This is a genomic window from Mycobacterium sp. IDUB_1 (genome assembly GCF_055419625.1).
The window spans coordinates 1,009,630-1,234,185 of the sequence record NZ_JBVAYA010000001.1; the positions used below are offsets into that span (position 1 = coordinate 1,009,630).

The window sequence follows — 224,556 nt, forward strand, 5'->3', positions numbered from 1 at the left end:
ATCAGCTCAGCGCCGCCGCGATCATCGGCGGCAGTTTGTCGACGACCACCGGGTAGGACAGCACCGAGGCGTAGGCGATCGCACCGGCGAGCTCTTTTCCGGTGAAGACGGTGTGCTTGCCGGTGGTCGCCCGCGACGCGGCGACGATGGGGTCGGCCAGCAGAGCAGCCTGTTCCTCGTCGCTTTCGGTGGTCCAGATGACGACGTCGGCGGAGTCCAGCACCTTCGCGAGCCGATCCCGGGCGATGGTGCCGTCCGCGTCCGCGAGGGTCAGGCCCATGTCGGTGAGGAACGCGCGCCGCCAGCTCGGGCCGGTCACGCGGGCGCCCGCGCCGTCGACCCGGCCGTCGAGCAGCAGCACCGTCTTGTTCGCGAACTCCGGGTGGTCGTCCTTGACCTTTTTCAGCGACGCGTCGATGTCGGAGACGAGCTTGGCCATGTCGTCGCGGTGGAACGTGGCCTGCCCGATGAGCGCGGCCTGGTCGCGCCAGGGTTCGAAGAAGGCGTTTCGGCCTGACTGCGCGATGGTGGGGGCGATGGCCTTCAGCGCCTGGTAGGTGTCTTGATCCAGGCCGGCGTTGGTCGCGACGATGAGGTCGGGCCGGGCCGCGGCGATCTGCTCGATCTGCATGCCGTCGGCCAGGGACAGCACCGCCGGCGTCGCGCCGCCGAGCCGGGCCTGCGCCCAGGGCCAGACGCCGAAGGGCTCGCCGCCGAACCAGTCGGTGACCGCAACCGGCACCACACCGAGGGCCAGCAGGTCGTCGGCGTCGTTGAGTCCCGCGCTGACGACGCGCGTCGGCGGTTTGGGGATCGTGGTCTCCCCGAAGGCGTGGGTCACGGTGACCGAACCGTCGGAGGCCACCGCGCCCGGCTTTTCGGATCGACAGGCGGTCAACAGCGCCGCCGTCGCCGTCAACGCCAGAACGCTTCGCCGGGTCCACACTTCGGGCACCCGGCGAGAATATAGAGCCGGTCCCCACGTCGCCGGACATTGCCGAGCTATGACGTGAGCGGGAGACCCTCGTCGAGGAAGTTCAGCCCAGCGACGATCGCGGCGGGATCGATGGGGGTGTTGTGCAGTGCGGCCATCATGACGCCGGTCATCGCGCCGGCGGTGATGCGCAGGCGGGGGTCGTCGGTCGGCAAATCGAGCCGGGTCGCGAGAGCCTCGGTGATCTTCTCGATGGTTTCTATGTAGGTGTCGTAGAGCGCGCCGCTGGCTTCGGGCAGCGAGTAGAGCAGCCGCTGGCGGGCCATCTCATCACCCCACTCGGGGTTCTCGATGCCGGTGAACACCTGCTCGACGGCGTGCCGGTAGGCGGCAATCGGAGACAGTTCGGGGGGCGCGGCGAGGAACAGCGCGATGATCGGTTCCATCAGCTGATCAGGGATCAGGAGGGCGGTTTTGGTGGGGAAGTAGCGGAAGAAGGTGCGCGGGGAGATGTCGGCTTCAGCCGCGATCTGCTCGACGGTGGTGTTGGGGTAGCCGAATTGCTCGAACAGTCGGAAGGCCGCGAACCGCACCGCTTCGCGGGTCTGACGCTTCTTGCGCTCTCGAAGCCCCTCAGCGTGGTCGGGGGACATCCTCCGATTGTCGCTCAGTCACGCGCGGACATCTGCGATTCGGGTTAGCGGAGGACGAGCGTCACACTCAGGGCGACCATCACGACGGCGATGGTGCCGTCGAGCACCCGCCACGTGCGCGTCGACGCGAAGTAGCTGCGCAGCCGCGTGGCTCCGAAGCCCAGCGCGGTGAACCAGACGGCGCTGGCTGTGACGGCACCGACGCCGAACAGCCAGCGATTCTCGCGATGTTCGTTCGCCAGGGTGCCGAGCAGGACAACGGTGTCGAGGTAGACGTGCGGATTGAGGAAGGTCAGCGCAAGGCAGGTGGCAAGCACGCCGGCCAGGCGCGCGGGCCGGGCGTCGGCGGGGGTCAGTGCACCAGGGCGACACGCGCGGCGCGCGGCGAGGAGCCCGTACACGAGGAGGAAGGCAGCGCCGCCGTAGGTCGCGAGTGAGACCAGCTGGGGGTGGGCGCTGACGAGGGCCCCGAAGCCCGCGATGCCTGCGGCGATGAGGACGAGATCGGACACCGTGCAGACGGCGACGACCGGCAAGACGTGTTCACCGCGGATGCCCTGCCGGAGCACGAAGGCGTTCTGCGCGCCGATCGCCGCGATCAGCGCCATCGAGGTGGCGAACCCGGTCAGCACGATGAGGGCGGTGGTGGTCATGACGATGACGGTAGGGATTGAGCAGAGAGTAATACAGCTAAAGTTTCTTCAGATTGTTCAGTTGCGCTAATGCGAGGGCTTGCCGTCGTGTGTTGGCCGCGGAGCCGCCTCACCGTCCGAAGCAGCGGCTGAGGAAACCGTTCGGGAAATTTCGGGCCTAGCCCACCAAGCCACCAGCGATGCAGGCGAAGATTCGAGGCTTGTCCAACGCTCGTTCTCACACTCGTGCGCCGTGCAGGGTCATCCAGTGCAGGCGCTGCCGAACCGACAGGCCGCCAGAGTGGAGGGGGTGGATACGAACGACTAGGACCACAGTCCAAGATCAAGCCGCCACGGTACGGTTCTCGGTCCAATCCCACGCCTTCAGCCGGCCGACACCGTGAGATGAAGACGGTCGACGATGCGCAGTGCCTGCGCTGGGTCGCCGCCGTCGAAAACGGCGGCATGGATGCCCCGCATAGCTCCGGTGATCGCGTGAGCTGCTGCTGGGACATCGGTGTCGGGGTCGATTGACGTACCTTCCGCGCACCGCTCCAGGATCTGCGCGACGGCCTGCTCGAAGGTGTCGTGCCAGCGGAGTGCGAAGCTGTCTGAGCGAGGAACTCCGAGGTCGCGGAAGAGTACGTGCGCAGAGGGCGTGGCGTAGATGGCTTCGGCGGACAGCCGCAGAAAGGTTCGCAGCTGCGGGAGCGGCTCGTCCGGCCATCGGGCAGCTTCGTACTGGCGACGCATGGCCTCGACCAGGACCGTGGCGGCGTTGTCGATCGCCGCTCGAAAGAGTTCGCGCTTGCTGTCGAAGTGATGGAAGGCCGTTCGCAGCGCGACACCGGAGTGTCGCGCAACAGCGTCGACGGTGATCTGGCTGTAGTCCTGCTCGCGCAGGAGCTCCTGTGTGGCGACCATCAGACGCAGATCGGTAGGGGCGGAATGTGTCCCACGCGCGGACGCCGCGTTGACCCACCGATGCACGGTGGATGAATGCACACCCAACTCTTCGGCAACGGCCGACACACGCTGTCCGCGGAGCACTCGTTCGACAGCGGCCTGCCGTACCGAGGTTCCACGGCTCGACCTCCCGGCCATCCGAGCATCTTACGAGGATCGCACCTTGCGACTATTGCATGTCGCATGCAATAGTCGCACCGGGCGGTTCCGACCGCCTCGTCGAACTCACGTATCGGACAGTCGACATACAGAGGAGGCTCCTCGTGACTCACGACGACCGGATCACGCGCGCGCTGGTGACCGGTGCCAGCTCGGGTATCGGGGAGGCGTTTGCGAAGGCGCTTGCCGCACGCGGCTGTGACCTGGTTCTGGTCGCTCGCCGACAGGATCGGCTCGACCTGTTGTCCGAGAGTCTCGAGGCGCAGCATGGGATCTGCTGCACGACTGTGGCTTTCGACCTGTCCGTGCCGCGACCGGGAGCACGATTGCGGGCACTCGTCGACGGCGACGTGGACCTGCTGGTCAACGCCGCCGGGTTCGCCGTGCAAGGTCCCTTCGTGGACGGCGACGCTGAGGACTTTGCGCGCGTCCTGGCCGTCGACATCGGGTCGGTCGTCGACCTCTGCCATGCATTCCTGCCGGAGATGATCCGGCGACGTCGTGGCGCAATTCTGAACGTCTCCAGCACCACGGCGTATCAACCGGTGCCGACCCTGGCCGTCTACGCTGCCGCCAAGGCGTTCGTGGTCAGCTTCAGCCAATCCCTCTGGTACGAAGCGCGACGACACGGCGTCACGGTCTTCTCCTTCGCACCAGGACCCACCCAGACCGAGTTCTTCGACGTAATCGGCGACACCGCCACCGCCGTGGGCCGCATGCAGACCGCCGACCAGGTCGCGGCGGCAGGATTGCGTGCGCTCGATCGCCGCTCGACACCGCCCGCTGCGGTCTCTGGAGTCGGCAACTCGATCGGCGCTGCACTGGCCCGACTAGTCCCACGGCGGGTGCTCATGCCGGCACTCGCGCGGTCACTGCGACCAGTGACGTCGGAGAGGTGATCACCCGGTCGGCGGTGTGCCACGACGAATCTCGTTGCTTGAAAATCACATTCACCTCCAACGACAGGAGCACGCGATGATAGTGGTCACCAGCGCAGCAGGTGGTGTCGGACGCCCCCTGGTCCGACAGCTCGCCGCAGACGGACACGCCGTACGGGCGTTCGTCAAGAACGAGGACCAGGCGCGACGTTCGCGAAAAGACGGGGCGAGCGACATCGTGATCGGCGATTTGAGACGACCGGGCGATCTGGAGAACGCGCTACGCGGAGCCCGTCAGATCTACCATGCTGCCCCGACCCAGCTGGTCGACGAGGTGCCCGTGGCCGAACGACTGATAGCGGCAGCCAATGCCGTACAGCTCGATCAGATCGTGTTCCACTCGGTCATCCACCCCGACATCGCCGAACTCCCTCACCATCGGCAGAAGCTCGAGGTCGAGGGGCTCCTGCGCGATTCGGAACTGCCCGTGACCGTGCTTCGCCCCTCGCACTACATGCAGAACGTGCTGGACTTCCGAGACTTCTTCGGCGCCGGACTGCTCCCATACCCCACGTCGCCAGACAGTCGAATGGGCGTCGTCGACGTGGACGACATCGCCGCCGCGGCGGCCAACGTCTTGATCAACCCCGAGGAACACATCGGCAAGACCTACGACCTGTCGACGGTGGAGCTCACCCGCCACGACATGGCACGAATCTGGAGCCGAGTGCTGGGCCATTCCATGGTCGCGGTTCGAATTCCGCCGCGAGCCTTGAAGAATCCGTTGACGGCGGTCGGACCGTTTGGTTCCGCGATCGCCCGGTCGTTGTTGTCGACCAGATTGCGTTCCCTTCCCCACGTCGTTCGAGGATTGCGCGCGGCGCCCAACACCCGAGGGTTTCGAAGCTGGTCGTCCGATGCGCAAGATACCTACGCGCAGATGATGGAGTATTACGACGTGAACGGATTGCCGGCGGGAAACTTCGATGACTTGTCAAAGGTGTTGCCGAGGAAACCCATTGATTACGAACACTTCGCTCGTCGTTCCGCCGCGGCGCGCGATTGACGTCGCGGTGTGAGGTCGACGGGTGCCGGGGGTCTGCTTGTTCGGGGTAGAAGATGCGGATCGACTGTGCTGAAAGGCCTTGTGCGGCCGGCGGTAGACCATCTGCCGCTCACAGGAAGAGGGTGACGGGATTGGCGTTCACCAGGCCATGAGTGACGAGCAGCGGCCACATGGATCGGTAGCGCGCCCACAAGAGACCAAGGAACAGCCCGGTGATCCCTTGGTTGACGATCACGTTCGCCAAGTCCAGAGCGAGGTTGCCGCTGCCCTGAATTGCGATGTGCCATGAAGCCCACACGAGCGATGACAGGATGACCGCGGGCCACATGCCTCCCAGAATTCGAGTCCACCGTGTTTGCAGCCATCGTCGGTAGAAGAATTCTTCGACGACCGCGTTGATGACGAAACCGGCGAGAATCACGACGACCAATGTGAGGCCGTGGATGTCGGGGGGTCGGGCGAGACCGTGAGGGGACAATGCCATATAGGCGGTAGCCCATCCCAGGACGGGGATCATTGGGCGCCAGTTCACTTGGGTCTTGCCGGTACACGCCGTGTCGAGATCGTCGGTGGCCCTGGGCCGTCGGCGGGCCGATGTGAACAGCAGCAGCGGACACATTACGAGCAGGGCGATCTTCAACAGGGTGTAGGTCGGTTCAGTCGGCCCGCACAGTGTCAGCGATACCGTGAACGCCACGGCCAGCGCGAGGAGGACGAAAGCCTCTGTGCGGTCTGCCTTTGCGCGGCTCACCCTGTCGGCGCTTGCCGGTGCCCCGTGTGGGATGAGCAGTGCGAGCGTGACGCCGACCGCTGCGGGCAGCCACGGATGCCACATCGGAACGGTGTCAGTGCTATCAGCAGTGAACCGGATCTGACCGTCGGCGCCGAGGATGACGGCGAGCGCTGCGGCGACATAGATCCCAACACCGACCAGGACGATGGTCGTGCCGATCGGCCTCCGTACGGGGTGGATGAGGGCGTCGGGAGAGGACACGTCAACGAATGTAGCGGCCAGATCCTGTCTCGCCAGGCAGCGGCCGATCCAGCCACCGGACAACCACGACGCATCGCTATCCCTGTGGCATGACGGATTCCGGCAAATATGCCTTGGCGGAGGGTCTTTCGAGACGGCCAGGACACGTGTGCGGTCGTCCCGGGCTAGACACAAGCCGACCGATGCCTGGACGTGATCCGGCACAATGGGCGACATCGACGCCGATGGCGCCTGACCAGAATCATGACGTGTGACGTTGAAGTCACCTCACGAAAGGGCGGATGTGAGCGAACGCGGCGTGGAACACGTGCCCGGCGGCGAGATGTTCGACGCGATAGCGCGGGGTGACTACCCGGCCGTGGAGGCGTTGTGGGCTTCCGATATCGCGGTGTGGCACGCCGGTGACGCCGCCGACAACGACCGGTCGCAGGCGCTGTGGGTGATCCGATGGTTCATCAATGCGACGACGTCCCGGCGTTACGAGGTGTTCGACCGACGCGTGTTCGACGGCGGCTTCGTTCAACAACACGTCCTGCATGCCACGTCCACGGGAGGCGATGCCATCGCCCTGCGCGTCTGCATCGTGGTGAAGGTCGACGACGACGGACTGATCACACGCATCGACGAATACTTCGATCCGGCCGACGTGGCTCTCTTGATGCGCGCGCGATGATGGCTGCGCTCCGCCTGCGATGACGCGGGGCCCGCTGGTCCCCGCCTGCAGCGCGGCTGCTTCGTCCGAGACTCGGTGGAATGTGTTCGGGTACCTGAAATCAACCGCCGTTGCGCGCGGTGCGCGCGATCGCGGAAGCGATGTTGCTGTGGGCGCCGCACCGGCAGATGTTGCCGCTCATCCTCTCGGATCTCCTCGGGTGACGAGGTGTGTCCCTCGCGAATGCAGGCAATCCCCGACAAGATCTGACCGGGCGTACAGCGTCCCGCATCGGCCGGCCCGGCGGAAACGCTCACCGGCGAGGTCGGCGTCAAACCCCTCTTCGACCCGAACGCCGCCCGCACCTTCAGCTCCGCGGAGGTGTCATTCACGCCGAGCGCGCGCACTGCATGGCATACCCATCCCGCCGGTCAGACATTGATCGTCACCTCCGGCACCGGTTGGGTCCAGGAATGGGGTGGATCGCGTCAGACGATGACCGTCGGCGACGTCGTCTGGATCGAACCCGGGGTCAAGCACTGGCACGGGGCCACAGATGACAGCGCAATGACCCACATCGCCATTCAGGGGATTGTCCACGGCAGCCCCGTCGACTGGATGGAGCACGTCGCCGATGAGCAGTACATGCAGTAGGCGACCCGGACCTCGATGGTTTTTTGAAATGCAGTTTGAGTTAGCTGAAAAGCGATATACAGGAACATGGGCTCATGGGAGCCGACTGAGGCGCTGGTTGCGGCGGCCCGCGCGGGGCTGGACGTAGACCCAGTACGCGATGGACTGGTCGTTCAGTCCTCCGAGGGCGTGATCATCGCGGCCACGGAGAACGCCGGGTCAATCCTGGGTCTGTCCGAGCAGGATCTTCTCGGCCGGCGATCGTCGGATCCGCGCTGGGCCGGCAGCAATGAGCACGGTGCAGCGTTGCCGGGAGAAGACCACCCGTCGATGAGGGCCGTGGCATCGGGCAAGCCTGTGCGAGGCGCGATTCTCGGAATCTATCGCAGCGGACAACACGGAGTCGGGGAGCGCGCGTGGTTGCTCGTTGACAGTGTTCCTCTCATTTCCCGCGACGGCGGGCCCCCTGAAGTCGTCTCGCGATTCCGCTTGCTCACTGGCTCGCTCGCCGCGGACCTGGAGACGACCGATTTGCGACAGCTCCACGAATTCCTTGTCGAGACCAGCCCGGACATCGCCGCGTGGCAGTTGGCGGACACGACCTTCCTGTGGGTGTCGCCGGCGGTGCACGATGTCCTCGGATATGACCCCGACGAGCTCGTGGGGCGGCAGGCATTCGAACTCATGCACCCCGACGACGAGGCGGTCGCGCGTGCGGCACGGGACAGGCAGTGGCGCGGCCCCGCGTCGAACAACCAGGTATTGCGGCTGCGGCACCGGGACGGCTACTACGTCGCCCTGGAAGTTCGTCGACATGTGCTGCGGCACCCCGACGGCACCGCGGCGCAGATGCGTACTGCATGGCGTGATGTGACGGCGCGTGTCGACGCAGAACACGAACGCGGCAGGCTGCTGCGGCAGATGCAGGCGATCATCGATACCTCACCCATCGGAATTGCTGTCTGTGACATCCACGGAGTGATCCAGCAAGCCAACCCGGCACTGGAATCGATGCTCGGAATGGGATCAGCCGAGCTCGTGGACCACAACGTGGCTGAGTACGCATGCGGGCCCGATAGGCCTTTCGACCCGGGCACCCTCGGCCCCACGGCGCAACACAGTGAGCTCCAGTACCGGCGCGCGGATGGGGGCACGCTGTGGGGGTGGTGTACGGCGTTGCTCATGGCGGGTCGCCACGGCGGCCCGGCGGAGGTCCTGCTGCATCTTCAAGACGTCACCCAGCGACACCGCCACGACGAGGAGCTGCGACGGGCGGCCCTCCACGACCCGCTCACCGGCCTCCCGAATCGAGCGGGATTCGAGCACCTGCTGCGGCTCACCGACCCGAGCACCATCGGCAGACACGACGGCGTCCTCTTCATCGACATCGATGACTTCAAGGCGATCAATGACACCTACGGTCACGACGCTGGCGACACCATTCTGAGGCAGGTGGCGCAGCGGATCATCAGTGTGGTCCGCACAAGCGATCATGCTGCGCGCTTCGGCGGTGACGAGTTCGTCGTGTTCTGCCCTGACGTCACCGAACAGGACATGGTGCGCATCGCCGATCGCCTTCGCGCCGAGATTTCGCTGGCCTTCGATGTACCGCCCCACGACGATCACGTCCAACTGTCCGCGAGCATCGGTACGGCCACCGCTCCTGCCGGTTCACCGCTCGCCGATCTGTTGGCTACTGCCGACCACGCCATGTACCGCACCAAGCGTTCGCACTCGACATCCAAAGGCCCTCCAACCCAAGAGAACCCGCGCAGCGCCAATGCATAGGTGCCACACATGCTCACCACAGTGACCACCAACAGTGCACCGATAGCTTCGCCTGCGAGCGAGACGAAAAAGGCTCTCGCCCAGATGGAATGGAGTTGAGGGCATGAGATTGAAGCAGGCCATCGGCGCAGCAACGCTGGCTGCAGGGATCTGTGCAACAGGATTCGGCACCGGTATCGCGAGCGCCGATCCCGGACCCGGCCCTGGGCAGGCGTGCGGACAACCCCATGCTCCTGCGTGCGCGCCGAACGGACCGGTGGACTGGCAGCATCGCGGTGTCGATCAAGGCCGCCAGGACCACCGGCCGTTCAACTGGAACGGCCAGCAGGTGACTCCGATGCGGGCCGGCAACGGCGATGGCTGGGGATTCTGGTTCCTCGGCCAGTGGATTCGGCTGTAGTCGGCGACGTGCGACGAGGGGCGGGTCGCGTGGTGGTCCGCCCTTCCTCGCGCACTTACGCTGGTCAGGTGTTGACCGAGTTGGTGGACCTACCCGGAGGAGATTTCCTCATGGGGACGGTGGGGTTTTATCCCGAGGAGACCCCCGTCCATGCCGTCACTGTCGCGCCGTTCGCGATCGAGCGTCACCCGGTGACCAACGCGCAGTTCGCCGAGTTCGTCGCTGACACGGGGTATGTGACGGTTGCCGAGCGCGAACTCGATCCTGCTGACTTCCCGGGCGTCCCGGCCGCTGACCTGGTGCCCGGGGCGCTGGTGTTCCGCGCCACGGCGGGCCCGGTCAATCTGCGCGATTGGCGGCAGTGGTGGACCTGGGAAACCGGCGCGTCCTGGCGGCATCCATTCGGTCCCGACTCGTCGGTCGACGACCGGTCCGACCACCCCGTGGTGCAGGTTGCCTATCCGGATGCCGCCGCCTACGCGGGCTGGGCCGGGCGCAGGCTGCCGAGCGAAGCCCAGTGGGAGTACGCAGCGCGGGCCGGCTCGCAGTCCGTGTACGCGTGGGGTGACGACGTCCACCCGGGCGGACTGCTGATGGCCAACACATGGCAGGGTCGCTTCCCCTACCGGAACGACGGGGCACTCGGCTGGACCGGTACATCCCCGGTAGGCCTGTTCCCTCCCAACGACTTCGGGCTGGTGGACATGATCGGCAACGTGTGGGAATGGACGACCACGACCTACCACGGGCAGCACCAGACTGACGCACCGCCGCGGGGCTGCTGCCCGCCACCGCCGGAGACGCCGGACCCGCGTGTGCATCAGGCCCTCAAGGGGGGGTCCCATCTGTGCGCACCGGAGTACTGCCACCGCTATCGGCCGGCGGCCCGTTCGTCGCAGTCTCAGGACAGCGCCACGACCCATATCGGTTTCCGTTGCATTATCGCAGGGGACAATGCATTTCGCGGTTAGTCGCGCGGGCCGACGGTGACTGCGTCCTGTTCGGGCGCATCCGCCAGGGGCTCGACCTCCTCACCGTCGAGCACCTTCTGCATCCGGTCCTTGTCCAGCTGGCCTTCCCAGTTCGCGACCACGAACGTCGCCACACAGTTGCCGAGCAGGTTCACCGAGACGCGCATCGAATCCATGATCCGGTCGGCGCCCAGGAGTAGCGCCACTGCGGCAACCGGGATCGCCCCATGTCCGATGGCGGCGACCGTCGCAGACAAGGCCAGAAAGGACGAACCGGGCACTCCGGCCATCCCTTTCGACGTCAGCATCAGCACCAGCACCGCCGTGATCTGCTCTCCCAGGCTCAGGTCCACCCCGAGCGCCTGGGCCAGGAACAGCACACAGATCGACAGGTAGAGGGTGGCGCCGTCGAGATTGAACGAGTATCCCGTCGGTACAACCAAACCCGTGGTTGTCCGCGAACATCCGGCGTTGGCCAACTTGGCCATGATGCGGGGCAACACCACTTCGGTGGACGCCGTGCCGAGTGCCAGGAACAACTCGTCTTTGACGTACACCACGAACTTCCACAGGTTCACACCGGCGAAGACCTTCACGATCACCGCCAGGATGAGGATGAACAGCACTGCCGCCAGATAGCAGGCGGCGATCAGCTTCCCGTAACTGGCCAACGACCCGATGCCGTACTGCCCGATGATGTAGGCCATCGCGCCGAATGCGCCGAGCGGAGCCAGTCGCATCACCCAGCCGATCACGGTGAAGAAGATGTGGCTGAGGTGGTCGACGACGTTCAGGATCAGTGGCGGCCCAGATTCGCCGAACTTGGCCAGCGCCAGGCCGAAGAGCACGGCGAAGAACAGCACTTGGAGCAAAGCGTTCTCCGCGAACGCCGATACCACTGAGGTGGGGATGATGTTGAGCAGGAACTCCACGGTGTGCGGCAGCTCGCCGTTGCTCGTCTTCTTGGCCACGGCCTCGGCGCCGCTGGCCAGCGTCTGCGGATCGATGCTGAACCCGCCGCCGGGCTTGACGATGTTGCCGACCACCAGACCGAAGAGCAGTGCGAAGGTGGTCACCGCCTCGAAGTAGATCAGCGCTTTCACCCCGATGCGGCCCACCGATTTCAGGTCTCCGACGTGCGCGATGCCCAGCACGACGGTGCAGAAGATGATCGGGGCGATCAGCATCTTGATGAGCTTGATGAACCCGTCGGCCAGCGGTTTGAGTGCGCCGCCGATGTCGGGCCAGAGCCAGCCGACGAGGATGCCGGCGACGATCGCCACCAGCAACTGGATGAACAGCGACGTGTACCAGGGCGGCTTGTTGGCCAGTCGGACCATCTCGCTGTGGGGTGGCTCGGTCACAGTGGTCATGCCGAGACGCTAGGGAGTTCCCGTGACCGTGCTGTGTGGCCGATGTTTCCCGCATGAAACGGGACCCGGTGAGAAAAGCACTTTCTCGGCACTCTCTGCGCGTCCTATCGTCGCCACCATGGAGGTGCGAGCCCACGACGATGTCGAGCGTTTCCTCGCGCTCGCGCGTCCGCTGTATGCACGCGACCCGGTCCTGCACACCGTCGAGCTGACCGTGCTGAACGCTGGCGTGGCTGACGACGCGCTTCTCCTCACGGTGCACGCGGGTGACGAGGTGGTGGGTGCTGCGATGCAGACCCCGCCGTACCCGCTGCTCGTCAACGGCCTGCCGACCGAAACGATCGACAGCACTGTGGCCTTCGTGGCCGAAGCCCGCCCTGACCTGTGCGGTGTCCGGGGACTGCGCGAGCGTGCTCAGCGGTTCTGCACCGGCTGGCAGTCGTCGCTTGCTGTCGGTAGCCGTGTCAACGTCGAGGAGATGCTGTATCGGTTGGGCACCCTGAACTCACCGGCCGACGTGCCGGGAGAACACCGCCTTGCCACCGAGGCCGATCACCCGCTGCTTGCCGCGCGCGTGGAGGACTTCTTCGTCGAGGCTTTTCAGGACGTCCGCGACGAAGCGGCCGGAATGAGATTCGTGACCGACGCGGTCGCTGTGGGCAATCGCTTCGTGCTGTGGACGGTCGATGAGGAAGTGGTCAGCATGGCGATGCTGCGTGTCCCCGCGTCGGGAGTCTCGCGGATCGGGCCTGTCCAGACGCCCGCGGCGGCACGAGGGCGCGGCTTCGGGTCGGCGGTGACGGCAGCGGCCGCGCAACTCGCCCGCGACGAGGGGGTATGCGAGGTGGTGCTGTTCGCCGACCTGGCCAACTCGGTGTCGAACCGCATCTACCGTCGCATCGGCTTCGACCCGGTCAGCGAGAACATCCGGATCGACTTCGGCGCGCGAGGTTTTTGACGCGCGCCCACCTACGGCAGTCGGCGCCTCGACAGCAGTCCTTCGGTGATATCGCGGCGCAGCTGTTCGACCATGGAGCGCGCGCGCAACGGGGGGCTGTCCGAATGTGACTGCAGCGCAATGCCGGTGACGACATCGGCCAGCGCCGCGACCGACGACCATTCCGGTTCCCAGCCGAGCTCGGAGTGTGCGCGGGAACAGTCCAGCAGCGGGACGCTGAACGCCAGGTCCAGCCAGCCGCGGTCGACGGGCTGAAGCCCCGCCCGCCAGCTCAGATCGGTGAGCGTGCTCAGGATGCGCGACGGCACGTGGATCTGGAAGGAGCCCAGCACCTCTGCGACTTCCGTGCGAGTGATGGGTGGGTCGGCGGCCAGGTTGAACGCTCCGGTGGCCCGCCGTTCGAGTGCGCGCAGGATCGCCGCGGCGACGTCGTCGGCGTGGATGAGCGGAATGCACAGCCGGCGATCGAGGGGCAGCACCGGCAGCAACGGGACGGCGAGCATCGGAACCCAGCCCGGCAGCGCATAGCGCATCAGTCCACTGGCTGCGTCTCGCTGGACGATGAAACCTGGTCGCATGCGGGCGATTCGGATGCCGTCGTCGCCGTGTTCACGCTCGTAGTCGTTGAGCAGTTCCTCGGCGGCCGACTTGTCGCGACTGTAGGGCGAGGACGGAATGCCCGAGGTGACCCACGACTCGTCCACTCGCCGGCTGTAGCGGCCCGCAGCGTAGGTGCCGACCGAGGACATGTGGATCAGGTGACCGATGGACACCTGGTGGGCAGCTTGCAGAACTGCCGAGGTGCCGCCGACGCCCAACCGGGTCAGGTACTCGGTGTCGCGGGTCGGCTGGAATCCCCACGCGAGATGCACGACTGCGTCGGCGCCCTTGAAGATCCCGATCAGCCGGTTCGCGGCGTCGGGCTCCACGAGATCGAGATCCTGCCACTGGACATGCTCGTAGACGCCCTCGGCGTTCGGTGGGCGGCGTACGACACCGACGATGTCCCACTCCGGCGCTTCGTCGGTCAGCCGCCGCAGCAGCGCGGTGCCGACGTTGCCGGACGCGCCGGTGATGACGACGCGCACCGGATCACGCCGTCGCGGCGGGACTGTCCGGCACGGGCAGTGATTCGACGCCTGCCGACGACCGCGCCCGGTCTCGCCGGCGCGCGATGATCAACGCCCCGGTCAGCAGTGTCGCGGTGAGCAGTGTGGGCACGAACAGGAACTGCGCCAGCGCGACCCTACGTTGGATTTTCAGACCCGTGCGGGCCGCGGACCGGGTCTTGCTGGTGACGCTCATGTCTGCCTCCGCTTCGTGAATGTGCGTCGGCCATACCCGAGTCGTCGGTCTCGCAAACGCCGCCGTCGGACTCATGCGGGTGGAAGCTGACGTCCACACGCTGAAAACCCTTGGCCTGCTGGGCTTCTGCCTGACCGGCGTACATCTTGCGGTCCGCCTCGGTGAGTTCGACGTTGTCGGTGAAGGGAGTCAGCAGGGCGCGCGGATGCAACCGGTCGACCCGCACTGCGTTGATCTCCGCGCAGATGAGCAGCGACGTCGACACCAGGTACAGGAACGCGAGAAGACCGAGCACGATCGCGAACACGCTGTTGGTGGCGCTGGCCGAGCTGAGCACGTGCGCGACGTAGGCGGCGCCGAACCACTGCAGCATCTGCCAGAGCACGGCGGCGACGATCGCCCCGGGTAGCACGTCGCGGTAGCTCAGCGACCGCACGGTGGTCACCCGGAACGCTACGACGAGCACGCCCGTGTTCAAGGCCAGCGACGCGAGTACCACCCCGGCGGTCCCCACGAATCCGAGTCCGGCCCAGGCGCGCCCGACTGCCGTCAGCACCGTCGTCCCGATGACCGCGGACCCCAGCACGAACAGCAGAAGCAGGCTGTAGAGCCGCGCCCGTATCGGGTCGGGACGGGTGTATCGCGGCACCGCCCACACGGTGTTCATCGCGTTTTGCAGCGCGTTCCCGACGCCGAGCCCGCCGTAGAGTGCGCCCGCGATGCCGATGATCACGGCGGTCGTGCCGCCGCTGAGGGCTTCGGGCCGGCTGAGCTGATCGCTGATCACCGGGAACTGGTCGATGGCCGCGTTGACGATCTGGTCGCGCCAGTCCGGCCGGCCGGCGAGCACGACACCCAGCAGGGTGGTCAACAGCAGGAGCAGCGGAAACAGCGAGACGAAGGCGTAATAGGTGATCAGGGCGGCGAGGTACCCGGCCTGATCGTCGACGTACTTGTAGACCACGGCGATCGTGAACCCGGCGGCTCGGCTGCGCTGCTGCAGGCGGTCCAGCCAACTGACCATCGTGACCTCCCACGCCCAAACCAGCCCAGATCGCAGCCGGGATACCCGCTCACCTGCGAAGTCAAGCCCGCTGTCCACGCGAGCGGCGCAGCCGGCGGCCGCGTCGGCGCAGTTCGTCCTCGCTGGCGGTGTTCTTGTCGATCACCGTGGTGTCGCGCAGCGGCAGCTGCAAATCGTCCTCGGCAGCGATACCAGCCTGCAATTGGCGACCGCGCTCGAGTTCGGCGTCGACCTCGGCGCCGAACAGCAGGGCGAGGTTCGTCAGCCACAGCCACAGCAGGAACACGATGACGCCGGCCAACGTGCCGAACGTCTTGTTGTAGCTGCCGAAATTGGCGGCGTAGAGACCGAAGAGCAGCGACGCGACGATCCACGTGACGATCGCGATGGCCGCCCCGACACTGATCCACCGGAACTTCGGCTGTTTGACGTTGGGACCGGTGTAGTACATCGTCGCGACGCCGACCACGACGAGGACCAGCAGCACCGGCCAGCGCGCGACGTTCCAGACCGTCAGCCCGGTTTCTCCGATGCCGAGACGGTCGCCGACTGCCTCGGCGACGGGTCCGCTGACGGCCAGCAGCAGTGCGGCGACAGCTGCGACGATCAGTCCTGCGAAGGTCAGTCCGAGCTGCTGCAGACGCAGCTTCCATGCCGGGCGGCCCTCGTCGACCTCGTAGATCCGATTCATCGCGCGACCGAACGCGCCGACGTACCCGGATGCGGACCACAACGCGCCGAGAATGCCGACGACCAGCGTGATACCGGCGGACGGTGCGTTGACGAGCTGCTCGAGCGGTTGGCGCAGCACGTCGACGGCGGCACCGGGACTGACGTCGTCGACGATCCCCAGAATTGTGTCCGCAGTGCGTTCACCCTGACCGATCACCCCGAGCAGTGACATCACCACGAGCAGGGCGGGGAACAGCGACAGGACCGCGTAATAGGTCAGTGCGGCAGCGAGATCCATGCATTGGTCTCGGGTGAATTCACCGACGGTCTGCCGCAGCACATAGAGCAACGACGGGCGAGTCAGTTCGGTCGGTGAGTCCGGCTTGCTCGGGTCGTCGGGGGCGGGACGGGTTTGGTCGTCTTGCCCCGGCTTCTCGTCCGGCTCCGGCGCGCGGTGAACCGCCGGCGGTGCTGGGCGTTCCGGGCCGACGGGTGATGGACCGACCGCCGTGCGCGGCGACCGCGTCAACGCGCCGGTCGCCAGCCCAGCCAGAAACGCCCCGGCCAAGGCGATCGGGCTGCGTCGCGGTCGAGATGTCTGGAGCTGCCGCTGCATGCGCCGTAGGTGCCCCGCCGTCGCGACGGCAAACGTGGCCCCGGCAGCGTCGCGACGGGGCGGGTTCCGGGTTTGTCCGGATTTGCAGCGGGCACCCCGCAAAAATGACGGAACCGAAGACCGACCCCTCGACAGGGGAGTTGTTGGGTCAACTGTCTGCTCAGACGTCACGGCTGATCCGTGACGAGTTGCGGTTGGCGCAGAAGGAAATGCAGGAATCGGCCAAGCACGCCGGAATGGGTGCCGGGCTTGCCGGCGTGGCTGGGGTCCTCGCGGTCCTCGGCCTCGCCACCGTGATCGCGGCGGCGGTCGCCGCGCTGTCGTTGGTGCTACCGGTGTGGGCGGCAGCACTGATTGTGGCGGTCGTGGTGTTCGCCGTTGCGGGCATCGTCGCGCTGATCGGCAAGAAACAGGTCGAACAGGTGCCACCGCCGGCGGCCGTGGCGGTCGACAGCGTGAAATCGGACATCACCGAGTTGAAGGCCCACACGAAAGGCACGCGCCATGGCACCACAGCCTGATCCCCGGCCCGAGCCGGGCCCCGACGCCGACATCGACGAACTGCAGGCCGACATCGAGCGCACGCGGGCCGAACTCGGTGAGACGGTCGGTGCCCTGTCCGACAAATTGGATGTCAAGGGTCGTGCCCAGCAGAAGGTCGCCGACACGAAAGAGGCAGTGGCGCAGCGTAGCCACGATGTCGTCGACACCGCGAAAGCTAAGCCCGCCATCCCCGTCGGTGCGGTGGTCGCGCTCGTGGCGACGGTGGGTGTGCTGATCTGGTTACGCCGCAGGAACTGACGGGTCAGTCGTCCTCGGTCAGCTCCGGCGCGTTCTCCCGCGTGGCCATGCCGCCCTCGCGGCCGTGATCCGCCGGACCCGGCCGGTCCTTCGGTTCTTGGTGGTCGTCCTGCTCTTTGGTCATCGTCTGCCCCTCCTGACCAGTCCAGGCTACGTCCGGGCGTACGCTGACCCACCGTGATCGACATCGCCCTGAGCGACATGCGGGACTGGTTCGGCTTCGGCGTGGCGGGCAATTTCGCCGGTCATCTCGAGCAGGCAGGCGAAGCCGTCGACTTCGTCAACGTGGCCAGCGAAGGCGAAGCTCCCAAGGGCATCTTCCCCTGGTACGCACCGGGCTCCGACACGTTCCTCGGCGAGTTCCCGCTGTCCAACGACGCGATCCAGCTGCCCACTGACAGCCCAGAATCCGATGGGCCCCTGAACCTCCAGATCGAGCCCGAGGTCGGGCTGGCCTGCCGGGTGGTGTGGCAGGGCGACACCGTCGTCACGCTGCAACCGTTCGCGCTCGGCGCATTCAACGACTGCTCGATCCGCAGGCCCGGCGCCAAGAAGATCAGCCACAAGAAGAACTGGGGCCCCGCCTCCAAAGGCGTCTCGGGATCGTTCTTCGAGATCAACGATCTGACTCCCGACGGGCCCACCGCCACGCTGCGCCTGGCGTGTTTCCTGCACGCCGACGGCGCGGAGCACGCCTACGGCGTCGACAGTCCGGTGATCGGCTACTCGTATTACGGCGAGGTGCTGCTGGACTGGATCGTCGAACGTCTCGCGAATCAGAAGGGGTCGGAGGACACCCCGCTCGAGGACGTCGGCGCCCTGATGGTGGCCAGTGGCCACCCTGAGAACGTGCTCATCGGGATCGGGGCCACGCGCTACACCGAACTCGGCGAGACCACGTTCCTGAAATCCGGCGACGACGCGATCGTACGCGTGTACGACACCGCCGAGGACGCGGCGGCCGAGCTGCGCCAGACAGTGCAGTAAGCCAGGCGTCGAGCGGTCTGGGTCACCTCCTGGAATTTTTCGCGCGGTCCGCGGCATTCATCCAAGTGTCGCCAGCGGGGCGGCCACGACGGAGGAGACCGACATGACCGATCAGCGCAGCGTTCGACGGACCCTCGTTCTGACCGGTATCGGCGCGGTCGCGGCCGCCGGACTCATCGGCCCCGGCATGGCGAGTGCACATGCCGCGCAGTCTTGCCCCGACGTTTCGGTGATCTTTGCCCGCGGCACCGCCGAGCCCGCCGGCCTCGGCCGGGTCGGGCAGGCATTCGTCGACGATCTTCGCAGTGAACTCGGTGGCCGCAGCGTCGAGGCGAAAGCCGTGAATTACCCGGCCTCCTACGACTTCCTGCAGTCCGCCCCCGCCGGCGCCGACGACGCCAGCGCGCAGATTCAGGCCACCGCCGCCAGCTGTCCCGATACCCGCATCGTGGTGGGCGGGTACTCGCAGGGCGCGGCGGTGGTGGATCTGATCGCGGGCGACCCGGCCGCCACATTCGGTTTCGGACGTCCGATGCCGGCCACCGTCGCCGACCATGTCGCGGCTGTGGCCGTGTTCGGTAATCCGGCCGGACACATCGGGCTGAGCCTCGCGACCTCGAGCCCGCTGTACGGAGCGAAGACGATCGACCTGTGCAACGGCGCCGACCCGATCTGTTCCGCCGGTGACGACCGGGCCGCCCACAGCAATTACGTTCAGACCGGCTTGGTTTCGCAGGCAGCCGATTTCGTCGCCGGACGGGTGGCGAGCCCCGCTCCGGCCGGTACCGTCGTCGACGCGTCGGGCACCGTCGGCTGACAAACCCGCCCGCGGGCGCGGTGGCCGTGCCACAGTGCACTGTGCGCACGAGTGTGGCGGTCATCGGGGCAGGGCCCGGCGGCGTGGTCGCCGCGCGCTGGCTTGCCGCCGAAGGTTTCGACACGCACCTGTTCGAGCAGGGGAGTTCACTGGGCGGGCAATGGACTCAGGACGCGGGCACCAGCGGTGTGTGGCCCGCGCTTTACACCAACACCAGCCGCATCCTGACCGCGTTCAGCGACTTGCCCCACGAGGGCGACCGGACGTTCCTGTCCGCGCCCGCGATCCTGCACTATCTGCACCGCTATGCCGACATGTTCAGTCTCAACGATCGAATCAGCTTGCACACCAGAGTGATTCACGTGAGACACGACGGTGACCGGTGGTCCGTCGAAACTCCCGACGGGGCGGAGACCTTCGACCGGGTCGTGGTCGCGAGCGGGCGTTTCCAGACCCCCGCCCTTCCGCCGGTGCCCGGCCTGTCGACCTTCGCAGGATCGGAAGGAGTGCTCTCCACCTTCGACTACCGTGGCGTGGAACCGTATCGCGGGAAGCGCGTCCTGGTCGGCGGCTGTGCGGTCAGCGCTCTGGAGGTGGCCGCCGAACTCGTCCACGGCGGTGCGGCCGCAGTGACGGTGACCCAGCGCCGCCAGCGCTACGTGCTGCCGAAGTTCGCCGCCGGGGTCCCGTCCGACCACCGCATCTTCACCCGCTACGGCGTCCTGGCCACTGAACGTCTGCCCGCAGCCGAGGTCGACCGTCAGCTCAAGACGATTGTCACCGAGGCCGGCGGCAGCCCCGAGCAGTACGGGGCGCCCACGCCCGACCCGTCGCTGTTCACCGCCGGGGTCACCCTGAGCCAGCACTACCTGCCGCTGGTCGCCGAGGGGCGGATCGACGTCCGGCCGTGGCCGCTCTCGGTGGCAGGTCGCGACATCACGTTCGGCGACGGCGGCACCGAGCAATTCGACGGCATCCTTTTCGGCACCGGGTTCCGACTGGACCTGCCGTTTCTCTCCGACGACATTCGCGCGACGCTCGGTCAGGACGACGTGCACCTGGAGGCCGACCGCTACACCTTCCATCCCGACCTGCCGGGCTTGGCGTTCGTCGGGATGTGGGACCAGTCGGGCGGCTACTTCGTGCCCCTGGAACTGCAGGCGCGCTGGCTCGCCTACACGTGGTCGGGCCGGACACCCGCCGACCCCGCGCAGCAGCGCGCAGCCATCGAGGCGTACCGGGCCCGCAGAGGACTTCCGCAGAAGACCCGAATGAACCTCGCCGCCCTCGGTTTCGCCCGCGCGGCGGGCTGCGAACCACAGCTCGACCGCTGGCCGGATCTACGCCGCGCGCTGCTGTTCGGCCCACTCGCGCCGAGCTGCTTCCGGCTGGACGGTCCGCACGCCCTCCCCGGTGCCGCCGACGAATTCGCCCGTGCGGCAGCATCCTTCGGGGCGATCACCTCGCCGGAGTTCACCGACCGCGAACAGGCCGACTGGGAACTGCTGCAGAATCACTGAACACACCGCCCATCCCATTAGCATTGCTGAGGTGGAGCAGGTGGACACCGGCCAGTTGGCGGCCCTGGCGGCGGTGGTCGAACACGGCAGCTTCGACGCGGCCGCGGCCCACCTCCATGTCACGCCGTCGGCGATCAGCCAGCGCATCAAGGCCCTCGAACAGCGCACCGGCCAGGTCCTCGTCGTCCGCGAAAAGCCCTGTGTGGCAACGCCTGCAGGAGCTCCACTGTTGCGCTTGGCGGCGCAGACCGCACTCGTGCAGGCCGAGGCGCTGGCGGAGATGCGCGGCGGGTCAGCCGAACGGACGCGTATTGCCCTGGCGGTCAACGCCGACTCCATGGCGACCTGGTTCACCGACGTCTTCGCCCGGCTCACCGACGCGCTGCTCGACGTCCGCATCGAGGATCAGGATCTGTCCGCGCGCCTGCTCCGCGAAGGTGCGGTGATGGGCGCGGTGACCACCGAGAGTGCCGCGGTGCCCGGCTGCCGCGTCCAGCCCCTCGGCATCATGCGGTACCGGCCGGTGGCCACCGCCGGGTTCGTCGAGCGTCATCTGCCGAACGGGTTCACCTCCGAGTCCGCCGCCTTGGCGCCGTCGCTGGCGTGGAACCGGGACGATGCGCTCCAGGACCAACTGGTGCGTCAGGTCTTCGGTGCCGACGTGCGCCGTCCCGTGCACTACGTGGCGACCGCGGCGGGGTTCGGCGCGGCCGTGCATGCCGGGCTGGGCTGGGGGATGTACCCCGAGCAGCTGATCGATGCATCGTTCGTGCGGATCAGCGATGAGCACCTCGATGTCCCGCTGTACTGGCAGTGCTGGAAGCTCGACAGCGCGACCGTCACGCTGGTGACCGACGCGGTGAAATCGGCGGCGACGGGCCTGCTGCCGCCGCGGTGACACCGTCCGGGGACAATCGTGGCCATGGATGCGCCGGTTCGGGTTCGAATCCTCGGCGTCGGGATGGGGCCATCGCAGGTGACGTGCGAGGTCGCCGACGCACTGAGGTCGGTCGATTACGTGTTGGCCGCCGAGAAGGCTGACGAAGACCCCCTGCTCGACCTGCGTCGCGCCATCGTCGAGGCATTCCCCGGACCGGACGGTCCCGCCGAGGTCATCGCGATCACCGACCCGCCGCGCGATCGCTCGGCCGGGCTCAGTAGCCGCCAGTACGAGTCCGCCGTCGCCGACTGGCACGCCGCGCGCGCCGGTCGCTACGCCGACATCCTGCGCCGCCGCGGCGGGACGGCCGCGTTCCTGGTGTGGGGGGACCCGTCGCTCTATGACTCCACCATCCGCATCCTCGAACACGTGCGGAGTCTGGGCGTAGAGCTCGACTACGACGTGCTGCCCGGCGTCAGCGCACCGGCACTGCTGGCCGCGCGGCACCGCATGGTGCTGCATGAAGTCGGGCGGTCCGTCCACATCACCACTGGACGACGCCTGCAGGAGGCCGTCGCCGCGGGACTCGACAACATCGTCGCCATGCTGAACCCACCCCCGCACCGCCTCGATTTCACCGGCCTGGACGACTGGACCGTGTGGTGGGGCGCGAATCTCGGCGCGCCGGGGGAGCAGCTGCTGTCGGGCCGGCTCGGTGACGTCGCGCCGCTGTTGCCCGACGCCCGCGCTGCCGCAACGTCTGTCGATGGCTGGGTGATGGATCTGTTCCTGCTGAGGCGCCCCTGATGGCCGGTCTGCTCATCGCCGGCACCACGAGCGACGCGGGTAAGACGCTGGTCACCACCGGGCTGTGCCGGGCGCTCGCGCGTCGGGGCGTCAGGGTCGCCCCGTACAAGGCGCAGAACATGTCGAACAACTCGATGGTCGCCGACGGGTGTGTGGAAATCGGCCGCGCGCAATGGATTCAAGCTCTCGCGGCCCGCGCCACACCCGAGCCGGCGATGAACCCGGTGCTGCTCAAACCGGGCAGCGACCGGCGCAGCCATGTCGTCCTGATGGGCCAACCGTGGGGGGAGGTGTCGTCTGCTGACTGGCTGGAGGGTCGGCGGGCACTGGCGACCGCCGCCCACGCCGCCTACGACGACCTGTCCTCCCGCTATGACGTCATCCTTGCCGAGGGGGCCGGCAGTCCCACCGAGATCAACCTGCGCGCAGGTGATTACGTAAACATGGGTCTCGCCCGCCACGCTGCCCTCCCCACCGTGGTGGTCGGAGACATCGACCGCGGCGGAGTGTTCGCGGCGTTCCTCGGCACGGTCGCGTTCCTGTCGCCTGAGGATCAGGCCTTGGTCGCGGGGTTCGTCGTGAACAAGTTCCGCGGCGATATCGCATTACTGCGACCCGGTCTCGAATCTCTCGAAAGATCCACGGGCAGAACAGTGTATGGAACTCTGCCGTGGCAACCCGACGTGTGGCTGGATTCCGAGGATGCGCTGGATCTGACCGCGGTCCGTCGACCCCGGCCGGGGGCTCGCCGGGTGACCGTGATCCGGCTGCCGAGGATCAGCAACTTCACCGACGTCGACGCGCTGCGGCTGGAGCCCGAGCTCGACGTGGTGTTCGCCTCGCATCCCAGCGCCCTGGCCGACGCGGACCTGATCGTGCTGCCCGGCACCCGCGCCACCATCGCCGACATGGCGTGGCTGCGCTCGCGCGGACTGGCCGACGCGGTGATCGCCCACGCCGCGACGGGTCGACCAGTGCTCGGCATCTGTGGCGGATTCCAGATGCTCGGTCGGGTCGTCCGCGATCCCGCGGGTGTCGAAGGCGAAGCCACCGAGGTGCCCGGCCTGGGACTGCTCGATGTCGAGACCGATTTCGTCGCCGAGAAGACGCTGCGGCTACCGCACGGAACCTGGTTCGGCACACCGGCATCGGGTTACGAGATCCACCACGGACGCGTCACGGTCTTCGACGCCGCCGACGACTTCCTCGCCGGTGCACGCCGCGGCCTGATCTTCGGGACGATGTGGCACGGCGCGCTCGAGGGCGACGCACTGCGCAGTCGTTTCCTTGCAGAGACGCTGGGCATCGAGCCCTCGGGTGTCTCGTTCACCGCGGCGCGCGAGGGCCGGCTGGACCGCTTGGGCGATCTCGTCGACGAGCACCTCGACGTCGACGCGTTGCTCGAACTCGCGCATCGCGGCGCCCCGGGCGCTCTGCCCTTCCTCCCGCCGGGTGCACCGTGAGAATCCTGCTTCTGGGTGGCACCGCGGAGGCCAGGGCCCTGGCTGAGATCCTCACGACCACCGATCAGGTCACCACCTCACTGGCGGGTCGGGTCGCCGATCCGCGCCTTCCGGTGGGGGAGGTCCGGATCGGGGCATTCGGTGGTGTCGACGGATTGTCCTCTGCGCTCGCACGATTCGATGTCGTCGTCGACGCGACACACCCGTTCGCGAAGACGATCTCGGCCAATGCCGCAGCGGCGTGCGCTCTGCGCGGTGTACCGCTGCTGCGGTTCGAGCGACCCGGCTGGGCCGACCGCACACGCGACTCGTGGCACTGGACGCCGTCGCACGACGAGGCCGCTGTGGTGGCCTCCCGGCTTGGTCGGCGGCCGTTCCTGACGGTGGGCCGGCAGGAACTCGCCCGGTTCATCCCCGCGCTGCGCGACCACACCACGCTCGCCCGGGTGGTGCAGGTCCCTGACGAACCGCTGCCGCCGACGTGGCGATTGATCACCAGCCGTGGCCCGTACGTACTGTCCGGAGAACTGGAGTTGATGCGCGAGCACGCAGCTGATGTGCTCATCACGAAGGATTCCGGTGGCGAATTCACCTGGCCGAAGATGGAGGCCGCCGATCAGCTCGGCATCCCGGTCGTCATCGTCGCCCGCCCTGGCCGCGCCGCTGACGTGCCCACCGTCTCCGACATCGACGACGCGGTCGCCTGGGTGCGTGCGCTCTCTACGATGAGCCGGTGAGGATTCTCGTCACCGGCGGTGTCCGCTCGGGCAAGTCCCGGCACGCCGAGGAGCTTCTCTCCGCCGCCGGCGCAGTCACCTACATCGCTCCCGGGCGTCCCGCCGACGGGCAGGACCCCGACTGGGATGCGCGCGTCGCAGCGCACCGGGCGCGCCGGCCGGCGCGCTGGTCGACCGTCGAGACCTGCGATCCGATCACTGCCCTCGCCGACGCGGATGGTCCTGTCCTCCTCGACTGCCTGAGCACCTGGGTGGTCGCCGTCGTCGACGAATCCGAGTTGTGGGAGGCGGATTCGGCGCAGGTGCACGACGTCGTCGGCGCCCGTACCGAGGCGCTCTGCGACGCGTTGGCGCGCACCCCCGACGCAGTGGTGGTGACCAACGAGGTCGGGCTGGGCGTCGTGCCTGCGCACCGCTCAGGGGTGCTGTTCCGGGACCTGCTGGGCATCGTGAACCAGCGCGTCGCGACGGTGTGCGACGAGGTCCACCTCGTGATCGCGGGCCGGGTGCTGCGGCTCTAGACGTCAGCGCGGTCGGTAGCGCTCCTCGTGCACGACGGAGTCCAGGGAACTGCGCGCACGCCAGCCGAAACGTTCCAGGTCGGGCACCTCGGGCACGTCGGCCACGGTCCCGACGCAGAGCCACGCGACGGGACGCACATGTGCCGGCATGCCGACCAGAGTTCGCAGGAAGTCCTCGCGGTAGAACGACACCCAGCCGACACCGAGACCCTCGACAGTCGCTGCGAGCCAGAGGTTTTGGATCGCGCACACCACGGAGTAGAGCCCGGCGTCCGGGATGGCGTGGCGGCCGAGGACCTGCGGGCCGCCGCGGGTGGGGTCGTAGCCGACCACGACGCCGAGCCCGGATTCGCAGATCCCCTCGATCGTGATGCGCGAAAACGTTTCGGCGCGTTCACCTGTCAGCGTCGAAGCGAAGATCTCGCGCTCGGCGGCGACGTGGTCACGGAACGCGCCCAAGGTCTGCGGTGAGCGCACCAGCACGAAGTCCCACGGCTGGCTCATGCCCACCGACGGGGCGGCGTGGGCGGCCAGGAGCAGGCGTTCGAGGACATCGTCGGGAACGGGGTCACCGGTGAATTCGCGGCGGGTGTCGCGGCGCCGGCGGATCACGTCGTACAGGTCGGTCACGGACGCACAGACCGATCGCGCGCCGGGTCGTACAGGTGGCTCTCACCGGCACACGGATCGTTGTGTTCAGCCAGTGCGCGGCCCACGAGAATCACTGCTGCGTAACGGAATCCGGCTTCCTGTACGGCGTCGGCGATATCGGACACCGTGCCCCGCAGCACCACCTCGTCCGGCTGGGACGCTCGGTACACCACGACGACGGGGCAGTCCGCCCCGTACTCGGACTCCAGGTCGGCCATCAGCTCCCGGATGCGGGTGACTGCCAGGTGCAGCACCAGCGTGGCGCGGGTGGCGGCGAACGCGGCGAGCGATTCGCTGTCGGGCATCGCGGTGGATCGCTGCTGGGTGCGGGTCAGGACCACCGACTGCGCGACCAAAGGCACGGTGAGCTCGCGCCCGACGCGTGCGGCGGCCGCCGCATAGGCAGGAACGCCGGGGGTGACAGCCCACGGCACAGTGGCCGCGTCGAGCCGGCGGGTCTGCTCGGACAGCGCGGAGTACACCGACGGATCTCCCGACACCAGCCGCACGACACGGCGACCGGCCCGGTGGGCGGTGACGATGGCCTCGACGATGTGGTCCAGATCGAGCTCGGCGGTGTCGACGAGTTCGGCGGACGGAGAGCAGTGCGCGAGCACCTCGGGATCGAGATAGCTGCCCGGGTAGAGGACGACGTCGGCGTCGGCCAGCAGTCGCGTGGCCCGCACCGTCAGCAGGTCGGCGGCACCCGGGCCGGCACCGACGAACTGCACAGTCCGGTCGTCATCCATCGACCCGAAGTGTAGGGCAGGGCTCCTTGGCCACCGGGTCCTCCAGGCCGCCGACACGTCCCGTGGCGCGGACAGCCAGCGGGCTCAGCGCCGCAGCGATCCCGAACAGCGTCGCCGCGACCACCGCACCGGTGGAACCGTGCGCATCGGTCGCCGCGCCGGCCGCAGCGGTGCCCAGCGCCGCCCCTATCAGCGCGCCACTGTGCAGCCAGCCGAACGCCTCGGTCGCCACCTCGTCGTCGACGTCTTGCGACACCATGAAGTACAGCGCCGACATCGCCGGCGCGAATCCCATGCCGGAGACGAACAACGCGCACATCTGCAGGGCCAGCGCGTCGGTGAGACCGAATGACACCGTCCCCACCACCACAACGGCCAGGGCGGCGGCGACGCTGCGCAGTCCCATGCGGCGGTGCCCGAAGGTCAGGCCGCCCAGCACCGATCCGACGCTGGCCAGTGCGATGGCGACGCCCGCGGTCAGGCCGCTGTTGCCCAGCTCGGCCACGACCCCGACCTCCAATGCGGTGAACGAGCCCACGAGAGCGCCCCCGGCGACCATGGCCAGCAGCACGCTCCGGCGCATCAGTATCCGGCCGCGACCGCGGCCCCGCGGGCCCGAGCGCGGACGCAGCCCGCGTGCGCTGGCCAGGAACCAGGCCGTGCCCGCCACCGTGATCGCGGCGGACGCGATCAACGGCATCGCCGTGGACACCAGTGTCGAGAGCGCCATGGCCGCCACGGGACCGATGACCCAGATCATCTCCTGGGCGGTGGTGTCGAGTGCGAAGAGCGCGCGCACGCCGTCGCGCGGCAGCATCTGCGGGTACAGCGCGCGGACCACCGGCATGAGCGGCGGCACCGACGCCCCGACGAGCAGGCCCATGGCCATCAGCGGCATGCCGGAGACCGTTGCAACGGCGAGCCCGAGCATGCTCGCGCCATTGACCGCGGCGCAGATCACCAGCGTCGCCGTCGTCCTGTCGCCGCGGCCCGCCAAGCGGGACGTCAGCGGCATCGCGACCGCCTCGCCGACGGTCAGGCAGGCGACCACCACACCGGCGGTGGCATAGGAACCGGTGCGGTGTTCGACGTGCACCAGGACGGCCAGCGAGAGCATGCCGAGCGGCAGCCGTGCGAACAGCTGCGCCGCCGTGATGTTCGGTACGCGGGGTACGCGGAACAGTTCCCGGTAGATCCCCATGCGCGGACTGTACCGTCCAGACGGTGTAGTAAGCCACTGGGTTTTAGGCTGGGCCCATGTCCTCGCGTGATCGCATCCTCGATGCCTACGCACAGCTGCTGGCAGAAGAGGGGGAGCGGTTCGCCACCGTGGACGCGGTGGCGGCGCGCGCGGGGGTGTCCAAGGGTGGGGTGCTCTATCACTTCCCGTCGAAGGATCATCTGGCCGGCGCGGTCTGCGAGCGGCTGGAGGTGCTTGCCGCCGAGGATGCTCTCCAGATGCGCGTCGCCCCGGAGGGCCCGGCCCGCTACTACGTGCGCTCGTCCCACTATGCCGGCACGCCGCTCGATCGGATTCTGGTCGCGGTGTCCCGGCTGCGGCAGGCGGGGGATGTCCGCGCCCGCGCCGCCATCGAGTCCGCGGCCGCGGAGTGGTTGTCGATCCTGCACGAAGCGATCGGGGACCTCGATACAGCGCGGGCGGTCAAGCTGATCGGTGACGGCCTTTACTACAACGCGCTGCACCGAGTCCTCGGTGGGCAACTCGTCGCATCCGACGCAGACGAGGAACTGCTCGCGGTGATCGATCGAATGATCGCCGCCGCTCCGCCGGTCAGCTGAGGGCGAACCGTCCGGCGAACCCCCGCAGGGGCAGGTCGGCGCTGGTGAGGATTCCCGGGGGAGCAGCGACGACAGCCTTGATGGCGTTGAGCGCGGGCATCCCCGTCACCGTCATGCCGATGGAGGCGAAGTTGTCGGGGTTCGACAGGTCGACACCGGGCTTCGGGAAGATCATGTGCTTGTTGTAGATGCACGGATCGCCCTTGATCTGAGTGATGTAGCAGCCCTTGATGTCCCAGCTCGGATCGGTGTGCGGCGTCATCTGCCATTCGAGATGTGTTTCGACACGCGGGATTCCGTCGACTGTACCCACGTACTTGATGTAGCTGCCGCCCACCGAGCCCTTGGGTAACCGATACCACCCCAGGTCGACGTCCTTGGTACATGCGCCCAGTTCGTACTCGAACGCGACCTCGTCGAGTTCCAGCCCGAAGCAGTCCGCCATCATGTACACGGAGTCGGCGAACACCTCGGTGTACTTCCGTAGCTTGCCCGGGATGCTCGGATCGTCAACGGGCAGGCCGTACCCGACCTCGATCCAGGTGTCCCTGCTGTGATGGCAGGACACGTCGACGGATTCGAGGGTGACGATGTTCTCGATCTCGGCGACGTCGGCCGAAACGGCGACCCCGAGGATCTGGTTCAACCCGGGGTTCATACCCGTGCCGTAGAAGGTCGATCCCCCTGTGGCGCAGGCCTGCGCGAGAAGCTCGGTCACTTTCCTGCCCGAGTGATGAGGATGGTTGGTGTCGCGGTGGAACCCGGTGATCCAGTCCGCTGTGGTGACGATGTCGATGCCGGCCTCGAGGACCCGGACGTAGAGGTCCTCGTCGGGGAACACGCCGTGGAAGGTCACGACATCAGGTGCGGCAGCGATGATCTCGTCGACGGTTCCGGTGGCGACGACTCCGTTGGGTGCCAGACCCGCGAGCTCACCGGTGTCTCTGCCCACCTTCTCGGGTGAGTAGCAGTGCACGCCGATCAGTTCGAGGTCCGGCTGCGTGGCGATGCGTTTGATCATCTCCGATCCGACGTTGCCGGTGGCAACTTGGAACACGCGAATCGGTGTGTCGGTGGTCATGCTGGTTCAGCCCTTCTGTCGTGCCGCCTGGTGTGCCGCAGCGACTTCGGCGGCGCTGCCCCCGATGCCGTCGGGATAGAACTGCCGCGCCCACTCGCGGATTGCGGTGAAACCCTGCACCTCGGTGCTGGCCAGTGCGGGTGGATCGGAGTATCTCTGGTGCGACCAGATGTAGATGTCCTGCGTGAACTGCCGGATCACTTCGTTGCCGAACGCCTCGGCCTTGATACGCGCCTTCTCCGGGTCGCGGGGCGGCCGCTTCGGCTTGCCGATGTAGGTCATGAAGCGGACGTCGGACGTGCGGTCGTCGACGGGCGTCACGCAGGAGATCGTCCGGTTGTCGATCATCCCCCAGCTCTTGGTCACGGCGATGCCCAGACCGCCGTTGATCGCCTGGACTCCGCTTCTGACGTCGTCGATGACCTGCTGGGCGTCTCCGTCGAAGGTGATCGTGAAGTCGACGTAGGACACCGGTTGGTCGAAGTCGTGCCGGGTGAACACGGGATTGATGGGTGTCTCGTGGACGTAGCGGAAGTGCTCGACGTCCACGCCGTTCTCGAGCACGTACTGCGGGTGCATCTCGTGCCCCTGCTCGAACAACCGCTGCTGGGGGTAGTAGTCGTCGACGCTGGAACCGTCGTCGAAGCTGGCGAACACATCGGGGGCCTCGAAGAACGGCTCACGCCCCAGTGAGTCGTGCCAGATGTAGACGGAGGCGTTGCGTTCGACGACCGGGAACGACGGAATCCGCCGCCCTCGGTTCGGCCGCTTCTCGTATGGAATGCAGACGTTGCGGCCCTCGGCGTTCCACTGCCACCCGTGAAAAGGACACTGGATGACTTCTCCGACGACGTGACCGCCGAATCCGAGATGAGCGCCGAGATGCTCACAGTAGGCATGCATCACCGAGATCTGGCCGGATTCGGTGCGCCACCCGATCAGGTCGTGGCCGAAGTAGCGCATGCGGTGCACGTCGCCCACGCCGATCTCGTCGGACCATGCCACCTGGAACCATCCGGTCGGTGTCATCGACAACGGCGGTGTGGCCACAGCGGTCCCCTTCGGCGTCCTTTTCGTCGATGACTCTATGAAAAGTTCATAGATGAGTCAATGATTCCTTGGGCGTCGGCGATAGGATGTGGCGATGCCGCTTCCAGGCAGCGCCGGCCGTACGGCGAACAGACGCGGAATAGCCACGCGCCGAGCGCTGTTGAGTGCCGCGGTCGACGCGCTCGCGACCGGCGATCCCGCAGCAGTGTCGGCCAATCGGATCGCGAAGGCGATCGGGGTCACGTGGGGAACCATCCAGTATCAGTTCGGTGACGCCGACGGCTTCTGGGCGGCGGTGCTGCACCACACCGCCGAACGTCGCGGTGACATCGTCACCGCCTCGGAGACGGGGACATCGCTTCGCACCCGCGTGGCAGCCATCGTCGACACGCTCTACGACGGCCTCGAAGCTCCCGACTCGCGCGCCATCGAGAACCTCCGGGCGGCGCTTCCCCGCGACCCAGCAGAGCTCGACCGGGTGTATCCCGCGACGGCGGCCGAGTTGCGCTCATGGGGGCAGAGCTGGAGTGAGCTGTGCCAGAGGGCCTTTGCCGACCTGGCTGTCGATCCGCACCGCGTGCACAAGGTCGCGATGTTCATCCCGGGTGCGATGCGCGGTCTGGTCTCGGAAAAGCAACTGGGCAGCTTCAACGATCTCGACGTTGCACGCGAAGGTTTGACGAGCGCCATCGTCGCCTACCTCGCCGGATCGGACACGCCCGGCTGATCGTCAGGCGCGAGGTGGGCCCGTCGTTCCGCGGACGACGAGCGTCGGTTCGAGCACGACGTCCCTGCTGCGAACCGGTCCGTCGACGAGCAACGATACCGCGAGTTCCACTGTCCGGCAGGCGATATCGGGTGCGTCCTGGTGGATCGTGGTCAGGTCGATGCGAGGATTCTCCGAGAGCCGGTTGTCGTCGTATCCGACAAGCGAAACATGTTCAGGCACAGAGATTCCGGATCGCGTGAACACGTCGAGGATGCCCAGGGCGCAGCGATCGTTGCCCGCCAACACCGCCGTCGGAAGGTCAGGCGCGGTCAGCATGGAGCGTGCTGCCGCGGCGCCGGCCTCTTCGTTGTGCGCGCCGGTGATCACCGCGATCTCGGCGGCGAGGCCGTGTGCGCGCATCGCGGCCCGGTAGGCGCGGGAGCGGTCGGCCGATCCAGGATCGGTTCCGCCGTCGACGTGATGGATGCGGCGATGTCCCAAGCCCACCAGATAGTCGACTGCCTGCCGGATTCCCTTGGCGTCGTTGGTGCGCACCGTCGCGAGCGGAACGTCGTCCGTCAGCCCCGGCAATCGGCGACATGCCACCACGACGGGCACCCGCTCGGCCATCCGCACCAGATCGGATCGGGCGGCGTGCGGTCCCAGGAGAAGCAGGGCGCCGCAGCGATGGCTCAGCAGTGACTCGACGACGGCCCCTTCGGTGCGGTCCGGCAGATTGGCCGAGAGCAGCACTTCGTAGCCGAGGCGCTCGGCGGCGGGATAGATCGACGTGACCAGCTCGGCTTGGAACAGCTGGCGTACGTCGATCATGACACCGAGGGTGCGGCTGCGGCCCTGTGCCAACAGCCGGGCCGCGGAATCCGGGCGGTAGCCGATCTCCTCGGCGATCGCGAGAACGCGCTGGCGGGTCTCGTCACTGGCACCTGGCTTGCCGTCGAGGATGAAGGAGACCAGTGTGCGGGACACTCCGGCGCGTTCGGCGACGTCGGCCATCGTCGGGCGACGCTGACGCGCGGTGCCCATAGGCGAGATCCTTCTGCAGAGTGACGGTTGACACAGTTGTGGGACGGAGTTCATAGTAGACCTCACGCGCGTTACTAACGCGCGTTAGACGAGATTCTCCATGCACGCGCCGAGAGGATGCCCATGAGCACCATTCGCGTCGGGTCCGCCCCGGACTCCTGGGGGGTGTGGTTCCCCGACGATCCGCACCAGACGCCCTACGCCCGTTTCCTCGACGAGGTCGCCCGGTCCGGATACGAATGGATCGAGCTCGGCCCCTACGGTTACCTGCCCACCGATCCCGAGAAGCTCTCGGCGGAACTCGGCTCGCGTGGCCTGAAGCTCTCCGCGGGAACAGTTTTCGAACATCTCCATCAGGACGACTCCTGGGATGCCGTCTGGACCCAGGTCGAGGACGTGGCGCGGTTGACCGCAGCGGTGGGCGGCACCCACGTCGTCGTCATCCCGGAGATGTGGCGTGACCCGTCGAGCGGCGCGGTGCTCGAGGAGCGCATGCTGACCGCCGAGCAGTGGCGTAAGAAGACCGAGGGCATGAACGCACTCGGCAAGGCGATGTTCGAAACCTACGGTGTACGAGCGCAATACCACCCGCACGCCGACTCGCACGTGGACACCGAAGAGAACGTGTACCGATTCCTCGACGGCACCGACAGCCGATACGTGAACCTCTGCCTGGACACCGGGCACATCGCGTACTGCGGCGGAGACAACATCGCTATCATCCGCCGCGCACCCGAGCGCATCGGGTACTTGCACCTCAAGCAGGTGGACCCGCAGGTGCGCGCCACCGTCGAGGCCGAAGACCTGCCGTTCGGGGAGGCCGTCAAACTCGGCGCGATGATCGAGCCGCCGCTGGGCGTTCCGGACATGCCGCCACTGCTGGCCGAGATCGAACGCCTCGGCATCGACGTGTTCGCGATCGTCGAGCAGGACATGTACCCCTGCGACGTCGACGCACCACTGCCCATCGCCCAGCGCACCCGTGCCTACCTCGGGTCCTGCGGCGTTCCGTCCGTCACCTTCCGATAGGAGCCCAGTCATGTCCGACTTGCGCGTTGCCGTTCTCGGCGTTGGCCTGATGGGCGCCGATCACGTCGCCCGCATCCAGTCCCGGATCTCCGGGGCCCGCGTCGCCGTGGTGAACGACTACGTCACCGACAAGGCCGACCAGATCGCCGCCGGCATCCCCGACTGCCGCGCGATCACCGATCCACTCGACGCCATCGCCGATCCCGATGTCGACGCTGTCGTCCTCGCGACGCCGGGCCCGACCCACGAAAAGCAGTTGCTCGCCTGCCTGGAGCATCGCAAGCCCGTGCTGTGCGAGAAGCCGCTCACCACCGACGTCGACACCTCACTGGCCGTGGTGCGTCGCGAAGCCGAACTCGGAATGCGCCTGATCCAGGTAGGTTTCATGCGGCGCTTCGACCATGAGTACGTCGACCTCAAGGCCCTCATCGACAGCGGCGAACTCGGCGATCCGCTCCTGCTGCACTGTGTGCACCGCAACCCTGCTGTGCCCGATCATTTCGACTCGGTGATGACCGTGCGGGATTCCCTGGTCCACGAGGTGGACGTGACGCGGTTCCTGCTGGGAGAGGAGGTCACCTCGGTCCAGATCGTGACACCGACGCCGAATCCGTCCGCTCGCGAGGGGCTGTTCGATCCACAGATCGCGATCCTGCGCACCGCAGGCGGCAAGCACGTCGACGTCGAGTTGTTCGTCACCACGGGCGTCGCCTACGAGGTGCGCACCGAGCTGGTGGCCGAAAAGGGAAGCGCGATCATCGGTCTCGACGTCGGGCTGCTGCGCAAGAATGCACCCGGCACGTGGGGTGGCACGATCACGCCCGGCTTCCGCGAGCGCTTCGGCCGCGCCTACGACACCGAGATCCAGCGGTGGGTCGACGCGGTGCGCACCGGAGCGAGCACAGGCGACTACACGGACGGACCCGGTGCGTGGGACGGGTATGCCGCGACCGCCGTCTGCGAAGCCGGGGTCCAGGCCCTGCAGTCCGGACAACCCGTCGCCGTGAACATGGTCGACCGCGCCTCGGTCCCCGGAGCGTGACGGCATGAAGATCGCCCTCGACCCCACCCCGTTCCACCACGACTACTCACTGCTCGAATTCCCCGCTGTCGTGGCCGAATTGGGCTACGAGTACCTGCAACTGACCCCGCACCGGGACTTCATCCCGTTCTACAACCACCCGCGGGCCGACGACGCGCTGGTGGCTGCGTTCCGCAGGGCGTGTGCCGACGCAGGGGTGGGCATCGCCTCGGTCCTACCGGTCCTGCGCTGGTCCGCCCCCGACGAGGATGCCCGCGAGGCAGCGGTGCGGAATTGGAAACGCGTCGTGCAGATCACCGTCGACCTCGGGGTCAACGTGATCAACACCGAGTTCTCCGGCCGGCCGGAGAAGGCCGAAGAATCCGAGCGCGCATTCTTCCGGTCGATGGAGGAACTGCTCCCGCTCTTCGAGCGGGAGGGTGTCGACGTCCGGATAGACCCGCACCCCGACGATTTCGTCGAGGACGGTCTGGAGGCGGTCCGCATCATCCGCGGCGTGAACTCGCCGCACATCGGGATGGTCTACGTCGCCTGCCACTCTTTTCACATGGCGGCCAACACGGGCTCGAACATGGCGGAGATCATGACCGCAGCAGGTGATCTGCTGCGGCTGGTGCACGTGGCCGACACCATGGACCATCACCGCTCCCACGGCCTGCGCTACATCACCAATCCGCCGGGCAATCCCGTCCGTGTGCACCAGCACCTCAAGATCGGTGACGGCGACCTCGACTGGGACGAGTTCTTCGGCGGCCTCGCCCGTCTCGGTTTCTACGACCGCGACGACACCGTGATGGTGTCCAGCGTGTTCGCCGAAGACGAGACCGCCCACGAGGTGTCGCGCTACCAGCTGAAGACCATGACCGACTATGTGGACAAGTACCGCTGACGCCATCGTGGGATGGCGCGCCGCGTAGGATCGGCAATGTTGAGAACAAGCGAAAGCACAATGCAGCCGAGCGGCGCCGCCACCTGTGCGACGCCGCTATCTCCCTACTCGCCCACGAGGGGCCGCGTGGGCTAAGCCACCTCAAGGTCGATCGGCAGGCCGGCGTGCCCGACGGCACCACCTCGTTCTACTACCGCACCCGCGCCGCGCTGTTGCACGGAGTCGCCGACCAATTGGTCCGTTATGACGCCCAGGACTTCACCGAAGCGTTCAAGGATGCCCCCAACAGCAGTGGTGAGGTCATCGCCCGAATGCTGGCCGACCAACTCCTCGCCGTCAGGTCTGAGCCGCGACTGTCGCGGACGCGGGCTCGTCTGGAGCTGACGATGTCGGCCCGCCGCGACCCCGGTATCGCGTCCGGCTTCCAGGAGATCTCGGAGAGCTACCGGGCGCTCGCCGAACGGTTGGTGATGGCGCTGCATCAGCACAACGGCACCGACATGGATCGTGACCTGTGCGACGAACAGACCTCGGTGCTGATGGCTTACCTCGGAGGTCAGATGTTCGCCCTGGCCAACGATTCTCCGGAAGTGTTGACCCGCGATGACATCGCGCGGCAGATCCGCGCGGTGATCGTCGGCGTGGCCGTCGAGCAGGCGGCCCGTCAGCGCAGCGGCTGACGTCCCGTCACGCACCGAGCAGGGCCGCCGTCAATTGGGCAGGCGCATCTTCCTGCAAGAGATGTCCCGCCCCGTCGATCCACCGCATGCTCTGGTGGGGTATGTGGTCGCGTAACCATTCGCCGAGTCGTGGCGGCGTGATCCGGTCCTCACGGCCCCACAGCAAGCGGCATGGGACGGTGATGCTCGACAGGAGCTCGGCGTAGTCGTCGGTATCGCGTTCGGCGAGCTGGCGGTACTGGCGGTAGAACGCCGCCTGGCCGCTTTCGCCGAGCCACGGTGCAGCGAAGGCTTCGAGGACCCCGGGCCGGAAGCCCACGTTGGTCGCGTTTCGGAGATGGCTGCTGACGAGCGCCTCGTGCGCATACGGCGGTAGTTGCGCGAATGTGTCCGGGTTTCGGCGGATCAGGCCGAACAACCCGCCCTCCCATTCCCCGCCGCTGACACAGTCGAACAGCGTGAGATCACTGAACGGAGTTCCCTCGATCAGCAGGGCTCGCAGCGTGATCGCTCCGCCGATGTCGTTGGCCACAACGCTCGCAGCCGAGAGTTGCCAGTGATCCAACAGCGCGGCGAATCGACGCGCTTGGGCCGCGATGGTCAGGTCTTGTCCCTCGAGCTTGTCGGACTGACCGTAACCGAGGTGGTCGAACACGAAAACACGGCGGGAGTTGGCTAGTGCAACTGCGATATCACGCCACAGATACGAGGAGTACGGCGTTCCGTGCACCAGCACGATCGGATCACCCGACTGCCCAAGCTGACTCCAGCGGACGCGTCCCTCGTCTGTCTCGAAGTAGTTGTCGAGGGTCCAGTCGGAAGGGTCTGACAGGGGCATACGTCGACCCTAGCGGCAGGAAGCAGCTCCGGTCGGCGCCCAACCTGCCGGAGTTTCCCGCCGAGAAAGGAATAACGACTGCAGGGATCAGGTTCGGCGAAAGACGGAGTTCAGCAGTCTCGCAGTGAGGACCGGGTGTGGCGAACACGATGCGCCGGTGGGACATGAACGGAATCGGTCGCGACCAACTCGCCCTCCGGCACGTTCCGATCCCGGCGCCGGCCCCGGGCGAGGTGCTCGTGGAGGTAGGTGCAGTAGCCCTCAACCACCGAGACAAGATGGTGATCGACAACGGGAGGGGACTGGACCTGCGGTTCCCCTTCACTCCGGCCTCGGATCTCGCGGGAACCGTTGTGGCACTGGGTGACCGCGCGAGGCGATTTCACTCCGGCGACCGAGTGATCTCGACCTTCACGCCCGGCTGGATCGATGGCCTGCGCAGCGGGGACGGCCGGACACCGTCCTACCGGACGCTGGGCGGCTTCTATCCTGGTGTGCTCGCCGAATACGTCGCGATGCCGGAGGACTGGTTCGTCGCTGCCCCGCGGACTCTCGATGACATCCACGCCGCCACGCTGCCCTGTGCGGGTGTCACCGCGTGGTTTGCCCTGGTCGAACGGGGCCGTGTACATGCCGGTCAGACCGTCCTGATCGAGGGCAGCGGTGGGGTCGCCCTCTTCGGTCTGCAGATCGCGAAAATGCATGGCGCTCAGGTCATCGCCTCGACCAGTGTGGCCAACATGGACCGCATGATGGCTCTGGGGGCTGACCACGTCATCGACCGGCGGCGGGACGATTGGGTCGAGGCCGTGCTTGCCTCGACCGCGGACAGGGGCGTCGATCACATCCTCGAGATCGTGGGTGGCAGCCACCTCGGTCAGGCGGTCGACGTCGCGGCCGTCGGGGGCGACATCTACCAGATCGGTGCGTTGGACGGTTTCGAGGTGAGCGCCGCCGTGATGCCGTTGATGCTCAAGGACGTCGCGATTCACGGCATCGGCACCGGGCACCGCCGGGCGCTCGAGAATCTGGTTCGTGCCGTGGATCAGACCGGCACGACACCGTGCATAGATTCCCGTTATCCGATGACGGGCGTGCTCGAGGCGTTGGACCGGTTGGAGGGCGGACCTTTCGGAAAGGTCGTCATCGACATCTACACCGACTAGCGACATCGACTAGCGAGCGCGGCTTCGCGCGACGACGGACCGCTGGTCCCCCGTCAGACGCCGAGCAACGATTCGATCGGTGTGCGGGCGAAGTAGATCACGAACCCGACTGCCACCACCCAGAGCAGCGGGCTGATTTCGCGTGCCTTGCCCGCGGCCGTGCGCATCACCACCCAGGAGATGAACCCGACGCCGATACCGTTGGCGATGGAGTAGCTGAACGGCATCACGGCCACGGTGAGGACGACGGGCAGCGCGACCGAGAACTCCGAGAGGTCGATGTGGCGCAGATGCGAGACCATCATCGCGCCGACGATCACGAGTGCGGCCGCGGCCACCTCCGTCGGCACGATCGACGCCAACGGAGACACGAACATCGCCGCCAGGAACAGCACGCCGGTGACCAGGTTGGCCAGTCCGGTGCGAGCGCCTTCCTCGATACCCGCGCCGGACTCGATGAACACCGTGTTCGACGACGATGACGTCGCGCCGCCGACCACCGCGCCGGCGCCTTCGACGACGAGCGCGGCCCGCAGGCGCGGGAAATTGCCCTGCGCGTCGGACAGTCCGGCCTCGCGAGACAGACCGGTCATCGTGCCCATCGCGTCGAAGAAGTTCGCGAACACCAGCGTGAAGATGAGGACCACCGCGGCGATCACGCCGATACGGCTGAAGCTGGCCAGGCTGAACTCTCCGACCAACCCGAGATCGGGCACCGCAAAAGGGGATCCGGACAGTGCGGGCACCGACAGTGACCACCCGCCCGGCTTCTCGGTGGCCGAGCCGAGGTGCCAGATGGCTTCGATGATGACGGCCAGAACCGTGCCGGCCACCAGGCCGATCAGGATGCCGCCCCGCACCCGGCGGGAGACCAGGATGCCCGTCAACAGCAGCGTGAGGATGAACACCAGTGTCGGCACGGTCGTGAGGGACCCCAGGCCGCCGGCGCCCAATCCGACTGGGGGAGAGGGCGATTTGGTCGAGGATATGAACCCGGAGTCGACCAGCCCGATGAACAGGATGAACAGACCGATACCCGCGGTGATGGCGAGTTTCAGTGCCATCGGCACCGCATCGAAGATGAGCCGGCGCAACCCGGTGACGGCGAGCAGCACGATGATGACACCGTTGATGACGACGAGACCCATCGCCTCGGCCCAGGTGAGTTCACCGACGACCGTGGTGGCCAGGAACGAGTTGATGCCCAGACCCGCGGCGAACGCGAACGGCAGTCGCGCGATCAACCCGAACAGGATCGTCATCACGCCCGCGGCCAGCGCCGTGGTGGCCGACACCTGCGCGAAGTCCAACGACTGCCCGCTGACGTCCTTCGGGCTCGACAGGATGATCGGGTTCAGCACGATGATGTAGGCCATCGCGATGAACGTGACCACGCCGCCACGAATTTCGGTGCCCACCGTCGACTGGCGGGCCGTGATCTCGAAGAAGCGGTCCACTCGGTTCATCGGCGGCTCAGTACTGGGACGTCGGCGCCGCCGGTGGCGGCGGTGCCACCGGCATGCACAGACCCGTGTTCAGGTCGAGTGCCTTACCTGGCAGACAGAACGGCGTGCACCCGTAGATGACGCCTGTCTGGCCGGGCGGGCACGACCCCGGGGGCTGCGCGACGGCGCCGGGGGCCGCGGAGAGAGCGATCACCGGCATCGCGAGAGCCCCCGCGATCACCGCCGCTCCCAGAAGTTGTCGCCTTCTAGCCATTTCCGTCCCCTCTCAACGTGCGCCGGTGGCGACGCGCGGTCCCGGCTTGTCGGTCACGACGTCGAGCACGAGCTCGGCAACCCGAGCACGGTGTTCCTCTGCGCTGCCCAGCAGCGCAGCGTTGGTGTAGGCCCGCTTGTAGTAGAGATGGGCCTGGTGCTCCCAGGTGAATCCGATACCGCCGTGCACCTGGATGGTGTCGTTGGCGACGCGGGTGAGGGCGGCCGAGCACACAGCCTGGGCGATACTGACGGCCAGGTCCGGATCGTCGGTGCCGTGGGTCAGCGCCCAGATCGCGTGATACGCGGTCGAGCGAGCGTGCTCGACCGCGACCAGTGCGTCGGCCAGGCGATGCTTGATCGCCTGGAATGAGCCGATCGGTCGACCGAACTGCAGACGGTTCTTCGCGTAGTCGACGGTCAGATCGAGCAGGTGCTGCGCCGCCCCGACCTGTTCGACCGCCAGTAGAGCCGAGCCCACATGCAGCGCGTGGGCGATCACCCGTTCCGCGTCGTCCGGGTCTGTGATCAGCCGCGCGGGTGCGTCGGACAGCGTCACCGTGGCCTGCGGCCGGGTGGGGTCCAGCGTCGTCAGCGGAACCCGCTGCACCGCAGCCGAATCCGTGTCGACGGCGAACAGTGCGGTGCCATCGGGGCCATCGGCCGCGACGAGCAGGACGTTGGCGCTGCCGGCGTCGACCACCCGCTCCACGGTGCCGGTGAGGCTCCATCCTTCACCCGCCGGGGAGGCCGCGATCTCTCCGATCGCGAACGCGGCGGTCCGCGTGCCGTCGGCGAGCGCATCGAGCAGATCAGACGACGCCGATGCCGCGACGAGCGCGGGGATTGCGAGGTACACGGTGCCGAACAGGGGACCCGGCGCGAGCGCCGCGCCGAGCTCCTCGATCGCGACCGCCTGGTCGATCAGGGTCCCGCCCACGCCGCCGGCGGACTCGGGCACCGCCAACCCCAGCACGCCCAGCTCGGTGCCCAATCGCGCCCACACCGCGGGGTCGTACGGCGGATCAGACTCCATGACCGCGCGGATCGCGCCTTCGTCGATTTGATCGGCGCAGAACTTCCGCACCGCCGCGCGCAGCTGCTGCTGCTCGTCGGTGAAGACGAACTCGTCGCCCGCCGACACTTCCGGATCAGCCGTGCCCTTGGGCTGATCCGCAAGCTCCTCAGCCACGCGGAATCTCCTTCCACGCCATCCCCGCATCCGCCCGCAGATCACCCGGCAGGCCGAGCACCCGCTCCCCGAGAATGTTGCGCATCACCTCTGACGTGCCGCCTTCGATCGTGTTGGCCCTGCTGCGCAGGAAGCGCTGCTGAATGGGTCCGCGGTAGTCGTCGGGATCGCCGTCGCCGGCGCCGTACCCGTCGTACAGCAGGCCTTCAGGCCCCAGGAAGTCCATGCAGAACTCGTAGATGTGCTGATTGAGCTCGGCGCCGACGAGCTTGCCGATCGACCCTTCCGGACCCGGTCCGCCGACGGTGGCTGAGGCGCGGGACCGCTCCGAGGTCAGCCGCTGCGCCTCGGCCCGCAGCCAGAGGCTCGTGAGGCGGTCGCGAAGCACAGCGGTCTGCCGCTCCGGTCGGGAAGACCACAGCGCCATCGCATCGGCGATGGTTCCCGCGCCGCGTCGACTCCCGCTGGCTCCCAGGGCGCTGCGTTCGTTCATCAACGTCGTCATCGCCACGCGCCAGCCGTCACCGATCGCACCCAGCCTGTGGGTGTCGGGGATCCGGGCGTCGCCGAAGTAGACCTCGTTGAATTCGGCGTGACCGGTCATCTGCCGCAGCGGCCGGGTCTCGACGCCGGGGCCGTGCATGTCGACGACGAAGTAGGTCAAACCCTTGTGCTTCGGTGCATCCGGATCGGTGCGGGCGAGCAACAGCCCCCAGCGGGCCCGGTGCGCCAGGCTGGTCCACACCTTCTGACCATTGACCACCCAGGTGTCCCCGTCGGGGACGGCGGATGTTGCGAGCCCCGCGAGGTCGGAGCCTGCACCGGGCTCGGAGAACAACTGGCACCAGATGTGCTCGGTGGTGGCCAGCGGCCGAAGCAGTTGACGGCGGACGTCGTCGGTCTGCGCGTGCTCGCGGATGGTGGGTGCGGCCATGCCGTAGCCCATCGGATTGAGGCCGAGGGGGACGGGACCGCCGGCGCCCTGGAGGATGCGGTCGGCCACGGCTTGCAGGCCGCGCGATGCGCCGAGCCCACCGAATCCTTCGGGGAAGTGGACCCAGGACAATCCGGCGTCGTAGCAGGCTCCGAGGAATTGCGGTATCGGCACCGAGCGCGGATCGTGCTCGGCCACCACCTCGTGCGCGGCCTTGGCTACCCGGTCAGCATCGACGGCGGCAGTGCCCATACGAGCACCTTAACCGGCGACCGCGGATCGTCTAGCCGGCAGTGAGCGCCCGACGTTCCAGTTCGGACCGGTGATGGCGCTGAAGCAGGTAACGGAGCCACCGAACATCAAGTAACACAGTGATCCTTACGCAGTCTTGGTGAGTAGGGGGAGAAGCTGACGCCGAGCGACCATTGCATCGGCGAAGTGATTGAGAGCCTCGGGAACAGAGCCGGCCGCGTCGAAGTCGATGCCATGGGCCCGCAGGGTCTGCTCGACCGGGCGGCTGGCCACCATCGACCATTCCACGCCGGCCGCGCTGCATGCGTCGTCCACGGCGAACAGGAGTGAAAGTGCCTCAGCGTCAAACGATGTGACGGCGCTGAGGTCGAGCACGAACGGCTTCTCCGTGAGGACGAAGCGGCGCGTGTACTCGGTGGCGCGGGCGATGTCAGCGTCGCCCAGCGCGCCCGTGATCGTGACCACGGTGGCCAACTGGCGACAGTGCGCACGAATCTCGGCGCCACCGCAATCGAACGTCGGATTGCCGTACATTGCCGCCTCCCTCGATCATGTGCTTGATCGGGTCCGTCGTCGGACCTGATATGACTCAAGGTAATGAGCCAATTTAAGGCCGTGGGGAGTAACGACTAATACTTCGGTAAGAACTGCTTTCAGACCGGCTAGCAAACTCGCCGGTAACTTTCAGCCGCGGCGCTGCTGCTGCGAACCGGTGTATCCGGCCCACGGGTTGTAGTCGGCGAGCAGCTCCTGTTGGTCGGGTCTCGCCGATTCGGGCACGTGTTCGAGGTTGATGCGGATGCGGTACCAGATCGAGCTCGGGCCTCGCATCCCGTCGACGAGAACGTCTGTCGGAGTGAGCTTCTCGGCTGCCTGCGGGTGCATGTCTCGCCACTGCGCCAGCGCAGCCATCGCCTCGTCCTTGGTCTTGGTCCTGGCGATCTCGATCAGTGGCTTCGTCGAGTGGCGCCGACCGTCGGTGACGCGGTGCGTGCCTCGGGGGGCCTTCTCTGCAGGGCCGAGACGCTCCGCGAGCTCCAGCAGAGACTCCAGTCCGCCCGAAGTGTCGTCCATGCCCTCCCATGGATCGCCCTGCTCGGCGAGCCGGCCGGGCACCGTGGCGATCGTGAACTCCTCGGGACGGCAGTCGGCGACCTCATCCCAGAACAGCGGTGTCGACACGCGGGCGTCTGGAGTGGCGCGTACCGAGTACGCCGAGGCCACGGTCCGATCCTTGGCGTTCTGGTTGAAGTCGACGAAGACGCCGTGGCGTTCCTCCTTCCACCACCGGGCGGTCGCGGATTCGGGGGCGCGCTGTTCCACCTCGCGGGCGACGGTCTCGGCCGCCAGCCGCACCTGCTTGAAGGGCCAGCGCCGGTCGATGCGCGCATAGATGTGGAAGCCGCGAGACCCGGACGTCTTCGGCCACGCCACCAGGCCGTGGTCCTCGAGCACCTCCCGGGCCACGAATGCGACGTCGAGGATCTGTCGCCACCCGACGCCTGGCATCGGATCGAGGTCGACGCGCAGTTCGTCCGGGTGGTCGAGGTCGTCGGCTCGCACGGGGTGTGGGTTGAAGTCGACACAGCCGAGGTTCACCGCCCAGATCAGACCGGCCGGGCTGCTCAGCACTGCTTCCGCCGCCGACGTCCCCGACGCGTACTTCAGCTCGGCGACGTCGACGAAGTCGGGGCGCTTCTGCGGAGCCCGCTTCTGGAACACCGCCTCCTCGGTGATGCCTTTGACGAATCGTTTGAGGATCATCGGGCGGTCGGCCACGCCGCGCAACGCGCCCTCGGCGACGGCCGCGTAGTACTCCATCAGCGCGCCCTTGGTCACGCCCAGATCTGGAAACACGATCTTGTCCGGATGGGTGATCGGCACCTGCTGCCCGCCGATCTCGAAAGACTCCCGAGCAGCCATTCCCTCATCGTAGGTTCCAGACCGGTCTGCGAGCCGCGTCACATAAAGTTGAGTCCATGTCCACGCTCACCGACCTGGCCGCCCAGGCGTTCGGCAAATTCACTCAGTCCGCGGAGATCTATTGGGATCGCGGCACCGCCGAGCTGCACTACGCCCGCAAGATGTTCCAGGCGGGTGCACTGAAACTCGAACCGCCCCAGGACATCGCCGCGTTCCTCGCCGACATCCGCCGCTGGGGCGAGATCGGCATGATCCCTGCGCTCAACGCCCGGCGCACCCCGCAAGCCATCGCGGTGATCGACGACTTCGGTGAGATGACGTTCAAGGAACTGGACGACGCGGCCAACGCGGTCGCCAACGGACTGCTCGCCAAGGGCGTCAAAGGGGGCGACGGCGTCGCGATCTTGGCCCGTAACCACCGCTGGTTCCTGGTGTCGTGGTTCGGCGTGGCGAAGACGGGTGCCCGCATCATCCTTCTCAACAGCGAGTTCTCCGGGCCGCAGATCAAAGAGGTATCCGAGCGCGAGGGCGCCAAGCTGGTCATCTACGACGACGAGTACACCGCCGCGGTCTCCCAAGCTGAACCCGCGCTCGGCAAGCTGCGCGCCCTCGGCGTCAACCCGGACAAGGACGAGCCGTCGGGCAGCACCGACGAGACCCTCGAGGAACTGATCGCCCGCACCGGGTCGGTGCCACCGCCGAAGGTCACCAAGCACTCGTCGATCATCATCTTGACCAGCGGCACCACGGGAACGCCGAAGGGTGCCAACCGAAATGCCCCACCGTCGTTGGCACCGATCGGCGGTGTGCTGTCCTCGGTTCCGTTCAAGGGCGGCGAAGTGACGGCGTTGCCCGCGCCGATGTTCCACGCGCTGGGGTTCCTGCACGCAACGGTCGCGATGATGCTCGGGACGACGCTGGTGCTGCGCAGGCGTTTCAAGCCGGCCACGGTGCTCGCTGACATCGAGAAGCACAAGGCCACCGCGGTCGTCGTGGTGCCGGTCATGCTGTCCCGGATGCTCGACGAGCTCGACAAGATGTCGCCGAAACCCGATCTGTCCTCGCTGCGCATCGTGTTCGTCTCCGGCTCGCAGCTCGGCGCCGAACTGGCGACACGTGCGCTCAAGGCGCTGGGCCCGGTGATCTACAACCTCTACGGTTCCACCGAGGTGTCGTTTGCGACAATCGCCGGGCCGCAGCATCTTTCGATCAATCCCGCGACTGTCGGACCTGTCGTCAAGGGGATGAAGGTCAAGATCTTCGACGACAACGGCAAGGAGTTGCCGCAGGGCGAGGTCGGCCGCATCTTCGTCGGCAGCTTCTTCCCGTTCGAGGGATACACCGGTGGCGGCGGCAAGCAGATCATCGACGGGCTGCTGTCTTCCGGTGACGTCGGCTACTTCGACGAGAACGGCCTGCTCTACGTCAGCGGTCGCGACGACGAGATGATCGTCTCGGGCGGAGAGAACGTCTTCCCCGCCGAGGTCGAAGACCTCGTCAGCGGACACCCGGAGGTGGTTGAGGCCACCGCGCTCGGGGTGGAGGACAAGGAGTGGGGCCATCGGCTGCGGTGCTTCGTCGTCAAGGCCGAGGGCGCGTCGATCGACGAGGATGCGATCAAGGCGTATGTGAAGGAGAACCTGGCCCGGTACAAGGTGCCGCGCGAGGTGATCTTCCTCGACGAACTGCCGCGTAACCCGACCGGAAAGATCCTCAAGCGCGAGTTGCGGGAGATGGACGTCGACTGACGGGCCTGGAATAGCCGGCGCGCGCCGGTGGTAGTACAGCTTCGTGAACATCGACCTGACTGGAAAGACCGCTCTCGTCACCGGCTCCACCCAGGGCATCGGGTTGGCCATCGCGCAGGGCCTCGCCTCGGCGGGCGCGCGCGTGGTGGTCAATGGCAGAAGCCGTGATCGCGTCGACGCCGCGGTCGCCGGCATCGACGGAGATGTCCTCGGGGTCGCGGCCGATGTCGCCGATGCCGACGGCGCTCAGGCGCTGCTCGCCGAGGTACCCGATGTCGACATCCTGGTCAACAACCTCGGGATCTTCGGCGCCGTACCGGCGCGGGAGATCACCGACGAGCAGTGGCGCACCTATTTCGAGGTGAACGTGCTGGCCGCGGCCCGGCTGATCCGGCTCTACCTGCCCGGCATGATGGACCGCGGCTGGGGCCGCGTGCTGCAGATCGCCAGCGATTCGGCTGTCGTCACGCCCGCGGAGATGATCCATTACGGCGTCTCGAAGACCGCGCTGCTGGCACTGTCGCGCGGGTTCGCCAAGGACGCGGCAGGCAGCGGGGTGACGGTGAACTCGGTGATCGCAGGTCCGACACACACCGCGGGCGTCGAGGACTTCGTGTACCAACTCGTCGACACGTCCCTGCCGTGGGACGAGGCGCAGCGCGAGTTCATGCGCCTGCACCGCCCGCAGTCGCTGATCCAGCGGCTGATCGAACCTGAGGAGATCGCCAACATGGTGGTCTATCTCGCCTCACCCCTGGCGTCGGCGACCACTGGTGGAGCGCTGCGGGTCGACGGCGGCTACGTCGACGCGATTCTCCCCTGAGCCGGGGTCATTTCACCGCGCCGGCCATGATCGCCGACCCCGGCACGGCGAGGGTGAAGAGCATCAGCAGCAGCAGAAACCAGCCGGCAGCTTGCCAGGCTGCCCAGCCCCGCTCGGCCTTCCACTCGCGATAGGTCCGTACCAGAGCGCCCACTCCTCCGAGGAACAGGAACAACGGCACCAGCGATGCGGCGTAGACGGAGTCGCGCGCGCCGAAAGCGTAGAACGCGAACGCCATGCCGGCCACGGCGACGACGACGGCGGCGTAGGTGACCGCCGCGCGTACTGTGCCCGGCGTGGCCAACCGCTTCTCCGCGAAGTCACGGTCGTTGGACATGCCAGTCGGGTTCCCGGCAGGGCTGCCGGAAAACGTCGGAACAGAGACGAAAGCGGCCCCCGACTGTCGTCAGGGACCGCTGTCGTCAGGCTGTGTGAATCAGGACTTGCTGGCGGCCTTCTGACGGGCCTCCTGGGTCTTCGCCTCGGCACGGGCCGCCTCGGCTTCGGCTTCCTTCTGCGCCACGTCCTTCAGGGCGCGAGCCTTCTGCTGCTGGGCCTCGCCCTGCTCCTGCAGTCGGTCGTTGTCGATCAGGATGCCGATCACCTGCTTGGACAGGCCGATGCTGCCGTCGACGAGGGCGCGCAGAGCTGCGATGGGGCCGCTGGTGCTGTCTGCCATGAGCTTTCCTTTCGTTCCGCCGCGCCACCTGAGGTCAAGAGCGGGCCCTGTCCGCGGTGCGGCGAGGGTGTGTTCGGGCCTGCTTGCAGGGTGCCCACTAGCGCTTGCAAAAGCACGCACTGTTAGCAGCGTCTCAATCGGGTTTGATTCGCCGGTGGATCTACGGATCGCGCGGCAGTCCGAGCAGACGCTCGGCGATGATGTTGAGCTGCACCTCCGAGGTGCCGCCGTAGATCGTCGTCGCGCGCCCGGCCAGCAGGTACTCCGCCCACTTACCCGACAGCTGGCTCTGGTCGCCGATGGCGGCGTCGGTGCCGAACGAGGACACACCGAACTCCGCGTAGCCCTGACCGGTCTTCATCGACAGGAGCTTGGAGATCGCGGCGGCCGGCATCGGGTCGCCGCCGGCCAAGGTCAGCAGCGTCGAGCGCATGTTGAGCAGCTTGGCCGCGTGGCCCTCGGCGATCAGCCGGCCCGCTTCGTTCTGTTCGATCTGGTCGAAGTGGCCGTCGCGCACGAACTCGACGAACTGGTCGAGGCTGGCGAGGAACGGCGGCTCGCTGCTGCCGATCGAGACGCGCTCGTTGGTCAGCGTGTTGCGGCTGACCTCCCAGCCGCGGTTGACCTCGCCGAGCACCATGTCGTCGGGCACGAACACGTCGTCGATGAAGACCGTGTTGAACATCGCGTTGCCGGTCAGCTCACGTAGCGGCTTGACCTCGACGCCTTCGGAGGCCATGTCGAGCAGGAAGTACGTGATGCCTTGATGTTTCGGGGCGCTCGGGTCCGTTCTTGCCAGCAGCGCGCCCCACGCCGAGAACTGCGCCCCGGTGGTCCAGATCTTCTGACCGGTGATGCGCCAGCCGCCGTCGACCTTGGTGGCCTTGGTGGTCAGGCTCGCCAGATCTGATCCCGCGCCGGGCTCGGAAAACAGCTGGCACCAGATCATCTCGCCCCGGAACGTGGGAGGCAGGAATCGCTGCTGCTGAGCTTCCGTGCCGTACGCGACGATCGACGGGATGATCCAGGCGGCGATGCCCATCTGCGGGCGCCTGACCCGGCCGGTGGAGAACTCCTGGGCGATGATGATCTGCTCGACCGGGTTGGCCGCACGGCCCCACGGCTTGGGTAGGTGCGGCTGGACCCAGCCGCCCTCGGCGATCGCCGTGTTGCGCTCTTCTTTCGGAATCGCTTTCAGCGCAGCGACTTCGGCGCGAATCTCTTCGCGCAGCTTCAGGGTGTCCGGATCGAGGTCGATGTCGATCGAACGCATTCCCGTCGCCGTCGCGGTGTCGACGACCTGCTGCGGGTAGTCGGCATGACGGCCGAACGCGGCCGCCAGCACGATGGCCCGCCGGTAGTAGACGTTGGTGTCATGCTCCCACGTGAAACCGATGCCGCCGTGGACCTGGATGCAGTCCTGCGCGCAGTGCTGTGCGGCGACGGGTGCGAGCGTGGCTGCGACGGCTGCGGCGAACTCGAAGGAGCTCGCCTTCTCCGAATTGCCCTGCAGCTCTTCGTCGATCGCACGGGCGGCATCCCACACGGCGCTGGTGGCCCGCTCGGTCTCGGCGATCATCCCGGCGCACTTGTGCTTGATCGCCTGGAACTGACCGATCGGCCGGCCGAACTGCTCCCGGATCTTCGCGTACGCCGATGCCGTGTCGGTGGCCCAGCGGGCCACGCCGACGCATTCCGCGGAGAGCACCGTGGTGATGATCGCGCGCGCGAGATCCCGGCTCACGCCGCTGAGCACCCGGTCGTCGCCGACCTCGACGGCGTTGGCCCGAACGTGGGCGATGGGACGCAGCGGGTCCACGGACGGCACCGGCTCCACCTCGAGCGACGCTGCGTCGAGCACGACCCACTCTTCGCCGGATTCGATGGCCACCGGCAGCACGAGGACCGACGCCTGCGCAGCCGCCGGCACCGCGCGGACTTCACCGCGGACCACCAGACCGCTGCCCTGCCGAGTGGCGGTCAGTCCCGAGTCGATGGCGTACGCGGCGATCACCTCACCGGCGGCCAGACCGCCGAGGACCTCGGCCTTGGGATCGTGCGCGGCGATGAGTGCGCTCGCGATGGCCGACGGCACGAACGGACCGGGAACGGCGCCGTAACCGAACTCGGCCGCGACGATCGCCAGCTCGAGGATCCCGAAGCCCTGCCCGCCGACGTCTTCTGAGAGGTGTACACCCTGCAGGCCCTGCTCGGCGGCGGCCCGCCAGAAGGACGGTGGATTCGGGATCGGGGTTTCGAGCGCTTCGTGCAAGGCCTCCGAGGGCGCGACGCGCGCGACGAAGGACCGCACCGAATCGGCCAGGTCGTTGTGCTCTTCGAGAATGGCTATGGGCATAGGGGAAACCCTCCATTGGGCTGGCTAACCGGTTGGTTGGCTCGAGGCTACCCTGTGACCTGGTTCACCAGGTTGGCTAGGTCCTTCCCGTCACGGAGTCGTTCGCAGTTGTCGAGGGCCACCTCGAGGTAGCGGTGCATGGTGTCGGCCGTGTACCAGGTGACATGCGGCGTCAGCACGACGTTGGGCAGGGCCAGCAGCGGATTGTCCGGAGCTACCGGCTCGACGCCGAAGACGTCGAGGCCGGCGGCTGCCAGATGTCCCGATCTCAGCGCGTCGGCGAGTGCGGACTCGTCGACGATCGGCCCCCGGGAGGTGTTCACCAGGACCGCGCCCGACTTCATCGCCGCCAGCGCCTCGCCACCCAGCAGGCTGTGCGTGGCATCGGTCAGCGGTAGGTGCAGCGACACGATGTCGCTGTCGGCCAGCAGATCGGTCAGGGTTCGCCAGCCAGGAGTGCCGTCGTCGCGCGTACTGGTGTGCACCACGCGGGCGCCCATCGCGGCGACGATGCGCTCCACGCTCTTGGCCACGTTGCCGTAGCCGATGAGTCCGACGGTGCAGCCACCGATGTCGCGCACGGTGTCACCGAGGCTCGGGTCCGGTGGCCAACCCGTGCCTGCGCGGGTGGCGGCGTCGAGCTCGGGTAGCCGACGCAGCGCGGCGAGCATCAACAGCAGCGTGCCCTCGGCGACCGACGGGGCGTTGGCGCCCGGCATGTTGGCCACGGCGACGCCGTGTTCGGTGGCCGCGTCGACGGCGATCGTGTTCACCCCGGCGCCCAGCTTGTGCACCAGACGCAACCGGGTCCCCAGCTCGATATCGCGTGCCGACAGCGGCCGCAGCACGTGCCACAGCACCTCGGCCTCGGGGAGCAGACGATAGAATGCCGCGTCGTCGTCCTCGGCGCAGAACGTGACGTCCAGCCAATCGCTGTGCGGGGCAACGAAAGCCGTCGCCCGCTGACCCGGGACGAAGTGCGCCAGCACCTTGATCGGCGCCACCGTCCCGTCCGTCAGTGCTGTGCGATCTCGATGTCGGAGAACAGCACGCGGACGCCGCCGGTGGACACCCGCGCCATCGCCTCGAAGAACGCGCCGGCCTCAGGTGTCGTCACCGCGGCGCTCGCGGCGTCGTAGTCGGAGTAGTAGAGGTCGATCATCCGGTAGGCCGGCGTCGGGCTGCCGTCCTCCTTGGGCCACACGCGGGAGGTCTCCATCCTGACCCAGCCGGGAATGCGCTTGGCCGCCTCCAATTGCTGTTCGGGATAAGCGGATTCGAACTCTGTCGGATCGGTCGGATTGTCGTAGATGACCGTGATCTTGGTTTCGGGCACGCACAGAGCCTACGACGCTCACCGGTGCAGCGAGAGCCTGTCGACGATCTTGTCCACCACCTTGCGATCGGCCCTGACCGCGATCCCGACGAGGTCGAGCGCGGCCCTGGTTCTCGCTGACACTTGCGCCCGGTTCGCCTCGTCGTCACCAGTGGCGAACAGCGCTCGGGAGAAGATCGCCGGTGTGACCCCGCGGGCGATGGCCCGGTCGAACGCGCGGTCCACCTGCGCCTGCGCCGCGGCGAACACCATGACCGGCTGCCCGAACATGGGGGAGTAGGGCGTGCCGTCGGCGTCGCGGTAGGCCGAGCCGATGGCCTCGCCGGCGGTCGCGGCGATGCCGCTGGCCAGAAACGCGGTCACGTTGAGCTTCTGCCACGTCGGCAAGGTGTCGAGCAGGATGACGGCGATCTTGGTGTCGTGGCGGACCCGGGATGGCGTCGCGTCGGATTCGAGTAGTTCGGTCATGACACTGCAAAGTAATGAACACACGCGCCTGATGGCCACAGGTCCGAACGACGTACGGAATTCGGTGCGACAATCCGGACATGGACGAATGGGATTCGGCGATCGTGGCCGCATTGCAGGCAGATGGCCGGCGCAGCAATCGGGATCTCGCGACTCAGATCGGGCTCTCACCGTCGACGACGCTCGAGCGGGTGCGCGCTTTGCGTGAGCGCGGTGTGCTCGGCGGTGTGCACTACACCGCGGATCTCGCCGCCCTCGGGCGTCCGGTCCAGGCGATGATCACGGTGCGTCTACGCCCCCAGTCACGCCAGGTCGTGCAGGGCTTCCGTGACTTCGTCAGACAGCTTCCCGAGACGCTGCAGGTGTTCGTCACCACGGGCGCCGAGGACCTGATCGTCCATGTCGCCGTGGCGTCCACCGAAGCGCTGCGCGATTTCGTGCTGGACTCGCTGACCGGACGGCGAGAGGTGGCCGGCGTTCGCAGTGAGGTCGTCTTCGAGCACGTACGCAACCACGTGATCGCGCCGGCTCGCTGACCCGTCAGGCGTCGACGGGATTCACGCGGCTGACGATCAGCGGGTCGGCAGGGGTGAACGGGAACGCCGGCAGTTCGTCGATGTGGGTCTGGAACGTCGCGGCCAGCACCTCGCGGCTGTAGGCACTCGCGGAGGCCTTGTAGCCGATGTCGGCGGGGAAGGGCTGGTCGAAGAAGATCAGGAAGTGCCACGGGTCGGTGCCGATGTTCTCGATGTGGTGCGGGTAGGCCCGCGGGATGAAGTACATGTCGCCGGCGGTCATCGTCCACGTGTTCAGGTGGCCGTCGGGCGTCATCATCGTCATGCGGGCTTTCCCGTGCCGCACATAGCCCATCTCGGCGGTCACCGGATGCCAATGTGGTTCACGCATACCGTCTTCGGTGACACGCAGGCTGTACATCGAGATGTCCTTGAGGGCGGGCCAGAACTGATCGCGGGCAAAGCGTGCGTTGCCGCTGGCAAAATTCAGCCCCGGCGCTTGGGCCTCGATGTCGAACTTGTGCGGATCACTGAAGTTCGCCGAGGCCGGGACCTGCGGGTCGCCGGTGCGGCCGGCCAGCTTGTGGTCGACGGTGCTGCGCCGGATCGTCGAGAAGTCGGCGGCGGGCAGGTCGTAGGTGTTGCCCAGCACGGCATCGGTGAACGCTCCGAACGTCGCCCCGAGGCCGAAGTCCTCGGGGCGCTCGTTGCGGAACGCGATGATGAACTCTGCGGACTCGTCCCCGATGTTCTCGATGTGATGCAGGGCGCCGGAATCGATGTGGAACATCTGGCCCGCGGTGACGATGAAGTTGGCGAATCGGCTGTGGTCGTCGAGCACCGAGACCAGCGCTGTTCCCGCCACGCAGTAGGTGAGCTCGTTGGCGTTGGCGTGCCAATGCGGTGTGCGCAACGCGCCGGGCGCGAGCACCACGCGCTTGATAGACAGGTTCTTCAACGTCGGCAGGTTGTCGGCGGTCACCCGTCGCATCGAGCCGAAGTCGTTCTCCTCGACGATCTCCCCGTCGTGCAGCGATGTGGTGAACGGTGCTGATGCTTTCACGGTGGCCATGCTGTCCTCCTGCGTCGTTGTGCGTCGACACCTACTCTCATCGATGCGCGGGCCCCTGTCATGGAAGCTGGCCGCCAGCACGATTACCGCTAACCGGAAGATCAGTCGTCGGCGCGATACAGGCGCGGGTCGCCGAGTTGGTCGATGAGGGCGCCGAGTTGCGCCGCCAGTTCGGTTGGGCTGACCCGTAACTCGCCGAACAGCCACGCGCTCAACGTTTGTGCCACACCGCCGACCACGAAGTGCGCTGCCGTGGCGATCCTCTCGTTCTTCTCCAGGTGCAGTGCAGCTTGGGCGTGCTGGCCGGACAGTAGAGCGAACAGCGCACCGGACTCCGCTCGCTTGCGCACCACGACCGGGTTGGTCAGGTGGGCGCTGAACAGCAGACGCCCCAGCCGCGCGTCGTCGGAGACCACCCGGACGATGTTCGTCATCGCGGCGTGGGCCTGCTCTGCCGGCGCCGCGGCCGCCATCGCGGCCTCGGTGGTGCTGGCGATGTCGGCGACGACCTGGTCGAACAGCGCGGCGACCAGGGCGTCCTTGTCGGCGAAGCTCTCGTAGAAGTACCGGGCCGCGAGCCCGGAGCGGGCACACAGCGCGCGCACGGTGAGCTCGGTGGGAACGGGTGCGCCGCCGAGCAGGTCGAGACCCGCCTCCAGGAGCCGCCGGCGCCGCCCGGCCATCCGTTGCGAGGCGTCGACGCCGCGATACGGACGAACCTGGGCCATGCCCCATCTTGACACCCGCTCGGCTCGGCAACACAATCAGGAAACGCACGTTCGCAACTTTGAGCGGCGGCGCGAGAGGAGCGGTTCGTGGCGGTACAGGACTCGGCGACGACGTCGCCGTCTGGAAGCACAAAGCCGTCTGGAAGCACGAAGCCGTCTGGAAGCACAAAGCCGTCTGGAAGCACGAAGCCGTCGGGAAGCGCGAAACCCGACGAGGGAATGCTGGGGCTCGGATTGCTGGCCGGCCCAGCGAACGTCATCATGCAACTCGCCCGGCCGGGCGTCGGCTACGGAGTGCTGGAGAGCCGCGTCGACAGCGGCCGTGTCGACCTGCACCCCATCAAGCGGGCCCGCACGACGTTCACCTACCTGGCGGTGTCCACGAACGGCACCGACGCGCAGAAGGACGCGTTCCGGCGGGCGGTGAACCGGGCCCACGCGCAGGTGTACTCGCTCGAGGACAGTCCGGTCTCCTACAACGCGTTCGACAAGGACCTGCAGCTGTGGGTGGGGGCCTGTCTGTACAAGGGCGTTGTCGACGTGTATCGCCTCTTCGTCGGCGAGATGGATACCGAGACCGAGGCCAGGCTCTTCGAGCAGGGCCGCAAACTCGGCACGATGCTGCAGGTGCCCGAGCACATGTGGCCGGCCGATCCCGCGGCGTTCGACCGGTACTGGCAGGAGTCGCTGGAGAAGGTGCACATCGACGACACCGTTCGCGAGTACCTGTATCCGATCGCGGTGTCCCGGGTTCGCGGAGTCCGCTTGCCCGGCCCGTTGCAGCGCCACGCCGAGCAGACGGCATTGCTGATCACCACAGGATTCCTGCCGCAACGCTTCCGCGACGAGATGCATCTGTCCTGGGATGACAAGCAGCAGAAGCGGTTCGACCGCATCATTAGGGTGCTGCGGCTGGTCAACACGTGCTCGCCGCGCGTGGTGCGGGAGTTTCCGTTCAACGTGCTGCTCAAAGACATCGACTGGCGCATCCGCACCGGACGCCCGCTGGTCTGAGGCCTCAGTCGAACATGTAGGGGCCGAGGAACCGCGTCATCCGTCGCAGGTAGTCCGGCTGGCTGACATGCAACACGTGGTTGCCGGGGAACCAGTGGAAATCGCAGCGGTCCCAGTGCCTCCAGAGCATCTCGGCTTGCGCAGGAGGCGCCAGCCTGTCGCCCAGGCCGGCGATGATCAAGCGCCGCTCCTTGGCCGGCAGCGGCCGATAGTTGAGCGGCGAGGAATACATCGTCGCGGCGTCGACCAGTTCACTGTCCGCGCCGGACAGCCAATTCCGCAGCGCCACGACCTTGTTCGCAGGAAACCACTCGTCGACCGTGCGATCGGGCGTCACTACGGGAACGTTGGGGATCACGGCCTGGATGCGGTCGTCGACGCTGGCGATCAGGGCCGAGGTGTATCCGCCCAGCGACATACCGGTCAACGCGATGCGGTCCACGCCGGTGTACTCGAGATAATCCAGCACCGACCGGAAGTCGTGCACCGCCTGGGCCATCGCCTCGCAGAAGCCGGAGAACCCGTGCGCGAAGTAACCGTGCCCGGAAAACGGTGAGTACTGCTCGGCGCGGCGGCCGTGGAACGGCAGTGTGTACAGCAGGACGTCGTACCCCGAGCGGTAGAACCAGGGGAGTGCGAAGAACAGTCCGTTGAACAGATACGCCGAGCCCATGAAGCCGTGGATCAGGCACAGCGTGGGCCTTGGCCCGTCGTCGTGGCGCCAGTGCTGCGCATGGACGACGTTGTTGCGAACGAAGCCGGCACACTGCTCGCGCAGCGCGGGGTTGACGGCGGTGAAGCTGCTCTCGAAACGGATGTTGCGGACGTTGCCGTGGGCCACCCACTCGGCAACTGGGTTCGCTGGCCGGGACGACACCCGCGGCGGTGACTCCGGGGCCGGGAACGCGACGGACGGATCCTTCATCGACGCCATCTCGGCGTAGAACTCCAGGTGCTCCTGCTCGGCGGCCGACTGTGTCCGACGCAGCGCGCCCACCACCGACGGCGCCATCGTCACGCTGAGCAGTGATGCGATCGAGGTCCGCAGGGCCAGGTCGGCCACCGCGGAGGAGTCGACGATCAGCCGTTGACGCAGTGTCAGGTCGATTCGGCGCGGCAGGCCGCGGGCCGTCGCGTCGGCGCCGGGAACGTCGGGTACCGGAAGCGGTAACTCGTCGGGCTCCTCGGCTGCGACGGTGGATTCCACGGTTGCCAATCTAACCGTCCACCGCCTGACAGACTGGCCGCATGTGGAATCCCGAGGTCTACCTCGCCTATGCCGACCACCGGGGCCGACCGTTCTACGATCTGACCTCGCGCGTCGGCGCCACCGCGCCGCGCCGCATCGTCGACCTGGGGTGCGGCCCGGGAAACCTGACCCAGACGCTGACCACCCGCTGGCCCGGCGCGACGATCGAGGCGTGGGATTCGTCCCCGGAGATGGTCGCCGCAGCGCGCGAGCGCGGCGTGGCCGCCGAGGTCGGCGATGTCCGGGAGTGGTCACCGGCGCCCGACACCGACGTCGTCGTCAGCAACGCCACGCTGCAGTGGGTTCCCGAGCATCGGGAGCTGATCGTGCGGTGGGCCGCCGAACTCAGCCCGGGAGCATGGCTCGCCTTCCAGGTGCCCGGCAATTTCGACGCGCCGTCCCACCGCGTGGTCCGTGACCTCGCGGCCCAACCCCAGTGGGCAGAGCTGTTGCGAGACTTCCCCTTCCGCAGCGCGGAGGTGGTGGACTCGCCGCAGTCATACGCCGGTCTGCTCCACGACGCCGGCTGCACCACCGACGTCTGGGAAACCACCTACGTCCACGAGCTGACCGGTGAGCACCCGGTGCTGGACTGGATTCACGGCACCGCGCTGCGGCCGGTGCGCGGCGCCTTGAGCGACGCGCAGTGGGAGCAGTTCCGCTCCGAGTTGATCCCGATTCTCGCCGAGGCCTATCCACGGCGGTCCGACGGCACCACGTTCTTCCCGTTCCGTCGGATCTTCGTGGTGGCGCAGGTGGGTCAGCGGCGCTGATCGAGCAGGTCGATGACCTGCGCGACCAGGGTGTCGATGTCTGCCCCCGTCGTATCCAGCACGAGATCGGCGTCCTCTGGCGGCTCGTACGGAGCGTCCACGCCGGTCAAGCCCTTCAGCTCGCCGGCACGGGCCCGCGCGTACAACCCCTTGGGATCCCGCTTCTCGCACTCCTCCCGCGGAGTCGCGACGTAGACCTCGATGAACGGCAGCTTCGCTGCGTCGTTGAGGGCCCGCGCGATCTCCCGGTCCGACTTCAGCGGAGACACCAGCGACGCCAACGCCACCACCCCCGCGTCAGCGAACAGCCGGGTGAGATGACCGACGCGACGGATGTTCTCGGCACGATCGCCGGCAGAGAAGCCCAGATCGTCGGACAGCCCGTGGCGGATGTTGTCGCCGTCGAGCAGATAGGCCACGTGCCCGGCGTCGACGAGCGCGCGCTCCACGGCGACGGCGATCGTGGACTTGCCGGAGGCGGGGAGCCCGGTGAACCACACCGTCGCGCCGCGCTGCCCGGTCGCCGCGCGGCGGTACTCGCGCTCCAGCGACGACGGATGCCAACGGATGTCGTTGCGTGTCTGCTCGCCGGGCTTCACCTCACGCGGTTCGATGATCGTCCCGGCGCCCACCGTGTCGTTGGTGGTCTCGTCGATCAGGATGAACGCGCCGCTGTCGCGGTTCTCGGCGTAACTGTCGGCCACCACGACCGAGCTGGTGCGCAGCGTCACCACGCCGATGTCGTTGAGCACCAACTCCACTGGATGGTCGAGATCGTCGAGAGTCTCGGGATCCAGCCGTGAATGGAGTGCCTGCGCCGTGGCCCGAACCGTGCGTGTGCCCTGCTTCAATGCGAAGCGGTCACCGGCCCGCATCGGGCTGTCGCGGAACCAGCAGACGGTGGCATCCAGCTCACGTGCCAGCACCGGCAGCACCGCGTCGTCGTCGCCGCTGACGAAGACGTCGCCACGGCCGACGTCGATGTCGTCGGCCAGTTCGATCGACACCGACAGCGGCGCAACGGCAACGGGGCGATCGTCGTCGAGAGTGTCGACGACGGTCACGGTGGAGCGGGTCCCCGCCGGCAGGCTGACGATGGAATCGCCCACCTGCAGGGTGCCTCCCGAGAGCCGCCCTGTGTAGCGGCGGCGCTGTTCGGCCGTGGGGCGCGACACCCACTGCACCGGCAGCCGCAATGTGCGCGATTCCGGTTGCGGCGCCGACAGTTCCACCGACTCGAGGTACTCGAGCAGCGTGGGCCCCTCGTACCACCCGGTGCGTTGCGAGCGGTGCACCACGTTGTCGCCGTGCTTGGCGGCAATGGGAATGACGGTCAGATCGGCGCCGCCGAGCCGTGCGGTCACCGTGCGCAGCTGCCGGTCCACCTCGCTGAAGCGCTCCCGGTCGAAATCCACGAGGTCGATCTTGTTCACCGCGGCGACGAAGTGCTTGATTCCCAACAGGTTCGCGATGCGTGCGTGCCTGTTGGTTTGCCGCAGCACACCGGCCCGGGCGTCGACCAGCAACACTGCGACGTGGGCATTGGAGGCGCCGGTGAACATGTTGCGGGTGTAGCGCTCGTGCCCCGGGGTGTCGGCGAGGATGTAGCTGCGAGTGTCGGTGGAGAAGAACCGGTAGGCGACGTCGATCGTGATGCCCTGCTCGCGTTCGGCGCGCAGCCCGTCCGACAGCGCCGCCAGATCGGCCACACCCTCCTCGTCGGTGACAGCCTCGAGATGGTCCAGCGGCAGGCTGTCCGTGTCATGGAGGAGCCGGCCGATCAACGTGCTCTTGCCGTCGTCCACCGACCCCGCGGTCGTGATGCGCAGCAATTGACGAGTGCCCATCAGAAATACCCCTCGCGCTTCCGGTCCTCCATGGCCGCCGCCGACGTCCTGTCGTCGGCGCGTGTCTCGCCGCGCTCGGAGACGGTGGCTGCGGAGATCTCGCTGATCACCCCGTCGATGGCCGTGGCGTGTGATCGCACGGCTCCGGTGATGGTGAGGTCGCCGACCGTGCGGTAGCGCACCCACTCGACCGCGGCGGTCTCGCCGTCGGCCGGCTGGGCGTAGTTCGAGACGGCGAGAAGGATTCCGTCGCGCTCGAACACCTCGCGTTCGTGGGCGAAGTAGATCGACGGGAGCTCGAGGTCCTCCAGTGCGATGTAGCGCCAGATGTCCAGCTCTGTCCAGTTGCTCAGGGGGAACACCCGCACCTGCTCGCCGCGGCGAATCCGCCCGTTGTACAGCGACCACGGTTCCGGCCGCTGGGCACGGGGATCCCATTGACCGAACTCGTCGCGGAAACTCAGGATGCGTTCCTTCGCGCGGGCACGTTCCTCGTCGCGCCGTGCGCCGCCGAACGCGGCGTCGAAGCCACCGGCCTCGAGCGCATCGAGCAACGTGCGGGTCTGCTGGCGGTTACGGGAGGCGCCCGGGCCGGGATCGGGCACGCGGCCCGCGTCGATGGATTCCTGCACCGAGGCGACGATCAGCTTGTGGCCTTGGCCGGTGACGCGTCGATCACGGAATTCGATGACTTCGTCGAAGTTGTGCCCGGTGTCGACATGCATCACCGGGAACGGCAGCGGACCGGGCCGAAAAGCTTTCTCCGCCAATCGCAACAGCACAATCGAGTCTTTGCCCGCGGAGAACAGCAGCACCGGGCGTTCGAGCTCTGCCACCACCTCGCGGATGATGTGCACGGCCTCGGCTTCCAGTAGCCTCAGCTCGTCGACGTGGATGGCGTCGTAGGTGTCCGAGATCCCAGCGCTCATGTGGGTAGGCCCTCCCGTTCGGCGTCGGCGCGGTACCGATCCACCCATTCGTCGGACCGTTGATCAGCCTGACGTTCCAACACCGGTGGCGGCGCCAGCCGCGCATCCTGTCCGACCGCCTCGAGCACGGAGGCCACCACCTCGGTGAGGTTGCGCCACAACACCGGGTAGGGCACGTCCATCGGCTCGATGTTCTCCTCGGCGAACCAGGACCGCCAGCCGTCCTCCTGCGCGCGCAGCATCTTCACGACATGCGCGATCGCGCCGGCGTGATACTCGGCGCGCGCATCGCGCACCGGGTCGGGCCGCCCGCGCCACACTCGGGTCTGCACGGCCCGCCAGAACGACACCGCCTGTGACACCACGTCAGGGCGGTACACGTGGATCAGCACCGGATCGGAGCCGATCACGTCGCGAATCGCTGAGAGCAACCCGGAGCCGCTCCGGTCGGGCAGCCCCTCGGCTCGCTGCATCAGCAGTGGGGTCTGGTTCCACATCAGCTTGCCGCCCCAGATGCCGTTCGGTGTGCGCCCCACGGTGCGGATGTAATCCCGCCAGATCTCCGGTGGGGCGAGATCCGGTTTGCCCTCGTCGAGCGGGTCGAGCAGACGCAGGATCGACTCGTCGGTCACGCCCTCGAACCACTGCCGCGGCTGCGGCGACTGGCTGGTGGTCGGCAGGTACTGGAAGAACTCACCCGGCTCACCCGCGACGCCGGTGGCCCGCAGCGATTCGACGAGAAGGGTGCTCCCGCTGCGCTGGGAGGCCAGCACCAGGTAGGCGGTCGGGGCGGACATGGCCGTGAGCTTAGCTGCCATCACGGCAGGTGAGACGACCTGACCAAAGGATCACGGTGAGCTTAAGTCTTGTCCTGTCTGCTCGTCCTCGGCGATCCCGCGGTCGGCGGCAATCGCTGCGCGGCTGGGCAATTGAAGATCCTGAACCAGCAGGTAGGTCTCCGTGTAGCGGGCGGCGATGCGCGTTCCCGCGAAGTCGGAGGGAATGACGTCACCGACGCTCTGACGCCAGTCGTTGAGCAGCAGCGCCAGATCACTGCCGAGCGCCTCGGCCTCCTCTGTGGGCTGCTCGGCGAGCAGGTTGTGCGCTTCGATGGGATCGGCTGCGAGATCGTAGAGTTCGCGCTCGGGACGCGGTGAATTCACCGACGGTTCGACTGCCCGCCCGGATGCACTGTCGGCGATGTCCCACGGCAGATCCAAGAGTGGTCGCGCGGCGTAGTTCTCGATGTAGCTGTAGCGCTTGGTCCGGATGGCTCGGATCGGATCGAACGAGTCGTGGTAGGTCTTCGTGGTGTACACGGCGGTGCGCACAGGATCGGCATGCCTGCGGTTAGCAACCAGATGTGTTGCGTGCGAATAGCCTTCGACTTCTGACGGGATGTCGACCTCTACCAGGTCGAGCACTGTGGGTAGCAAGTCGACCCCGCTGAACAACTCGTCGTACACCCGCGGCGGCAGGTTCGCGTCACGGGGTGGCCGCATGATCAGCGCGATGCCGGTCCCTGCGCCGTACAGGGTGGACTTCGCGCGGGGCAGCGCGGGGCCGTGATCGGTGACGAACACCACCCACGTGGTGCGATCGAGACCGGTCGCCGCCAGCGCGTCCAGCAGCCGACCGACCGCGGCATCGGCGACTGTGATGGAGCCGTAAAAATCTGCCAGATCCTGACGCACCGCTGCGGTGTCGGGAAGGTAGTCCGGCACGCGCACCGACTCCGGATCAGCGGGGACGTACCGATCGTGCGGATAGGGCCGGTGGGTCTCGAAGAAACCAGCCGTGAGCAGGAACGGCTTGTCCGGGGGATCGGCAAGCCATTGCACCGCCTGTTCGACGACGTATTCGCAGTACGAATTCGACACGTCGAACTCATCGAAACCGAGGCGCGACGGGAACGACGTCTCGTGCTGCATACCGAAAAGTGCGCTGTGGTAGCCACTTTCGGACAGAATCTGGGGAAGGGTGCGCACGCCGGGCCGGTACTCCCAGCCGTGGTGCGCCAGCCCGATCAAGCCGTTGCTCTGGGGGTACCTGCCGGTGAACAGGGAGCCACGCGACGGGGAGCACAGTGGCGCGGTGGCATGGGCGTCGGTGAACAGGATGCCGTCGCGGGCCAGCTCGTCGAGGTACGGGCTGGACACATCGGGGTGCCCGTAGACGCCGAGGTAGCGGCCAAGGTCATGCCAGTGCACGAGCAGAACGTTGTCCCGCCGGCCTTCACTCACAGCTGCGTCCTCCCGAGATCAGCTCCTACACGTCGTCCGGGCCCACGGTAACGACAAAAGCGCCAAGAGGGACAAGTGGGAGATGCCCACGCGGTAGCGTCGGGGAGGCGGTGAGGGGAGACGACCATGAAGGCGACGATCGTTGCGGTGGGACTTCTGACAGCGTCGTTGTCGGGTCTGGGCGTGGTGACTTCCGCGCCGGCCAGCGCCGGTTGCCTCTACGGCGGTGGATACATCAGCAAATGCGACGACCCGATCCAGCCGGATGGCAGCTGGCAGCGGTGCGTGGGGATCGCCTCGGTGGTGCCCAGCGGCTTCGGTACGCATCTGGTCCCGGTGCGTCAGTGCGCGGTCATGGGACCGGGCCGGCCCGGCGGTGACCCGGCGTTCAACGACCCGCCGATGCACATCGCCGGCTGAACCGCTACGGGTGGTACGGCACCCCGACCGCCCGGAACACGAACTCGGGCGGCACATCGTAGGCCAGTGAGCGCCGAGGCAACCGTGCCAGCACATCGGCGGACAGATCTTCCTTGTAGTGCAGGGACAGCTCACCGGAGCAGCGCGGATCGACGGCGGCCACGTCGACGTCGAGAGTCAGCCCGCGTTCGTCGAACGTCGCGGTGACCGCTCCTGACTGTGGCGCGTCCCAACGCAGATCCATCGTGCGTCCGGCGAGCTTGGGCACGGAGGAGAGCGTGGCCAGCACCCGCTGCTCGGTCAGTACCAGCGACCCGACGTAACTGGCGATGCTGCCCGCCGAACGAAGTCCCGGCACCGCGCCCCGGAACCGCCGCGTCACCGCCACGTACTCGGCGATGAAAACGATCCCCTCGGCCTCGACTTCGGCGCGGAGCTCACGCGGAAGCTTCCCGATGCGGAGCAACTTGCGCAAGAACACGGCCATGCAGGCACGGTAGCTCAGATGGTTTTGTGGTCTTTCCACGATGTCGGGTGGTACACGTGGTCGGATGGATGTGCGCAGAGGGTTGCTGGCCGGATCTGCGGTGCTCGCGCTCGGCATCTTCGTCGCGATGCTGCTCGGATACCGCCTCGGCTGGGCACCGCTGTCGCGCATCGACGATGCCGCACTCGACGCCACGTTGCGGATCGGAGAACGGCACCCGGGCTGGGTCACGTTCTGGGACGTGTTCTGCACGGTGCTCGGCCCGACGGCCTTTCGCCTGGTGACGATCGTGGTGATCGTCGTCGCGTTCGTCCGACGCCACGTGCGCCTCGCCGTCTTCCTGATCGTCAGCGTGGAGCTGTCGGGCCTGGTCACCGAGATCGCCAAAAGACTGGTCGACCGGCCACGGCCGTCGACCGCCCTGGTGCACGCCGCATCGTCGTCGTTCCCCTCGGGACACGCGGTCGGCGTGACGGTCGCGGTCATCGCGCTGCTCATGGTGTCGCTGCCGCTCGTGCCCGCCGCTCGGCGCGCATGGCTGATCACGTCGGGAGTCGCCCTGATCGGCACGATCGGCGCCGGCCGCGTCATCCTCAACGTGCACCACCCGTCCGACGTGATCGCCGGATGGGCGCTGGGCTACGCCTACGTGGTCGCGTGCCTGCTGGTGCTGCGTCCGGTGCGTCCGGTCACGGAGCCGGACGAAATACGGGAAGTGAGCGGTAGCGCACGCTGAAGCTAGCCTTCGTGACCTCGGTGCCCACCTCGCCGTCGAGCGCGAGCACCGTCGGTCCGTCGACGGACTCGAAGGCGAATTCGGGCACGCGCAACTCACGGTAGAGGGGGCTGCGGACCAGGCGTCCGAACATCAGCGCCGCGAGAATCCGCCACTTCGCCAGCGGCCGGCCCGTCTCCAGGATGCGGATGTCGATGAGCCCGTCGTCCATGCGCGTCCGTCGCGAAGGAGCGAAGCCCGACGGCAGATAGATCGAATTGCCGAGGAAGAACAGAGAGGTCTGCAGCGTCTGGTTGTCGTACTTGATACGTACCGGCTGGTCGCGGCGCAGGGTGTGGAACATCGCGTAGATCCCGGCCAGCGGCTTGCCGATCTTGTGCTCCCACTTCTCACGCGTCTGGACGAACTGCGGATAGGCCCCGATGCTGGCGGTGTTCACCACCATCTGCTTCTCGTTGAGGCACACCGTGTCCACACACGACACCGTCCCGTTCTGGATGGCGGCCACTGTCTTGGCGGTGGTGTCGCAGCCGATGTCCTTGGCGAAGTGGTTGAACGTGCCCGCCGGGAACACCGCCAGGGGCACCCCCTCCTCCAGGGCGATGCTCGCCGCGACTGCCACCGTGCCGTCGCCACCACCGACTGCCAACACGTCAGCGCGTTGCGCGGCCGACCGGAACACCGCGGGCACGTCGTCGTCTTCACTCAGCTCGACGATCTCCGCCTCGGGCAGGGCCTCGCGCACCTCGTCGAGCACCCGGGCGCCCGTGCCGCTGCCCGACGCCGGGTTCACCACCACGGTCACCCCCGCGCCGCGCGGCCGCGGCGGCGTGTCGACGCTCAGCGGGGCAACCCCGGGCAGCCGCTCCTCGACGATCGGGGGCACCACGCGGGCGCCCAACACGGCGATTCCGGCGCCCAGGCCGAGGCCCGCCAGCACATCACCGGGGTAGTGCGCACCCACCGCGATCCGCGACATTCCGACCATCCCGGCGAGCAGAGCCAGGCCCAGCCCCACGGGCGCGTTCTCCAGACCGACTCCCACCGCGAACGCCGCGGCGCTCGCCGAGTGCCCCGACGGCAGCGAATTCGAGGTGGGTGCCCGCCGTGTCTGACGTGCCAGCGGCACCGTCAGCCGGTTCGGCCGGTCCCTTCGCCACACCCGTTTGGCGCCCTGATTGGTCACCAGACTCGTCACCCCCAGAGTCAGGACACCACGCATCGCGCCGCGCTTGACCGACGGATTGCCGAACACGGCTAGGCCCGCGGCGATCGCGAACCACAGCTTGGAATGGTCGGCCGCCCTGGTCAGCCGCGGCATGACCGCGTCGATCAGGGGGCTGGGGGACTCCGCGATCGCCTCGAACACCTCGCGATCCAGCGTGCCCAGCCCCCGGCCGATCTGGGTGATTCCTCGGTGTCGCGGCCGCCGCAGACGTGCGGGCAGTAAGTCCATCACGCCAACGTAGCCGAGACGCTGCGAGAGCAAACCTCGCGTACTGCGACCTGATCGTGTCCGAATCTTGACTCCGAATGCTGGGTCGGGCGACCACGATCGGAGCCCATGCGCCGACTGCTCACCATGCTGTGCGCGGCGATCGTCCTCGCGGGCACGCCACCTGCGATCGCGCGGGCCGCGCTCACCCCGTGGTTTTCCGCGTCGGTGGGCCGGGCCACGCAGGTGCTCGCGGTGACCGGCACGGGCGGCTCCGACGCCACCCTCGACGTATGGCAGCGCACCGCCGCCGGATGGCAGCCCGTCACCGGCGGAGTGGGCGTCCCTGCCAAGATCGGGGCAAAAGGCATGTCGCCCAACCATTTCGACGGATCGATGATGACGCCCGAGGGGATCTACACCCTCGACTTCTCCTTCGGCACCCAACCCGATCCGGGCGGGGGGCTGCGCTACATCAGGGTGGGGCCCAACCACTGGTGGGACGGTGACATGAAGAGCCCCACCTACAACACCATGCAGGTGTGCGACAAGCAGAACTGCCGCTTCGACACCGCGCCGAGTTCGGGCACCGAGAATCTCGACATCCCGCAGTACGCGCACGCCGTGGTGATGGGTGTGAACAAGGAACGTGTCCCCGGTAAAGGCGGGGCCTTCTTCGTGCACAGCACCGACGGAGGGGCGACGGCCGGCTGTGTCGCGATCGACGACGCGACGCTGGTGAAGATCATGCGGTGGCTGCGTCCCGGCGCGATGATCGCCGTCACCTCCGCCGCGGGGTGATCCCTACTGCTTGACCGCCCGGCCGGCCTTGACCTTGAAGTTCAGCGCCTCCAGCGACATCGAGGCGTCGTAGGTGCGGTCGTATCCGGTCTCGCTGATCTTCCAGCCGGCGTCGGTGCGGCGGTAGCGGTCGTGGTAGAAACCCGCGCCGATCAGCATGAAGTTGAAGGCTGGCGCGATGACCCGATCCTGCAGATACCAGGTGGCCGTCGCCTCGTCGCCGTCGACGGTGATCTCGGGGTGGGTCACCCGGTGCTCGGTGATGATGTCGGGGCCCAGGGAGGTCCGCATGAAATCGACCAGTTCGTCGCGGGTGCCGAAATGGTGTTCCTCGCCGACCGATTCGCCGTAGTGGCCGATCACGTCGTCGGTGAGGGTGTCGGCGAACTCGTCCCAGTGTTTGGTGTCGAGCGTGCGCAGGTACCGGTATTTGACCGTCTTGATGTCGTCGATGTCACCCATGGCGTCATTGCAGCACAGTTCTGCCGGGCAGAGTGTCTGATGGGCTGCAGCGGCGACGGCGATTAAGGTGTGCCCCGTCATGAGCGATGCACTCGGGTTGTCCGTCGGCGCCACCAATCTGGTCGCGGCCGGAGTCGGGCGGCCTCCGGTGCTCCGCCGGTCCGTGCTCACCGTCTACGGCCACACTGCCCCTGACGTGGGCCTTCCCGCGGGCCGTTCCTCGGGTCAGGGTGACGGGGTGACGCTGGGCGGTTTCGTCGAGCGTGTCGGTGATCCGGTGCCCCTGGTCGCTGACGACGGGTCGCGGTACCTGGCCGACCAACTCGTCGTCGACGCGCTGGAATCGATGGCTGCGCTGGCCGGCTCCGCCGCGCCAACCGACGTCGCGATCGCCGTGCCGGCGTACTGGGGACCCGGGCCGATCGACGCGCTGCGCGAGGCGCTGACGGCCAGCGGGCCGCTCGCGCCGGGGGGACCGCCGCCGCGGCTCATTCCGGACGCGGTGGCGGCGTTGACGGCGATGGTGGCCGACCCCGGTCTCGAACGCCGGGGGGTGCTGGCCGTTCTCGACATCGGCGGTAGCGGAACGAGTATCAGCCTTGCCGAGGCCGGATCGCTCGAATTGATCGCTCGCACCGAGCGGTTCGCGGAGTTCGCCGGCGACCAGATCGACCAGACCTTGCTCACCCATGTCCTCGAGCGCGTACCGCACAGCGGTGAGGACACCGGCGCGACCGCCGCGGTCGGATCGCTCGCGCGCCTGCGGGAGCAGTGTCGCGGCGCCAAGGAGCGCCTCTCGACGGAGCCCGAAGCCCGCATCGACGTCGACGTGCCGGGGTACCGCGGTGACATCATGGTCACGCGAGCCGATCTCGATGCGCTGCTGGCCCGCCCGCTCGACGACCTCGTCGAGGCGCTGCGAGACACTTTGCAGCGCAACAACAGTGGCGCTACAGCCCTGTCGGCCGTCGTCCTGGTGGGCGGCGGTTCTGCCATTCCGGCGGTACGGCAGCGCTTTTCGGCCTATCCCGGCCGGGTCCTGTGGTCACCGCGACCGGCGCTGGACGCAGCCGTCGGCGCGGCATTGTTCGCCGCCTTCGGGGGAGCCGCCGAGACCGCGACGCGCGCCGCGCCCGCCGTCGCTCCCGTAGGGCCCGACGCCGGCGCCGACTCGACCTATGCGCTGGCATGGTCGCAGGACGATCCATCGACCGACGACGTGGTGCCCTTCGACGGCGAGGACACCTACGTCATCGACGACTACGACGACGTGCCCACCAGCAGCGCGGCGAGACCGAACCCCTACCGGCTCGATGACCCCCAGGAAGCGCGCGTCGACGACGAGCCGACGGGGTGGCGGCGGTTGCCTCTCTCGCTGCTCGGCGTGGTCGCGGCCATCGCGCTGGTCGCCGTCGGCGGCGTCGCGATCGCACTGACCAGTGTCGACAGCTCGGATTCCGACCGGCCGAAGCCGGGAACCGCGCCCCTGAGCAGGGAACTGACCCCGACGAGTCCGGTCGGCGAGACCGTCACCATGCCGGGACAGCCTGCCGCGCCGCCCACCAGCGCGGCCCCGCCGCCCGCCCCGGTCGTCACCACCAACGCGCCTCCCGCGCCGACCACCACGGTGCCGACCACGACGACGACCACCACGACGACCACGACCACCACCACGACGACCACCACGACGACGACCACCACGACACCGTCGACGACCACCACGACCACGACGGTCCCGACCACCACCACGACGGTGCCCACGACCACGGTGCCGACCACCACCGTGCCGACGACCACCGTGCCGACGACCACGCAGGCGCCGACGACCACGCAGGCGGTGACGACTCGAGCGGTGACGACTCAAGCGGTGACGACGAGCTACCTCACCGTGCCCTTCGTGCCAGTCCCCATTCCTATTCCGGTCCCCGCGCAGCCCTGAGCGCGCAGAAATAGGGGTTTCCCCGATTGCTCCGGCCCGCGCGTCCGGCTTAGCTTGAGCAGAATCGACTCGATCGGCTGCGGAGGGGACAGCCGATCGGGTCGTTTCTCATTCCAGGACCAGGCCAGGACCAGGCCAGGACCAGGCCAGGACCAGGACCAGGCCAGGACCAGACCGGCGTCAGACCGGCAATGTCTCCACGTTGCGCGGATGATGGCACGCGGCCGTGTGACCGGATTCGTAGGACACCAGCGCAGGCTCCTCGGTGGAGCAGATCTCGGTCGCCCACGGGCAGCGGGTGTGGAATCGGCATCCCGACGGGGGATTGCTCGGACTCGGGACGTCGCCCTCGAGCACCACGCGCTCACGTGCCTCGTTGAGTCGCGGATCGGGAATCGGGACGGCCGACAGCAGCGCATTGGAGTACGGATGCACCGGCCGCTCGTAGAGGCTGTCGGTGCCCGAGTTCTCCATGACCTTGCCCAGGTACATCACCGCGACACGGTCCGACACATGTCGGACCACACCCAGGTCGTGGGCGACGAACAGATACGACAACCCGAACTCGGCCTGTAAATCCTTGAGCAGGTTGATGATCTGCGCCTGCACCGAGACGTCCAGAGCGGACACCGGTTCGTCGGCCACGATCAGCTTCGGTTGCAACGCCAGCGCGCGAGCGATACCGATGCGCTGTCGCTGACCTCCGGAGAACTCATGCGGGAATCGGTTGTAATGCTCGGGCCGCAGACCGACGCGGTCCAGCAGGTCCTGCACACGCCGTTTCAGCTCGGCGCCGCTGGCCAGACCGTGCAGATCCATCGGATCGCCGACGATCTGCCCGACGCGCTTGCGCGGATTCAAAGAGGCATAGGGGTCCTGGAAGATCATCTGCATCTGCCGGCGCAGCGGCCGCAGCTCGCGACGGGACAAGCCGACGAGTTCCTGGCCGAGGAACTTGACCGAGCCCGAGGTCGGCGGGATCAGTTGCAGGATCGCCCGGCACAGCGTCGACTTGCCGCAGCCCGATTCGCCGACCAGACCCAACGTCTCGCCTTCGTTCAGCGTCAGACTCACCCCGTCGACCGCACGCACCGTGCCGACTTCCCGCTCGATCACGATGCCCGAGCGGATCGGGTAGTGCTTGACGACATCGGTGACCTCGAGCAGCGGTTCGGTCATGTGCGCACCCGCGCTTTCTCCTCGAGGTCCAGCCAGCAGCGGTCCAGATGCGTCCCGCTCAGCGTGGGAGCAAGGTCGGGCGGCTGACTACACCGGTCGAACTCGAAAGCACACCGGGGCGCGAAGCGGCATCCCGGTGGCGGATCGAGCAGTGACGGTGGCTGACCGGGAATCTGCGTGAGTCGCTCCGAGCGCGGTCTGTCCAGGCGGGCCAACGACCCGAGCAGCCCCCACGTGTAGGGATGCTGTGGGGCGTAGAAGATGTCGTCCAGGCTGCCGTCCTCGACGATCTGGCCCGCGTACATCACCGCGACCCGGTCGGCGACTTCAGCGACCACCCCGAGGTCGTGGGTGATCAGCACCACGGCCAGTCCCCGCTCGGCGTTCAACTGGGCGATCAGGCGCAGGATCTGCGCCTGCACCGTGACATCCAACGCGGTGGTCGGCTCGTCGGCGATCAGCAACGCAGGCTCGAGAGCAAGCGCCATCGCGATCATCACGCGCTGGCGCATGCCGCCGGAGAACTCGTGCGGATAGCTGCGGAGACGGCTCTCTGCATTCGGAATGCCCACGGCCGTCAGCAGTTCGGCCGCCCGACGGGTTGCCTCGGACTTCGGCACGTCGCGGTGCGCGCGGATCATCTCCACGATCTGGTCGCCCACCCGATACACCGGGTTCAGCGATGACATCGGATCCTGGAACACCATGGCGATCTCCTCGCCGCGGATCTCCCTCAACCCGTCGTCGTCGAGGCCCACCAGTTCGCGACCGCGGTAGGTGACCGACCCGGTGATCCGGCTGTTCGGAGAGCGGGTGAGCCCCGTCAGCGTCTGCGCGGTCACGCTCTTGCCCGACCCCGATTCGCCGACGATGGCCAGGATCTCACCCGGACCCAGCGAGAAAGACACCCCGTCGACCGCCTGCACCAGGCCATCTTCGGTGGCGAATCCGACCCGTAGGTTCTCGACGGTCAACAGGTCTTCGCTCTTCTGCTGTTGATTCGCTCCGCAAGCGTCGCTCATGTCGGTGCCGCCTGTCCCAGTCGAATCCGCGGATCGAGCACGGCGTAGGCGATGTCGACGAGCGTGTTGAACAACACGATGAAGAATGCGCCGAACATCGTCACCGCCATCAGCGGCGGCAGATCCAGGCTGCGGATCGCCTCACCAGCGTAGAGCCCGACACCGTCGAGGTTGTACACCGTTTCGGTCAGGATCGCCCCTCCGCCGACCACCATGCCGAAATCCAGGCCGAACAGCGTGACGATCGGAATCATCGAGTTGCGCAACACATGTCGGATTCTGACCTGGCGTTCGGTCAGACCTTTTGCCCGCGCGGTGCGGACATAGTCCTCGTTCATCGCGTCCAGCATGTTCGATCGCAGCACTCGGCTATAGAAGCCGATGAACAACACGGCCAACGTGAACCACGGCAGCACCAAGTGATATGCCCAGTCCAGGGGATCCTCGGTGAGCGGCACATAGCTGCCCGTCGGAAACAGCTGCACCTTGTAGGTGAAGAAGTACAGCAAGATCGCGGCCAGCCAGAACACCGGCATCGAGATACCGACCAGGGACAGGATGCTCAGCGCGCGGTCACCGAACCGGCCGGCGTGCACGGCGCTGAGGTAACCGAACAGCACCGCAAGCGCCATCCAGATCACCGCCGCACCGATGCACAGTGAGAACGTCGCCGGCAGCCCGTGCCAGATCTGTTCGCCCACATTGCGATCGCTCGCATACGACGTGAGTTCGCCGGTGAATATCTGCTTCATCATCGTCAGGTACTGCACGGGCAGGGGTCGGTCGAGTCCGAGGTCGGCGTTGACCCGGGCGATGAGATCAGGGTCGGCGTTCTTACCGGCGATCCGCGCCGCGGGGTCCGAATTCGGCACCACGTTGAAAATGAGGAACACGATCACCGAGATCGCGAACAGCACGGCGATCATGCCGAGGACCCGCCGCGCGACGAACTGCCCCATCAGTGCTCCAGCCTGATACGGGCTTTGGGGTCCAACGCATCCCGCAGACCATCCCCGAACACGTTGAGCGCCAGCACCGTGAGAACGATCAGGAGACCGGGCACGATCGTCAGGTGCGGTGCGGTGTAGATCAGCTGATAGCCATCGGCGATCATCGTGCCCCAGGAGGCGTTGGGCGGTCGGACCCCGGCGCCGAGGAATGACAGCGCCGACTCCAGCAGCATGTTGTTGGCGATGTTCAGCGTGAAGAACACGATGATCGTCGAGATGATGTTCGGGAGAAGCTCGCCGACCATGATCCGCAGCGGACCCATGCCTTGAGCGACAGCGGCTTCCACGAACTCCTTCTCACGCAGCGCCAGGATCTCCCCGCGCAGTGGCCTGGCCATGTACGGCACGTACACCAGGCCGATGATCAGGATCGGAATCCAGATCGAATCCCCCGCAATCTGCACGACACCCAGCTTCAGACCCCCGATCGCCAGCGCCGTGCCCAAGGCGATACCGAGAAGTAGCACTGGGAACGCCCAGATCACATCGAGGATCCGAGACAGTACCGCGTCGATCCAGCCGCGGTAGTACCCGGCGAGCAGCGCGACGATCACCGCGAGCACCGTGGTGACCGCAGCGGCGGCCAGCCCGATGTAGATCGACGTCCGCCCGCCGTACATGAGGCGCACCATGACATCTCGCCCGTTCTGGTCGGCGCCGAGCAGGTACCTGCCGTGCAGGCCCGGCCCCAGCGGGGTGCCGTCGGGCGAGACGACGTCGGTGTCGACGCCGTTGATGCTCACCGTGTCGGTGATGTGGTTGTCATTCGGACCCGTCTGCGCGATGTAGTGCGCCCACAGCGGCGCCGCCAGGCAGAACAGCACGATCAAGACGAACAGCACACCGCAGGCCAGGGCAACCTTGTTGCGGCGCAGGCGAAGCCACGCCAGATACCACGGGTTGCGGCCCTGGATCTGTTCTTTGGGTACGCCGACGGGCAGTGGCGGCTCGTCGGGGACCTCCACAGGGACAGGAGCGACCATCGTTTGGTCGCTACTTCACTGCGAACGAGGTGAAGTCCTGCTTGAACAACAGATGCTGATAGGACTTGTCGAAGTCCATGCGCTCGGACAGGAACGTGGTGAACTGCTCGTTGCCGTAGGGCGCCCACACGGCCTGCTCCATGAACGCCTTGTCGAGGTCGGCGTATTGCTGCTCGACGCCGGGCTCGGTGATCTGCTTGGTCAGCAGTTCGTTCATCTTGGCGTCCAGGTCCGGCAGATTGGCCCGGGACAGGTTGTTGCCGTTGGTCGGGAGGATGCTGGCGCCGTTGAGCAGCGGGCGGAAGAAGTCGTCCGGATGCGGGAAGTCCTGGAACCAGTCGGCGAATCCGGTGTCCACATCGGGTGTGGATTGGTTTCCGATCGTGGTCCAATACACGTCTCCGGCAATCACTTTCAGTGTCGCGTTGAACCCGAGCTGGGTGAGCAGGTCGTGGTAGTACTCGCCGATGCGCTTACGGTCCGGCTCGTCGTCGGTCCACACGGTGATGTCGCGGTCGGCCGGATTGGCCTCTGCGAGCAGCTGCTTGGCCTTGTTCATGTCGGGCCCGGGGTAGAGCTTGTACTCCTGGTAGCCCGGCATGCCCGGCGGCAGGATCTGCTGGCTCGGGTGCAGACGGCCTCCGAAGATGCGGTTCAAGGCCTCTGGATCGATCGCGTAGTTGATCGCCTGGCGCACCTTGATGTCGTTGAACGGGGCCTTCTGCGTGTTCATGAAGAAGTAGTAGGTGTTGATCGATTCCTCCATCCGGAACCGATCGGGGTAGCGGGTCTTGACCTCCTGCAGGCGGTCTGACGGAACCGGGTCGACCATGAAATCGACCTTGTTCTGCACGATGTCGGTGACCTGAGCGCTCTGGTTCTTGTTCTCCACCACGGTGATCTTGTCGACGTTCGCATCGGCCACATCGGTGGCGCCGGCGTCCTTGACGGTCTTGAACTGCGGGTTGCGCTCCATGGTCAGCGTGCGCGGAGCGTCGACGTTGCTGATCATGAACGGTCCGCTGGCAGGCGGCGGTGTGTTGGTGGCGTCACCGTCCAGCTTCGTCGTGGGCGGCACGGGAGCGGCGAACATCAACGCGAGGAGGTTGTCGAACGTGCCGTTGGGTCCGGTCAGCTTGATCGTGATGTCGCCGGTGTTGTCGTCGGTGGTGATGCCGGTGATCGTGTCGGCCTTGCCGTCGGCGTACTCCTTGGCCCCGACGATCACGTTGTAGAACACCGACCCGCCCGAATCGGCCTTGAACAGGCGCTGAATGGCGTAGGCGAAGTCCGAGGCCTTGATCGGGGTGCCGTCGGAGTACTTCATGTTCTTGCGAAGCTTCAGCTTGTAGGTCGTGCCGTCGGGGGAGATGTCGGGCATCGCCTCGGCGAGACCGGGAACGATCTCGGTACCCTCCTTACCCTTGGCGTGCTTGTAGGTCAGCAGGGGTGTGTAGACGTTCCAGAGGACCTCCCAGCCCTCGACCGTGTAGGACAGCTGGGGGTCGACGTAGTCGGGGAACGAGGTCAGCGCGACGGTCATGTCGCCACCGCCGCCACCTCCGCCGGAGCCGGCGCCTGACCCGCTGTCCTTGCCGCAGGCTGCGACGCCGAAGGCGGCCAGCGCGATGATGAAGACGATCGCGATTCCTTGTCGAACCGAGCGTGCGGTGTTCACAGCGTTCCCATCTGTCGGGCGGCCCAAAATCCACGACTTGTCCGGGCCTCACAGCATTTTTCAGAAATTTTTCCGATTGGCAACTCGTGTTCACAGAAAACTGCCGACCGGACTGCTGGAGACACCTTAGTGCGGACTGTGCTCCGCGTCGCGCGATCCGGGAACTGCGCAACGCGTCGGCGCGGCTCAAGGTTTGTCGGTGGTCGAATGTATGTTCGAAGTATGGTTGGCGTGCGAGAGGCGGTGGCGGTCCTGCGGGCCGCGGTCGATGGCGTGCTCGCGTGCAATCTGGACCTGTCGACGGCTGCGGAGCTCACGGAGTTGCTCGACGAGCTGGAATCCGCCGGGTGCCGGTTGCCGGCCGCCCAGCACCGGGCGTTGGCGCGGCTGCAGATCGAGACCACCGCGCAGCAGATGGGCGCCAAGAACTGGAAAGACGTCCTCGCTGTGCGTTACCGGATCAGCGGTCCGGAAGCGAACCGTCGGTTGACCGAGGCCGCGCTGCTCGGTCCGCGGGTGTCGCTGACCGGAGAGCCGTTGCCGCCGGTGCTGCCCGCCACCGCCGCCGCACAGGAACAGGGACAGATCACCCCGGAGCATGTGGAGATCATCCGTAAAGCCGTCGACAAGCTGCCCGGCTTCGTCGACACGATCACCGCCGAGCAGTTCGAGGCCGATGTCGTGCGCATCGCGGCCGGTGCCGGCCCAAAAGCCACCCAGGATGCCGCCGATCTGGAGCTGTTCCTTCTCGATCAGGACGGCCCCGAACCCGACGATGCGGAACGTGTCCGCAAGCGGGGTTTGAAGAAGTCTCGGCAGTGTCGGGACGGGATGACGGCGTGGTGGGCGGATCTGACGCCGGAAGCGGCCGCGGTGTGGGAGGCGATCTTGGCCAAGTACGCCGCCCCCGGGATGGGCAACCCCGACGATGACGAACCGTGTATCTCCGGCACACCGACGCAGGCGCAGATCGACAACGATCACCGCAGCCTCGCCCAACGCCAACACGACGCCCTACTCGCGGTCGGGCGGATCGCCCTGATGAGCGGGGAGTTAGGTCAGCTCAACGGGCTACCGGTCACGGTGATCGTGCGCACCACCCTCCAAGACCTCGAATCCCGCGCCGGAATCGGCACCACCGGTGGCGGCACCCGGCTGCCCATCCGCGACGTGATCCGGATGGGCGCGCACGCCTCCCACTACCTGGCCGTCTTCGACCGGGCCACCGGGGCGGCACTCGACCTGTTCCGAACCCGACGCACTGCCTCGCCAGCCCAGAGAATCATGTTGATTGCGCGCGACGGTGGATGCACCAAGCCCGGCTGCCGAGTCGGCGCCTACGGCTGCCAGGTCCACCACGTCACACAAGACTGGGCCGCGGGCGGGCTGACCAACATCGATCACCTCGGCCTGGCCTGCCCACCCGACAACCGATCCGTCGCACCCGGCGGCTGGACCACGTCGATGAACACCCGCCACGAAGTGGAATGGACCCCACCACCGAACCTGGACACCGGACAAACCCGCGTCAACACCCACCACACCCCCGAACGCCTGCTCCGCCCACCCGAACAGGAGGAGGAACCCGGCGGACCCGCACCACCCGACAACCAGGTGGCGTGAGAGCCGCGAGGAGAGGATCGCCACGTCTGTCTCGACAGCGGCTGCTCTGGGGCTGATGATACTGGCGGTGCGCATGGGGCGTTTTGTTATCGAAAGTTTGCCGTGCGTCTGTGATTTCGTGATGTGCCCTCGTAGTCTGCAGTGCGTGGGCAGGCATTCCCAGGTTCGACCGCGGCGTTCACGCGCCCGTGTCCTGACCGCTCTCGGCCTGCCCGCCGCCGCCTTGCTGGTCGCCGGCGCCGACGTGCAGCGCCCTGCAGAACCGCCTGTCCGGCCCGCGGTCGCCGAGGCGCCGCCATGCTGCATGGAACTAGTGGCTGCCCCACCGGTGGGCGTCGCGCCCGCGAGTAGCCCGGGCGGCACCCGCGTGCAATGGGTGGCCAGTTCGCGCGCGGCCGCTCGGCAACCGCAGATTCTTCCCGCCGGGTTGGCGCCCGAACGGGGGCTGCAGGTCAAGACGATCCTCGTCGCGCGTGCGGTCAGCGCGATCTTCCCGGAGATCCAGAGCATCGGCGGTGTCCGGTCCGATCCGCTGCCCTGGCATCCCAACGGCCTCGCGATCGACGTGATGATCCCGAATGCGAGCAGTGCCGAAGGCATCGCGTTGGGCAACCAGATCGTCGCGTTCGCGATGAAGAACGCCGAGCGATTCGGGCTGCAGGACTGCATCTGGCGCGGCGTCTACTACACCCCGGGCGGCGGCCGCGCCGGTGGCTACGGGCACTACGACCACGTGCACATCACCACCCACGGCGGGGGCTACCCGACCGGCGACGAGGTCTACTACCGCTGACCGATCACGGTGCGGGCGGCGGCGCGGTGGTGCTCGTCGGGGACGACGTGGGTGCCGACGGGAGATTCGGCAGGGACGGCCGAGACGGTTCCGTGCCCGCAGCGTCCTTGCACGGTCCTGCGGTGACGGGACCCGTGATGACCTCGCCAGGTCGGGGCATGTAGCCCTGGGGTGGAATGTAGAACGGCGCGCCGTTGAGGCGGGCGCACACGCCGCCGTCCTGCGCGTACGCCGTCGGTGAACTGCAGATGATCACGCCGATGAATGCAGCTGCGACGCCCGCGACCATGCCACCTGTTTTCCCGATGCTTCTCGACATCAGTTCTCCCCCCGTTGTCGAGACGATAACGCGGACCGGCTGCGCGTTTGCCGTTATCGAGCGACATCGCGGCGCGCGAACTCCGGTGCCCGCTCCGGGCGGACACCCACGCCCACCAGGTAGGCCGGGATCACCGACAACCACGGCGCGCGTTGCATGAGCCGGAGCACCCCGGGCGGCGGACCGCTCACGCCCTCCTCACCCCGCACGACCGGACCCAGTAGCCGCGCGTCGAGCTGACGCTGTAGGGCCTGGGTCAGCGCAGTCGCGACGATCCGGCGCCGACGCACTCGTGCCAGGTCCCGCTCCGTCACCACGCCGCGGCGCAGCGGCCCGGCCAGCAGCCGCGCAGTCGCGACGCCGTCCTGCACAGCGACGTTGATGCCGACCCCGCCGGCCGGGGACATCGCATGGGCGGCATCACCGATACACAGCAGTCCGTCGGTGTGCCAGCGCCGCAGACGATTCAGCTTGACGTCAAGGCACTTGATCTCGTCGAGTGAGGTGACAGCGGAGACGGTGTCCCCAGCTTCGGGTAGGAGCTCGAGAATGTCGGCGTGAAAGGCGGCCAGCCCGCGGCTGCGGACTTCGGCGTCCGACCCTTTCCGAATCAGCAGGGCGATCTGCAGATATCCCTCGCGGGGGATCACGATGATGGCCTTGCCCCGCCCGATGCGGGGGAACAGGCTGAAACCAGCGGTCGCGGCATTGCGGGGGAGCCGGAACCACAAAGCGTCGAAGCTCACCGGGTACTTCCGCACCGCCAACCCCGCCGATTCCCGGACCACGGAGCTGCGGCCGTCGCACCCGACGGTCAGATCAGCGCGCAGTTCGCCTGCGCCAGAGGGGCTTTGGTAGCGCACGCCGACGATGCGGCCCGATTCTCGGATCAGGCCGGTGACCTCGTGGTTCAGCCGCAGCGTGAAGGACGGTTCGTTCTCGGCGGCTCGAGCCAGCAGATTGAGCAGATCCCACTGAGGCACCATCGCCACGTACCGGTGCGGGAGACGGAGCCGATCGAAGTCGACCAAAGTGACCGGATGCCCCGGGGCGGCATCGACGGTGAAGTGGTGCACCCTGCTCTGGGGCAACCGATCGAAGACCGGAAACAGCCCGAGATCGTCGAGGAGCCGCAGAGTACTGGGATGCACCGTGTCGCCGCGGAAGTCACGGAGGAAATCGCCGTGCTTCTCGAGCACTGTGACCGCGACACCGGCGCGGGCGAGCAGCAAGCCGAGCACCATGCCGGCCGGCCCGCCGCCGACGACCACGCAGGTCGTCTTCTCGCCCATGTCGAGAAGGTTAGAACTTCAGGTAGCCGCCGTCGATCCTCAGCACGTCCCCGGTGTGGTACGTGCTCGCCGGGCTGGCCAGATAGACCGCGACACCGGCGACGTCCTCCCCGGCGCCCCACCGCCGTACGGGCACGCGCGGCAGCACCCGGGACCGGAACCGCTCGTCGGCCAGGCCGGCCGCCGTCATCTCGGTGTCGAACCAGCCGGGCGCGATGGCGTTGGCGCGAATGCCGTGTCGCGCCAGTTCCACAGCCAAGCTGTCGATCAGCGAGATGACCCCGCCCTTCGATGCGGCGTAGGCGGGCTGGCGGGGCATGCCCTGGAAGGCGCCGAGGCTGGACACGGCGACCAGGCTGCCGCCGCGCTCGGCCGCGACCATCTGCCGGGCCGCTTCACGCAGCGTGACGAACACGCCGTCGAGATCGACCGCGGTGATCGACCGGAATTCCTGCAGCGACGTGTCGAGCGTCGGGGTGAACCTGCCGTTCACACCGGCGTTCGCGAAACACGAGTCGAGCGAACCCCATTCGTCGCGGACACGGGCCATCGCCGCGGTGACAGCAGGTTCGTCCGTGACGTCGCAGGGCAACGCCAGAACAGGATTGCCGTGCGCGCGTAACGACTCCGCGGCCGTCTCCAGGCGTGCGACACTGCGACCGATGATGGCCACGGACGCGCCGGCCCGTGCCAGCCCGTCGGCCATCCCCAATCCGATGCCCGATCCGCCGCCGGTGACGACGCTGACATGTCCGGTGAGGTCGAAGAGGTCGGTCACGCACCAACCCTAACCGCTCAGATTCGGGTCCCCGCGGGGTCTCCGCCGAGGCGCTGAGTCAGCCACACCGGCACGATCGCGACGATCGTCAGCGCCGCGGCGACCACATTGATCACCGGTGCTTGATTGGGGCGGAACAGGTTTCCGAAGATCCAGATGGGCAGCGTCTGCACGGTGGGGCCGGCCGTGAACGTCGTCACGACGATCTCGTCGAAGCTCAGCGCGAAGGCCAGGATGGCGCCGGCCACCAGGGCCCCTCGCATCATCGGCAGCGTCACGAATCGAAAGGTCTGCCACGACGACGCCCCGAGGTCGGCCGACGCGTCCTCGAGACTGGTGCCCAGCCGGCGCAGGCGCGCCTGGGTGTTGTTGAACACGATCACGATGCAGAAGGTGGCGTGCCCGACGATCACCGTTGCCATTCCCAGCGTCACGCCCAGCGCAGAGGTGAACGTGGCGTTCAGTGCGATACCGGTGACGATGCCAGGCAGCGTGATCGGCAGGACCACAAGCAGATTGACGGTCTGGCGCCCGAAGAACTCATAGCGCTGCACCGCGAACGCGGCCATCGTGCCTAGAACCAAGGCGAGCACGGTGGCCGCCACTCCCACGATCACGGAGTTGCCCAGCGATTCCCACATGCCCTCGCTGGCCAGCGCAGTCCGCCACCACTGCAGCGTGAAACCGCTCGGTGGGAACGCGAACGTCCTCGATGCGTTGAACGCGTTCACCACCACCAGCGCCAGCGGCGCGTAGATGAAGATCAGCACCAGGACCGTCCATGTCCGGGTGGCGCCGCGCATGCGTGACGACAACATCTACACGTTCTCCAATGCACCGGTGCGTCGCATCGCGAACAGGTACAGCAGGATCGCGGTCAACGGGATCAGCGACAGCGCTGCGGCCATCGGCTGATTGTTGGCGGTCACCAGCTGGCCGTAGATCACGTTGCCCAGCAACTGGGTCTTACCGCCCACGATGGTCACGGCGATGTAGTCGCCCAGCGACAGCGAGAACGTGAAGATCGACCCCGCCGCGATACCGGGGAACACCATGGGCGCCATCACCAGCCGCAATGTCGCCGCATCCGATGCGCCCAGATCCGCGCTGGCGTCGACCAGGGAGTCCGGTACGCGCTGGAAGGCCGCGAACACCGGGATCACCATGTACGGCAACCACAGATAGGTCAGCGTGATCACTGTGGCGGCAAGGCCGTAGCCCGGTGAGTAGCCGATCGCCCAGTGCATCGGGCCCTCGGGAGACAGCAGCATCCGCCACGCATACGCCTTCACCAGATAGCTCGCCCACAGTGGTGTGGTGACCGCGACAACGAGAGCGACACGCACCGCGGGCGAGGCCACCTTGGCCATGTACAGCGCCAGCGGCACGGCCAGCACCGCACACACCACGGTGACCGTCAACGCCACTCCGACGGTGCGCAGCGTCGTCGTCCGGAACACCTCCGAGGTCGCCACCCGCACCAGGTTGTCGGTGGTGAAGGTGCGCACCACGGCACCGGTGAAGCTGCTCCGACTCCAGAACGCCGAAACAAGAAGGATTGCAAGCGATCCCAGATAGGCGACGACCAGCCAGGCCAGAGGTGGAATCAGCAGGAAGGCCAGCGTCACCCGCTGCCGCAGCCGCGGGGCGGCGGGCATCAGCCCTTGATCTCCTGCCACTTGTCGACCCACTGGTCATAGCTGGTGCAGTTGTCGCCGCTGCCGTCGACGCACTTCGTCTGCGGCGTGGTCCAGTAGTGGATCTGCGCCGCGTACTGCTCGTCGGTCGCGTGATAGGTCGCGCAGTGCGCCTTGTCGGTGGTCAGGTCACACGACTTCGTCTGCGCCGGAGCCTCTCCGAAGTACTCGGCGACTTCGGCGTTGGCTTTCGGGGAGATGATGTAGTCCATCCACTTGTACATGCAGTTGGGGTGCGCGGCCTTTGCGGACAGCATCCACGTGTCCGACCAGCCGGTGGCGCCCTCCTTCGGCAGCACCGTCGCGATCGGCACCTTGTTGTCGGCCTTGATGGTGTTGGCGATGACCTGCCAGCTGGTGCCGATCACCGTGGTGCCGGATTCGAACGCCTGCACTTCCTTCGTGTAATCCGACCAGTACTCGCCGATGTTCTCCTTCTGCTGCTTGAGCAGATCGACTGCGGCATCGAGCTGTTCGCTGGTCAGCGAGTACGGATCCTTGATGCCCAGATCGGGTTTGGTCTTCGACAGGTACAGCGCCGCGTCAGCGATGTAGATGGGGGAGTCGTAGGCGGTCACCTTGTCCTTCAACTCCGGTGCGCCGGGGAACACCGCGCCCCAGCTGTCCGGTGCTGCCTTGACGACGTCGGCGTTGTACATCAGCAGGTTGGCGCCCCAGCCGTGCGGGATGCCGTACATCTGGCCGTTCACCGAGTTCCACGGCTTGTCCTTGAGGAACGGCACCACCGTCGCGTAGTTCGGCACCAGCTCGGTGTTCACCGGGGCGACGTCGCCGGCGTATATCAGCCGCAGCGTGGCATCGCCCGATGCCGACACCCCGTCGTACTGCCCGGTGCGCATCAACTGCACCATCTCGTCGGAGGTGTTGCCGATCTTGACGTTGACCTTGCACCCGGTCTGCTGCTCGAACGGCGTCACCCAGTTGACCGCAGGATCATTGGAGCCGTTCTCCGCGTATCCGGGCCACGCGATCAGGTTCAGCTGTCCCTCTCCGGCGCCGACCGAGCCGGCTGGCTCCATCGACGGGGGGCCCTCCGCGGTGCCGCCGGAATCTCCGGAGCTCGAACAGCCGGCGAGCAGCACGCCACCCACGGCGAGCACGACGCCAAAGCGGTGCAGGGGTTTCAACATGTCTTCTCCTCGAGATCGGTCGACAGTTCGGTGAGATCGCGTACGGCGGCCTCGGGCCAGGTCAGGACCACGGGGCTGCCGCGGGTCAGGGCCGCGTCTGAATCCGCCGAGAGCAGGGTGGCGGTGAGCCGGACGTCGTGGCCGGTGACCGTCGCCGCGATACGCGTGATCGGGCCGGCGTAGACCACCTCGGCGACGTGCGCCTCGACGCGATGCGCGCCGGCAGGTTCGGAGGCAGCTTCCGGGGCGAGGACGGCGATGCGTTCCGGCCGGATCGCGAAGGTCCCGCGCCTGCCGAGCACAGCCTGCGCGCTGTCGCCGTCGAGCACGTTAGACGTTCCGACGAAGTCGGCGACGAAGCGGTTCGCGGGATGTTCGTACACCTGCCGGGCCGCACCGACCTGCTCGATACGTCCCTCGTTGAGGACCACCAGCCGGTCGCACAGGGTCAACGCTTCGTCCTGATCGTGGGTGACGATCACGAACGTGATGCCGACTTCGCGCTGAATCGCCTTGAGCTCCACCTGCATCTGTTCGCGCAATTTCAGGTCGAGCGCGCCGAGCGGTTCGTCGAGCAACAGCACGCGGGGTCGTCCGACCAGCGCGCGAGCCAGCGCGACACGCTGCTGCTGGCCACCGGAGAGCTCGGCCGGCTTACGGGCGGCCTGCCCGGAGAGCCTGACCATCTCCAGCGCTTCGCCGGCGCGGCGACGCCGCTCCTGCTTGTTCACGCCGCGGACCCGCAAACCGTATTCGACGTTCTGCGTGACCGTCATGTGCGGGAACAGGGCGTACTGCTGGAACACCGTGTTCGTGTCACGGCGTGCCGGGGGCAGGGCGGTGACGTCGCGGCCGCCCAGCTTGATGGTGCCTGCTGTCGGAGCCTCGAACCCGGCGATCATGCGCAGCAGCGTGGTCTTACCCGATCCCGACGGGCCGAGGATCGCGAACAACTCGCCGTCGGCGATCGTCAGATCGGCTCCTTCGACCGCCACCACCGGATGCCGCGCGTCGCCGAACTCCTTGCGGACGCCGATCAGCTCGATCTGTGGAACGGCCGCGTTGTCGAGGGGGTCGGCGCCTGGTCTCGACACCGCCGTTCCGGATGGCATGCAGGCATCCTAGGAATTCCGTTGCCGAAGCGCAGTTCAAGCACGAATTTCGTCTCGAGCGCGTCGCAGGGCCACGCGCTCAGTCGCTGCGCCCGTCAGCTGATCGAGTCGCGGAAGTCCATACCCTCCTGTCCGGCCTGGGCCCATTGCGCGATATCCACGACCGGATGAATCTGGAACTCGTTGAACGGTGCGAACCTGGTCGTCCCGTTCAGCAGTTCTGCCGGGTCGTCCGTTTCGACGATGGCGTACCCGCCTCCGGCGTCGACACGGCCGACGAACTGATGGAAGGTCGTGCCGGCCGGCGGTTGCCATTTCGAGAACAGCTGCAGAGCGCGGCGCAACGCCTCTTCGTTGTCTTTCCCTGATCCGGTGAGTCGCGACGTCCATGCCATGGCATATTTCATTTCGATCCTCCTAGCACACAGGCTGAACTGGATTCCCGCAGTATCCTCCCGGCGCGGTCACCTGACCAGGGCCGCTTCACACGGTCTTTGCGTCGCGAAACTTTAGCTCTACCAACGGTTCATAGCTGTGACGCCGTCCGTCCTCGGCGCCAGCGGGCGGCCGTTCGCTGCGACATGCGCGGCCAGTGGCCCGCGGCCCGAAAACGCTGCCCACCGAATCAGGCGCACCGGTCAGCAGAGCGCGAATTTTCCTGCCACGTAATCCGATTGGTAGGCCACTGCGGTGCTCGAGGCGCAGATCGGACACGACACTCCCCATACGTGCCACGGTGTCTAGAACGCTTGCGTGCCAATGGCAAAGCCTTGCGCTTTCGGGCATCGATGGCCGTCGAGGCGCGTACTGTGGTGAGTCGTGCCCCGCAGCGGACCCCCTTCGGCCCGCTGGGTGTTGCTGGCCACGGTGCTCGGGTCCGGCATCGTGATGATCGACGGCACGGTGGTCAACGTCGCGCTGCCGCACATCGGCGCCGACCTCGGATCCGGTTTCGGCGGACTACAGTGGGTCGTCAACGCCTACACGCTGTCGCTGGCGTCGCTGATCCTGCTCGGCGGTTCATTCGGCGACCACTTCGGTCGGCGTCGCGTGTTCCTCGTCGGGGTCACCTGGTTCGCACTCGCATCGGTTGCGTGTGGCCTGTCGCCGAGCACCGAATGGCTGATCGTCGCGCGGGCGCTGCAGGGGGTCGGAGGCGCGCTGCTGACCCCCGGCAGTCTTGCCTTGATCTCGGCGTCCTTTCACGGCGCGGACCGGGCCGCCGCGATCGGTGCCTGGTCGGGACTCGGCGGGATCGCGGGAGCCATCGGACCGTTCCTCGGCGGCTTCCTCGTGGAATGGAGCTGGCGGGCGGTCTTCTGGCTCAACGTTCCCCTTGCCGCCGTCGTGATCGTCGTGACACTCCTCCACGTGCCAGAAAGTCGAGACGAGGAGGCGCCGCCCGGCCTCGACATCGCCGGCGCCGTCCTCGCGGCGCTGGGCCTGGGCACGCTCACCTATGGACTGACGCGGTTGGGCAACGGCGACGTCGACGTGGCGGCGACGATGACGATCGGGACGGGGGTGCTGGCGCTCGCTGTGTTCGTTGTCGTGGAGCGACGCTCGTCCCATCCTCTGGTTCCGCCACGCCTGTTCGCCGACAACATGTTTCGCATCACGAACATCATCACGCTGTTGATCTACGGCGCCCTTGGCGCGGCCTTCTTGCTGTTGGTGCTGCAACTGCAAACCGTCGCTGGGTTCAGTCCCGTGGCGGCCGGCACCGCGCTCCTGCCGTTCACCGTGGTGATGCTGGTGTTCTCGGCGAGGGCCGGCGCGTTGGCTGCTCGCATCGGACCGAGAATTCCGATGACCGTGGGGCCACTGCTTTCCGCTGCGGGTCTGCTCCTGATGATCCGCATCGGTCCGAACGCCACCTGGGTGGGGGATGTCTTGCCCGCAGCACTGACGTTCGGTGCCGGCATGGTGCTGGTGGTCGCGCCACTGACCACCGCGGTCCTCGACGCGGCGCCGCGCACCATGGCCGGCGCGGCGTCGGGGGTCAACAACGCCGTGGCACGCGTCGGAGGTTTGTTGGCCGTCGCCGTGTTGCCCGGGCTCTCCGGAATCAGCGGCGCCGACTATGCCGACCCCGCGGCGTTCAACACGGGATTTCATGTCGCGGTGAGTATTTCAGCCGCGTTGATGGTCGTGGCAGCGATGATCGCAGCGGCCGGCATTCGCCGGACCCGGAACCCGATCTCCGATGATCGGTTCCGAATCGACGAATGCCGGCACTGCGCGATCAGCGGACCGCCGGTGGACCCCGGCGACGTCCGCGCGACGTGAGGTTTCTAGCCGGCCGGGACGGTGCCGCAGCCGACGCCCGGGATGCACCCGGAGGCTCCACCGGGGCCAGCTGCACCGCCGGGACCACCGGGGATCGCGCCAGCCGCACCGCCGGGTCCGGCGACACCGCCGGGACCGCCGGGGATCACACCTGCCGCGCCCGCAGGACCGGCCGCACCGGCAGGTCCACCGGGGATGGCGCCTGCAGCGCCGCCGGGTCCGGCGACACCGCCGGGACCGCCGGGACCGCCGGGGATCGCACCGGCTGCACCGGCAGGTCCGGCGACACCGCCCGGACCGACGTAGCCGGGAGCAGGCGGGACGTAACCGGCGGGCGGAGGCGGTGCATAGCCCATCGGAGGGGGCGGGGGCGGGGGCGCAGCGCAACCCGTGCCGTAGGTGTCAACGCATCCGGCCGGACCTCCGGCAGAAGCGAACGGGGCGAACGCGAGTGCGGCAGCGGCGGCACACGCAGCGATCACAGTTTTCTCCAGCATGCCGACACCTCTACCCGGCCGGCGATTTGTCAAACGCTGTGCTCCTCGATGTAGCGCTCAGCGTCCTTGTCATCAGCGTCGACGCCAGTGATGGATTCGCGTTCGGCATAGAACCGCAGCCATTTCATGCCGAGTTCGTGGCGCAGCTCGAGCGTCGCGCTCTTGATGAAGTCGGGCATCGCCTCCCGTTCCTCCTCGTCGAGGTGGGAGCCGTTCTCCTTGCGGGCTGCGTTGACGGCCGCGAACCACTCGTCGCTGCCCGGCTGGTGGTCCCGGGACCGGCGCACCGCATCGCGGATCGCGTTGTGGTCGGTGATCGCGTCCTCGGTCTCGTCCTCCGGGTCCCCTTCGGGATTACCCGGGTCGTCGCGACCTCCGTGGGCCAGCAGGGCCGGGTAGAACACCGTCTCCTCGGCGTCGGCGTGGGCATCCAATCGCGTGCCGAGTGCTTTCCAGATCGCGGCCAGCTCGTCGGGGGAGCGCGCGTCGTCGAGCCGGAAGAACTGTCGGCGCAGCCAGTCGTGGTCGGCGTAGATGAGATCGATGATGTCGGCCATGAGCGCAGGAATACCCGGGTTTCCCCATGCGGAACCGGGGTACCACGAAGCGGTGGAGCGAGACACCGAGCAGCGGTTCGATGTCGTCGTCGTCGGGGGCGGAAATGCAGGGATCAGCACTGCGGCGCGCTTGCTGCGCAAGGGATTTGAGCGTGTCGCCGTCATCGAACCGCAGACGGTGCACACCTATCGACCCCTGCTGTCCTATGTCGGAGGCGGGCAGGCCGCGTTGCGCAGTGCCGAGCGCACCCAGCGATCTGTCACGCCGTCACGATGCACCTGGATCCGCGACGCCGCGGTGTCCATCGATCCGGTGGAGTCGACCGCCGAATGCACCACCGGCCGCCGACTGCGCTACACCGACCTCGTGATCGGTGCCGGGTTGGTGCCTGACGACGACGAATTGCCCGGTGTGGCGGCCGCTCTCGAGACTCCTGCCGTCGCCAGCAATTACCTCGACCACGCCGAGAAGACATGGCGTCGGATCGACGCAATGCCGGCGGGCGGCCATGCCGTGTTCACCGTGCCCCGCGCCCCCGTCAGCTGTACAGGAACCACGATCAAGCCGCTGTTCCTCGCTGCCGCGCACTGGCGCGACACCGGGCGGCTACCGGGGGTGAGTATCACCCTGGTGATCGATCGCCCCCACCTGGTGGGCGTGCCAGGGATCGACGCCAGGCTGTCGAAACGCTTGTCGGAGTTCGACGTTCGCGTCCTCTACGACACCCGAGTGTGCGAACTGAAGCCGGAAGCGCAATCCGTCACCGTCGACGGCGGCGAGCATGTCTCCTACGATTTCCTACATCTGGTCCCGCCGTTCCGGGGCCCGCGGTGGCTCGAGGCATCGGGACTGACGGGCGATCAGCCCCACGGGCTCGTCGACATCGACCCGACCACGCTGCGGCACCGCACATACCCGAACATCTGGTCGGCCGGCGACGGCGCGGCCGTCGACACCGACCCCTCCGGCGGCGCGCTGCGCAAGCAGATTGCCATCCTGGTGCACAACGTGCGGGCGGCTCGCGAGGGCGGCCCGATGAAGCACTACGACGGTTACACCGTCGCGCCGATCACCACCGACAGACGGCGCCTCATCGCCGGCGAGTTCGATCGCCGCGGACGGTTGACGTCGTCGCTGCCGTCCTTCGTCGATTCGACGAAGCCGCGCCGCGCCGCATGGGTGTTCGACCGCTACGCGCTTCCCCAGACGTATTGGCACGGCATCCTCAGAGGGCGGTTGTGACGGCTCCGGGCTGACGGGTCGGGGTGATGCGGGCCTTGACTCCGTATACCGAAGCGCGGGCGAGCAATTCGCGGTAGAAGTCCTCGGACACCACGGGCGTGCGGCTGAGGAGGAAGCCCGACAGGCCCGTCGGATCGGTCACGATGGCCCACTGGTAGTCGGGATCGAGATCGACGATCCAGTAATTGCCCGGCGGGTCGGCGTTCGGCGTGCCGAAGAACGTCACCTTCAATTTGGTGTTGGTGTCGTCGACGGGCAACGCGGTTCCCTGGATGGTCGATTCCGGTCCGTTGTCGGAGAAGTAGTTGCCGGAGTTCGCGACACTGATCGAGCCGTCGGGGTTCAGCCCGTAGACGGCCTTGGTGTTCACCAGCCCGATCGAGAAGAACTGCTTGACGCTGCCGACCTCGTACCAGGTGCCCAAGTAGGAGTCGACGTCGACGAGTGGCGGGGGAGCCAGCACGATGGCCGAGGTGTCGCCGAGCACGATGTACTGGTCGGGCACCCCGTAGATGCCGGTGCCGTCGGCCGGCCCGAGACCCTGATACAGGTCGTTGATCCACCCGGACGCCAAGGTGTAGACCGCCGCGGTGTCGCCGGGTGCCGAGAACCGGGTGAACAGCTGCGACAGGACATCGATCACGGGGTTGCCGCCGAGCAGCGAGTCGACGTGCGACCCGCCGGCGAGGGTGACTCCGACGAACTGCCCCGGTCGCGCGGCGACGAGTTCCTTGGTGGTGGCGCCGAACAGATTGCCCGCCTGCGGTGGGGCTGCGATCTGGTACACCGGGATGTCCCCGAGGCGTGTCAGCGCCTCGGGGACGACGTTCTTGTAGGCGAATCCGTCGAACATCACGACGCCGCGCAGGTTGCCGGTGTTGCCGGGATCGGCCTCGTAGTAGCCGCCGGCCGCGGCGGCCAGACCGCCGCCGGCCGAGTGCCCGGTGAGCACGAAGTCCTTCGGCAGATCGCCGGTGAACCCGGCGGCGGCGGCACTCGTGGCGAGTTCGTTCTCGTCGCCGAGGAACAGATCGGCCACCGCCTGCTGTGTCTGCGTTCCGTTGAGCCAGCAGCCGCCGCACCGCAGCGACGGGAACGACGGGATGTTGGGCACCACGACGATGCTGTTGGTCTGTTGCGACAGGTCTTTCGCCAGCGCCGAGTAGAAGAACTTGCGGCCCATGAAGCCGTGCTGCAGATAGATGACACCGGTGGCGTCGACCGACCCGTTGGACTGGGTGGGGAAGTACCAGTCGGCCCGGGTCTTCAAGTCCTTCTCACCGACCGGGATGTCCAGCTTCGCGCGGCCGGTCCGCACACCGGTGACGGTGTCGGCTGCCTCGACCTGCGCGACGACCGGGGGTTCGGGCGCCGAGTCCCGGGTGTCGGTGGTGCGCAGTGTGAGCAGCCGCTGCCGCCCTGCGGGATTGGTGTCGGTGTCGGTGCTGCGGGCTTTCACGCGGCTGCGCGGCTTCGTGGACGCAGGTGCCGCCGCCGGATCGTCGTCGGCTCGGGCCGCCTTCCTCGCGGCGCGCTTCTCGGCCCTGTCTGCCGTGGCGGCATTCGCGTCCCGCGATGGACCTGCGTCGACCGACCGGGTCGGCGCGGCGTCACCGGTGCCCCCGACGTCGGGGTCAGCGCTGGCTACTCCCTCTCCGGCGCCCAAGGCGATGCACGCACCGGCACCCAGCCCAAACAACCAACGGCTGAAGAACCAGTAACCCCAGTGTCTCGACGTCACGGCCCGAACCTAGCCCGGCGGCACCCGTGGGCGGACAGATTTGTCGCCGACGTCAGTGAGTCGTCACGCACAGAGGCAGTGCCGCGTACAAAGGCCGCGTACAAAGGCAGGGTGCCGTCACAACCCGAGGTGAAGATCTGTCCGGTGTGTGGCCGCCCCTTCCACAACCGGAAGAAGTGGGCGTCGCGCGGACAGTGGGACCACATCGTCTACTGCTCGCGCCGTTGCCGCGGTGATGCGGTCAGAAAACGCGAATCCAGTCGATGAGCATCTGCGCCGGGTATGTCCCGCCGGCCGGTTCGCGACCGCCCGAGCCGCCGACGGCGATGTTGAACACCGGGGCCAGCGTGTACCCGGGGTCATTGAACGGCCAGTCGTCGATCGAGTTCGCGGGCACCGTGAAGAACGGCTCCATCCCGGGCTGATAGTCCTTCCAGAAGTACATGCCCGTCGGCAGCCACGTCATCCGCCAGGTGTGCCACCCGTTGTCGATCGGATGGCGGTCGGTGGCGAACGAGGTGCCGTCCAACCGGGCGTGCACGGTGGTTCCGGACGGCCAATCGTTGTTGCCGTACCACTCGACGAGGTCCACTTCGCCGCCGCGCACCGGGTTGTCGTTGAGGAGCCAGAATGCGGGCCAGGCGCCGTCGGTGAGGCAGTCGAGCTTGATGCGGGCCTCCCACGTCGTGCCGACGCCGCCGCGCCAGTTCCCGATGATCTTGGCGCTCGCGTACTTCTCCTGGATCGTCGTGCCGGGGCCGCGGGTGGCCCGAATGACGAGGTTGCCGTTGCCGTCCTGGAAGACGTGCTCCTGATCGGTGACGTAGCGGCCCATGTTGTAGGGCTTGTCCCACTCGACGGGGTTCCTGATCGTCTCGCGCTCGGGGACGATGAACCACCATGCCGGATCGGGCGGTGCGCCCGCGGGCCCGTTGAACTCCTCCTGGAACAGGAACACCGGGCCGGGGTCGACAGTGGCGCCCGGGGCGGGCGGGGCTCCCGGGGGAGCGGGGACGGGTGGTACGTCGCCGGGAAGGGGCTGCGCGTGAGCCGTCGCGGTGGGCAGCGCGGTGGGCAGCGCCACGGCGGCCGCGCCCAATCCGAACATGACCATCAGGTTGCGGCGATCGAGTTCTGGCACCGAATGACCATAAATGATGACGCCTGAAGGTGATCGGCCTTCCCGCGACGATTCCCGTCGTGTCGGGGCTGGTTTGACGGCGCCGCTGAGCGGCTACCGTCTGTAGCCGTGATCCTCGACGATGCCATGCGGTTGGCCGGCCGAACGGTTGCCCGGATCGTCACCCGCCCACCCCGGTACGACCTGCAGGGCCGCGTCGTGTTCATCACCGGTGCGGCCAGGGGGTTGGGCGCCGAGACGGCGCGGCGAGCGCACGCCCGCGGTGCACAGGTCGCACTCGTGGGTCGTCGGCTGGCGCCGCTGCAACAGTTGGCAGACGAATTGGGTTCTGGTGCAGCCGCGTTCGAGGCAGATGTGACATCGGCGGAACGGCTCCAACGCGCCGCCGACGATGCAGTGGCTACGTTCGGCGGCATCGACGTCGTGATCGCGAACGCGGGGATAGCGCCGCCGTCGCGCACGGTCGCCACGATCGCCGCCGACGATTTCGAGCACACCGTCGACGTCGACCTGCTGGGCCAGTGGCGCACGGTGCGCGCCGCCCTGCCCGCTGTCATCGAGCGCCGCGGTCATGTCCTGCTGGTCGGGTCGATCTATGCCTTCTTCAACGGCGTGCTCGCTGCGCCGTATGCGGTGAGCAAGGCCGGTGTCGAGCAACTCGCCCGGACGCTGAGGGTGGAGCTGGCGTCCCACGGTGCCACTGCGGGCATCGCCTATCTGGGGTTCATCGACACCGACCTGGCCGCCGATGCGTTTTCCGACGCCTCGGCCGCAGCGATTCGGCAAGCCGTGCCCCGGGTGTTCACCAAGGAGATGACTGTCACCGAGGCTGCCGATGCCATGCTCGACGCGATCGAGCGCCGCGCACCGAGCGTGAGCGCACCGGCGTGGGTGCGGCCACTGCTGGCGCTACGATCGGTGACCACCGTGGTGATGGACGACGTGCTGCTGCACAACCGCAAAGTGCAGGCGGCCATCACGGCAGCTGAAAGCGATGCGCGACAGCCTGATTCGTGATCTCAGGCGGCGACAGTGGACGTCGCGGTGCCCGAGACGGCGGTGAGCAGTTCGGGGATCGTGAACTCGCCCCAGCCGACGTTCACCGGTCCGCTCGCGGTTCCCAGCCACGGCACCACGCCCGGATCGGGTACGACGCCGAGGTGGTAGGCCTGGATACCCGGCAGGTGGTACTGGAAGAAGTTGCCGAAGAAATCGGCCAGGAAGATCAGATTCCTGATCGGGCCCGTGTGCCACAGGGTCGCCGCGTTCAGCAGAGGTGTCATCGCGGCCGGATCGCCGATCAGCACGATGTTGCCGTAGTGCGGCTTGCTGCCCCCGCCCGGGACGTAGGGCGGCATGAGCGGTTGCAGGCCCGGCAGATCGGTCGCCATGAACCCCGCAGGGTCGCCGTAGGTGATGATGTTGACGAACATCGAGTCCCGCCCGTTACCGTCGACGGTGGTGTTCATCCCCGGCGCTTCGAAGCTGACGCCGGGAAGGCTGAGCTGCTGCGCGACGTACTGGGCCTCCCAGCCGCCGAGTGAGTGCCCGGTGACGAAGACGTCGTCGGCGTCGTAACCCTGGCTCTCCGCGGCGGCCTGTACCCGCTTGGCGAAGCGCAGCGCGTCGTAGAACGCGCGCGGAGTCTTCGAGGTGAAAACGACCTGCAGGTCGGTGAACAGCTGGGCCCCGGCGATGAGCGGGATGAACAGCAGGTTGGTGCCGCCGGTGGTGCCCTGGTAGGCGATGACGACCTGCCCCTCGGGCGTCACCCACGCCCGCGCGGCCATCCCGGACAGGATGTTCGCCGACGCGAGCTGAAAGCCGTTGACGGTGAACGGAACCAGGCCCTCGGGTGTCGTCCCGAGCCCGTATCCCGAGGCCGACGCATTGAGGAACTGCGCCACGGTCGGTGTCTCTCCGGTCGGGGGCCCGCCATAGGTCACCGCCGGAATCGGAGGCTGTGGCGGAGGAGTCCGATCCAGCCGGAACCACTTCTCGCCCTCGCGGAAGACCGCGAACAGCAGATCGTTGATCGGCGGGATGATCTTGATCGGTGGCTGCGGCCCGCTCGTCGACGACGTGATGTCGAGGACCTGCAGCACCGTGTTGATCAGCCGCGCGGGCAGTTGCACCAGCTTGCCCAGGGGAGAGAGCGGCTGAGGCACCGGGATCTCGGCGGTGGACGGCTCGGTGACCGCAGCGGCGACGGTCGGTTCCGCTACAGCCGGCGGCTCCGCGGAGCGTTCGGTGCGGACGATCTTCAGGCGCCGCGGGGTGTCGTCGGGAGCTTCAGCAACGTCGGGAGCGGCCTCCGGCTCGTCCGTGGTCGCGCTCCGGGCCCTGCGCTCCTCTGCCTTCTCCTGCAGCCTCGCGAGGAGGGGACGACGCGTGACCCGCTCGTGCTCGTCGCTCCCGTCGCGCCGCCACCGCGGTCGCGTGACTTCACCGGTGTCACCGGAGCTGGTCGCGTCCGTTTTCGACTCTGTTTGCGGCGTGTCGTCCGTGGCCGTGGTCGGTGAGCTCGGCGGCGGGGTCACCGAGTGGGCGGCAGAGCTGTCCGAGTCCGAACCGGCTGGGTCCGCCCACGCCACCGCCGGTGCCGGTAGTGCTGCCAGGCCTGCGCACAACGTCGCGGCGGCGACAGCCGACCGAATGCGCGAACGTCTGGGTGCCCGCTGTACCGCGTCCCCTGTAGCAATCACCGCGAACCCGCCTGTCCTCACCAATCGTGACCGTGACAACATACGTTGTCCTGTGAGCCCAGTCACACACCGGTCGCCCTCGGCGATGGTCCCGAGGGTGGGGACCTGGTGGTTGGCGATGGTATTCGGGATAGCTCGAGGCCATGCGCGGCGCAGCCACCGATCGAGCCGTCCGTGATGGGCTGCGGCGGACGTCGACGGCAGCCCCGGTACCGGTTCACGCTTCTCTCGGGGAGCCGAGGCGTTACACTGCCGTCAATTGCCGGGCGTGACGGTTGTTCGGTGCCGGGCTGGTCCACATCGTCGGGGGTGATCTTGAAGATGACTCGACAACAGTGCCTTTCGCATGACGGCGAGCTTCGGAGGCGTGGGGCGCACACGCTGGCCGATCCGGACAGCCGGGGAGCCGCGTCCGAGTACGCCGAGGTCGGTGCCCACCGGACCGCGAGCGTGCGCGGCTCTGCATGGATAGGGCGCGCCGGCGCACTCGCGGTCGCGCTCGGCATCGGTGCGGCCATCGTCGCCACGCCCGGTCTGGCATTTGCTGACGCAAGCGGTTCCGACGCCGACGGCTCGACGTCGCACACTGCGTCGAGTACGTCGACGACGACCCGTCCGCGCGTCGCCGCGTCCCGAGACCGCACGACCGAGACCCGCGCCGAGGCCCGCCAATCGCGGCGAGAGGCCGCCCGGGAGGCACGTCGGTCCCGGTCGACGTCGGGGGACGCCGCCACCGACGATGCGACCGAGTCGTCGCGGCCCCCCACCCGAGTGCGGATGTTGTCGCCTCGGACGCCCAGCGATCGGTCGGGGTCCGTCGGAGACGACCCGGTCTCGCCCGCAGTGATGCCCCTGGTGTGGGGTGCGGCGCTGACCACGCGTCGCGACGCGTTGGCCGACAAGATCCAACTCTTCGGTGCCGGTGTCCAACGGATGAGCCTGCAGCTGCAGGCGACCACGAAGGGCAGCAAGTCGAGCCCGTCGATCACCGTGGGCTTTCCGCAGGGCACCACCTACCTCACCGAGGGCGACGGCGGACCGCACGTCGAGCTGGTGACGGTCCAGTTGTCCGGTGCGTCCAAGACCGCGGTGACCGTTGGATACACGGTGTCCGGCTACACCGGGACCGGGTACCGGGCAACGGCGGGCACGGACTTCGTCGCTGCCACGGGTTCCGTGGTGTTCGCACCGGGGCAAACGTCGGCGACGATCCCGATCACCGTCGTCGGCGACACGACGTACGAGCCCGACGAGATCGTCCGCGTCGAATTGACCAGCGCCGTCGGCGCGTTGATCGTGCGGACTGCAGGTCAGTTGGTCGGGCAGAGCAACGCCGTCATCGCCGACGACGATCCGGCGTCGGGCATCGGCATGACACTGCATCTGCGAGGCGCCGATGCGGCCACCGTCAAGCAGGAATTCGACCTGATGGCGGCGATGGGCGTGACGTGGGTGCGCATCGACATGGATTGGTCGGCCATTCAACCGACGAAGCGCCGCATGGACTGGTCACAGACCGACCTCCTCGTCAACGAGGCCGTCGCCCATCAGATGAACGTGCTCGTGATGCTCGGCTTCACGCCTGCGTGGGCGCGCTCGTCCGGGACGCAGTCGCTGTCGGAGCCGACTCACGCCAGGCCCTCGGACCTCGCGGACTTCGCGAAGTTCGCGCAGCTCGCCGCGCAGCGGTACGCGCCGTCGGGGGTGAGCTCCTGGGAGGTGTGGAACGAACCGAACACCGCCAAGTTCTGGCCCACGATGCCCGATGCCGATGAGTACGGTCGGTTGTTCAGGGCGGCCGCGACGGCGATCCGCGGGGTCGATCCGCGAGCGACACTCCTCATCGGCGGTCTCAGCCCTCAGTACGACGGCCAGGTGGGGGAAACACCTCCCGTCACCTATCTGGAACAGCTCTATGCCAACGGTTCCGCTCAGCTCGCCGACGCGATCGCTGTTCACCCCTACAGCTATCCGAATCTGCCGATGGATCCTCAGCAGCGGCAAGAAGGGGGCTTCTACGACCTGCCCGCGCTGCAGGCCGTCATGAACAGCCACGGTGACGGCGACAAGCAAGTCTGGATCACCGAATTCGGCGCGCCCACAGGCACGAGCGTCAACGCCGTCTCGGAGCAGCAGCAGGCAGCCATCATGCTGGGAGCCCGCGACCAGGTCGCGCTCTGGGATTGGGCAGGTCCGCTGATCTACTACGAGCTGGTCGACGGAGGTACGAATCCGGCCGACGGCGAACAGAACTTCGGTGTGCTCCGCGCCGACCTCACGCTCAAGGCTGTCGCCCGGGCGTTGATGGACGCTGCGGCGGTTCGGCTGTGACCCAGACACCTGCGCGCATCACCCCGGTCACCGCCAGCTGATCGTCGAGCACGACAAGGTCGGCGGTCGACCCCGCGGCGAGTTCGGCACTGGGTAACCCCAGTGCTGCAGCGGGATTCACCGACGTCTGCGCCACCGCGGCCCGCAGCGCCTCGTCCCGTGGGACGCCGCTGTACTGGACTGCACACCTGAGCACCCGGTCCATCGTGGCCGTGCTGCCGGCGGTGGTGTCGCTGCCGGCAACCCGGGCCACCCCGTCGACGACGTCGACGGCCAGCGGGCCGAGATCATAGCGTCCGTCCGCCATGCCGGTTGCCGCCATCGCATCCGTGATCAGCGAGATGCGTTCGGGGCCGACAGCTTTCGTCACCAGACGATAGATGGCGGGATCGAGGTGCACGCCGTCGGTGATCAGTTCGACTGTGACACGGGGATCTTCGAGCAGTGCGGTGATCGGACCCGGTTCGCGGCGATCGATCGGACGCATCGCGTTGAAGAGGTGGGTGCCGACCTTTGCGCCCGCGTCGATCGCGGCCTGCGTCTGCGCGTAGGTCGCCTCGGTGTGCCCGACGGCGACCACCACCCCCGCGGCGGTGAGCTGTTCGATGGCGGCGATCGCCCCTGCACGCTCCGGGGCCAGGGTGACCATCCGGATCGTGCCGTCGCCTGCCTCGACGACGGCGTCGATCTCGGCCGGTTCGGGATCGCGCATCAGCGCCGGTTGGTGCGCACCGCAGCGCCGCGGCGACAGCCATGGTCCTTCCAGGTGAATCCCGTCGAGCAGCCCGGTCCGGACGTCGCGCGCCAGGGCGGCGACCTGCCTCAGCAGGTCATCGCGATCGGCGGTGACCAGCGATGCGACCAGCGTGGTGCTCCCGTGGCTGCGGTGGACGGCGACCGCGGTGGCGGTCTCTTCCGGGTCGGCGGCGGTGAAGTTGGCGCCGCCGCCGCCGTGCAGGTGGGTGTCGACGAACCCCGGCACCACGGTGACCGCGCCGAGATCGCGATCGACCGTCGTGGGTGCGTCGCCCTCGCCGACTGCGCGGATGGAGCCGTCGACGACGTCGATCCATCCGGGCTGCAACGACTTTCGTCCCGTCAGGACGGTGTCGGCGCGCAGCAGCACCTCAGATGCCCTGCCAGTCGGGTTTGCTGCGATATGTCTCGCGGTAGTAGTCGACGAGTTGCAGCCGGCGCGCGGCAGCGTCGTCGAGCAGCACGGTCACGTGCGGATGGTGCTGCAGCACGGTCGCGGGCCACATCGCGCTGACCGCTCCTTCGACCAGGTGGTGCACCGCTTCGGCCTTACCCCGTCCCGTCGCCACCAGCACGATGTGCCGCGCCTCGGAGATGGTGCCCAACCCTTGCGTCAGGCAGTGCGTGGGCACCGCGTCGACGTCGTCGTCGAAGAACCGGGCGTTGTCGAGACGGGTCTGCCGGGTCAGTGTCTTGATCCGGGTGCGCGAGGCGAGCGACGACCCGGGCTCGTTGAAACCGATGTGTCCGTCGGTGCCGATCCCGAGGATCTGCAGGTCCACCCCACCGGCGGCGCGGATCGCCGCCTCGTAGGCCGCGCACGCGGCCGGGATGTCGGCGGCCAGGCCGTCAGGACCCTGCACGGCGCCGTCAGCGAAATCCACGCGCGAGGCGAACACCGCGTCGATGACGTTGCGATAGCGCTCGGGGTGATCGGCAGGCAGGCCGACGTACTCGTCGAGCGTGAAGCCCTTGGCCTGCCGGAACGACAGCTCGCCCGCCTCGTATCGGGCGACCAGCTCGTCGTAGATGCTCAGGGGCGAGGACCCGGTGGCCAATCCGAGAACCGCATCGGGTGTGCGTCGGAGCAACGCGGTGATGGCATCGGCGGCGACGCGCCCGATGTCGCTGCGATCCTGCAGGACAACGACTTCCATCAGGTACCGGCCGTGAACAGGCCGTCGCCCGAGGTGAGCACCGCGCCTTCGAGGACGGCCTCGTCGGGCGTGATGTTGGCCGGCTCCCGCTCGTCCATCACCACAACGGGCACAATGGGATTCAGCCCCTTGGCCACGATCGCCGGAACGTCATAGGTGATCACCGTCTGGCCCGCGGTGACCTCGTCACCTTGGCTCACATGGGTGGTGAAGCCCTCACCGTCGAGCGCGACGGTGTCCAGCCCGAGATGGACCAGGACACCGACGTTGTCGGCCGTCATGATCACGTACGCGTGCGGCATCAGCTTGAGTACCTTGCCGGTCACCGGAGCGACCGCCTCGATCACCTCGTGCGGCGGGTCCACCGCGGCCCCGTAGCCGACCATGCCCGCCGAGAACACCGGATCGGGCACATCGGAGAGGGGGACCGCGCGGCCCTGAACAGGGGCGAGGACGGGTGTTGGGCTCACTGGCGCGACTCCTTTTGTCGATCGGATGAAAGCCGATCGCACCAAGAATAGGCTTGCAGAACTTGCGCCCGGGCACGGAACCGGCGAGAAGGAAGGCTGACCTGTGACGGATCGATCTGCGAAACCACAAGAAGCGCAGAGTAAGTCAGGTATGCGGATACCCGGATTCGCCCAATTGCAGCGGCTGGGCAAGAGCCTCATGCTGCCGATCGCGGTACTGCCGGCCGCGGGCATCCTGCTGCGGCTCGGGCAGCCGGATCTGCTCGGACGGATCGAGGTCCCCGTCATCGGCGCCTTCTTCAAGGCGATGAGTGCGGCCGGCGACGCGCTGTTCACCAACCTGCCCCTGCTGTTCGCGGTCGGTGTCGCCATCGGTTTCGCGAAGAAGGCTGACGGGTCGACGGCGCTGTCGGCAGTCGTCGGGTACCTGGTGATGCAGGCGGTGTTCAAGACCATGTCGCCGATCGTGCTGGCCGGCGAGGTCGACAAATCCGGTGAGCAGGCGCTGATCAACTACAGCGTGTTCGCCGGCATCGTCGTCGGGTTGCTCACGGCCTGGTTGTTCGACCGGTATCACACGATCGAGTTGCCCTCGTATCTCGGCTTCTTCGGCGGTCGACGCTTCGTCCCGATCGTCGTCTCGCTGGCGTGCCTGTTCCTCGCATTCGCGATGAGCTACTTCTACCCGATCTTCGACGCCGGGCTGACCGGCCTCGGTGAGTTCATCGGCGGTTCCGGAGCAATCGGTGCGTTCGTGTACGGATTCGCCAATCGAATGCTGATCCCGTTGGGGCTGCACCACATTCCCAACTCCTACATCTGGTTCCTCTACGGCGACTACCAGACTCCGGGCGGAGAGACCGTCACCGGCGAACTCACCCGATTCGCGGCGGGAGACCCGACGGCGGGCATCCTGACGTCCGGTTTCTATCCGATCCTGATGTTCGGTCTTCCCGCGGCGGCGCTGGCGATGATCCACGTCGCGAACAAGAAGCAGCGCAAGGTCGCCGTCGGCATCCTGTCGGCAGCGGGGCTGACCGCCTTCCTCACCGGCGTGACCGAACCGCTGGAGTTCGCGTTCATGTTCGTGGCGTTCCCGCTCTACGTCATCCACGCGGTCCTGACCGGCCTGTCGCTGGCGATCGCGTACCTGCTCGACATCCATCTCGGGTTCTCGTTCTCGGCCGGCCTGATCGACCTGCTGCTCTACGGCACGGCACCGGCCGCGAAGAACATTCCGCTGCTGGTCGGCATGGGCGTCGTGTTCTTCGTCGTCTACTACCTGCTGTTCCGGTTCGCGATCACGAAGTTCAACATGCGTACCCCGGGACGTGAGCCGGAAGACGAGTTCGAGGCCGAGGAGCAGGCCAACCTGGAGGCCGGCGCGGACGGAGCGACGACGACCGCAGTGGCCGCGCCCGCTCAGACCACAACGCGTACGAAAGCCGAAGAACTCATCGAGGCGTTCGGCGGTCGCGAGAACCTGGTCAACGTCGACGCGTGCATCACCCGACTGCGCATGGAGGTCGCCGACAAGTCGAAGGTCGACCAGGGCCGTCTCAAAGCGCTCGGAGCCGCCGGCGTCATCGAGGTGGGCAACAACGTACAGGCGGTGTTCGGCACTCAGTCCGAAGCGCTGAAGAACGACATCCGCGAGGCGCTGTAGTTCCGGAAGGTCAGCCGACCTTCTGCAGCTGGAACGGGCTCTGGGTCACGATGCCGCCCGCGCAGCCGTAATTCGAATCCGACGACACCACGCCGCCGAGGGTCACGGGGTCGATCGACATCGACACCACAGCTGGTTCGTAGTGGCCGTCGTCGCAGGTGAGGCCGCCCGGTTTGGACACCGTGAAGTTCCAGCGACCGTTGGTGAAGGTGATCGGCGCCGTCCACCCCTGGTTGCTGGACACGGTGCCGGTGCAGCCGGCGGGGCTGCAGCTGGTGGCGATGGTCCAGACGTTGTACGGATCGCCGTCGGTGGAGCCGTAGGTGCCGTTGAGAAGTGCCGGGTCGGCGGCCGCGGAGCCGGCGAGGGCCAGGGCGACAACTGCCGGTGCGGCGACGGCGGCTATCGGCCGGAGAAGCGTGCGGAAAACCCTTGCCATAGTGACTCGCAATGTACGGCCTGGTCAGGGTGGGAAGTGGTAGGCGGAATCGGTTGTATCCGTTGTGTCGCCGAACCGAGATCTGATGCGGTGCCGGACCGTCCTGAAGGGGCGATCCGGCACCGCCGGGGATCAGAGCGGAATCCAGATTCCGAAGAACCAGAAACCCCATGCGTGGAAGCCCGGATCGAAGACCGGTTGCACCCCGTGCCCCCAGTAATCGAAGGGCGGAGGTGGCGGTCCCCACGGTGGAGGGAGAGGCCCGTGCGGAGGGGGCGGCGGGGGCGGTCCGAAGCCCCACGGCGCCGGACCGTCACCCCAGGGCGGTCGATGGCCGCGCCACTGGGGACCTTCCGGCGGTCCCCAGTCAGGAGGGGGAGGCGGACCCCAGTTGGGCGGTGGTGGTCCGCCAGGTGGTCCACCGGGCGGTCCCTGCCAACCGGGCCCACCGGGCGGCGGAGGCGACGGGGGAGGCGGCCCATGCCAGCCAGGGCCGGGCCCAGGACCGCCCGGCTGCGCCATTGCCGGGGCGGCACCCAGGCCGAGGACAGCAGCGCCGATCCCGGCAGTCACTGCAGCGCACGTGACGAATGATTTCGCCTTCATCCAGTGCTCCTTGTGTCGTGCTTCCCCGACGCCTCCGCGAGGGTAGGGACGGAGTTTGGACAGGGGCTGCACAGATCCTGGGGACTGGCTGACCCGCCCGTCGAGGCTTGGTGACGCTCGTGTGGTCGCCGGAATGTGGAAGGCTGCGGCAGAGGGAGTCGCCGTGTCATCGCGGATTCCGGTGAGCGGAAAGGGGCGATCGATGTCAGACGAGCCGGGCCACGACAATGCGTTCCAATTGCGGCAACTCATCGATCGGTTGCCGTCGATGGTGGCCTACTGGGACGCCAACCTGTGCAACGTGATCGCGAACAACGCCCACACGCAATTCTTCGCGAAGACTCCCGCCGAGATCCGGGGCCGCCACATCTTCGACTTGCTGGTCGGCGATCTCGGCGAGACCAGCCGCCCCTATGTCGAGGCAGCGATGAGCGGCCGCGACCAGGTCTTCGAGAAGACACTCACCGACGGACACGGTGTCACCCGGCATGTGCAGGCGTCGTATCTGCCCGAGGTGATCGACGGGCAGGTGCACGGGCTATACGTCGAGGTCGCCGACGTCACCAAAGGAGTCGAGGCCGAACGAGCTCGAGACGAGGCACAACGACTGCTCCACATCAGCAGGGAGAACGCGCCTTTCGGCGAGGCGATGTTCACCACGGCTGGTGACGCTCTGTACGTGAACCCGTCGCTGTGTCAGATGTTGGACGTCTCTCGCGAGGAGGCAGAAGGGTTGCGCTATCTCGACGGTGTGCATCCCGATGATCGTGAGACCGCCGAAGAGGAGTGGCGTCAACTGGTCGACCGTTCGGCGCCACAAATCTTCGCCGAGTCCCGCTATCTCCGCCGCGACGGCGCCATCGTCTGGATCCAGTGTCACGCCGTGCTGGTCCCGGCCGCGCACGGCGGTGCCGATGTCGTGCTGGGTCAGTACCAGGACGTCACCGACCGGAAGTTGGTCGACGCCGAATTCGCCCGGCTGGCAGTGACCGATCAACTCACCGGCTTGCACAACCGCCACGCGCTGGTGGCCGAGATCGCCGAACGCCGCGACGTCGAACCGTCGGCGCCCGTGGGGATCGTCTTCGCCGACCTGGACGGGTTCAAACGCATCAACGACATGCACGGACACGCGGCGGGCGACGCGGTCCTCCAGGCCGCGGCGCGGCGACTGGCCGACGCCGTCGCACCCCACTCGGCCTACCGGCTCGGCGGGGACGAGTTCGTCGTCCTGGTGATCGACTCCGTCACCGACGACCGCGTCGCACATCTGGCATCCCGCGTCGGTGCGGCGTTGAGCGGAAGTCACCGCCTCGACAGCGGCGAGGTGAGCGTGACCGCGTCGGTGGGGTGGACGTGCAATCCGCCGTGCGACATCGGCGAACTGATCCGAGAAGCCGACATCGACATGTATCGGCACAAGGCGCGGCGCAGGACACCGCCCGAGGAGTTGTGAGCCCGAAGAGTTGTGAGCTCGTGACCTCACCCCGTTTAAACTAGATTCAAAAATGCTCTAGGGTGGGGTCTGCCGGAGGTGCAGTGAGCGCCTCACCGGCGGAAGGGGGCTCGGCAGGGTGAACCGCCACGATCTGGTCGTTGCCGACTACGAAGTCGTCGTTGGTGGCCTCGATGTCGTTGCTACGCAGCAGTCAGAGCTGATGGAGTGAAGATTCCGTGGCAGCCGGACCCCATGTGTGCGACGACATCGCGCACGCTCCAGCCCTGCGCCCTGCTCTCGGTGAGCCACTGCGAGTCGGAGAGGCGTTCGCAGACGGCGAGCAGGGCGGCGCGTTCGGCTTTCAGCGCCGCGGCGCGGTCGACTCTCACCCGTCAAGCCTCCGCACTCGGAGTTGTCTGGTCAAGGGCACGCGTCATGCGGGAACACCCGTTCCGGAACCGGCGGATCACTCAAGAGTGCGGGCAGCACGAAGGTCCGCAAGTAGCGCCGCGTCGTCTGCGGATCGGTGGAGTCCGGGACGACCCCCATGAGCAACGTGATCGCGGTAATGACAAGGAATTGCGCGAGATCGTCTGGCCGCAGCCCGTCGCGCAGCCCGTCGCGATCGACGTCGAGTGAACTGACGAAGACGGAGATCAGCTCTGTCAGTGAGCGGTCCTGAGCGATCAACTGCGCGATGGTGCCGTCCTCGGTGTGCTCCGACAACGTCTGCAGCAGGGGGTCCTCGACGAGCTCCGTCGCCACGATGACCAGACTCTCTACCAGCATGTCGGCCAAGCTCGCACCCTCGGGGAGGCGGGCCACGGTCTCCTGCTGATGCCCGCGCGTCTTCCGGGCCACCAGCTCCTCCAGTAGCCGTTGGCGATTCGGGAAATGGCGGTACATCGCGGCACGCGAGTATCCGGCCTCGCGCGCGATGAGCTCCATGGTCGAGGCCTGGAACCCGCGTGCCAAGATCGACCGCTCCGCGGCATCCATCAACACGGTGCGGGCCTGATCGGCGGAATTGCCCCCGCCAGCAGGACGCCCCCGCGCTCGGCGCGGAGGTGCCGCAGCGGCGGCATCGGGGGATGTGCTCATCGTGGTGTCCTTCGAGCGACCAGTATGCCCGCTGCTCTTGCTCTGGTGGAGTCGTGACTCTATAAATATACGAATATCTAGTTATGTCTATTTTTGGAGGGGAGCGGAGTGAAGCGACGATCGACGGCCGCGGTGACGCTCGGTGTGCTGGCCGCGCCGATGTCAGCAGGGCTGTTCCTGGGCATCGGGGTCGCGGCGGCGGAACCGGACGAGCACGGCGGCCAGACGACGGTCAGCGCTACGAATGACTCCGGGCCCCGGGCCGGATCGTCGCCGCGGGCCCGTCGCGCGGAACGATCCGATGCAGATCAGCGCCGTCCACAATGGCTTCCTCGGCATCGGGCGGCCGACGGCCGGGAATCGCCAGACCCCGCACCACGTCGCGCGGCGCGGTCGACGCAGCAGGTGTCGCCTCGCGACGACACACCAGTGCGCCGCTGGGGGAACCGTGCGACTCCGGATCGCGTCCTGCTGCGCGAGATGACGCCGCACGCACCGAAGGCCACGCCATCCCTCGTGTCGCGGGCGCAGGTCGATGACGGGCCGCTGCCGAGCCCGCCTCGGCGCGCCCGCCTGCTGAACGTCGTGGGATCGCTGGTCCTCAACAGCCTCGTCGGTCTCATCCACCTCGCCGACGGGCCGCCCGTCCTTCCGCCGAACAGCACGGTCACCGTGCGGACGACGAGCCTGACGCTGCCCATCGGCACGGGGCGGTCCGTACAGGCCGACTGGTACTTCCCGGAAGACGCCGACGACTCCACGCGGCTGATCTACTTCCAGCACGGGTTCCTCGCCAGCGGGCCGATCTACAGCTACACCGTCGCGCGTCTGGCCGAGCGCACCGACAGCATCGTCGTCGCTCCGTCACTGTCGTCGAACTTCTTCTCTCCATCAGCGGAGTGGGTGGGTGGCTCGACCGTCCAACGCGCCGTCGCCGACCTGTTCGTCGGCGATCGCTCCGGGCTCACCGAAAGTGCTTCTGCCGCAGCAGGATACGACATCACCCTGCCGCAGAAGTTCGTGCTGGTCGGACACTCGGCGGGCGGCACACTGGTCACCAGCGTCGCCGGCTTCCTCGTCGACAACGGAGCGATCGAAGACCTCCAGGGCATCGTGATGCTCGACGGCGTCGAACCCGCCGGCTCGCCGTTCGTCAACAACGCGCTGTCGAAGCTGCGCGGCGCCGACGATCGACCCATCTATTTGATCTCGTCGGACCGCTACTTCTGGAGCCGGAACGGGGACATGGCCGACAAGCTCCAGCTCGCTCGGCCTGACGACTTCAACGGGGTCCATCTCGTCGGCGGCCGGCACATCGATTACATGTTGGGCGGCAACAAGATCGTCCAGTTCGCCGAGTACCTCACCGCGGGCTTCTCGAAGCCGCAGAACATCGCGGCGGCCGAGATCCTGATGGCCGGTTGGGTGAACGACCTGTTCTCCGGGACGGCCTCGCAGGGTATCTACGGGTTGCCCGGGCAGGACATCCCGATCCCGACGCCGGCAGGCACCGCCGACGCCGTGGTCTTGCCTCTGGGCTATCCGGCACGCCCCGTGTGGAACCCAGTGGTGGAGGCGGTCCTGACCGCGATCTTCGACTTCGGTGGCCGCAACTGGTTCGTCTACGAGCCACTGCCGGGCCACGAGGTGCCGGTCAGGGCAGTTTGATGGCCGACAGGTACATCTCGATGACTGGGCGGAACAGGTCGACGTCATCGATCTGACTGCCCAGCACCACGGAATCGCTTGTAGAGACCAAGATCTGGGCGAAGATCGCCGGCGAGATCGATAGCGAGCCACCGAGGTTGTCGATGCCATCGACGATGAATCGGGACAGTGCTTCGATGACCTCGGCCCGCTTGGCGGCAACGCGCGGTCGCGCTTCCGGGTTGCGATGGAGGTACAGCGCGAACTCGAGACCCAGCGCGGCGTACTCGGCTCCGCGATCGGCGGCTAGCTGACGCCAGCGCGCGGCGATGGCGTCGAGCTCTCGCGCGCCCACCTCCGTGGCCGCCGAGAGGACGTCGGCGAAGTTGTCGAAGTACCGACGCCAGTGGCGGTCACTGACAGCGAGGAAGAAGTCCTCTTTGGTGGCGAAGTGCTTGTAGATCGCGCCCTTCGTGTATCCGGCTGCTCGCGCGATGTCGTCGAGACTTGCTGACGTGAAACCCTTTTCGGCGAACACCTCTTCGGCGGCGTCGAGCAGTAGTGTGCGCGTGCGCTCTAGGCGACGCTCCCGCGTCCATCGCTCGACCATGCTGTGAGTCTGCCAGAAACTCTGAAAAACCATTGGGATGCTCAGATACTGAGTGGTATCCTCGGTGAGCGCAGGATGCGGCGCTTGACGAGAGGATCTACCGGACGTGAGCGAGCCATCGAACAGGAAGAGCGGGTCCCCGGTCACCGAAACACTGGGCACGGTGCCCGATCTCGGCGCATCGGCACAGCCCCCGAGCAGGGCGGTCCGGGTGTGGGCCGTAGTAGGCGGTGCTGTTCTGCTGCTGCAGCTCTACGTGTGGATCCGGTGGGTCTCGGGGCCTTACTTCACTCGAGTTCCCGGCGGACCCAGCGATCCGCCGCTCTACATGAAGGTCCCGCTGATCCTCAACATGGTCGTGGTCTGCGTGGGCCTGCCGATCGCCTTCTACTGGTTCCTGATAAGGCCCTGGCGCCGAGAGCGCCGGATCACCCTCGACGGCCTGCTGTTCATCTCGATGGGGTTGATGTTCTTCCAGGACCCTCTGCTGAACTGGTTCAACACCTGGTGCACCTATAACAGCTGGCTCCCCAATTTCGGAGCCTGGACGCCGTACATCCCGGGCTGGGTCTCACCGGACGAACCCGGCCGAATGGTGCCCGAGCCGATCTTCACGAACTCTCCCGGCTACGCCGCCGGTGTGCTGATGCTGACCATTCTCGGGTGCTGGCTGATGCGGAAGGTGAAGTCGCGCTGGCCCGACATCAGCAACCTGCGGCTCATCCTCGTCACCTACGCGGCCGCGTTTGTGCTCGACTTCGTGATGGAGGGCCTGATCTTGCTGCCCACCGGGCTGTACAGCTACCCCGGCGCGATCCAGTCGCTGTCGTTGAACGCCGGCACCTATTACCAGTGGCCGGTGTACGAAGGCTTGATGTGGGCCGGCGTGCAGGCCGCGCTGTGCAGCCTGCGGTACTTCACCGACGATCGGGGCCGGACCATCGTCGAACGCGGACTGGACCACGTGCGGGGCGGTTTCGTCACCCAGCAGTTCACGCGGTTCCTTGCGGTCTTCGGCGCGGTGAGCGCGTGCTTCTTCCTGTTGTTCAACGTCCCGATCCAGTTCTTCGCCATGCACGGCGACCCGTGGCCGGAGGACACCGTCAAGCGCTCGTACTTCACCAACGGGCTGTGCGGCCCAGGCATCGACACCCCCTGCCCCGATCCCGCGCTGCCCATCCCCACCCGCGAGTCCGGCTACGTCAACGTCGACGGACAGCTGGTTTTGCCCGACGGCGTCGAGATGCCTCGGACCGTGCCCTTCGAGACGGGGAATTGAGTAGTGACCATCACAACCACACCCACAACGTCGCCGCTTCCTGACACCGCCTCCGCCGCACCGTATTACCGGGCGGTCGGAGACGAGGTCGAGGTCTTTCGGGCGGCCGCCCGCCGGGGTGTGCCCGTTCTACTCAAGGGACCCACCGGATGCGGCAAGACCCGCTTCGTCGAGGCGATGGCCCACGACCTGGGGCGCGACCTGATCACCGTGGCCGGACACGAAGACATGACGTCAGCCGACTTGATAGGTCGCTTCCTGCTCAAGGGTGGCGAGACCGTCTGGGTGGACGGCCCGCTGACACGCGCGGTCCGGACGGGGGCGATCTGCTATCTCGACGAGATCGTGGAGGCGCGTCAGGACACCACGGTCGTCATCCACCCGCTGGCTGACCACCGGCGCGAACTCCCGGTCGACCGCCTCGGCATCACGTTGCAGGCAGCGCCCGGTTTCCAGCTGGTGATCTCCTACAACCCCGGCTACCAGAGCGTCCTCAAGGACCTCAAGCAGTCGACCCGGCAGCGGTTCGTCGCTATCGAGCTCGCCTTCCCGCCGCCCGACATCGAGATCGACGTCGTCGCGCGCGAATCCGGTGTCGACGTCACCACGGCACAGTCCATGGTGAGTGTCGGCGCCGCGATCCGCACCCTGGACGGTTCTCCGCTGCACGAGGTGGTGTCCACCCGCCTGCTCGTGCTGGCGGGAATCCTGGTGGCGGAAGGGCTCAGTGTGCGCAGCGCCGTGCAGTCCGCCATCGTCCAGGTGCTCTCCGACGATGCCGGCATGATCCGCGCCCTCGGTGAGCTGGTCGACGCGGTCCTGTCGGCTCGTGGCCGAGCCTGACCCCTCCGGCCCCGGCCGCTTCGCGCTGCTGGCGGGCTTCGTGGCCGGCCGGTCGCTGGAGGTGGCGTCCGCCCCAGCGGGTGAGGCGGCCTACACCGACGGCGGAGTGGTGTTCGTCTCCGTCGGCGGTGACCTCACCGAACAACGGCGGGAGGTGCTGGTCCAGAGCGCGCTGCTGGGAGCCGGCAGTCTGCGTCCCACGCACGTGAAATTCCTGCGGGGGCGGCCATCGGTGGCGCGACGCTATCTCGGCCTCGAGGGTCGGCGTGCGCTCGCCGACCTGGCCGCCCGGATGCCGTCGGCCGGCACACTCGCGCCCGCCGACGGGCCACTGACGAGCAGCCCTGAGGATTCACTTGCGTTGGCGCGCAGCCGGACTCGGCTCGAAGAGCCGCCGCCCTGGTTCGGAGTGCTGCGGCCGTCCCGGCTCCTGACGGCGACCTCGTCGCGCGGCTCCACCCCGAGTGACGGCGACTTACGTGTGCAGCTCACCCCGTCGGACACCGACGACGAGAGCGACGACAACCGCGAAGAGACCGAGGGGAGCAAGCTCCTTCAGCTGTTCGAGGCGCCGCTGACCGGTTCGTCGACCGTCGCCGACTTCCTCAAGAAGCTGTTCGGCAACTCCAAACCCTCCGAGGGAAACGCTGCCGGCGGCGAGCTGCGGGTCGGGTCAGCCCGCAGAACGCGCGAGGTGGGCGCAAGCGCCCGGCCACTACCGACGCGGATCCAGTTCTCCGACGAGGACAGACCCGGGGCGGCAGTAGGAGTGGGCGGTGCGCTCCACCCGGAGTGGGACGTCTTCAGCAGTCGGTATCGGCCCGACTGGTGTCGTGTCCTTGACCTACCGCTCACTGCGGCGGCCGACGCGACAGCCGGCGGCGTGGCCCGTGACGAGGTGCTCACGCGCAGGCTGGCCCGGGTGGGACTCGGGCTGACGGTGTTGCGTGGCCGCCCCGACGGCGACGAACTCGACCTCGACCCCCTCATCGACATGGCCATCGACCTGCGCTGCGGACAGTCGCCGCCGGAGAACGTCTACACCGAACGGCGGAAGCTGGCTCGCAACCTCGGGGTGCTCATCCTGCTCGACTCCTCGGGGTCGGCTACCGATACCGACGCCGGCGGGCTGACCGTGCACGACCACCAGCGTCGCGCCGCGGCCACTCTCGCAGTAACCCTTGAAGAGCTCGGAGACCGCGTCGCGCTCTACGCGTTCCGCTCGCAGAGTCGCCACGACGTGCATCTGCTGCGCATCAAGTCCTTCGCGCAACGCTTCAGCGCGGTGGAGCGAGCCCGTCTCAACGGGCTGCAACCGTTCGGCTTCACCCGTCTGGGCGCCGGCATCCGGGGGGCCGGCGAAATCGTGAAAGCTCAAGCAGGAACGCCCAACCGACTGCTCGTCGTGCTCTCCGACGGCTATCCCTACGACAGTGGGTACGAAGGAAAGTACGCCGAGGCCGACACCCAGCGGGCGCTGGCCGAGCTGCGCGCAGACGGTGTCGCGTGCCTGTGCCTGTCGATCGGCACGGCGGCGGACTCGGCGACGCTCGCGCGGGTGTTCGGATCCGTCGGGCACGCGAGTGCCGCGGAGCTCGCCGAACTCAGCCCGCAGATGGACAAGCTTTTCCTGAATGTGCTGCGGGAACTGGCCGCACCGTCGACAACGAGTGTCCGCTCGCAGAGGTACGGATGGTCGCCGCTCGTCTCAGAGCGGACGTTGTTCCATCGGTAGTCGATTGACGCAGGTCGGTGCGTGTGTGGAGCCGATGACGGGAATCGAACCCGCGTATTCAGCTTGGGAAGCTGATGTTCTGCCATTGAACTACATCGGCCGTGTTGTGAAGGGCAAGGCTAACACGCGCGAAACCTCGCCTGGTGTGCGCTCGAGCGCACACCAGGCGAGGTCCTCACGTCAGGTCAGAGGGCGACGCTCACCGGCAGCGGTGTGATCGGCGCCTGCACCGAAACCGTCGTCGTCGCGCCACTCGAATCGGTGGCGGTGATCAGGAACGTGTCCTCCGGCGGGGTGGTGCTAAACCGTCCCGGACCGCTGGTGTAGAAGGTCTGCGGAAGTCCCAGGGGTCTGCCCGCAGAGAACGTCGTGACGACGATCGAGACCTGCTCTCCCGCGACGAGATCGAGCGTGACCCGCGGGCAGAACCCCGTGTTGCCGCCACAGCCGGTCACCGGCACGGTGTGTGCGCGGCTATCGTCGTTGAGAACCACGGCACTGGTCTCTGGCGAGCTGGGGTCAAATGTCCCGCGGTACATGATCATCACGGTGTCCACAGGGGCTTCCGTCTGGCCGAAGACGTATGTCTGCGTGGCGGTCGCGGTGAAGAACGTCGCGATGTAGTTCCGGGTGGCGCCGCGCTGAGTCAGTTGACTGATGTTGCGTAGTCCGTCCGTAGTGCTGCCGAACGTGCCCTGGGTGACCTGCGAGGGATCGGTGAGGTTGATCGTCCCGCCGGTCGTTCCGCCGCTGACCGCCGCTCGCGCGTCGTCCGTCGGTGTGTAGACGAACGCGCCCGTGTTCGGATCGATCGTCACGTTTCCGTACGGGGTATTCACCGGCGCGCTGTAGGTGATCGTCCCACCCTCAGGGTCCGTCGCGCCGACCGTGCCCCGCACCTCTCCTGACGTCGGGTCGGCGGCGCCGGTGTTCACGCCCGTGATCACCGGTGCGTCGTTGACACTCTCGACGGTCACTGTCACCGTCGCCGGTCCGCTCGAGAAGGTCCCATCCGTCGCCGTGTAGGTGAACGTGTCGACGCCGAAGACGTTCGCGTTCGGCGTGTAGGTGTATGAGCCGTCGCCATTGCGCACCAGCGTGCCGTTGGCCGGCTGGGTGAACGAGTCGACGGCCAACGTTCCGCTCGAGGTGCTGACGTCGTTGCCCAGCAGTGTTCCCGGCAGGAACGTCACCGAGGTGTCCTCGGTGGCGTCCAGCGCGTCGTCGGTGGCCACCGGCCCGTCGTCGACGGCCGCGACGGTGATCGTGACCGTGGCCAGCGCGCTGGTCGTGGTGCCGTCGGACACCGAGTAGGTGAAGGTGTCGGTGCCGTTGAAGTTGGCGTTGGGCGTGTAAGTGAATGAGCCGTCCGCGTTGTGGACAAGTGTGCCGTTGGCCGGCGCCGCCCCGATGACCGCCGTCAGCGTGTCACCGTCGGCATCGGTGTCGTTGCCCAACAGCGCATCTCGCGGGAAGGTGACTGAGGTGTCCTCGGTGGCTTCCACTGCGTCGTTGGTGGCGACGGGTGCGTCGTTGACGGCGTTGACCGTGACAGTGACTGTGGCGGTCACGCTTTCGGTGCCATCGCTGACGGTGTAGGTGAAGGTGTCAGTGCCATTGAAGTCCGCGTCGGGGTTGTAGCTGATGGTGCCGTCGCGGTTGATCCAGAGGTCGCCGTGTTCGGGTTGGGTGTAGCCCTCGACGGAGAGGTCGTCACCGTCGATATCGGTGTCGTCGGCGAGCAGGTCGGCCGGGTTGACGATCAACAGGCCGTCCTCGTCGACGGACACGGCGTCGTCGGTCGCGACGGGTGCGTCGTTGACGGCGTTGACGGTGACCGTGACTGTCGCCGTGGCGCTTTCGGTGCCGTCGGTGACGGTGTAGGTGAAGGTGTCGGTGCCGGTGAAGTCCGCGTCGGGGTTGTAGCTGATGGTGCCGTCGCGGTTGATCCAGAGGTCGCCGTGCTCGGGTTGGGTGTAGCCCTCGACGGAGAGGTCGTCACGGTCGATATCGGTGTCGTTGGCCAGCAGGTCGGCCGGGTTGACGACGAGCAGGCCGTCCTCGTCGACGGACACGGCGTCGTCGGTCGCGACGGGTGGGTCGTTGACGGGGTTCACGGTCACGGTGACTGTGGCGGTCGTGGCTTTGATGCCGTCGGTGACGGTGTAGGTGAAGGTGTCGGTGCCGGTGAAGTCGTCGTCGGGGTCGTAGGTGAAGGTGCCGTCGCGGTTGATCCAGAGGTCACCGTGTTCAGGCTGGGTGTAACCGTCGATGGACAGGTCGTCACCGTCAGGGTCGCTGTCGTTGGCCAGCAGGTCTCCCGGGCTGACGATCAGCAGGCCGTCTTCGTCGACGGTGACGCTGTCGTTGCCGGCCACGGGCGCGCGGTCGGTCGCTGCGACGTTCACGGTGATGATCGCCCAGTCGCTGTGCCCCCCGAACAGGCCGTGGACGTGGAAGTCGTCGCTGTCGTAGTCGGACACCCGCACCAGGAATCTGTCCCGGCCGCCGGTGAGTGCGAACTCGTTGTCGGCGTCATAGGTGAATGTCCCCGTGGCGGGGTCGACGGTGACGGTGCCGTGCTTGGGGCCGAACCACTTTCCCCGCGCCACCCGATAGGTCAGTGGGTCGTCGTCGGCATCCGTGCCGCCGAACGCGATCGGGACGCTGACGTCCTCGTACTCGTCGAGCGTTACGTCGACCTGCTGGTTGTCCAGCACGGGCCGACGGTTGAACAGCGTGCGCCGCGACTCCCGGTTCGCGACGCTCAGCATGCTCCACAGGCCGGTACCGGCGGGGGCGTCGGGCTCGGCCGGCGCTGCCGGTTCGTCGAGCTCCACGACCGCCGTCTCGGCCACCACGTGCGGCGACGTCACCACCGACGTCGCGATGAGGGTCCTCGTCGGCCGCGCCACAGACCTGCGGAGGGGAGCCTTCGGGGCGCTTTCCGCCTGCGTGGCCTCCGCGTCGGGGGCTGCGACCGCAGGTGCGTCAGTCCCGCGGACCTCGACGGCGTCCTCGTCATCCGTTCTGGTCGTTCGTGTGGGCGCGGCCGGCTTCTCGAGCTTGTTGCGTCGTTGGGTACGCGGCGACGCATCGTCAGCGGAGCTGTTGTTCTTGGCGGAGCTGTCGTTCTTGGTGGAGCCGCGCTTGCCTCGCGTGGACGTCGACGTGGCGGAGGGTGAGGAATCCGGCCGCGAGACGGACTGGTTGTCCGAGGACGAGCTGGTGGATGTGGAGTCGCTGTCAGCCGACGCGACGCCGGTGGCGCTGCTGGCTATCGCAAACCCGACTCCCACTACCACAGCTAATGCGCCGACGCGCCCGATGTGGGTACCGTGGGCGAGCGCCGCCGCTGTCGCAGTCGCGTGCCGATTGTTTGACCGTGCTTTCATGGATGTTTCCCCCAATTGACAGCCCGGACTTGATATTTGAGGCACTACGGTGGAACGTGCAGACGCGATGGCCCCCCGGGCAGCAACGCACCACGACGACACGTGGGATAGGACAGAGACACCAGTCGCCGCATCACACGGCCATCCCCGATAGCAAAACTGGTGACGGGATCGAAGCTAACATGCGTTCGCAAATTCGTGCGGGAATCTGTGGGAAAAATTGTTGCTGACGTAAGATTTTCTGTGAATTTTTCCCAACCGTTCACAACCGGCGCGTTCTGTGTGGAGGCCCGCCGCCCGCCCCCGGGCGGATTCCCGCCGTTACGCTCGTCCCGTGCTGCTCTCCGACCGCGACATTCGGGCCGAGATCGACGCCGGACGGCTCGGCGTCGACCCGTGCGACGACAGTCTGATCCAGCCCTCCAGCGTCGATGTCCGCCTCGACAGCCTTTTCCGCGTCTTCAACAACACCCGCTACACGCACATCGACCCCGCACTGCGGCAGGACGACCTCACCACCCTCGTCGAGCCCAAAGAAGGGGAGCCGTTCGTACTGCACCCCGGAGAGTTCGTCCTCGGTGCCACGCTCGAGCGCTGCACGCTGCCCGACGACCTCGCCGGCCGCCTGGAAGGCAAGTCCTCGCTGGGCCGCCTCGGCCTGCTCACGCACTCGACCGCGGGCTTCATCGATCCGGGGTTCTCCGGCCACATCACGCTCGAGTTGTCGAACGTCGCGAACCTGCCGATCACGTTGTGGCCCGGCATGAAGATCGGCCAGCTCTGTCTGCTGCGGCTCACCAGCCCGGCCGAGTATCCCTACGGCAGCGACAAGGTGGGCTCGAAATACCAGGGCCAACGCGGCCCCACGCCGTCGCGGTCGTACCAGAACTTCCTCCGGTCGAATTGACCGCGGCGGGAATCACCGTCCGGCGGGTAATGTCATAACAACTGGCGCGCCGGCTGCGAATCACCGTCGTACAGCTAACCGCGACGTGTGTAACACCGTGGCTGTCCGCGCCGATGAAGTACTAGTTGTCAGTGCTCACCGCCCAGGTGGGCCCGTACAGCGACCAGGCTGCAGCAAATATTTGGAGGGGTCGAGTGGACATCGTTCTCGGTGTGTCGATGACACCTACGACGGTCCGCATGGTGCTGGTGGAAGGCGAAAAGGCAGACGGCGTCACCGTTGACCATGACGTCTTCGACGTCACGTCGCCCGACGCTTCGGCAAACGTTGCCGAACATGTCGTCGCCGCCATCCAGGGCACCAAGGAGAGCGCGGAGTCCGGGGGGCATCACCTCAAATCCATCGGCGTCACGTGGAGTGACCACACCGAGGCGTCGGCTCTACGCGACGCGCTCACCGCGCAGGGCATCGACGACGTCATGCTCGTCGCCGAAAGCCATGCCGCCGCCTCGTTGGCGCAAGCGGTTGGGCGCGCGGTCGGATACGACACGACCGCTCTGCTCTTCGTCGACCGGGACACCGCGACGCTGTCGGTGGTCCGCACCGACGACGGCTCGGTGGTCAAAGTCCTCAGCCGTTCCCTGCACAGCACCGACGCCATGGCCGTGCTCACCGAGATGGCTCACGCGGTGGCCGCGCAGGACACCCCGCCGCAGGGAATGTTCGTCGTCGGCTCCGGTGTCGACGTCAGCTCCGTGAAGTCCCATCTCGAACACCTCGTCGCCCTGCCTGTCAGCGCGCCCGACGATGCGGATCTCGCCCTGGCCCGCGGCGCAGCGCTGGCGTCCGCGGCCGCGCCGGCCTTCGAAGCGACCACCGTCGGGCTCGCCTACTCGCAAGATCCCGACGGCGACACCGCCGGCTCGGTGTATGCCGGGCTCGCCGGCGCCGACACCCAGCTCGCGCCCGTCGGCGCCGAGGTGGTCGACGAGTTCGTACAGACCGAGATGCGTGAGGCCGAGGAGGGCCGCAAGCCGTTCCTCCTGGTCGGCAGCGCGTTGACGTCGGTGTTCGTCATCGGTGTCGTCGCCCTGGTCATTTCGCTCGCCGTCAGCATTCGTCCGACGGTCGACTCGCGGCCGAGTCCCGCGCAGGCGGCGATCGTGCCGAGCAGCCAGGCTCCCGCGCCCGCGCCGATCGAGCAGGCCGCCCAGGTGCCGGCCGACCCGCCGCCATCGGCGGAGACCATCAAGCCTCCGGTGCCCGTCGCGGTGCAGCAGACTCCACAGCAGGCGCCGCGCACCGTCTACGTCGAGCAGGCCCCCGCTCCGGCTCCCGCCGCCCCGGCTCCCGCGCCCGCCCCGGCGGCGCCGCCTCCCGCGCCGGTGCCGGCACCCCCGGTCGTGGCCCCGGTGCCTGCGCCCGTCGTGGTGCCTCGGCCGATCATCGTGGTGCCGCAGCGGCAATGGCCGGTGTTCGCGCCGCCGAAGCCCGCGTGGACATGGCCGAGCCAGCCGGAGGCTCCCGAGCCCGACGAGCCGGAGACCCCGCCGTGGACGCCGCCGGTGACGCAGCCGCAGGTTCCTCAGGTGCCGTCGGTGCCGCAGACGCCGCAGTGGCCCGGATCGAGCTCCGGGAGCGGTCGCGGTGGTGACGACTACCCCAGCGGGTCCGGCAGTTACGGCGGTTCGGGTGGTTCCGCCGGCTTCGGTGGGCCGAGCGGTTCGGGGTCGTCGTCGCGTGGCGGTTCGGGCAGCGGACCCTCGGGCGGCGAGAAGTGTTTCCTGATCTTCTGCGCGCCCGGTGGGGGCGGCCGCGGCTAGCCGACCGAGCTGATCGTCGCGTCGCAGATCGGCAGGTTCACCTCCAGTAGGTGTGATTTCGTCGTGTTGGGTGCCGTGACGACGAGCGTTCCGGTGCGCCCACATCCGTTGCCTGTAGCGGTGTCGATCGCCGACGACTGCACGTCGGCGGTCGCCTTCTCGCCCGGCTGCAGCTCCAGATGCGGTGCGGAGTTCTGCGGCCGGCGCTCGACATGCACCAGCACTCCGCCGGCCGCCGTCACCAGGTCGGCGCCCGGATAGCCCACGAGGACACACGCCTGCGCTGAGCTGTTGGTGAACGTCACGTCCACCCGGCGCAGCGTGTCCGCCTCGGCCACGGGTCCCGCGGCGACGGTCAGATCGTTGTTGCCGCACGCCGCCGGTACGGCAGGCGTTGTTTCCGTTGGTGACGGGGGCGGGGCGGCCGTAGTGGACGGCGCCGGGGACGCGGTTGCGGATGGCTCCGCGGTTGCAGACGGCTTTGTGGTCGTGGAGGGCGCAGCCGTCACGGTGACCGTCGTCGTCGTCGACGGCGCCTCGGGGCGGTCGGAACCGCAGCCGGCGAGCAGAAGCGCCGCGGCGGCACCTGAGATGAGCAGGGGTGTTGTCCTCATGGCATCAGTACAGAGCACGCCGCGGGCTACCGATCCCAATTTCGCGGCACGCGACCGTCACTTCCCGTTGATCTGGCGGCCAGTGTCGCGTTATGACCACCTCATTCCGGGCACCTATAGAGGCACTATGCGATGCACCGTTTTCGGCACCGGTTACCTCGGCGCCACCCATGCCGTCGGGATGGCAGAGCTCGGCCACGAGGTGATCGGCGTCGACATCGACCCCGGCAAGATCGCCAAACTGGCCAGCGGCGACGTCCCGTTCTACGAGCCGGGACTGCCAGAGATGTTGCAGCGCAACCTCGATACCGGCCGACTGCACTTCACCACCGACTACGCCGAGGCTGCCGACTTCGCCGACGTCCACTTCCTCGGCGTCGGAACACCGCAGAAGAAGGGTGAATACGGCGCCGACCTGAAGCACGTGTACGCGGTGATCGATGCGCTCGTACCCCAGTTGCGCCGCCCCGCGGTGATCGTCGGTAAATCCACCGTGCCCGTCGGAACCGCAGCCGATCTCGTCGACCGCGCCGCTGCGCTGAGCCCGGAAGGGATACCCGTCGAGATCGCGTGGAATCCCGAGTTCCTGCGAGAAGGACTCGCCGTCCACGACACACTGCATCCCGACCGCATCGTCGTTGGCGTACAAAAGGAGTCGCAGCTGGCCGAGGCCGCGATCCGGGCGCTGTACGCGCCGCTGCTCGAGGACGGCGTACCGTTCCTGTTGACCGATCTGCAGACGGCGGAACTGGTCAAGGTCTCCGCGAATGCCTTTCTGGCCACCAAGATCTCGTTCATCAACGCGATCTCCGAGGTCTGCGAGGCCGCCGGCGCCGACGTGACGACGCTGGCCGACGCCCTGGGGTACGACGCCCGCATCGGGCGACGGTTCCTCAACGCCGGCTTGGGTTTTGGTGGCGGCTGCCTGCCCAAGGACATCCGCGCGTTCATGGCGAGAGCCGGCGAGCTCGGCGCCAATCACGCGCTCACGTTCCTGCGCGAGGTCGACAGCATCAACATGCGCCGCCGTACCCGCATGGTCGAGTTGGCGACCACCGCATGCGGAGGCTCTCTGCTCGGCGCCAACGTGGCCGTCCTGGGGGCGGCGTTCAAACCCGAGTCCGACGACGTCCGCGATTCGCCTGCATTGAACGTTGCCGGGTTGCTGCAGCTCAACGGCGCGACCGTCAACGTCTACGACCCCAAAGCGATGGAGAACTCGCGCCGGCTGTTCCCTACCCTGACGTACGCGACGTCGGTCGCCGAGGCCTGCGACCGTGCCGACGCTGTCCTGGTGCTGACCGAGTGGGACGAGTTCGTCGACCTGGACCCCGAGACGCTCGCCGATACGGTGCGCACCAAAGTCATTGTCGATGGCCGTAATTGCCTTGCCATCGAGCGGTGGCGGCAGGCCGGCTGGAAGCTCTATGCGCTGGGTAGACCAGCTGGCTAAGCTCAGGTGATGTCTGGATTCCAACACCGGCTGCGATGGTTGGTCCTGCACGGCATCGTCCGCGGCCTGTCCAGGGTCGGCGCCCGGCGCGGTGATCCGCAGGCCCGGCTGATCGCCGATCCCGCGGTGAGGGCAGATCCCGCGGCGTTCGCCGACGAGATGCGAGCTCGCGGCCCCGTCGTCCGCTCCCGCACAGCACTGATGACGTTCGACCACGCCGTCGCCAACGAGGTCCTGCGCTCCGACGACTTCCACGTCATGAGCCTCGGGGCCGGCCTGCCCCCGATCCTGCAACGCATCAACGAGAAGACCCGCACCGGGCTGCTGCACCCGATCGAGCCTCCGTCGCTGCTGTCGATCGAACCGCCCGAGCACACCCGCTGCCGCAAGATGGTGTCGTCGGTGTTCACCACTCGCGCGGTCGCCGCGCTGCGCGACCGCGTACAGGACACTGCGGACGGGCTGCTGGACCGCCTCGAGGGTGAGAACGGCGTCGTCGACGTCGTGGACGCCTACTGCGCCCAGCTGCCGGTTGCGGTCATCAGCGACATCCTGGGTGTGCCGGAGGCGGACCGGCAGCAGATCCTGCGCTTCGGCGAACTCGCCGCCCCCAGCCTGGACATCGGCCTGTCCTGGAAGCAGTACACGAGTGTCCACCAAGGCCTCGTCGGGTTCAACGCATGGCTGACCCATCACCTCGACGAGCTGCGCCGAAATCCCGGCGATGACCTGATGAGCCAGCTGATCCTGGCCAGCGCGCAGGCTGAGGAAGGCGCCCAGCTCTCCCAGCGCGAGCTCCTGGCCACCGCGGGCCTGGTCCTCGCAGCCGGCTTCGAGACCACGGTCAACCTGCTGGGCAACGGCATCCGAATGCTCCTGCAGTCGCCCGGACACCTCGAGACACTGGCCGCCCGCCCCGAGCTGTGGCCCACCGCCGTCGAGGAGGTGCTCCGGCTCGACTCACCCGTGCAGATGAGCGCCCGCTTCGCCCGCAAGGACGTCGACATCGCCGGCACCCACATCACCCGGGGCGAGTTGATCATCCTCCACCTGGCCGGGGCGAACCGCGATCCCAAGGTGTTCACCGATCCGCACCGCTTCGACCTCGAGCGGGAGAACGCGGGCAAGCACCTGTCGTTCTCCGGTGGCCGGCACTTCTGCCTCGGCGCCGCGTTGGCCCGCACCGAGGGCGAAGTCGGGTTGCGCACCTTCTTCGAGCGCTACCCCGGTGCGCAGCTCGCCGGAACCGCCCAGCGGAGGGACACCCGCGTGCTGCGCGGGTGGTCAACATTGCCGATCACCCTTGGGAGCGCGCGCACCGCGCTAGCGTGAGGTGGTGGACTTCCGAGCAGCTCTGCTCGAGCAGACTCGAGCTTTCGGCGATCTGATCCGTACGGCAGACCCGGCGACACCGGTGCCGACGTGCGGCGACTGGAACCTCAAACAGTTGTTCCGTCACGTCGGACGCGGAAACCGTTGGGCCGCACAGATGATCCTCGAGCGCCGCAACCAGGAGCTCGATCCGAGAGACGTGCGCGACGGCAAACCGCCGGACGACCCGGACGCTGCCGCGGACTGGCTGGTGAGGGGCGCGGAACTGATCGGCGAGGCGATCGATCGGGTCGGCGCCGAGACTCGCGTGTGGACGTTCGTCGGGCCCCGACCGGCGGGCTGGTGGATACGGCGACGACTGCACGAGGCCACCGTGCACCGTGCCGACGCTGCCCTGGCCCTCGGTGTGCCGTTCGAGCTGGCGCCGGATCTGGCCGCGGATGCCCTCAGTGAGTGGATCGACCGTGTGACCGAGGACCGGCGGCGTCCGCCGGCCCTGGACCGGGACCAATCCATTCACCTTCACGCCACCGATTCGGATTTGGGACCGACGGGGGAGTGGATGATCGTCCACGACGCAGAAGGCGTGTGGTGGTCACACGACCACGGCAAGGGCAGTGTGGCGCTGCGGGGCCCGGCGACGAATCTGCTGCTGGCCACGGTGCGCCGCATCGGCACCGCCGATGCGGGCCTCGAGGTTCACGGCGACACCGCCGTCTGGGACGGCTGGCTGGAACGCACGCCGTTCTGAGCGGCCTAAGCTCTCGATCATGACCACTTCGGAGATGGCGACCGTGCTCGCCTGGCACGACGCCCTCAACGCCGGCGACCTCGACACGCTGGTGTCGCTGTCCAGCGACGACATCGAGATCGGTGACGCCCACGGCGCGGCACAGGGTCACGCCGCACTGCGGTCCTGGGCGCAGGGACTGGGCCGCACGATCGAACCCGGTCGCATCTACGTGCACGACGGTGTCGTCGTGGTCGAGGAGAAGGTCGAAGGCGAAGGTCCGGCCGCGTCGGCCTTCAGGGTGGTCGCCGATCACGTGACATCGGTGTTCCGGCACGACGATCTGGCTGCCGCGCTGGCCGCCACGGAACTCACCGAAGCAGACCTCACCGGCTGATGCGCGGCATCATCCTGGCCGGCGGATCTGGCACCCGGCTGTACCCGATCACCATGGGTGCCAGCAAGCAGCTGCTGCCGGTGTACGACAAGCCGCTGATCTACTACCCGCTGTCGACGTTGATGATGGCGGGTATCCGTGACATCGCCGTCGTCACCACCCGCGAGGACGCGCCCGCGTTTCGCCGGCTGCTCGGCGACGGGGCGGACTTCGGTGTCAATCTCAGCTACGCCGTGCAGGACGAACCCGAGGGCCTGGCACAGGCTTTCATGATCTGCGCCGACCACATCGGAACCGATTCGGTGGCACTCGTGTTGGGCGACAACATCTTCTACGGTCCCGGACTGGGAACCAGCCTGCGGCGTTTCCACACCGTCGAGGGCGGATCGATCTTCGCGTACTGGGTCGCTGATCCGTCCGCCTACGGTGTGGTGGAGTTCGACGACGACGGGACGGCGTTGTCGCTGCAGGAGAAACCGGCCACACCGAAATCGCACTACGCGGTGCCGGGCCTGTACTTCTACGACAACGACGTCATCGAGATCGCGCGCTCGCTACGAAAATCGGCGCGGGGCGAATACGAGATCACCGAAATCAACCAGCGGTATCTCGAGCAGGGCCGGCTCAGCGTCGAGGTGCTCGCGCGCGGTACGGCCTGGCTGGACACGGGGACGTTCGACTCGTTGCTCGACGCGAGCGATTACGTACGCACGATCGAACGCAGACAGGGCCTCAAGATCAGCGTGCCCGAAGAGGTAGCGTGGCGGGTCGGTTTCATCAGCGACGACGAATTAGCCGCGCGCGCAAATAAACTCCTGAAGTCTGGCTACGGCGCGTATCTTCTGGAGCTTCTGGACCGCTGACCCGACTCGCGCATATATTGCTCATTGCCATACAGCCGTATTGGCCGTAAGTTTGCTGTGAACTCAACGGGGAGGACCAGTCATGGCGTGGGAGAACTGCATAGGTCGTGTCGGGGGATTAGCCGTGGCATTGGGAATCGGCTCCGCGATCGCAGCGGTACCGACCGTGGCCTGGGCCCAACCTGACGACACCCCGTCGGTCAGCGCCTCCGCCGGCCCCGCGAAAGCCTCAGCGGATACGAAGGCTGACACGAAGGCTGACAAGAAGGCCGACAAGCCGCTAGCCAAGCGCGGGTTCGGCGCGAAGCCGGCCGAGGCCGCCGACGCCGACGATGCGAAATCGGTTGTCTCATCAGCAGATACTGAAAGCGAAGCAGAAGCGCCCACCAAAGGCCGGCTGTTCAAACCCCTGTTCACGCCGCGGCCGGCAGCCGGGAAGGACGACCGCGACGACGATTCCGAGCCCGCCGCCGCGCCTCTGCTTCTGACGATGCTCGCCTCTGCCCGCCAGCAGGCCGAGGAGCGCCGGGCCGACCGGGCAGCAGCGGCGGCAACCTCGAGCGCCGTCCAGGCGAGCCCCTCCTTAGTGGCAGACCCCGCCGACACCGAGATCCGTGGAGTGCCGGACGGACCCGTGGTCATCGGCTCGACCGGCACGGTGTATCAGGTCACTCACGACGCGGACGGAACCCGCGTCAGCATCGTCGACAGCAGCGGGAACGTCATCACCACCAGCGATGCGATCGCCGGTACATCGGGCTCGTCGATCCCGGTCGCCAGGCCGGATGGCTCGCTGGTGGTCGTCACGACCAACGACCGCGCCACCCGCTCCACGCTGTGGTCGGTGAACAGTCAGGGCGAGGTCACGAAGATCGCGACGGTCGCCGGATTCACCAGCGGACGGCCGCAGGTGGGGGCCGACGGTTCGCTGTACTTCGGCACCAACATCCCCTTCATCTTCAGCCCCATCGGGAACATCGACTACCGCACGGTCCGCGTCTCGCCGACCAACACGGTGCGGACATACGCTTCCGACACGAGCGTGACGCTGGCGATCGACGGCAGTGCGTACCTGGTGTCGTCCCAGTTCGGTAGTCGGACGCTGCGTGCCATCGGACCAGACGGGAAGACGAAGACATTCCTGTTGCCCGGCGGGACCGACGGCATGGACCCGATCCGCGGCGAGGACGGATACATCTACCTTCCCGTCGGAGTCCGAACGCTGTTCGGTGGCAAGACAACTCGGATCTACACGATGCGAGACGGCGACAGCACCATTCGCACCGTGGCGGGTCTGCCGAGCGTCTACACGGTGAAGAACGACGGCGTCTACCTCGCGACCGTCACCTACCCGGGCAACACCGATGTCGGCAACGGCAGCACGTCCATCTACATCATCAACCCGACCGCCATCACCACGCCGAGGGTCATCGACGCACGCCTGCGCAGCTTCCAGGTCAGTGCAGAGGGCACGATCTACGCCGTGGTCAGAGACCCCGCCAGCACGCCGGTCGTCGTCATCAGTCCCGATGGCACCACACGCAGCACCGTCGAACTGCCCGGCACCGCACCATTCCTGACTGCCGCCAACCAGGTCCTCGGCGGGGGAGAACAAACCGACGACAACGGATACGTCACCTACACCGCGGACGGCTCGAATTACCTTGCTGTGCTGAACCCCGATGGGTCGGTCAACCGCACCATCGCGCTGCCCGCAGGGACCGTGCCGGGCAATGTGTTCTTCGGTCCCGACGGCGCGGCCTATCAGATCAACCAGGTGCGTCAACTCGGCGGCGCAGCGACCGCGCAGATCCTGCTGACCTTGTCGAACGACACCTTCTCACCCGAGGTGCGAGGCCCGGCGCTCGTCAGCGGTCAGGCCGACGTCCAGTTCGCCCCCGACGGCAGCGGCTACCTGATCCTGCGCAACGATCCCGCTCTCGGCCTGCAGATCGTCGGCTTCGACTCCACCGGATTGACGGGGGTGGCCCAGACGCTGACACATCCCGTGACCACGGCATACCCGATCTACCCCGTGCAGACGCTTGTGTTCGGGCCCGACGGCACTGGCTACGCCGCGAGTAACGCCCCCGACGACCCGGCGGTGTACGCGTTCACCACGACCGGAGTGACCAAGGTGCTCGACCTCGACGACGGCACGCGTCCGACGGACATCCCCGTCGTCGGCCCCGATGGCACCGTCTACGTCACCACGGTCAGCGCCGACGGCTTCACCACCGTGCACACCATCGTGCCCGTGGTCTAGGTCGCGGCACGGTTCGGGGTGGCCAGCACCGCCGCGATGCCGGTGGTCAGCGGCACCGACAGCGCCAGTGCGATGCCGCCGACCGCCGAGCGGGCGATCTCGATCGCCACGCTCTCACTGGTCAGCACGTCGCCGAGTGACCGATTGGCGACGCTGAACAGCAGCAGGAGCGGCAACGCGCTGCCGGCATAGGCGAGCACCAGCGTGTAGACGGTGCTGGCGATGTGGTCGCGCCCCACCCGCATCGCGCCGACGAACACGGCCCGCCGGCCTGCTGATTCGACTCCGGCCAGCTCGAACACGGCCGAGGCCTGCGTGATGGTGACGTCGTTGAGGACGCCGAGAGAGCCGATGATGAAGCCCGCCAACAACAATCCGGTGATCGAGACGTTGCCCAGGTAGGCGGCGACCTCGTTGTTCTGGTCTTCCGACAGTCCCGTCAGATGGGCCAGTTCGATTGCGGCCCAGGACAGTACGGCGGCGAGAAGGAGCGCGGTCAACGTTCCGAGCAGCGCGGCGCTGGTGCGCAGGCTGACACCGTGTGCGAGGTAGATGACGGCGAACAGGATCGCAGCCGACGCGACCAGCGCCACCGGAACCGCGGGTGCCCCGTCACGCAACGCCGGTAGCAGGAACACCACCAGCACACCGAAGGCGATCACGATGCCGACCAGTGCACGCAGGCCACGCCAGCCCGCGACCGCGACGATCACCACGGCGAAGACCGCGGCCAGCACGGTCAGCGGCCACGTCCGCTCGAAGTCGTAGAACGCATAGCTCGTGGTCCCGGCGTCGTCGACCTGCCGGCTGACGCGGATGTGGTCGCCCACGGCCAGATGGGGTTGCCCGGGGCCGCCGCTGAACTCGAGCAGCGTCGTGGCGCCCTGGTTCGGCCCGGAGTCGATGTCGACCAGCGTCTGCACGCACTGCGCACCCTGCCCGGGCGCCGGGATCGGATCCGCGGTGAGAACCGCGCCGGCCGACGGGCTGCCACAGGTCGCGGTCGTGCTCGACACGACGTGGCCCGCCTCGGTGGTGACGGCGCCGCCGGCACTGTTCTGGAACGGCAGCGGGATGTCAGCCTTCTGGCTGCTGGGCCACAGCACCACCAGCCCGATCGCGACCGCGATGCCGCAGAGCGCGAGGAGGATGACGACGACCTTGGCTGCCAGCGGACCCAGTGGCGACGGGCCGCCCAGCGAGTGTGAATGGGAATGCGAGTGCGCCACCTCCGACAGAGTAGGCCGCGCAGCTGGCGGGATCACTCCGCCCACCGTTGAAATTGCTGCGGAACAGCCCCCTTCGGCGGCCCTAGTGTTCTTGTCAATCGATCTGACAGGGGGCGAAGGTGGGCAGGCAGAACAACGAGACAGCGTCGATGGACCGGGCATATCACGCGATGTTGGCGACGACAGTCCCGCTGTTTCTCGGTGAGCGGAGATTCGTGAAGAACGGCAACGAGTTCCGCCGTCAACGCGGCGCGATCTACGACGTGATCGACTTCCAGGAGAACTGGCACAACGGATCTGTGCGTTGGCACGGCTTCTTCATCAACGTCGGGGTGGGTTCGACCGAGGTGGACGCGGCGTGCGCGGCGCAGCAGCGCGCGAAGGCGGGCCGTAATCGACACCTGCTCAACCGCCGTTGGGAGTCCCTCGTTCCCGAACTCCCGTACGAGTTGCGGTTCCGACCGGACACCGACATGGCCGTCTTCAGTGCGGAGTTGTGTCGTGGACTCGGCCTGCTACTGGACGCGCTCGAACGGATCGACAGCACAGCGGCTTTGGTTCGATACGCCGTCGAGAACAACCTGTTGATCGCCTACGAAACCACGTGCTGCTACCTCGCCGCGATCGACGACATCGAGACGCTGACCTCGTATGTGGCGACGCTGCGAGACTGGTTCGGCCATCAAGAGCGGTGGGTGAACTTCAGCCGCCAGATCAGAGAAGAGACGGGACGTTGGGCGTCGGCTCTGAGCGAGCGCGGCGTCCTGGATCCGGTCACTGCCGATAGCTGACCAGGAAGTTGCCCAGGCGCTCGATGGCGTTGGACAGATCGCGTGCCCAGGGCAGCGTCACGATCCTGAGGTGATCCGGTGTGGGCCAATTGAATCCGGTGCCCTGTACGACGAGGATCTTCTCCTGCAACAGCAGGTCGAGCACCAGCTGCTCGTCGTCGTGGATCTCGTAGACCTCGGGGTCGAGCCGCGGGAAGGCATACAGCGCGCCCTGGGGCTTCACGCAGGAGACGCCGGGGATCTGGTTGAGCTTGTTCCACGCCACGTCACGCTGCTCGAGCAGCCTGCCGCCCGGCAACACGAGGTCGTCGATGCTCTGGTGTCCACCGAGCGCGACCTGAATGGCATGCTGGGCAGGCACATTGGGGCACAGTCGCATGTTCGCCAGGAGGCTGATGCCCTCGATGAAGCTGCCGGCGTTCTCTTTCGGGCCGGTGATGACCAACCATCCCGACCGATAGCCGGCGACCCGGTAGGCCTTCGACAGGCCGTTGAACGTCAGCGTCAGCACGTCGGGGGCCACCGAGGCCATCGAGATGTGCTTGGCGTCGTCGTAGAGGATCTTGTCGTAGATCTCGTCGGAGAGCAGCAGCAGTTGATGTTTGCGCGCCAGGTCGGCGATCTGCTCGAGCGTCTCGCGGCTGTACACGGCGCCGGTCGGGTTGTTCGGGTTGATGACGACGATCGCCTTGGTGCGGTCGGTGATCTTCGACTCGATGTCGGCGATGTCGGGGTTCCAGCCCTGCGTCTCGTCACACAGGTAGTGCACCGGGGTGCCGCCGGCCAGCGACGTGCATGCGGTCCACAGCGGGTAGTCGGGTGCGGGGATCAGCACCTGGTCGCCGTTGTCGAGCAGCGCCTGTAGCACCATCTGGATGAGCTCGGAGGCGCCGTTGCCGAGGAACACGTCGTCGATGTCGAACCGTGGGAACCCGTCGACCAGCTCGTAGCGAGTGAACACCGCACGCCGGGCGCTGACGATCCCCTTGGAGTCGGAGTAACCCTGCGCGTAGGGGAGCGCTTGGATGATGTCGCGCATGATGACGTCGGGGGCCTCGAAGCCGAAGGGCGCGGGGTTGCCGATGTTGAGCTTGAGGATGCGGTGACCCTCGGACTCCAGGCGCGCGGCGTGCTCGTGTACCGGTCCGCGGATCTCGTAGAGGACGTCCTGCAGCTTGCTGGACTGCGTGAACTCGCGGGGGCGCACGTGCTGGCCACTTCCGGTCTGCCAGGGCACCTGATGCGTACTCATGCGTTCGATCCTCCCACGCTGTGTCCAGGGGATTTCTGAAGCACCACTAGGCGTACTGCGCGGCACGATTGGTGTACTCCGCCCATGTGCGCTGGAAGTCCGCCGGGGACAACGTCGTCTCCCGGTGCGTGCCGACATCTCGGAACAATTCCGGTGCAAGCAATTCGAGCGCAGCAGACTGGTCCCAGAACAGCGATCGGCCGCCGTATCCAGAGTTCTCCCAGTTGTCGATGGCCCAGGAATTCGGGTGGTTCAGCATGATCTGCTTCAGGGTGTTCGGCAGACCCACAGGCCCCAACGAGCGCGCCATGTCCAGCGTCGGACCGTAGACCGTGCCGACACAACCGGCTCGGTTCGGCGTCAGATCGCAGTCGCTGCGCGGCACGTCGACGAAACTGTGGTCCAGTCCCGGCAGCTGTTCGTGGAAAACCGTTGCGCACGAGGGTCTGTCGTAGGTGCAGTTGAAAGACTCGACCGCCTCGAGGTCGCCGTCACCGGTCAACGGTCGGCCTGAGATCACCACCCGACCGATCTTCGAGCGGATCGCCGGCCCGTAGCTCACGAATGACGTGAAGGCGCCGAGGAGTAACACGTCGACCCGTTGACAGTTCGCGACGCTGTCGACGATCTGGTGCACGTAATCGTCCTGCTGCGGAGTGGGTGGCAGCGCGGTAGGCAGGAAATCATTGAGCCGGTTCATCAGCTCGCGGAACACGAGCACGAAATCCCCGAAGCTCGAGGCGATATCGGATTCGGTTCGATGAACGCCCGCACCAACGATCACGGGGATCGCGCGCTGCCCCGGCTCAGCCAGCAGCCGACTGGTGGCCGCCGCACCCAGCTCGGGTGTCGTGAATCCCTCGGTGGTGACGACGGCTGCGACATGGCGGTTGCCGACGACCATCGGCATGGACATCATGTCGTCGATGTCGAGGTCGGTGTCGATCAGCACGCACGTGTCCGGAGCTGCGCGGCTTTGCGGTGGGGCTGCCAGGCCCGAAAACGCCAACGCCGCCGTCGCGAGGACGACGGCGGCGAGAACTCTCGGCAGTCGAACGTGGGCCCTGTGTACGGGATCTGACGGAATTCCGTGCACAGGGCCCACGTTCGAGGAGTTACTTTCGGCCCGGGCGGCGAGCACCCTTGGCGATGCCGAGACCCTTCACCGGCGGCTCATCGCCGACGACGCGGGCCTCGCCGTCGCCACTGCCGTTGCTCGACGGAGCGGCGGGCTCCGGGTCCGCCGCAGCGGGCTCGGCGACGGGCTCCGGCTCGGCAGCGGGCTCGGCGACGGGCTCCGGCTCGGCCTTCGGCGCCGCAGGCGCCGCAGGAGCCGCGGCCGCCTTCTTCGCGCCCGGACGGCGGGCGCCCGCGGCGATACCCAGGCCCTTGACCTCAGGCTCCGGCTTGGCCTCCAGACCGCGGTCGGAATCTGCGGTGTCGGCGGGCTCGGTGCCCGCCTGGGCCGCGTCCGGTTCGGCGTTGGCCGGCTGCACGACCGTCGCAGCGCCCTCGTTCGGGGCCGCCTTCGGCGCTGCGGCGGCCTTCTTCGCTCCGGGACGACGGGCGCCGGACGCGATGCCCAGACCCTTGACCTCGGGCTCGGGTGTAGCCGGTGCGGCAGACGTCTCCGCCGGCTTGTCGGCGGCCGGAGCAGAGGCAGCGGGAGCGGAGGCCGCGGGAGCGGAGGCCGCGGGCGCGGCCTTCTTCGCGCCGGGCCGCTTCGCCCCGCCCGCGATGCCCAGACCCTTGACCGGGGCTGCGGCCTCGGGCTCGGCCTTGGCCGGTGCCTCGGCAGGCGCCGCTGACGCGGCGGCCTTCTTGGCTCCCGGACGCTTGGCGCCGCCTGCGAGGCCGAGCCCCTTCGCCGGAGCTGCAACAGCGGTCTTCGCCTCGGCAGGTGCGGGCGCCTCAGCCTGCTTCTCCTCGACGGGCTTCTCCTCGACGGCCTTTTCCTCGACGACCTCGGCCGGCGCGGAGGCCTCGACACGGGCCGCACGCTCCTCGGCTTCCTTGGCCGCGGTGCCCTTCTCGGGCAGCGTGACACCGGACTTGTCCAGCGAGCCGAGCAGCAGCTGGGCGACGTCGAGAACCTCCGGCGTCTTCTCCAGGCTGCGCGTGGACGTCACGTCGTCGACGCCGTCGGTCATCATCACGCGGCAGAACGGGCAGCCCGTCGCGATCGCCGATGCGCCGGTGTCCACGGCCTCTTCGGAGCGCTCCACGTTCACGCGCTTGCCGATGTGCTCTTCCATCCACATCCGGGCGCCACCGGCGCCGCAGCACAGGCCGCGCTCGGCGTGACGCGGCATCTCGGTCAGCTTGGCACCGGACGCCCCGATCAGCTCACGCGGCGCCGAGTACTCCTTGTTGTGGCGGCCCAGGTAGCACGGGTCGTGGTAGGTGATGTCCATGCCACCATCAGCCGGCTTGACCGGCACCAGCTTCTTGTCGCGCACGAGGCGGTTCAGCAGCTGCGTGTGGTGCAGCACCGTGTAGTTGCCGCCCACCTGCGGGTATTCGCGGCCCAGCGTGTTGAAGCAGTGCGGGCAGGTCACGACGATCTTGCGGTCCACCCGCTCGACACCCTCGAACAGATCGTTGAGCGTCTCGACGTTCTGCGCGGCCAGCTGTTGGAACAGGAACTCGTTGCCGGAGCGGCGGGCCGAGTCGCCGTTGCAGGTCTCGCCCTCGCCCAGCACCAGGTACTTGACTCCCGCGGTGGCGAGCAGTTCGGCGACGGCCTTGGTGGTCTTTTTGGCGCGGTCCTCGTACGCGCCCGCGCAGCCGACCCAGAACAGGTACTCGTAACCCGCGAACGACTCGACGTCCTTTCCGAACACCGGGATGTCGAAGTCGACCTCGTCGATCCAGTTCGTGCGGTCCTTGGCGTTCTGGCCCCAGGGGTTGCCCTTGTTCTCCAGGTTCTTGAAGAGGCCGCTGAGTTCGGCGGGGAACTCGGACTCCATCATCACCTGGTAGCGGCGCATGTCGACGATGTGGTCGATGTGCTCGATGTCGACCGGGCACTGCTCGACGCAGGCGCCGCAGGTCGTGCAGGACCACAGCACGTCGGGGTCGATGACGCCGCCCTGTTCGAGGGTGCCGACCAGCGGGCGGGTCGCCTGCAGCGGCGAGTCGGCGGGGATGCGCTCGAAGCCCGACTCCGGCACGTGCTCGTGGGAGTGCTTCTCGCTTTCCTTCTCGCCGCGCACGTCCTCGCCGAGACCGCCTTCCGGCGTGTTCTGCAGCGGTGATTCCTTGCCGTCGAGGAAGTACGGTGCCTTGGCGAACATGTGGTCGCGCAGGTTCATGATCACGAGCTTGGGAGACAGCGGCTTTCCGGTGTTCCACGCCGGACACTGTGACTGACAACGCCCGCACTCGGTGCAGGTCGTCATGTCGAGGTAGCCCTTCCAGGTGAAGTCCTCGATCTTGCCGCGGCCCAGCACCGCGTCCTCGGCGGGATCTTCGAAGTCGACGAGCTCGCCCTTGGACTCGACGGGCAGCAGCGGGCCCAGGCCGTTGGGCATCCGCTTGAACGTGACGTTGATCGGCGCCAGGCCGATGTGCAGGTGCTTGGAGTGCAGCACGATCAGCAGGAACACCAGCATGATCGCGATGTGGCCCAGCAGGGCCAGGGTCTCGATCCACTCGTTGGCGGGCTCACCCAGCGGGTGCAGAATCCAGCCCATGAACTGGGAGAAAAACGCGCCGTTGCCGTAGGGAAGCGCGCCGGTGTTGGCGCCGGCGCCGCGGACCAGGGCGTAGGTCCAGATGACGTTGAAGATCATGAACAGGATCAGCCAGGCGCCGCCGGTGTGCGAGCCGTAGAACCGGGAGTCGCGGCCGTGCTTCTTGGGCTCGCGAACGATGCGGATGATCGAGAACGTGATGATGCCCAGCAGCACGGCAAGGGCGAAGAAGTCCTGCAGGAAGCCGAGCACATCCCACCGGCCGATGATCGGGATGTGGAAGTCGTGGTCGACCAGCTGGCCGAAGGCCTCCAGGTAGACGGTGGCGAGGACGAAGAAGCCCCACATCGTGAAGAAGTGCGCGATGCCGGCAGTGTTCCAGCGCAGCAGGCGGGTCTGGCCGAAGACTTCTTCGATCTGGGTGGTGATGCGCTTGCCCAGATTGTCTTTGCGATTGTTGGCCTCGCTCATCGGCTGGCCCGACCGGATCAGCTTGGTCAGCCACAGCACGCGCTTGACCGCCAAGAGCCCGACGACGACGATCATCAGCGCCCCGACGATGATCCTGATCAGCATCTGGGTATCCACGCGCATCCTCCGGTTCTGGTTACCGCTGGGTAACTTAGACCATGTTACTGACAAGTAACTTAGCTCGCTGCCAGCTCATAGTCGCATCACGCACGGAATCGGCGCTACGAAGGTCGCCCTAACTACCGGTTGGTCAGTTCGCCGGAGCCAACATCACCCTCAGCATCGACAGCATTTCCGACCGCGATTCCGCGCCGAGGCGGCGCCGGATCCGGGCGACGTGATGCTCGACGGTCTTGGCTGAGATGAACAGCTGCGCCCCGATGTCGCGGTAGGGCAGGCCCTGCAGCAGTAGCTCGGCGACCTCACGTTCGCGCTCGGACAGCGAGGCGGCCGGCCGGGGGCGCGTGGTCGTCGGCGCCGTGGCCGGCCGCGCGTCGACGGCATCGGTGGGTGCCTCGGGTGCCGCGACCGACTGCTTGAGATCGCGAGCCAGCTGCAGCATCGCCTGGGACACCCGCGGATCGGTGGTGTGCAGGGCGGCCTGGCCGGCCAGCCGCGTGGCATCGGAGGTGTGGCCCACCTGGGCCAGCCCGCGCGCCGCCGCGGCCACCTCGACGGTGTCGACGGCATTGGCGAGCACCCGCAACCACGTGCGCCCGGCCGTGGCCAGGACTTTCGCCAGCGCCGAGTGCGCCGCCGCGGCCGTCAACGCCTGGCCGTGTGGTGCGACGTCGTCGGGAGAGTTGGCCAGGATGCCCGCGTGCACGCCGGCCCAATGCAGCGGAACCGACCACAGCACCGGATCGCCGAGCCCGGCCAAGGCCTCGAAGGCCTGGTCCACGGCGTGCCGCAGCCGGTCGACCTGACGCATCCGAGCAGCAGCCATCCACAGTTCGCCGAGCGGCAGCAGCGTGAACAGATCCGGGGAGCACTCGGCGAGCACTTCCATACCCGCGAACCAGTGGTGCTGCATCGCGCCCGTGTCGCCGCCGCGCCGGGCGATCGCGGTCTGCAACGCCGCCGCCCAGAGCGCGTCGCGCCGATGCAGCTGACGGCCGGACACCGCGGCGACGGCGGTCCCGGCTGACTGCAGGTGGCCGTCCTGCATCAGCGTCCAGCCGTGCAGTAACCGGTGCCGGTACGTGACGAAGATCGCATCCGATGCCCGCTCACCATCGAAGTCGTCACCGGACCCCTCCCGCACCGCCCGCCCGATCACCGAGCGGGCGCGCACCGGGTCGCCGCCGTGCAGTGCGGCCAGGGTCACCAGCGCGGCCGGGGTGTCAGGGGTGACGACGGACGGGTTCGTGTCGGGGCCGATCGCCTGACTGAGACGACTGAGTGCGACGGGATAGGGGGCGTCGAGCGTCAGCACCAACCCGTCGGTGACGGCGCGGGCCGCCCTCGCCATCGAGGTGGGCGGTCCCGACAGGGGCGCATCGGTGCCGGCACGTGCCGCGGCCACGTCCCCGGCAGCCATCGCGGAGATCGTCGCGGCGGCGCCGACGACGGCGTCGGGGGTCGGTCCGAGCCAGGTGAACAGGTCCCGGGCCTGGGCCGAATTCCCGTCGTGCAGGGCGACACTCGCCGCGATGCGCACCGCGGCAGACCGCTCGGCGGTGTCGGATGACGTCAGCATCTCGTCGGCCAGCCGCGCCGCCGTCGCGCAGTCTCCTGTCAGGGCGAGAGCGTCGGCCACGTGCGCACCGGGTATCGCGTCGCTCGCTCGCGCCGCCGCCCGGTACAGGCGTGCCGCTCGCGCGGGCGTCGCAGTGCCCGCTCCGGCCAGCTCGGTCAGCGCGGAGCCCAGCCGCTCGTCGCGCAGTCCGTGCTCGGCCAGCCGCAGCGCCAGCTCGGGTGTCAACGTCGACGTCGCCACCTGCGACGCCAGCACCGCCACTTCGACGTCGTGATGGTGTGCGGCGCCGACGATCGAGGCAACGGCGTCGTGGACGTCGCGCACGAAACCCGGCGGATGCGACGGGTCGAGGAGACCGCTGGCACGAGCACGGTCGACCGCCGCCCGCGCGTCGCCCGGTGCGATGGCCAAGCCGGCGGCGACGTCGTCAGGTCCCAGGCCGGAGGTCAGCGACGAGATCAGCAGCGTGTCGAGCAGCGGTTCGTCGAGGCGGCGGAGGCGCTCGATCAGAGCGAATCGCGCGGCCTGGCGCACCGCCGGGGTGCCCTCACCGATAGCGGCCAGCGCCGGCCGCAGTACGAACGGCAGGCCGGCGGTGGCCCCGACGAGCATCCGCACCAGGTCGGGCGCTGCAGCCTCACCCAGTGCGGCGCCGCTGATCCTCCCCACGTCGACCGGCGTCAGCGGCCCGAGCGCGACCGGGAGGTTCTCGCGTTCGAGGGCGGTGACCAGGCGTCGGAGCGCCTGATGATGAGCGAGCGGTTGCGCCGCGATCACGAGCGTCGCGGTGGGATCGGCGACCAGCGCCGTCAGCTGCTCCAGTTCGTCGTCTCCGAGCAACTCGGCGTCGTCGACCAGCACCGCTGCGCCGTCGCTGTCGCCAGGACGGGGTGGCCGGGACAGCACGGGACGGCCGGCAGCGCGCAGAAGCTGACGCAACGCCGCCAGCACGATCGACTTACCGGTCCCGATACCACCCGTGACCGCCAACTTCGTGGCGACGTGGGGGTCACGCTCGACCGCGCCGACCGCCTCGCGCGCCGCCGGCGGCAGATCGGTGGATCGAGGCCCCGGACCGGTCATCGCCGAGGTCAGGCGCCGGCGTCCGGGACGACCGTCGTGGTCACCGGCGGAGCCTCCGTCGTGGGCGGCGCGGCCGTCGTCGTCGGAGGAGCCGCCGTGGTGGTCGGCGGTTGCGTCGTGGTCGTCGGACGGGTCGTCGTGGTGCGCGTCGTCGTCGTGGTCGGCTGCGTGGTGGTCGTCGTGGTGCTCGTCGTCGTGGTGGTGGTCGGTGCCGTCGTCGTGGTCGACGACGACGGAGCCGTGGTGTCGGTGGTCGACGGCGGCGGTGGTGGCGGGGGCTGGCTCACCGTCGTGGTCGCGACGCCATCGGGGCCGATCGTCACCGTGGTGACCGGCGGGGGCAGCTCCACGGGCGAGGACGCCGCGGGAGGTGTGGCGGTCTCGGTGACCGTGCCCGGGTCTCCGTCGGAGCTGGTCAGCGTGATGGCCAACCCGCCTGCCGCCAGCAGCGCAGCGGCGGCAGCGATGCCGAACAGCACGGGCGGGCGCTTGTACCAGGCCAGCGGCGCGGGCTCGTCGAGCCGGTCGTCTTCCGGGGCGAACGCCACCGATGGCCGGGCCGGATCGGGGGAGGCCACGTAATCCGCGCCGGTGTAGGGGACCGGCTCGCTCCCCAGATCGTCGTCCTGAGACCACGCCAACGCACGGAACGTCGCCGATGCGGCCCCGTCGTCGGCGGCCTGCCCGGCAGCCAGACCCGCTGCGCCCGCGGCCCATGCCGCCGGTGCCATCGCGGTCGGCTCACCGGCTGCGGGCGCCAGACCGGTCGCGGCCTGGGCGTCGAGACTCTGGTTGGCCACCAGTGCCGCACCCGCCGCGACGTTGAGCCCCGACTCCGGCGTGGTGATCACCGGTGCCCGCAGGCGATCTGAAAGCCGTTGTGTGACAACGGGTATGGCGGCTCCACCCCCGACGGTCGCGATGGCTGCGACGTTGGCCGCCGGGACCGCGGCCCGCTGCAGGGCATCGTCGATGACACCGAGGAGACCGCCGAGGGGTTCGGTGATCAGCTGCTCGAGTTCGGGTCGAGTGACCCGGATGTCCGACCGGACGCCGGGCAGCTCGGCAGGCACCACCGTCGCCGTCTGCTCAGAGAGTCGCTCCTTGGCCTTGCGGCATTCGTCGCGCAGCCGGGCCAGCGAGCCGACCGCGGCCGTGCCCGCCGGATCCGCGTCGTTGGCGTCGGCGATGCCGGACAGCACATGGTCGAGCAGGAGCTGGTCGACCGCGTCGCCGGAGAAGTCCGGATACCGCACCGTCTGGCCGACCAGATCGAGGTTGGCTCCCGCGTCGGCGAGCGTGACGCTGGTGCCGCTGCCACCGAAATCGACGAGCACCACCACCCCCTGATCCGGCAGACCCGGCGCGGCCTGCAGTGCGGCCAGGGCTGCGGAGGCGTCGGGGATGAGGGCGGCGGGCACACCGTCGGGGGCGAGGATCGGGCGGGATCGCAGCGCGCCCCGCAAGGCGCCCAGCGTTCCCGGCCCCCAGTGCGCGGGCACGGCGATCGCGACCGGAGAGCCGCCGTCGACCAGACGCGCCATCGCTGCCAGCGCCTCGGCGAGGACGACCTCGCCGCGGTGCGCCGATCCGTCGGCAGCCACCAGCGGAACCGGATCGCCGACACGGTCGACGAACCCGCTCAACACCAGTCCGGGGTGCGTCGCGTCGGTCGGGATTCCGACCTCGGGCGCACGATCGGGATAGACGGTCAGGATCGACCGGCGCGTCACCGGTGGCCGGCCGACGCGCGCGGCCACCAGGTTCGTCATCCCGATCGACAATCCCAGTGGTTCGGTCATGGCGGTGGTGTCCCCTCCTCGGCCCCGTCGGGTCGGTCCGATGCTCGGACCGCACACCACCTTAACGGTGGGAGGCGGGGTGAACAGGCAAGCGCCCCTAGTGTCGCCGAAGCCCCTAACGGGCCATCCCCTAATGGCCCCACCTGCGAGGTGGGTCGAACACCGATCCGTCGAGGCCACCGCACCGATAGCATCGGAGCACACAAGCTGCCAAGGTCATATCGAGGGGAAGGTCAGGACGTGGCGAACTCACTGGTCGATTTCGTGGTGTCGCTGGTGCGCGATCCTGCCGCAGCGGCCGCGTATGCCGCCGATCCGGCGCAGGCTCTCGCCGACGCCCATCTGACGGATGTGACCAGCGTCGACGTGCAGAATCTCCTCCCGGTGGTCGCGGAATCGATCTCGACGGTTGCGCCGGTGCACAGCGTCGACGTGTTCAGCGCCGACCCGGGAATCGATCACGTATCCAACGTCTGGTCCAGCGGAGCCGCCACCGCCGCGTTCGATGCGTTCGACGACCACGTGCCCACCACCTCCGTGATCGACACCGAACATTCCGTGCCCACCATCGTCGACCATCTCGACGAACCCCTGGACCTGATGTCGGCCGTCGACACGTCACCCGAGGTTCCATCGGTGCAGCTAGAGGAACCGGGGGCCGAGCACCTGGGGCTCGCCGAGCCGATGGTCGCAGAGCAGTGGGCCCACGACGTCAGCGGTGGCATCGATGGTGTCCACGATGTCCACCTGATCGATCACCTGCCCGATGTCGATCTCTTCTGACAAACGCCGCCCGAAAAGCCCGCGCAGACCTGTCTGCGCGGGCTTTTTGTGTGTTGAGCTGCGCGAACGGGAGATTCCCCCCGATCCCCTGCTGACCCCCTAATCCCCTAACGGGGGTGGCTGCGAATCCCGTATGGGGGATCTGCAGCGGCGGGTGTCATCCCCGTTTCCGGGCCGCCGCGCAGTCCATAACGTGGTCTCCAGATCGCCGGGAACGGACCGGCGGATTGCCCCGGACACACCAGAAAGGCACTTCCATGACGACCCTGATCGACTTCATCCTCGACCTGTTCCGCAGCCCGGCGTCGGCCGCCTCGTTCGTCGTCGACCCTGACGGTGCCCTGCGCGACGCCGGCCTGCCGAACGTCACCGCCGCGCAGCTCGCCTCGGTCGCGGCCACCGCCGCACCGGCCGGATACGCACTCGGCGGCGGCGACCCGATCGTCGGACTGCAGCGCGCCGTGGCCGACCACCACCAGCTGGCCTCCAACTTCGCCTCTCCGTTCTCGCCCCAGACCTCCTGGGCCCCGCAGAACACCTTCGCCCCCGAGACGAACACCGACCTGGCCAGCCACAACAACATCCCGGTCGCCAGCCCGGTGCAGGACGCCGGCGCGAACGCCCAGAACGGCGCCTTCAACCTCGGCTTCGGTGACATCACCCTGGGTGACAAGAGCACCAACACCGCCACCAACGGTGGCGTCGTGGTCGACGGAGACAACAAGGGCGACATCGTCAGCGGTGACGGCGCGGTCCTCGGCAACAACAATGACGTCAACAACGGCGACATCCTCGCCGGGTCGGGCTCGCACGTCGCGGTCGGCCGCGGCAACGAGATCGAGGACAACAGCCAGCACGCGGGCGGTGACGTGGTCTCGGGCAACTCCGGCGCCGTGATCAAGGACAACGATCTGTCCGGCGGCAACGGCGGCGGCTCGCACGGCGGCGGCAGCCTGCTCGGCATCGGCAGCGGCAACTCCGCAGGCGGTGACGGCGGCAACGCCGGTTCGATCATCGTCTCGGACAGCCACGCCAACAGCGGAACGCAGACCACCATCGGTGGTGACTCCGGAAGCCACAACTCGGTGGACTCGTCGACCAACACCTCGGTGAACACCGAGACCTCGCACGACACGTCGATCGAGGACCACTCCTCGAGCTACGAGTCGAACATCGGGTCGGGCAACGAGACCGCGATCGGGTCGGGCAACCACACCGACACGTCGCTGTTCTCGGGCAACGAGGCCGGGCTGTCGTCGCACACCGACATCGCCTCGCACAACCCGGACGTCGCGTCTCACAACGATGTGGCCTCCCACAACCCCGTTCTCGACGCGTTCTGATCCACCCACCCGCTGGCGGGGACCGCACCGGTCCCCGCCAGCTCGGCGTTTACCGTTGACATCCAGAGCGAAGGCGAAGGAGGGGTACATGACCCAACCGACCCGCGTGCTGATCGAGCTTCTCGACCACACGAAGGCGATCGCCGAGACCCGCCAGCGCGGGGACCTGGCCGCCCGGCTCGCCCGGGCCAAGACTCGTGTCGAGGACCCGCAGATCCGCGTCGTGATCGCCGGCCAGCTCAAGCAGGGCAAGAGCCACCTGCTGAACTCGCTGCTCAACATGCCGGTGGCGCGTGTGGGCGACGACGAGTCGACGGTGCTGCCCACTGTGGTGTCCTACGGCGATCCGGCGTCGGCCCGCCTGGTGGTCGCTCGCGCGGGTGGCGACGAGCCGGAGCTGGTCGAGATCCCGGTCACCGAATTGGGCACCGACCTGCGTCGCGCTCCGGTGGCCCGCGGCCGTGAGGTGCTGCGTATCGAAGTGACCGCGCCGAGCCCGCTACTCAAAGGTGGCCTCGCGTTCGTCGACACCCCCGGGGTGGGCGGACACGGCCAACCGCACCTGTCGGCCACGCTGGGCCTGCTGCCCGATGCCGACGCCATGGTGCTGGTCAGCGACACCAGCGCCGAGTTCACCGAACCGGAGATGACGTTCCTTCGCCAAGCCCTCGAGGTGTGCCCCGTCGCCGTGATCGTCGCGACCAAGACCGACCTCTACCCGCACTGGCGCCAGGTGGTCGACGCCAACACCACACACCTGCGCCGGGCCGGCGTCACCACGGCGATGATCCCCGCGTCGTCGGTCCTGCGCAGCCACGCCGTCCAGCTCAACGACAAGGAACTCAACGAGGAGTCCAACTTCCCGGCGATCGTGAAGTTCCTCTCCGAGGAGGTGCTCGGTAGGCAGAAGGACCGGGTGCGCGACCACGCTCTCGGCGACATCCGCGCCGCCGCAGAACACCTGATGCTCGCCGCGCAGGCCGAACTCGCCGCGCTCAACGACCCGCACACCCGCGAGAAGCTGACCGCCGACCTGGAAGCCCGCAAGCAGGAGGCCCAGGATGCGCTGCAGCAGACCGCGCTGTGGCAGCAGGTGCTCTCCGACGGCATCGCCGACCTGACAGCCGACGTGGATCACGATCTGCGGCAACGGTTTCGAACCATCACCTTCCACACCGAAGCGGTGATCGATGCCGGCGATCCGACGCTGCAGTGGGCCGAGATCGGCGCCGAACTGGAAGAGGCGGTGGCCACCGCGGTCGGCGACAACTTCGTGTGGGCCTACCGGCGCGCCGAGGCGTTGGCCGCCGAAGTGGCCCGCACGTTCTCCGAAGCCGGGCTCGACTCCGTCCGGATGCCCGCCCTCGACCCGCGCGCCATGGGTGCGGAATTCGCCGAGTTCTCGTCACTGGCCCACCTCGAGGCCAAGCCGATCAAGACCGGCCACAAGATCGTCACCGGCATGCGCGGCTCCTACGGCGGCGTGCTGATGTTCGGCATGCTGACCTCGTTCGCCGGGCTGGGCATGTTCAACCCGCTGTCACTGGGTGCCGGCCTCGTGCTGGGCCGCAAGGCCTACAAGGAGGACATGGAGAACCGGATGATGCGGGTGCGCAACGAGGCCAAGACCAACGTGCGCCGATTCGTCGACGACGTCGCGTTCGTCGTCGGCAAGGAGTCCCGCGACCGGCTCAAGGGGATCCAGCGTCAGCTGCGCGACCACTACCGCGGGATCGCCAATCAGACCAGCCGCTCGCTCAACGAGTCGCTGCAGGCGACGCTGGCCGCGGCCAAGGTGGCCGAGAGCGAACACGCAGGCCGGGTCAAGGAACTCGAAAGGCAGCTCAACATCCTGCGCCAGGTGGTCGAGCACGCCGACAAACTCGCCGTCGAAGGGTCACTAAGCTCGAAGAGCTAGACAGTCGGGCGAGCAGGACGGGACGGCACTGAGCACCAGCGACCGCGTGCGGGCGATCCTCGGCGGCACCATCGCCGCCTACCGTGCCGACCCCTCCTACCGCGACCGCCCCGCCCTGCATCACGAGCTCGCCCGCGTCGGCCACCGGCTCAACCAGCCGATGCGCATCGCGCTTGCCGGCACCCTCAAGGCCGGCAAGTCCACGCTGGTCAACGCCCTCGTCGGGGACACCATCGCCCCGACCGACGCCACCGAGGCCACCCGCATCGTGACGTGGTTCCGGCACGGGCCCACCCCGCGGGTGAGCGCCAACCACCGCAACGGCCACCGCTCGAACGTGCCGATCACGCGTGACCCGACCGACCGGGGTCTGACCTTCGACCTGGCCCGGCTCGACCCCGAGGACGTCGTCGACCTCGACGTGGAGTGGCCGGCCGCCGAGCTGGTCGACGCGACGATCATCGACACCCCCGGCACGTCGTCGCTGTCGCGCGACGTGTCCGCCCGCACGCTGCGACTGCTGGTCCCCGCCGACGGGATACCGCGCGTCGACGCGGTCGTCTTCCTGCTGCGCACCCTCAACGCCGCCGACATCGCGCTGCTCCAACAGATCGGGGACCTGGTCGGCGGCTCGGCCGGCGCCCTCGGCGTCATCGGGGTCGCCTCCCGGGCCGACGAGATCGGGGCAGGCCGCATCGACGCGATGATGTCCGCCCGCGACGTCGCGCAGCGGTTCACCGCCGAGATGGACCGCACCGGGATCTGCCAGGCCGTGGTGCCGGTGTCCGGCCTGCTCGCGCTGACCGCCCGGACCCTGCGACAGAGCGAGTTCGTCGCGCTGGAGAAGCTCGCCGGGGTCGAGGGCACAGAGCTGGCGAAGGCGATGCTGTCGGTCGACCGGTTCGTCCGAGAGGACGCTGAAGGAAGCCCGGCCCTGCCTGTCGACGCCGCGACCCGCGCCGCGTTGCTCGACCGCTTCGGCATGTTCGGCATCCGGATCTCGATCGCGGTGCTGCGCGCCGGGGTCGGCGACTCGGTGGCCCTGGCCGACGAGCTGCTGGAACGCAGCGGGTTGGTCGCGTTGCGCGAGGTGATCGACCAGCAGTTCGCCCAGCGCTCGGAGCTGCTGAAGGCGCACACCGCGCTGCTGACGTTGCGGGAGATCGTCACCCGCAACCCGATCCCCGCGACACCGCACATCCTCGCCGACATCGAGCCGCTGCTCGCCGACACGCACGCCTTCGAGGAGCTGCGACTGCTCAGCGCGCTGAGGTCCCGCCCGACGACGCTGAACCCCGACGAGATGGCCTCGCTGCGACGGCTGATCGGCGGGTCGGGCGCCGACGCCGCAAGTCGGCTGGGCCTGACGCCGGAGACCTCCGACGACGGTCCCCGGGCGGCGTTCGCCGCGGCGCAACGCTGGCGTCGCCGCGCCGAGCACCCCCTCAACGACCCCTTCACGACGCGGGCCTGCCGGGCCGCGGTGCGCAGTGCCGAAGCGCTGGTCGCCGGCTATTCCTGAGTGCGCTCGCGCGCTTAACGTTTCGGCCGCGCCGAGCGATGGACAGGTATGCGTTCTTCTGTGGGGATTTCGCTGGGTTCGGCGAACGTCGTCGCGGTGGCCGACGGCCGGCCGATCGTCCGGCCCACGGCGGTGACGGTCCGGCCCGGCGTCACGGTGACCGGTTTCCTCGACCGCGTCGGGGACCCGGTGCCCATGCTGGCCGCCGACGGTTCCGCACACCGTGCCGACCGCCTGGTCGCCGCCGCGATCGAGGCCGCTACCCGGCACGCAGCTCCTCGGCGGCGCCCGCAGGTCGGCGCCATCGCGGTGCCCGGGCACTGGACCGCCGGCGCGATCGCCGCGCTGAGTGCCGCTGCCCCCCACCTGCGCGTCGTGCCCGACACGACCGCAGCGCTGACCGCGGTGGCGGCCGGAGCCGGCCTGCCGGCGCGTGGCGTGGTGCTTCTCTGTGACCTCGGTGCCGGCGGCACGAACATCACGCTCGCCGACGCCGGTGCCGGGTTCGCGCCGATCGGGCCGACCGTGCGCTGCGACGACTTTTCCGGCGACCTCATCGACCAGGCGGTGCTGCGCCACGTGGTCGACGGGCTGAACCTCGACCCGGCCGGCACCTCTGCCGTGGCCTCACTGCACGATCTGCGGGCCGAGAGCCGGGCCGCCAAAGAGCGGCTGTCGCAGGTGACCGCGACCGCGCTGGCCGGGGCTCGCGGTCCCGTCCGCGTGACGCGCGGTGAACTCGAGGCGCTGATCGACGAGCCCCTCGATCGCCTGATCGCGACGATCGTCGACATCGTGCACCGCGCCCGCGTCGTTCCCGTCGCTGTCGTCACTGTCGGTGGCGGAGCGCGTATTCCACTGGTGACACAGCGGCTCTCCGACGCGTTGCGCTGCCCGGTCCGCACCACCGCGCACCCGCAGATCGCCGCGGCCGCCGGCGCCGAGCTGCTCGCCCGACGCGGTCTCGACCAGCAGGCCGTCACCATCGCGGCGCCCGCGCACGACACCGTCCTCGCGCCGCTCGTCCCTGCGCTGGCCTGGTCGGCCGAGGACGACGACGCGGCAGAGACCGAATTCGCCATGCCGGCTGCGGACACCGGGGCGGCGGCGCGACCTGTCGTGCAGTTCAGTCATGAGTCCGCCGCAGAGAGCCCGGCGACGAAGCGTGTGGCGGCACCGGTGTGGCTCGCGGGCGCGGCGTGTGCTGCGGCGATCGCGACGGCTGCGGTGATGCTGACCAGCCAGATCGCCCGCAGCGACGAGACCACGGCCGCGTCGGGCATCAGCACGCCCGTCGCCATGCACGCGCTGGAGCCCTCCGCGGCACCCCCGGCGGAGGCACCGCCGGCCGATACCGTCACGCAGGCGGTCCAGGCCGCCGCGCCGGCACCCCAGCAGGTCGCGGTCCAGGCCGCCCCCGCGCCGGCGGCTCCGCAGGGTCAGGTGGTCGCCAAGGAAGCAGCTCCCGCGCCGGCTCCCGCTGCACCCGCACCGGCTCCTGCGCCGGCGCCCGCCCCGGCGGCACCCGCTCCTGTGTGGCCGAGAATTCCGTTGCCGCAGTTCACGTTCCCCGCACCAACGCCGAAGCCGAGTCCCGAGCCTGCGCCGTCGTCGGCCCCGCCGTCCACGCCAGAACCGACCCCGACGCAGACACCCACGCAGACGTCGACCCAGGCGCCCGAGCCGTCGACCCCGGCACCCTCCAGCGAGGCGCCCACCAGCGAGGCACCCGCGACGACTACGGCTACGGCGCCGGTGGAGGAGCCGACGACTGCGTCACCGTCTGTGTCGCAGTCTCCGTCTGCGTGACGGTGCTCGTACTGGTACTCGTACTCACCGATGTCGAGGGCGTTGTCGTCGCCGTGGTCGTCGTCGGCGCAGTGGTCTCGGTCGTCGTCGGTGTCGTGGTGGTCGTCGTCGGAGCTGTCGTCTCGGTGGAGGTCGCGGTCGTCTCGTCCGCGGTCGAACTCGGCGCGACAGCCGGCGCCGAACTCGATGTCAGCGGGGTCAGCGACGCGGTCGTCGGCTCCGACGGGGCGTCCCCGGTGATGGCCTTCGCGAGGCCGAAGATGATCAGCGCGACGATGACCGCGCCGAGCGCTCCGAACGCCACCAGCGCAGCGGGCTTGCGGTACCAGGGCGTCGGCTGAGCGTGTTCAGCCTGGTAGTCGTCCTGATAGCCGGGTTGACCGTAGTTGCTGAGCTGGGTCTCGTCGTCGTCGGAGTAGTAGTTGTCGTCGTCACCGGATCCGTTTCGCGCCACGGATCCCGATAGTAGGGCTCTCGCCCGCTACGTCCCCGGGTACAGCGTGCGTGTCACGTTGGTCCTCGGCCGTTTGCGCGTCGTCGTGGTGTCGCCGTCGTCGTCATCGTCGCGGGTGCGTGACGTGCGGGGTGGCCGGGATGTGCTCGACGTGTCGGAATCCGTGGTGGTCGGCGGCGTCGACTCCGGATTGATGTCGGTGGTCACCGGGGGGCTGGTGCTGGTGATCGTCCCCGTGGTGGTCGGTGTCGACGACGCCGGCGCCGAGTTCGACGAGAACGTGGGGTCGACGTAGTTCAGCGGTGCCGGCTCAGGACCGGAGAACTGCCGACCGAGCCAGAGCCCGCCCGCGACCAGCGCCGCGATGACCGCCAATCCCACCACGCTGACGCCGAGAAGCGTCGAGGTGCGGTTGTGCCACGGAACGTCCGACGGATCGCGATGCGCGCCCTCGTCTCGATCCGGCCTGGTCACGGCCACCGATAGTAACCGCGGGCCGGCCCGATCCGCTGAGTCAGCCGAACTGGGGGACGACGGACTCGGCGAAGAAGTCGACGTGGTCGAGGTCGGACATGTCGAGGAGCTGCAGGTACACCCGCTGGACGCCGGCCTCGACGAAGGGTCCGAGCTTGTCGACGATCTCGTCGGGGGAGCCGACTGCGGGGGAGTTGCTGCGCAGTTCGTCGACCTCGCGGCCGATGGCAGCGGCGCGGCGAGCGATCTCGTCGTCGTCCCGGCCCGCGCACACCACGAACGCCGCGGAGTACACGATCGAATCCGCCGGTCGGCCCGCCGCCTCGACCGCGTCGGCCACCCGGCCGAACTGGGTCTTCACCGTGTCCAGTGGCGCGAACGGGATGTTGAACTCCTTCGCGAAGCGTGCCGCCAGCGCCGGTGTCCGCTTGGCGCCGCCGCCGCCGATGATGATCGGCGGATGCGGCGACTGCGCCGGCTTGGGCAGTGCCGGCGAGTCCGCGATGCTGTAGTGCGTGCCGTCGTAGTCGAAGGTCTCGCCGGTCTCGGTGGTCCACAACCCGGTGATGATCTCGAGCTGCTCGGTCAGCCGGTCGAACCGCTCGCCCAGCGGCGGGAACGGGATCGCATACGCCTTGTGCTCAGCTTCGAACCAGCCCGCGCCGATACCGAAATCGACACGGCCGCCGCTCATCTCGTCGACCTGAGCGACCGAGATGGCCAACGGACCCGGGTGGCGGAACGTCGCGGAGGTGACCATCGTGCCGAGTCGGATCGACGACGTCTCGCGGGCCAGGCCTGCGAGCGTCACCCAGGAGTCGGTGGGGCCGGGCAGCCCGTCGCCGCTCATCGCGACGTAGTGGTCGGATCGGAAGAAGGCGGAGTAGCCGGCGCTCTCGGCCGCCTGTGCGACGGCGAGCTGATCGGCGTACGTGGCGCCCTGCTGGGGTTCGACGAAAATACGGAAGTCCATGGCTTTCTCCTCTGTCACAGTCCGCCGCGGGCGGACTTCACCGTGGCCACCAGCTCGGGCGGGCCGTCGAACTGGACCTGGGCTTCGTCGCGGCCGGTGATGAACAACAGCAGCTCACCCGGGTCCCCGATGACCGTCAGCATGGGGCCGCGTCCCACCGTGGCGAGGCGCTGGCCCTGCGGCGTCTGCAAGACCACCTTCGCGGGGGAGCGCCGCAGCGTCATCCGCGCCATCATCCCGACGGGACGGCGCAGCGCAGAGACGGTCTGATCGTCGAGCGGGCGGGGTTCCCAGCCCGGGCGTGCCCGGCGGACGTCCTCGTGGTGGATGAACATCTCGGCCACGTTGGCGATCGGATCGAGCAGCTTGAACGGCGAATACAGCGGGGGACCCTCGGCCACCTGGTTGACCAGGGCATCCCAGTCCGACGCCGCGGACACCTGCTTCTGCACCCGATCGGTGTAGCCGGCGAGCGCGGGGATGAGGATGCCGGGCGCGGCGTCGAGGCGGCGTTCCCGCACGACGAGATGGGCGGCCAGTTCGCGGGCGTCCCATCCGTCGCAGAGCGTCGGGGAGTCGGGCGAGAGGGTGCGGAACGTGGACACCAGAGCGGCACGTTCCCGCTGGGCGACGGTCATGGGTGCAGTTCCTTTCAGCCGAGCGCGCGATCGAGGTTGATCGCGGCGCTGATCAACGACAGGTGGGTGAAGGCCTGTGGGAAGTTGCCGACCTGATCACCGGTGGCGCTCACTTGTTCAGCGTAGAGACCCACATGGTTGGCATACGTGAACATCTTCTCCAGCGCCAGCTGCGCGTCCCGCAGCCGTCCCGCCCGAGTGAGTGCCTCGACGTACCAGAAGGTGCACAACGAGAACGTGCCCTCCTTTCCGTCGAGGCCGTCGCTGTCGTCGTACCGGAAGACCAGGCTGTCGGTGACCAGCTGGCGTTCGATGGCGGCCAGAGTCGACAGGAACCGCGGATCGATCGGCGAGATGAACTTGACCATCGGCATCAGCAGCACACCCGCGTCGAGCGTGTCGTCGTCCTCGAACCGGGTGAACGTCTCCAGCTCGGCGTTCCAGCACGCTGTCATGATCCGGTCGTAGATCTCGTCGCGGACCCGCGACCAGGTCACCAGGTCGGCGGGCAGACCGCGCTGCCGGGCGATCCGGATGGCGCGTTCCAGCGCGACCCAGCACATCAGCCTCGACGTGGTGTTCGCCTTGTCGCCGTCGCGGACCTCCCACATCCCGGCGTCGTCGCGCTGCCAGTTGTCGACCACCCAGCCGATCACGTAGCTGACGTCGGACCAGGCGTCGTGGCTGATTCCGGCTCCGTACTTGTTGAACAGGTACACCGAATCGATCAGATCGCCGTAGATGTCGAGCTGGAGTTGCTCGGCTGCGGCGTTGCCGATCCGTACCGGCTTCGAGTCCAGATGCCCACGGAGATGGTCGAGTTCGATCTCCTCGGGCGTGTTGCCGTCGATGTCGTAGAGCACCCGCAGCGGCCCCAGGCCGTCGGCTTCCCGCTCGCATCGGCCCAGCCGCCGCGACAGCCATTCGATGAAGGCGTTGGCCTCGTCGTTGAAGCCCAGCCGCAGCAGCGCGTACAGGCTGAATCCCGCGTCGCGCATCCACACGTACCGGTAATCCCAGTTACGCTCGCCACCAATGGTTTCCGGCAGGCTGGTGGTGGGCGCCGCGATGATCGCGCCGGACGGCTCGTGGGTGAGCAGTTTCAGCGTGATCGCAGAGCGCTCCACCATCTCGCGCCAGCGCCCTCGGTAGCGTGACTTCGCCAGCCAGGTCCGCCAGAACCGGGCGGTGGCCTCGAACAGGGCGTCCACGTCGTGAGCGTCATCGATGTCGGCGTCGGGGCTGTCGAGCACCTCGAGCACGAACTCCGTCACCTCACCGGTGCGCACCGTGAACTCGGCGCTGACCACGCCGTCGTCCACGGTGACATCGATGGTCGGGGTCAGCGTCATCGCCAACTCGTCGGAGCGGAAGTCGATCCTGCCGGCGCGCGATGTCACGGCGAACCGCGTTCTGCCGTAGTCCGGCCGCGCGTCGAGGGTCATCCGCAGGGTCGTGGTGCCTCGCACCGCGACGATCCGGCGCACCAGACGCTGCCGGTGCTCCTCGTCGCCCGCCCGCCGCACCGGCATGAAGTCGTGTATCTCGATCACGCCGTGCTCTGTCAGAAATCGGGTGATCAGCGTGGCTGATTCGGGCAGGTAGAACTGGTGGGACGCGGCACTGTCGCAGACAGGTGTCAGTGTCCAGCTACCGCCAGAGTCGGTGTCGAGGATCGCGCCGAAGACACTGGGGGAGTCGAACCTCGGCGCGCAGAACCAGTCGACGGTGCCGTCGGTGGCGACCAGCGCGCACGTCCGCAGATCGCCGATCAATCCGTGTTGCGCGATCGACGGGCCATCAGGCATCAGGTAGCCGCCACCCGCGAGGGCCGGGCAGCGTCAGCGCGGATTCTGGGCCCCACGACCCCTGTGCATAGGGCTGCACGGACGGCGGATTGTCGAGAACGGGTTGGCACACCTGCCAGAGCCGGTCCACCTCGTCGCCGCGGGCGAACAGTGTCTGATCGCCGCGCATGACATCGAGCAGCAGCCGCTCGTAAGCCTCGAGCGCGTCGTCCTGGTGGTCGGTCCGGGCCACGTCGAGCTGGGTGCGCAGCGGTTCGACAACGGTGTCCGCTCCAGGCCGCTTGACGTTGAGAACAACTGTGGCCGAGGGCTTTTGACTCAGCTCGAGTCCGAGCTCGTCAGGCTCCGGCGCGTCTCCGGAGAACGGGGACGGCGGCGTGCGGAACGTCACCGTGACGCTGCGTCGATTGTCTGCCAGTGCTTTTCCGGTGCGCAGATAGAACGGCACGTCGCGCCAGCGCTCGTTGTCGACGAAAGCTTCGAGGGCCACGAAGGTCTCCACCTGCGAATCATCTGCGACATCTTCGTCGTCGCGGTAACCGTCGTACTGCCCGAAGACCACCCGGTCGGGGTCCAGCGGGCGCATCGCCTGGAACACCGCGGCTTTGGCTTCCCGCAGCGCGTCGGCGTCCACCGTCTCCGGCCTTTCCATCGCGACGAACCCGAGCACCTGGCACAGGTGGGTGGTCACCATGTCCCGAAAACATCCGGTGGACTCGTAGAAGCTGCCCCTGCCCTCCAGCCCGAGGTCCTCGGGAACATCGATCTGCACCGACTCGACATTGTCTCTGTTCCAGGCGGATTCGAGGATCGCATTGGCGAAGCGCAGAGCGAGGATGTTCTGCACGGCCTCCTTGCCCAGGAAGTGATCGATGCGGTAGACCAAGCTCTCTTCGGTGACAGAGGACACCGTGGCATCGAGAGCGCGCGAACTGTCGAGATCGGTGCCGAAAGGCTTTTCGATGATCATCCGGGCGTCGGTGGCGAGCCCTTCACGGCCCAGCATCGCGATCATCGACTCCATTGCCGTGGGTGGCACCGACAGATAGATCACCGTCTGGGCGTCTGCGCCGAGATCGGACTTGGCGGCGGACACCGCCGACGCCAGATCGGCGCCGTCGTCGGCATTCGAGGTCTGAAAAGACAGGCGCTGCAACAGCTTGTCGGCGACGTCGGCGTCGAGATCATCGATCGACTCCGACAGCCCGGTGCGGATCGACTCGCGGAAGGCGTCGATGCTGTCGGGTGCGCTGCGTCCCGATCCGACGATCGCGTACTCGTCGGGGAAGTGCCCGGCTGCGGCGAGCCGGTAGATGCTGGGGAACAGCATCCGGCGGGCAAGGTCGCCGCGGGCGCCGAAGAGCACCAGGACGAACGGATCGACAGTCATGTGGCTGACTCCTGGAGGTTCAACAGTGCGTTTTCGACGACTTCGGTGAGCGCCGGATGGATCCAGTAGGGCCGGCCTGCAAGGTCCTGTGCGGTGATACCGAAGTTCATGGCGACGACGAAGATCTGGATCAGGCTGGCGGCCTGGCCGCCGATCAGATGGGCGCCCAGGATCGCTCCGCCGGGTTCGGTGAGCACCTTGCACAGCCCCGTCGTGTCCTGCATGGCCCATCCGTAGGCCACATCGGAGTACTCGGCGACGCCGACGCGGTACTCGAGTCCCTCACGCCGACAGTCGTCTTCGGTCCGCCCGACCGACGCGATCTGGGGGTTGGTGAACACTGCCGACGGCACCAGGTCGTGAATGATCTCCCGGAGGTCGTCGGGGTACAGCAGATTGTGCTTGACGATGCCGGCCTCGCGATTGGCGACGTGTTTGAGGGGGATCGGGGTGCTGACGTCGCCGAGGGCGAAGATCCCCTCGGCGGAGGTGCGGCAGTAGCTGTCCACGGCGATGCGGCCGTCGTCGTGGGTGTCGATGCCGGCCTTCTCGACATCGAGGCGGTCGCTGTTGGAGCGGCGTCCCGCGGCGACCAGCAGCGTGTCGGCCTTCACCGACGTGCCGTCGTCGAGCTCGATCGTCAGATCCCCTGGCCTGCCGGCGATTGTGACGAGCGCCGTGCCGCACCGCAGGTCGTAGGTCTCGCGCATCAGGTCCGTGTACACGTCGCGCACGGCGTCGTCTTGCGGACTTCCCAGAAGTCGCCCCGACTTCTCGATGATCGTGATGCGACTGCCGGCGGCGGAGAAGACGTGCGCGAGCTCGGCGGCGATGTAGCCGCCGCCGAGCACTGCGAGATGCTCAGGTGGCGCGTCGCGTCGCATCACCGTGTCGGATGTCTCGTAAGGCAGACCCGAGTCCGCGACGGCGTCGGGCACCACCGGGCGGCTTCCCGCCGCGATCACGATCCGCTCGGCTGCGATCTCGACGGGGCCGTCGTCCGTCGCAACCTCCACCCGGCGCGGACCCGTGAAGCGCGCGTGCCCGTGGTAGACGCTGATGAAATCGCTGTCTCGGCGCCCTTGTTCACCCTCATCGGCCAGCGCGTCGGTGCGACGGAAGACGCGATTCCGGACGTCCGACCAGCGCATGCGCGGGCTGCCGGCGTCGATGTCGAAATGCCCGGCCGCAGCGACGGTGTCGGCGACCGCAGCGGTGTAGGACTGCATCTTCGACGGGATGCATCCGTAGTTGACGCAGGTGCCGCCGAACTTTCGATCGTCGATGATCGCGACGTCCAGATCGGCGAACTGGTCGTCGATGACCATGTTGCCCGAGCCGGCCCCGATGACAACGAGGTCGTGTGTGTGCACCCACCGCCTGTTCCCGGCGCACCGGGCGGGTCAAACCCTAGAAGCTCTCGACACCCTCGGTGCTGATCGTCATGCCGTGCCCGGTGCCGTCGTTGGTGAAGGTGGTGCCGTCCTCTGTCGCGTCGATGGTCCACCCGAGTGCGGAGTAGGTGCTGTAGTCCAACGTGACGGCCGGGATGGCGCCGAGATTGCCGAGCACCCAGCTGACCCGGCCGTCGGCGGTCAGGCGTACGCCGTTGGCCGGCTCGCCCTCGACCTCGGGGGCGTTGGTGAAGGCCGACTCGCAGCCGACCTCCTGCTCGTCGAGCTGGCAGCGGGTCTTGCCGGACTTGGTCTGGATGAAGACGTAGCCGTTCTGCGGGCTGAGCACCTCACCCGACGGTGCGCGGGTGGTCGTGGACGGCGGCGCAGGTGGGGGAGGGCTGGGCGGCGGCGTGGAACGGCTGGGCCGGGGGGTGGGGAAGTTCGGCTCGATGCCGGTGTCCGGGCTGCGGGTGGCGGTGCCGTCGATCGAGGACTGGCAACCGGTGAGCGCGGCGACGGCCAACAACCCTGCCGCCACCAGCCGCGTGTTCACCTGGCCCAGGGTACGCAGCATGTTATCCGTGTGACGGGAGTGACTCGCGGTCGGCGTAGAAGTACTCGCGCGCGGCAGGCTGCGCGGCGGCCAGCATGGAGTCATGACAGCTGAAGAGGCGCGGACCCCTGCGGAGTTCCTGTCGGCTTGCGGACTGGGCGCCGCCCTCGTCGCCGTGCTCGCGGCACTGTCGGTGTTCGGCGACTCGTCCTTCGGGGTGCTGGCGTTCACAGGTCTGCAGCTGGCGTTCGGCTGACCTGCCACCCAGTGAGAAGCCATGGTCGTGAATCGCGCGCGATCGCAGCCGTGACTGCGCCCGCGATGCGCCCAGCCATCGCGAAAGTGCCCTGGCGGTAGTTGAAGGCGCGTTGCAGCGACGGTGAGTGCACTTTCGCGGTGGGTGTCACGCCCTGGGAACAAACCTCGCCGCCGACCCGTTGACACCTTCGACAGTTGAGTGGCATCGACTCAAGTTCTGCTTGACAGGGCCCGCCTTCGAAGAGCAGTCTTGAGCCTGGTGCACTCAGTACACACGTTTCGTCTAATCAGGAGGCAGTAACTATGGCTCGTGCGGTCGGCATCGACCTCGGGACCACCAACTCCGTCGTCGCAGTTCTGGAGGGCGGCGACCCCGTCGTCGTCGCGAACTCCGAGGGCTCCCGCACCACCCCGTCGGTCGTCGCGTTCGCGCGCAACGGCGAGGTACTGGTCGGTCAGCCCGCCAAGAACCAGGCGGTGACCAACGTCGACCGGACGATCCGTTCGGTGAAGCGGCACATGGGCTCCGACTGGACCGTGGAGATCGACGGCAAGAACTACACCGCGCAGGAGATCAGCGCCCGCGTGCTGATGAAGCTCAAGCGCGACGCCGAGTCCTACCTGGGGGAGGACATCGCTGACGCGGTGATCACCGTGCCCGCGTACTTCAACGACGCCCAGCGGCAGGCCACCAAGGAAGCCGGCCAGATCGCCGGCCTCAACGTGCTCCGCATCGTCAACGAGCCGACCGCGGCCGCGCTGGCCTACGGCCTGGACAAGGGCGAGAAGGAGCAGACCATCCTGGTGTTCGACCTCGGTGGTGGCACGTTCGACGTGTCCCTGCTCGAGATCGGCGAGGGTGTCGTCGAGGTCCGCGCGACCTCCGGCGACAACCACCTCGGTGGTGACGACTGGGACGACCGGATCGTCGAATGGCTCGTCGACAAGTTCAAGAGCACCGCGGGCATCGACCTGACCAAGGACAAGATGGCGATGCAGCGGCTGCGTGAAGCGGCCGAGAAGGCCAAGATCGAGCTCTCGAGCTCGCAGAGCACCTCGATCAACCTGCCCTACATCACCGTCGACGCGGACAAGAACCCGTTGTTCCTCGACGAGCAGCTCACGCGCGCCGAGTTCCAGCGCATCACCCAGGATCTGCTGGACCGCACCCGCAAGCCGTTCCAGCAGGTGATCAAGGACGCCGGCATCGCCGTCGGCGACATCGATCACGTCGTGCTGGTCGGTGGCTCGACCCGTATGCCCGCGGTGTCCGAGCTCGTCAAGGAGATGACCGGCGGCCGGGAGCCCAACAAGGGCGTCAACCCCGATGAAGTCGTAGCGGTCGGAGCTGCCCTGCAGGCCGGCGTGCTCAAGGGCGAGGTCAAGGACGTGCTCCTGCTCGACGTCACCCCGCTGAGCCTGGGTATCGAGACCAAGGGCGGCGTGATGACCAAGCTCATCGAGCGCAACACCACGATCCCGACCAAGCGGTCCGAGACGTTCACCACGGCCGACGACAACCAGCCGTCGGTGCAGATCCAGGTGTTCCAGGGCGAGCGTGAGATCGCCGCGCACAACAAGCTGCTCGGCAGCTTCGAGCTGACCGGCATCCCGCCGGCTCCGCGCGGTGTGCCCCAGATCGAGGTCACCTTCGACATCGACGCCAACGGCATCGTGCACGTCACGGCCAAGGACAAGGGCACCGGCAAGGAGAACACGATCAAGATCCAGGAGGGCTCCGGCCTCTCCAAGGAAGAGATCGACCGGATGATCAAGGACGCCGAAGCGCACGCCGACGAGGATCGCAAGCGTCGCGAAGAGGCCGACGTCCGCAACCAGGCGGAGTCGCTGGTCTACCAGACGGAGAAGTTCGTCGCCGAACAACGCAGTGCAGCGTCCTCCGAAGGTGGATCGAAGGTCTCCGAGGACACGCTGACCAAGGTCGACGGCGCCATCGCCGAGGCCAAGTCCGCCCTCGCCGGCACCGACATCTCGGCGATCAAGTCCGCGATGGAGAAGCTGGGCACCGAGAGCCAGGCCCTGGGCCAGGCCATCTACGAGGCCACCCAGGCCGAGCAGGGCTCCGCGGGCGGCGACGCCCCGGGTGGCTCGAGCTCGAGCTCCAACGATGACGTTGTCGACGCCGAGGTTGTTGAGGACGATCAGGAGCGCAAGTGAGTGACGAGCAGGAACCGATCACCGTCACCGACAAACGCCGTATAGACCCGCAGACCGGCCAGGTGCGCGACGCACCTGAGCCGGCCTCCGGGCTGGCTGAGGAGGCGCCGACCGTGTCCGAGGAGTCGCAGGACCAGGCGGCCGAGCTGCTGGCCGACCTGCAGCGGGTGCAAGCCGATTTCGCGAACTACCGCAAGCGGTCGCTGCGCGACCAGCAGGTGGCCACCGAGCGGGCCAAGGCTCACGTGGTGACCCAGCTGCTGCCCGTGCTCGACGATCTCGAGCGGGCCCGCGCACACGGCGACCTGGACTCCGGGCCGCTCAAAGCCGTTGCGGACAAGCTGGTTTCGACCCTCGAAGGGTTGGGCCTCAAGCCGTTCGGCGAGGAGGGCGACGCCTTCGATCCGTCGCTGCACGAAGCGGTGCAGCACGAAGGCGACGGCACCCATCCGGTGGTCGGGACGGTCATGCGGCGCGGCTACACCGTCGGCGATCACGTCGTTCGCCACGCGATGGTGGGCGTCGTCGACACCGTGCCCGACGCGGCAGGATCGGCGAATGCCGACCAAGAGCCGCAAAACCCATCAGAATCATAGGAATTGAAACCGCAACACACAGGTATGCGAAAAGGTGAGGAGGTGACGCGGTATGGCCCAGCGTGAATGGGTTGAAAAGGACTTCTACAAGGAGCTCGGCGTCGCCTCCGACGCCGGCCAGGACGAGATCAAGCGGGCTGCCCGAAAGATTCTCGCCGAGAACCACCCCGACCGGAACCCCGGCAATGCCGCGGCCGAGGAGCGGTACAAGGCCGCCTCGGAGGCCAAGGAAGTGCTGACCGACCCCGCCAAACGTAAGGAGTACGACGAGACCCGTCGGCTCTTCGCGGGTGGCGGATTCGGCCGGGGCCGCTACAGCGGCGGCGGTGGCGGATTCGGCGGGTTCGGCGCAGGCGACGGTCAGGAGTTCAACCTCAACGACCTGTTCGACGCGGCCGGTCAGACCGGCGGTGCGAACATCGGTGACCTGTTCGGTGGGTTGTTCGGTCGCGGCGCGCAGCAGCCGCGTCCGAGCCGCCCCCGGCGGGGCAACGACCTCGAGACCGAGACCGAGCTGAGTTTTCTCGAGGCCACCAAGGGTGTGGCGATGCCGTTGCGGCTCACCAGCCCTGCCCCGTGCACGAACTGCCACGGCAGCGGTGCCCGCCCCGGCACCAGCCCGAAGGTCTGTCCGAACTGCAACGGCGCCGGCGTGGTCAGCCGTAATCAGGGCGCCTTCGGCTTCTCCGAGCCGTGCACGGAATGCCGTGGCAGCGGGTCGATCATCGAGCACCCCTGCGACGAGTGCAAAGGCACCGGCGTGACCACCCGCACGCGCACCATCAACGTGCGGATCCCGCCGGGAGTCGAAGACGGACAACGCATCCGGCTTGCCGGGCAAGGTGAGGCCGGGTTACGCGGTGCCCCGTCAGGTGACCTCTACGTCACCGTGCATGTGCGCCCCGACAAGGTGTTCGGCCGCAACGGCGACGACCTGACGGTCACCGTGCCCGTCAGCTTCCACGAGTTGGCTTTGGGCACAACGCTGTCCGTGCCGACGCTGGAAGGCAAGGTCGGGGTCCGGGTGCCCAAGGGGACGTCGGACGGACGCATCCTGCGGGTGCGCGGTCGCGGCGTGCCCAAACGCTCCGGCGGCAACGGCGACCTGCTGGTCACCGTCAAGGTGGCCGTGCCGTCGAATCTCGAAGGTGAGGCCGCCGAAGCGTTGGAGGCCTACGCACAAGCCGAGCGCGCCAGCGGCTTCGATCCGCGGGCGGGATGGGCCGGTGTCCAGTGAGTCCCGGGCGCAAAGACCACAATGACCAGGCCAGGACGTTCCTGATCTCGGTCGCGGCCGAGCTGGCCGGTATGCATGCGCAGACGCTGCGCACCTACGACCGGCTCGGCCTGGTCAGCCCGGAGCGGACATCCGGTGGGGGACGGCGCTATTCGCAGCGCGACGTCGACCTTCTGCGTGAGGTTCAACGGCTGTCGCAGGACGAGGGCGTCAACCTGGCCGGTATCAAGCGCATCATCGAGCTGACCAATCAGGTCGAGGCGCTGCAGGCGCGGGTGCGTGAACTCACCGCCGAGGTGGAGCACCTGCGTGCCCAACCTCGGCCCAAGAGCACAGCGCTGGTTGTCTGGCAGCCGCGCAACCAGCGCTGAGCCTCAGGAGAGCAGCGCCCCTCGCGACCGCAATGAGGAATGCATCCCCGCATACGGGTGTGCCTCGGGCAGAAGGTCTTTCGCGATCTTGGTGACGGCGCTGTAGTTCACGTCGACGACGTTGGCCAGCGGCGAGTGGCACAACTGGCTACACAGTTGATAGGCGTCCAACTCGCCCAGCCCGTAGAGCTCCACCAACCAGCGCACCATCTCCACCTGGCTGCAGCGCCACGCATCTTCGAGTGGACGCGCCGACCCCACGGTCAGCAAGGCGTCGTCGTGTTCGAGCCGGGGCCATGCGGGCGCGTTGCCCTTGATCAGGTCGACGATGAGCGTCACGTCCATCGCTCCTTCCAATGCGGTGCCGCAGGTTTCGCCCTCGCCCTGCCGGTAGTGGCCGTCCCCGACCGAGAACAGGGCGCCGTCGACGTTGACCCCGAGATACACCGTGGTGCCGGCCCGGAGTTCGGGGGTGTCCATGTTGCCGCCGAAGTAGTCCGGCACCAGCGTCGTTCGGACCTCCCGCAGGGCGGGTGCCACCCCGACGGTGCCGAGCATCGGTGCCAGCGGCAGCCGCAGCTCGAAATCCGACTGGTGCGCGGTGAACAGCGCCGTGTCGGTGGCCCGGTCGACGGTGTAGATCCACGTCAGCTCCGGCAGCGGCGGCTGAAGACCGGCGGTGCGGTCGGTCCCGGTGAGGGCGCCGAACAGCGGAATCGTCGTCGACGCAGCCCAATCCCGCGCCGGGGTCAGCGACACCACATGCAGAGCCAGAGTGTCCCCGGGCTGGGCGCCCCGGACGTAAAAGGGTCCCGTCTGGGGGTTCAGTTCCTTCGGATTGAGCACCTGGCTGGGTCGGTCGTCACGGGACGTGACCCGGCCGGCGAAGGCATCTTCGGTCCACAAGCGTAGTGCCGTACCGGGTTCCACCTCCATCACCGGTTCCGCGCCACCGAATGTCCAGACGTACTGATCCCGGCTGGGGGTGAATTCAACGACCTGCACGGGCAGCTCCTGCCATGGAAGGGGCGAGAACCCGGGGCAGCAGCACGGACGTCACCGCGCCGAGCGTCGCCCACATCAAGGCCTGACCGACCAGTGACGACAGCCGGAAGTCGGCGAGCACGTCAGCCGGGAACCCGACGGGGACCTCCCGGAACGCGGGCAGCGCGATGACGACGACGGTCATCACCGCGAGGTAACCGGTGACCGCGGCCGCCGCGGCGGCGGCATCGCCGATCCGTGACGCGAGACGCAGTCCGACGATCAGCGCAGCGACAGCTGTCGCGAGTGAGGCGGCAACCACGATCAGATAGGCCACGGTGCGGTCACCCGCGGTCTCCGACAGCCCGACGCCCGGAGTATTGGCGGGGTAGGCCAGGAACGGAACCACGGCCACGCAGACGAAACCGGCTGCGGCGCTTGCGATGGCGACACCGGACAGATTCGCGTGCGGACGGTGGCGCGTGACGGCGGCGATCACCATGGCCAGCGCCACGGCGAACAGGGCCCCCATGATGACACCGAAGGCCACCGTGCCCACCGCCGATCCGACGTTCTCCTGCACGGTCCGGCTGAACACCTCGTGCTCGTGGCCGTGCCCGCCACTCAGTGCTTCCTCGGCGTGCGAGCGCTGCTCCTCGTAGTCGATGGCTTCGGCGATCAGCGGCGCGAGCTGCCAGCGCGCGAACGCGAAGGTGACGATGCCGGCCGCGAATCCGCCGGCGATCCCCAGCCCGATGATGCGTTTCTCCATGGTCGCGACCTTCCTAGTGGCAGGGGAAACCGAGCAGGTGGCGGGCGTCGTGCAGGAACTCGTGCACGTGGGTGTCGGACCCGAACACCGACACCGCACCCTGGTCGTAGCCGAGGAAGTAGTAGGCGATCAGGGCCAGGACGGTGGTCGCGGTGAGCCACAGCGCCCCTTCCAGGCGGGAGGTGTCGATGGCTCCCGCGCGTGCTGTCGCGGCGGTCGGTGTGGTCATGAGCGGCCCCTTGATCTCCGCAAAAGTTGCGGATTGGAAATATTGCTGACGATGGCAAGTGTGGAAAGCAGGGCTGGTCACGTCAACTCGAATGCGGCTTCCCGACGCCAGCGATACGCAGATTTAACAAGAACCGTTCCCCAGGTTAAAGCGCTGTAACGGCTGCCCCGAGCGATTGCGGAACCGCCCCCTCCGTGCACATAGTTTCTGGTGAAAGTATTGACCACTTGAAATAAGGAGGCCGGCCAGATGCATGGTCCGCATGATCTCGGTGGGCGCGATGGCGTGGGAGCCATCGCCGAGGAATTCCTCGAGCCCGGAATTCCCGACTGGCGCTATCCCTTCGAGGGGCGCATGCACGCGGTCACGGCCATGGCGATCGCGAAGGGCGCCTTCAACCTCGACGAGCAGCGGCATGGCATCGAGTTGATGAAGTGGAGCGACTATCTGGACTCCACGTACTACGCCCACTGGTTGTTCTCGGTCGAGAAGCTGCTCAACGACAAGGGATACATCTCGCACGAGGAGATCGATGCGCGGATGGCCGAGCTCGGGAAGCCCGAGATGACCCCGCATCCGACGAAGCCCGACACGCTCTCACCGTTCGCGAAGACCATGATCGACGTGCTGTGGGCCGGCACCCCGCACGACCTGCCCGCCGACAATCCGCCCGCGTTCGCGGTGGGTGATGAGGTCGTGGTGCGCAACATCAGCGCCACGACGCACAACCGGCTGCCCGGTTATCTGCGCCGTGCCCGCGGTGTGATCGCCAAGCAGTACGGGGCATTTCACGATCCCGCGGCCAGCGCCCATGAGTACAAGGACGTCCCGCACCAGCTCTACATGGTCAAGTTCAGCTCGACCGAGCTGTGGGGAGACGACGCGGCCGAAGAATTCGACCTCTACGCCGACCTGTTCGAGAGCTACCTCGAACCCATCGGCAAGTGACCCAGTAGCCCCAGTGACCAAGGAAACCAAGGAGAAGCAGATGGACTGGCTGTCGTTGAGCGATGTCGAGGCACGCGTGAATGCACTCGAGTCGCTGATGGTGGAAAAGGGTCTCGCCGAGCACGAGGCCGTCGACGCGGTGGTCGCGTCATTCGAGAACGACATGGGCCCGGTCAACGGCGCCAAGGTCGTGGTCCGGGCCTGGACCGACCCGACGTACCGCGAATGGTTACTCGCAGACGCCACCGCGGCGATCGCCGACATGGGTTTCACCGGCCTGCAGACCGAGCACATGGTGGCGGTCGAGAACACCGCCGAGCGGCACAACGTCGTGGTGTGCACGCTGTGCTCCTGCTACCCGTGGACGCTGCTGGGTATCCCGCCGGCCTGGTTCAAGTACCCCCAGTACCGGGCGCGCGTGGTCAAGGAACCGCGCAGTGTGTTGGCCGAGTTCGGGGTGACGCTGCCCGACGACGTCCACATCGACATCTGGGACAGCAGCGCCGAGATCCGCTACCTCGTGATCCCGCAGCGCCCCGCGGGCACCGAGGACCTCAGCGAGGACGAACTCGTCGCGCTGGTCACCCGGGACTCCATGGTCGGCACCGCGCTGCTGTCTGCGCCGAAGGCGGCCTGACATGTCGGCACCCACCATCGTCGAGTTCGACGCACCCGGTACGGCCACGGCACTACCGCGCTCCAACGGCGAGCTGGTCTTCGACGCGCCATGGCAGGGAAGGCTTTTCGGCCTCGTCGTGCAGATGTGCCAGGCAGGCGTGTTCACCTGGGACGAGTTCAAGAAGCATCTGATCGAGGTGATCGGCGAGTCGGGCATCGACGACGTCTGCGACCCGTCGGTGTACTACCGCCAGTTCGGAGAAGCGTTCTGCCGGCTCGCTGTCGAGAAGCAGTTCATCGCCGAGGCCGGCCTCGAGGAACGTGTGCGGATCGAGTCACTCCGGTTGGCGCACGACGATCATGACCACGATCATGACCACCCCCACGAGCACTGAGAGGCGCGCGATGTCGAAGATCACCGCGCTGTCGATCAGCGTCGGCGTGCTGGGCATGATGTCCACCCTGATGACTGCGACGGTGTGGCCGTTGCCGGTGTGGGTGCTGTTCCTGGCGTGGGCGTCGTTCTTCTTCGTCGGATCCGGGGTCTCGGGTCTGCTGAAGTCGATGGCGTGCAACTGGACCGGAATCGCGATCGCGACCGCCACGCTATTGGCTGTTCAGGCAAGCGGTAGCGCGCTCCTGCTGTCGATCGCTGTCGGTATCGGCAGCCTGACGATGGTCCAGGTCTCGCGATTGCCGTGGATCTCCGCGACGCCGGCGATCGTGTTCGGGTTCGCCATGACCGTCGGGACGATCGCGGACACCGGAAACGGGATCACCACAACGGGATTGGGGCATCCGGCACTGGTGGCCGCCGTCACCGCTGCTGTCGGCGCCTGCTTCGGACTCGCCTCGGAGTGGGGCGCTGCGCTGATCGAGCGTGTGGCCGCGCCACGGACGGTGGCTGCGCCGGGCTAGCCCGGTTATGCTACGAATCACAAATTTTGGTGTATGGAAGCAACCGACATGAGGAGCGCTGTGCCGACGTCCATCGCCACCGAGAGCGTCTCCGAGGTGTTCTTCCGGCTCGGACGCTGGTGGAGCGACGCGCTGTCGCAGGGATTGCTCGACGGTGACATCGCCAGCCTCGAGGGCTGGCGTGTCCTGGGTGCCCTGCGCAGCGGGGACGGCTTCACGATGACCGAGATCGCCACGGCCATGGGCATTCCCGCACCGTCGCTGACCCGGATCGTGGACAAGCTGGTCGACGGGGGATTCGTGCTTCGCAGGGTCGACGCGACCGACCGACGTCGGGTGCTCATCCACCTGTCGGTGCGGGGCAAGACCAAGGTCCGCCGGCTGGCGCGCCAGGAGGCCGCCGTCAAGGCCATGCTGGTCGAGGAGTTCGGCGACGACACCGCCGTGCACCTGATCCGCACGCTGGCCCGGGTGACCGAACTGCCGCTCGACACGCGCTGATTTTCGAGAGCAGAACAGGGCGGCAACACCACGGTAATGCGGTGCCGCGACGATGGGCGCACGGAGGAGGCGCTGCGATGGATCTCTCATCTCCCGGCGTGCGCCGGGACACCATCGACATCGCCCTGGTGGTCCCGCGTAGTGGGTCTGCGGGTATCTACGGACCGTCCTGCGAGGCATGTGCCGAGCTGGCCATCTCCGACCTCAACGACACCGAGGGCCTCCTCGGCCGTCAGGTCCGGCTGATCCCGGTCGACGGCAGCCGCGCACCCGAGGTCGTGGCGGCAGAGGTCGGCCGTCTGGTGGCGCACGGGATGATCGACGCCGTCACCGGCTGGCACATCTCCCCGGTCCGGCAGGCGTTGGCCAAGGTGACCGCGGGTCGCATCCCGTACGTGTACGGGCCGCTCTACGAAGGCGGCGAGCGCACACCGGGGCTGTTCCTCACCGGGGAGACGCCGTCGCGCCAGCTCCTGCCCGCCATGGACTGGATGACCGCGGAATACGGCGTCGACCGCTGGATCGTCATCGGCAATGACTACATCTGGCCCAAGCAGACCGGCGCGGCAGCCCGGTGGCATGCGCGTGCACAGGGCCGCCCCCTCGTCGACGAGATCTACCTGCCGCTGGGCACCGAGGACTTCAGCACCGCGATCCGCCAGGTCGAGATCACCGGCGCGCAGGGCGTCGGCGTCGTGCTGCTGCTCGTCGGCGGCGACGGGGTGGCGTTCAACCGTCAGTTCGCCGGCTGCGGTCTCGCGGCGTCGGTACCGCGGCTCAGCCCGCATGTCGAGGAGAACATGCTGCTGGCCAGTGGATACGGCAGCAACGACGGACTCTTCGCTACCGCAGGCTATTTCGAGGCGCTCAACACCGCGGCCGGCATGGAGTTCGCCGCTCGCTACTACCGCCACTTCGGCTTGGCCGCGCCCGCTCTGAACAGTATCGGCGAATCCTGTTACGAGGCAATCACCTTGCTGATCGCGCTGGCACGGCGGGCCGGCTCCCTTGACGTTGCGGCGATGACCCTGGCCGCCGAGAACCTCACCTACGTGAGTCCGCGAGGTGAGGTGTCGATGTCGGGGAACCAGCTCAACCAGGACATCTACGTCGCGGAGGCGCTCGGTCTGGACTTCGAGGTGCGCGCGCGCATCACGGCGGCCTGAGCCGGGGGGCAGCCCCCGTCTGGACGCGGGGGTGGGCACGGTTGATCACCGCAGCCGCCGAGGGTCACCATGGACGGTGTGTCCACGCCCTGGCATCCCATGACACGCATCGCCTTCCGCTTCTGCGTTGTCTACTTCGGCCTCTTCTGCCTGCTGTTCGCGCAGATCCTCTTCGTCTACGTCGGCGTCCTCGCCCGCTGGTTGCCCTCCGACGCCGTGGTCTGGCAGATGACGCTGATAGAACCGGCGCTGACGTGGATCGGGCAGCATGTGTTCGACGTGGACGCGGTGCTGCACCGCGATTCGGGGAGCGGCGATCAGGCTGTCATCTGGGTGATGCTGTTCGTCCTCGTGGTGATCTCGGCGCTGGCCACGCTCCTCTGGTCGATCGCCGACCGCCGCCGCACGCAGTACCCTCGTCTGCACGCCTGGTTCTGTGTATTCCTCCGGGTATGTCTGGGCGGGCAGCTGCTGTTCTACGGCATCGCGAAGGTGATCCCGACCCAGATGCCTGCCCCGCCGTTGGCGGCGCTGGTGCAGTCGTTCGGTGAGCTGACTCCGGCATCAGTGCTGTGGTTGCAGGTCGGCACCTCGCTGCCCTACGAAATGGCGCTGGGCACAGTCGAACTCATCGCCGGACTGCTGCTGTTCTGGAATCGGACCGCCACGCTCGGCGCCCTGGTGGCTGCGATGGCGATGGCCCAGGTGTTCCTGCTGAACCTCAGCTACGACGTGCCCGTGAAGATCCTGTCCTCGCACCTGTTGCTGATGACCTTGTTCCTGCTCGCGCCGCAGACCCGCAGACTCGTTGACCTGCTGGTGCTCCAGCGGCCCGCCCACCCCACGACCCCACCACCGCTGTTCGCCGACGCCCGTCGGAATCGGATCGCCGCCGCCGTAGTGGCTCTGCTGGGGGTGTGGGCGCTCGCCGGGTGCCTGGTCCAGGGCGCGGCGGCCTGGCGCGACTACGGGGGTGGGCGCGCCAAACCCGAGCTCTACGGCATCTGGGAGGTCACCCCTGCCGCCGCCGACAATGGCTGGCGCCGTGTCGTTTTCGATCTGCCCGGAGTGCTCACCTATCAGCGCGTGGACGGCACGCTGCGTGACGAGGCGATCACGGTGGAGCCGGACGGGACGATGAGATCCGCGGGGTTCCAGCTGCGCCCGGTGCGGCACGGCCCGGATCGGCTGGAGCTGGACGGCAGAGTCGCCGGGCAGCCCGTCACCCTGACGTTGCGGCGGGTCGATCTGGAGTCGTTCCCGTTGCGCAGCACCGAGTTCCGCTGGGTGCAGGACTACCCGCGGTTCGCGGGGCAGATCAACTGACGACGACGCGGAAGATCGCGGAGACCGATTCACCGGGCGCCACCTCGCGGTACCCGCCGCGGCGCAGCGCGTCAGTCGGCGCGGCCATCGGTTCGAAGCACACCACGTCGTCCTCACCGGGTGCGAACACCTGGGCGGCGGTGTAACCCTCGTCGTAGTGCACCTCGATGCGGCGGCCGCCGCCGGAGACCGCGAACACCGAGCCCGGCTCCACCTCGTCGAAGCCCTCGTCGATGAACCTGTCGCCCAACAACTCCGAGGCAGCCGGCCGCGGCTCGACACGGCCGGTCGGAATGCCCCAGGCGTTGACCGGCTGATACCGCATCGCTGGCGTCTCGATCAGCCACTGGGCCCGCGGCACCCCCGGCAACTGCAGGTAGGGGTGGAACCCGAAACACAGCGGCACCCGCGAACCCGTCGTCGCGGTCACCGTCGTCGTCACGGTCAGAGTGCGGTCGCGCAGCGTCACGTCGAGCGTGAGCAGGTGCGGGAACGGGAACGTGGTCAGCAGCGCCGGGCGCGCCGCGAAATCCAGCTCGGCCGTCAGCTGCGACTCCAGCGCCGCCGTCACGGTCCAATCCGGGTAGGCCGCCAACGTCCCGTGGATCGGCACCCCGTGCTCGTCGGTGCGGACCCCGCCCGTGCCCGGCGTCAACGTCACCACCGCGCCGTCGACCCCGTAGCCCATGCTGCTCAACCGGTTGGCCCACGGGTAGAGGATCGGGATGCCCATGGTCTTGTGGTTGGACACATAGGCCTGCAGCCCCCGCCGCTGACCCAGGAATTCCACGCCGTCGTCGTTCAGCGAGCTGGCCACCATCCCGGCGGCCGGAACGTAGGTGGCTGTCAGCGCCGAGGACGGATCACGCAGCGTCACGGTTTCGAACGTGTCCATGGCCACCGATACTGCCACGTGCGGTCAGCTCGCCAGAGGATCGTGGCGAATTCGGTGCGCAGGCGCCCCTTTCGCGATCAGCGCGGCCTTGGTGGCCGCCACCATCTCCGGTCGGCCGCAGAGCAGGATCTGCCGATCCCCCCAGCTCCCGTAGCGGGTCACCACCTCGGGCAGCCGCCCGGTCTGACGGACGTGCAGGCCCCGCGGCGGCGTCACGTCGGGATACTGCGCCGCCCACGGCGGATCGAAGTCGAACTCCGAGACCGGCGTCACCGACAGCCACGGATTGGTCGCCGCGATCTCCCACAGCGTGCGCAGATCGTAGAGCTCACAGGGGTGCTTGGCGCCGAAGAACAGGTGCACGCGCGGGTTCTCCCCGAACCGGGTCAGGTCCATGATCAGGGCGCGCAGCGGAGCCAGACCGGTGCTGCCGGCGACCATCAGGACGTCGCCGTCGTCGCGGTCGACCTCCAGCGCGCCGTGGGGGTTGGACACCCGCCAGCGGTCACCGGGGCGCGCCTCGCCGACGATGGCCCTGCTGACCATGCCGCCGGGAACCGACCGCACGTGGAACTCCACGTAGCCTGCGGGGTCGGCCGGGATCGCCGGGCTCAGGTAGCGCCACCGCCGCGGCCACTGCGGGATCTGGACCGGCACGTACTGGCCGGGGTGGTAGCCGAGCGCGTGATCCATCTTGAGCCGGATCACCGAGACGTCGCGGGCCGGCCGCAGGTGTTCGAGCACCGTGCCGTCGCAGAACGGAGGACTGGTCTCCGCATCAGCTGCGCCGCTCATCACGCCCACCATCAGCGACACCACGTCGGTGACCGCCTCGGCGAGGCGCCGATCCCATCGGTCGGCCAGATGGCTGCGCAGCGTCGCAAGCAGCGCGGGCTGCAGTGTCTCGTAGTGCCCGGAGGTGACGCCGTACTTGCGGTGATCGCGCCCGAGCTGAGCCAAGAACGCCACGGGTTCCTCGGCCCGCTGGGCGATCAGCTCGTCGCACAGCCAGGTCATCGCGTGTCCGAACACCTTGCGCTGCGTGGCCATCTCCGGGGGGAACAGGTCGCGCGCCGACAGGTCGGCGGCAAACCAGCGTGTGTAGAAGTCGCCGACGAGCGCATCGTCGTCGGTGTCGAGCACATCCCTCAGGATGTACATCGAGTCGCGATCTTCCAGGCCCACGCCGCACGATCCTAGGTCACCCGCGGCAGAGTCTCCTACAGGCCGTGAATGCCCTTGTAGAGCACCAGGATTCCGATCACCACGAAGATGGCGGCGATGAGCGCCGCGTGCTGGCGCTCCAGCCACGCCCGGATCCGGGCCAGCGTCGGGTCGAGCCGCTGCCCGGACACGGCATAGGCCAGCACCGGCAACAGCACCGTGGACCCCGCGACGAGCACGTACCAGGCGACCGCGGCGTACACCGTCGGCACGTCGATGCCTGCCGATCCGATCGCCAAACCGGCTGCGGCGCACAGGAACAGCACCTTCGGGTTGACGACGGTGAGGGTCAGTGCGGTCACCCCCGCCTTGGCTGGGGTCAGGGAACTCATCCGGGTCATCCAGCCGGGCATGTGCTCGGACTTCGCGCGGTTGATCCAGCGGTACACGCCGAGCGCGATCAACGCCGCCCCGACGACGATGCGCAGCCACGACGCCCAGCCCGGCGGCTTGGTGCCGATGCCGCCGATCAGGTTCGACAGCTCGAGAAACACCGACGTCAGAGCCGCGAGGCCGACGATCCAGCCGGCGAGGAAGGCCAGCCCGGTGGGCCGCGGATGCGGGGTCTGCAGGACCAGCACCGCGGGAATGATGGTCACCGGCGACAATGCGACGACAAGGCCCAGCGGGACGAGCTCGGTCAGCACGGATCCCCATGACACCGGCAAAACCTAGCAAAGCCCCGCCGCTATCGTCGTCTAATGACACAGCCCGGTCCGCGCCCGGCAACAGCGGTGACGGTCTTCCACGCCGACGGCGGCGACGCGGCGTTCACCCGGTGGGCCGGGCAGCTCCTGACCTCGGCGCGAAATGCCGACGGGTACCTGGCAGGGCGGATCTCCGATGGCGTGGACCCCACGTCGGATCGTGCTGTGGCCGTGACGTTTTCCGAGGATGCAGCGTTACACGGATGGCTGGACAGCCCCGACCGCGCGGAGGTGCTGCGCGACGGGCGCGCTCGGGGATTCTGGACCGCGACGACGGACCTGGTCACCTCTGCCGAAAACCTGGAGGCGTCGGGCATCGGCGTGTTCGGGCACGTCGTGGCCGCAGGTCGCGACGACGAGTTCCGGGCCACACAGGCCCGGCTGTCGCGCGCGGCGGCTGCGCTGCCAGGCTACCTCGGGACGGTCCTGGTGGCGGGTGACCGGGACGGCGAGTGGACCTCGGTCGTGCGGTTCCGCACGGGCGCGCAGCTGGCGCAGTGGCTCGCGTCCGCCGAACGCGATGCCGCACTGGAGCGGATGCGCGGCACCCTGAGCAGAGACTTCAGCACCGGCACCACACCGTTCGGCACCACGGTGCGGGTACAGGACGGGCGGACGCTGATGACCCCCAACTGGAAGTCGGCGATGTTGGTGCTCGCCGTGCTCTACCCGACGGTGATGCTGCTGTCCCGCTTCCTCGGGCCCGTCGTCGATCACGCGGGTGCGCCACCGTGGCTGGGTCTGTGGATCAGCCAGATCGTCAGCATCGTCGCGATGCAGTGGTGGCTCATGCCCGCCGCGTCGCGCCCGCTGCGCCGGTGGCTGGACCCGGTTGACGGCTCCGGTGCGCGCGTGAGCGCGGCCGGGGTTGGGGTGATTCTCGCGGTCTACGCGGTGACGTTGACGGTGTTCGCGACCGTGCACGAGCTCCAGTTCTGGGATTACGCGACGTGACGATGAGTCCCGGCGGTCCTGCGGGTCAGCACCATATGGCTTTCACCAACCTCCTCGCCGTTCTGCCCGTCACCGACATCGAGGCCAGCCGCCCGTGGTTCACCGCGCTGTTCGGCAGGCCTGAGGACAACAACCCGATGCCCAGCCTGATCGAGTGGCAGGTGCTGCCCGGAGCGTGGCTTCAGGTGTTCTGCGACGAGAACCGCGCCGGATCGGGGCTGTTCAACCTGGCCGTCGACGATCTCGAGGCCTCTGTCGCGGGGCTACGGGCGCGGGGGCTCGAGCCCGGCGAGGTGGTCGAGGCGAACAAGGGCGTGCGGTTGTCCGCGCTCACCGATCCGGACGGGAACACGATCACCGTCATCGGCGGATTCCGCGTCCACTACTGATCCGACCACTAGTGGCCGTCGAACCGGTTCTTTCCGAGGCTGTCGACGAAAGCCGGCCCGCGCGAATCGAATTCACGCAGATACTCCGCGGACCATGATCCGAAGGGATGGTGGGCCAGGTACTCGTTGCGGAACCGGTCGTCCTCGGAGACCTCGGTGACGCAGAACGCGGGGATCGCGAGATCGACCACGGGGCCGTCGCGCTCGACCTCGGCCATCAGCAGGGGAGCGTTGGCGCCCAGGAAGCGGTCGATCACCCACCCGTCCTCGCCGAGCCAGACCGATGAGCGGACCTTGACCACGACATGGTCGGCCCGCGCGACGATCTGGCCCGCCACCAACGGATCGAGTTCACGCTCGGCCTCGTAGCGGGTGCCACCGGCGGCCGGGCCTTTCGCGGTCATCGTGCCCATGGCCTCGTCGCCCAGCGCGGGCACCAGCTGCGCCGGGGTCGCATCCAGGTCGGCGGGGGCCGGTCCCTGCAGGCGGACCCGCACCGCGTAACCGTCGGAGGCGAACAGATACGCCTGTGCGATCAACAGCGGGGTGGGGTCCGACGCCGCGACGGCCGGCATGTCGCGCACGAAGAACTTCCGTTCGTACTCGAAGTCGCCGATGTCGGACATACTGCGACGGTAAACCCGCTGGCGGTCACAGTCGCGGACGACGAGTCCGTGTCTCCCGGCCGACGTGCGTCACCAGCGGCCGTCGGCGACGTCCTCGGCGGTGTCGGCGGCGCGCTCGGGTCCGCCCTGCCGGCGAATTTCGGCGCGAACGGCGTCCAGGCGTCCCCGGATCGCGGGGTCCGACGCCACGTCGAGCAGGGCCCGCCTCAGGTCCGCCGGCTGTGGGTGCTGCTGGCGCAGGTGACGACCCACCCCGATCTCCTCGAGCCGATCGGCGTTGGCAGGCTGGTCGACGGCCTGCGGGAGCGCGACAGTCGGAACGCCGAACCACAGCGCCTCGCTGCACGACCCCATGCCCGCGTGGGTGATGAAGGCGTCCGCCTGAGCGAGGACCGCAGGTTGGGGGACGCTCGGGCGAGTCTGCACCCAGTCGGGTACGGGACCCAGGTCGTCCGCCGACGTTGTCGCTCCGATCGCGAGGGTGAGCCGCCACCCGGTGCCGTCGAGGCCGTCGATCGCGGCGCGGTAGATGTCCGCGCGATCGGTGTAGGCGGTGCCGAGCGCCAGCAGGGCGAGCGGACCGTCGCCGCGCGGCGGCGTCCAGTCACCAGGGTCTTGACGCCGCGGATCCAGACAGGGGCCGACGAAGCGGTACCGATCCGACACCCGGTCGGCGTGGCGCTGCATGATCCGCGGGATCAGCACGAGGCACCGCCGAGGAACCCCCGTCACGTCCTCGACCGTCAGCGTCGACCCCACCGAGGCCAGCCACTGCTCGAAGGTCTGCCGGTAGTCGACGCCGCTCGGACTGCCCATCAGCGGATCCAGGATCGCTGCCATGTCCTCGTAGTAGCCGTCCCAGGCCACCTCGCTCGGGGACAGCTGCGCAGCCGGCACGCCCCACGCTTGGGCCGCGACCGGACCCGCCATCCCACCGATGTCGTAGAGCACCAGGTCGGGGCGGTCGGCGTCGAATGCATCGCGCAGTTGCGGCAGGACGTGGATGGCCTCGTCGAGGAAGATCCGCATGCCGGCGACCGGGTCCTCGTCGTCGTAGCCCGTCGGTGCACCCGGCGCCCCGGGAAGCACTGACGTGCAGGGGACCACGTCGGCGCCGGTGAAGTCGACGAGTGATGCCAGGTGGCCGCCGACGGCATAGCTGACCCGGTGGCCGCGGTCGGCGAGCTCGCGCACCACGGCGAGGTGGGGATACATGTGGCTCGGCGCGGAGGCGGCGACCACGAGGACGTGGAGTCGGCGTTGGGTCGGCACCGACGGATTGTCGTCGGATCGGTGCAAGCGTGTCACCCCGTTTTCGGGGACGTTCGGCCCCTGGTGCTCCGCCGGCAAAAAAGCTAAAGTTGAGCGGAACAGACTCAAGGTTGTCCGCGTTGATTCTGTCGACAAGCAATTTTCCGGGCCACCCGTGTGGCCCATCGGACCTGTAAAGGAGTGTCGTGGACTCGTTCAACCCGACGACCAAGACCCAGGCGGCCCTGACGTCGGCGCTGCAGGCGGCAACGGCCGCGGGCAACCCGCAGATCACGCCTGCTCACCTGTTGATGGCGCTGCTGACGCAGAACGACGGCATCGCCGCCCCGTTGCTCGAGGCCGTCGGCGTCGATCCCGCAACCGTGCGCGCGGAGACGCAGCATCTGCTGGACCGGCTGCCCAGCGCCACCGGATCGGCATCGCAACCGCAGCTCGCGCCGCAGGCCGTCTCGGCCATCACCAACGCCCAGCATCTCGCCACCGAGATGGACGACGAGTACGTCTCGACCGAGCACCTGCTCGTCGGCCTGGCCACCGGTTCCGATGACGTCGCGAAGCTGCTGACGGGACACGGCGCATCGCCCCAGATCCTCCGCGACGCGTTCACGAAGGTCCGCGGCAGCGCCCGCGTCACCAATCCCGACCCTGAGAGCACCTACCAGGCGCTCGAGAAGTATTCGACCGACCTGACCGCGCGCGCCCGCGAGGGCAAGCTCGACCCGGTGATCGGTCGCGACACCGAGATCCGGCGCGTCGTGCAGGTGCTGTCCCGTCGCACCAAGAACAACCCGGTGCTGATCGGCGAACCCGGCGTCGGCAAGACCGCGATCGTCGAGGGCCTGGCCCAGCGTGTGGTCGCCGGCGACGTGCCGGAGAGCCTGCGCGGCAAGACCGTCATCTCGCTCGACCTGGGCTCGATGGTCGCCGGCGCGAAGTATCGCGGTGAATTCGAGGAGCGCCTCAAGGCCGTCCTCGACGACATCAAGAACTCGGCAGGACAGATCATCACGTTCATCGACGAGCTGCACACCATCGTCGGCGCCGGTGCCACCGGTGAGTCCGCGATGGACGCCGGCAACATGATCAAGCCGATGCTGGCCCGCGGTGAGCTGCGGCTGGTCGGCGCGACCACGCTCGACGAGTACCGCAAGTACATCGAGAAGGACGCTGCGCTGGAGCGCCGCTTCCAGCAGGTGCTGGTCGGCGAACCGTCCGTCGAGGACACCGTCGGCATCCTGCGCGGTCTCAAGGAGCGCTACGAGGTGCACCACGGCGTGCGGATCACCGACTCCGCGCTCGTGGCCGCCGCGTCGCTGTCCGACCGCTACATCACCTCCCGTTTCCTGCCGGACAAGGCCATCGACCTCGTCGACGAGGCTGCGTCACGGCTGCGCATGGAGATCGACTCCCGCCCCGTCGAGATCGACGAGGTCGAGCGCCTGGTCCGTCGCCTCGAGATCGAGGAGATGGCGCTGGAGAAGGAAGAAGACGCCGCGTCGAAGGACCGGCTGGAGAAGCTGCGTGCCGAACTGGCCGACCACAAGGAGAAGCTGGCGGAGCTCACGACCAGGTGGCAGAACGAGAAGAGTGCCATCGACGTCGTCCGCGAGCTGAAGGAACAGCTCGAGGAGCTGCGCGGTGCGGCCGACCGGGCCGAACGCGACGGTGACCTCGCCAAGGCCGCCGAGCTGCGGTACGGGCGCATCCCCGAGGTCGAGAAGAAGCTCGACGCAGCCGTCCCCCAGGCGGAAGCCCGCGAGGACGTGATGCTCAAGGAGGAGGTCGGCCCCGACGACATCGCCGACGTGGTGTCGGCGTGGACAGGCATCCCGGCCGGCCGGATGCTCGAAGGCGAGACCGCCAAGCTGCTGCGCATGGAGGAGGAGCTGGGCAAGCGCGTCATCGGTCAGCGCAAGGCCGTGGCTGCGGTGTCCGACGCGGTGCGCCGGTCGCGTGCCGGTGTCGCCGATCCGAACCGTCCGACGGGCTCGTTCATGTTCCTGGGCCCGACCGGTGTCGGTAAGACCGAGCTCGCAAAAGCGTTGGCGGAGTTCCTGTTCGACGACGAGCGGGCGATGATCCGTATCGACATGAGCGAGTACGGCGAGAAGCACTCGGTGGCCCGCCTCGTCGGTGCGCCTCCCGGCTACGTCGGCTACGACCAGGGCGGTCAGCTGACCGAGGCGGTACGCCGCCGTCCGTACTCGGTGATCTTGTTCGACGAGATCGAGAAGGCCCACCCGGACGTGTTCGACGTGCTGCTGCAAGTACTCGACGAGGGGCGGCTGACCGACGGCCAGGGCCGCACGGTCGACTTCCGCAACACCATCCTCATCCTGACGTCCAACCTGGGCGCCGGCGGAACCGAGGAGATGGTGATGGCGGCGGTGCGCTCGGCCTTCAAGCCCGAGTTCATCAACCGGCTCGACGACGTGATCATCTTCGACGGGCTCAACCCCGAGGAGCTGGTCTCCATCGTCGACATCCAGCTGCAGCAGCTGGCCAAGCGGTTGGCGCAGCGCCGGCTCACGCTCGAGGTGTCGCTGCCGGCCAAGAAGTGGCTCGCCGAGCGCGGCTTCGACCCGCTCTACGGCGCGCGGCCGCTGCGCCGCCTGGTGCAGCAGGCCATCGGCGACCAGCTGGCCAAGCTGCTGCTCGCGGGCGACGTGCACGACGGCGACATCGTGCCGGTGAACGTGAGCGCGGACGGCGACCGGCTCGTTCTGGGATGAGCGCTCGCGCAAAGACCCATCCGCGGCGCTGAGTTTCTTCCCGCGACAAGACACAAACTCGCGTGTTTTCCCAGGAAAGCACGCGAGTTTGTGTCTGCTCGGCCTAAGAAAACGCGGTGCTCGGGACGTCCGTCTCGTCGCCGAGCAGTGCCTCGACGATCCGCGCGGCCACGGTGTCGGGGTCCAGCCCCGGCGGGAGCCGTGGCGGGTCGCCGGCGATCGCCCGGTCCGCCAGCCCGGTCTCGGTGTGGGGCGGCCGCACGTCGACGACACGGACCTTGCGTCGCCTCGCCTCGCTGCGCACGGCCGTGAACAGCGCTGCCGTCGCCGCCTTGACCGCCGAATACACCGCCATGTTCGGCAGCGGCTTCTCCGCGACGACCGCGCTGATACCCAGGATCACCCCGCCGGGTTCCAGCACCGGCAGCGCGGCACGCATCACCCGCAGCGGCGCCAGGAAGTCGACCAGCACGAGGTCGTCGACGGTGTCGTCGTCGATGTCGGTGAACGGCCCGAACGCCACCGCGCCGGCCGCGATGACGACACCGTCGAGCCGGCCGTGCCTGTCGCGGGCCGCCTCGACGACGGTCCGTCCGGCGTCGGGCTCGCGGAGATCGGCGGTGACCGAGTGCGCATCGCCGATCTCGGCGAGCGCGTCAGCGTTGCGGCCCGTCACGGTCAACGCCGCCCCGTTGTCGGCCAGAATTCGCGCGATCCGCGATCCGAGCGCCCCGCTGGCCCCGACGACGAGGAAGGACCTACCGGTCAGATCGGTCATCGGGCCAGTATGCGTGGCCTGCGCCGACGAGAGATCCCGGAGAAGGTGACCGGGTTGTGACCCAAACGGATTCGGACCGGACCCCCGGAAGCGGATACTCTGGTCGCAATGGTTCCGCTCTGGTTCACGCTGTCCGCACTCTGTTTCGTGGGTGCGGCGGTTTTGCTGTACGTCGACCACGACCGCCGCCGCGGTCTGGGCCGGCGCCGCAAGTCGTGGGCGAAGTCGCACGGCTTCGACTACGAACCCGAATCCGCCGACATCCTGGCGCGCTGGAAGCGTGGCGTGATGTCCACCGTCGGCGACGTCACGGCCAAGAACGTCGTCCTCGGGCAGATCCGCGGTGAGGCGGTGTTCATCTTCGACCTCGAAGATGTCGCCACGGTGATCGCGCTGCACCGCAAGGTCGGCACCAACGTCGTCGTCGACATGCGGCTCAAGGGCGTCAAGGAGCCGCGCGAGAGCGACATCTGGCTGCTCGGGGCCATCGGGCCTCGGATGGTCTACTCCACCAACCTCGACGCCGCCCGGCGCGCCTGCGACCGTCGGATGGTGACGTTCGCCCACACTGCGCCCGACTGCGCCGAGATCATGTGGAACGAGCAGAACTGGACGCTGATCAGCATGCCGGTGACGAGCACCCGCGCCCAGTGGGACGAGGGCCTGCGCACCGTGCGCCAATTCAACGACCTGCTGCGCGTCCTGCCGCCGGTGCCGTCCGCCGCGGCCGGGCAGCCCGTCGCGCGCCGCAGTGGCTCCCCGAGTCGGCCGCTCACCCCCACCCCTCCGCGTCCTGAGTCGCAGCGTCGCCCCGCGCCTCCGGTGCCTCCGGTCCCGCCCGGGCAGCGCAACGGCCGGCAGTCGCCGAACTATCAGCGGTAGCTATCCTCTGGGGCATGCCCCGCCCTGTCGCTCTGATCACCGGGCCGACCTCCGGAATCGGTGAGGGTTTCGCGCGCCGCTACGCCGCCGACGGCTACGACCTGGTGCTCGTGGCCCGTGACACCGCCCGGCTGGATCGGCTGGCCGACGAGCTGCGGCAGCGGCACGGCGCCGGGGTCGAGACCATCACCGCCGACCTCTCGTCGGCCGCCGACCGGGACACGGTCGCCGAGCGCCTGCGCGCCGGGGTTCGGGTGCTGGTCAACAACGCCGGCTTCGGCACCGCCGGCGAGTTCTGGTCCGCGCCCTACGAGAAGCTGCAGGCCCAGCTCGACGTCAACGTCACCGCCGTCATGGCACTCACCCATGCAGCGTTGCCTGCGATGATCGCCGCGGGCGCCGGCACGGTGCTCAACGTCGCCAGCGTCGCGGGTCTGCTGCCCGGCCGGGGGTCGACGTACTCCGCGTCCAAGGCGTGGGTGGTGTCGTTCTCCGAGGGCCTGGCCAACGGTCTGGGCGGCACCGGGGTCGGCGTCCACGCACTCTGCCCGGGGTTCGTGCGCACCGAGTTCCACGCCCGCGCCGGCATCGACATGGCCGGTACCGCGTCCTTCCTCTGGCTCGAGGTCGACGACGTGGTGGCCGAGACAATGTCCGACATGGCCAAGGGAAAGGTCGTGATCATCCCCGGCCTGCAGTACAAGGCGCTGACCACCGGCGGACGCATGGTGCCGCGCAGCCTGGTGCGTGTGCTGACCCGAACCGTGGGCAAGGGCCGTGGCCGGACCTGAGATGCCGTGCGGCTGATCGCGCTCCTGGTGGTCCTGGTGCTGACCGCCACCTCGTGTTCGAGTGACGACGACCGTCCCGACGTGTACTCGGCGCTGACCGCGACGATCGGCGAATCGCTGGCCGTGCTGGGCTGGAACATGTCGGTGACCGACCTGCGCTTCGACGCCGACTACGTGCTCGTCGACATCGACGCCGCCCCGTCGCAACAGGGGGCACCCCACGCCGCGCCCCGCGACATTCGCTTCGGCCTCTACGGAGCGCTCGACCATCCCGTGGAAGCCAATGCGATCGGCGGCTGCGAGGATGTGACAACGCTTGCGCTGCAACCTGTTTCCGCCGATTCGCCGGATCGGATGACCGGCACCGTGTGCATCGGACCGTTCCGCGACCAGAGCCAGGTGCGCGGGGTGTACGCCTACTCGCCGCGTGACCGCATCGCCGGGTCGACCGTCGCCTACCCCGTCGCGTTTCCCGTCGGGCTTCCGGAGATCAACGCCAACGACACCGGGCTGGACCTCACGGCCACCAGCCTGGACGCCTTCCGCGCCGACGGCACCGCACTGAACCCGACCGCGCTGGGCGATCCGGATGCCTTCAGCGGCAAGGGATACATGCTGATCGGGCTCGACATCAGCGGCCTGGCCGCCCGGTACCGTGATGACGCTGCCGCCCGCGGCGGGCCGCTGATGGTGGTCGCCGCTCCCACTGTGCAGGGGAGAGGCCTCAGCCACGCCTGCGACGTCTACGGTGCGTCGGTCCTGGTCCTGCCGGAGGCGTCGCGCGACGGGGTGAACGTGCGGGCGTCGCTGTGCACCCAGGGGGACATCAACCAGGCGCTGCTCTACGCCACGGTGTCGGTCATCGGTACCCACGCGGCGCTGTGGACGCGCTGATGACGGAACCACCCGAACCACCTGGACCCACCGAATGGGGGGAGGGGCCAGGTGTCGGCCCGTGGCCGGGTGCGCTGCCCGACGATCCTCGTTACGACCGAAACCTGTTGCGCGACGGCGATACTCGCAACGTCGTCGACGCGTACCGGTACTGGACGCGGGAGGCGATCGTCGCCGACATCGACGAGCGGCGACATCCGCTGCACATCGCGATCGAGAACTTCGGCAACGACGCCAACATCGGCGCCGTGGTCCGGACCGCCAACGCGTTCGCCGTCCACACGGTGCACATCGTCGGACGGCGGCGCTGGAATCGGCGCGGCGCGATGGTGACCGACCGGTATCAGCGGCTGCGTCACCACGACAGCACGGCCGCGCTCCTCGATGCCGCAGCGCGCGACGGACTGACCCCGGTGGCCGTCGACAACGTGCCGGGCGCGGTGCGCATCGAAGAGGTGACGCTGCCGCATGCGGCGCTGCTGATCTTCGGCCAGGAGGGGCCCGGCATCACCGACGACGCGAAAACCGGTGCGGCGCTGACGGTCTCAATCGCGCAGTTCGGCTCCACACGGAGCATCAACGCGTCGGTCGCTGCCGGGATCGCGATGCACACCTGGGTCCGGCAGCACGCCGACCTCGGCCGGGCCTGGTGATTTCAGCAGAATCCACACCGCGACCGCCGAGGAGAGCAGCAGCAGCGCGCCCACCCCGGAGGCCACCGACAGCCCATGCGTGAACGCCGTGCGTGCCGCGTCGAGCAGACTGTCTGCCTGCGCCGGCGGGAGTGTCTGCGCCGCGTGGACTGCCTGCGCCAGCGAGTCCCGGGCCCGGTCCGCCGTGTCCGACGGGATGCCCGGCGGCACCACGATCGTGCGGTAGAACGCGGTGACGATCGAACCCAGCACGGCGATACCGAGCGCCATGCCGAGCTCGTAGGCGGTCTCGGAGACCGCCGCGGCCGCACCGGCCCGCTCCTTCGGGACGCTGGCCAGGATGACGTCGCTGGCCACCGTGAACGCCAGGCCCAGCCCGATGCCGACGACGAAGAGCGCCAGCCCCAGTGGCAGATACGGCGCGACCGGCGTGAACACCAGCAGTGAGACCATCAGCCCGGCCATCGCGATCCCGACCATCGCCAGGCCGGCCGACAGCACCGCGCGGTGCGAGACGTAGCGCACCATGACGCCGGCCAGCACACCGAACACGGTGGCCGTCACCGGACCGGGCAGCTCGGCCAGCCCCGCCTTGAGCGGGCTGTACTCGTGCACCAGCTGGAAGTACTGCGACAGGAAGAACAGCAGGCCCGACAGGCCGAGCACGGCGAGCAGGTTGCCCGCGACGACGCCGGAGAACCGCGGGTTGGCGAAGAGCCGGACGTCGATCAGCGGGTGCGGCAGCCGCAGCTGCCGACGCACGAAGGTGACGAGCGCCGCGATGCCGAGGGCACCCACCACCACGACGTCGCCGCCGATCCCGTGCACGAGGCCGGCGAACCCTTCCTTGATCGCGTAGACGACGGCGAGCATGCCGACCATCGACAGGCCCACGCTGGGCAGGTCCCACGGGCCGGGCTGCGGGTCCCGATGCTCGGGCAGCAGGAGCAGGCCGCCGACGACGAGCACGACCATCACGGGCAGGTTGATCAGGAACACCGATCCCCACCAGAAGTGTTCCAGCAGAACGCCTCCCACCACCGGACCGAGCGCGGCACCGGCGGAGAACGCCGCCGCCCAGATGCCGACGGCGATGCTGCGCTCGCGCTGTTCGGTGAACAGGCCGCGGATCAGCGCGAGGGTCGCGGGGGCCAGCGTCGCGCCCGCCACGCCGAGAAGTGCGCGGGTGCCGATCAGCATCGGCGCGCTCGTCGAGTAGGCGGTGATCACCGAGACCACCGCGAAAGCCGTTGCGCCGCTGAGCAGGAGCTTCTTGTGGCCGACGCGGTCACCGAGGCTGCCCATGCTGATCAACAGCGCGGCCAGCACGAAGGAATAGATGTCACCGATCCAGAGGATCTCGGTGCCGGTGGCGTCGAGATCGGCGGTGAAGAACGGGGTGGCGAGCGAGAGCACGGTGCCGTCGATGCCGATCAGCAAGACAGCAAGGGTCAGGACGCCGAGCGCGAGCCAGCGGCGAGTCATGAGGTACGTACTCCGTTCAAGAGAAGGTCGATGATCAGTCGGGTGCCGTCGCGCGCTGCGACGCGGCCGACGCGGATCGACCAGTCGGTCGCCGCGACCAGGCTGTAGAAGGATTCGGTGAGCCAGGCGGCGGGCAGCTCGGGCCGGAAGACGCCCTCGCGCTGCCCGCGCGCGAACAGTGCGCTGATCGCGCCGTCGACCTCCTCCCACTCCTCGACGCATGCCGCCACGTCCTGGCTCTGGCTGTACAGCAGCGCGAGGTAGGGCGCGATCGGCTCGCACGCCATCACGAGCCGGCGCAGCGCCTCGTCGGCGGGCCCCTCGTGCGGGCGTACCTCGGCGAGTACCTGGGTCATCTCGGTGATGGCGAGCTGCTCGAGCGCCGACATCAGCGCGGTGCGGCCGGAGAAGTGCCGGTGCAGCGTCGCGCGGCTGACGCCGACCGCCGAGGCGATCTCGTCCTGGGTCGCATTCGGCCGCCGGCCGAGGTAGTCGGCGGCGGCGCGCAGTAGATCCTCACGCGTCGACATGACACAACTGTAGCTCATATGAGACATATTTGTCTCATGCATTTTCGGCGGCCGGTGAGGCAGGATCGACACATGGATCAGATGTGGGCCAACCGCGCGGCGAGCGCCGAGGCCGCGATCACCCAGCGCCACCTCCGCAAGCTCTGGGGGCTGCCCGGCACTCAGCTCGGCGTCGTGGCCTGGCCGGCGACGGGCGGGCAGCGCCGCTTCGGCACGTGGCACTACTGGTGGCAGGCCCACCTGATCGACAACCTCGTCGACGCGCAGGTCCGCGACCCGCAGCCCGAGCGGCTGCTCCGCATTACCCGCCAGATCCGCAGCCACCGGCTGCGGAACATCGGCCGCTGGACCAACGACTACTACGACGACATGGCCTGGCTGGCGCTGGCGCTCGAGCGCGCCGGCCGGCTCGCGGAGGTGGCCCGGCCCAGGGCCCTGGACACGCTGGCCGACCAATTCGTGACCGCATGGGTGCCCGAGGACGGCGGCGGCATCCCGTGGCGCAAACAGGACCAGTTCTTCAACGCCCCTGCCAACGGCCCGGCGGGGATCTTCCTGGCCCGCTTCGAGGACCGGCTGCGCCGCGCCCAGCAGATGGCCGACTGGATCGACGAGACGCTGATCGACCCCGAGACGCACCTGGTCTTCGACGGCATCAAGGGCGGCTCGATGGTGCGCGCCCAGTACACCTACTGCCAGGGCGTCGTGTTGGGCCTGGAGACCGAGCTCGCCGCCCGAACCCAGGACCCGCGGCACGCCGAACGCGTGCACCGCCTGGTCGCCGCGGTGTCCGACCACATGGCGCCCGACGGCGTGCTCAAGGCCGCGGGCGGCGGCGACGGCGGGCTGTTCCACGGCGTCCTCGCGCGCTACCTGGCGTTGGTGGCGACTGATCTGCCCGGCGAGTCACCCGAGGACGAGGCGGCCCGCGCCACCGCCCGATCGCTGGTGCTGTCCTCGGCAGAAGCTGCCTGGGGCAACCGGGCCACGGTCGAGGATCTGCCGCTGTTCAGCGCGTTCTGGGAGCGCGAGGCGCAGCTACCGACGGCCACATCGGCTGACGCGCAGTTCGTCGCCGGCGCGGTGAACTCCTCGGAGATCCCGGAGCGCGATCTCTCGGTGCAGCTGGCAGGGTGGATGCTGATGGAAGCCGCCCACGCCGTCGCCAGTCAGCCGTGACCGAACCGGCCACCCAGCCGCGCGGATTCCCGCTGCGGCCCTCCCGACTGAGTCGCGGCAGCGCGACGAACCGGACTACCGACAACACCGCTGCTGCTCTTCTGCTGATCGCGACCGTCATCGCGATCCTGTGGGCGAACTCGCCGTGGGCCGAGGCCTACTCGGCGCTGCTGCACACCGATGTCGGGCTGACTGTCGGCTCGTTCCATGCCGAGATGTCGGTGCAGCACCTGGTCAACGACGCGCTGATGACGTTCTTCTTCTTCATCGTCGGCCTCGAGGTGACGCGGGAGTTCACCATCGGCGAGCTGACGGACCGGTCCCGCGCCGCGGTCCCCGTCGTCGCCGCGATTGCCGGGCTCGTGCTGCCCGCCGTCGTGTTCCTGGCGCTCAACCCATCGGGGGAGAACGCCCAGGCGTGGGGCGTGGTCATCTCGACCGACACCGCGTTCCTCGTCGGGGCGCTGGCGATCATCAAGCCGGTGTTCCCCGCCCGGGTGCGGCTGTTCCTGCTGACGTTGGCCGTGGTGGACGACGTGGGCGCGCTCGGGGTGATCGCGCTGTTCTACTCCGACGAGATCCAGTGGGTGCCGCTGCTGGTGGCCGCGTTACTGCTGGCCGCGCTGGCCGCCGTCCGCTACCTGCCGAAAGCGCACGGGCCCGCCTACGCGGTGCTCGGTCTCGCGCTGTGGATCGCGCTCTACATGGGCGGTGTGCATCCCACCCTGGCCGGCGTGGCCGTCGCGCTGCTGATCCCCGTGTTCACCCCGGAGCGTCAGCCGGTCGAGCGTGCCGTCGAGCAGATCCGCGCGTTCCGGCAGTCCCCGAATTCGCGCTACGCCCGCGCTGCGAGCCGCTCCCTGCAGGAGTCGATCTCGATCAACGAGCGGCTCCAGACTGCGGTCGGGCCGGTGGTGTCGTTCGGGATTCTGCCGCTGTTCGCTCTGGTCAACGCCGGCGTGAAACTCGACGCGGCAAGCGTGGGTGCCGCGCTGCGCTCACCGCTGACGTGGGGCATCGTGGCCGGCCTGGTGATCGGCAAGTTCATCGGCATCACCGGGGCGACGTGGTTCATGCGCCGGACCGGGCTGGGCGTGCTCGCGCCGGGGCTGACGCTGCGCCGCGTGATGGGTGGGGCGGCCCTGTCGGGCATAGGCTTCACGATCTCGCTGTTCATCGTCGACATCGCGATCGAGGACCCGGGCCGCCAGGACCAGGCCCGCATCGGTGTGCTGGCGGCGTCGGTGCTGGCGTTCGTGTTCGGCTGGGCGATCTTCCGGATTACCGACTGGCTGAGCCCGCCCGAACCCGTCGGCCTGCATCTACTGCGCCCGGTCGATCCTGACCGGGACCACGTGCGCGGCCGGCCCGACGCGCCGCTGACGCTGGTCGAGTACGGCGACTTCGAGTGTCCGTTCTGCAGCCGCGCGACCGGCGCGATCGACGAGGTCCGCAAGCACTTCGGCGACGAGCTGCTCTACGTGTGGCGACACTTCCCGCTGGAGCGGGCGCATCCCCGAGCGTTCGACGCGGCACGCGCGAGTGAGGCGGCGGCGCTGCAGGGCCGGTTCTGGGAGATGTCGCGGCAGCTGTTCGCCCATCAGGACGACCTCGACTGGGCCGACATCTACCGCTACGCCGTCGCTGCGGGCTGCGACATCGAGCGGTTCGACCACGACGTGCGGCTGCACTCGTCGAAGGTGCTGCACCGGGTGACCGACGACGCCGAGGATGCCGAGGCGATGGACCTGAACGCAACGCCGACGCTGTTCGTCAACGGGGTCCGGCACAGGGGACCGTGGGACGCGGCAAGCCTCATCCGCGCGCTCGAGCAGCGCTGATCCCGAACGCGACCAACGCCGCGGCAATTGCGGTTAGCACGAGCCCCGCGACCGTGACCGAATCCCGGAACTCCGTCGTCTGGGCCGCGGTCCAGTGCGCGGCCGTGATCGTGCCGGTGAACATCGCGGCCAGGATCGTCCCGCTGACGGCGATACCGACGCCGGACGTCACCTCACTGGAGGTGTCCACCAGGGCCGTCCCGATCGTCGTCCGATTCTCGGGGAGCCCGCGCAACACATTGAGCGCGGCGACAACCCCGACCACCCGCAGGCCCGCTGCGACGAGCACGAGTGCGACGGCGACCCACGGATAGCCGAACCTGCCCAGCACGGCGTAGACCGCAAGCCCGACGACGACGGCCGACGCGCTGAGCCACGCGGCGCGTTCCGGCCCGACCCTCTTCACGAACGGGTTGACGACGAAGCTGCCCGCGATGAGCACCGCGACCTGCGGCAGCATCCCGATCGCGGCGAGCGCCGGGGGCCACCCCCAGTCGAGCTGGAGCTGCAACGTGACCAGGTAACCGAGGCCCGCGACCGCCAGACCCGCCGCAGCTTTGAACGCCAGTCCACTCGACACCAGTGGGTGCGCCACGAGCTGTAACGAGATCAGCGGGAACCGCGCGGTTCGCTCCCTGACAACGAATGCCACGCACGCGGCCAGGGCCAGTGCCGCGGCCGTCCACGGCAGCCACACGCCGGGACCGTCCTCGACGAACAGCGTCGGTGCGACGAGCGCGCACGCGATCGCGACCGTGCCCAGAACGCCGCCCGCGACGTCCACCGGATCGCGATGCAGATCCTCGAGGCGGTCCGCGGCGATGCCGAAGCGCACGCCGGCGATCGCGAGCAGCGCGATCGGCACATTGACGAGCAGCAGCACCTGCCAGGGCGCGACCTCGACGACGAAGCCGCCTACCGTCGGGCCGACCGCGAGACCGACCAGGCCCACGGTCGAGATCAACGTGATCGCACGAAGACGAAGGGAGTCGTCGTCGAACAGCCGGAAGGCCAGCGCCATCGACCCCGGTGTCGTCATCGCCGCTGCGACGCCGGTCAGCACGCGCACGGCGATGAGCTGTTCGGCCGTCGTCACGAACGCCGTCGCCAGGCTCGCGATAGCGAGCAGGATGAGGCCGAGCAGCATGACGCGTCGCCGTCCGACACGGTCGGCGACGGCCCCGAACGCCAGCATCAGCGCGCCGAACGCGACGGCGTACGCGCCCGTCACCCACTGCAGTGCAGTGGTCGACGCGTGCAGGTCCCGGCCGATCGTGGGCAGCGCGACGTTGAGGATCGAGTTGTCGAGCATCTCGAAGAGGAACACGGCCGACAGGCCCAGGAGTGCAGGCCACGCCTGCGTGAGTGAGCGAGGAGAGACAATGCTCGAAGCGGTCATGTCACTAAGTTAAGTGACTAAATTTAGTGAGTCAATAGGATGAGGTGGGATGCCCAGAACATCGGAGCGCGGCGGGCCGCTGACTCGACGGAAGATCTCGGATGTCGCGACCCGGATGTTCCTCGATCGCGGTTTCGACGAGGTGACGGTCGCGCAGGTCGCCAAAGAGGCCGGCGTCTCGAGCGTCACGGTGTTCAAGCACTTCCCGCGCAAGGAGGATCTGCTGTTCGACCGCGTCGACGACGCCGTCGAGATCCTGCGTGAGGCAGTTCAGGACCGGGCGGCCGGCAGCACCGTCCTGGCGTCTCTGCGCGATGCGGCGTTCCGTCTTCTCGACGAACGGCACGCACTGTCCGGCGTCAAGGTCGGATCGATCCCGTTCTATCGGACGGTCGCCGGGTCCCCGGTGTTGATCGCCCGCCTGCGGGAAATCGCTGCCGAGCTCGTGCAGGCGCTGCGTGACGCACTAAAGGCCGACCCGGAGTTCACCGGTGATGCGGAACTGTTCGCCGCCCTCGTCATCGCCGGATACTCCACGGTCTTGACCGCCACCGCGCAGCGGGTCACCGAGGAAGGGTCACCGGATCCCGTGGTCGAGGACCATCGCCACCGACTCGGCCGGCTCTTCGAAGCGCTGCAGAACGGGCTCGCCGGTTAGGCCTGCTCTTCGGCGTCCATCGGCGGCGTCGGGATGCCGGCCGCCTTGGCGGCCTTGCGCCGCTTGTACCACTCCCAGAGCATCGGGGTGATGGACGCGACCGCGATCAGGATGAAGATCGGTTCCAGCAGCTTCTGCACCACCTCGAACTGACCCAGGCCGTAGCCCATCAGCACCAGTCCAACGCCCCACACCACGGCGCCCAGGACGTTGAACGCGGTGAACAGGCCGTAGTTCATCTTCGCCGCGCCCGCGGTGATCGGCGCCAGCGTGCGCACGATCGGGACGAACCGGGCGATAACGATCGCGAACGGTCCGCGCTGCTCGAAGAACAGGTGCGCCTCGTCGAGGTAGCGCTGCTTGAGCACCCGCGAGTTGGGCTTGAACATCGCGGTGCCCAGACTGCGGCCTATCCAGTAGCCCACCTGGCCGCCGAGGATGGCCGCGAGGGGAATGAACACCAGCAGCTGCCAGAGATGGAAGTTCGCGTCGACCGTCGCGGCTTCGGCTGCCGTGCCCGCCGCCAGCATGCCCGCCACGAACAGCAGGGTGTCGCCCGGCAGGATCGGGAACAGCACCCCGGATTCGACGAAGACGACGACCAGGATGCCGATCAGCGCCCAGGTGCCGAAGTAGCCGATGAGCTTGATCGGGTCCAGAAAGTCGGGCATCAGCGCGAGATTGTCGACGACCACGGCCACAAGGGTACCGGCGGCTTAGGCTGAGCCATGCCCACGCACAAGGCCGTCCACGTTCCCGAAGCCAACGCCGCGCTGACCGTCGTCGACGTAGACACGCCGTCGCCGTCGGCGGGCCACGTCCGGCTCGACGTCGCGGCCTGCGGCGTCTGCGGCACCGACCGCGAGTTCCACGCCGGGCACTTCCCGGGCCTGCAGTGGCCGCTGACGCTGGGCCACGAGATCGCCGGCTCGATCGCCGAGGTCGGCGACGGGGTCGAGGACTTCGCCGTCGGTGACCGGGTCGCCGTCGGTTGGTTCGGCGGCAACTGCAACCGCTGTATCCCGTGTCGACAGGGCCACTTCATGCAGTGCGTACGCATGGAGGTGCCGAGCTGGCACTACCCGGGCGGCTACGCCGAATCGGTGACCGTGCCGGCCACCGCGCTGGCCCGCATCCCGGACGGATTGTCGTTCGTCGAGGCGGCGCCAATGGGCTGCGCGGGGGTGACGACGTTCAACGGGTTGCGGCAGACGCGCGCGAAGGCCGGCGACGTCGTCGCGATCCTCGGCGTCGGCGGCCTCGGCCACCTCGGCGTGCAGTTCGCCCGCGCGATGGGCTTCGAGACGGTCGCGATCGCCCGCGGCACCGGGAAGGCCGAGGAGGCCACCCAGCTCGGCGCGCACCACTACATCGACTCGACCGCCCAGGACGTCGCGGCCGAACTCCAGAAGCTGGGCGGGGCCGCGGTGGTCCTCGCGACCGCGAACAACGCCGAGGCGATGGCGGCGACAGTGGGTGGCCTGCGGCCCGAAGGCGAGCTGGTCGCCGTCGGCGTCACGCCTGAGAACCTGCCGATCAGCCCGCTCGACCTGATCAACTCCGGGCTCTCGGTCAGCGGCCACCCGTCCGGCACCTCCCGCGACGTCGAGGAGACCCTGCACTTCGCCGTGCTCAGCGGCGTGCGGGCGATGATCCAGGAGCGGCCGTTGGCCGAGGCCGCCGAAGCGTTCCAGATGATGGATACGGGCAAGGCCCGCTATCGCATGGTTCTGACCGTGTGAGCTTTCACCGCACCTGAGATACTCCAACCACCCAAGCCGAGAGGAACAGTCATGCCCATCGCCACGCCCGAGGTCTACGCCGAGATGCTCGGCCGGGCCAAGGAGCACTCCTTCGCATTCCCCGCGATCAACTGCGTCGGGTCGGAGAGCATCAACGCCGCGATCAAGGGCTTCGCCGACGCCGGGTCCGACGGCATCATCCAGTTCTCGACCGGTGGTACGGAGTTCGCCTCTGGGCTCGGGGTGAAGGACATGGTCACCGGCGCGGTCGCGCTGGCCGAGTTCGCCCACGTCATCGCCGCCAAGTACGACATCACCGTCGCGCTGCACACCGACCACTGCCCCAAGGACAAGCTCGACGGGCTGGTCCGGCCGCTGCTCGCGATCTCCGCCGAGAGGGTCGCCAAGGGTCAGAATCCGCTGTTCCAGTCGCACATGTGGGACGGCTCGGCGGTGCCGATCGACGAGAACCTGGAGATCGCGCAGGAGCTGCTCAAGCAGGCTGCCGCGGCCAAGATCATCCTGGAGATCGAGATCGGCGTGGTCGGCGGCGAGGAGGACGGCGTCGAGGCCGAGATCAACGAGAAGCTCTACACCTCCCCCGAGGATTTCGAGAAGACCATCGAAGCGCTCGGCGCCGGTGAGCACGGCAAGTACCTGCTGGCCGCGACGTTCGGCAACGTGCACGGCGTCTACAAGCCGGGCAACGTCGTCCTCAAGCCGGAGGTGCTGGCCGAAGGTCAGAAGGTCGCGGCAGCCAAGCTCGGGCTGCCCGAGGGCTCCAAGCCGTTCGACTTCGTGTTCCACGGCGGGTCGGGCTCGCTGAAGTCCGAGATCGAGGACTCGCTGAAGTACGGCGTGGTGAAGATGAACGTCGACACCGACACCCAGTACGCGTTCACCCGGCCGATCGTCGGGCACATGTTCAGCAACTACGACGGTGTGCTGAAGGTGGATGGCGAGGTCGGCAACAAGAAGGTCTACGACCCGCGGAGCTACTTCAAGAAGGCCGAGGCGTCGATGAGTGAGCGCGTGGTCGAGGCCTGCAACGACCTGCACAGCGCGGGCCGGAGCGTAAGCGCTTAGCTAGCTACTGGGAGCCTGGCAGATCTTCCACTGCTCGTCGGTGAACTCCAGGTCGAAGCTGCGCGTGGAGCGGGTCTGCGGCGCGTAGGCCATGAACGTGGTCACGTTGGCCTCGGCGTGGTCGCCGTTGACGACGACCTGGTCGACGCTGGCGACGACGGGGTACTGCTTGGCTGCCGCGACACGGGCGTGGGTCTGCTCCCACGCCTTGTCGTTGTAGGCGACGTAGCTGTCGCGGGTGCTGCCGCAGGTGATGCTGCGCAGCGCCGCCAGGTCGCCGTTCTGCACCGCGACGTCGAAGTCGGAGATGGTGGCCCGGACCTTGTCCTCCTGCGAGGCGGCAGGCGACGACCCGCGGGTGAGCAGGATGGTGCCCAGGATCGCGACGGCCGCGAGCGCGGCGATCACCAGCACGATCGCGATGACCCAGCCCCAGCTGCGCTTCTTGGCGGGCGGCTTGGGGGCGTCGTCGCGAGCCGGAATCTTCTGTGGCGCAACGTTTTGCGCGGTGAAGGCCTCGGTCTCGGCGGTGCCACCCGTGCCGAAGACCTCCGTGGCCGGCTCCTGCGGCCTGTTGATGATCTGCGTTGACCCGGCGTCGAATCCCGACGGTGCAGTGAAGCGTCGCTCTCCTGCCGCGGGGTCCTGCTGCTCGTCGGGATCGGCCGGGGCGAACACCTCGGTGGCGGGCTCGTCCTGCGGGTGGGTGGGATCGTCCGGCTGATCCGGGCCAGTGGGGTTCGACATCGGTGCTGCGGTCCTCCTGACGGCTACGGGCGAAGCTTATCCATCCGCGGTGACGGTCCGGTAACCCCGCACGGCACAATGGGGGCCATGACTCGGATGGGCGATCTCCTCGGACCGGAACCTGTACTGCTGCCCGGCGATCCTGAGGCCGAAGCCGAGCTGGACGCCGCGGAGAACCCGGCGATCGTCGCCGCCGCCCACCCGTCGGCGTCAGTGGCATGGGCCGCGCTGGCCGAGGATGCGCTCGACAACGATCAGGCGGTGACCGCCTACGCCTATGCGCGCACCGGCTATCACCGCGGCCTGGATCAGTTGCGCCGCAACGGCTGGAAGGGTTTCGGCCCGGTGCCCTACGCCCACGAACCCAACCGCGGCTTCCTGCGCTGTGTGGCAGCTCTGGCCCGCGCGGCCGACGCGATCGGTGAGGAGCCGGAGTACCAGCGTTGCCTTGACCTGCTCGACGACTGCGATCCGGCCGCGCGCGCAGAGCTCGGGCTGGCTTAGGCCCACAGCGCGGCGATCGTCTCCGACGACGCCCGCTCGACGGCCTGCACCTCGGGTCGCAGGCGGGCGGCGGCCTCCCGCTGATCCCGCGGCCCCGCCTGCGCCGCGTCGAGGACATCGAGCATGTCCAGCGTGATCCGCTGAAGGTCGCGCCGCGCGGTGCGCGCCTCCAGGCTGGCGGCGTCGCCCGCGGCGACGAAACTCTCGGCGATCGTCAGGGCTTCCCGGGTGGCTGCCAGCGCGTCCGGCAGCCGGCGTATCTCCTGCCTACGGGCGAGAGCCAGATAGACCGCCAGGCCGATGGCGCACCCGATCAACGTGTCGACACCACGGGTCAGCAGCAGGTGTCCGACCTGCCCCGGCTCCAGTGGGTGGCTCGCCGTTCCGATGGTCAGTGCGGTGGCGGTGATGAACACCGAGGCCAGCAGGTAGTTGCTGGCGACCAGCATCTCGATCGCGAAGTTCAGTAGGGCCAGCACCGCGGCCAGCAGCCAGCCCTGCGGGTGGATCACGATGATGGCCGCGGCCAGTGCGAGGCCGATCCACGTGCCGACCAGTCGTTCGGCGCCGCGGCGCAGCGCATGCCACAGGGGTGCGCCCTGGTGCAGGATCAGTACCGCCGCGGCCATCGCCCAGTAGGCCCGGTCGACGCCGAGGCCCACGGCGGCGAAGCCGGCCAGCGGCACCCCGATCGCCACTCGGACCATCACCCGGCGCGTCTGCGAGCCGGTGCGCAGCGCCGACCGCAGCAGGTGCTGCGGGGGTGCCGGCGCGGGCGGGCGTTGAGCGGGGTCGCGATGCGCGACGGCGTCCGGATCGGCCTCGAGGCGTCCGACGGCCCGTGCCAGGTCAGCGGTGTCGGGGTCCGCGCGGGCGAACAGCACGTGCACCGCGTGGTTCGCCGCGCGTAGCCGGTGGAGTTGGGAGCTCACCGACGCGGTCGGCTGCTGGTCGATCAGCGTCGTCCACGCCTGGTGCAGCGCGTGCGCCGCGCGATGGCGGGCGGTCTCCTCGTCCGGCCCGCCGATGGCGTCGAGGTAGTCGGCGACGCGATCAGCCGCCGTCTGCACCATGGACCGTTCCGGGCGCCGGAACCCCGTCACCGCGCCGAGCATCTGGACCGTCCAGGCCACCGCGCCGCCCGCCAGCACGAGAGCCCCGATCTGCCGGGGGCTCAGCCGGGACGCCGAGACGCCGATCCCCGCGGCGCAGGCGACGACGAACACGTAGGCGCCCGGCGGACCCACCTTCAGCGCGCTGCACATCCACACCGCGACGACCGCGACGGCGGAGACGGTCAGCACTCCGGCCCACGCGACATCGGCAGCCCAGGAGCCGGCGGCGACCGCGATGGCCAGCGCGATCGCCACCAGGGCGAGTTGCAGGGCGCGGCTCAGGTAGGGGCGGCCGACACCGAAGCGCGAGGTGAAGGCGCCGAGGGTGGCGATCAGGCCGGCGCCGAGATTGCCTGCGGCCACGCCCAGGAGGACGGGGATGGCGGTGCTGACCGCAGCGCGCAGCGCGACGGGCAGCCGTGGCGGGGCTACCGGTTCTGGCTTTCGCACTCGCAGTCGGCGGCCGAATCCGGCGGCTCGACCTGCACCGTCGCATGGTCGAGCCCGCGCGCCGTCAGCACTGCCCGCGCGTCGTCGAGGACTCGGGCGGAGTCGCGCCTGCTGGTCAGGTGCGCGGTCACCATGTCCTTGCCGGGCACCAGCGTCCACACGTGCAGGTCGTGCACCTCGGTGACGCCTTCCACCGCACACAGCGCGGAGCGCAGTTCGTCGACGTCGATGTGGCTGGGCGAGGACTCCGACAGGATGCGCAGCGCGGCACGGGCCAGCGCGATCGCCCGGGGCAGTACCCACAGCGCGACCAGTACCGCGACGACGACGTCGGCGTAGGGCCACCGCGTGGTGACGGTGACGATGCCGGCGATCAGGACTCCGATGCTGCCGACGGTGTCGGCGACGACCTCCATGTAGGCGCCCTTGACCGCGAGGCTGTTCTCCGACTGGGAGCGCAGCAGCAGCACCACGGCCGCGTTGGCGAGCAGGCCGGCCAGCGCGACGACGATCATCGGCACGCCGGGCACGTCAGGCGCACCCCCGAGCCGCTCGAACGCCTCGTAGAGGATGAACCCTGCGACGCCGATCAGCAGTGCGGCGTTGGCGACCGCGGTGAACACCTCGGCGCGGTGCCAGCCGTAGGTCCGGGACGGGGAGGTGCTGCCGCGGTTGGCCAGGAGCACCGCGGTCAGCCCCATGAACATCGCGACCAGGTCGGTCAGCATGTGCCCGGCGTCAGCGAGCAGTGCTATCGAGTTGATGGCGAGCGCGGTGCCCAGTTCGATCGCGAAGAACACGGTCAGGATCGCTGCGGCGATCACCATTCGGGAGACGCGGGCGTCTTTCCCATGGCTGTGGTCATGTCCCGCGCCCATGCCGGCGAATATATGCGTACTAACGCATATATGGCAAGGCTGCTACTGCCAGGCCGACCAGAATCGCGTCAGTTCGCCCCCGACGGCCGACAGATACGCAGGCACCCCGGACAGCTCGAACAGGGCGTAGACCCCCGAGAAGAACCACTGGTTCACACCCGGCGCGAACAGCAGGAGCACCAGCAGCAGAAAGCCCCACTGCTTCGCAGGCGCCACTGCGCGCTGCGTCTGCGGGCTGAGGTGCGGCTCGAGTGCGCCGTAGCCGTCGAGCCCCGGAATCGGCAGGATGTTCAGCAGGAACGCGGTGATCTGCAGGAAGCCCAGGAACGCGACCCCGGCCCAGAACACCGAGTGGCCCGGGTCGTAGAACAGCCGGGTCGCCGTCAGCAGCAGCACCGCGCACACGACGTTCGCCGCCGGGCCCGCGAGGCTGATCAGCGTTCGCTGCCACTTGCCCATCCAGCCGGTCTGCAGATAGACCGCCCCGCCGGGCAGCCCGATCCCGCCGAGCGCGATGAACAGCACCGGCAGCCCGAGCGACAGCAGCGGGTGGGAGTACTTGAGCGGGTTCAGCGTCAGGTAGCCGCGCGCCTCGACGTCGCGGTCGCCGAATCGCCAGGCGGAGTACGCGTGCCCGAACTCGTGCAGACAGAGCGACACGAGCCAGCCGAAGATCACGAAGACGAACACCCCGAGGTAGGCCATCGGGCTCACCTGGTCGGCCGAGAGCCACGTCGCCACGCCGCCGCCGGCCGTGGCGGCGATCAGGACCAGGAACAGGGGGCTCGGCCGCACCGACTGGCGCAGCGGGCCCCCGCCTCTGGTGACGCTCACGAACCCACGCTACCTGCGGCCTACGCGCAACCAGCCCTGCGTGTGGCGGTAGAACGTGGAGCGCCGCACCGGCCGCGCCCCGGCGACGCCGTCGCGCAGTACCAGCGCGCCGGTGGTGCCCAGCTGCGCAGCCCGCCCGACCACCCAACGCCGCGGCCGCCGCCGGCCGGTCAGCACCGCGGCGCGCAACCCGGGCAGCTGTCCGATCGGCTCGACGCGAACCCCCGCCACCTCGCCGTCGAACAGCACGGTGTCGTCGACGACGGCCTCACCATGCAGGGTCCGCTGTCCCTCGGTCGGTCGCCACAGCGCCGAGCCGACGACGACCGCGCCGGTCTCGTCCCTGATCAGCGGTACCCGAGTGGCGGGCGCGTGCAGCGACCGGCGAGCGCCGAGCGCGCGGCGAATATGGGCGACCTCGACGTCGAGACGGTCAGCGCGCAGCAGTGCCTTCAGCGCGGCGGCCAGATCGGCGTCGGAGCCGACCACGACCACGCGACGCCAGGCCCCGATTCCGTCCAGATCGGTGCGCGGAAGGTGGCGCAGCGGACGCGGCACCCGGGCACCGCCGAGGTTGCACACCGCGACAGACGGGTGCGCAGCGCGCGATCGGATAAGGTAGCTCACCGGCTGCACACACTATGCACAGCATTCGAGCGGGAGAGGCGCGGCATGCCGGCAATCGTCCTCATCGGCGCCCAGTGGGGCGACGAGGGCAAAGGTAAGGCCACCGACCTGCTCGGTGGGCGGGTTCAGTGGGTGGTGCGCTACCAGGGCGGCAACAACGCCGGCCACACGGTGGTGCTTCCGACGGGGGAGAACTTCGCCCTGCACCTCATTCCGTCGGGCATTCTGACGCCCGGCGTGACCAACGTGATCGGCAACGGCGTCGTTGTCGACCCGGGTGTCCTGCTGACGGAGCTACGTGGCCTCGAGGAACGCGGTGTGGACACCGGGCGGCTGCTCCTGTCGGCCGACGCGCACCTGCTGATGCCCTATCACGTGGCGATCGACAAGGTCGTCGAGAGATACGCGGGCAGCAAGAAGATCGGCACCACCGGCCGCGGCATCGGCCCCTGTTACCAGGACAAGATCGCGCGGCAGGGTATCCGGGTCGCCGACGTCCTCGACCCGGGCCTGCTGGCCGAAAAGATCGAGGGCGCACTGGAATTCAAGAACCAGGTGCTGGTCAAGATCTACAACCGCAAGGCGCTCGACGCGGGCGAGGTGGTCGACAACCTGCTGGCCCAAGCCGAGGGCTTCCGGCATCGCATCGCCGACACCCGACTGCTGCTCAACACCGCACTCGACCAGGGTGAGACGGTGCTGCTCGAGGGGTCGCAGGGCACGCTGCTCGACGTCGACCACGGCACGTATCCCTTTGTCACGTCGTCGAATCCGACGTCCGGCGGGGCGGCCGTCGGCTCCGGGATCGGGCCCACCCGCATCACGACGGTGCTGGGCATCCTCAAGGCGTACACGACGCGGGTGGGGTCTGGTCCGTTCCCGACCGAGCTGTTCGACGAGTACGGCGAGTACCTGGCCAAGACCGGCGGCGAGATCGGTGTCACGACCGGCCGGCGGCGCCGCTGCGGCTGGTTCGACGCCGTCATCGCCCGGTACGCGACCCGCGTCAACGGCATCACCGACTACTTCCTGACCAAGCTCGACGTGCTCTCCAGCCTGCAGACAGTGCCGATCTGCGTGGGCTACACCGTCGACGGCAAGCGGACCGACGAGATGCCGATGACCCAGAGCGACATCGCCCGCGCCGAACCGATCTACGAGGAACTGCCCGGGTGGTGGGAGGACATCTCCGGTGCGCGCGAGTTCGACGACCTGCCCGCCAAGGCGCGTGACTACGTGCTGCGTCTGGAGGATCTCGCCGGGGCCCACGTGTCGTGCATCGGTGTCGGACCGGGCCGGGACCAGACCATCGTGCGCCGCGACGTGCTGGCGTGACCGACGGCACCCGGGGCGGGTTTCCTGATCTCCAGCCGATCACCCCGCCGCCCGGGTTCGCCCGGTTCCTGGCGGCCATGCGCCGCGCCCAGGACCTCGCGGTGTCGGCCGATCCGGGCGACGCGACGTGGGACGACGCGGCCGATCAGGTGGAGCGGCTGGTCGAGCTCCTGACCCCGTTCGAGGCCGCCGAGGGGGTGGGGCCCGCGAGCCGGGCGCCGTCGCTGCCGGGCATGGGGAGCTTGCTGATGCCTCCCTTTCGGGTCACCGAGTTCACTGACGCAGGCGTTGAACTGCAGGTAGAGTTCAGTCGGTTCTCGGTGGGCGGGAACCGTGCCGTCCACGGTGGAGTGTTGCCGTTGCTGTTCGACAGCATCTTCGGAATGGTGATCCATGCGACTGGACGCCCGATCAGCCGGACCGCGTTCCTGCACGTGGACTACCGCAACGTGACGCCGATCGACACGGTGCTGACCGCCAGGGGCTGGCTGCGCGAAGCGCAGGATCGCAAGGCGTTCGTCAACGCCGAGTTGCGCGGCCCGGACGGCACCCTGCTCGCCGAGGCGAACGGACTGATGATCCGGCTGCTTCCCGGACAGCCGTAGCGGCGTCTTCAGGGGGGCGATGGACAAGGGTTTACGCGAGTACCTGCTGATCTGGTGGCAGCAGCCATCTGACTTCGAGTGGACGAAGCGGCATCTGCGCTCGCGCGGACTTCTCAAGCTCCACGCGGTGTTCATCGGCTCGTTCTCGTTTCTCTACGGGCTGACCGCGCTGCTGACGGTGATGTGGTCGGCGCATGACGGTGGTGCGGTGTCGGGTCGCCCGCTCGTGCTCGCGGTGGCGTTCAGTTCCGCGATACTCGGCGTGCTCTGGATGTTCGCCCCGTTCCCGTCGGCGCTGCAGTCGGCGTTGTTCGCCGTCTACGCCGACCTCGCTGTGCTGGCGGTGATCGCGTGCTATCAGGATGCGTTCACCGCGATGCCCGGCTTGGCGCTGCTCGCGGCGAACGGGATCTACGTCGTGATCGTGCACGGCCCGCGCGCGTTGGCCGTGCATCTGGCGTTCACCGTCGCCGCGTTCGCGCTTCTCTACGTGATGGCTCTGGCGCAGGACACCCAGGCCACCAGCGTCATCACGATCCGCCTGCTGGTGTTGCTGCCCGTCGTGGTCGGCGTTCCGGTGATCGTGCAGTCGTACCTGCTCGCGCTGCGAATGGGTGCCGTCGATTCGTTGCAGGATCCGCTGACCCGGTTGTTGAACCGGCGGGGGCTCGAGGAGGACGTGGCCGATCTGCTGCCGCCCGGCGGCGCGCATCTGGGGGTGCTCGCTGTCGACATCGACAAATTCAAGGCGATCAACGACGGCCACGGCCATGACGTGGGAGATCAGGTATTGGTCTCGGTGGCCAACGCGCTGCGCGACGCCGCTGCGCCCGCCGAGGTGCCGTCGCTGATCGCCCGCACCGGCGGTGAGGAGTTCGCGGTGGTGCTCGCGGCCCCGCCGGCGGCGGTGCGCTCGGTCGCCGCGCGTTTACACGACGCGGTGGCCCGCTGCGGGGCCACCGTGGTGCCGACGGTCAGCGTCGGGGTCGCGACGGCGTGGACCTCCGACCGGGAGGCCCCCTCTACGGTGCGCACGCTGCTCGAACTGGCCGACGGCGCGATGTACCGCGCGAAGAGCGTGGGCGGCAACCAGACCGTGGTTGTCGGCGCATGACGGAGCCCGCGGCACGCCAACTGCGCAGCCTCACCACTCCGCGTGCCGCGGCGCTGGCCGGAGTGGTGTTCGCGGTGCTGTTCGCGGCCGTGCTCGTGGCGCTGCGGCTGCCCGAGCCGGCGACCACTACTCGACTGCGCATCTCGATCGTGCTGACGCCGTTCGCGGGCATCGCGTTCCTGTGGTTCATCGGTGTGGTTCGCGACAGCCTGGGCCGGCTCGAGGACCGGTTCTTCACCACGGTGTTCCTCGGCAGCGGCCTGCTGTTCCTGGCGATGGTGTTCGCGGGGACCGCGGTCGAGGCGGGTCTGTTGGCCGGCAGGGCGGCCGGTATCGAGGCCGACCCCGAGGTGGTCGCGTTCGCCCACGGACTGCTGCTCGCGCTGACCAACACCTATGCGCTGCGGATGGCGGCGGTCTTCATGATGTCGCTGGCCACCATCTGGTTGCGGACGGGCCTGATGCCGCGATGGCTGGTGGTCACGACCTATCTGGTCGCGCTCAGCGTGCTCGTCGCCGGTGACGTCAGCCCGTGGATGACGTTGACGTTCCCGGCCTGGGTGCTGGTGGTCAGCCTGCTGATGTTGCGTCGCCCGCCGAGTCGTCCTGCAGCGTCAACGCCGCCGCCGGACAGAGGTTGACGGCCTGACGTGCCCGGTCTTCGGCGTCGCCACTCACCGCGTCGGTGAGCACGACGACCACGCCGTCGTCGTCCTGGTCGAACACGTCGGCGGCCACCATCACGCAGTTGCCGGCCTGGATGCAGATCTCGCGGTCGGCGCTGACCCGGCTCACCACCGCACCGCCAGCGATGCGACGCCGTAGATGAAGTGGAAGGACCGGAACGCGATGTCGTCGATGTCGTCGGCGAGCGTCAGCGTCGGGAAGCGGCGCAGCAGCGCCGGGAACGCGATCTGCATCTCCATCCGCGCCAGCGGCGCACCCAGGCAGTGGTGCACGCCGTGGCCGAAGGCCAGGTGACCCGGTGCGCCCCGGCTGATGTCGAGTGTCTCCGGCGCGGAGATGACGTGGGGATCGCGGTTGGCCGCCGGCAGCGAGGCGAACACCAGCCGCCCGGCCGGGATGTGCACCCCGGCGAGCTCGACGTCGGTGGTGGTGATGCGGGGGATCGAGCTGTGCACGATCGACAGGTAGCGCAGCAGCTCCTCGATGGCCGGGCCCACCGCCGCGGGATCGTCGCGCACCGCCGCCATCTGCTCGGGGTGGCGGAGCAGCGCCAGCGTGCCGAGCGCCAGCATGTTCGACGTGGTCTCGTGCCCGGCGAGCAGCAGCAGCCCCGCGATGCCGATCAGCTCGTCGTCGGTGAGCTCGGCGCCGTGCTCGCGCACCAGCATGCCGAGGATGTCCTCGCCCGGCGCCACACGGGCCCGGTCGACGAGCGAACCCATGTAGGCGCGGCCCTCCTGCTGCAACTGCAGGCGTTCGGGGATCGGAATGGACAGGTCGAGCTGGCGGGCGCTGCGGCGCTGGAAGTCGTCGCGGTCGGCGTAGGGAACGCCGAGCAGCTCGCAGATCACCAGCGAGGGCACGGGCAGCGTGACGTGCTCGACGAGGTCGGCCGGGGAGCCGGCGGCCTCGAGGGCGTCGAGCTGGGCGTCGACGATCTCGACGATGCGGGGCGCCAACCGCTGGATCCGCCGGATCGTGAACTCCGGGGTGAGCATGCGTCGAAGTCGTTGGTGCTCAGGGGGATCGAGGCCCAGCAGGTTGCCGGCGCGGTTGCGCGCGGCATCCTCCTCGTCGATCGGGGGAGCGCCGGCGACGACGAATCCGGGCGGCCTGCCGTTGGAGAACCGCGCGTGATCGCTGAGCACGGTCTTGACGTCCTCGTGGCGGGTCACCAGGAACACCTGCATGACAAAGGCATTGGTGACGCTGGCGACGCCGACGCCGTCACGGATCTGGGCCAGCATCGGCGTCGGATCGAGGCCGTCGCGGCGCATGTGCAGCGGTGGCAGCCTGGCGTCCGGTTCAGTGCGGGTATCGGCCTGACTCATGTCTCGACGCTACGCGCCGCCGTGTGCAGCTACCGTCCCGCGCGCAGGGCCGGCCACCAGATCTTCGGGCCGATGAGCGTGAACAGCGCGGGGATCACGACGGTCCTCACGACGAACGTGTCCAGCAAAATGCCCAATCCGACGATGATGCCGACCTGTGTCAGCGCGATCAGCGGCAGCACACCCAGCACGCAGAACACCGCCGCCAACACGATGCCCGCGCTGGTGATCACCGCTCCGGTTGCCGAGACGGCCCGGACGATCCCGTCGCGGGTGCCGTGCTCCGGCGTCTCCTCGCGTGCCCGGGTGACCAGGAAGATCGTGTAGTCCACGCCGAGGGCGACGAGGAACAGCAGCGCGAACAGCGGCACGGTGTTGTCCAGTGCGGGGAACCCGAACACGTGCACGCTGGCCCAGCCGCCGAGGCCGAGCGCGGCCAGGGCACTGAGCACGGTGACCGCGACCAGGATCAGCGGCGCCAGTGCGGAGCGCAGCAGCACGAACAGCACCAGCAGCACGACTGCGAGGATCGCGGGCACCACGAGGGTGCGGTCGCGGCCGGCGGCCCCCGCCGCGTCCCTGGCCTTGGCGTCGGAGCCACCGACCAGGCTGTCGGCGTCGGCGCCGTGCACCGCGGTCCGCAGCGCGTCGATCGTGTCGAACGCCTCGTCGGAGGCGGGTTCGGCGGCCAGCACCACGGACCACTGCGTCAGGCCCTGCGGTGAGGTGCCGGCCGGGTTGACGGAGACGACGCCCGGGGTGGCGGTGATCGCCTGCTGGACCTGGGCGGCGCGGTCGGTCGAGGCGATGACGAGCGTGGGATCGGTGACGCCGCTGGGGAAGTGCTCCGACAGGGTGTCGAAACCGCTCACCGATTCGGCCTGCACGCGGAACTGTTCGGTCTGCGACAACCCGATCGGCGTGCTCAGCAGGCCGGTGCACAGCAGCCCCAGCACGCCGATCGCGACGACGGAGACCACGGCGGGCTTGCGCGCCACCCCGTCGGCGACGCGGTGCCAGGCGCCGCCCTCGGTCAGCGCCGTCGCACCCACGCGGGGAATGAAGGGCCAGAACAGCTTCCGGCCGAAGAGGTCGAGGAACGGCGGCAACACCAGCAGTACGAACACCGCGGCGACGACGAGGCCGGACGCGGCCTGGACCCCGAGGCTGCGGGTGCTCGGGGAGGAGGCGAGCAGCAGGGTCAGCAGCGCCAGCACCACGGTCGCGTTGCTCGCGATGATCGCCGGCCCCGCCCTGCGCACGGCGGTGGCGAGCGCGGTGTGGTGAGAGTCGTTGCCGGATCGGGGGCGGCCCAGCTCTTCCCGATAGCGCGAGATGAGCAGCAGCGCGTAGTTGGTGCCCGCGCCGAACACGAGCACGCTGGTGATGCCGCCCGTCGAGCCGTCCGGCGACATGCCGAGCCCTTCGGCGACGGCCGTGCCCACCACGCCGCCGACCCGGTCGGCGAACGCGATCACCAGCAGCGGTACCAGCCACAGCACCGGCGAGCGATAGGTGACGATCAGCAGCAGGGCCACCACCGCCGCGGTGACGGCGAGCAGGGTGACGTTGGCACCGGAGAATGAATCGGCGATGTCGGCGCCGAACGCGGGGCCGCCGGTGACCTGGGCGCGCAGCTGCGGGTCCAGACCGTCGGTGGCCGCGCTGCGGAGCTTCGTGACCTCGTCGCCGAGCGCGAATCCGGACAGGTCGGCCGGTAGCGGGACGACGGCGATCGCGGCCTGACCGTCCTCGGAGACCTGAAGGGGTGGCCCGCCGGGGCCGGCGTCGGCCGTGGCCAGCATGCGCTGACGCGCCGCGTCGGCGGCCGCCTGGTCTGCTGGGCTGAGCGCGGCGCCGTCGGCGCGGGTCAGGACCATCAGCGCAGGCGCCTGATCGCCGCCGGGGAAGTCGGCGCGGAGCTGGTCGGCGCGCGTCGACTCGGCGCTGGCGGGTACGGGTACCGGCGACTGCTCGGCGGAGGAGCCGCCGCTCAACAGCCCGAGGGAGGCGCCGGACACGACGATGATCATCAGTGCGATCACCCACGACAGTCGTCTGCTCATACCGGTCAATATTTCAGATACTTAACCGTTAATCAAATGAACAACCTGTACGATGTCGGCATGGCTGACGACGACCGCGCAGCGCTGGAAGGGCTCATCGCCGCCGACGTACGTGCGCTCACTGCGCAGTCCGACCAGATCGGCCATGCCTTCGCCGCCCGTCACGGGCTGTCGGACAACGACTTCCGGGCCCTGCTGCATGTGCTGGTGGCCGAGACCACGGGCGAGCCGCTGGCCGCCGGCGGGTTGCGTGCCCGGATGGGGGTGTCCGGCGCGGCGATCACCTATCTGGTCGAGCGGATGATCGCCTCCGGTCATGTGCTGCGCGAGCCCGATCCCGATGACCGGCGCAAGGTCAAACTGCGGGTGGCCGAGCACGGCATGGACGTGGCCCGCGAGTTCTTCACCCCCCTGGCCCACCACCTCAGCAGCGCGCTGGCCGACGTGCCCGACGCTGATCTGCGGGCCGCTCACCGGGTGTTCGGCGCCATCGTCGAGGCGATGAGCGGGTTTCACTCCGATCTGGGCGTCACGTCCGACTGAGGGTTCTGGCAGGCTGGATGCTCGATGAGTGAGACGACTGCGGCCGAGATGACATCGGTGCTGCTCCTGCGGGGTGGCGAACACACGCACGACCTGGCGCTGGCCTTCGAGCGGCTGGGCGCGCGGGTGACGGTGTCCGACGACATGGCCGCGATGACGGATGCGGACGCGTTGACCGCGCTGATCGACGCAACCCAGCCCCGAGTCGTCGTCGCCGACGCCGACGGGGTGGCCACCGACGCGCTGCTCGCCGCTGCCGACCGCGAGGACGTCGAGGTGGTGCCGACGCCGCGCGCGCTGCGGCTGTCGGTGGACGGGGAAGCGCTGCGCCGGCTGGCCGCCGACGAGCTCGGGTTGCCCACGGCGCCGTTCTGGTTCGCCGGCTCGGTGGCCGAATTGACCGCGGTCGCCCAGCACGCGGGGTTCCCGCTGCTGGTCAAGCCGGTGACCGCCGCGCCCGGCGAAGGGGAGTCTGTCGTGCTGCGGCCCGACGACATCGAGCCGGCGTGGCGCAGCGCGGTGGCCGGCGGCCGGCTGAGCCTGCAGCGAGTGCTGGCCGAGACCGTGGTCGAGATCGACGTCGCCGTGACGCTGCTGACCGTGCGCACCACCGGCCCGTCGGGGCCGGTGGTCAGCTTCTGCGAACCCATCGGCCACCACCGGGAGTCTGCCGAGACACTGGAATCCTGGCAGCCGCAGCATCTTTCGGCTGCCGCGCTGGACGCGGCGAAGTCGATCGCGGCGCGGATCGTCAACTCCCTTGGCGGGCGCGGCGTGTTCGCGGTCGAGCTGCTGGTGCGCGGCGACGAGGTGTACTTCAGCGATGTCGCACCCCGGCCGCAGGACAGCGCACTGGTGACGTTGCGCTCGCAGCGCCTGTCCGCCGTCGAGCTGCATGCCCGGGCGATCCTCGGGCTCCCAGTCGACACGATCATGATCTCGCCGGCGGCGATGGAGGTCTCCTCAGACGGGTACGACGCCGCCGACACCCCGTGGCGCGCGGCACTGGGCGCAGCGCTCGAGGTCGCGGAGAGCGACGTGCGATTGTTCTCGTCGCAGCGCTGGCTGGCCACCGCCACCGCGCCGGATCCGATCGTCGCCCGTGATCGCGCCCGCCGCGTCGCGTCGGCGCTGCGCAGGCTGACGTGACCGAGCCCGACGAGTCCACCGGCACGTCGGCGGCGCCGTTCCTGGGTGCGCTGGCCATCATTGTCGCCATCGTGATCACAATCTGGTTGTTCACGCTGTTCTCCGGCGGCGAGCTCACCGACGAGCAGCTCATCGGGCGCGCTGCGGCCGGCCAGAACGACGCGCTGCAGCGAGACGACTACACGGATTTCCGCAGCTTCACGTGCGCCGCGCAGGTGGGTACCGAGGCGGACATCCTTGCCAGGCAACGTGATTCGAAGGCCAAGCAAGGTGAGCGATTCCTCGACGGGGTGACGACCGTCAAGGTCGACGGGGAGCGGGCCACGGCATCGGTCACCTATCACTTCGCCAACGCGCCGGACGCCAAGCAGACCTCGGACATCGCGTTCGCACGGGAGGACGGGACGTGGAAGGTCTGTTCGACCGGCCCCAGCTAGCTGTGCGACACTCTCGACCGTGAGTTATGCCGGAGACATCTCGCCGGAGGAGGCCTGGAAGCTCCTGAGCGAGAACCCCGATGCCGTGCTGGTCGATTGCCGCACCGATGCCGAATGGCGCTTCGTGGGGGTACCGGATCTGTCGCCGCTGGAGCGCGACACCGTGTTCATCGAGTGGAATCGCACCGACGGCTCACGCAACGACGGCTTCGTCGACGATCTGTTGGCCGCCGGCGTCACCCCGGGTGAGCGGCCGGTGGTTTTCCTGTGCCGATCCGGCAACCGTTCGATCGGCGCCGCCGAGGCCGCCACCGAGGCGGGCATCGGGCCGTCGTACAACGTCCTGGACGGCTTCGAGGGCAATCTGGACGAGCACGGTCATCGCGGTGGCACCGGCTGGAAGGCCGTGGGTCTGCCGTGGAGGCAGTCATGACCGAGTCGGCAGGCAAGTCGGTGCGCACCCCCGCCGAGCTGCCCGACGGAGTCAGCCAGGCCACTGTCGGCGTGCGCGGTGGTCTGCTGCGGTCCGGGTTCGAGGAGACCGCCGAGGCGCTGTACCTGACGTCGGGCTACGTGTACGAGACGGCGGCCGACGCGGAGAAGGCGTTCACCGGCGAGATCGATCGCTACGTGTACTCGCGCTACGGCAACCCGACGATCTCGATGTTCGAGGAGCGGCTGCGGCTGCTCGAGGGTGCGCCGGCCTGTTTCGCGACGGCCACCGGTATGTCGGCGGTGTTCACCGCGTTGGGCGCGCTCCTGGGTGCCGGCGATCGTCTGGTGGCCGCCCGCAGCCTGTTCGGCTCGTGCTTCGTGGTCTGCAGCGAGATCCTGCCCCGCTGGGGTGTGGAGACGGTCTTCGTCGACGGCGATGACTTGTCGCAGTGGGAGGAGGCACTGTCGGTTCCCACGCAGGCGGTGTTCTTCGAGACCCCGTCGAACCCGATGCAGTCGCTGGTCGACATCGCCGCGGTGTGCGACCTCGCCCATGCCGCGGGTGCGAAAGTAGTGCTGGACAACGTCTTTGCCACCCCGATCCTGCAGCAGGGCTTCCCGCTGGGTGTCGACGTGGTGATCTACTCCGGCACCAAGCACATCGACGGGCAGGGCCGCGTTCTCGGCGGCGCGATCCTGGGCAGCAAGGACTACATCGACGGCCCGGTGCAGAAGCTGATGCGTCACACGGGACCGGCGTTGAGCCCGTTCAACGCGTGGACGCTGCTCAAGGGTCTGGAGACGCTGGCTTTACGTGTGCAGCACCAGAATTCGTCGGCTCATCGAATCGCCGAGTTCCTGGAGTCTCATCCGTCGGTGAGCTGGGTCAAGTACCCCCTGCTGGAGTCGCACCCGCAATACGACCTCGCTAAGCGGCAGATGACCGGTGGCGGAACCGTCGTCACCTTCGAACTCGCCGGCGGCACGAAGGAGCGCGCGTTCGAGGTGCTCGACAAGCTGCGGATCGTCGACATCTCCAACAACCTCGGCGATTCCAAGTCACTGATCACGCACCCGGCGACCACTACGCACCGCGCGATGGGGCCTGAGGGCCGTGCGGCAATCGGCTTGGGCGACGGCGTCGTTCGCATCTCGATCGGCCTCGAAGGCACAGAGGATCTGATCGCCGATCTCGACCAGGCGCTGGCCTAGGTGTCACGCCGCTCCGACAAGAAGAAGGCCCGCCGCAAGAAGCGCCAGGCAGTGCGCGAGGAGGGCTGGATCCCGTCGCGCGTGCTCGAGCAGCTCGACATCGCTTCTGATCTCGAGGCTTTCGATACGCAGTTGACCGAGCGCGGCTGGGAGTTCTCCGAAGACGTCGACGACGAGACCGGCGCGGCCTGGTACTGGGTGCCCTCGGAGGCCGACGTGCCCGACGAGGGCGAGGTCGTCAACGTGACGGTCGCGCTGCTGACCCCCGAGGACGACGGCGAGATCGTGCACGTGGTGTTCGTCGGGACTGCCGACGACTACCAGTTCGGTGTCGAGGAGTTCTTCGCCCACCTCGACGCCATCGAGGCCTACCGACTCGGCGATCCGATACCGGAATTCGCCTGACGGGCGATCGCCGCGGTGACCGCCGCGGGGGCGTCCAGCGGCACGAACGTCGTCGCGCCCGGGACGTCTATCACCGTCGAGTTCGGGAACAAGGCCGCCAGCCGGCGCCCCAGATCCGGGGTGAAGCACCGGTCGTCGGTGCCCCACACCACGGTCACGGGTTTGGTGAATCGGTGCAGGCGCGGTGCAACCGCGGTCAGGTCGGTGCGCCCGATCCCGCGGGCGAGCGCGGCGAAGTCACCGGCGATGCGTCGGTCGGTGCGGGCCGGGGTGAGCCACGACGCCGTCAGTGCAGGATCGAGCTTCTTGGCCAACAGACCGAAACCCAGCGGGGAGTGTCGCAGCGCCGTGATGCCCATGGGTGCCATCAGCGCGCTGACGGTTGCTCGGGTTCGCATCGCGGCGAACACCGCGTTGAACGGAAACGGTGGAAACTTCTCGAACGCATCGCAATTGGTGAGGACGAGCCGGCCGATCCGGTCGGGGTGCGCGTCGATCAGGAACTGGCAGATGCCGCCGCCGGTGTCGTTGCCGACGAGGATCACGTCGTGCAGATCGAGCTCGGCGAGGAACTGGTGCACCATCTCGGCGACGCCCTCGGGCGTCAGAGCTGCGCGATCGCGCACCGGGACGCGGTGTGCGCCCAGCGGGAGATCTGGCTGGAGGCAACGGATTCCGCGTGCGGCGAGGTCGGCGGCCACGGAGTCCCACAGTCGTGAGTCGACGAGTGCGCCGTGCACGAACACCACCGGCGGGGAGGTCGAGTCCGCCGGGCCCGACTCGCGGAACTCGATGGTGGTCGACGGCAGTTCAATGGAAGACGTGACGGTGGGCATGCCGGTTATCCTTTTCGTCGACACTTACGAACACTGAGTACGAAAGTTACGTGCAGACTGTATGGAAGTCAACCCCCGGCCCCGCCGCACTCAAGCCGAGCGCACCGCGGCGACCCGCGCGAAGCTGGTCGCGGCAGCGCGAGAGCTGTTCGCGGTCAACGGTTTTGCCGATGTGTCGACGCAGGAGATCGTCGCGGCGGCGGGTGTGACGCGCGGCGCGCTCTATCACCAGTTCGACGACAAGACGGAGCTCTTCGCGGCGGTCTACGAGGATGTGGAAGCCGAGCTCGTCAGTCGGATCGCCACTCGGATCGCCGAGGCTGAGCCTGCGGATCACCTCGCGGCGATGCGCACGGGGGCGCGGCTGTTCCTGGATGTGTGCTCAGCGCCCGATGTGCAGCGGATCGTGCTGATCGATGCGCCTGCGGTACTCGGCTGGCAGCGCTGGCGCGAGGTGGGGATGCGATACGGGCTCGGCGTGGTCGAGGCGATGTTGGCGCAGGCAATGGCCGACGGTGTGATCCCCGAGCAGCCGGTGCGGCCGACCGCTCATGTGCTGCTGGGTGCGCTCGACGAGGCGGCGCTGTTCATCGCCCGGGCAGCGGATCAGGCCGCAGCGAAGACCGACATGTACTCGGTCTGCGATCGCCTGATCGACGGTATCGCAGGCTAGCCCTTGTTGTCGGCACCTTCGACCACGCCCAGAGCGGACTGCGCGCGCTGCTCGTAGCCGGCCCGCTTGGTGGTGTCGAACTCCAGGAAGACGTTGTCCAGACCGAGCTTTCGGTTCATCCAGCGACGTCCGCGGGGTCCGAGCATCTGTGCGGCCTGTGCGGTGAACCGTAGGAACGGAGGCACCGATACATGCGTCTTCGGCTTGTTCAGTGTCTTGACGATGGCCGCGGCAATATCCTCAGGCTCAACGGGTTTGGTGCCGGGCGTCTCTTTGGTGCCGGAGATCAGCTCGGTGTTGGTGAACGGCGGCATCACCACCGACACGTGCACACCGTGCGGTGCGACCTCGTCGGCCAGGGCGGCGGAGAGTCCGACCACGCCGAACTTGGCGCCTACGTAGACCACCTGGCCGGGCACGGGGATGACGCCCGACAGGGACGCGATGTTGATGATGTGGCCGCGGCGGCGCGCGATCATGTCGGGCAGGGCCAGCTGACAGCCGGCGATCACGCCGTAGAGGTTGACCTCGATCGACGAGCGGATCGACTGCTCGGACTGCTCGAGGAACGGCCCGATCGGCATGACACCCGCGTTGTTGATCAACACGTCGATGTGGCCGCCGCCGTCCGTGCGGGCCTTGTCCAGGAACGTCGCGAACGATTCGCGATCGGTGACGTCGAGCGGGTAGCCCGACGCCGGGCCGAGATTGGAGAGCTTGGCGACCGACGACTCCTGAAGGGCCACGTCACGATCACCGATGACGACTCGTGCGCCGCGCTTGAGCAGCGCTTCGGCGGTGGCGTAGCCGATGCCCCGCGCGGCACCGGTGATGGCGATCGTTCGTCCGCGGATGTTGTCCATGCGGCCGAACTTTACACGTGTCAATTTTGGCGGGGAAGTGGGTGGCGTCGGGAGGTGGGCTATGCGCGGCGGCGGATGGCGCGTCGCACGATGTCGGCGTCGGGGTTGCTGCCGTTGTCGAACTCCTTGCGCCGTGCCTCGTCGACATTGCGTTGGATGAACAGATCGAACGCCATGACTGGGTCGCGGGCCTCCCGTAGTGCCGTGTACTCGATGTCGACGTCGGGGTCGTCGCGCTCGGCCAGCCAGGTGTAGTACTCGGACATGCTTCGAAACGACCTCATCGCCGCCGTCCCTTGCCTCGATCAGGATCGCCCACTCCATCGGAACGCGGTCGATCGAAAAAGGGGTCAGCTTCGCCGTGAGGCTCGTTTCTCGGCGGCGGGCGGGGCGGCCGAGAGCAACCTGACCTGGCTGCGGTGTCAACGCCTCGAAGTTTAGCCGACGCGACACGTCAGGGTGGCGAAACTTTTCGATCGGCGCCTATCCGTAGAGGCCATGGTGCCGCCACCACACATATGGCGGCGTTTGCTGTAACCCCGCCGGCGCGTCCTCCCACGTCTCCTGCCGCCCCAGTGCGGTGATGTCGAGGAGGCTCCACGTGTTGACGAACGCCTCGTCTCCGCGGTTGTTGACGAAGTACGTCCGGAAGACCTCGTCGGTGTCCGGGTGTCGAATGAACGCGTTCGTGCCATGCCACTCGTCGACGTCGAAGTCGACGTCGAAGAAGCCGTCTTCGCCGTCGACCATGGTGAACCACGGCATGGTCCACCCCATTCGCTTCTTGATCCGCGTGATGTCGGACTGCGGCCCGCGTGACACGTACACCAGCGTGGTGTCGCGGGCGTGCAGGTGCGACAGATCAGGGATGTGGTCAGCCATCAGCGAACATCCCACGCACCCGCGTTCGGGCCACCCGCTGACACCGGGATCCATGAACGCCCGGTACACGATCAACTGGCGTCGGCCCGCGAACAGGTCCCGCAGAGTGACTACACCCTCGGCACCCTCGAATCGATACTCCTTGGGCACCAGGGTCCACGGCATCCGCCGACGCATCGCCGCCAGCTCGTCGCGCGCGCGGGTGAATTCCTTCTCCCGAATCAGCATCTCCGCCAACGTCTTCTGCCACTCGACCGCCGATACCGTCCGAGGCTCCATCGTCACGCCGCCCTCCAAACATTCAACAGTTATGTTGAACGTCAGCACACCACCAGTCGCCGCTATAGTCAACACAATGGTTGAAGATCTTCTCGATCGCGCCTACGCCGCGCTCGCGGATCCGACGCGACGGCGGCTCCTCGAAGCCCTCAGGGACGGCGACGCCCGTATCACCGACCTGGCCGAACCGCTCCCGATGAGCTTCGCCGGGGTGTCCCGGCACGTCGCCGTCCTCGAATCGGCCGGCCTTATCCGCCGCGAGGTCCGCGGCCGCGAACACTGGGTGTCGCTGCACCCGGACGGACTCTCGCCGGCCCGGCAATGGATCGACGAGCAGACCGACTTCTGGGCTGCCCGCGCCGACAAGCTCTCCGAGCGGCTCCGCAAGAAGACCAAGCGATGAGCCAACCGACCGTGCGCGTCCGCCGCGTGATGCCCGCAGTCCCCGACGACGTCTTCGACGAATGGCTCGATCCAGAAGCCCTGATGGACTGGATGTGCCCACGGCCGACCCGCTGCGTCGCCGTCACCGTCGAACCCCACGTCGGCGGGCGCGTGCGCTTCGACATCGACGACTCGGGCCGCTCGATCCTGGTCACCGGCCAGTTCCTCGTCGTCGACCGACCGCGCCACGTGAGATTCACCTGGAGCCATTCGGGCTGGGCCGACCCGACGGCCACCAGCATCGTCGACGTCACCTTCGAACCCCACGGTGACCAGGACACCCTGATGTCGATCGAGCACACGCTGCTACCGACCGAGGCGGTCGACGACCACGACCACGGCTGGGCCGTCACCGCCGACCAGTTGCAGACCCGTCTCGGTTGTCGCCGAACAGGGAGGAATTTCACTCACCCTGAGTAAATGGGCCGGCCCGGAAATGCACCACGCACAGATGCGTTAGACAGGAAGGTGATGCCCGTGTCTAGCGTCGGTGAGTTGCAGTTCGTCGCTGTCCGCCAGGACGATCCACTCGCCACCCCGCTGATCGACGAGCTCGCCGTCGAATACGCCGATCGGTACGGCGGGCTGCGCGACAAGGTGCACGCGTGGCTTCGCGGCTACCAGGCGGCTGAATTCGAGCCCCCCAGCGGCGAACTCCTGATCGGTCTGCTCGATGAGCAGCCGGTGACCGGAGGAGCCTTCCGGCAATTCGACGCGACCACCGCTGAGCTCAAACGCATCTGGACAGACAGTCGTCATCGCCGGCGCGGCTATGCCAAAGCCATCGTGATCCGACTCGAAGAGGAGATCGCCGCCCGCGGCTACACCCGCGTCTACCTCACCACCGGTGACCGCCAACCCGAAGCGGAGGCGCTCTACACCTCCCTGGGTTACACCCGCCTCAGCGAGCCCCTGCAGGCAGAGGGGGAGGTCTACCCCGTCGCGTTCCTGAAGGTACTGCCGTGACATCCGACATTCACCTGGGTGTGGCGCTGGACGGGTACGGTTGGCATCCCGAAGCGTGGCGCTACGGTCCTGAGCCACTGCCGATCACCGATGGCCGGTATTGGACCGACGTCGTCGCGACCGCCGAACGAGGACTTCTCGACTTCGTGACGTTCGACGATGCGCTGACCCCGCAACGTCGCCGCAAAGCCACCATCGAGCCGCGCTGGCTCGCCGGTCGGCCCGACGCCGTCCTCATCGCGGCCCGGGTGGCCCCGACCACCCGACACATCGGCCTGATCCCGGTCGCGACGACCACCCACACCGAGCCGTTTCATGTGTCCAAAGCCATTGCCACACTGGACTTCATCTCCCACGGTCGGGCAGGCTGGCAGCCGCGGGTCAGCGCGACCCGGCACGAGGCGGAACTCGTCGGCCGCCGCGATCCCGACGCGCTGGGGGACCTGTTCGGTGAAGCCCGGGACGCCGTGGACGTGGTGCGCCGGCTCTGGGACAGCTGGGAGGACGACGCGGTGATCCGCGATGTCGCCAGCGGCCGCTTCGTCGACCGCGACAAGCTGCACTACATCGACTTCGCCGGAACGCATTTCAGCGTGAAAGGACCGTCGATCACCCCGCGGCCCCCGCAGGGTCAACCCGTCGTGGCGGCGCTCGCACACAATCTGCAGGCCTACACGTTCGCCGCAGCGAGTGCGGACCTCGTGTTCGTGACACCTGCTGATCCCGAGTCCCTGACGGGAATCGTCGACGAGCTCGCCTCTGCGGGCGGTGCACATCTCAAGGTCTGGGTCGATCTGTACGTCAGCTTCGACGCGGTGGTGGACGACCGCAGTGACGCTGCCGTGTTCGACGGCAGCCCGGCACGTCTCGCCGACGACATCGCAGTCTGGCACGCCGCCGGCGCCGACGGAGTCCGACTGAGGCCCGCGGTCACCGCCACCGACCTGCCGGTCCTCGTCGACCAGGTGGTTCCACTTCTACAGCAGCGCAATGTATTCCGGACAGAGCACCGAGATGGCGAGACGCTGCGTTCGCGCCTGGGGCTAGGTGCTCCGGTGAACCGATACGTATCGGTGGGTACGCGATGACCATCCCGCTGTCTGTCCTCGACCTCTCGCCGATTCCCGCCGGTGCCGACGCCGCGACTGCGCTGCGCAATTCCGTCGACCTGGCGCGACACGCGCAGCGCTGGGGGTACCGACGCTTCTGGGTGGCCGAACACCACTTCGCCGCAGTGGCCGGCTCCGCACCGGCGGTGCTCATCGGCCAGATCGCCGCGGCGACAACAGACATCCGCGTCGGGGCGGCCGCCGTGCAGCTGGGGCAGACCACCGCGGTCGCCGTCGTCGAGACCTTCGGGATGCTCGACGCGTTCTATCCGGGACGCATCGATCTCGGCGTGGGACGTTCGGGTCAGCGCCGCCGAGAGGCGCTGGCCGGTTCCGCGCCGACGCAGCGGGCCGGGGTACGCGAGGTCGACGGTGTGGTGGTACCCGCCCCGTTCGACGTGGCGGCGCTGATGCGTAACCCACGTCTGCGGGCGCGGATGTCGGTGCTTCAGCAGCCGGGTGCCGTCGCCCCCGACTTCGGTGACCAGGTCGCCGACATCCTCGCGATGGTGCGAGGGCAGTACTGCGTCGACGGTGTCGAAGCGCACCCGGTGCCCGGTGAGGGGGCGGCGCTGACAACATGGATCTTCGGTAGCAGCGCCGGCGACAGCGCGAGAGTGGCTGCCGCGCTTGGCCTGCCGTTCGTCGCGAGCTACCACATCACCCCGGCCACCGCGCTCGACGCCGTCGCCGCTTATCGTGAGCGGTTCGTCGCGTCGGTCCACCTGAATGAGCCGTACGTGGTGGTGTCCGCGGACGTGGTGGTGGGCGACGACGACGACGCCGCAGCACGACTCGCCGCCAGCTACGGACACTGGGTGTACTCGATCCGGACCGGTGACGGCGCGATACCCTACCCCGATCCCGCCCACGTCGAACCCCTCACCGACGAGCAGTACGCACTGGTGCAGGACCGACTCGACACCCAGTTCGTCGGCAGTCCCGACACCGTGGCCGACAGGCTCACCGCTCTGCAGCGCGCGACCGGCGCCGACGAGCTCGTCGTCACGTCGATGACCCACCGGCACGCCGACCGGCTGCGCTCCCACGAGCTCCTCGCGCGAAGGTGGGGCATCTCATCGTGACCGACGAGCCCCGCAAGCAGATTCATCTCGGCGCCCACTTTCCCGGCGTCAACAACACCACGGTGTGGTCGGACCCGCGGTCGGGCAGCCAGGTCGAGTTCGACTCGTTCGTCCACCTGGCCCGCACCGCTGAGCGCGGACTGTTCGACTTCTTCTTCCTCGCCGAGGGTTTGCGATTACGCGAGCATCGAGGGCGTATCCACGATCTCGACGTCGTCGGGCGGCCGGACACCCTGACGGTGCTCGCTGCGCTTGCCGCCGTCACGGAGAGGCTCGGGCTGGCCGGAACCATCAACACCACCTTCAACGAACCCTTCGAAGTGGCAAGGCAATTCGCGACCCTGGACCATCTCTCCGACGGCCGGGCAGCGTGGAACGTGGTGACGTCTTCGGACGCGTTCACCGGTGAGAACTTTCGTCGGGGCGGGTTCCTCGACCACGCCGATCGGTATCGGCGCGCGGAGGAGTTCCTCACGGTGGCGCGGCAGTTCTGGGACAGTTGGGCTGAGGACGCCGTTGTCGCCGACCGGGACCACGGCGTCTACGTCGACCCCACCCGAATCCGGACCGTGACGCACACGGGCCCGCAGTTCGATGTCCGGGGAGTAGCCACGTTACCGCCTGCGCCGCAATGCTATCCGGTGATCTTCCAGGCCGGTGACTCCGCGGACGGCAGAGCGTTCGGCGCGCGGCACGCCGACGCGCTGTTCACCCTGCACTCGCAGCTGGAGGCCGGCCGCGCCTACTATGCCGATGTCAAAGGCAAAGCTGCTGCCGCGGGCCGGGATCCGAACTCACTCAGGGTGTTTCCCGCCGCCACATTCGTACTGGGGGACACGCCCTCGGACGCGAGAGAACGCGCACGGCACATCCGACTCCAACAGGTGAGCGGCCCGACCGCCATCGCCATGCTCGAACAAGTGTGGCAGCGAGACCTGTCGGCCTACGACCCCGATGGACCGCTGCCCGACGTGGACCCCCTCGACGACCCCACGGTGTCGCAGGGCAGGGTGCGCCACGGCGACCCGAAGGCCGTCGCCGCCGCATGGCGCGAGCGCGCCGAGGCCGAGAACTTGAGCATCCGTGAGCTGGTCATCGCCGTCACCTCCCGCCAGCAGTTCGTCGGCACGCCCGCGCAGGTGGCCGATGAGATGGACCTGCACGTGCAGACCGACGCGTGTGACGGCTTCATCCTGGTGCCGCACCTCACGCCGCACGGGCTCGACGAATTCGTCGACCGGGTGGCCCCGCTCCTGCAGGAGCGGGGCAGCTTCCGCACCGGCTACACCGGCAGCACCCTTCGGGATCATCTCGCGCTATAGGCTTGCCGATGTGTCGCAGGCGACCGTGGGCTGGTTGATGCTGGCCGCTGCTGCGCTGACGTTCGTCTTCGGCGGGCTCTCCCGAGTCTTCGTCGGGCGCCGTCGGCACACCGCGGGTGTCCAGCGGATGGTGCACGTGTTCCGCCGCACCGGCATCGCACGGGTGCTGTTCGGCCGCTTCGACGACAACGTGCTCAACGACGACGAACTCGACACCATGATCCTGATGCCCTCGATCGTCCTCGCCTGCGGCCTCACCCTGACCGCGATCTTCCTGCTGGGCTACGACACCCTGGTGTGAGCGGCGTGAGCCCTCCGGGCCGCCTCCGCCACCGGACCCCGCCACACCGGCCCGTGCCCTGGCAGCATCACCTCGGACTGCACTCCCGCCAACACGTCGAGGCTGCGCCGGCACGCATCCTCGTCGTGATTGAACAGCGACGGCAGCAGCTGCGGGCCGGGTCGAGGGGCCACCGGGTGATCGGTGACCAACGCGTCGCCGCTGACCAGCACGCCGTCCACGAGGTACGAGCAGTGCCCACCCGTGTGTCCGGGCGTCGCGATCACCTGCGGAGCGCCGGGTAGGCCGGCCGCCACCTCCTCGGTGAGCGGTTGCGCCGTCGGGATGCCCTCGTGGGTCAGGCCGCCGTTGCGAACGAGCGCCACCGTCCACAGCAGGAACTTCGGCTGCCAAGCGCGGGTGAGAACATCGCGCGGCGACGCCTGCTCGAGGTACTCCCGTCGGACGTGCCGCACCTCGGCGCCGTGGCAGTACACCGGCGTGCCGTGCTCACGGGCGAGCCAGATCGCCGAGCCGAGGTGGTCGACATGCGCGTGCGTCAGCAGGATCGCCCGCACGTCGGACGGGCCGAAACCCAGGCCGGACAGGGACGCCAGGACGTCGTCGCGGTCACCGGGATAGCCCGCGTCGATCAGGATCACCCCGCCGCCCGATGAGGCGTCGCCGGCCACCAGCGTCCAGTTCACGAGATCGGTCTGTGCGAAGTGCACGCGGTCGGTGATGGCCGCGACAGCCAGGGTCATGTCGCGAGTGTAGAAACATATGTATGGCTGAACTGAAACTGGGCTACAAGGCGTCGGCGGAGCAGTTCGCGCCCCGCGAACTCGTCGAACTCGCGGTGCTGGCCGAGGAACACGGCATGGACAGCGCCACCGTCAGCGACCACTTTCAGCCGTGGCGCCACGAAGGCGGGCACGCCCCGTTCTCGCTGGCCTGGATGACTGCCGTCGGCGAGCGCACGAAGCGGATCGTGCTCGGCACGTCGGTGCTCACCCCGACGTTCCGCTACAACCCGGCCGTCATCGCACAGGCTTTCGCCACGATGGGCTGCCTGTACCCCGACCGCATCTTCCTCGGCGTCGGCACCGGCGAGGCGCTCAACGAGATCGCCACCGGCTACGAGGGGGAGTGGCCCGAGTTCAAAGAGCGCTACGCCCGGCTGCGTGAGTCGGTGCGGCTGATGCGGGAACTGTGGCTCGGCGACCGGGTGGACTTCGACGGCGAGTACTACAAGACCAAGGGCGCCTCCATCTACGACGTGCCCGAGGGCGGCATCCCGATCTACATCGCCGCCGGCGGACCGCAGGTGGCCAAGTACGCGGGCCGCGCCGGGGACGGTTTCATCTGCACCTCGGGCAAGGGCGAGGAGCTCTACAAGGACAAGCTGATCCCCGCGATGCGCGAAGGTGCGGAGGCCGCGGGCAAGAACCCCGACGACGTCGACCGCATGATCGAGATCAAGATCTCCTACGACACCGATCCCGAGGCGGCGCTGGAGAACACCCGCTTCTGGGCGCCGCTGTCGCTGACAGCGGAGCAGAAGCACTCGATCGACGATCCGATGGAGATGGAGAAGGCCGCCGACGAGCTGCCGATCGAGCAGGTCGCCAAGCGCTGGATCGTCGCCTCCGATCCCGACGAGGCCGTGGATAAGGTCAAGGACTACGTCGGGTGGGGCCTCAACCATTTGGTGTTCCACGCCCCCGGACACGACCAGAAGCGCTTCCTGGAGTTGTTCCAGCGCGATCTCGAACCGCGGTTGCGCCGCCTGGGATGATCCGCGTCCTCGCGGCGGTGCTCGGCCTGCTCGGCCTCGTCGTCGCCGCGGCCGGCATGGCCGCCCGCTATCTTCCGCTGTCCAACCAGCCGCTCCTGATCGTCGCCGCGGCGGCGCCCTACCTGCTGCTCGCGGCCCCGATCGCCGCCGTGCTGCTCCTGCTCGGTCGACGCTGGTTTCTGGTCATCCTGGCCGTCGCGCTGACCGCGGCCGCCGTGGTGGTGTACCTGCCCCGGTACCAGGCACCGGCGGCTCCTGCTCGGCACGACGTCGACGTCCGCGTGCTCACCACCAATCTGGCCATGGGACAGGCGGATCCGCAGGCGTTCGTCACCCTCGCGAGCGAACGGGCCGACATCGTCGCCGTGCAGGAGATGACGCCGCAGGCGGCCGCCGGGCTGTCCGGCGCGGGCATGGACGTCGCCTTCCCGTATCGGGTGATCGCGCCCGCCCAGCTGGCTTCCGGCATCGGGGTCTGGAGCCGCTACCCGATCGTGAATTCCGGTCGCATCGATGGGTACTCACTGCCGATGATCGGTGCCCGCGTCCGAATCCCGGGCGTGGTCGTCGATGCGACCGTGCTGTCGGTGCATCTGGCCGCGCCCTGGCCGCAGGACATCAGCCATTGGCGCGGCGACATCGCGCGCCTGCCGGACACGCTGGTCGAGACGGGCCGCGCCGCGGGAGCAGGCGCCGTGGTCGTCGCGGGTGACTTCAACGCGACCGCGGACATGGCGCCGTTTCGGGCGTTGCTCACCGGCGGGTACTCCAACGCCGTCGCCGGGGGTGGGTTGCTGCGCACGTACCCACAGAATCGTGTCGCGCCGGCACTTCTCGGCATCGACCACATCCTGACCAAGAACGCCGATGCGACGTCGGTGTCGACGGTGGACGTGGCGGGCACCGATCACCTGGGTTTGGTGGCCACCGTGAGCGTGCCGGTCGACATGACGTCGAGCTGAGTCGGCGACATGACCGGTGACATGGCCGGCGACAATGGCCGGCCGGTGGTCCGGTACACCCGGAACATCTCGTCGGAGGTGGGGCCGTCGGTGGTGTAGCCGAGCGCGGCGATTCCGGCGCCGTCACCCCACAGCGACGGGTAGCGTCGGTTCAGTGCATCCGGCACGTTGCGTTCGGGATTGGTGGCGACGATGTAGCGAATCCCGAAGTCCCACGGGCGGTTCAGCGCGGCGGTGAAGTCGTAGTCGCTGGTGATCACGAACTGCTTCGGATGCTCCGAGGAGAGCCAGATGCCCCAGGTGAGGAACGTGTCCATCAGCACCGAGCCCTCCGGCAGATCCATGCTGTCGAACCACTGCGCCAGGCGTCGCTCGCTGAGCAGCCGGCGGCGGGCCGGATCTTCGCCCGGGGGATGGGCTTCGGGGTCGATCAGCGACGGGAAGCCGGCCTCGAGCTGCCCGTAGGCGATGTCCTGGTCGACGATCACCGGCGTGGTGATCGGGATGGCCACCACCACTGACGCCGCCACGAGCGCGGCAGCCACCGCCCGGACCGCGGTCTGCTTCTGCCAGCAGGCCAGGGCGACGCAGATCACCATCGGGATGGCCAGCAGGTAGAACCGGAACCATCCGAAAGTCAACGAATCATGTTGTGCCACTGCGGCGAACGTGAGGGTGGCACCGAACACGACGACCGGCACGAGCGGTGCGGCCCTCCTGCGGGCCACGGCGACCACCACGGCCACCGCGACGGCGATCCCGATCAGCGGCTGCATGCCGAAGAGGCGGGATGCGACGACCGACCACTGCGCCCCCGCGTCGGCCGTACCGCGGGCGAGCCGGCCTGCGACCTGGCTCGCGTTGCCGTATTGGGAGGACATCGTCGCGAAGAACTCGTCGTTGATGATCCAGCCCGTGATAGCCCACGCGAAAAACGCTGTCACGACGGGGAAGGCGACGATCACCACGTCGGCCGCGGTGGCCGACCACCGGATCTCTCGGTCGGATCGCCGCCACGTCATCACGGCGACCAGCGCCACCGCCGCCGCAGCGGCGGGGATGACCTCGTAGCGCGCGAGATAGCCCACCCCCAAAGCCATTCCGGCCCAGCCGAGATCGCCCACCCACCGACTCGTGCACCAGCGCATCAGGTAGCGCACGCACCACAGCAGGCAGAACATCTGCGCAGCCTCGCTCAACCCCGAGGCGCCGTAGATGACGATCATCGGATGCAGCGCGAAGCCGGCGGTGGCGACGCGCCGCCACAGCGTGGACACCTCGACGTCGAACGCGATCCGCCGGACCATCAGCGCCGCCCCGGACATGAACAGCGCGCTCTGGACCACCCCGGCGAGGCCGGCATGCTTCAGCACGGACAGTCCGGGCCACTGGCTCACCCACACCAGCGGCAGCTCCACCAGGCTGGGGAGGGGATTCCACACGAAGCCGATCGCCGACAGGTGTGGGTGCCGGGATTGCAGCGCGAAGCCGGCGTTGGCCACCCGGTTCGGGGCGTCCGGTTCGAAGATGTTGTAGCGCAACACCAGAACTGATCCGACGACGACGTAGAGGAGACAGAGCGTGCCGAACAGTGCGACGCCGGGCCACCGTCGCGACGGGTTCACGCGCGGCGGCGGCGGATCAGCACAGTCGCGGCGGCGGCCACGGCAGCGGTACCGACGGCGGCGATGCTCGCCCAGGCCCACCACTGCCATCCGACTCCCGGCGCGGGCTGATGGGGCATCGAGTCCCCTTCGTTGACCGACAGCGTCACCGTCTCACCGGCGATCCCGGTGGCCACGACGTCACCGGTGAGCGATCCCCACCGGTTCGGCAGTCCCCGCACATGATCGAGGGTCGCGTCGACCAGCGTCCAGTCACCCGTGCCGGTGACTGCGACCACCGAGCGACCGCGGTCGGTGAAGGCCTGGACCATGCCCAGCGGTGCGTGCAGATCAACCGACGTACTGGCGGCGGAGGTACCGGCGGCGCCGACGTCCACGGTGTCGGCGGCACCGGGCAGCAGCGGCGGATGCATCCCGGCGTCGGCCAGCTCGCGACCACCGCTGACCACGAGCGCGCTCGAGCCCGAGGACGCCGCGTCGGAGAGTTGAGTGACCCTGGGCCGCAGCGTGATCTGTGTCTGCTGGGCGATCAGGTTCAGCGCGGCCGCGGCATAGCGCAGATGCTGCGGGCTGTCGATCGCGACGTCGAAGTTCGGAGTGAACGCCATCGGCAGAGCGGGGAAGCCGCCGCGGTTGCCTGCGCCCGGTTTCACCGTCACCGTGGACTGTGGATCGATCGAGAACGTGACGCGATCGTTCAGCGGCGGGCAGTCCTGGCGGGGGATGTAGCGCAGCTCCATGGCGAGGCCGACGTTGCTGGTGATCGCCTCGGCGGGGATGTCGCCGGTGATGTCGAGGGTTCCTGAGCCGTCGAGGCTGTGGGTGGCGAGCACGGTGTCACCCGAGCGCACCAGCACCGATCCCTCCCCGCCGACGACCGGGGTGTAGTGGGCCTTGAGGTGTACCGCGGCGCCGTTGATCTCGCCGACGCCGAACGCGGCGACATCGAAACCGGTGTAGAGCGTGGTGGTTCCGGCCACCGAGGTCTGCGCCGCGATGCCGAGCTGGCCGAATGTCTTCATGGTCGAGGACACGTCGGAGGCTTCCCGGCTCGAGACGAGCATCGCGGAGTTGCCCTGCGCCAGGCCGATCCGGCGGTCGGTGAACAGACCGACCTGCGTGGTGAGCTGCTCGCCGGTGCCGGTGATCGCGAGGACGGCCGCCGGCGTGCCCGGGTTCTCGACCGTGATGCCGGGCCGGCCGCCGTCCCGGATGTCGATCACCCGGGTGGTGCCCGAGAGTGACTGCAGCGAGACGACACCGGGCTCCTCCCCGGTGGTCACGTCGATACGGACCGGCATGGGCCGGTAGAGCCGGGTGAGCTTGGCGACCAGATCGAGCGCGGCCTGCTGGGCTGCGGGTGACGGCTCCCCGTCGACGCGGATCACCACGTGGTCGAGGTAGCCCGGGAGGAACCCAGCGACGCTGGTGGGATCCGGCGCGGGTCCGGAGAACGTGGTGGCCAGGCGGCTCAGCGTGACTGCGGGCGGTTGCGTGCACAGCGTCGCCGCGGGCCCGGAGTCGCGGACGACGAAACTCAGCTTCGCCCGCCCGTCGACCACCTGGGCGGCCGAGGTGTCGATCGTGAACGGAACGCTGACCGCGCCTGCAGGCAGCGGGATGACGCCGAGCACGACACCGCGGCCGTCGAGCACGTCGACGCGCCCGTCGGTGACGTTCACGATGGAACCCACTTCACCGGTGAGGACCGTCGGGCTGACCCCGGTCGGCACCGGAACCGACGTGTCCGCAGGCAGATTCGCGCCGACGATGTCCATCCGATCGGAGAGTCCGAGCTGCGCCCAGCCGATCGCCGGGGTCACCGACGGTCCGGCCACCGCTTCGACGTACGGGTCGGCAGCAGCGGGTGTCACCGCGGGGAGGACGGCGAGGCTGGCCGTCACTACCAGCGCCGTGGCGAGGCGGGCGAGAGAGAGCGTCATCGATCGGAACCTTCCAGGGGGGTGGAGTGGGGGTGGCTGAGTCCGTGGACCGTCTTCTCCCAGAACGACGGCCGAAAAATCAACTGGTAGATCGCTTTCAGTGCCGCGATGGACTGCAGCACCCAGTAGAGCGGGGTCAGCAGGGCGGCCCAGGCGAGGTGCGGTTTGCCGAGCGCCCGCGTGACGATCACACCGGAGTAGACCGACAGCGGGGAACCGATGAGGAACAGCGTCAGGCACACGTAGTAGGTGAGCGGCGGGAACAGCACCTCGATGAACGGCGGCCTTCCCAGCACCCAGACCAGCAGCGCGAACCAGAATGCGATGTTCACCGCACTCGTGATCGGAACGCCACCGGTCATGTTGATCAGGCGCAGGGTGGCTTTGGTGCCGATCGTGCGATGCAGTCCGACGGGATCGCGCAGGGCAACGAGCATCGTCTGCAGGTATCCCTTGTACCAGCGGGATCGCTGGCGAATCCAGTTGACGACGTCGGAGTTGGCCTCTTCCAACGTGATCGAATCCAGGATCAGCGTCCGGTAGCCGTGCCGGGCCAACCGCACACCGAGATCGGCGTCCTCGGTGACGTTGAACTCGTCCCAGCCACCGATCTCCCGCCAGACCGAGGCGCGCATGTGGTTCGACGTGCCACCGAGGGGCACCACGCACCGCGCCTGCTCGACCGCGGGCAGCACCACGCCGAACCACTGATCGTATTCGAGGGAGAAGAACCGGGTGAGCAGGTTCTGTCGTTCGTTGAAGTAGCCCAGCCGTGCCTGCAGACATCCGATGTCGGCCGGCAGTTGCCGGAAAGCCACGGCGGCACGGCGCAATTGCAGTGGATCGGGAACGTCCTCGGCGTCGTAGATCGTCAGCAGTTCACCCCGCAGATCCGGCAGCGACATGCCGTAGTTGCAGGCCTTGGGCTTGGTCTTGGGTTGGCTGTGCGGCACGATCACCACGCGCACCGAGGTCAGGTCCGCGTCCAGAAGTGCTGTCTGCGTGGCGATGTCGTCTTCTTCGACCAGGAGCAGGATCTCGAGCCGCTCGGCCGGGTAGTCCAGCTTGCCGACGCCGTTGATCAGGTTGGTCACGATCGAGGGCTCGTCGTAGACCGGCAGCAGGACGGTGTAGACGGGCAGCTCGTCGTCCGGGATCGCCAGCGCCTCGTCGGCGTCGATGCGGATCAGGGCGGAGGCGTGCAGGCCCTTCAGGAGAAGCAGGTTCCGGTCCAGGCTGGAGATCAAGTAGAGCAGGGCCACCAGCGCGGTGACCGCCGGCAGAATCAGATGCGGCCAGCAGAGGGTCGCGGCCACGACAGGCACGACCGCCAGGCCGGCGCGGGTCAGCGTGCGGGGGCCCAGCAGCGTGCGGGCCGACAGATGAGCGGCCAGGCGTTCAGACATGCGCGGCCGCCGTCACCAGGGCCACCAGGTCCCGCGCCCGTGCGAGGACCAGTTCGTCGATCTGCCCGGTGTCGTCGGGCTGCTGACGCGCCAGCCACATCAGCGGGCGCACCGACGTGGCCGGCAGCGACAGGGGCGCGGGCGCCGGCGGCGGCACCGTGCCGGTCAGTGACTGGCTCACGATCACGGTGATCCGCTGGTACAGCGATCCGCTGGCCCATGTCCAGGTCACGGCGTACCAGGGCGCCTCTGCGCCGGTGGTGACGGCGTCGGCATTGCTGTGTAGGAGACGCGCGCCGGCGGGCAGGGAGTCCGCCGCGGGGCGGTAGTCCAGGGGCCGCGCCGACGGGTACCAGACCGCGTCGGCGACATCGCTCAGGGCACCGGCGTCGGGCGTGCTCATCACGTCGACGGCCGCGGCGGGCATCCCGTCGACCGGCAGGATCGAGTACCGCTGCAGCGTGCTGTCCGGGCCGAGGTAGCGCGTGATGAACGGGTAGCTGCGCGGCGTCCCCCAAGCCGTCCGCCCGACCCAGGCGGGGTCCACCGAGATGGTGGTGGCGGCCCGCGTCGGCGTGGCCGGCACGCTCAGCAGTGGCAGCGCCGCGGCCAGGAACGCCAGGATCGCCATGGCCGGCGCGGACCGCTTCGGCAGGGGAAACGACTGCGCGACAGGCGCATTCGTTCTGCGAACGACCAGCATGGTCAGGACGGGCAGCACACCGGTGACCAGAATCGCGGCGATCAGCTCTCCGTGCGGTGCCACCCACGCGATCAGCAGGCCGATGCACAGGCAGGTCAGGGTCGCGACCGTGCGCACGCGTCGCGGTGCCCGCGGCGTCCCGAGCGCGACCGCTGCCGCACCGATCCCGGCAGAAACGACGACCGCCGCGCGGTCGCTGCCACCCAGTTCCGCGGTGACCAGCAGGAAGGGCAGCGGGGTGGTGACGGCCAGCGCGAACACCCAGACGGCCCACATCCGCACCACGTGACGGACTCCGAACAGCACAGTCAGCACACACGCGAACCAGATCACGCCACTGAGTGCGGGCAGGCGCCAGAGTGCGGCCAGCGTCGGTAGCCGATCGGAGAGGACGACGATCCCCGTGACGCCGGCGACGCCGAGGAGGACTGCGACGATCCAGTCCGACTCGGCGTCGCCGACGCCACAGGGCGGGGTCCGGTACCCGGCGGCGAGGACCGTCAGCAGGACCGGGACGGCCAGCAGGTACGTGCAGCGTGACCCGCCCGGCAGATCGCGGAGTATCGCCAGGTAGAGCGGTGTCCACCCCGCGGCTGCGAGTGCGGTGGCGGCGAGCATGCGGACCAGGTACGGGCTGAGCCCGGCGGTCTCGATGGCCCCCTTACGTGTGCCGGGCAGCGTGGTGAGCGCCGTCGTGCTCCGCAGGTCCAGAACGGACATGAGACCCCCAGTCGATGTAGCGCTGTCGAAAAACATCCGGACCGTGCAATTTCAGCGATGCCATTGAGAAAGCTAATTAACGTCTCTGTCAGCGCGTTGTACGCAGTGAATCATGTTCAGCAAACTTCGACAACTTACCGTCGAGTAAATTCGATCCCTGCGGTTCCGTAATCCGTGTCGCTGGCCATCGCGCCTGGGATCGGGCAGGCTTTTGCTGTGCCTGACGCTTCTCGGACAGCAAGAGCGATCTACGTCGCCTCCCCCGAAGGGGACACCGGAAAATCGACCATCGCGCTGGGCATCCTGCACCGGCTCGCGGCGACCGTCGCCCGGGTCGGGGTCTTCCGGCCGATCACCCGAATCAGCGAGGGTCGCGACTACATCCTCGAGCTGCTGTTGACCCACACCACGGCCGGCCTGCCCTACGAGGAATGCGTCGGGGTGAGTTATCAGCAGCTGCACGACGATCCCGACGGCGCGCTCGCCGACATCGTGGACCGGTTCCACCACGTCGCTGACAGCTGCGACGCCGTGCTGATCGTCGGCAGCGACTACACCGATGTCGCCACTCCCAGCGAACTGTCGACCAACGCACGCATCGCCGCCAACCTCGGCGCCCCGGTCGTCCTCGCGATCAGAGGGCTCGGCAGGACGCCCGAACAGGTCGCCCAGGCCGCCGGGCTGTGCATCGACGAGATCGCCGCGCAGCACGCGCACACCGCGGCCGTCGTGGTCAACCGGTGCGACCCCGCACAGCTCGGCCAGGTCGCCGACGCACTCGCCGACCTGCAGCCACCGAGCTACGTGCTGCCCGAGGAGCCCCTGCTGGTGGCGCCCTCGGTGGCAGAACTGCAGACCGCCGTCGAGGGTTCGATGGTCAAGGGTGACCATGCGCTGCTGGTTCGCGAGGCAGAGGACGTCCTGGTGGCGGGCATGACCGCCGAGCACGTGCTGGAACGGCTGACCGAGGGTGTCGCGGTGATCACCCCCGGCGACCGCTCCGACGTGGTGCTGGCCGTGCTCAGTGCCCATGCGGCCGAAGGGTTTCCGTCGCTGTCCTGCGTCATCCTCAACGGCGGGCTGCCACTGCATCCGGCGATCGACGCGCTGGTCAGCGGACTGGGCCTGCGGGTGCCGATCCTGCAGACGCGGTTCGGCACTTTCGAGACCGCCAGCCGCGTCGCGGCGACCCGCGGCCGCGTGACCACCGAGTCGCCCCGCAAGGTCGACACGGCGCTCGCCCTGATGGACACCTACGTCGACACCGCGGACCTGCTGGCCCGCTTGACCATTCCGATCCCGTCGGTGGTCACCCCGCAGATGTTCACCCATCAGCTTCTCGACCAGGCCCGCAGTGACCGGCGGCGCATCGTGCTGCCGGAGGGGGACGACGACCGCATCCTGCAGGCCGCCGGACGGCTACTCAAGCGCAACGTCGCCGACCTCACCATCCTCGGCGACGAGCAGCAGGTGCGGGCGCGCGCGGCGGAGCTGGGGGTGGACCTGTCGGCCGCCGACATCCTCGATCCGCAGCGCAGCGAACTGTGCGACCGATTCGCCGAGCAGTACGCCGAGATGCGCAAGCACAAGGGTGTGACGGTCGAGCGGGCCCGCGAAACCATGCATGACGTCTCGTATTTCGGCACGATGCTGGTGCACAACGAGATGGTCGACGGCATGGTCTCCGGGGCCCGGCACACGACCGCGCACACAGTGCGTCCGGCGTTCGAGATCATCAAGACGCTGCCCGACACCTCGACGGTGTCGAGCATCTTCTTCATGTGTCTGGCCGACGAGGTGCTCGCCTACGGAGACTGCGCGATCGTGCCCGACCCCACCGACGAACAGCTCGCCGACATCGCGCTCTCCTCGGCCCGCACTGCCGCGCAGTTCGGTATCGAACCGCGCGTGGCGATGCTGTCCTATTCCACCGGTACCTCCGGCAGCGGTGCCGATGTCGAAAAAGTCAGGAAGGCAACCGAATTGGTCCGGACACGAGATCCTGAGCTGCTGGTGGAGGGACCGATCCAGTACGACGCTGCGGTCGAACCGTCGGTCGCGGCCACGAAGATGCCCGACTCGGCGGTCGCCGGGCGCGCGACCGTGCTGATCTTCCCCGACCTCAACACCGGCAACAACACCTACAAGGCTGTGCAACGCAGCGCCGGCGCGATCGCGATCGGCCCGGTGCTGCAGGGGCTGAACAAGCCCGTCAACGATCTGTCGCGCGGCGCACTGGTCGAAGACATCGTCAACACTGTCGCGATCACCGCCATCCAGGCGCAGGGCATGACCACATGACCGACACCGTTCTCGTCCTCAACTCGGGCTCGTCGTCGGTGAAATACTCCGTCGTGCAACCAGATTCCGGGATGACGGTGGCCGACGGGATCATCGAGCGCATCGGCGACGACGCGAAGGTACCCGATCACCGTGCCGCGCTCGACGTGGTGTTCGACGCGCTCGCCTCCGACGGCCACCACCTCGACGAGCTCGGTCTGGTGGCCGTGGGGCACCGCGTCGTGCACGGCGGCCCCGACCTGTACCGCCCCACCGTCATCGACGACAGCACGATCGATCGCCTGCAGCAGCTGTCGGCGCTTGCGCCGCTGCACAATCCGCCCGCACTGCTCGGCATCGAGGTCGCCCGCGCGGCCCTGCCCGACCTGCCCCACATCGCGGTGTTCGACACCGCGTTCTTCCACGACCTGCCGCCCGAGGCGGCCACCTACGCGATCGACGGCGAGGTGGCGCGGCAGTGGCACATCCGGCGCTACGGCTTCCACGGCACCTCGCACCAGTACGTCAGCGAGCAGGCCGCCTCCTACCTCGACGTCCCACTGTCGTCGCTGCGCCAGATCGTGCTGCACCTGGGCAACGGCGCCTCGGCGTCGGCGATCGTCGGCGGCCGGCCGGTCGAGACGTCGATGGGGCTGACGCCGATGGAGGGGCTCGTGATGGGCACCCGCTCGGGTGACATCGACGCCGGCATCGTGATGTACCTGTGGCGGGAGGCGGGGATGTCCGTCGAGGACATCGAGACCATGCTGAACCGCCGGTCGGGCGTGCGCGGCCTGGGCGGGGAGATCGACTTTCGCGAGCTGCACCGGCGGGTCGACGCCGGCGACGCGGCCGCACGGCTGGCCTACGACGTGTACATCCATCGCCTACGCAAGTACATCGGCGCCTACCTGGCAGTGCTGGGCTCCGCCGATGTCATCACGTTCACCGCAGGGGTGGGGGAGAACGACGCACTGGTGCGCCGCGACGCGCTCTCGGGCCTCACCGCGTTCGGGATCGAAGTGGACGAGCACCTCAATGAGAGCCCGTCGAGGGCGGCGCGACGGATCTCGGCGACGGGCGCGGCGACGACGGTGCTAGTGATCCCGACCGACGAGGAGCTTGCGATTGCTCGGGCGTGTGCGGATGTACTTGGCGGAGCCGGCGGCGACGGGTAGCTCGCGGTCCGGATCGCAGATCCGCAGCAGCCGCAGCACGTGCGAGCCCGCCAGCAGTGACCACCGCACACCCGCGCGGCTGCACAACACGTCGATGTGGGTCAGCGCGGCGAACCCAGAGGCGGCGAAGAACTCCACGGTCTGCAGATCGAGAATCAGCTTGCGCGACTGGCCGAGCCGCTTCTCGATGTAGTGAGCCAGCGCGGTGGCGTTGGCGGCGTCGATCTCGCCGTGGATGGTGACGAGCACGGTGTGCGGCGGCAGTTGGCAGGCCGAGAAGGTCGCGCGATGCTGTTCCTCGCGCAGCTCGAAGGACGTCGGGTCAGGACGGAACACGCGCTGTGTGCTCATCGCCGTGTGCTCATGGAGGTCTCCCTGGGCGAGGATGCCGGGATGGGGGGAAGCAGCCCTAGGTCTCAAAGCGTGGCGCCGACGATACTACGAATATCGTAGGTTGACCATAATTTTTCGCCGATCGGTCGAGGTGGCTGCGCCGCGAAACTAAAGGTATAGACGCTATGGCAACGGATTTCGTCGTCAGAAGGTCGACATGGGCCGCACGCTGTTGGCGAGGTCGACCAGCGCGTACCGGTGCGCCTGCGTCGGTGCCACCCGGGCGAGGCTGCGTAGCGACGCCTCGACACCCAGCGCAAGCCCATGCTCGGTGAACGGGAACCCGAGGATGTGATTGGTGCTCGCGGTGTGGTCGGCCAGCCAGTCCATCGCGGTGCCCAGCACCAGCGCGCGGATCTGCAGCACCCGGGGCTCGGTGTCGGGCAGTGCCTCGACCCGGCGCGCCGCATCGCGGATCTGCTGCTCGGTGATCTCCCCTGCGGATCGACCGGACAGCAGCGTCACCGCGCTCGTCAGCCGGGCCGTCGTGAAATGTCGTGACGTGGCGGGCACTTCGTCGAGGGTGCGCACCGCGGCCTCGCGTTCGCCGGCCGCCGACTGGGCCCGCGCGAGCCCGAACCCGGCGGAGATCACACCGTTGTCGGTGCCCCACACGGTCTTGTAGAACTTCTGTTCGTCGGCGTTACCGGCGAGCTCTGCGGTCGCTGCCAGCGCCAGCTTCGGGGCGAGCTCACCGGGCAGGGTGTCCAGCACGTCGGTGAAATACTTTGTCGCCGAGTCATAGTCGGCGGTCAGTAGCGCGGCGACGGCACGGAACCAGAGCAGCCGCCACCGCCAGCCGACCCGCTCGGCGAGCTCGTCGAGTTTGCGGGTGGCCTTGGCGACGTCGCCGAGGTCGAGCAGTGCGCGGACCTCCATCAGTGGCAACTCGATCGACTCCGACAGGTCGATCCCCTCGGAGTCCAGCGCGCCGTGCCGCGCCGCCCGCAACGAATCCAGCGTCTGCACAGGCTGACTCAGCACCGTCGCGCTGAGGATCGTCGCGCCGACATCGGTCGGATCGACCAGCGGCACCTGCAGGGCCCGCACGATCTCCTGGGCGGTCAGCTTCTCCGAGTGGACCTGGCCGTCGAGATAGACGTCGGTGTGGGCGACCAGCAGATCCACTCCGAAGGTCGACCGGGACCGGCTGAACGTGGTGGACAGGCCGGGCCGCGGCAGCCCGGTGTCCTGGGCCACCACTTCGCGCAGCACACCCATCAGCTGGCTCGACATCTCCTCGGCGCTGACGAACCGGCGCCGCGGGTCGGGGTCGATGGCGCGGCGCAGTAACCGGCCGAACGAGTCGTACTCGGTCAGCACCGGGTCGTCCTCGGGCAGCCCGTCGGCGTAGCGGCCCTTGCGGGTGCGCATCCGCAGCGTCAACGCCGCCAGCGTGCGGCCCACCGTGTAGATGTCGGTGGCCACGGTCGGCCCGGTCCGGACGATCTCGGGAGCCTGGTAACCCGGTGTGCCGTAGAGGTAACCGAATGAATTGATGCGTGACACCGCACCGAGGTCGATCAGCTTGAGCTGGTCCTCGGTGACCATGATGTTCTCGGGCTTGAGGTCGTTGTAGACCAGACCGATGGAGTGCAGGTAGCCCAGCGCGGGCAGGATTTCGAGCATGAAGCCGATCGCCTCGGCGACCGGCAGCCGGGTCCGCTCGCTCGACTTCAGGTGGGTGGCCTGCTTGAGCGACGTGCCGCCGACGTACTCCATCACGATGTAGCCGACCGGGTTGCCGTGC

General features: G+C 68.0%; 219 protein-coding genes, 1 tRNA gene and 3 pseudogenes (1 of these 223 only partly in view). 109 read left to right on the forward strand and 114 right to left on the reverse strand.

Annotation, left to right across the window (positions count from 1 at the left end; translation table 11 throughout):
- Position 1: 1 nt before the first annotated feature.
- The 5 genes and pseudogenes from ACZYYX_RS05085 to ACZYYX_RS05105 form a co-directional block, all read right to left on the reverse strand.
- Complete coding sequence (locus tag ACZYYX_RS05085; RefSeq protein WP_463813343.1) at positions 2-955, reverse strand: ABC transporter substrate-binding protein; 954 nt, start codon at positions 953-955, stop codon at positions 2-4.
- Positions 956-1,002: 47 nt separating this feature from the next.
- Positions 1,003-1,587 (reverse strand): TetR/AcrR family transcriptional regulator, encoded by a 585-nt coding sequence (locus tag ACZYYX_RS05090; RefSeq protein ID WP_463813344.1) that lies wholly within the window; start codon positions 1,585-1,587, stop codon positions 1,003-1,005.
- A 44-nt stretch (positions 1,588-1,631) separates the two neighbouring features.
- Entirely contained in the window at positions 1,632-2,240 is a 609-nt protein-coding gene (lysE, locus tag ACZYYX_RS05095; RefSeq protein ID WP_463813346.1) for an L-lysine exporter, read from the reverse strand.
- Between the two features lie 363 nt (positions 2,241-2,603).
- Positions 2,604-3,143, reverse strand: a complete 540-nt coding sequence (locus ACZYYX_RS05100) for a TetR/AcrR family transcriptional regulator (RefSeq protein ID WP_463814811.1) — start codon at positions 3,141-3,143, stop codon at positions 2,604-2,606.
- A gap of 51 nt (positions 3,144-3,194) precedes the next feature.
- Positions 3,195-3,323: pseudogene (locus ACZYYX_RS05105) on the reverse strand (helix-turn-helix domain-containing protein); the annotation flags it as partial.
- A 125-nt stretch (positions 3,324-3,448) separates the two neighbouring features.
- On the opposite strand from ACZYYX_RS05105, the gene ACZYYX_RS05110 reads away from it, so the two are divergent.
- Entirely contained in the window at positions 3,449-4,243 is a 795-nt protein-coding gene (locus ACZYYX_RS05110) for an SDR family NAD(P)-dependent oxidoreductase (RefSeq protein WP_463813347.1), read from the forward strand.
- A 76-nt stretch (positions 4,244-4,319) separates the two neighbouring features.
- The gene (locus ACZYYX_RS05115) at positions 4,320-5,288 is read left to right on the forward strand and encodes an NmrA family NAD(P)-binding protein (protein WP_463813348.1); all 969 of its coding nucleotides are present in this window, start codon (positions 4,320-4,322) and stop codon (positions 5,286-5,288) included.
- A 109-nt stretch (positions 5,289-5,397) separates the two neighbouring features.
- Here the strand turns inward: ACZYYX_RS05115 and ACZYYX_RS05120 are convergent, their stop codons facing one another.
- Complete coding sequence (locus ACZYYX_RS05120; RefSeq protein ID WP_463813349.1) at positions 5,398-6,282, reverse strand: lysostaphin resistance A-like protein; 885 nt, start codon at positions 6,280-6,282, stop codon at positions 5,398-5,400.
- Between the two features lie 322 nt (positions 6,283-6,604).
- Here ACZYYX_RS05120 and ACZYYX_RS05125 point away from each other — a divergent pair, with 322 nt between their 5' ends.
- Positions 6,605-6,955, forward strand: a complete 351-nt coding sequence (locus ACZYYX_RS05125; protein ID WP_463814812.1) for a nuclear transport factor 2 family protein — start codon at positions 6,605-6,607, stop codon at positions 6,953-6,955.
- Between the two features lie 100 nt (positions 6,956-7,055).
- Here ACZYYX_RS05125 and ACZYYX_RS05130 read toward each other — a convergent pair.
- A pseudogene (locus ACZYYX_RS05130) lies at positions 7,056-7,221 on the reverse strand (2Fe-2S iron-sulfur cluster-binding protein); the annotation flags it as partial.
- Between the two features lie 52 nt (positions 7,222-7,273).
- On the opposite strand from ACZYYX_RS05130, the pseudogene ACZYYX_RS05135 reads away from it, so the two are divergent.
- From ACZYYX_RS05135 to ACZYYX_RS05150, 4 genes and pseudogenes are all read left to right on the forward strand, one after another.
- Positions 7,274-7,588 (forward strand): annotated as a pseudogene (locus ACZYYX_RS05135) ((R)-mandelonitrile lyase); the annotation flags it as partial.
- 66 nt (positions 7,589-7,654) lie between these two features.
- Positions 7,655-9,355 carry a sensor domain-containing protein gene (locus ACZYYX_RS05140; protein ID WP_463813350.1) on the forward strand — a complete coding sequence of 567 codons (1,701 nt, stop codon included), beginning with the start codon at positions 7,655-7,657 and terminating at the stop codon, positions 9,353-9,355.
- 103 nt (positions 9,356-9,458) lie between these two features.
- A complete protein-coding gene (locus ACZYYX_RS05145; protein ID WP_463813351.1) occupies positions 9,459-9,755 on the forward strand; it encodes a hypothetical protein in 297 nt (98 codons plus the stop codon).
- A 68-nt stretch (positions 9,756-9,823) separates the two neighbouring features.
- Complete coding sequence (locus ACZYYX_RS05150) at positions 9,824-10,726, forward strand: formylglycine-generating enzyme family protein (RefSeq protein WP_463813352.1); 903 nt, start codon at positions 9,824-9,826, stop codon at positions 10,724-10,726.
- Here ACZYYX_RS05150 and dctA read toward each other — a convergent pair.
- Positions 10,723-12,099, reverse strand: a complete 1,377-nt coding sequence (dctA, locus tag ACZYYX_RS05155) for a C4-dicarboxylate transporter DctA (RefSeq protein ID WP_463813353.1) — start codon at positions 12,097-12,099, stop codon at positions 10,723-10,725. The genes ACZYYX_RS05150 and dctA overlap by 4 nt on opposite strands.
- A gap of 118 nt (positions 12,100-12,217) precedes the next feature.
- Between dctA and ACZYYX_RS05160 the strand changes: the two genes are divergently transcribed.
- Positions 12,218-13,057 (forward strand): GNAT family N-acetyltransferase, encoded by an 840-nt coding sequence (locus tag ACZYYX_RS05160; protein WP_463813354.1) that lies wholly within the window; start codon positions 12,218-12,220, stop codon positions 13,055-13,057.
- A gap of 11 nt (positions 13,058-13,068) precedes the next feature.
- Here the strand turns inward: ACZYYX_RS05160 and ACZYYX_RS05165 are convergent, their stop codons facing one another.
- The 4 genes from ACZYYX_RS05165 to ACZYYX_RS05180 form a co-directional block, all read right to left on the reverse strand.
- A complete protein-coding gene (locus ACZYYX_RS05165; RefSeq protein WP_463813355.1) occupies positions 13,069-14,145 on the reverse strand; it encodes an NAD-dependent epimerase/dehydratase family protein in 1,077 nt (358 codons plus the stop codon).
- Between the two features lie 4 nt (positions 14,146-14,149).
- Entirely contained in the window at positions 14,150-14,362 is a 213-nt protein-coding gene (locus ACZYYX_RS05170) for a hypothetical protein (protein WP_463813356.1), read from the reverse strand.
- A complete protein-coding gene (locus tag ACZYYX_RS05175; protein WP_463813357.1) occupies positions 14,304-15,386 on the reverse strand; it encodes a YihY/virulence factor BrkB family protein in 1,083 nt (360 codons plus the stop codon). The genes ACZYYX_RS05170 and ACZYYX_RS05175 overlap by 59 nt, the downstream gene beginning before the upstream one ends.
- Positions 15,387-15,447: 61 nt before the next feature.
- Positions 15,448-16,674 (reverse strand): YihY/virulence factor BrkB family protein, encoded by a 1,227-nt coding sequence (locus ACZYYX_RS05180; protein WP_463813358.1) that lies wholly within the window; start codon positions 16,672-16,674, stop codon positions 15,448-15,450.
- 104 nt (positions 16,675-16,778) lie between these two features.
- On the opposite strand from ACZYYX_RS05180, the gene ACZYYX_RS05185 reads away from it, so the two are divergent.
- From ACZYYX_RS05185 to ACZYYX_RS05230, 10 genes are all read left to right on the forward strand, one after another.
- The gene (locus ACZYYX_RS05185) at positions 16,779-17,195 is read left to right on the forward strand and encodes a phage holin family protein (protein WP_463813359.1); all 417 of its coding nucleotides are present in this window, start codon (positions 16,779-16,781) and stop codon (positions 17,193-17,195) included.
- Positions 17,179-17,475, forward strand: coding sequence for a DUF3618 domain-containing protein (locus ACZYYX_RS05190; protein WP_463813360.1), 297 nt, complete (start codon positions 17,179-17,181; stop codon positions 17,473-17,475). The genes ACZYYX_RS05185 and ACZYYX_RS05190 overlap by 17 nt, the downstream gene beginning before the upstream one ends.
- Before the next feature lie 177 nt (positions 17,476-17,652).
- Positions 17,653-18,462, forward strand: a complete 810-nt coding sequence (locus tag ACZYYX_RS05195) for a DUF5718 family protein (protein WP_463813361.1) — start codon at positions 17,653-17,655, stop codon at positions 18,460-18,462.
- Positions 18,463-18,565: 103 nt separating this feature from the next.
- Positions 18,566-19,279, forward strand: coding sequence for a cutinase family protein (locus ACZYYX_RS05200; protein WP_463813363.1), 714 nt, complete (start codon positions 18,566-18,568; stop codon positions 19,277-19,279).
- A 41-nt stretch (positions 19,280-19,320) separates the two neighbouring features.
- A complete protein-coding gene (locus ACZYYX_RS05205; protein WP_463813364.1) occupies positions 19,321-20,799 on the forward strand; it encodes a flavin-containing monooxygenase in 1,479 nt (492 codons plus the stop codon).
- 31 nt (positions 20,800-20,830) lie between these two features.
- Positions 20,831-21,697, forward strand: coding sequence for a LysR family transcriptional regulator ArgP (locus ACZYYX_RS05210; protein ID WP_463813365.1), 867 nt, complete (start codon positions 20,831-20,833; stop codon positions 21,695-21,697).
- 24 nt (positions 21,698-21,721) lie between these two features.
- Complete coding sequence (gene cobF, locus ACZYYX_RS05215) at positions 21,722-22,486, forward strand: precorrin-6A synthase (deacetylating) (protein ID WP_463813366.1); 765 nt, start codon at positions 21,722-21,724, stop codon at positions 22,484-22,486.
- Positions 22,486-23,949, forward strand: coding sequence for a cobyric acid synthase (locus ACZYYX_RS05220; RefSeq protein WP_463813367.1), 1,464 nt, complete (start codon positions 22,486-22,488; stop codon positions 23,947-23,949). The genes cobF and ACZYYX_RS05220 overlap by 1 nt, the downstream gene beginning before the upstream one ends.
- Positions 23,946-24,686 carry a cobalt-precorrin-6A reductase gene (locus ACZYYX_RS05225; RefSeq protein WP_463813369.1) on the forward strand — a complete coding sequence of 247 codons (741 nt, stop codon included), beginning with the start codon at positions 23,946-23,948 and terminating at the stop codon, positions 24,684-24,686. Before ACZYYX_RS05220 ends, ACZYYX_RS05225 begins: the two co-directional genes overlap by 4 nt.
- Positions 24,683-25,207, forward strand: a complete 525-nt coding sequence (locus tag ACZYYX_RS05230; protein WP_463813370.1) for a bifunctional adenosylcobinamide kinase/adenosylcobinamide-phosphate guanylyltransferase — start codon at positions 24,683-24,685, stop codon at positions 25,205-25,207. The genes ACZYYX_RS05225 and ACZYYX_RS05230 overlap by 4 nt, the downstream gene beginning before the upstream one ends.
- A 3-nt stretch (positions 25,208-25,210) precedes the next feature.
- Here the strand turns inward: ACZYYX_RS05230 and bluB are convergent, their stop codons facing one another.
- From bluB to ACZYYX_RS05245, 3 genes are read right to left on the reverse strand one after another with little or no spacing between them, the layout of a single operon-like run.
- Entirely contained in the window at positions 25,211-25,828 is a 618-nt protein-coding gene (gene bluB, locus ACZYYX_RS05235) for a 5,6-dimethylbenzimidazole synthase (RefSeq protein WP_463814813.1), read from the reverse strand.
- 5 nt (positions 25,829-25,833) lie between these two features.
- Entirely contained in the window at positions 25,834-26,607 is a 774-nt protein-coding gene (gene cobM / locus ACZYYX_RS05240) for a precorrin-4 C(11)-methyltransferase (RefSeq protein WP_463813371.1), read from the reverse strand.
- On the reverse strand, positions 26,600-27,808 hold the full coding sequence (locus ACZYYX_RS05245; RefSeq protein WP_463813372.1) for an MFS transporter: 1,209 nt from the start codon (positions 27,806-27,808) through the stop codon (positions 26,600-26,602). Before ACZYYX_RS05245 ends, cobM begins: the two co-directional genes overlap by 8 nt.
- Positions 27,809-27,864: 56 nt before the next feature.
- On the opposite strand from ACZYYX_RS05245, the gene ACZYYX_RS05250 reads away from it, so the two are divergent.
- Positions 27,865-28,407, forward strand: a complete 543-nt coding sequence (locus ACZYYX_RS05250; RefSeq protein WP_463813373.1) for a TetR family transcriptional regulator — start codon at positions 27,865-27,867, stop codon at positions 28,405-28,407.
- Here ACZYYX_RS05250 and ACZYYX_RS05255 read toward each other — a convergent pair.
- Together ACZYYX_RS05255 and ACZYYX_RS05260 are read right to left on the reverse strand one after the other, a co-directional pair.
- Positions 28,400-29,488 (reverse strand): NAD(P)H-dependent amine dehydrogenase family protein, encoded by a 1,089-nt coding sequence (locus ACZYYX_RS05255; protein ID WP_463813374.1) that lies wholly within the window; start codon positions 29,486-29,488, stop codon positions 28,400-28,402. The genes ACZYYX_RS05250 and ACZYYX_RS05255 overlap by 8 nt on opposite strands.
- A 6-nt stretch (positions 29,489-29,494) precedes the next feature.
- A complete protein-coding gene (locus ACZYYX_RS05260) occupies positions 29,495-30,538 on the reverse strand; it encodes a Rieske 2Fe-2S domain-containing protein (protein WP_463813375.1) in 1,044 nt (347 codons plus the stop codon).
- Positions 30,539-30,632: 94 nt separating this feature from the next.
- Here ACZYYX_RS05260 and ACZYYX_RS05265 point away from each other — a divergent pair, with 94 nt between their 5' ends.
- On the forward strand, positions 30,633-31,265 hold the full coding sequence (locus tag ACZYYX_RS05265) for a TetR/AcrR family transcriptional regulator (RefSeq protein ID WP_463813376.1): 633 nt from the start codon (positions 30,633-30,635) through the stop codon (positions 31,263-31,265).
- Between the two features lie 3 nt (positions 31,266-31,268).
- Here ACZYYX_RS05265 and ACZYYX_RS05270 read toward each other — a convergent pair whose 3' ends face one another.
- On the reverse strand, positions 31,269-32,291 hold the full coding sequence (locus ACZYYX_RS05270; protein WP_463813378.1) for a LacI family DNA-binding transcriptional regulator: 1,023 nt from the start codon (positions 32,289-32,291) through the stop codon (positions 31,269-31,271).
- Between the two features lie 123 nt (positions 32,292-32,414).
- Here ACZYYX_RS05270 and ACZYYX_RS05275 point away from each other — a divergent pair, with 123 nt between their 5' ends.
- From ACZYYX_RS05275 to ACZYYX_RS05290, 4 genes are read left to right on the forward strand one after another with little or no spacing between them, the layout of a single operon-like run.
- Complete coding sequence (locus tag ACZYYX_RS05275; protein ID WP_463813379.1) at positions 32,415-33,320, forward strand: sugar phosphate isomerase/epimerase family protein; 906 nt, start codon at positions 32,415-32,417, stop codon at positions 33,318-33,320.
- A gap of 10 nt (positions 33,321-33,330) precedes the next feature.
- Positions 33,331-34,362 carry a Gfo/Idh/MocA family protein gene (locus tag ACZYYX_RS05280; RefSeq protein ID WP_463813381.1) on the forward strand — a complete coding sequence of 344 codons (1,032 nt, stop codon included), beginning with the start codon at positions 33,331-33,333 and terminating at the stop codon, positions 34,360-34,362.
- 4 nt (positions 34,363-34,366) lie between these two features.
- Positions 34,367-35,251, forward strand: a complete 885-nt coding sequence (locus tag ACZYYX_RS05285) for a sugar phosphate isomerase/epimerase family protein (RefSeq protein WP_463813382.1) — start codon at positions 34,367-34,369, stop codon at positions 35,249-35,251.
- A 29-nt stretch (positions 35,252-35,280) separates the two neighbouring features.
- The gene (locus tag ACZYYX_RS05290; protein ID WP_463814814.1) at positions 35,281-35,931 is read left to right on the forward strand and encodes a TetR/AcrR family transcriptional regulator; all 651 of its coding nucleotides are present in this window, start codon (positions 35,281-35,283) and stop codon (positions 35,929-35,931) included.
- A 7-nt stretch (positions 35,932-35,938) separates the two neighbouring features.
- Here the strand turns inward: ACZYYX_RS05290 and ACZYYX_RS05295 are convergent, their stop codons facing one another.
- Complete coding sequence (locus ACZYYX_RS05295; protein WP_463813383.1) at positions 35,939-36,769, reverse strand: alpha/beta fold hydrolase; 831 nt, start codon at positions 36,767-36,769, stop codon at positions 35,939-35,941.
- A gap of 137 nt (positions 36,770-36,906) precedes the next feature.
- Between ACZYYX_RS05295 and ACZYYX_RS05300 the strand changes: the two genes are divergently transcribed.
- Positions 36,907-37,935, forward strand: coding sequence for a zinc-dependent alcohol dehydrogenase family protein (locus ACZYYX_RS05300; protein WP_463813384.1), 1,029 nt, complete (start codon positions 36,907-36,909; stop codon positions 37,933-37,935).
- A gap of 53 nt (positions 37,936-37,988) precedes the next feature.
- Here ACZYYX_RS05300 and ACZYYX_RS05305 read toward each other — a convergent pair whose 3' ends face one another.
- The 6 genes from ACZYYX_RS05305 to ACZYYX_RS05330 form a co-directional block, all read right to left on the reverse strand.
- Entirely contained in the window at positions 37,989-39,401 is a 1,413-nt protein-coding gene (locus tag ACZYYX_RS05305) for an NCS2 family permease (protein WP_463813385.1), read from the reverse strand.
- A gap of 7 nt (positions 39,402-39,408) precedes the next feature.
- Positions 39,409-39,654 carry a hypothetical protein gene (locus ACZYYX_RS05310; RefSeq protein WP_463813386.1) on the reverse strand — a complete coding sequence of 82 codons (246 nt, stop codon included), beginning with the start codon at positions 39,652-39,654 and terminating at the stop codon, positions 39,409-39,411.
- A 12-nt stretch (positions 39,655-39,666) separates the two neighbouring features.
- Complete coding sequence (locus ACZYYX_RS05315; RefSeq protein ID WP_463813387.1) at positions 39,667-40,845, reverse strand: acyl-CoA dehydrogenase family protein; 1,179 nt, start codon at positions 40,843-40,845, stop codon at positions 39,667-39,669.
- On the reverse strand, positions 40,838-42,031 hold the full coding sequence (locus ACZYYX_RS05320) for an acyl-CoA dehydrogenase family protein (protein ID WP_463813388.1): 1,194 nt from the start codon (positions 42,029-42,031) through the stop codon (positions 40,838-40,840). The genes ACZYYX_RS05315 and ACZYYX_RS05320 overlap by 8 nt, the downstream gene beginning before the upstream one ends.
- A 126-nt stretch (positions 42,032-42,157) precedes the next feature.
- Complete coding sequence (locus ACZYYX_RS05325; RefSeq protein ID WP_463813389.1) at positions 42,158-42,565, reverse strand: STAS domain-containing protein; 408 nt, start codon at positions 42,563-42,565, stop codon at positions 42,158-42,160.
- Positions 42,566-42,715: 150 nt separating this feature from the next.
- Complete coding sequence (locus tag ACZYYX_RS05330) at positions 42,716-43,954, reverse strand: DNA polymerase domain-containing protein (RefSeq protein WP_463813390.1); 1,239 nt, start codon at positions 43,952-43,954, stop codon at positions 42,716-42,718.
- Between the two features lie 56 nt (positions 43,955-44,010).
- On the opposite strand from ACZYYX_RS05330, the gene fadD2 reads away from it, so the two are divergent.
- A complete protein-coding gene (gene fadD2, locus ACZYYX_RS05335; protein ID WP_463813391.1) occupies positions 44,011-45,702 on the forward strand; it encodes a long-chain-fatty-acid--CoA ligase FadD2 in 1,692 nt (563 codons plus the stop codon).
- Positions 45,703-45,745: 43 nt separating this feature from the next.
- On the forward strand, positions 45,746-46,525 hold the full coding sequence (locus ACZYYX_RS05340) for an SDR family NAD(P)-dependent oxidoreductase (protein WP_463813392.1): 780 nt from the start codon (positions 45,746-45,748) through the stop codon (positions 46,523-46,525).
- Between the two features lie 7 nt (positions 46,526-46,532).
- Here ACZYYX_RS05340 and ACZYYX_RS05345 read toward each other — a convergent pair whose 3' ends face one another.
- The 6 genes from ACZYYX_RS05345 to ACZYYX_RS05370 all read right to left on the reverse strand — a co-directional run bounded on the left by ACZYYX_RS05345 (position 46,533) and on the right by ACZYYX_RS05370 (position 51,364).
- On the reverse strand, positions 46,533-46,862 hold the full coding sequence (locus ACZYYX_RS05345) for a hypothetical protein (protein ID WP_463813393.1): 330 nt from the start codon (positions 46,860-46,862) through the stop codon (positions 46,533-46,535).
- Between the two features lie 99 nt (positions 46,863-46,961).
- Positions 46,962-47,204, reverse strand: a complete 243-nt coding sequence (gene mbp1 / locus ACZYYX_RS05350; RefSeq protein ID WP_463813394.1) for a microaggregate-binding protein 1 — start codon at positions 47,202-47,204, stop codon at positions 46,962-46,964.
- 160 nt (positions 47,205-47,364) lie between these two features.
- Positions 47,365-49,560, reverse strand: a complete 2,196-nt coding sequence (locus ACZYYX_RS05355) for an acyl-CoA dehydrogenase (RefSeq protein WP_463813395.1) — start codon at positions 49,558-49,560, stop codon at positions 47,365-47,367.
- A gap of 47 nt (positions 49,561-49,607) precedes the next feature.
- A complete protein-coding gene (locus ACZYYX_RS05360; RefSeq protein WP_463814815.1) occupies positions 49,608-50,555 on the reverse strand; it encodes a 2-hydroxyacid dehydrogenase in 948 nt (315 codons plus the stop codon).
- 20 nt (positions 50,556-50,575) lie between these two features.
- Positions 50,576-50,896 (reverse strand): EthD family reductase, encoded by a 321-nt coding sequence (locus ACZYYX_RS05365; RefSeq protein WP_463813396.1) that lies wholly within the window; start codon positions 50,894-50,896, stop codon positions 50,576-50,578.
- Between the two features lie 18 nt (positions 50,897-50,914).
- Positions 50,915-51,364, reverse strand: coding sequence for a DUF2000 family protein (locus tag ACZYYX_RS05370; protein ID WP_463813397.1), 450 nt, complete (start codon positions 51,362-51,364; stop codon positions 50,915-50,917).
- A gap of 80 nt (positions 51,365-51,444) precedes the next feature.
- Between ACZYYX_RS05370 and ACZYYX_RS05375 the strand changes: the two genes are divergently transcribed.
- Complete coding sequence (locus tag ACZYYX_RS05375) at positions 51,445-51,900, forward strand: Lrp/AsnC family transcriptional regulator (RefSeq protein ID WP_463813398.1); 456 nt, start codon at positions 51,445-51,447, stop codon at positions 51,898-51,900.
- Between the two features lie 4 nt (positions 51,901-51,904).
- Here the strand turns inward: ACZYYX_RS05375 and ACZYYX_RS05380 are convergent, their stop codons facing one another.
- Positions 51,905-52,951 carry a cupin domain-containing protein gene (locus ACZYYX_RS05380; RefSeq protein ID WP_463813399.1) on the reverse strand — a complete coding sequence of 349 codons (1,047 nt, stop codon included), beginning with the start codon at positions 52,949-52,951 and terminating at the stop codon, positions 51,905-51,907.
- Positions 52,952-53,052: 101 nt separating this feature from the next.
- The gene (locus ACZYYX_RS05385; protein WP_463813400.1) at positions 53,053-53,679 is read right to left on the reverse strand and encodes a TetR/AcrR family transcriptional regulator; all 627 of its coding nucleotides are present in this window, start codon (positions 53,677-53,679) and stop codon (positions 53,053-53,055) included.
- An 87-nt stretch (positions 53,680-53,766) separates the two neighbouring features.
- Between ACZYYX_RS05385 and ACZYYX_RS05390 the strand changes: the two genes are divergently transcribed.
- Positions 53,767-54,693: an oxygenase MpaB family protein gene (locus ACZYYX_RS05390; RefSeq protein WP_463813401.1), complete on the forward strand. Its 927-nt coding sequence runs from the start codon at positions 53,767-53,769 to the stop codon at positions 54,691-54,693.
- Positions 54,694-54,697: 4 nt separating this feature from the next.
- Here ACZYYX_RS05390 and ACZYYX_RS05395 read toward each other — a convergent pair whose 3' ends face one another.
- Positions 54,698-55,900 carry an alpha/beta hydrolase family protein gene (locus ACZYYX_RS05395; RefSeq protein WP_463813402.1) on the reverse strand — a complete coding sequence of 401 codons (1,203 nt, stop codon included), beginning with the start codon at positions 55,898-55,900 and terminating at the stop codon, positions 54,698-54,700.
- A gap of 41 nt (positions 55,901-55,941) precedes the next feature.
- Between ACZYYX_RS05395 and ACZYYX_RS05400 the strand changes: the two genes are divergently transcribed.
- Positions 55,942-56,715: a trans-aconitate 2-methyltransferase gene (locus tag ACZYYX_RS05400; protein ID WP_463813403.1), complete on the forward strand. Its 774-nt coding sequence runs from the start codon at positions 55,942-55,944 to the stop codon at positions 56,713-56,715.
- Here the strand turns inward: ACZYYX_RS05400 and cysC are convergent.
- Genes cysC through ACZYYX_RS05420 form a run of 4 tightly spaced genes read right to left on the reverse strand, consistent with a single transcriptional unit; the run spans position 56,703 to position 61,734 of the window.
- On the reverse strand, positions 56,703-58,562 hold the full coding sequence (gene cysC / locus ACZYYX_RS05405; protein ID WP_463813404.1) for an adenylyl-sulfate kinase: 1,860 nt from the start codon (positions 58,560-58,562) through the stop codon (positions 56,703-56,705). The two genes, ACZYYX_RS05400 and cysC, sit on opposite strands and share 13 nt — an antisense overlap.
- Entirely contained in the window at positions 58,562-59,491 is a 930-nt protein-coding gene (gene cysD / locus ACZYYX_RS05410; protein WP_463813406.1) for a sulfate adenylyltransferase subunit CysD, read from the reverse strand. The genes cysC and cysD overlap by 1 nt, the downstream gene beginning before the upstream one ends.
- On the reverse strand, positions 59,488-60,288 hold the full coding sequence (stf0, locus tag ACZYYX_RS05415; protein WP_463813407.1) for a trehalose 2-sulfotransferase: 801 nt from the start codon (positions 60,286-60,288) through the stop codon (positions 59,488-59,490). Before stf0 ends, cysD begins: the two co-directional genes overlap by 4 nt.
- Positions 60,289-60,339: 51 nt before the next feature.
- On the reverse strand, positions 60,340-61,734 hold the full coding sequence (locus ACZYYX_RS05420; RefSeq protein WP_463813408.1) for a sulfatase family protein: 1,395 nt from the start codon (positions 61,732-61,734) through the stop codon (positions 60,340-60,342).
- Positions 61,735-61,860: 126 nt separating this feature from the next.
- Here ACZYYX_RS05420 and ACZYYX_RS05425 point away from each other — a divergent pair, with 126 nt between their 5' ends.
- Positions 61,861-62,154, forward strand: coding sequence for a CDGP domain-containing protein (locus ACZYYX_RS05425; protein ID WP_463813409.1), 294 nt, complete (start codon positions 61,861-61,863; stop codon positions 62,152-62,154).
- A 4-nt stretch (positions 62,155-62,158) separates the two neighbouring features.
- On the opposite strand, the gene ACZYYX_RS05430 is transcribed toward ACZYYX_RS05425, so the two are convergent.
- Positions 62,159-62,641 (reverse strand): hypothetical protein, encoded by a 483-nt coding sequence (locus tag ACZYYX_RS05430; RefSeq protein WP_463813410.1) that lies wholly within the window; start codon positions 62,639-62,641, stop codon positions 62,159-62,161.
- Positions 62,642-62,705: 64 nt separating this feature from the next.
- Between ACZYYX_RS05430 and ACZYYX_RS05435 the strand changes: the two genes are divergently transcribed.
- Positions 62,706-63,377 (forward strand): phosphatase PAP2 family protein, encoded by a 672-nt coding sequence (locus ACZYYX_RS05435; RefSeq protein ID WP_463813411.1) that lies wholly within the window; start codon positions 62,706-62,708, stop codon positions 63,375-63,377.
- Here ACZYYX_RS05435 and ACZYYX_RS05440 read toward each other — a convergent pair.
- Entirely contained in the window at positions 63,331-64,833 is a 1,503-nt protein-coding gene (locus ACZYYX_RS05440; protein WP_463813412.1) for a diacylglycerol kinase family protein, read from the reverse strand. The genes ACZYYX_RS05435 and ACZYYX_RS05440 overlap by 47 nt on opposite strands.
- Before the next feature lie 108 nt (positions 64,834-64,941).
- Here ACZYYX_RS05440 and ACZYYX_RS05445 point away from each other — a divergent pair, with 108 nt between their 5' ends.
- On the forward strand, positions 64,942-65,613 hold the full coding sequence (locus ACZYYX_RS05445) for a L,D-transpeptidase family protein (RefSeq protein WP_463813413.1): 672 nt from the start codon (positions 64,942-64,944) through the stop codon (positions 65,611-65,613).
- 3 nt (positions 65,614-65,616) lie between these two features.
- Here the strand turns inward: ACZYYX_RS05445 and ACZYYX_RS05450 are convergent, their stop codons facing one another.
- On the reverse strand, positions 65,617-66,075 hold the full coding sequence (locus ACZYYX_RS05450) for a nuclear transport factor 2 family protein (protein WP_463813414.1): 459 nt from the start codon (positions 66,073-66,075) through the stop codon (positions 65,617-65,619).
- Between the two features lie 79 nt (positions 66,076-66,154).
- Between ACZYYX_RS05450 and ACZYYX_RS05455 the strand changes: the two genes are divergently transcribed.
- Positions 66,155-68,014: an Hsp70 family protein gene (locus ACZYYX_RS05455; RefSeq protein ID WP_463813415.1), complete on the forward strand. Its 1,860-nt coding sequence runs from the start codon at positions 66,155-66,157 to the stop codon at positions 68,012-68,014.
- 180 nt (positions 68,015-68,194) lie between these two features.
- Here ACZYYX_RS05455 and ACZYYX_RS05460 read toward each other — a convergent pair whose 3' ends face one another.
- Genes ACZYYX_RS05460 through ACZYYX_RS05480 form a run of 5 tightly spaced genes read right to left on the reverse strand, consistent with a single transcriptional unit; the run spans position 68,195 to position 73,856 of the window.
- Positions 68,195-69,193 carry an ABC transporter ATP-binding protein gene (locus ACZYYX_RS05460; protein WP_463813416.1) on the reverse strand — a complete coding sequence of 333 codons (999 nt, stop codon included), beginning with the start codon at positions 69,191-69,193 and terminating at the stop codon, positions 68,195-68,197.
- The gene (locus tag ACZYYX_RS05465) at positions 69,190-70,215 is read right to left on the reverse strand and encodes an ABC transporter ATP-binding protein (RefSeq protein ID WP_463813417.1); all 1,026 of its coding nucleotides are present in this window, start codon (positions 70,213-70,215) and stop codon (positions 69,190-69,192) included. The genes ACZYYX_RS05460 and ACZYYX_RS05465 overlap by 4 nt, the downstream gene beginning before the upstream one ends.
- Positions 70,212-71,174, reverse strand: coding sequence for an ABC transporter permease (locus ACZYYX_RS05470; protein ID WP_463813418.1), 963 nt, complete (start codon positions 71,172-71,174; stop codon positions 70,212-70,214). The genes ACZYYX_RS05465 and ACZYYX_RS05470 overlap by 4 nt, the downstream gene beginning before the upstream one ends.
- A complete protein-coding gene (locus ACZYYX_RS05475) occupies positions 71,174-72,208 on the reverse strand; it encodes an ABC transporter permease (RefSeq protein ID WP_463813419.1) in 1,035 nt (344 codons plus the stop codon). Before ACZYYX_RS05475 ends, ACZYYX_RS05470 begins: the two co-directional genes overlap by 1 nt.
- Positions 72,209-72,218: 10 nt before the next feature.
- A complete protein-coding gene (locus ACZYYX_RS05480) occupies positions 72,219-73,856 on the reverse strand; it encodes an ABC transporter substrate-binding protein (RefSeq protein ID WP_463814816.1) in 1,638 nt (545 codons plus the stop codon).
- A gap of 237 nt (positions 73,857-74,093) precedes the next feature.
- Here ACZYYX_RS05480 and ACZYYX_RS05485 point away from each other — a divergent pair, with 237 nt between their 5' ends.
- The gene (locus ACZYYX_RS05485; protein WP_463813420.1) at positions 74,094-75,509 is read left to right on the forward strand and encodes an HNH endonuclease signature motif containing protein; all 1,416 of its coding nucleotides are present in this window, start codon (positions 74,094-74,096) and stop codon (positions 75,507-75,509) included.
- Positions 75,510-75,654: 145 nt separating this feature from the next.
- The gene (locus tag ACZYYX_RS05490; RefSeq protein ID WP_463813421.1) at positions 75,655-76,302 is read left to right on the forward strand and encodes a hypothetical protein; all 648 of its coding nucleotides are present in this window, start codon (positions 75,655-75,657) and stop codon (positions 76,300-76,302) included.
- 4 nt (positions 76,303-76,306) lie between these two features.
- Here the strand turns inward: ACZYYX_RS05490 and ACZYYX_RS05495 are convergent, their stop codons facing one another.
- The 8 genes from ACZYYX_RS05495 to ACZYYX_RS05530 all read right to left on the reverse strand — a co-directional run bounded on the left by ACZYYX_RS05495 (position 76,307) and on the right by ACZYYX_RS05530 (position 83,058).
- Positions 76,307-76,621: a hypothetical protein gene (locus tag ACZYYX_RS05495; protein WP_463813422.1), complete on the reverse strand. Its 315-nt coding sequence runs from the start codon at positions 76,619-76,621 to the stop codon at positions 76,307-76,309.
- A 53-nt stretch (positions 76,622-76,674) separates the two neighbouring features.
- Positions 76,675-77,913 carry an FAD-dependent oxidoreductase gene (locus ACZYYX_RS05500; RefSeq protein WP_463813423.1) on the reverse strand — a complete coding sequence of 413 codons (1,239 nt, stop codon included), beginning with the start codon at positions 77,911-77,913 and terminating at the stop codon, positions 76,675-76,677.
- A gap of 10 nt (positions 77,914-77,923) precedes the next feature.
- The gene (locus ACZYYX_RS05505) at positions 77,924-78,691 is read right to left on the reverse strand and encodes an SDR family NAD(P)-dependent oxidoreductase (RefSeq protein ID WP_463813424.1); all 768 of its coding nucleotides are present in this window, start codon (positions 78,689-78,691) and stop codon (positions 77,924-77,926) included.
- 17 nt (positions 78,692-78,708) lie between these two features.
- Entirely contained in the window at positions 78,709-79,509 is an 801-nt protein-coding gene (locus ACZYYX_RS05510; RefSeq protein WP_463813425.1) for an ABC transporter permease, read from the reverse strand.
- Positions 79,510-80,349, reverse strand: a complete 840-nt coding sequence (locus ACZYYX_RS05515; RefSeq protein ID WP_463813426.1) for an ABC transporter permease — start codon at positions 80,347-80,349, stop codon at positions 79,510-79,512.
- Positions 80,349-81,539 carry an ABC transporter substrate-binding protein gene (locus tag ACZYYX_RS05520; protein WP_463813427.1) on the reverse strand — a complete coding sequence of 397 codons (1,191 nt, stop codon included), beginning with the start codon at positions 81,537-81,539 and terminating at the stop codon, positions 80,349-80,351. Before ACZYYX_RS05520 ends, ACZYYX_RS05515 begins: the two co-directional genes overlap by 1 nt.
- Positions 81,533-82,651, reverse strand: a complete 1,119-nt coding sequence (locus tag ACZYYX_RS05525; protein WP_463813428.1) for an ABC transporter ATP-binding protein — start codon at positions 82,649-82,651, stop codon at positions 81,533-81,535. Before ACZYYX_RS05525 ends, ACZYYX_RS05520 begins: the two co-directional genes overlap by 7 nt.
- Before the next feature lie 95 nt (positions 82,652-82,746).
- Positions 82,747-83,058: a DUF3303 domain-containing protein gene (locus tag ACZYYX_RS05530; RefSeq protein ID WP_463813429.1), complete on the reverse strand. Its 312-nt coding sequence runs from the start codon at positions 83,056-83,058 to the stop codon at positions 82,747-82,749.
- A gap of 412 nt (positions 83,059-83,470) precedes the next feature.
- Here ACZYYX_RS05530 and ACZYYX_RS05535 point away from each other — a divergent pair, with 412 nt between their 5' ends.
- Positions 83,471-84,940, forward strand: coding sequence for an MFS transporter (locus ACZYYX_RS05535; protein ID WP_463813430.1), 1,470 nt, complete (start codon positions 83,471-83,473; stop codon positions 84,938-84,940).
- A gap of 5 nt (positions 84,941-84,945) precedes the next feature.
- Here the strand turns inward: ACZYYX_RS05535 and ACZYYX_RS05540 are convergent, their stop codons facing one another.
- Positions 84,946-85,437, reverse strand: a complete 492-nt coding sequence (locus ACZYYX_RS05540; RefSeq protein ID WP_463813431.1) for a hypothetical protein — start codon at positions 85,435-85,437, stop codon at positions 84,946-84,948.
- A 29-nt stretch (positions 85,438-85,466) separates the two neighbouring features.
- Complete coding sequence (locus ACZYYX_RS05545) at positions 85,467-85,994, reverse strand: hemerythrin domain-containing protein (RefSeq protein WP_463813432.1); 528 nt, start codon at positions 85,992-85,994, stop codon at positions 85,467-85,469.
- On the opposite strand from ACZYYX_RS05545, the gene ACZYYX_RS05550 reads away from it, so the two are divergent.
- Entirely contained in the window at positions 85,993-87,237 is a 1,245-nt protein-coding gene (locus ACZYYX_RS05550; RefSeq protein WP_463813433.1) for an NAD(P)/FAD-dependent oxidoreductase, read from the forward strand. The genes ACZYYX_RS05545 and ACZYYX_RS05550 overlap by 2 nt on opposite strands.
- Here the strand turns inward: ACZYYX_RS05550 and ACZYYX_RS05555 are convergent.
- Entirely contained in the window at positions 87,221-88,978 is a 1,758-nt protein-coding gene (locus ACZYYX_RS05555; RefSeq protein ID WP_463813434.1) for a lipocalin family protein, read from the reverse strand. The two genes, ACZYYX_RS05550 and ACZYYX_RS05555, sit on opposite strands and share 17 nt — an antisense overlap.
- 129 nt (positions 88,979-89,107) lie before the next feature.
- Between ACZYYX_RS05555 and ACZYYX_RS05560 the strand changes: the two genes are divergently transcribed.
- Positions 89,108-89,245 (forward strand): DUF2256 domain-containing protein, encoded by a 138-nt coding sequence (locus tag ACZYYX_RS05560; protein WP_463814817.1) that lies wholly within the window; start codon positions 89,108-89,110, stop codon positions 89,243-89,245.
- On the opposite strand, the gene ACZYYX_RS05565 is transcribed toward ACZYYX_RS05560, so the two are convergent.
- Positions 89,220-90,092: a glycoside hydrolase family 16 protein gene (locus tag ACZYYX_RS05565; RefSeq protein WP_463814818.1), complete on the reverse strand. Its 873-nt coding sequence runs from the start codon at positions 90,090-90,092 to the stop codon at positions 89,220-89,222. The genes ACZYYX_RS05560 and ACZYYX_RS05565 overlap by 26 nt on opposite strands.
- Before the next feature lie 135 nt (positions 90,093-90,227).
- On the opposite strand from ACZYYX_RS05565, the gene ACZYYX_RS05570 reads away from it, so the two are divergent.
- Positions 90,228-91,136 (forward strand): short-chain dehydrogenase/reductase, encoded by a 909-nt coding sequence (locus ACZYYX_RS05570; protein ID WP_463813435.1) that lies wholly within the window; start codon positions 90,228-90,230, stop codon positions 91,134-91,136.
- A gap of 2 nt (positions 91,137-91,138) precedes the next feature.
- Here the strand turns inward: ACZYYX_RS05570 and ACZYYX_RS05575 are convergent, their stop codons facing one another.
- Entirely contained in the window at positions 91,139-92,713 is a 1,575-nt protein-coding gene (locus ACZYYX_RS05575; protein ID WP_463813436.1) for a hypothetical protein, read from the reverse strand.
- Positions 92,714-93,145: 432 nt separating this feature from the next.
- On the opposite strand from ACZYYX_RS05575, the gene ACZYYX_RS05580 reads away from it, so the two are divergent.
- Positions 93,146-95,155 (forward strand): cellulase family glycosylhydrolase, encoded by a 2,010-nt coding sequence (locus tag ACZYYX_RS05580; protein WP_463813437.1) that lies wholly within the window; start codon positions 93,146-93,148, stop codon positions 95,153-95,155.
- Here the strand turns inward: ACZYYX_RS05580 and nagA are convergent.
- From nagA to ACZYYX_RS05595, 3 genes are read right to left on the reverse strand one after another with little or no spacing between them, the layout of a single operon-like run.
- Positions 95,106-96,281, reverse strand: a complete 1,176-nt coding sequence (gene nagA / locus ACZYYX_RS05585) for an N-acetylglucosamine-6-phosphate deacetylase (protein ID WP_463813438.1) — start codon at positions 96,279-96,281, stop codon at positions 95,106-95,108. The genes ACZYYX_RS05580 and nagA overlap by 50 nt on opposite strands.
- A 1-nt stretch (position 96,282) precedes the next feature.
- Positions 96,283-97,068 carry a glucosamine-6-phosphate deaminase gene (gene nagB / locus ACZYYX_RS05590; RefSeq protein WP_463813439.1) on the reverse strand — a complete coding sequence of 262 codons (786 nt, stop codon included), beginning with the start codon at positions 97,066-97,068 and terminating at the stop codon, positions 96,283-96,285.
- Positions 97,068-97,538 (reverse strand): PTS sugar transporter subunit IIA, encoded by a 471-nt coding sequence (locus tag ACZYYX_RS05595; RefSeq protein WP_463813440.1) that lies wholly within the window; start codon positions 97,536-97,538, stop codon positions 97,068-97,070. Before ACZYYX_RS05595 ends, nagB begins: the two co-directional genes overlap by 1 nt.
- A 151-nt stretch (positions 97,539-97,689) precedes the next feature.
- On the opposite strand from ACZYYX_RS05595, the gene ACZYYX_RS05600 reads away from it, so the two are divergent.
- Positions 97,690-99,204: a PTS transporter subunit EIIC gene (locus ACZYYX_RS05600; RefSeq protein WP_463813441.1), complete on the forward strand. Its 1,515-nt coding sequence runs from the start codon at positions 97,690-97,692 to the stop codon at positions 99,202-99,204.
- A 10-nt stretch (positions 99,205-99,214) separates the two neighbouring features.
- Here the strand turns inward: ACZYYX_RS05600 and ACZYYX_RS05605 are convergent, their stop codons facing one another.
- Positions 99,215-99,643, reverse strand: coding sequence for a hypothetical protein (locus tag ACZYYX_RS05605; RefSeq protein ID WP_463813442.1), 429 nt, complete (start codon positions 99,641-99,643; stop codon positions 99,215-99,217).
- An 808-nt stretch (positions 99,644-100,451) separates the two neighbouring features.
- Here ACZYYX_RS05605 and ACZYYX_RS05610 point away from each other — a divergent pair.
- A complete protein-coding gene (locus tag ACZYYX_RS05610; RefSeq protein WP_463813443.1) occupies positions 100,452-101,705 on the forward strand; it encodes a sensor domain-containing protein in 1,254 nt (417 codons plus the stop codon).
- A 182-nt stretch (positions 101,706-101,887) separates the two neighbouring features.
- On the opposite strand, the gene ACZYYX_RS05615 is transcribed toward ACZYYX_RS05610, so the two are convergent.
- Positions 101,888-102,076 carry a DinB family protein gene (locus ACZYYX_RS05615; RefSeq protein WP_463813444.1) on the reverse strand — a complete coding sequence of 63 codons (189 nt, stop codon included), beginning with the start codon at positions 102,074-102,076 and terminating at the stop codon, positions 101,888-101,890.
- A gap of 31 nt (positions 102,077-102,107) precedes the next feature.
- Positions 102,108-102,788 carry a TetR/AcrR family transcriptional regulator gene (locus ACZYYX_RS05620; protein WP_463813445.1) on the reverse strand — a complete coding sequence of 227 codons (681 nt, stop codon included), beginning with the start codon at positions 102,786-102,788 and terminating at the stop codon, positions 102,108-102,110.
- Between the two features lie 108 nt (positions 102,789-102,896).
- Here ACZYYX_RS05620 and ACZYYX_RS05625 point away from each other — a divergent pair, with 108 nt between their 5' ends.
- Positions 102,897-104,456, forward strand: coding sequence for an alpha/beta hydrolase family protein (locus ACZYYX_RS05625; protein ID WP_463813446.1), 1,560 nt, complete (start codon positions 102,897-102,899; stop codon positions 104,454-104,456).
- Here the strand turns inward: ACZYYX_RS05625 and ACZYYX_RS05630 are convergent.
- Entirely contained in the window at positions 104,443-105,045 is a 603-nt protein-coding gene (locus ACZYYX_RS05630; protein WP_463813447.1) for a TetR/AcrR family transcriptional regulator, read from the reverse strand. The two genes, ACZYYX_RS05625 and ACZYYX_RS05630, sit on opposite strands and share 14 nt — an antisense overlap.
- A 106-nt stretch (positions 105,046-105,151) precedes the next feature.
- On the opposite strand from ACZYYX_RS05630, the gene ACZYYX_RS05635 reads away from it, so the two are divergent.
- From ACZYYX_RS05635 to ACZYYX_RS05645, 3 genes are read left to right on the forward strand one after another with little or no spacing between them, the layout of a single operon-like run.
- On the forward strand, positions 105,152-106,324 hold the full coding sequence (locus ACZYYX_RS05635) for a spirocyclase AveC family protein (protein ID WP_463813448.1): 1,173 nt from the start codon (positions 105,152-105,154) through the stop codon (positions 106,322-106,324).
- A 3-nt stretch (positions 106,325-106,327) separates the two neighbouring features.
- Positions 106,328-107,167 (forward strand): AAA family ATPase, encoded by an 840-nt coding sequence (locus ACZYYX_RS05640; RefSeq protein WP_463813449.1) that lies wholly within the window; start codon positions 106,328-106,330, stop codon positions 107,165-107,167.
- Positions 107,154-108,902: a nitric oxide reductase activation protein NorD gene (locus ACZYYX_RS05645; protein WP_463813450.1), complete on the forward strand. Its 1,749-nt coding sequence runs from the start codon at positions 107,154-107,156 to the stop codon at positions 108,900-108,902. The genes ACZYYX_RS05640 and ACZYYX_RS05645 overlap by 14 nt, the downstream gene beginning before the upstream one ends.
- A gap of 26 nt (positions 108,903-108,928) precedes the next feature.
- Here ACZYYX_RS05645 and ACZYYX_RS05650 read toward each other — a convergent pair.
- Together ACZYYX_RS05650 and ACZYYX_RS05655 are read right to left on the reverse strand one after the other, a co-directional pair.
- Positions 108,929-109,002 (reverse strand) — tRNA-Gly (locus ACZYYX_RS05650).
- Between the two features lie 85 nt (positions 109,003-109,087).
- Positions 109,088-112,201 carry a tandem-95 repeat protein gene (locus ACZYYX_RS05655; RefSeq protein WP_463813451.1) on the reverse strand — a complete coding sequence of 1,038 codons (3,114 nt, stop codon included), beginning with the start codon at positions 112,199-112,201 and terminating at the stop codon, positions 109,088-109,090.
- 430 nt (positions 112,202-112,631) lie between these two features.
- Between ACZYYX_RS05655 and dcd the strand changes: the two genes are divergently transcribed.
- Positions 112,632-113,204 (forward strand): dCTP deaminase, encoded by a 573-nt coding sequence (dcd, locus tag ACZYYX_RS05660; protein WP_463813452.1) that lies wholly within the window; start codon positions 112,632-112,634, stop codon positions 113,202-113,204.
- Positions 113,205-113,398: 194 nt separating this feature from the next.
- Complete coding sequence (locus ACZYYX_RS05665; protein ID WP_463813453.1) at positions 113,399-115,027, forward strand: DUF7159 family protein; 1,629 nt, start codon at positions 113,399-113,401, stop codon at positions 115,025-115,027.
- On the opposite strand, the gene ACZYYX_RS05670 is transcribed toward ACZYYX_RS05665, so the two are convergent.
- Positions 115,024-115,641, reverse strand: a complete 618-nt coding sequence (locus ACZYYX_RS05670) for a DUF4232 domain-containing protein (protein WP_463813454.1) — start codon at positions 115,639-115,641, stop codon at positions 115,024-115,026. The two genes, ACZYYX_RS05665 and ACZYYX_RS05670, sit on opposite strands and share 4 nt — an antisense overlap.
- A gap of 127 nt (positions 115,642-115,768) precedes the next feature.
- On the opposite strand from ACZYYX_RS05670, the gene ACZYYX_RS05675 reads away from it, so the two are divergent.
- From ACZYYX_RS05675 to ACZYYX_RS05700, 6 genes are all read left to right on the forward strand, one after another.
- A complete protein-coding gene (locus ACZYYX_RS05675; protein WP_463813455.1) occupies positions 115,769-117,094 on the forward strand; it encodes a UDP-glucose dehydrogenase family protein in 1,326 nt (441 codons plus the stop codon).
- A gap of 9 nt (positions 117,095-117,103) precedes the next feature.
- Positions 117,104-118,426: a cytochrome P450 gene (locus ACZYYX_RS05680; RefSeq protein ID WP_463813456.1), complete on the forward strand. Its 1,323-nt coding sequence runs from the start codon at positions 117,104-117,106 to the stop codon at positions 118,424-118,426.
- 4 nt (positions 118,427-118,430) lie between these two features.
- Complete coding sequence (locus tag ACZYYX_RS05685; protein ID WP_463813457.1) at positions 118,431-119,177, forward strand: maleylpyruvate isomerase family mycothiol-dependent enzyme; 747 nt, start codon at positions 118,431-118,433, stop codon at positions 119,175-119,177.
- A 19-nt stretch (positions 119,178-119,196) separates the two neighbouring features.
- Positions 119,197-119,553 carry a nuclear transport factor 2 family protein gene (locus tag ACZYYX_RS05690; protein WP_463813458.1) on the forward strand — a complete coding sequence of 119 codons (357 nt, stop codon included), beginning with the start codon at positions 119,197-119,199 and terminating at the stop codon, positions 119,551-119,553.
- Positions 119,553-120,416: a glucose-1-phosphate thymidylyltransferase RfbA gene (gene rfbA / locus ACZYYX_RS05695; RefSeq protein ID WP_463813459.1), complete on the forward strand. Its 864-nt coding sequence runs from the start codon at positions 119,553-119,555 to the stop codon at positions 120,414-120,416. Before ACZYYX_RS05690 ends, rfbA begins: the two co-directional genes overlap by 1 nt.
- Positions 120,417-120,540: 124 nt before the next feature.
- Positions 120,541-122,682 carry an NHL repeat-containing protein gene (locus ACZYYX_RS05700; protein WP_463813460.1) on the forward strand — a complete coding sequence of 714 codons (2,142 nt, stop codon included), beginning with the start codon at positions 120,541-120,543 and terminating at the stop codon, positions 122,680-122,682.
- On the opposite strand, the gene ACZYYX_RS05705 is transcribed toward ACZYYX_RS05700, so the two are convergent.
- Entirely contained in the window at positions 122,679-123,911 is a 1,233-nt protein-coding gene (locus ACZYYX_RS05705) for a YibE/F family protein (protein WP_463813461.1), read from the reverse strand. The two genes, ACZYYX_RS05700 and ACZYYX_RS05705, sit on opposite strands and share 4 nt — an antisense overlap.
- Positions 123,912-124,030: 119 nt before the next feature.
- Between ACZYYX_RS05705 and ACZYYX_RS05710 the strand changes: the two genes are divergently transcribed.
- Complete coding sequence (locus ACZYYX_RS05710; RefSeq protein ID WP_463813462.1) at positions 124,031-124,702, forward strand: DUF4304 domain-containing protein; 672 nt, start codon at positions 124,031-124,033, stop codon at positions 124,700-124,702.
- Here the strand turns inward: ACZYYX_RS05710 and ACZYYX_RS05715 are convergent.
- From ACZYYX_RS05715 to ACZYYX_RS05735, 5 genes are all read right to left on the reverse strand, one after another.
- Positions 124,686-125,954 carry a pyridoxal phosphate-dependent aminotransferase gene (locus ACZYYX_RS05715; RefSeq protein WP_463813463.1) on the reverse strand — a complete coding sequence of 423 codons (1,269 nt, stop codon included), beginning with the start codon at positions 125,952-125,954 and terminating at the stop codon, positions 124,686-124,688. The genes ACZYYX_RS05710 and ACZYYX_RS05715 overlap by 17 nt on opposite strands.
- 46 nt (positions 125,955-126,000) lie before the next feature.
- Positions 126,001-126,906, reverse strand: coding sequence for a nucleoside hydrolase (locus ACZYYX_RS05720; protein WP_463813464.1), 906 nt, complete (start codon positions 126,904-126,906; stop codon positions 126,001-126,003).
- Positions 126,907-127,069: 163 nt separating this feature from the next.
- Positions 127,070-130,237, reverse strand: coding sequence for a (Fe-S)-binding protein (locus ACZYYX_RS05725; protein WP_463813465.1), 3,168 nt, complete (start codon positions 130,235-130,237; stop codon positions 127,070-127,072).
- A gap of 133 nt (positions 130,238-130,370) precedes the next feature.
- Entirely contained in the window at positions 130,371-132,902 is a 2,532-nt protein-coding gene (iniR, locus tag ACZYYX_RS05730; RefSeq protein ID WP_463813466.1) for an isoniazid response ATPase/transcriptional regulator IniR, read from the reverse strand.
- Between the two features lie 8 nt (positions 132,903-132,910).
- Positions 132,911-134,704, reverse strand: coding sequence for an Hsp70 family protein (locus ACZYYX_RS05735; RefSeq protein ID WP_463813467.1), 1,794 nt, complete (start codon positions 134,702-134,704; stop codon positions 132,911-132,913).
- A 240-nt stretch (positions 134,705-134,944) separates the two neighbouring features.
- Here ACZYYX_RS05735 and ACZYYX_RS05740 point away from each other — a divergent pair, with 240 nt between their 5' ends.
- The 6 genes from ACZYYX_RS05740 to ACZYYX_RS05765 all read left to right on the forward strand — a co-directional run bounded on the left by ACZYYX_RS05740 (position 134,945) and on the right by ACZYYX_RS05765 (position 142,420).
- Positions 134,945-135,487, forward strand: coding sequence for an Rv0340 family IniB-related protein (locus ACZYYX_RS05740; RefSeq protein WP_463813468.1), 543 nt, complete (start codon positions 134,945-134,947; stop codon positions 135,485-135,487).
- A gap of 257 nt (positions 135,488-135,744) precedes the next feature.
- On the forward strand, positions 135,745-136,830 hold the full coding sequence (locus tag ACZYYX_RS05745; RefSeq protein ID WP_463813469.1) for an IniB N-terminal domain-containing protein: 1,086 nt from the start codon (positions 135,745-135,747) through the stop codon (positions 136,828-136,830).
- Between the two features lie 88 nt (positions 136,831-136,918).
- On the forward strand, positions 136,919-138,748 hold the full coding sequence (gene iniA / locus ACZYYX_RS05750; RefSeq protein WP_463813470.1) for an isoniazid-induced dynamin-like GTPase IniA: 1,830 nt from the start codon (positions 136,919-136,921) through the stop codon (positions 138,746-138,748).
- 28 nt (positions 138,749-138,776) lie between these two features.
- The gene (locus ACZYYX_RS05755; protein ID WP_463814819.1) at positions 138,777-140,270 is read left to right on the forward strand and encodes a dynamin family protein; all 1,494 of its coding nucleotides are present in this window, start codon (positions 138,777-138,779) and stop codon (positions 140,268-140,270) included.
- Positions 140,271-140,318: 48 nt separating this feature from the next.
- Positions 140,319-142,079: an Hsp70 family protein gene (locus ACZYYX_RS05760; RefSeq protein WP_463813471.1), complete on the forward strand. Its 1,761-nt coding sequence runs from the start codon at positions 140,319-140,321 to the stop codon at positions 142,077-142,079.
- On the forward strand, positions 142,076-142,420 hold the full coding sequence (locus tag ACZYYX_RS05765) for a hypothetical protein (protein ID WP_463813472.1): 345 nt from the start codon (positions 142,076-142,078) through the stop codon (positions 142,418-142,420). The genes ACZYYX_RS05760 and ACZYYX_RS05765 overlap by 4 nt, the downstream gene beginning before the upstream one ends.
- 140 nt (positions 142,421-142,560) lie before the next feature.
- Here ACZYYX_RS05765 and ACZYYX_RS05770 read toward each other — a convergent pair whose 3' ends face one another.
- From ACZYYX_RS05770 to ACZYYX_RS05800, 7 genes are read right to left on the reverse strand one after another with little or no spacing between them, the layout of a single operon-like run.
- Positions 142,561-143,007 carry a hypothetical protein gene (locus ACZYYX_RS05770; protein WP_463813473.1) on the reverse strand — a complete coding sequence of 149 codons (447 nt, stop codon included), beginning with the start codon at positions 143,005-143,007 and terminating at the stop codon, positions 142,561-142,563.
- 40 nt (positions 143,008-143,047) lie between these two features.
- Positions 143,048-143,980, reverse strand: coding sequence for an LLM class F420-dependent oxidoreductase (locus ACZYYX_RS05775; protein ID WP_463813474.1), 933 nt, complete (start codon positions 143,978-143,980; stop codon positions 143,048-143,050).
- Between the two features lie 14 nt (positions 143,981-143,994).
- Positions 143,995-144,618, reverse strand: a complete 624-nt coding sequence (locus tag ACZYYX_RS05780) for a TIGR03085 family metal-binding protein (RefSeq protein WP_463813475.1) — start codon at positions 144,616-144,618, stop codon at positions 143,995-143,997.
- A gap of 14 nt (positions 144,619-144,632) precedes the next feature.
- The gene (locus tag ACZYYX_RS05785) at positions 144,633-146,426 is read right to left on the reverse strand and encodes a glycoside hydrolase family 15 protein (protein WP_463813476.1); all 1,794 of its coding nucleotides are present in this window, start codon (positions 146,424-146,426) and stop codon (positions 144,633-144,635) included.
- Positions 146,419-147,816: a glucose-6-phosphate dehydrogenase gene (gene zwf, locus ACZYYX_RS05790; protein WP_463813477.1), complete on the reverse strand. Its 1,398-nt coding sequence runs from the start codon at positions 147,814-147,816 to the stop codon at positions 146,419-146,421. The genes ACZYYX_RS05785 and zwf overlap by 8 nt, the downstream gene beginning before the upstream one ends.
- The gene (locus ACZYYX_RS05795; RefSeq protein ID WP_463813478.1) at positions 147,813-149,189 is read right to left on the reverse strand and encodes a mycothione reductase; all 1,377 of its coding nucleotides are present in this window, start codon (positions 149,187-149,189) and stop codon (positions 147,813-147,815) included. The genes zwf and ACZYYX_RS05795 overlap by 4 nt, the downstream gene beginning before the upstream one ends.
- A 37-nt stretch (positions 149,190-149,226) precedes the next feature.
- Complete coding sequence (locus tag ACZYYX_RS05800; RefSeq protein ID WP_463813479.1) at positions 149,227-149,766, reverse strand: hypothetical protein; 540 nt, start codon at positions 149,764-149,766, stop codon at positions 149,227-149,229.
- 103 nt (positions 149,767-149,869) lie between these two features.
- Here ACZYYX_RS05800 and ACZYYX_RS05805 point away from each other — a divergent pair, with 103 nt between their 5' ends.
- The 5 genes from ACZYYX_RS05805 to ACZYYX_RS05825 all read left to right on the forward strand — a co-directional run bounded on the left by ACZYYX_RS05805 (position 149,870) and on the right by ACZYYX_RS05825 (position 154,406).
- Entirely contained in the window at positions 149,870-150,022 is a 153-nt protein-coding gene (locus ACZYYX_RS05805; protein ID WP_463813480.1) for a hypothetical protein, read from the forward strand.
- 305 nt (positions 150,023-150,327) lie between these two features.
- A complete protein-coding gene (dnaK, locus tag ACZYYX_RS05810) occupies positions 150,328-152,202 on the forward strand; it encodes a molecular chaperone DnaK (protein WP_463813481.1) in 1,875 nt (624 codons plus the stop codon).
- The gene (gene grpE, locus ACZYYX_RS05815) at positions 152,199-152,798 is read left to right on the forward strand and encodes a nucleotide exchange factor GrpE (RefSeq protein ID WP_463813482.1); all 600 of its coding nucleotides are present in this window, start codon (positions 152,199-152,201) and stop codon (positions 152,796-152,798) included. The genes dnaK and grpE overlap by 4 nt, the downstream gene beginning before the upstream one ends.
- 52 nt (positions 152,799-152,850) lie before the next feature.
- The gene (gene dnaJ / locus ACZYYX_RS05820) at positions 152,851-154,035 is read left to right on the forward strand and encodes a molecular chaperone DnaJ (RefSeq protein ID WP_463813483.1); all 1,185 of its coding nucleotides are present in this window, start codon (positions 152,851-152,853) and stop codon (positions 154,033-154,035) included.
- On the forward strand, positions 154,017-154,406 hold the full coding sequence (locus tag ACZYYX_RS05825; protein ID WP_463813484.1) for a heat shock protein transcriptional repressor HspR: 390 nt from the start codon (positions 154,017-154,019) through the stop codon (positions 154,404-154,406). The genes dnaJ and ACZYYX_RS05825 overlap by 19 nt, the downstream gene beginning before the upstream one ends.
- Before the next feature lie 3 nt (positions 154,407-154,409).
- On the opposite strand, the gene ACZYYX_RS05830 is transcribed toward ACZYYX_RS05825, so the two are convergent.
- Genes ACZYYX_RS05830 through ACZYYX_RS05840 form a run of 3 tightly spaced genes read right to left on the reverse strand, consistent with a single transcriptional unit; the run spans position 154,410 to position 156,391 of the window.
- Positions 154,410-155,411, reverse strand: a complete 1,002-nt coding sequence (locus ACZYYX_RS05830) for an acetamidase/formamidase family protein (protein ID WP_463813485.1) — start codon at positions 155,409-155,411, stop codon at positions 154,410-154,412.
- Complete coding sequence (locus ACZYYX_RS05835) at positions 155,398-156,162, reverse strand: CbtA family protein (protein WP_463813486.1); 765 nt, start codon at positions 156,160-156,162, stop codon at positions 155,398-155,400. The genes ACZYYX_RS05830 and ACZYYX_RS05835 overlap by 14 nt, the downstream gene beginning before the upstream one ends.
- A 13-nt stretch (positions 156,163-156,175) precedes the next feature.
- A complete protein-coding gene (locus ACZYYX_RS05840) occupies positions 156,176-156,391 on the reverse strand; it encodes a CbtB domain-containing protein (protein ID WP_463813487.1) in 216 nt (71 codons plus the stop codon).
- Positions 156,392-156,640: 249 nt separating this feature from the next.
- Here ACZYYX_RS05840 and nthB point away from each other — a divergent pair, with 249 nt between their 5' ends.
- The 7 genes from nthB (at position 156,641) to ACZYYX_RS05875 (ending at position 161,868) form a co-directional block, all read left to right on the forward strand.
- Positions 156,641-157,339, forward strand: coding sequence for a nitrile hydratase subunit beta (gene nthB, locus ACZYYX_RS05845; RefSeq protein WP_463813488.1), 699 nt, complete (start codon positions 156,641-156,643; stop codon positions 157,337-157,339).
- 40 nt (positions 157,340-157,379) lie between these two features.
- Positions 157,380-157,976 carry a nitrile hydratase subunit alpha gene (gene nthA, locus ACZYYX_RS05850; RefSeq protein ID WP_463814820.1) on the forward strand — a complete coding sequence of 199 codons (597 nt, stop codon included), beginning with the start codon at positions 157,380-157,382 and terminating at the stop codon, positions 157,974-157,976.
- A gap of 1 nt (position 157,977) precedes the next feature.
- Complete coding sequence (locus ACZYYX_RS05855) at positions 157,978-158,352, forward strand: nitrile hydratase accessory protein (RefSeq protein ID WP_463813489.1); 375 nt, start codon at positions 157,978-157,980, stop codon at positions 158,350-158,352.
- Complete coding sequence (locus ACZYYX_RS05860; RefSeq protein WP_463813490.1) at positions 158,330-158,875, forward strand: DUF1097 domain-containing protein; 546 nt, start codon at positions 158,330-158,332, stop codon at positions 158,873-158,875. Before ACZYYX_RS05855 ends, ACZYYX_RS05860 begins: the two co-directional genes overlap by 23 nt.
- 48 nt (positions 158,876-158,923) lie before the next feature.
- Positions 158,924-159,376, forward strand: a complete 453-nt coding sequence (locus ACZYYX_RS05865; protein ID WP_463813491.1) for a MarR family winged helix-turn-helix transcriptional regulator — start codon at positions 158,924-158,926, stop codon at positions 159,374-159,376.
- Positions 159,377-159,453: 77 nt separating this feature from the next.
- Positions 159,454-160,542: a substrate-binding domain-containing protein gene (locus tag ACZYYX_RS05870; protein ID WP_463813492.1), complete on the forward strand. Its 1,089-nt coding sequence runs from the start codon at positions 159,454-159,456 to the stop codon at positions 160,540-160,542.
- A 69-nt stretch (positions 160,543-160,611) separates the two neighbouring features.
- Positions 160,612-161,868 (forward strand): DoxX family protein, encoded by a 1,257-nt coding sequence (locus tag ACZYYX_RS05875; RefSeq protein WP_463813493.1) that lies wholly within the window; start codon positions 160,612-160,614, stop codon positions 161,866-161,868.
- Here the strand turns inward: ACZYYX_RS05875 and ACZYYX_RS05880 are convergent.
- From ACZYYX_RS05880 to ACZYYX_RS05890, 3 genes are read right to left on the reverse strand one after another with little or no spacing between them, the layout of a single operon-like run.
- Positions 161,861-162,763, reverse strand: a complete 903-nt coding sequence (locus ACZYYX_RS05880) for an aldose 1-epimerase (RefSeq protein ID WP_463813494.1) — start codon at positions 162,761-162,763, stop codon at positions 161,861-161,863. The two genes, ACZYYX_RS05875 and ACZYYX_RS05880, sit on opposite strands and share 8 nt — an antisense overlap.
- 24 nt (positions 162,764-162,787) lie before the next feature.
- The gene (locus ACZYYX_RS05885) at positions 162,788-163,948 is read right to left on the reverse strand and encodes an FAD-binding oxidoreductase (protein WP_463813495.1); all 1,161 of its coding nucleotides are present in this window, start codon (positions 163,946-163,948) and stop codon (positions 162,788-162,790) included.
- 35 nt (positions 163,949-163,983) lie between these two features.
- Complete coding sequence (locus ACZYYX_RS05890) at positions 163,984-164,655, reverse strand: GAP family protein (RefSeq protein ID WP_463813496.1); 672 nt, start codon at positions 164,653-164,655, stop codon at positions 163,984-163,986.
- Positions 164,656-164,688: 33 nt separating this feature from the next.
- Between ACZYYX_RS05890 and ACZYYX_RS05895 the strand changes: the two genes are divergently transcribed.
- Entirely contained in the window at positions 164,689-165,648 is a 960-nt protein-coding gene (locus ACZYYX_RS05895) for an antibiotic biosynthesis monooxygenase (RefSeq protein WP_463813497.1), read from the forward strand.
- A 35-nt stretch (positions 165,649-165,683) separates the two neighbouring features.
- Complete coding sequence (locus tag ACZYYX_RS05900; RefSeq protein WP_463813498.1) at positions 165,684-166,037, forward strand: VOC family protein; 354 nt, start codon at positions 165,684-165,686, stop codon at positions 166,035-166,037.
- An 8-nt stretch (positions 166,038-166,045) separates the two neighbouring features.
- Here ACZYYX_RS05900 and ACZYYX_RS05905 read toward each other — a convergent pair whose 3' ends face one another.
- Together ACZYYX_RS05905 and ACZYYX_RS05910 are read right to left on the reverse strand one after the other, a co-directional pair.
- Entirely contained in the window at positions 166,046-166,663 is a 618-nt protein-coding gene (locus tag ACZYYX_RS05905) for a CYTH domain-containing protein (RefSeq protein ID WP_463813499.1), read from the reverse strand.
- Positions 166,664-166,732: 69 nt separating this feature from the next.
- Positions 166,733-167,935 carry a macrolide family glycosyltransferase gene (locus tag ACZYYX_RS05910; protein ID WP_463813500.1) on the reverse strand — a complete coding sequence of 401 codons (1,203 nt, stop codon included), beginning with the start codon at positions 167,933-167,935 and terminating at the stop codon, positions 166,733-166,735.
- Between the two features lie 185 nt (positions 167,936-168,120).
- Here ACZYYX_RS05910 and clpB point away from each other — a divergent pair, with 185 nt between their 5' ends.
- Positions 168,121-170,667 carry an ATP-dependent chaperone ClpB gene (clpB, locus tag ACZYYX_RS05915; protein ID WP_463813501.1) on the forward strand — a complete coding sequence of 849 codons (2,547 nt, stop codon included), beginning with the start codon at positions 168,121-168,123 and terminating at the stop codon, positions 170,665-170,667.
- 103 nt (positions 170,668-170,770) lie between these two features.
- Here clpB and ACZYYX_RS05920 read toward each other — a convergent pair whose 3' ends face one another.
- Complete coding sequence (locus ACZYYX_RS05920) at positions 170,771-171,445, reverse strand: SDR family NAD(P)-dependent oxidoreductase (protein WP_463813502.1); 675 nt, start codon at positions 171,443-171,445, stop codon at positions 170,771-170,773.
- A 108-nt stretch (positions 171,446-171,553) separates the two neighbouring features.
- Between ACZYYX_RS05920 and ttfA the strand changes: the two genes are divergently transcribed.
- From ttfA to ACZYYX_RS05940, 4 genes are read left to right on the forward strand one after another with little or no spacing between them, the layout of a single operon-like run.
- Complete coding sequence (gene ttfA / locus ACZYYX_RS05925; protein ID WP_463813503.1) at positions 171,554-172,327, forward strand: trehalose monomycolate transport factor TtfA; 774 nt, start codon at positions 171,554-171,556, stop codon at positions 172,325-172,327.
- A gap of 14 nt (positions 172,328-172,341) precedes the next feature.
- Complete coding sequence (locus ACZYYX_RS05930; RefSeq protein WP_463813504.1) at positions 172,342-173,118, forward strand: SDR family NAD(P)-dependent oxidoreductase; 777 nt, start codon at positions 172,342-172,344, stop codon at positions 173,116-173,118.
- A gap of 6 nt (positions 173,119-173,124) precedes the next feature.
- Positions 173,125-174,012 (forward strand): hypothetical protein, encoded by an 888-nt coding sequence (locus ACZYYX_RS05935; RefSeq protein ID WP_463813505.1) that lies wholly within the window; start codon positions 173,125-173,127, stop codon positions 174,010-174,012.
- Positions 174,012-174,665, forward strand: a complete 654-nt coding sequence (locus ACZYYX_RS05940; protein ID WP_463813506.1) for a TrmH family RNA methyltransferase — start codon at positions 174,012-174,014, stop codon at positions 174,663-174,665. Before ACZYYX_RS05935 ends, ACZYYX_RS05940 begins: the two co-directional genes overlap by 1 nt.
- On the opposite strand, the gene ACZYYX_RS05945 is transcribed toward ACZYYX_RS05940, so the two are convergent.
- Entirely contained in the window at positions 174,558-176,150 is a 1,593-nt protein-coding gene (locus tag ACZYYX_RS05945; RefSeq protein WP_463813507.1) for an MFS transporter, read from the reverse strand. The two genes, ACZYYX_RS05940 and ACZYYX_RS05945, sit on opposite strands and share 108 nt — an antisense overlap.
- Positions 176,147-176,680, reverse strand: a complete 534-nt coding sequence (locus ACZYYX_RS05950; RefSeq protein WP_463813508.1) for a TetR/AcrR family transcriptional regulator — start codon at positions 176,678-176,680, stop codon at positions 176,147-176,149. Before ACZYYX_RS05950 ends, ACZYYX_RS05945 begins: the two co-directional genes overlap by 4 nt.
- 72 nt (positions 176,681-176,752) lie before the next feature.
- Here ACZYYX_RS05950 and ACZYYX_RS05955 point away from each other — a divergent pair, with 72 nt between their 5' ends.
- Both ACZYYX_RS05955 and nhaA read left to right on the forward strand, forming a co-directional pair.
- Positions 176,753-177,859, forward strand: coding sequence for a glycoside hydrolase family 76 protein (locus tag ACZYYX_RS05955; RefSeq protein WP_463813509.1), 1,107 nt, complete (start codon positions 176,753-176,755; stop codon positions 177,857-177,859).
- A complete protein-coding gene (nhaA, locus tag ACZYYX_RS05960; protein WP_463813510.1) occupies positions 177,856-179,700 on the forward strand; it encodes a Na+/H+ antiporter NhaA in 1,845 nt (614 codons plus the stop codon). Before ACZYYX_RS05955 ends, nhaA begins: the two co-directional genes overlap by 4 nt.
- Here the strand turns inward: nhaA and ACZYYX_RS05965 are convergent.
- The gene (locus ACZYYX_RS05965; protein WP_463813511.1) at positions 179,675-181,099 is read right to left on the reverse strand and encodes an MFS transporter; all 1,425 of its coding nucleotides are present in this window, start codon (positions 181,097-181,099) and stop codon (positions 179,675-179,677) included. The two genes, nhaA and ACZYYX_RS05965, sit on opposite strands and share 26 nt — an antisense overlap.
- A 49-nt stretch (positions 181,100-181,148) precedes the next feature.
- Here ACZYYX_RS05965 and ACZYYX_RS05970 point away from each other — a divergent pair, with 49 nt between their 5' ends.
- Positions 181,149-181,757, forward strand: a complete 609-nt coding sequence (locus tag ACZYYX_RS05970; protein WP_463813512.1) for a TetR/AcrR family transcriptional regulator — start codon at positions 181,149-181,151, stop codon at positions 181,755-181,757.
- On the opposite strand, the gene ACZYYX_RS05975 is transcribed toward ACZYYX_RS05970, so the two are convergent.
- Positions 181,754-182,428, reverse strand: a complete 675-nt coding sequence (locus ACZYYX_RS05975) for a DedA family protein (protein WP_463814821.1) — start codon at positions 182,426-182,428, stop codon at positions 181,754-181,756. The genes ACZYYX_RS05970 and ACZYYX_RS05975 overlap by 4 nt on opposite strands.
- A 57-nt stretch (positions 182,429-182,485) precedes the next feature.
- Between ACZYYX_RS05975 and ACZYYX_RS05980 the strand changes: the two genes are divergently transcribed.
- Both ACZYYX_RS05980 and fbaA read left to right on the forward strand, forming a co-directional pair.
- Positions 182,486-183,499, forward strand: a complete 1,014-nt coding sequence (locus ACZYYX_RS05980; RefSeq protein ID WP_463813513.1) for an alcohol dehydrogenase catalytic domain-containing protein — start codon at positions 182,486-182,488, stop codon at positions 183,497-183,499.
- 51 nt (positions 183,500-183,550) lie between these two features.
- Complete coding sequence (fbaA, locus tag ACZYYX_RS05985; protein WP_463813514.1) at positions 183,551-184,585, forward strand: class II fructose-bisphosphate aldolase; 1,035 nt, start codon at positions 183,551-183,553, stop codon at positions 184,583-184,585.
- Here fbaA and ACZYYX_RS05990 read toward each other — a convergent pair whose 3' ends face one another.
- The gene (locus ACZYYX_RS05990) at positions 184,586-185,332 is read right to left on the reverse strand and encodes an Rv0361 family membrane protein (RefSeq protein WP_463813515.1); all 747 of its coding nucleotides are present in this window, start codon (positions 185,330-185,332) and stop codon (positions 184,586-184,588) included. It lies immediately after the preceding gene.
- An 87-nt stretch (positions 185,333-185,419) separates the two neighbouring features.
- Between ACZYYX_RS05990 and ACZYYX_RS05995 the strand changes: the two genes are divergently transcribed.
- Positions 185,420-185,836: a DUF3151 domain-containing protein gene (locus tag ACZYYX_RS05995; RefSeq protein WP_463813516.1), complete on the forward strand. Its 417-nt coding sequence runs from the start codon at positions 185,420-185,422 to the stop codon at positions 185,834-185,836.
- On the opposite strand, the gene ACZYYX_RS06000 is transcribed toward ACZYYX_RS05995, so the two are convergent.
- The 4 genes from ACZYYX_RS06000 to ACZYYX_RS06015 are packed head-to-tail and all read right to left on the reverse strand — an operon-like array spanning position 185,833 to position 189,671.
- Positions 185,833-187,401, reverse strand: a complete 1,569-nt coding sequence (locus ACZYYX_RS06000; RefSeq protein WP_463813517.1) for an FUSC family protein — start codon at positions 187,399-187,401, stop codon at positions 185,833-185,835. The genes ACZYYX_RS05995 and ACZYYX_RS06000 overlap by 4 nt on opposite strands.
- Complete coding sequence (locus ACZYYX_RS06005; RefSeq protein WP_463813518.1) at positions 187,380-188,279, reverse strand: cation diffusion facilitator family transporter; 900 nt, start codon at positions 188,277-188,279, stop codon at positions 187,380-187,382. The genes ACZYYX_RS06000 and ACZYYX_RS06005 overlap by 22 nt, the downstream gene beginning before the upstream one ends.
- A 42-nt stretch (positions 188,280-188,321) precedes the next feature.
- The gene (locus ACZYYX_RS06010; RefSeq protein WP_463813519.1) at positions 188,322-189,113 is read right to left on the reverse strand and encodes a site-2 protease family protein; all 792 of its coding nucleotides are present in this window, start codon (positions 189,111-189,113) and stop codon (positions 188,322-188,324) included.
- Positions 189,114-189,122: 9 nt separating this feature from the next.
- Positions 189,123-189,671, reverse strand: a complete 549-nt coding sequence (locus ACZYYX_RS06015; RefSeq protein WP_463813520.1) for a hypothetical protein — start codon at positions 189,669-189,671, stop codon at positions 189,123-189,125.
- Between the two features lie 114 nt (positions 189,672-189,785).
- Between ACZYYX_RS06015 and ACZYYX_RS06020 the strand changes: the two genes are divergently transcribed.
- From ACZYYX_RS06020 to ACZYYX_RS06035, 4 genes are read left to right on the forward strand one after another with little or no spacing between them, the layout of a single operon-like run.
- Positions 189,786-191,075 carry an adenylosuccinate synthase gene (locus ACZYYX_RS06020; RefSeq protein WP_463813521.1) on the forward strand — a complete coding sequence of 430 codons (1,290 nt, stop codon included), beginning with the start codon at positions 189,786-189,788 and terminating at the stop codon, positions 191,073-191,075.
- Complete coding sequence (locus ACZYYX_RS06025; protein ID WP_463813522.1) at positions 191,072-191,680, forward strand: PaaI family thioesterase; 609 nt, start codon at positions 191,072-191,074, stop codon at positions 191,678-191,680. The genes ACZYYX_RS06020 and ACZYYX_RS06025 overlap by 4 nt, the downstream gene beginning before the upstream one ends.
- 19 nt (positions 191,681-191,699) lie before the next feature.
- A complete protein-coding gene (locus ACZYYX_RS06030; protein WP_463813523.1) occupies positions 191,700-192,794 on the forward strand; it encodes a GGDEF domain-containing protein in 1,095 nt (364 codons plus the stop codon).
- Complete coding sequence (locus ACZYYX_RS06035; RefSeq protein WP_463813524.1) at positions 192,791-193,435, forward strand: hypothetical protein; 645 nt, start codon at positions 192,791-192,793, stop codon at positions 193,433-193,435. Before ACZYYX_RS06030 ends, ACZYYX_RS06035 begins: the two co-directional genes overlap by 4 nt.
- Here the strand turns inward: ACZYYX_RS06035 and ACZYYX_RS06040 are convergent.
- From ACZYYX_RS06040 to ACZYYX_RS06050, 3 genes are read right to left on the reverse strand one after another with little or no spacing between them, the layout of a single operon-like run.
- The gene (locus ACZYYX_RS06040) at positions 193,365-193,535 is read right to left on the reverse strand and encodes a 4Fe-4S domain-containing protein (RefSeq protein ID WP_463814822.1); all 171 of its coding nucleotides are present in this window, start codon (positions 193,533-193,535) and stop codon (positions 193,365-193,367) included. The two genes, ACZYYX_RS06035 and ACZYYX_RS06040, sit on opposite strands and share 71 nt — an antisense overlap.
- 50 nt (positions 193,536-193,585) lie before the next feature.
- Entirely contained in the window at positions 193,586-194,812 is a 1,227-nt protein-coding gene (locus ACZYYX_RS06045) for a cytochrome P450 (protein ID WP_463813525.1), read from the reverse strand.
- 29 nt (positions 194,813-194,841) lie between these two features.
- A complete protein-coding gene (locus tag ACZYYX_RS06050) occupies positions 194,842-196,878 on the reverse strand; it encodes an MMPL family transporter (RefSeq protein ID WP_463813526.1) in 2,037 nt (678 codons plus the stop codon).
- 60 nt (positions 196,879-196,938) lie between these two features.
- Between ACZYYX_RS06050 and ACZYYX_RS06055 the strand changes: the two genes are divergently transcribed.
- The 6 genes from ACZYYX_RS06055 to ACZYYX_RS06080 are packed head-to-tail and all read left to right on the forward strand — an operon-like array spanning position 196,939 to position 201,059.
- Positions 196,939-197,421: a MarR family winged helix-turn-helix transcriptional regulator gene (locus ACZYYX_RS06055; RefSeq protein WP_463813527.1), complete on the forward strand. Its 483-nt coding sequence runs from the start codon at positions 196,939-196,941 to the stop codon at positions 197,419-197,421.
- Positions 197,422-197,445: 24 nt separating this feature from the next.
- Complete coding sequence (gene purT, locus ACZYYX_RS06060) at positions 197,446-198,570, forward strand: formate-dependent phosphoribosylglycinamide formyltransferase (protein WP_463813528.1); 1,125 nt, start codon at positions 197,446-197,448, stop codon at positions 198,568-198,570.
- Entirely contained in the window at positions 198,567-199,007 is a 441-nt protein-coding gene (locus ACZYYX_RS06065) for an Rv0361 family membrane protein (protein WP_463813529.1), read from the forward strand. The genes purT and ACZYYX_RS06065 overlap by 4 nt, the downstream gene beginning before the upstream one ends.
- A gap of 19 nt (positions 199,008-199,026) precedes the next feature.
- A complete protein-coding gene (locus tag ACZYYX_RS06070) occupies positions 199,027-199,440 on the forward strand; it encodes a rhodanese-like domain-containing protein (RefSeq protein WP_463813530.1) in 414 nt (137 codons plus the stop codon).
- Positions 199,437-200,654 carry an O-succinylhomoserine sulfhydrylase gene (locus tag ACZYYX_RS06075; RefSeq protein ID WP_463813531.1) on the forward strand — a complete coding sequence of 406 codons (1,218 nt, stop codon included), beginning with the start codon at positions 199,437-199,439 and terminating at the stop codon, positions 200,652-200,654. The genes ACZYYX_RS06070 and ACZYYX_RS06075 overlap by 4 nt, the downstream gene beginning before the upstream one ends.
- Positions 200,655-201,059 carry a hypothetical protein gene (locus ACZYYX_RS06080; protein WP_463813532.1) on the forward strand — a complete coding sequence of 135 codons (405 nt, stop codon included), beginning with the start codon at positions 200,655-200,657 and terminating at the stop codon, positions 201,057-201,059. It begins immediately after the preceding gene.
- On the opposite strand, the gene ACZYYX_RS06085 is transcribed toward ACZYYX_RS06080, so the two are convergent.
- Positions 201,023-201,895 (reverse strand): alpha/beta fold hydrolase, encoded by an 873-nt coding sequence (locus tag ACZYYX_RS06085; RefSeq protein ID WP_463813533.1) that lies wholly within the window; start codon positions 201,893-201,895, stop codon positions 201,023-201,025. The two genes, ACZYYX_RS06080 and ACZYYX_RS06085, sit on opposite strands and share 37 nt — an antisense overlap.
- A 61-nt stretch (positions 201,896-201,956) precedes the next feature.
- On the opposite strand from ACZYYX_RS06085, the gene ACZYYX_RS06090 reads away from it, so the two are divergent.
- Entirely contained in the window at positions 201,957-202,568 is a 612-nt protein-coding gene (locus ACZYYX_RS06090) for a TetR/AcrR family transcriptional regulator (protein WP_463813534.1), read from the forward strand.
- Here the strand turns inward: ACZYYX_RS06090 and ACZYYX_RS06095 are convergent.
- The 3 genes from ACZYYX_RS06095 to ACZYYX_RS06105 form a co-directional block, all read right to left on the reverse strand.
- Complete coding sequence (locus ACZYYX_RS06095) at positions 202,565-203,431, reverse strand: SDR family oxidoreductase (protein ID WP_463813535.1); 867 nt, start codon at positions 203,429-203,431, stop codon at positions 202,565-202,567. The genes ACZYYX_RS06090 and ACZYYX_RS06095 overlap by 4 nt on opposite strands.
- A 59-nt stretch (positions 203,432-203,490) precedes the next feature.
- Positions 203,491-203,697, reverse strand: coding sequence for a hypothetical protein (locus ACZYYX_RS06100; RefSeq protein WP_463813536.1), 207 nt, complete (start codon positions 203,695-203,697; stop codon positions 203,491-203,493).
- A 217-nt stretch (positions 203,698-203,914) separates the two neighbouring features.
- A complete protein-coding gene (locus ACZYYX_RS06105) occupies positions 203,915-204,592 on the reverse strand; it encodes a DUF899 domain-containing protein (protein WP_463814823.1) in 678 nt (225 codons plus the stop codon).
- Positions 204,593-204,668: 76 nt separating this feature from the next.
- Between ACZYYX_RS06105 and ACZYYX_RS06110 the strand changes: the two genes are divergently transcribed.
- Genes ACZYYX_RS06110 through ACZYYX_RS06140 form a run of 7 tightly spaced genes read left to right on the forward strand, consistent with a single transcriptional unit; the run spans position 204,669 to position 209,819 of the window.
- On the forward strand, positions 204,669-204,995 hold the full coding sequence (locus tag ACZYYX_RS06110) for an ArsR/SmtB family transcription factor (RefSeq protein ID WP_463813537.1): 327 nt from the start codon (positions 204,669-204,671) through the stop codon (positions 204,993-204,995).
- Entirely contained in the window at positions 204,992-205,456 is a 465-nt protein-coding gene (locus ACZYYX_RS06115) for an SRPBCC family protein (protein ID WP_463813538.1), read from the forward strand. Before ACZYYX_RS06110 ends, ACZYYX_RS06115 begins: the two co-directional genes overlap by 4 nt.
- 51 nt (positions 205,457-205,507) lie before the next feature.
- Complete coding sequence (locus ACZYYX_RS06120; RefSeq protein WP_463813539.1) at positions 205,508-206,002, forward strand: GNAT family N-acetyltransferase; 495 nt, start codon at positions 205,508-205,510, stop codon at positions 206,000-206,002.
- The gene (locus ACZYYX_RS06125) at positions 205,999-207,090 is read left to right on the forward strand and encodes an LLM class flavin-dependent oxidoreductase (RefSeq protein ID WP_463813540.1); all 1,092 of its coding nucleotides are present in this window, start codon (positions 205,999-206,001) and stop codon (positions 207,088-207,090) included. The genes ACZYYX_RS06120 and ACZYYX_RS06125 overlap by 4 nt, the downstream gene beginning before the upstream one ends.
- On the forward strand, positions 207,087-208,196 hold the full coding sequence (locus ACZYYX_RS06130; protein WP_463813541.1) for an LLM class flavin-dependent oxidoreductase: 1,110 nt from the start codon (positions 207,087-207,089) through the stop codon (positions 208,194-208,196). The genes ACZYYX_RS06125 and ACZYYX_RS06130 overlap by 4 nt, the downstream gene beginning before the upstream one ends.
- Positions 208,193-209,518, forward strand: a complete 1,326-nt coding sequence (locus ACZYYX_RS06135) for an NtaA/DmoA family FMN-dependent monooxygenase (protein ID WP_463813542.1) — start codon at positions 208,193-208,195, stop codon at positions 209,516-209,518. The genes ACZYYX_RS06130 and ACZYYX_RS06135 overlap by 4 nt, the downstream gene beginning before the upstream one ends.
- Before the next feature lie 10 nt (positions 209,519-209,528).
- A complete protein-coding gene (locus ACZYYX_RS06140) occupies positions 209,529-209,819 on the forward strand; it encodes a hypothetical protein (RefSeq protein ID WP_463813543.1) in 291 nt (96 codons plus the stop codon).
- Here ACZYYX_RS06140 and ACZYYX_RS06145 read toward each other — a convergent pair.
- Positions 209,801-210,562: an MBL fold metallo-hydrolase gene (locus tag ACZYYX_RS06145; protein ID WP_463813544.1), complete on the reverse strand. Its 762-nt coding sequence runs from the start codon at positions 210,560-210,562 to the stop codon at positions 209,801-209,803. The two genes, ACZYYX_RS06140 and ACZYYX_RS06145, sit on opposite strands and share 19 nt — an antisense overlap.
- Positions 210,563-210,585: 23 nt before the next feature.
- On the opposite strand from ACZYYX_RS06145, the gene fgd reads away from it, so the two are divergent.
- Positions 210,586-211,596 carry a glucose-6-phosphate dehydrogenase (coenzyme-F420) gene (gene fgd, locus ACZYYX_RS06150; RefSeq protein WP_463813545.1) on the forward strand — a complete coding sequence of 337 codons (1,011 nt, stop codon included), beginning with the start codon at positions 210,586-210,588 and terminating at the stop codon, positions 211,594-211,596.
- Positions 211,593-212,558, forward strand: coding sequence for an endonuclease/exonuclease/phosphatase family protein (locus ACZYYX_RS06155; RefSeq protein WP_463813546.1), 966 nt, complete (start codon positions 211,593-211,595; stop codon positions 212,556-212,558). The genes fgd and ACZYYX_RS06155 overlap by 4 nt, the downstream gene beginning before the upstream one ends.
- Here ACZYYX_RS06155 and ACZYYX_RS06160 read toward each other — a convergent pair.
- Genes ACZYYX_RS06160 through ACZYYX_RS06175 form a run of 4 tightly spaced genes read right to left on the reverse strand, consistent with a single transcriptional unit; the run spans position 212,504 to position 218,955 of the window.
- The gene (locus ACZYYX_RS06160; protein WP_463813547.1) at positions 212,504-214,273 is read right to left on the reverse strand and encodes a hypothetical protein; all 1,770 of its coding nucleotides are present in this window, start codon (positions 214,271-214,273) and stop codon (positions 212,504-212,506) included. The two genes, ACZYYX_RS06155 and ACZYYX_RS06160, sit on opposite strands and share 55 nt — an antisense overlap.
- A complete protein-coding gene (locus tag ACZYYX_RS06165; protein ID WP_463813548.1) occupies positions 214,180-216,126 on the reverse strand; it encodes a hypothetical protein in 1,947 nt (648 codons plus the stop codon). Before ACZYYX_RS06165 ends, ACZYYX_RS06160 begins: the two co-directional genes overlap by 94 nt.
- Entirely contained in the window at positions 216,123-217,532 is a 1,410-nt protein-coding gene (locus tag ACZYYX_RS06170; protein ID WP_463813549.1) for a glycosyltransferase family 2 protein, read from the reverse strand. Before ACZYYX_RS06170 ends, ACZYYX_RS06165 begins: the two co-directional genes overlap by 4 nt.
- The gene (locus ACZYYX_RS06175; RefSeq protein WP_463813550.1) at positions 217,525-218,955 is read right to left on the reverse strand and encodes a hypothetical protein; all 1,431 of its coding nucleotides are present in this window, start codon (positions 218,953-218,955) and stop codon (positions 217,525-217,527) included. Before ACZYYX_RS06175 ends, ACZYYX_RS06170 begins: the two co-directional genes overlap by 8 nt.
- 216 nt (positions 218,956-219,171) lie before the next feature.
- Here ACZYYX_RS06175 and pta point away from each other — a divergent pair, with 216 nt between their 5' ends.
- Together pta and ACZYYX_RS06185 are read left to right on the forward strand one after the other, a co-directional pair.
- Positions 219,172-221,256: a phosphate acetyltransferase gene (gene pta / locus ACZYYX_RS06180; protein WP_463813551.1), complete on the forward strand. Its 2,085-nt coding sequence runs from the start codon at positions 219,172-219,174 to the stop codon at positions 221,254-221,256.
- Positions 221,253-222,413: an acetate kinase gene (locus ACZYYX_RS06185; protein WP_463813552.1), complete on the forward strand. Its 1,161-nt coding sequence runs from the start codon at positions 221,253-221,255 to the stop codon at positions 222,411-222,413. Before pta ends, ACZYYX_RS06185 begins: the two co-directional genes overlap by 4 nt.
- Here the strand turns inward: ACZYYX_RS06185 and ACZYYX_RS06190 are convergent.
- Together ACZYYX_RS06190 and ACZYYX_RS06195 are read right to left on the reverse strand one after the other, a co-directional pair.
- The gene (locus ACZYYX_RS06190) at positions 222,333-222,764 is read right to left on the reverse strand and encodes an STAS domain-containing protein (protein ID WP_463813553.1); all 432 of its coding nucleotides are present in this window, start codon (positions 222,762-222,764) and stop codon (positions 222,333-222,335) included. The genes ACZYYX_RS06185 and ACZYYX_RS06190 overlap by 81 nt on opposite strands.
- Before the next feature lie 186 nt (positions 222,765-222,950).
- Positions 222,951-224,556, reverse strand: partial view of a serine/threonine-protein kinase PknG gene (locus tag ACZYYX_RS06195; RefSeq protein ID WP_463813554.1) — the 3' portion only. The gene runs 686 nt beyond the window's last position; 1,606 of the gene's 2,292 nt are visible here — the last part of the coding sequence; its start codon lies off the right edge, out of view — the gene reads right to left on this strand; its stop codon occupies positions 222,951-222,953.

Excerpts from the sequence above, each read along its gene's own strand:
- ACZYYX_RS05090 (WP_463813344.1), bottom strand. The coding sequence starts at position 1,587 with ATGTCCCCCGACCACGCTGAGGGGCTTCGAGAGCGCAAGAAGCGTCAG.
- lysE (WP_463813346.1), bottom strand. The coding sequence starts at position 2,240 with ATGACCACCACCGCCCTCATCGTGCTGACCGGGTTCGCCACCTCGATG.
- ACZYYX_RS05100 (WP_463814811.1), bottom strand. The coding sequence starts at position 3,143 with ATGGTCGCCACACAGGAGCTCCTGCGCGAGCAGGACTACAGCCAGATC.
- ACZYYX_RS05115 (WP_463813348.1), top strand. The coding sequence starts at position 4,320 with ATGATAGTGGTCACCAGCGCAGCAGGTGGTGTCGGACGCCCCCTGGTC.
- ACZYYX_RS05125 (WP_463814812.1), top strand. The coding sequence starts at position 6,605 with ATGTTCGACGCGATAGCGCGGGGTGACTACCCGGCCGTGGAGGCGTTG.
- ACZYYX_RS05140 (WP_463813350.1), top strand. The coding sequence starts at position 7,655 with ATGGGCTCATGGGAGCCGACTGAGGCGCTGGTTGCGGCGGCCCGCGCG.
- ACZYYX_RS05145 (WP_463813351.1), top strand. The coding sequence starts at position 9,459 with ATGAGATTGAAGCAGGCCATCGGCGCAGCAACGCTGGCTGCAGGGATC.
- dctA (WP_463813353.1), bottom strand. The coding sequence starts at position 12,099 with ATGACCACTGTGACCGAGCCACCCCACAGCGAGATGGTCCGACTGGCC.
- ACZYYX_RS05160 (WP_463813354.1), top strand. The coding sequence starts at position 12,218 with ATGGAGGTGCGAGCCCACGACGATGTCGAGCGTTTCCTCGCGCTCGCG.
- ACZYYX_RS05170 (WP_463813356.1), bottom strand. The coding sequence starts at position 14,362 with ATGAGCGTCACCAGCAAGACCCGGTCCGCGGCCCGCACGGGTCTGAAA.
- ACZYYX_RS05175 (WP_463813357.1), bottom strand. The coding sequence starts at position 15,386 with ATGGTCAGTTGGCTGGACCGCCTGCAGCAGCGCAGCCGAGCCGCCGGG.
- ACZYYX_RS05180 (WP_463813358.1), bottom strand. The coding sequence starts at position 16,674 with ATGCAGCGGCAGCTCCAGACATCTCGACCGCGACGCAGCCCGATCGCC.
- ACZYYX_RS05185 (WP_463813359.1), top strand. The coding sequence starts at position 16,779 with ATGACGGAACCGAAGACCGACCCCTCGACAGGGGAGTTGTTGGGTCAA.
- ACZYYX_RS05190 (WP_463813360.1), top strand. The coding sequence starts at position 17,179 with ATGGCACCACAGCCTGATCCCCGGCCCGAGCCGGGCCCCGACGCCGAC.
- ACZYYX_RS05200 (WP_463813363.1), top strand. The coding sequence starts at position 18,566 with ATGACCGATCAGCGCAGCGTTCGACGGACCCTCGTTCTGACCGGTATC.
- cobF (WP_463813366.1), top strand. The coding sequence starts at position 21,722 with ATGGATGCGCCGGTTCGGGTTCGAATCCTCGGCGTCGGGATGGGGCCA.
- ACZYYX_RS05220 (WP_463813367.1), top strand. The coding sequence starts at position 22,486 with ATGGCCGGTCTGCTCATCGCCGGCACCACGAGCGACGCGGGTAAGACG.
- cobM (WP_463813371.1), bottom strand. The coding sequence starts at position 26,607 with ATGGATGACGACCGGACTGTGCAGTTCGTCGGTGCCGGCCCGGGTGCC.
- ACZYYX_RS05245 (WP_463813372.1), bottom strand. The coding sequence starts at position 27,808 with ATGGGGATCTACCGGGAACTGTTCCGCGTACCCCGCGTACCGAACATC.
- ACZYYX_RS05250 (WP_463813373.1), top strand. The coding sequence starts at position 27,865 with ATGTCCTCGCGTGATCGCATCCTCGATGCCTACGCACAGCTGCTGGCA.
- ACZYYX_RS05255 (WP_463813374.1), bottom strand. The coding sequence starts at position 29,488 with ATGACCACCGACACACCGATTCGCGTGTTCCAAGTTGCCACCGGCAAC.
- ACZYYX_RS05265 (WP_463813376.1), top strand. The coding sequence starts at position 30,633 with ATGCCGCTTCCAGGCAGCGCCGGCCGTACGGCGAACAGACGCGGAATA.
- ACZYYX_RS05270 (WP_463813378.1), bottom strand. The coding sequence starts at position 32,291 with ATGGGCACCGCGCGTCAGCGTCGCCCGACGATGGCCGACGTCGCCGAA.
- ACZYYX_RS05275 (WP_463813379.1), top strand. The coding sequence starts at position 32,415 with ATGAGCACCATTCGCGTCGGGTCCGCCCCGGACTCCTGGGGGGTGTGG.
- ACZYYX_RS05280 (WP_463813381.1), top strand. The coding sequence starts at position 33,331 with ATGTCCGACTTGCGCGTTGCCGTTCTCGGCGTTGGCCTGATGGGCGCC.
- ACZYYX_RS05285 (WP_463813382.1), top strand. The coding sequence starts at position 34,367 with ATGAAGATCGCCCTCGACCCCACCCCGTTCCACCACGACTACTCACTG.
- ACZYYX_RS05295 (WP_463813383.1), bottom strand. The coding sequence starts at position 36,769 with ATGCCCCTGTCAGACCCTTCCGACTGGACCCTCGACAACTACTTCGAG.
- ACZYYX_RS05305 (WP_463813385.1), bottom strand. The coding sequence starts at position 39,401 with ATGAACCGAGTGGACCGCTTCTTCGAGATCACGGCCCGCCAGTCGACG.
- ACZYYX_RS05310 (WP_463813386.1), bottom strand. The coding sequence starts at position 39,654 with ATGGCTAGAAGGCGACAACTTCTGGGAGCGGCGGTGATCGCGGGGGCT.
- ACZYYX_RS05320 (WP_463813388.1), bottom strand. The coding sequence starts at position 42,031 with ATGGGCACTGCCGCCGTCGATGCTGACCGGGTAGCCAAGGCCGCGCAC.
- ACZYYX_RS05325 (WP_463813389.1), bottom strand. The coding sequence starts at position 42,565 with ATGTACGGCAATCCGACGTTCGATTGCGGTGGCGCCGAGATTCGTGCG.
- ACZYYX_RS05330 (WP_463813390.1), bottom strand. The coding sequence starts at position 43,954 with ATGGCTGCTCGGGAGTCTTTCGAGATCGGCGGGCAGCAGGTGCCGATC.
- fadD2 (WP_463813391.1), top strand. The coding sequence starts at position 44,011 with ATGTCCACGCTCACCGACCTGGCCGCCCAGGCGTTCGGCAAATTCACT.
- ACZYYX_RS05345 (WP_463813393.1), bottom strand. The coding sequence starts at position 46,862 with ATGTCCAACGACCGTGACTTCGCGGAGAAGCGGTTGGCCACGCCGGGC.
- mbp1 (WP_463813394.1), bottom strand. The coding sequence starts at position 47,204 with ATGGCAGACAGCACCAGCGGCCCCATCGCAGCTCTGCGCGCCCTCGTC.
- ACZYYX_RS05355 (WP_463813395.1), bottom strand. The coding sequence starts at position 49,560 with ATGCCCATAGCCATTCTCGAAGAGCACAACGACCTGGCCGATTCGGTG.
- ACZYYX_RS05370 (WP_463813397.1), bottom strand. The coding sequence starts at position 51,364 with ATGACCGAACTACTCGAATCCGACGCGACGCCATCCCGGGTCCGCCAC.
- ACZYYX_RS05375 (WP_463813398.1), top strand. The coding sequence starts at position 51,445 with ATGGACGAATGGGATTCGGCGATCGTGGCCGCATTGCAGGCAGATGGC.
- ACZYYX_RS05380 (WP_463813399.1), bottom strand. The coding sequence starts at position 52,951 with ATGGCCACCGTGAAAGCATCAGCACCGTTCACCACATCGCTGCACGAC.
- ACZYYX_RS05385 (WP_463813400.1), bottom strand. The coding sequence starts at position 53,679 with ATGGCCCAGGTTCGTCCGTATCGCGGCGTCGACGCCTCGCAACGGATG.
- ACZYYX_RS05400 (WP_463813403.1), top strand. The coding sequence starts at position 55,942 with ATGTGGAATCCCGAGGTCTACCTCGCCTATGCCGACCACCGGGGCCGA.
- cysC (WP_463813404.1), bottom strand. The coding sequence starts at position 58,562 with ATGGGCACTCGTCAATTGCTGCGCATCACGACCGCGGGGTCGGTGGAC.
- cysD (WP_463813406.1), bottom strand. The coding sequence starts at position 59,491 with ATGAGCGCTGGGATCTCGGACACCTACGACGCCATCCACGTCGACGAG.
- stf0 (WP_463813407.1), bottom strand. The coding sequence starts at position 60,288 with ATGTCCGCCCCGACCGCCTACCTGGTGCTGGCCTCCCAGCGCAGCGGG.
- ACZYYX_RS05425 (WP_463813409.1), top strand. The coding sequence starts at position 61,861 with ATGAAGGCGACGATCGTTGCGGTGGGACTTCTGACAGCGTCGTTGTCG.
- ACZYYX_RS05430 (WP_463813410.1), bottom strand. The coding sequence starts at position 62,641 with ATGGCCGTGTTCTTGCGCAAGTTGCTCCGCATCGGGAAGCTTCCGCGT.
- ACZYYX_RS05435 (WP_463813411.1), top strand. The coding sequence starts at position 62,706 with ATGGATGTGCGCAGAGGGTTGCTGGCCGGATCTGCGGTGCTCGCGCTC.
- ACZYYX_RS05440 (WP_463813412.1), bottom strand. The coding sequence starts at position 64,833 with ATGGACTTACTGCCCGCACGTCTGCGGCGGCCGCGACACCGAGGAATC.
- ACZYYX_RS05445 (WP_463813413.1), top strand. The coding sequence starts at position 64,942 with ATGCGCCGACTGCTCACCATGCTGTGCGCGGCGATCGTCCTCGCGGGC.
- ACZYYX_RS05450 (WP_463813414.1), bottom strand. The coding sequence starts at position 66,075 with ATGGGTGACATCGACGACATCAAGACGGTCAAATACCGGTACCTGCGC.
- ACZYYX_RS05455 (WP_463813415.1), top strand. The coding sequence starts at position 66,155 with ATGAGCGATGCACTCGGGTTGTCCGTCGGCGCCACCAATCTGGTCGCG.
- ACZYYX_RS05460 (WP_463813416.1), bottom strand. The coding sequence starts at position 69,193 with ATGACCGAACCGCTGCTCGAGGTCACCGATGTCGTCAAGCACTACCCG.
- ACZYYX_RS05465 (WP_463813417.1), bottom strand. The coding sequence starts at position 70,215 with ATGAGCGACGCTTGCGGAGCGAATCAACAGCAGAAGAGCGAAGACCTG.
- ACZYYX_RS05470 (WP_463813418.1), bottom strand. The coding sequence starts at position 71,174 with ATGGGGCAGTTCGTCGCGCGGCGGGTCCTCGGCATGATCGCCGTGCTG.
- ACZYYX_RS05475 (WP_463813419.1), bottom strand. The coding sequence starts at position 72,208 with ATGGTCGCTCCTGTCCCTGTGGAGGTCCCCGACGAGCCGCCACTGCCC.
- ACZYYX_RS05485 (WP_463813420.1), top strand. The coding sequence starts at position 74,094 with ATGTATGTTCGAAGTATGGTTGGCGTGCGAGAGGCGGTGGCGGTCCTG.
- ACZYYX_RS05495 (WP_463813422.1), bottom strand. The coding sequence starts at position 76,621 with ATGTCGAGAAGCATCGGGAAAACAGGTGGCATGGTCGCGGGCGTCGCA.
- ACZYYX_RS05500 (WP_463813423.1), bottom strand. The coding sequence starts at position 77,913 with ATGGGCGAGAAGACGACCTGCGTGGTCGTCGGCGGCGGGCCGGCCGGC.
- ACZYYX_RS05510 (WP_463813425.1), bottom strand. The coding sequence starts at position 79,509 with ATGTTGTCGTCACGCATGCGCGGCGCCACCCGGACATGGACGGTCCTG.
- ACZYYX_RS05515 (WP_463813426.1), bottom strand. The coding sequence starts at position 80,349 with ATGCCCGCCGCCCCGCGGCTGCGGCAGCGGGTGACGCTGGCCTTCCTG.
- ACZYYX_RS05520 (WP_463813427.1), bottom strand. The coding sequence starts at position 81,539 with ATGTTGAAACCCCTGCACCGCTTTGGCGTCGTGCTCGCCGTGGGTGGC.
- ACZYYX_RS05525 (WP_463813428.1), bottom strand. The coding sequence starts at position 82,651 with ATGCCATCCGGAACGGCGGTGTCGAGACCAGGCGCCGACCCCCTCGAC.
- ACZYYX_RS05530 (WP_463813429.1), bottom strand. The coding sequence starts at position 83,058 with ATGAAATATGCCATGGCATGGACGTCGCGACTCACCGGATCAGGGAAA.
- ACZYYX_RS05540 (WP_463813431.1), bottom strand. The coding sequence starts at position 85,437 with ATGCTGGAGAAAACTGTGATCGCTGCGTGTGCCGCCGCTGCCGCACTC.
- ACZYYX_RS05550 (WP_463813433.1), top strand. The coding sequence starts at position 85,993 with ATGAGCGCAGGAATACCCGGGTTTCCCCATGCGGAACCGGGGTACCAC.
- ACZYYX_RS05545 (WP_463813432.1), bottom strand. The coding sequence starts at position 85,994 with ATGGCCGACATCATCGATCTCATCTACGCCGACCACGACTGGCTGCGC.
- ACZYYX_RS05565 (WP_463814818.1), bottom strand. The coding sequence starts at position 90,092 with ATGGTCATGTTCGGATTGGGCGCGGCCGCCGTGGCGCTGCCCACCGCG.
- ACZYYX_RS05580 (WP_463813437.1), top strand. The coding sequence starts at position 93,146 with ATGACTCGACAACAGTGCCTTTCGCATGACGGCGAGCTTCGGAGGCGT.
- nagB (WP_463813439.1), bottom strand. The coding sequence starts at position 97,068 with ATGGAAGTCGTTGTCCTGCAGGATCGCAGCGACATCGGGCGCGTCGCC.
- ACZYYX_RS05600 (WP_463813441.1), top strand. The coding sequence starts at position 97,690 with ATGCGGATACCCGGATTCGCCCAATTGCAGCGGCTGGGCAAGAGCCTC.
- ACZYYX_RS05605 (WP_463813442.1), bottom strand. The coding sequence starts at position 99,643 with ATGGCAAGGGTTTTCCGCACGCTTCTCCGGCCGATAGCCGCCGTCGCC.
- ACZYYX_RS05610 (WP_463813443.1), top strand. The coding sequence starts at position 100,452 with ATGTCAGACGAGCCGGGCCACGACAATGCGTTCCAATTGCGGCAACTC.
- ACZYYX_RS05620 (WP_463813445.1), bottom strand. The coding sequence starts at position 102,788 with ATGAGCACATCCCCCGATGCCGCCGCTGCGGCACCTCCGCGCCGAGCG.
- ACZYYX_RS05630 (WP_463813447.1), bottom strand. The coding sequence starts at position 105,045 with ATGGTCGAGCGATGGACGCGGGAGCGTCGCCTAGAGCGCACGCGCACA.
- ACZYYX_RS05670 (WP_463813454.1), bottom strand. The coding sequence starts at position 115,641 with ATGAGGACAACACCCCTGCTCATCTCAGGTGCCGCCGCGGCGCTTCTG.
- ACZYYX_RS05675 (WP_463813455.1), top strand. The coding sequence starts at position 115,769 with ATGCGATGCACCGTTTTCGGCACCGGTTACCTCGGCGCCACCCATGCC.
- ACZYYX_RS05680 (WP_463813456.1), top strand. The coding sequence starts at position 117,104 with ATGTCTGGATTCCAACACCGGCTGCGATGGTTGGTCCTGCACGGCATC.
- ACZYYX_RS05690 (WP_463813458.1), top strand. The coding sequence starts at position 119,197 with ATGACCACTTCGGAGATGGCGACCGTGCTCGCCTGGCACGACGCCCTC.
- rfbA (WP_463813459.1), top strand. The coding sequence starts at position 119,553 with ATGCGCGGCATCATCCTGGCCGGCGGATCTGGCACCCGGCTGTACCCG.
- ACZYYX_RS05715 (WP_463813463.1), bottom strand. The coding sequence starts at position 125,954 with ATGAGTACGCATCAGGTGCCCTGGCAGACCGGAAGTGGCCAGCACGTG.
- iniR (WP_463813466.1), bottom strand. The coding sequence starts at position 132,902 with ATGACCGGTCCGGGGCCTCGATCCACCGATCTGCCGCCGGCGGCGCGC.
- ACZYYX_RS05735 (WP_463813467.1), bottom strand. The coding sequence starts at position 134,704 with ATGACCGAACCACTGGGATTGTCGATCGGGATGACGAACCTGGTGGCC.
- ACZYYX_RS05745 (WP_463813469.1), top strand. The coding sequence starts at position 135,745 with ATGACGACCCTGATCGACTTCATCCTCGACCTGTTCCGCAGCCCGGCG.
- iniA (WP_463813470.1), top strand. The coding sequence starts at position 136,919 with ATGACCCAACCGACCCGCGTGCTGATCGAGCTTCTCGACCACACGAAG.
- ACZYYX_RS05760 (WP_463813471.1), top strand. The coding sequence starts at position 140,319 with ATGCGTTCTTCTGTGGGGATTTCGCTGGGTTCGGCGAACGTCGTCGCG.
- ACZYYX_RS05775 (WP_463813474.1), bottom strand. The coding sequence starts at position 143,980 with ATGGACTTCCGTATTTTCGTCGAACCCCAGCAGGGCGCCACGTACGCC.
- ACZYYX_RS05780 (WP_463813475.1), bottom strand. The coding sequence starts at position 144,618 with ATGACCGTCGCCCAGCGGGAACGTGCCGCTCTGGTGTCCACGTTCCGC.
- ACZYYX_RS05785 (WP_463813476.1), bottom strand. The coding sequence starts at position 146,426 with ATGCCTGATGGCCCGTCGATCGCGCAACACGGATTGATCGGCGATCTG.
- zwf (WP_463813477.1), bottom strand. The coding sequence starts at position 147,816 with ATGACTGTCGATCCGTTCGTCCTGGTGCTCTTCGGCGCCCGCGGCGAC.
- ACZYYX_RS05805 (WP_463813480.1), top strand. The coding sequence starts at position 149,870 with ATGACAGCTGAAGAGGCGCGGACCCCTGCGGAGTTCCTGTCGGCTTGC.
- dnaK (WP_463813481.1), top strand. The coding sequence starts at position 150,328 with ATGGCTCGTGCGGTCGGCATCGACCTCGGGACCACCAACTCCGTCGTC.
- dnaJ (WP_463813483.1), top strand. The coding sequence starts at position 152,851 with ATGGCCCAGCGTGAATGGGTTGAAAAGGACTTCTACAAGGAGCTCGGC.
- ACZYYX_RS05825 (WP_463813484.1), top strand. The coding sequence starts at position 154,017 with ATGGGCCGGTGTCCAGTGAGTCCCGGGCGCAAAGACCACAATGACCAG.
- ACZYYX_RS05835 (WP_463813486.1), bottom strand. The coding sequence starts at position 156,162 with ATGGAGAAACGCATCATCGGGCTGGGGATCGCCGGCGGATTCGCGGCC.
- ACZYYX_RS05840 (WP_463813487.1), bottom strand. The coding sequence starts at position 156,391 with ATGACCACACCGACCGCCGCGACAGCACGCGCGGGAGCCATCGACACC.
- nthB (WP_463813488.1), top strand. The coding sequence starts at position 156,641 with ATGCATGGTCCGCATGATCTCGGTGGGCGCGATGGCGTGGGAGCCATC.
- nthA (WP_463814820.1), top strand. The coding sequence starts at position 157,380 with ATGGACTGGCTGTCGTTGAGCGATGTCGAGGCACGCGTGAATGCACTC.
- ACZYYX_RS05855 (WP_463813489.1), top strand. The coding sequence starts at position 157,978 with ATGTCGGCACCCACCATCGTCGAGTTCGACGCACCCGGTACGGCCACG.
- ACZYYX_RS05860 (WP_463813490.1), top strand. The coding sequence starts at position 158,330 with ATGACCACCCCCACGAGCACTGAGAGGCGCGCGATGTCGAAGATCACC.
- ACZYYX_RS05865 (WP_463813491.1), top strand. The coding sequence starts at position 158,924 with ATGAGGAGCGCTGTGCCGACGTCCATCGCCACCGAGAGCGTCTCCGAG.
- ACZYYX_RS05870 (WP_463813492.1), top strand. The coding sequence starts at position 159,454 with ATGGATCTCTCATCTCCCGGCGTGCGCCGGGACACCATCGACATCGCC.
- ACZYYX_RS05875 (WP_463813493.1), top strand. The coding sequence starts at position 160,612 with ATGGACGGTGTGTCCACGCCCTGGCATCCCATGACACGCATCGCCTTC.
- ACZYYX_RS05880 (WP_463813494.1), bottom strand. The coding sequence starts at position 162,763 with ATGGACACGTTCGAAACCGTGACGCTGCGTGATCCGTCCTCGGCGCTG.
- ACZYYX_RS05895 (WP_463813497.1), top strand. The coding sequence starts at position 164,689 with ATGACACAGCCCGGTCCGCGCCCGGCAACAGCGGTGACGGTCTTCCAC.
- ACZYYX_RS05900 (WP_463813498.1), top strand. The coding sequence starts at position 165,684 with ATGGCTTTCACCAACCTCCTCGCCGTTCTGCCCGTCACCGACATCGAG.
- ACZYYX_RS05905 (WP_463813499.1), bottom strand. The coding sequence starts at position 166,663 with ATGTCCGACATCGGCGACTTCGAGTACGAACGGAAGTTCTTCGTGCGC.
- ACZYYX_RS05920 (WP_463813502.1), bottom strand. The coding sequence starts at position 171,445 with ATGACCGATCTGACCGGTAGGTCCTTCCTCGTCGTCGGGGCCAGCGGG.
- ttfA (WP_463813503.1), top strand. The coding sequence starts at position 171,554 with ATGGTTCCGCTCTGGTTCACGCTGTCCGCACTCTGTTTCGTGGGTGCG.
- ACZYYX_RS05930 (WP_463813504.1), top strand. The coding sequence starts at position 172,342 with ATGCCCCGCCCTGTCGCTCTGATCACCGGGCCGACCTCCGGAATCGGT.
- ACZYYX_RS05940 (WP_463813506.1), top strand. The coding sequence starts at position 174,012 with ATGACGGAACCACCCGAACCACCTGGACCCACCGAATGGGGGGAGGGG.
- ACZYYX_RS05945 (WP_463813507.1), bottom strand. The coding sequence starts at position 176,150 with ATGACTCGCCGCTGGCTCGCGCTCGGCGTCCTGACCCTTGCTGTCTTG.
- ACZYYX_RS05950 (WP_463813508.1), bottom strand. The coding sequence starts at position 176,680 with ATGTCGACGCGTGAGGATCTACTGCGCGCCGCCGCCGACTACCTCGGC.
- ACZYYX_RS05955 (WP_463813509.1), top strand. The coding sequence starts at position 176,753 with ATGGATCAGATGTGGGCCAACCGCGCGGCGAGCGCCGAGGCCGCGATC.
- ACZYYX_RS05965 (WP_463813511.1), bottom strand. The coding sequence starts at position 181,099 with ATGACCGCTTCGAGCATTGTCTCTCCTCGCTCACTCACGCAGGCGTGG.
- ACZYYX_RS05970 (WP_463813512.1), top strand. The coding sequence starts at position 181,149 with ATGCCCAGAACATCGGAGCGCGGCGGGCCGCTGACTCGACGGAAGATC.
- ACZYYX_RS05975 (WP_463814821.1), bottom strand. The coding sequence starts at position 182,428 with ATGCCCGACTTTCTGGACCCGATCAAGCTCATCGGCTACTTCGGCACC.
- ACZYYX_RS05980 (WP_463813513.1), top strand. The coding sequence starts at position 182,486 with ATGCCCACGCACAAGGCCGTCCACGTTCCCGAAGCCAACGCCGCGCTG.
- fbaA (WP_463813514.1), top strand. The coding sequence starts at position 183,551 with ATGCCCATCGCCACGCCCGAGGTCTACGCCGAGATGCTCGGCCGGGCC.
- ACZYYX_RS05990 (WP_463813515.1), bottom strand. The coding sequence starts at position 185,332 with ATGTCGAACCCCACTGGCCCGGATCAGCCGGACGATCCCACCCACCCG.
- ACZYYX_RS05995 (WP_463813516.1), top strand. The coding sequence starts at position 185,420 with ATGACTCGGATGGGCGATCTCCTCGGACCGGAACCTGTACTGCTGCCC.
- ACZYYX_RS06005 (WP_463813518.1), bottom strand. The coding sequence starts at position 188,279 with ATGGGCGCGGGACATGACCACAGCCATGGGAAAGACGCCCGCGTCTCC.
- ACZYYX_RS06020 (WP_463813521.1), top strand. The coding sequence starts at position 189,786 with ATGCCGGCAATCGTCCTCATCGGCGCCCAGTGGGGCGACGAGGGCAAA.
- ACZYYX_RS06030 (WP_463813523.1), top strand. The coding sequence starts at position 191,700 with ATGGACAAGGGTTTACGCGAGTACCTGCTGATCTGGTGGCAGCAGCCA.
- ACZYYX_RS06035 (WP_463813524.1), top strand. The coding sequence starts at position 192,791 with ATGACGGAGCCCGCGGCACGCCAACTGCGCAGCCTCACCACTCCGCGT.
- ACZYYX_RS06040 (WP_463814822.1), bottom strand. The coding sequence starts at position 193,535 with ATGGTGGCCGCCGACGTGTTCGACCAGGACGACGACGGCGTGGTCGTC.
- ACZYYX_RS06045 (WP_463813525.1), bottom strand. The coding sequence starts at position 194,812 with ATGAGTCAGGCCGATACCCGCACTGAACCGGACGCCAGGCTGCCACCG.
- ACZYYX_RS06050 (WP_463813526.1), bottom strand. The coding sequence starts at position 196,878 with ATGAGCAGACGACTGTCGTGGGTGATCGCACTGATGATCATCGTCGTG.
- ACZYYX_RS06055 (WP_463813527.1), top strand. The coding sequence starts at position 196,939 with ATGGCTGACGACGACCGCGCAGCGCTGGAAGGGCTCATCGCCGCCGAC.
- purT (WP_463813528.1), top strand. The coding sequence starts at position 197,446 with ATGAGTGAGACGACTGCGGCCGAGATGACATCGGTGCTGCTCCTGCGG.
- ACZYYX_RS06075 (WP_463813531.1), top strand. The coding sequence starts at position 199,437 with ATGACCGAGTCGGCAGGCAAGTCGGTGCGCACCCCCGCCGAGCTGCCC.
- ACZYYX_RS06085 (WP_463813533.1), bottom strand. The coding sequence starts at position 201,895 with ATGCCCACCGTCACGTCTTCCATTGAACTGCCGTCGACCACCATCGAG.
- ACZYYX_RS06090 (WP_463813534.1), top strand. The coding sequence starts at position 201,957 with ATGGAAGTCAACCCCCGGCCCCGCCGCACTCAAGCCGAGCGCACCGCG.
- ACZYYX_RS06095 (WP_463813535.1), bottom strand. The coding sequence starts at position 203,431 with ATGGACAACATCCGCGGACGAACGATCGCCATCACCGGTGCCGCGCGG.
- ACZYYX_RS06100 (WP_463813536.1), bottom strand. The coding sequence starts at position 203,697 with ATGTCCGAGTACTACACCTGGCTGGCCGAGCGCGACGACCCCGACGTC.
- ACZYYX_RS06105 (WP_463814823.1), bottom strand. The coding sequence starts at position 204,592 with ATGGAGCCTCGGACGGTATCGGCGGTCGAGTGGCAGAAGACGTTGGCG.
- ACZYYX_RS06110 (WP_463813537.1), top strand. The coding sequence starts at position 204,669 with ATGGTTGAAGATCTTCTCGATCGCGCCTACGCCGCGCTCGCGGATCCG.
- ACZYYX_RS06115 (WP_463813538.1), top strand. The coding sequence starts at position 204,992 with ATGAGCCAACCGACCGTGCGCGTCCGCCGCGTGATGCCCGCAGTCCCC.
- ACZYYX_RS06120 (WP_463813539.1), top strand. The coding sequence starts at position 205,508 with ATGCCCGTGTCTAGCGTCGGTGAGTTGCAGTTCGTCGCTGTCCGCCAG.
- ACZYYX_RS06130 (WP_463813541.1), top strand. The coding sequence starts at position 207,087 with ATGACCATCCCGCTGTCTGTCCTCGACCTCTCGCCGATTCCCGCCGGT.
- ACZYYX_RS06145 (WP_463813544.1), bottom strand. The coding sequence starts at position 210,562 with ATGACCCTGGCTGTCGCGGCCATCACCGACCGCGTGCACTTCGCACAG.
- fgd (WP_463813545.1), top strand. The coding sequence starts at position 210,586 with ATGGCTGAACTGAAACTGGGCTACAAGGCGTCGGCGGAGCAGTTCGCG.
- ACZYYX_RS06155 (WP_463813546.1), top strand. The coding sequence starts at position 211,593 with ATGATCCGCGTCCTCGCGGCGGTGCTCGGCCTGCTCGGCCTCGTCGTC.
- ACZYYX_RS06160 (WP_463813547.1), bottom strand. The coding sequence starts at position 214,273 with ATGGCAGTGGTGGGCCTGGGCGAGCATCGCCGCCGTCGGTACCGCTGC.
- ACZYYX_RS06165 (WP_463813548.1), bottom strand. The coding sequence starts at position 216,126 with ATGACGCTCTCTCTCGCCCGCCTCGCCACGGCGCTGGTAGTGACGGCC.
- ACZYYX_RS06170 (WP_463813549.1), bottom strand. The coding sequence starts at position 217,532 with ATGTCTGAACGCCTGGCCGCTCATCTGTCGGCCCGCACGCTGCTGGGC.
- ACZYYX_RS06175 (WP_463813550.1), bottom strand. The coding sequence starts at position 218,955 with ATGTCCGTTCTGGACCTGCGGAGCACGACGGCGCTCACCACGCTGCCC.
- ACZYYX_RS06185 (WP_463813552.1), top strand. The coding sequence starts at position 221,253 with ATGACCGACACCGTTCTCGTCCTCAACTCGGGCTCGTCGTCGGTGAAA.
- ACZYYX_RS06190 (WP_463813553.1), bottom strand. The coding sequence starts at position 222,764 with ATGAGCACACAGCGCGTGTTCCGTCCTGACCCGACGTCCTTCGAGCTG.